The organism is Halonotius sp. GCM10025705 (assembly GCF_042662885.1).
GTDB lineage: Archaea > Halobacteriota > Halobacteria > Halobacteriales > Haloferacaceae > Halonotius > Halonotius aquaticus.
In genome coordinates this window covers 221,412-448,839 of the sequence record NZ_JBHSZD010000001.1, presented here as the reverse complement: position 1 = coordinate 448,839, position 227,428 = coordinate 221,412, and the positions used below count along the sequence as shown (strand labels likewise).

Annotated in this window: 208 protein-coding genes, 5 tRNA genes and 30 pseudogenes (2 of these 243 only partly in view); 117 read left to right on the top strand and 126 right to left on the bottom strand. The window is 59.5% G+C overall.

What is annotated here, in order from left to right; all coding sequences use genetic code 11:
• Positions 1-487 carry the 3' end of a response regulator gene (locus ACFQJB_RS02535; protein ID WP_379723576.1) on the top strand. It extends 1,841 nt beyond the left edge of the window, so only the last 487 of its 2,328 coding nucleotides appear in the window; its start codon lies off the left edge, out of view; its stop codon occupies positions 485-487.
• Between the two features lie 209 nt (positions 488-696).
• A complete protein-coding gene (locus tag ACFQJB_RS02530) occupies positions 697-1,215 on the top strand; it encodes a hypothetical protein (protein WP_379723573.1) in 519 nt (172 codons plus the stop codon).
• A gap of 72 nt (positions 1,216-1,287) precedes the next feature.
• Here the strand turns inward: ACFQJB_RS02530 and ACFQJB_RS02525 are convergent, their stop codons facing one another.
• Complete coding sequence (locus ACFQJB_RS02525) at positions 1,288-1,773, bottom strand: metal-dependent hydrolase (protein WP_379723570.1); 486 nt, start codon at positions 1,771-1,773, stop codon at positions 1,288-1,290.
• Positions 1,774-1,948: 175 nt separating this feature from the next.
• Between ACFQJB_RS02525 and ACFQJB_RS02520 the strand changes: the two genes are divergently transcribed.
• Positions 1,949-2,131 (top strand): hypothetical protein, encoded by a 183-nt coding sequence (locus ACFQJB_RS02520; protein WP_379723568.1) that lies wholly within the window; start codon positions 1,949-1,951, stop codon positions 2,129-2,131.
• 81 nt (positions 2,132-2,212) lie between these two features.
• Here the strand turns inward: ACFQJB_RS02520 and ACFQJB_RS02515 are convergent, their stop codons facing one another.
• Both ACFQJB_RS02515 and ACFQJB_RS02510 read right to left on the bottom strand, forming a co-directional pair.
• On the bottom strand, positions 2,213-2,563 hold the full coding sequence (locus tag ACFQJB_RS02515) for a hypothetical protein (protein ID WP_120102559.1): 351 nt from the start codon (positions 2,561-2,563) through the stop codon (positions 2,213-2,215).
• A gap of 85 nt (positions 2,564-2,648) precedes the next feature.
• A complete protein-coding gene (locus ACFQJB_RS02510) occupies positions 2,649-3,386 on the bottom strand; it encodes a DUF5806 family protein (RefSeq protein WP_379723565.1) in 738 nt (245 codons plus the stop codon).
• A gap of 120 nt (positions 3,387-3,506) precedes the next feature.
• Between ACFQJB_RS02510 and ACFQJB_RS02505 the strand changes: the two genes are divergently transcribed.
• Both ACFQJB_RS02505 and ACFQJB_RS02500 read left to right on the top strand, forming a co-directional pair.
• Positions 3,507-3,869 carry a universal stress protein gene (locus ACFQJB_RS02505; RefSeq protein WP_379723562.1) on the top strand — a complete coding sequence of 121 codons (363 nt, stop codon included), beginning with the start codon at positions 3,507-3,509 and terminating at the stop codon, positions 3,867-3,869.
• Complete coding sequence (locus tag ACFQJB_RS02500; protein WP_120102562.1) at positions 3,866-4,411, top strand: GNAT family N-acetyltransferase; 546 nt, start codon at positions 3,866-3,868, stop codon at positions 4,409-4,411. Before ACFQJB_RS02505 ends, ACFQJB_RS02500 begins: the two co-directional genes overlap by 4 nt.
• A gap of 1 nt (position 4,412) precedes the next feature.
• On the opposite strand, the gene ACFQJB_RS02495 is transcribed toward ACFQJB_RS02500, so the two are convergent.
• Positions 4,413-4,862 (bottom strand): universal stress protein, encoded by a 450-nt coding sequence (locus tag ACFQJB_RS02495; RefSeq protein ID WP_379723559.1) that lies wholly within the window; start codon positions 4,860-4,862, stop codon positions 4,413-4,415.
• 85 nt (positions 4,863-4,947) lie between these two features.
• On the opposite strand from ACFQJB_RS02495, the gene ACFQJB_RS02490 reads away from it, so the two are divergent.
• Positions 4,948-5,415 (top strand): universal stress protein, encoded by a 468-nt coding sequence (locus ACFQJB_RS02490; RefSeq protein ID WP_379723556.1) that lies wholly within the window; start codon positions 4,948-4,950, stop codon positions 5,413-5,415.
• Positions 5,416-5,475: 60 nt separating this feature from the next.
• Positions 5,476-5,919: a type IV pilin gene (locus ACFQJB_RS02485; protein WP_379723553.1), complete on the top strand. Its 444-nt coding sequence runs from the start codon at positions 5,476-5,478 to the stop codon at positions 5,917-5,919.
• 18 nt (positions 5,920-5,937) lie between these two features.
• Here the strand turns inward: ACFQJB_RS02485 and ACFQJB_RS02480 are convergent, their stop codons facing one another.
• Both ACFQJB_RS02480 and uvrA read right to left on the bottom strand, forming a co-directional pair.
• On the bottom strand, positions 5,938-7,023 hold the full coding sequence (locus tag ACFQJB_RS02480; RefSeq protein ID WP_379723550.1) for a geranylgeranyl reductase family protein: 1,086 nt from the start codon (positions 7,021-7,023) through the stop codon (positions 5,938-5,940).
• 291 nt (positions 7,024-7,314) lie between these two features.
• Positions 7,315-10,263, bottom strand: a complete 2,949-nt coding sequence (uvrA, locus tag ACFQJB_RS02475; protein WP_379723547.1) for an excinuclease ABC subunit UvrA — start codon at positions 10,261-10,263, stop codon at positions 7,315-7,317.
• A 224-nt stretch (positions 10,264-10,487) separates the two neighbouring features.
• On the opposite strand from uvrA, the gene ACFQJB_RS02470 reads away from it, so the two are divergent.
• From ACFQJB_RS02470 to ACFQJB_RS02435, 8 genes are all read left to right on the top strand, one after another.
• Positions 10,488-10,781, top strand: a complete 294-nt coding sequence (locus tag ACFQJB_RS02470) for a DUF7562 family protein (protein ID WP_120102567.1) — start codon at positions 10,488-10,490, stop codon at positions 10,779-10,781.
• A 214-nt stretch (positions 10,782-10,995) separates the two neighbouring features.
• The gene (locus tag ACFQJB_RS02465; RefSeq protein ID WP_379723544.1) at positions 10,996-11,265 is read left to right on the top strand and encodes a hypothetical protein; all 270 of its coding nucleotides are present in this window, start codon (positions 10,996-10,998) and stop codon (positions 11,263-11,265) included.
• Positions 11,266-13,101, top strand: a complete 1,836-nt coding sequence (locus ACFQJB_RS02460; protein WP_379723541.1) for a ribosome biogenesis/translation initiation ATPase RLI — start codon at positions 11,266-11,268, stop codon at positions 13,099-13,101. It abuts the gene before it with no gap.
• 66 nt (positions 13,102-13,167) lie between these two features.
• Positions 13,168-13,599 carry a hypothetical protein gene (locus ACFQJB_RS02455; protein ID WP_120102570.1) on the top strand — a complete coding sequence of 144 codons (432 nt, stop codon included), beginning with the start codon at positions 13,168-13,170 and terminating at the stop codon, positions 13,597-13,599.
• 96 nt (positions 13,600-13,695) lie between these two features.
• Entirely contained in the window at positions 13,696-13,971 is a 276-nt protein-coding gene (locus tag ACFQJB_RS02450; RefSeq protein ID WP_379723537.1) for a ribonuclease P protein component 4, read from the top strand.
• A 157-nt stretch (positions 13,972-14,128) separates the two neighbouring features.
• Entirely contained in the window at positions 14,129-14,530 is a 402-nt protein-coding gene (locus ACFQJB_RS02445) for a response regulator (protein ID WP_120102572.1), read from the top strand.
• 70 nt (positions 14,531-14,600) lie between these two features.
• On the top strand, positions 14,601-14,795 hold the full coding sequence (locus tag ACFQJB_RS02440; RefSeq protein WP_120102573.1) for a methytransferase partner Trm112: 195 nt from the start codon (positions 14,601-14,603) through the stop codon (positions 14,793-14,795).
• A gap of 46 nt (positions 14,796-14,841) precedes the next feature.
• Positions 14,842-15,519: a DUF7524 family protein gene (locus ACFQJB_RS02435; protein WP_379723532.1), complete on the top strand. Its 678-nt coding sequence runs from the start codon at positions 14,842-14,844 to the stop codon at positions 15,517-15,519.
• Here the strand turns inward: ACFQJB_RS02435 and ACFQJB_RS02430 are convergent.
• Both ACFQJB_RS02430 and ACFQJB_RS02425 read right to left on the bottom strand, forming a co-directional pair.
• Positions 15,423-16,537, bottom strand: a pseudogene (locus ACFQJB_RS02430) (DR2241 family protein). The gene ACFQJB_RS02435 and the pseudogene ACFQJB_RS02430 overlap by 97 nt on opposite strands.
• Positions 16,538-17,416: a CbiX/SirB N-terminal domain-containing protein gene (locus ACFQJB_RS02425; protein ID WP_379727932.1), complete on the bottom strand. Its 879-nt coding sequence runs from the start codon at positions 17,414-17,416 to the stop codon at positions 16,538-16,540.
• A gap of 168 nt (positions 17,417-17,584) precedes the next feature.
• Here ACFQJB_RS02425 and ACFQJB_RS02420 point away from each other — a divergent pair, with 168 nt between their 5' ends.
• The 4 genes from ACFQJB_RS02420 to ACFQJB_RS02405 all read left to right on the top strand — a co-directional run bounded on the left by ACFQJB_RS02420 (position 17,585) and on the right by ACFQJB_RS02405 (position 21,362).
• A complete protein-coding gene (locus ACFQJB_RS02420; RefSeq protein WP_379723529.1) occupies positions 17,585-18,094 on the top strand; it encodes a DUF7523 family protein in 510 nt (169 codons plus the stop codon).
• A 57-nt stretch (positions 18,095-18,151) separates the two neighbouring features.
• Positions 18,152-19,630: a cysteine--tRNA ligase gene (gene cysS / locus ACFQJB_RS02415; protein WP_379723527.1), complete on the top strand. Its 1,479-nt coding sequence runs from the start codon at positions 18,152-18,154 to the stop codon at positions 19,628-19,630.
• A 43-nt stretch (positions 19,631-19,673) separates the two neighbouring features.
• Positions 19,674-20,504: a hypothetical protein gene (locus ACFQJB_RS02410; protein WP_379723524.1), complete on the top strand. Its 831-nt coding sequence runs from the start codon at positions 19,674-19,676 to the stop codon at positions 20,502-20,504.
• Between the two features lie 93 nt (positions 20,505-20,597).
• Positions 20,598-21,362, top strand: coding sequence for a pirin family protein (locus ACFQJB_RS02405; protein ID WP_379723521.1), 765 nt, complete (start codon positions 20,598-20,600; stop codon positions 21,360-21,362).
• A 142-nt stretch (positions 21,363-21,504) separates the two neighbouring features.
• On the opposite strand, the gene ACFQJB_RS02400 is transcribed toward ACFQJB_RS02405, so the two are convergent.
• Positions 21,505-21,579, bottom strand: a tRNA-Glu gene (locus tag ACFQJB_RS02400).
• Between the two features lie 233 nt (positions 21,580-21,812).
• On the opposite strand from ACFQJB_RS02400, the pseudogene nadA reads away from it, so the two are divergent.
• The 3 genes and pseudogenes from nadA to nadC all read left to right on the top strand — a co-directional run bounded on the left by nadA (position 21,813) and on the right by nadC (position 25,359).
• Positions 21,813-22,944 (top strand): annotated as a pseudogene (gene nadA, locus ACFQJB_RS02395) (quinolinate synthase NadA).
• Between the two features lies 1 nt (position 22,945).
• Positions 22,946-24,541: an L-aspartate oxidase gene (locus tag ACFQJB_RS02390; RefSeq protein ID WP_379723518.1), complete on the top strand. Its 1,596-nt coding sequence runs from the start codon at positions 22,946-22,948 to the stop codon at positions 24,539-24,541.
• Positions 24,541-25,359: a carboxylating nicotinate-nucleotide diphosphorylase gene (nadC, locus tag ACFQJB_RS02385; protein ID WP_379723515.1), complete on the top strand. Its 819-nt coding sequence runs from the start codon at positions 24,541-24,543 to the stop codon at positions 25,357-25,359. Before ACFQJB_RS02390 ends, nadC begins: the two co-directional genes overlap by 1 nt.
• Positions 25,360-25,377: 18 nt before the next feature.
• Here the strand turns inward: nadC and ACFQJB_RS02380 are convergent, their stop codons facing one another.
• The 3 genes from ACFQJB_RS02380 to ACFQJB_RS02370 all read right to left on the bottom strand — a co-directional run bounded on the left by ACFQJB_RS02380 (position 25,378) and on the right by ACFQJB_RS02370 (position 27,379).
• Positions 25,378-26,229: an MOSC domain-containing protein gene (locus ACFQJB_RS02380; protein ID WP_379723512.1), complete on the bottom strand. Its 852-nt coding sequence runs from the start codon at positions 26,227-26,229 to the stop codon at positions 25,378-25,380.
• Between the two features lie 85 nt (positions 26,230-26,314).
• Positions 26,315-27,058: an archaeal proteasome endopeptidase complex subunit alpha gene (gene psmA, locus ACFQJB_RS02375; RefSeq protein WP_379723509.1), complete on the bottom strand. Its 744-nt coding sequence runs from the start codon at positions 27,056-27,058 to the stop codon at positions 26,315-26,317.
• Between the two features lie 144 nt (positions 27,059-27,202).
• Positions 27,203-27,379 carry a DUF7501 family protein gene (locus ACFQJB_RS02370; RefSeq protein WP_379723506.1) on the bottom strand — a complete coding sequence of 59 codons (177 nt, stop codon included), beginning with the start codon at positions 27,377-27,379 and terminating at the stop codon, positions 27,203-27,205.
• A 183-nt stretch (positions 27,380-27,562) separates the two neighbouring features.
• Here ACFQJB_RS02370 and ACFQJB_RS02365 point away from each other — a divergent pair, with 183 nt between their 5' ends.
• Positions 27,563-27,985, top strand: coding sequence for a DUF2391 family protein (locus ACFQJB_RS02365; protein ID WP_120102584.1), 423 nt, complete (start codon positions 27,563-27,565; stop codon positions 27,983-27,985).
• A 24-nt stretch (positions 27,986-28,009) separates the two neighbouring features.
• Here ACFQJB_RS02365 and ACFQJB_RS02360 read toward each other — a convergent pair whose 3' ends face one another.
• The 3 genes from ACFQJB_RS02360 to hpt form a co-directional block, all read right to left on the bottom strand.
• Positions 28,010-29,431, bottom strand: a complete 1,422-nt coding sequence (locus ACFQJB_RS02360; protein ID WP_379723503.1) for a sensor histidine kinase — start codon at positions 29,429-29,431, stop codon at positions 28,010-28,012.
• Between the two features lie 106 nt (positions 29,432-29,537).
• Positions 29,538-29,611, bottom strand: a tRNA-Thr gene (locus ACFQJB_RS02355).
• 89 nt (positions 29,612-29,700) lie between these two features.
• Positions 29,701-30,267: a hypoxanthine/guanine phosphoribosyltransferase gene (gene hpt, locus ACFQJB_RS02350; RefSeq protein WP_120102586.1), complete on the bottom strand. Its 567-nt coding sequence runs from the start codon at positions 30,265-30,267 to the stop codon at positions 29,701-29,703.
• Positions 30,268-30,388: 121 nt separating this feature from the next.
• Between hpt and ACFQJB_RS02345 the strand changes: the two genes are divergently transcribed.
• Complete coding sequence (locus ACFQJB_RS02345) at positions 30,389-30,655, top strand: HAH_0734 family protein (protein WP_120102587.1); 267 nt, start codon at positions 30,389-30,391, stop codon at positions 30,653-30,655.
• Between the two features lie 27 nt (positions 30,656-30,682).
• Here ACFQJB_RS02345 and ACFQJB_RS02340 read toward each other — a convergent pair whose 3' ends face one another.
• The gene (locus ACFQJB_RS02340) at positions 30,683-31,180 is read right to left on the bottom strand and encodes a hypothetical protein (protein WP_379723498.1); all 498 of its coding nucleotides are present in this window, start codon (positions 31,178-31,180) and stop codon (positions 30,683-30,685) included.
• 90 nt (positions 31,181-31,270) lie between these two features.
• Positions 31,271-31,789, bottom strand: coding sequence for an HNH endonuclease (locus tag ACFQJB_RS02335; protein WP_379723495.1), 519 nt, complete (start codon positions 31,787-31,789; stop codon positions 31,271-31,273).
• A 1,030-nt stretch (positions 31,790-32,819) separates the two neighbouring features.
• Here ACFQJB_RS02335 and ACFQJB_RS02330 point away from each other — a divergent pair.
• Together ACFQJB_RS02330 and ACFQJB_RS02325 are read left to right on the top strand one after the other, a co-directional pair.
• Positions 32,820-33,968 (top strand): hypothetical protein, encoded by a 1,149-nt coding sequence (locus ACFQJB_RS02330; RefSeq protein ID WP_379723493.1) that lies wholly within the window; start codon positions 32,820-32,822, stop codon positions 33,966-33,968.
• A gap of 120 nt (positions 33,969-34,088) precedes the next feature.
• The gene (locus ACFQJB_RS02325) at positions 34,089-34,982 is read left to right on the top strand and encodes a bifunctional methylenetetrahydrofolate dehydrogenase/methenyltetrahydrofolate cyclohydrolase (protein ID WP_379723490.1); all 894 of its coding nucleotides are present in this window, start codon (positions 34,089-34,091) and stop codon (positions 34,980-34,982) included.
• Positions 34,983-34,987: 5 nt separating this feature from the next.
• On the opposite strand, the gene ACFQJB_RS02320 is transcribed toward ACFQJB_RS02325, so the two are convergent.
• Positions 34,988-35,218, bottom strand: a complete 231-nt coding sequence (locus tag ACFQJB_RS02320) for a DUF7385 family protein (protein WP_120102593.1) — start codon at positions 35,216-35,218, stop codon at positions 34,988-34,990.
• Between the two features lie 32 nt (positions 35,219-35,250).
• Positions 35,251-36,042, bottom strand: coding sequence for a DUF7117 family protein (locus tag ACFQJB_RS02315; RefSeq protein ID WP_379723487.1), 792 nt, complete (start codon positions 36,040-36,042; stop codon positions 35,251-35,253).
• A 269-nt stretch (positions 36,043-36,311) separates the two neighbouring features.
• On the opposite strand from ACFQJB_RS02315, the gene ACFQJB_RS02310 reads away from it, so the two are divergent.
• Positions 36,312-36,584: a helix-turn-helix transcriptional regulator gene (locus ACFQJB_RS02310; RefSeq protein WP_379723484.1), complete on the top strand. Its 273-nt coding sequence runs from the start codon at positions 36,312-36,314 to the stop codon at positions 36,582-36,584.
• A gap of 49 nt (positions 36,585-36,633) precedes the next feature.
• Here the strand turns inward: ACFQJB_RS02310 and ACFQJB_RS02305 are convergent, their stop codons facing one another.
• Together ACFQJB_RS02305 and ACFQJB_RS02300 are read right to left on the bottom strand one after the other, a co-directional pair.
• Positions 36,634-37,503 (bottom strand): AI-2E family transporter, encoded by an 870-nt coding sequence (locus ACFQJB_RS02305; protein ID WP_379727930.1) that lies wholly within the window; start codon positions 37,501-37,503, stop codon positions 36,634-36,636.
• Complete coding sequence (locus ACFQJB_RS02300; RefSeq protein WP_379728055.1) at positions 37,503-37,883, bottom strand: AI-2E family transporter; 381 nt, start codon at positions 37,881-37,883, stop codon at positions 37,503-37,505. The genes ACFQJB_RS02305 and ACFQJB_RS02300 overlap by 1 nt, the downstream gene beginning before the upstream one ends.
• Before the next feature lie 627 nt (positions 37,884-38,510).
• Between ACFQJB_RS02300 and ACFQJB_RS02295 the strand changes: the two genes are divergently transcribed.
• From ACFQJB_RS02295 to ACFQJB_RS02285, 3 genes are all read left to right on the top strand, one after another.
• On the top strand, positions 38,511-39,440 hold the full coding sequence (locus ACFQJB_RS02295; RefSeq protein ID WP_379723481.1) for an A/G-specific adenine glycosylase: 930 nt from the start codon (positions 38,511-38,513) through the stop codon (positions 39,438-39,440).
• 75 nt (positions 39,441-39,515) lie between these two features.
• Entirely contained in the window at positions 39,516-40,412 is an 897-nt protein-coding gene (locus tag ACFQJB_RS02290) for a deoxyribodipyrimidine photo-lyase (RefSeq protein WP_379723478.1), read from the top strand.
• Complete coding sequence (locus tag ACFQJB_RS02285) at positions 40,331-41,101, top strand: FAD-binding domain-containing protein (RefSeq protein ID WP_379723475.1); 771 nt, start codon at positions 40,331-40,333, stop codon at positions 41,099-41,101. Before ACFQJB_RS02290 ends, ACFQJB_RS02285 begins: the two co-directional genes overlap by 82 nt.
• Before the next feature lie 101 nt (positions 41,102-41,202).
• Here ACFQJB_RS02285 and ACFQJB_RS02280 read toward each other — a convergent pair whose 3' ends face one another.
• Positions 41,203-42,972 (bottom strand): histidine kinase N-terminal 7TM domain-containing protein, encoded by a 1,770-nt coding sequence (locus ACFQJB_RS02280; RefSeq protein WP_379723472.1) that lies wholly within the window; start codon positions 42,970-42,972, stop codon positions 41,203-41,205.
• Between the two features lie 82 nt (positions 42,973-43,054).
• A complete protein-coding gene (locus ACFQJB_RS02275; RefSeq protein WP_379723469.1) occupies positions 43,055-43,828 on the bottom strand; it encodes a class I SAM-dependent methyltransferase in 774 nt (257 codons plus the stop codon).
• Positions 43,829-44,045: 217 nt separating this feature from the next.
• Between ACFQJB_RS02275 and ACFQJB_RS02270 the strand changes: the two genes are divergently transcribed.
• Entirely contained in the window at positions 44,046-44,939 is an 894-nt protein-coding gene (locus ACFQJB_RS02270) for a phosphatase PAP2 family protein (protein ID WP_379723466.1), read from the top strand.
• Between the two features lie 13 nt (positions 44,940-44,952).
• On the opposite strand, the gene glnA is transcribed toward ACFQJB_RS02270, so the two are convergent.
• Positions 44,953-46,320: a type I glutamate--ammonia ligase gene (glnA, locus tag ACFQJB_RS02265; protein ID WP_379723463.1), complete on the bottom strand. Its 1,368-nt coding sequence runs from the start codon at positions 46,318-46,320 to the stop codon at positions 44,953-44,955.
• A gap of 125 nt (positions 46,321-46,445) precedes the next feature.
• Between glnA and lrp the strand changes: the two genes are divergently transcribed.
• Together lrp and hisH are read left to right on the top strand one after the other, a co-directional pair.
• A complete protein-coding gene (lrp, locus tag ACFQJB_RS02260; protein ID WP_379723460.1) occupies positions 46,446-46,907 on the top strand; it encodes an HTH-type transcriptional regulator Lrp in 462 nt (153 codons plus the stop codon).
• A 110-nt stretch (positions 46,908-47,017) separates the two neighbouring features.
• On the top strand, positions 47,018-47,722 hold the full coding sequence (hisH, locus tag ACFQJB_RS02255) for an imidazole glycerol phosphate synthase subunit HisH (protein ID WP_379723457.1): 705 nt from the start codon (positions 47,018-47,020) through the stop codon (positions 47,720-47,722).
• Positions 47,723-47,738: 16 nt separating this feature from the next.
• On the opposite strand, the gene ileS is transcribed toward hisH, so the two are convergent.
• Positions 47,739-50,894, bottom strand: a complete 3,156-nt coding sequence (gene ileS, locus ACFQJB_RS02250) for an isoleucine--tRNA ligase (RefSeq protein ID WP_379723454.1) — start codon at positions 50,892-50,894, stop codon at positions 47,739-47,741.
• 145 nt (positions 50,895-51,039) lie between these two features.
• Here ileS and ACFQJB_RS02245 point away from each other — a divergent pair, with 145 nt between their 5' ends.
• Together ACFQJB_RS02245 and ACFQJB_RS02240 are read left to right on the top strand one after the other, a co-directional pair.
• Positions 51,040-51,345, top strand: coding sequence for a toxin-antitoxin system TumE family protein (locus ACFQJB_RS02245; protein ID WP_379723451.1), 306 nt, complete (start codon positions 51,040-51,042; stop codon positions 51,343-51,345).
• A gap of 23 nt (positions 51,346-51,368) precedes the next feature.
• Entirely contained in the window at positions 51,369-51,773 is a 405-nt protein-coding gene (locus ACFQJB_RS02240; protein WP_379723448.1) for a transcriptional regulator, read from the top strand.
• Positions 51,774-52,037: 264 nt separating this feature from the next.
• On the opposite strand, the pseudogene thsA reads toward ACFQJB_RS02240, so the two are convergent.
• Positions 52,038-53,697, bottom strand: a pseudogene (gene thsA, locus ACFQJB_RS02235) (thermosome subunit alpha).
• Between the two features lie 327 nt (positions 53,698-54,024).
• On the opposite strand from thsA, the gene ACFQJB_RS02230 reads away from it, so the two are divergent.
• Entirely contained in the window at positions 54,025-56,562 is a 2,538-nt protein-coding gene (locus ACFQJB_RS02230) for a CDC48 family AAA ATPase (protein WP_379723445.1), read from the top strand.
• A gap of 9 nt (positions 56,563-56,571) precedes the next feature.
• On the opposite strand, the gene ACFQJB_RS02225 is transcribed toward ACFQJB_RS02230, so the two are convergent.
• The 11 genes and pseudogenes from ACFQJB_RS02225 to ACFQJB_RS02175 all read right to left on the bottom strand — a co-directional run bounded on the left by ACFQJB_RS02225 (position 56,572) and on the right by ACFQJB_RS02175 (position 65,142).
• Entirely contained in the window at positions 56,572-57,105 is a 534-nt protein-coding gene (locus tag ACFQJB_RS02225) for a KH domain-containing protein (RefSeq protein ID WP_120102608.1), read from the bottom strand.
• A 65-nt stretch (positions 57,106-57,170) separates the two neighbouring features.
• Positions 57,171-58,033: pseudogene (rio1, locus tag ACFQJB_RS02220) on the bottom strand (serine/threonine-protein kinase Rio1).
• Between the two features lie 59 nt (positions 58,034-58,092).
• A complete protein-coding gene (eif1A, locus tag ACFQJB_RS02215) occupies positions 58,093-58,377 on the bottom strand; it encodes a translation initiation factor eIF-1A (RefSeq protein WP_120102610.1) in 285 nt (94 codons plus the stop codon).
• Between the two features lie 52 nt (positions 58,378-58,429).
• Complete coding sequence (locus ACFQJB_RS02210) at positions 58,430-59,536, bottom strand: hypothetical protein (protein WP_379723441.1); 1,107 nt, start codon at positions 59,534-59,536, stop codon at positions 58,430-58,432.
• A 66-nt stretch (positions 59,537-59,602) separates the two neighbouring features.
• A pseudogene (locus ACFQJB_RS02205) lies at positions 59,603-60,588 on the bottom strand (tyrosine--tRNA ligase).
• Positions 60,589-60,648: 60 nt separating this feature from the next.
• Positions 60,649-60,999, bottom strand: a complete 351-nt coding sequence (locus ACFQJB_RS02200; protein WP_379723439.1) for a type II toxin-antitoxin system PemK/MazF family toxin — start codon at positions 60,997-60,999, stop codon at positions 60,649-60,651.
• Positions 60,996-61,370, bottom strand: coding sequence for a MarR family transcriptional regulator (locus ACFQJB_RS02195; RefSeq protein ID WP_379723436.1), 375 nt, complete (start codon positions 61,368-61,370; stop codon positions 60,996-60,998). Before ACFQJB_RS02195 ends, ACFQJB_RS02200 begins: the two co-directional genes overlap by 4 nt.
• A 60-nt stretch (positions 61,371-61,430) precedes the next feature.
• Positions 61,431-63,396, bottom strand: a pseudogene (locus ACFQJB_RS02190) (DUF460 domain-containing protein).
• Between the two features lie 67 nt (positions 63,397-63,463).
• Positions 63,464-63,862 carry a hypothetical protein gene (locus ACFQJB_RS02185; protein ID WP_379723433.1) on the bottom strand — a complete coding sequence of 133 codons (399 nt, stop codon included), beginning with the start codon at positions 63,860-63,862 and terminating at the stop codon, positions 63,464-63,466.
• A gap of 95 nt (positions 63,863-63,957) precedes the next feature.
• Positions 63,958-64,902, bottom strand: coding sequence for a ribonuclease Z (gene rnz / locus ACFQJB_RS02180; RefSeq protein ID WP_379723430.1), 945 nt, complete (start codon positions 64,900-64,902; stop codon positions 63,958-63,960).
• 72 nt (positions 64,903-64,974) lie between these two features.
• A complete protein-coding gene (locus tag ACFQJB_RS02175) occupies positions 64,975-65,142 on the bottom strand; it encodes a hypothetical protein (protein ID WP_379723427.1) in 168 nt (55 codons plus the stop codon).
• Positions 65,143-65,290: 148 nt separating this feature from the next.
• On the opposite strand from ACFQJB_RS02175, the gene ACFQJB_RS02170 reads away from it, so the two are divergent.
• The 3 genes from ACFQJB_RS02170 to ACFQJB_RS02160 all read left to right on the top strand — a co-directional run bounded on the left by ACFQJB_RS02170 (position 65,291) and on the right by ACFQJB_RS02160 (position 67,562).
• Entirely contained in the window at positions 65,291-66,322 is a 1,032-nt protein-coding gene (locus ACFQJB_RS02170; protein ID WP_379723424.1) for an AAA family ATPase, read from the top strand.
• Positions 66,323-66,324: 2 nt separating this feature from the next.
• On the top strand, positions 66,325-66,957 hold the full coding sequence (locus tag ACFQJB_RS02165; protein WP_379723421.1) for a protein sorting system archaetidylserine decarboxylase: 633 nt from the start codon (positions 66,325-66,327) through the stop codon (positions 66,955-66,957).
• A gap of 86 nt (positions 66,958-67,043) precedes the next feature.
• Positions 67,044-67,562 (top strand): hypothetical protein, encoded by a 519-nt coding sequence (locus tag ACFQJB_RS02160; RefSeq protein WP_379723418.1) that lies wholly within the window; start codon positions 67,044-67,046, stop codon positions 67,560-67,562.
• An 8-nt stretch (positions 67,563-67,570) separates the two neighbouring features.
• Here ACFQJB_RS02160 and ACFQJB_RS02155 read toward each other — a convergent pair whose 3' ends face one another.
• Positions 67,571-68,113 carry a CDP-2,3-bis-(O-geranylgeranyl)-sn-glycerol synthase gene (locus ACFQJB_RS02155; protein ID WP_379723415.1) on the bottom strand — a complete coding sequence of 181 codons (543 nt, stop codon included), beginning with the start codon at positions 68,111-68,113 and terminating at the stop codon, positions 67,571-67,573.
• Positions 68,114-68,207: 94 nt separating this feature from the next.
• Between ACFQJB_RS02155 and ACFQJB_RS02150 the strand changes: the two genes are divergently transcribed.
• The gene (locus ACFQJB_RS02150; protein WP_379723412.1) at positions 68,208-68,900 is read left to right on the top strand and encodes a DUF502 domain-containing protein; all 693 of its coding nucleotides are present in this window, start codon (positions 68,208-68,210) and stop codon (positions 68,898-68,900) included.
• 21 nt (positions 68,901-68,921) lie between these two features.
• On the opposite strand, the gene ACFQJB_RS02145 is transcribed toward ACFQJB_RS02150, so the two are convergent.
• From ACFQJB_RS02145 to ACFQJB_RS02135, 3 genes are all read right to left on the bottom strand, one after another.
• The gene (locus tag ACFQJB_RS02145; protein ID WP_379723409.1) at positions 68,922-69,866 is read right to left on the bottom strand and encodes a branched-chain amino acid transaminase; all 945 of its coding nucleotides are present in this window, start codon (positions 69,864-69,866) and stop codon (positions 68,922-68,924) included.
• A 90-nt stretch (positions 69,867-69,956) separates the two neighbouring features.
• The gene (gene ribB / locus ACFQJB_RS02140) at positions 69,957-70,697 is read right to left on the bottom strand and encodes a 3,4-dihydroxy-2-butanone-4-phosphate synthase (RefSeq protein ID WP_379723406.1); all 741 of its coding nucleotides are present in this window, start codon (positions 70,695-70,697) and stop codon (positions 69,957-69,959) included.
• Complete coding sequence (locus tag ACFQJB_RS02135) at positions 70,694-71,404, bottom strand: DUF120 domain-containing protein (RefSeq protein WP_379723403.1); 711 nt, start codon at positions 71,402-71,404, stop codon at positions 70,694-70,696. Before ACFQJB_RS02135 ends, ribB begins: the two co-directional genes overlap by 4 nt.
• Before the next feature lie 181 nt (positions 71,405-71,585).
• Between ACFQJB_RS02135 and argS the strand changes: the two genes are divergently transcribed.
• Entirely contained in the window at positions 71,586-73,343 is a 1,758-nt protein-coding gene (gene argS / locus ACFQJB_RS02130; protein ID WP_379723400.1) for an arginine--tRNA ligase, read from the top strand.
• A gap of 167 nt (positions 73,344-73,510) precedes the next feature.
• Here the strand turns inward: argS and minD are convergent, their stop codons facing one another.
• Positions 73,511-75,184 carry a cell division ATPase MinD gene (minD, locus tag ACFQJB_RS02125; protein ID WP_379723397.1) on the bottom strand — a complete coding sequence of 558 codons (1,674 nt, stop codon included), beginning with the start codon at positions 75,182-75,184 and terminating at the stop codon, positions 73,511-73,513.
• Positions 75,185-75,365: 181 nt separating this feature from the next.
• Positions 75,366-75,437, bottom strand: a tRNA-Arg gene (locus tag ACFQJB_RS02120).
• Positions 75,438-75,641: 204 nt separating this feature from the next.
• Between ACFQJB_RS02120 and ACFQJB_RS02115 the strand changes: the two genes are divergently transcribed.
• From ACFQJB_RS02115 to ACFQJB_RS02105, 3 genes and pseudogenes are all read left to right on the top strand, one after another.
• Complete coding sequence (locus ACFQJB_RS02115) at positions 75,642-77,165, top strand: single-stranded DNA binding protein (protein ID WP_379723393.1); 1,524 nt, start codon at positions 75,642-75,644, stop codon at positions 77,163-77,165.
• Between the two features lie 116 nt (positions 77,166-77,281).
• A complete protein-coding gene (locus ACFQJB_RS02110; RefSeq protein WP_120102628.1) occupies positions 77,282-77,713 on the top strand; it encodes a histone in 432 nt (143 codons plus the stop codon).
• Positions 77,713-78,719 (top strand): annotated as a pseudogene (locus tag ACFQJB_RS02105) (histone deacetylase family protein). The gene ACFQJB_RS02110 and the pseudogene ACFQJB_RS02105 overlap by 1 nt, the downstream one beginning before the upstream one ends.
• A gap of 40 nt (positions 78,720-78,759) precedes the next feature.
• Here the strand turns inward: ACFQJB_RS02105 and cca are convergent.
• A pseudogene (gene cca / locus ACFQJB_RS02100) lies at positions 78,760-80,114 on the bottom strand (CCA tRNA nucleotidyltransferase).
• 99 nt (positions 80,115-80,213) lie between these two features.
• Here cca and ACFQJB_RS02095 point away from each other — a divergent pair.
• Both ACFQJB_RS02095 and ACFQJB_RS02090 read left to right on the top strand, forming a co-directional pair.
• Positions 80,214-80,286 (top strand) — tRNA-Asn (locus tag ACFQJB_RS02095).
• A gap of 425 nt (positions 80,287-80,711) precedes the next feature.
• A tRNA-Ile gene (locus ACFQJB_RS02090) sits at positions 80,712-80,786 on the top strand.
• Between the two features lie 606 nt (positions 80,787-81,392).
• Here ACFQJB_RS02090 and ACFQJB_RS02085 read toward each other — a convergent pair.
• On the bottom strand, positions 81,393-82,355 hold the full coding sequence (locus ACFQJB_RS02085; RefSeq protein WP_379723391.1) for a hypothetical protein: 963 nt from the start codon (positions 82,353-82,355) through the stop codon (positions 81,393-81,395).
• Positions 82,356-82,939: 584 nt separating this feature from the next.
• Between ACFQJB_RS02085 and ACFQJB_RS02080 the strand changes: the two genes are divergently transcribed.
• Positions 82,940-83,506, top strand: coding sequence for a nitrous oxide reductase accessory protein NosL (locus ACFQJB_RS02080; RefSeq protein WP_379723389.1), 567 nt, complete (start codon positions 82,940-82,942; stop codon positions 83,504-83,506).
• Positions 83,507-83,527: 21 nt separating this feature from the next.
• Here ACFQJB_RS02080 and prf1 read toward each other — a convergent pair whose 3' ends face one another.
• Complete coding sequence (prf1, locus tag ACFQJB_RS02075) at positions 83,528-84,775, bottom strand: peptide chain release factor aRF-1 (RefSeq protein ID WP_379723386.1); 1,248 nt, start codon at positions 84,773-84,775, stop codon at positions 83,528-83,530.
• Positions 84,776-84,839: 64 nt separating this feature from the next.
• Positions 84,840-85,394 carry a response regulator gene (locus ACFQJB_RS02070; RefSeq protein ID WP_165853265.1) on the bottom strand — a complete coding sequence of 185 codons (555 nt, stop codon included), beginning with the start codon at positions 85,392-85,394 and terminating at the stop codon, positions 84,840-84,842.
• A 94-nt stretch (positions 85,395-85,488) separates the two neighbouring features.
• Here ACFQJB_RS02070 and ACFQJB_RS02065 point away from each other — a divergent pair, with 94 nt between their 5' ends.
• The 3 genes from ACFQJB_RS02065 (at position 85,489) to ACFQJB_RS02055 (ending at position 87,537) form a co-directional block, all read left to right on the top strand.
• Positions 85,489-86,100 (top strand): DUF309 domain-containing protein, encoded by a 612-nt coding sequence (locus ACFQJB_RS02065; RefSeq protein WP_379723383.1) that lies wholly within the window; start codon positions 85,489-85,491, stop codon positions 86,098-86,100.
• 239 nt (positions 86,101-86,339) lie between these two features.
• A complete protein-coding gene (locus tag ACFQJB_RS02060) occupies positions 86,340-86,633 on the top strand; it encodes a hypothetical protein (protein WP_120102635.1) in 294 nt (97 codons plus the stop codon).
• A gap of 37 nt (positions 86,634-86,670) precedes the next feature.
• Positions 86,671-87,537, top strand: a complete 867-nt coding sequence (locus ACFQJB_RS02055; protein ID WP_379723380.1) for a DUF4382 domain-containing protein — start codon at positions 86,671-86,673, stop codon at positions 87,535-87,537.
• Between the two features lie 38 nt (positions 87,538-87,575).
• Here the strand turns inward: ACFQJB_RS02055 and ACFQJB_RS02050 are convergent, their stop codons facing one another.
• Positions 87,576-88,136, bottom strand: a complete 561-nt coding sequence (locus tag ACFQJB_RS02050; RefSeq protein ID WP_379723377.1) for a hypothetical protein — start codon at positions 88,134-88,136, stop codon at positions 87,576-87,578.
• Positions 88,137-88,308: 172 nt separating this feature from the next.
• Between ACFQJB_RS02050 and ACFQJB_RS02045 the strand changes: the two genes are divergently transcribed.
• From ACFQJB_RS02045 to ACFQJB_RS02020, 6 genes are all read left to right on the top strand, one after another.
• Positions 88,309-89,280 carry a phosphoadenosine phosphosulfate reductase family protein gene (locus ACFQJB_RS02045; protein ID WP_379723374.1) on the top strand — a complete coding sequence of 324 codons (972 nt, stop codon included), beginning with the start codon at positions 88,309-88,311 and terminating at the stop codon, positions 89,278-89,280.
• Positions 89,281-89,371: 91 nt separating this feature from the next.
• Positions 89,372-90,814 (top strand): aldehyde dehydrogenase family protein, encoded by a 1,443-nt coding sequence (locus tag ACFQJB_RS02040; protein WP_379723371.1) that lies wholly within the window; start codon positions 89,372-89,374, stop codon positions 90,812-90,814.
• A 42-nt stretch (positions 90,815-90,856) separates the two neighbouring features.
• On the top strand, positions 90,857-91,570 hold the full coding sequence (locus ACFQJB_RS02035) for a diphthine--ammonia ligase (protein WP_379723368.1): 714 nt from the start codon (positions 90,857-90,859) through the stop codon (positions 91,568-91,570).
• 60 nt (positions 91,571-91,630) lie between these two features.
• On the top strand, positions 91,631-91,906 hold the full coding sequence (locus tag ACFQJB_RS02030) for a ribbon-helix-helix protein, CopG family (protein ID WP_379723365.1): 276 nt from the start codon (positions 91,631-91,633) through the stop codon (positions 91,904-91,906).
• Complete coding sequence (locus ACFQJB_RS02025) at positions 91,899-92,162, top strand: type II toxin-antitoxin system RelE family toxin (RefSeq protein ID WP_379723362.1); 264 nt, start codon at positions 91,899-91,901, stop codon at positions 92,160-92,162. Before ACFQJB_RS02030 ends, ACFQJB_RS02025 begins: the two co-directional genes overlap by 8 nt.
• A 60-nt stretch (positions 92,163-92,222) precedes the next feature.
• On the top strand, positions 92,223-92,516 hold the full coding sequence (locus ACFQJB_RS02020; RefSeq protein WP_379723358.1) for a transcriptional regulator: 294 nt from the start codon (positions 92,223-92,225) through the stop codon (positions 92,514-92,516).
• Between the two features lie 33 nt (positions 92,517-92,549).
• Here ACFQJB_RS02020 and ACFQJB_RS02015 read toward each other — a convergent pair whose 3' ends face one another.
• From ACFQJB_RS02015 to ACFQJB_RS02000, 4 genes are all read right to left on the bottom strand, one after another.
• Positions 92,550-93,242, bottom strand: coding sequence for a type 1 glutamine amidotransferase domain-containing protein (locus ACFQJB_RS02015; protein WP_379723355.1), 693 nt, complete (start codon positions 93,240-93,242; stop codon positions 92,550-92,552).
• A 127-nt stretch (positions 93,243-93,369) separates the two neighbouring features.
• Entirely contained in the window at positions 93,370-94,920 is a 1,551-nt protein-coding gene (locus ACFQJB_RS02010) for a HEAT repeat domain-containing protein (RefSeq protein ID WP_379723352.1), read from the bottom strand.
• A 56-nt stretch (positions 94,921-94,976) separates the two neighbouring features.
• Positions 94,977-95,819, bottom strand: coding sequence for a polyprenyl synthetase family protein (locus ACFQJB_RS02005; protein WP_379723350.1), 843 nt, complete (start codon positions 95,817-95,819; stop codon positions 94,977-94,979).
• 95 nt (positions 95,820-95,914) lie between these two features.
• Complete coding sequence (locus ACFQJB_RS02000; RefSeq protein WP_379723347.1) at positions 95,915-97,126, bottom strand: helix-turn-helix transcriptional regulator; 1,212 nt, start codon at positions 97,124-97,126, stop codon at positions 95,915-95,917.
• Between the two features lie 121 nt (positions 97,127-97,247).
• On the opposite strand from ACFQJB_RS02000, the gene ACFQJB_RS01995 reads away from it, so the two are divergent.
• Together ACFQJB_RS01995 and ACFQJB_RS01990 are read left to right on the top strand one after the other, a co-directional pair.
• Positions 97,248-97,727 (top strand): DUF7096 domain-containing protein, encoded by a 480-nt coding sequence (locus tag ACFQJB_RS01995; protein ID WP_379723344.1) that lies wholly within the window; start codon positions 97,248-97,250, stop codon positions 97,725-97,727.
• Positions 97,721-98,527, top strand: a complete 807-nt coding sequence (locus ACFQJB_RS01990; protein ID WP_379723341.1) for a DUF7094 domain-containing protein — start codon at positions 97,721-97,723, stop codon at positions 98,525-98,527. The genes ACFQJB_RS01995 and ACFQJB_RS01990 overlap by 7 nt, the downstream gene beginning before the upstream one ends.
• 75 nt (positions 98,528-98,602) lie before the next feature.
• Here ACFQJB_RS01990 and ACFQJB_RS01985 read toward each other — a convergent pair whose 3' ends face one another.
• Positions 98,603-99,694 (bottom strand): aminopeptidase, encoded by a 1,092-nt coding sequence (locus ACFQJB_RS01985; RefSeq protein WP_379723338.1) that lies wholly within the window; start codon positions 99,692-99,694, stop codon positions 98,603-98,605.
• A 140-nt stretch (positions 99,695-99,834) separates the two neighbouring features.
• Here ACFQJB_RS01985 and alaS point away from each other — a divergent pair, with 140 nt between their 5' ends.
• Both alaS and ACFQJB_RS01975 read left to right on the top strand, forming a co-directional pair.
• The gene (alaS, locus tag ACFQJB_RS01980) at positions 99,835-102,603 is read left to right on the top strand and encodes an alanine--tRNA ligase (RefSeq protein WP_379723335.1); all 2,769 of its coding nucleotides are present in this window, start codon (positions 99,835-99,837) and stop codon (positions 102,601-102,603) included.
• Between the two features lie 9 nt (positions 102,604-102,612).
• Positions 102,613-102,855, top strand: a complete 243-nt coding sequence (locus tag ACFQJB_RS01975; RefSeq protein WP_379723332.1) for a hypothetical protein — start codon at positions 102,613-102,615, stop codon at positions 102,853-102,855.
• A gap of 6 nt (positions 102,856-102,861) precedes the next feature.
• Here the strand turns inward: ACFQJB_RS01975 and fer are convergent, their stop codons facing one another.
• Positions 102,862-103,527: a ferredoxin Fer gene (gene fer / locus ACFQJB_RS01970; protein WP_379723329.1), complete on the bottom strand. Its 666-nt coding sequence runs from the start codon at positions 103,525-103,527 to the stop codon at positions 102,862-102,864.
• A 124-nt stretch (positions 103,528-103,651) separates the two neighbouring features.
• On the opposite strand from fer, the gene ACFQJB_RS01965 reads away from it, so the two are divergent.
• From ACFQJB_RS01965 to ACFQJB_RS01950, 4 genes and pseudogenes are all read left to right on the top strand, one after another.
• The gene (locus ACFQJB_RS01965) at positions 103,652-103,960 is read left to right on the top strand and encodes an alpha/beta fold hydrolase (protein WP_379723326.1); all 309 of its coding nucleotides are present in this window, start codon (positions 103,652-103,654) and stop codon (positions 103,958-103,960) included.
• Positions 103,903-104,436: an alpha/beta fold hydrolase gene (locus ACFQJB_RS01960; protein ID WP_379727928.1), complete on the top strand. Its 534-nt coding sequence runs from the start codon at positions 103,903-103,905 to the stop codon at positions 104,434-104,436. The genes ACFQJB_RS01965 and ACFQJB_RS01960 overlap by 58 nt, the downstream gene beginning before the upstream one ends.
• A gap of 125 nt (positions 104,437-104,561) precedes the next feature.
• Positions 104,562-105,277: pseudogene (locus tag ACFQJB_RS01955) on the top strand (type 1 glutamine amidotransferase).
• Positions 105,278-105,314: 37 nt separating this feature from the next.
• Entirely contained in the window at positions 105,315-105,635 is a 321-nt protein-coding gene (locus tag ACFQJB_RS01950; protein ID WP_379723323.1) for a 4Fe-4S dicluster domain-containing protein, read from the top strand.
• Between the two features lie 2 nt (positions 105,636-105,637).
• Here the strand turns inward: ACFQJB_RS01950 and ACFQJB_RS01945 are convergent, their stop codons facing one another.
• Positions 105,638-106,036: a hypothetical protein gene (locus ACFQJB_RS01945; RefSeq protein ID WP_379723320.1), complete on the bottom strand. Its 399-nt coding sequence runs from the start codon at positions 106,034-106,036 to the stop codon at positions 105,638-105,640.
• A 206-nt stretch (positions 106,037-106,242) separates the two neighbouring features.
• On the opposite strand from ACFQJB_RS01945, the gene ACFQJB_RS01940 reads away from it, so the two are divergent.
• Complete coding sequence (locus ACFQJB_RS01940) at positions 106,243-106,416, top strand: hypothetical protein (protein ID WP_379723317.1); 174 nt, start codon at positions 106,243-106,245, stop codon at positions 106,414-106,416.
• A gap of 81 nt (positions 106,417-106,497) precedes the next feature.
• Here ACFQJB_RS01940 and ACFQJB_RS01935 read toward each other — a convergent pair whose 3' ends face one another.
• The 3 genes and pseudogenes from ACFQJB_RS01935 to ACFQJB_RS01925 all read right to left on the bottom strand — a co-directional run bounded on the left by ACFQJB_RS01935 (position 106,498) and on the right by ACFQJB_RS01925 (position 108,505).
• The gene (locus ACFQJB_RS01935) at positions 106,498-107,217 is read right to left on the bottom strand and encodes an energy-coupling factor transporter transmembrane component T family protein (protein ID WP_379723314.1); all 720 of its coding nucleotides are present in this window, start codon (positions 107,215-107,217) and stop codon (positions 106,498-106,500) included.
• A gap of 3 nt (positions 107,218-107,220) precedes the next feature.
• Positions 107,221-107,921: pseudogene (locus ACFQJB_RS01930) on the bottom strand (energy-coupling factor ABC transporter ATP-binding protein).
• Positions 107,918-108,505 (bottom strand): biotin transporter BioY, encoded by a 588-nt coding sequence (locus ACFQJB_RS01925; RefSeq protein ID WP_379723311.1) that lies wholly within the window; start codon positions 108,503-108,505, stop codon positions 107,918-107,920. The pseudogene ACFQJB_RS01930 and the gene ACFQJB_RS01925 overlap by 4 nt, the downstream one beginning before the upstream one ends.
• A gap of 102 nt (positions 108,506-108,607) precedes the next feature.
• Here ACFQJB_RS01925 and ACFQJB_RS01920 point away from each other — a divergent pair.
• Both ACFQJB_RS01920 and ACFQJB_RS01915 read left to right on the top strand, forming a co-directional pair.
• A pseudogene (locus tag ACFQJB_RS01920) lies at positions 108,608-109,206 on the top strand (conditioned medium-induced protein 4).
• Between the two features lie 70 nt (positions 109,207-109,276).
• Positions 109,277-109,930, top strand: a complete 654-nt coding sequence (locus ACFQJB_RS01915; RefSeq protein WP_379723308.1) for a hypothetical protein — start codon at positions 109,277-109,279, stop codon at positions 109,928-109,930.
• Between the two features lie 6 nt (positions 109,931-109,936).
• Here the strand turns inward: ACFQJB_RS01915 and ACFQJB_RS01910 are convergent, their stop codons facing one another.
• Complete coding sequence (locus ACFQJB_RS01910; protein WP_379723305.1) at positions 109,937-110,578, bottom strand: L-threonylcarbamoyladenylate synthase; 642 nt, start codon at positions 110,576-110,578, stop codon at positions 109,937-109,939.
• A 93-nt stretch (positions 110,579-110,671) separates the two neighbouring features.
• Here ACFQJB_RS01910 and ACFQJB_RS01905 point away from each other — a divergent pair, with 93 nt between their 5' ends.
• The 3 genes from ACFQJB_RS01905 to ACFQJB_RS01895 all read left to right on the top strand — a co-directional run bounded on the left by ACFQJB_RS01905 (position 110,672) and on the right by ACFQJB_RS01895 (position 112,119).
• Positions 110,672-111,046, top strand: coding sequence for a translation initiation factor IF-5A (locus ACFQJB_RS01905; protein ID WP_120102667.1), 375 nt, complete (start codon positions 110,672-110,674; stop codon positions 111,044-111,046).
• Positions 111,046-111,867, top strand: coding sequence for an agmatinase (gene speB / locus ACFQJB_RS01900; RefSeq protein ID WP_379723302.1), 822 nt, complete (start codon positions 111,046-111,048; stop codon positions 111,865-111,867). The genes ACFQJB_RS01905 and speB overlap by 1 nt, the downstream gene beginning before the upstream one ends.
• 123 nt (positions 111,868-111,990) lie before the next feature.
• Positions 111,991-112,119 (top strand): hypothetical protein, encoded by a 129-nt coding sequence (locus tag ACFQJB_RS01895; protein WP_267899967.1) that lies wholly within the window; start codon positions 111,991-111,993, stop codon positions 112,117-112,119.
• 170 nt (positions 112,120-112,289) lie between these two features.
• Here the strand turns inward: ACFQJB_RS01895 and ACFQJB_RS01890 are convergent.
• Positions 112,290-112,981: pseudogene (locus tag ACFQJB_RS01890) on the bottom strand (metallophosphoesterase family protein).
• 419 nt (positions 112,982-113,400) lie between these two features.
• Between ACFQJB_RS01890 and ppk1 the strand changes: the two are divergent.
• From ppk1 to ACFQJB_RS01875, 3 genes and pseudogenes are all read left to right on the top strand, one after another.
• A pseudogene (ppk1, locus tag ACFQJB_RS01885) lies at positions 113,401-115,956 on the top strand (polyphosphate kinase 1).
• 62 nt (positions 115,957-116,018) lie between these two features.
• The gene (locus ACFQJB_RS01880; protein ID WP_379723299.1) at positions 116,019-116,279 is read left to right on the top strand and encodes a hypothetical protein; all 261 of its coding nucleotides are present in this window, start codon (positions 116,019-116,021) and stop codon (positions 116,277-116,279) included.
• A 193-nt stretch (positions 116,280-116,472) separates the two neighbouring features.
• The gene (locus ACFQJB_RS01875; protein ID WP_379723296.1) at positions 116,473-117,552 is read left to right on the top strand and encodes a PAS domain S-box protein; all 1,080 of its coding nucleotides are present in this window, start codon (positions 116,473-116,475) and stop codon (positions 117,550-117,552) included.
• Here ACFQJB_RS01875 and ACFQJB_RS01870 read toward each other — a convergent pair whose 3' ends face one another.
• Both ACFQJB_RS01870 and ACFQJB_RS01865 read right to left on the bottom strand, forming a co-directional pair.
• Complete coding sequence (locus tag ACFQJB_RS01870) at positions 117,553-117,987, bottom strand: low molecular weight phosphatase family protein (RefSeq protein WP_379723293.1); 435 nt, start codon at positions 117,985-117,987, stop codon at positions 117,553-117,555.
• A 61-nt stretch (positions 117,988-118,048) separates the two neighbouring features.
• Positions 118,049-119,047, bottom strand: a complete 999-nt coding sequence (locus tag ACFQJB_RS01865) for a PhoU domain-containing protein (RefSeq protein WP_379727926.1) — start codon at positions 119,045-119,047, stop codon at positions 118,049-118,051.
• Positions 119,048-119,475: 428 nt separating this feature from the next.
• Here ACFQJB_RS01865 and ACFQJB_RS01860 point away from each other — a divergent pair.
• The 6 genes and pseudogenes from ACFQJB_RS01860 to phoU (ACFQJB_RS01830) all read left to right on the top strand — a co-directional run bounded on the left by ACFQJB_RS01860 (position 119,476) and on the right by phoU (ACFQJB_RS01830) (position 126,749).
• Positions 119,476-120,599 (top strand): annotated as a pseudogene (locus tag ACFQJB_RS01860) (PstS family phosphate ABC transporter substrate-binding protein).
• A gap of 84 nt (positions 120,600-120,683) precedes the next feature.
• Positions 120,684-121,805, top strand: a complete 1,122-nt coding sequence (gene pstC, locus ACFQJB_RS01855) for a phosphate ABC transporter permease subunit PstC (RefSeq protein WP_379723290.1) — start codon at positions 120,684-120,686, stop codon at positions 121,803-121,805.
• Positions 121,802-124,452, top strand: a pseudogene (gene pstA, locus ACFQJB_RS01845) (phosphate ABC transporter permease PstA). Before pstC ends, pstA begins: the two are co-directional and overlap by 4 nt.
• Positions 124,445-125,347 (top strand): phosphate ABC transporter ATP-binding protein PstB, encoded by a 903-nt coding sequence (gene pstB / locus ACFQJB_RS01840; RefSeq protein ID WP_379723281.1) that lies wholly within the window; start codon positions 124,445-124,447, stop codon positions 125,345-125,347. Before pstA ends, pstB begins: the two are co-directional and overlap by 8 nt.
• A 6-nt stretch (positions 125,348-125,353) precedes the next feature.
• A pseudogene (phoU, locus tag ACFQJB_RS01835) lies at positions 125,354-126,033 on the top strand (phosphate signaling complex protein PhoU).
• A gap of 44 nt (positions 126,034-126,077) precedes the next feature.
• Positions 126,078-126,749 carry a phosphate signaling complex protein PhoU gene (phoU, locus tag ACFQJB_RS01830; protein ID WP_379723278.1) on the top strand — a complete coding sequence of 224 codons (672 nt, stop codon included), beginning with the start codon at positions 126,078-126,080 and terminating at the stop codon, positions 126,747-126,749.
• Positions 126,750-126,798: 49 nt separating this feature from the next.
• Here phoU (ACFQJB_RS01830) and ACFQJB_RS01825 read toward each other — a convergent pair whose 3' ends face one another.
• Together ACFQJB_RS01825 and ACFQJB_RS01820 are read right to left on the bottom strand one after the other, a co-directional pair.
• Positions 126,799-128,319 carry an MATE family efflux transporter gene (locus ACFQJB_RS01825; protein WP_379723275.1) on the bottom strand — a complete coding sequence of 507 codons (1,521 nt, stop codon included), beginning with the start codon at positions 128,317-128,319 and terminating at the stop codon, positions 126,799-126,801.
• Positions 128,320-128,522: 203 nt separating this feature from the next.
• Positions 128,523-128,768 carry a glutaredoxin family protein gene (locus tag ACFQJB_RS01820; RefSeq protein ID WP_379723272.1) on the bottom strand — a complete coding sequence of 82 codons (246 nt, stop codon included), beginning with the start codon at positions 128,766-128,768 and terminating at the stop codon, positions 128,523-128,525.
• 416 nt (positions 128,769-129,184) lie between these two features.
• On the opposite strand from ACFQJB_RS01820, the gene ACFQJB_RS01815 reads away from it, so the two are divergent.
• On the top strand, positions 129,185-129,373 hold the full coding sequence (locus tag ACFQJB_RS01815) for a hypothetical protein (RefSeq protein ID WP_379723269.1): 189 nt from the start codon (positions 129,185-129,187) through the stop codon (positions 129,371-129,373).
• Here the strand turns inward: ACFQJB_RS01815 and ACFQJB_RS01810 are convergent.
• On the bottom strand, positions 129,342-129,809 hold the full coding sequence (locus ACFQJB_RS01810) for an acyl-CoA thioesterase (RefSeq protein ID WP_379723266.1): 468 nt from the start codon (positions 129,807-129,809) through the stop codon (positions 129,342-129,344). The two genes, ACFQJB_RS01815 and ACFQJB_RS01810, sit on opposite strands and share 32 nt — an antisense overlap.
• Before the next feature lie 185 nt (positions 129,810-129,994).
• Here ACFQJB_RS01810 and ACFQJB_RS01805 point away from each other — a divergent pair, with 185 nt between their 5' ends.
• A complete protein-coding gene (locus ACFQJB_RS01805; protein ID WP_379723263.1) occupies positions 129,995-130,849 on the top strand; it encodes a response regulator in 855 nt (284 codons plus the stop codon).
• A 65-nt stretch (positions 130,850-130,914) separates the two neighbouring features.
• On the opposite strand, the gene ACFQJB_RS01800 is transcribed toward ACFQJB_RS01805, so the two are convergent.
• The 7 genes from ACFQJB_RS01800 to ACFQJB_RS01770 form a co-directional block, all read right to left on the bottom strand.
• Complete coding sequence (locus ACFQJB_RS01800) at positions 130,915-131,355, bottom strand: metal-dependent transcriptional regulator (RefSeq protein WP_120102685.1); 441 nt, start codon at positions 131,353-131,355, stop codon at positions 130,915-130,917.
• A 49-nt stretch (positions 131,356-131,404) separates the two neighbouring features.
• Positions 131,405-131,890, bottom strand: a complete 486-nt coding sequence (locus tag ACFQJB_RS01795; RefSeq protein WP_379723260.1) for a ferritin-like domain-containing protein — start codon at positions 131,888-131,890, stop codon at positions 131,405-131,407.
• Positions 131,891-132,002: 112 nt separating this feature from the next.
• The gene (gene sufD, locus ACFQJB_RS01790; protein WP_379723257.1) at positions 132,003-133,211 is read right to left on the bottom strand and encodes a Fe-S cluster assembly protein SufD; all 1,209 of its coding nucleotides are present in this window, start codon (positions 133,209-133,211) and stop codon (positions 132,003-132,005) included.
• The gene (sufB, locus tag ACFQJB_RS01785; RefSeq protein WP_379723254.1) at positions 133,208-134,635 is read right to left on the bottom strand and encodes a Fe-S cluster assembly protein SufB; all 1,428 of its coding nucleotides are present in this window, start codon (positions 134,633-134,635) and stop codon (positions 133,208-133,210) included. The genes sufD and sufB overlap by 4 nt, the downstream gene beginning before the upstream one ends.
• Positions 134,636-134,686: 51 nt before the next feature.
• On the bottom strand, positions 134,687-135,607 hold the full coding sequence (locus tag ACFQJB_RS01780) for an ABC transporter ATP-binding protein (RefSeq protein ID WP_379723251.1): 921 nt from the start codon (positions 135,605-135,607) through the stop codon (positions 134,687-134,689).
• A 129-nt stretch (positions 135,608-135,736) separates the two neighbouring features.
• The gene (locus ACFQJB_RS01775) at positions 135,737-139,783 is read right to left on the bottom strand and encodes a DNA polymerase domain-containing protein (RefSeq protein WP_379723248.1); all 4,047 of its coding nucleotides are present in this window, start codon (positions 139,781-139,783) and stop codon (positions 135,737-135,739) included.
• On the bottom strand, positions 139,744-141,033 hold the full coding sequence (locus ACFQJB_RS01770; RefSeq protein WP_379723245.1) for a 3'-5' exonuclease: 1,290 nt from the start codon (positions 141,031-141,033) through the stop codon (positions 139,744-139,746). Before ACFQJB_RS01770 ends, ACFQJB_RS01775 begins: the two co-directional genes overlap by 40 nt.
• 140 nt (positions 141,034-141,173) lie before the next feature.
• Here ACFQJB_RS01770 and ACFQJB_RS01765 point away from each other — a divergent pair, with 140 nt between their 5' ends.
• From ACFQJB_RS01765 to ACFQJB_RS01755, 3 genes are all read left to right on the top strand, one after another.
• On the top strand, positions 141,174-141,347 hold the full coding sequence (locus ACFQJB_RS01765) for a DUF7331 family protein (protein WP_379723242.1): 174 nt from the start codon (positions 141,174-141,176) through the stop codon (positions 141,345-141,347).
• A 39-nt stretch (positions 141,348-141,386) separates the two neighbouring features.
• Positions 141,387-141,863 (top strand): DUF7322 domain-containing protein, encoded by a 477-nt coding sequence (locus tag ACFQJB_RS01760; protein ID WP_379723239.1) that lies wholly within the window; start codon positions 141,387-141,389, stop codon positions 141,861-141,863.
• Positions 141,864-141,924: 61 nt separating this feature from the next.
• Positions 141,925-142,422 (top strand): DUF7346 family protein, encoded by a 498-nt coding sequence (locus tag ACFQJB_RS01755; protein ID WP_379723236.1) that lies wholly within the window; start codon positions 141,925-141,927, stop codon positions 142,420-142,422.
• A 1-nt stretch (position 142,423) separates the two neighbouring features.
• Here the strand turns inward: ACFQJB_RS01755 and rad50 are convergent, their stop codons facing one another.
• The 4 genes from rad50 to ACFQJB_RS01735 form a co-directional block, all read right to left on the bottom strand.
• Positions 142,424-145,129 (bottom strand): DNA double-strand break repair ATPase Rad50, encoded by a 2,706-nt coding sequence (gene rad50 / locus ACFQJB_RS01750; protein ID WP_379723233.1) that lies wholly within the window; start codon positions 145,127-145,129, stop codon positions 142,424-142,426.
• Positions 145,126-146,487 carry a DNA double-strand break repair protein Mre11 gene (gene mre11 / locus ACFQJB_RS01745; protein WP_379723230.1) on the bottom strand — a complete coding sequence of 454 codons (1,362 nt, stop codon included), beginning with the start codon at positions 146,485-146,487 and terminating at the stop codon, positions 145,126-145,128. The genes rad50 and mre11 overlap by 4 nt, the downstream gene beginning before the upstream one ends.
• 10 nt (positions 146,488-146,497) lie before the next feature.
• Complete coding sequence (locus ACFQJB_RS01740; RefSeq protein WP_379723227.1) at positions 146,498-146,800, bottom strand: hypothetical protein; 303 nt, start codon at positions 146,798-146,800, stop codon at positions 146,498-146,500.
• 116 nt (positions 146,801-146,916) lie between these two features.
• Entirely contained in the window at positions 146,917-147,177 is a 261-nt protein-coding gene (locus ACFQJB_RS01735; RefSeq protein WP_120102695.1) for a MarR family transcriptional regulator, read from the bottom strand.
• Positions 147,178-147,303: 126 nt separating this feature from the next.
• Here ACFQJB_RS01735 and pan1 point away from each other — a divergent pair, with 126 nt between their 5' ends.
• From pan1 to ACFQJB_RS01715, 4 genes are all read left to right on the top strand, one after another.
• Complete coding sequence (gene pan1 / locus ACFQJB_RS01730; RefSeq protein ID WP_379723224.1) at positions 147,304-148,518, top strand: proteasome-activating nucleotidase Pan1; 1,215 nt, start codon at positions 147,304-147,306, stop codon at positions 148,516-148,518.
• Between the two features lie 71 nt (positions 148,519-148,589).
• Positions 148,590-149,273 carry an endonuclease III gene (gene nth / locus ACFQJB_RS01725; RefSeq protein ID WP_379723221.1) on the top strand — a complete coding sequence of 228 codons (684 nt, stop codon included), beginning with the start codon at positions 148,590-148,592 and terminating at the stop codon, positions 149,271-149,273.
• 46 nt (positions 149,274-149,319) lie between these two features.
• Entirely contained in the window at positions 149,320-149,517 is a 198-nt protein-coding gene (locus ACFQJB_RS01720; RefSeq protein WP_379723218.1) for a DUF7557 family protein, read from the top strand.
• A complete protein-coding gene (locus tag ACFQJB_RS01715) occupies positions 149,514-149,909 on the top strand; it encodes a PIN domain-containing protein (protein ID WP_379723215.1) in 396 nt (131 codons plus the stop codon). Before ACFQJB_RS01720 ends, ACFQJB_RS01715 begins: the two co-directional genes overlap by 4 nt.
• Positions 149,910-149,965: 56 nt before the next feature.
• On the opposite strand, the pseudogene ACFQJB_RS01710 reads toward ACFQJB_RS01715, so the two are convergent.
• Positions 149,966-150,444 (bottom strand): annotated as a pseudogene (locus ACFQJB_RS01710) (hypothetical protein).
• A gap of 90 nt (positions 150,445-150,534) precedes the next feature.
• Between ACFQJB_RS01710 and ACFQJB_RS01705 the strand changes: the two are divergent.
• The 7 genes and pseudogenes from ACFQJB_RS01705 to ACFQJB_RS01675 all read left to right on the top strand — a co-directional run bounded on the left by ACFQJB_RS01705 (position 150,535) and on the right by ACFQJB_RS01675 (position 154,810).
• On the top strand, positions 150,535-151,419 hold the full coding sequence (locus ACFQJB_RS01705) for a DUF7319 domain-containing protein (RefSeq protein ID WP_379723212.1): 885 nt from the start codon (positions 150,535-150,537) through the stop codon (positions 151,417-151,419).
• Positions 151,420-151,481: 62 nt separating this feature from the next.
• Positions 151,482-152,132: a halocyanin domain-containing protein gene (locus ACFQJB_RS01700; RefSeq protein WP_120102702.1), complete on the top strand. Its 651-nt coding sequence runs from the start codon at positions 151,482-151,484 to the stop codon at positions 152,130-152,132.
• Entirely contained in the window at positions 152,132-152,524 is a 393-nt protein-coding gene (locus ACFQJB_RS01695; protein ID WP_120102703.1) for a DUF7318 family protein, read from the top strand. The genes ACFQJB_RS01700 and ACFQJB_RS01695 overlap by 1 nt, the downstream gene beginning before the upstream one ends.
• Positions 152,525-152,527: 3 nt before the next feature.
• On the top strand, positions 152,528-153,322 hold the full coding sequence (locus tag ACFQJB_RS01690; protein WP_120102704.1) for a cytochrome b: 795 nt from the start codon (positions 152,528-152,530) through the stop codon (positions 153,320-153,322).
• Positions 153,323-153,326: 4 nt separating this feature from the next.
• Positions 153,327-154,117: pseudogene (locus ACFQJB_RS01685) on the top strand (cytochrome bc complex cytochrome b subunit).
• Between the two features lie 36 nt (positions 154,118-154,153).
• Positions 154,154-154,531 carry a DUF7315 family membrane protein gene (locus ACFQJB_RS01680; RefSeq protein WP_379723207.1) on the top strand — a complete coding sequence of 126 codons (378 nt, stop codon included), beginning with the start codon at positions 154,154-154,156 and terminating at the stop codon, positions 154,529-154,531.
• Between the two features lie 3 nt (positions 154,532-154,534).
• Complete coding sequence (locus tag ACFQJB_RS01675; RefSeq protein WP_379723204.1) at positions 154,535-154,810, top strand: DUF7314 family protein; 276 nt, start codon at positions 154,535-154,537, stop codon at positions 154,808-154,810.
• Positions 154,811-156,407: 1,597 nt separating this feature from the next.
• Here the strand turns inward: ACFQJB_RS01675 and ACFQJB_RS01670 are convergent.
• From ACFQJB_RS01670 to ACFQJB_RS01650, 5 genes are all read right to left on the bottom strand, one after another.
• Complete coding sequence (locus tag ACFQJB_RS01670) at positions 156,408-157,346, bottom strand: hypothetical protein (protein ID WP_379723202.1); 939 nt, start codon at positions 157,344-157,346, stop codon at positions 156,408-156,410.
• 427 nt (positions 157,347-157,773) lie between these two features.
• Positions 157,774-158,166 (bottom strand): hypothetical protein, encoded by a 393-nt coding sequence (locus ACFQJB_RS01665; RefSeq protein WP_379723199.1) that lies wholly within the window; start codon positions 158,164-158,166, stop codon positions 157,774-157,776.
• Between the two features lie 139 nt (positions 158,167-158,305).
• On the bottom strand, positions 158,306-158,965 hold the full coding sequence (locus ACFQJB_RS01660) for a BGTF surface domain-containing protein (protein WP_379723196.1): 660 nt from the start codon (positions 158,963-158,965) through the stop codon (positions 158,306-158,308).
• Positions 158,962-160,260, bottom strand: coding sequence for a hypothetical protein (locus ACFQJB_RS01655; protein WP_379723193.1), 1,299 nt, complete (start codon positions 160,258-160,260; stop codon positions 158,962-158,964). Before ACFQJB_RS01655 ends, ACFQJB_RS01660 begins: the two co-directional genes overlap by 4 nt.
• Positions 160,173-161,168, bottom strand: a complete 996-nt coding sequence (locus ACFQJB_RS01650) for a surface glycoprotein (RefSeq protein ID WP_379723190.1) — start codon at positions 161,166-161,168, stop codon at positions 160,173-160,175. The genes ACFQJB_RS01655 and ACFQJB_RS01650 overlap by 88 nt, the downstream gene beginning before the upstream one ends.
• Before the next feature lie 359 nt (positions 161,169-161,527).
• Between ACFQJB_RS01650 and ACFQJB_RS01645 the strand changes: the two genes are divergently transcribed.
• Both ACFQJB_RS01645 and ACFQJB_RS01640 read left to right on the top strand, forming a co-directional pair.
• Positions 161,528-162,847 (top strand): COG1361 S-layer family protein, encoded by a 1,320-nt coding sequence (locus ACFQJB_RS01645; RefSeq protein WP_379723187.1) that lies wholly within the window; start codon positions 161,528-161,530, stop codon positions 162,845-162,847.
• Positions 162,848-165,349 carry an efflux RND transporter permease subunit gene (locus tag ACFQJB_RS01640; RefSeq protein ID WP_379723184.1) on the top strand — a complete coding sequence of 834 codons (2,502 nt, stop codon included), beginning with the start codon at positions 162,848-162,850 and terminating at the stop codon, positions 165,347-165,349.
• A 4-nt stretch (positions 165,350-165,353) separates the two neighbouring features.
• Here ACFQJB_RS01640 and ACFQJB_RS01635 read toward each other — a convergent pair whose 3' ends face one another.
• The 9 genes and pseudogenes from ACFQJB_RS01635 to ACFQJB_RS01595 form a co-directional block, all read right to left on the bottom strand.
• Positions 165,354-166,460 (bottom strand): tubulin/FtsZ family protein, encoded by a 1,107-nt coding sequence (locus tag ACFQJB_RS01635; protein WP_379723182.1) that lies wholly within the window; start codon positions 166,458-166,460, stop codon positions 165,354-165,356.
• 83 nt (positions 166,461-166,543) lie between these two features.
• Complete coding sequence (locus tag ACFQJB_RS01630; protein WP_379723179.1) at positions 166,544-167,338, bottom strand: VOC family protein; 795 nt, start codon at positions 167,336-167,338, stop codon at positions 166,544-166,546.
• 93 nt (positions 167,339-167,431) lie between these two features.
• Entirely contained in the window at positions 167,432-167,872 is a 441-nt protein-coding gene (hepT, locus tag ACFQJB_RS01625) for a type VII toxin-antitoxin system HepT family RNase toxin (protein ID WP_379723176.1), read from the bottom strand.
• Positions 167,869-168,297: a type VII toxin-antitoxin system MntA family adenylyltransferase antitoxin gene (gene mntA, locus ACFQJB_RS01620; protein WP_379723173.1), complete on the bottom strand. Its 429-nt coding sequence runs from the start codon at positions 168,295-168,297 to the stop codon at positions 167,869-167,871. Before mntA ends, hepT begins: the two co-directional genes overlap by 4 nt.
• A gap of 65 nt (positions 168,298-168,362) precedes the next feature.
• Positions 168,363-168,827 (bottom strand): TIGR04206 family protein, encoded by a 465-nt coding sequence (locus tag ACFQJB_RS01615; RefSeq protein WP_379723170.1) that lies wholly within the window; start codon positions 168,825-168,827, stop codon positions 168,363-168,365.
• A gap of 5 nt (positions 168,828-168,832) precedes the next feature.
• Entirely contained in the window at positions 168,833-170,638 is a 1,806-nt protein-coding gene (glmS, locus tag ACFQJB_RS01610; protein WP_379727924.1) for a glutamine--fructose-6-phosphate transaminase (isomerizing), read from the bottom strand.
• 1 nt (position 170,639) lies between these two features.
• A complete protein-coding gene (locus ACFQJB_RS01605; protein WP_379723167.1) occupies positions 170,640-171,815 on the bottom strand; it encodes a sugar phosphate nucleotidyltransferase in 1,176 nt (391 codons plus the stop codon).
• A 95-nt stretch (positions 171,816-171,910) separates the two neighbouring features.
• Positions 171,911-172,212, bottom strand: a pseudogene (locus ACFQJB_RS01600) (glucose-1-phosphate thymidylyltransferase); the annotation flags it as partial.
• 160 nt (positions 172,213-172,372) lie between these two features.
• A complete protein-coding gene (locus tag ACFQJB_RS01595) occupies positions 172,373-173,299 on the bottom strand; it encodes an NAD-dependent epimerase/dehydratase family protein (RefSeq protein ID WP_379723164.1) in 927 nt (308 codons plus the stop codon).
• Positions 173,300-173,447: 148 nt separating this feature from the next.
• Here ACFQJB_RS01595 and ACFQJB_RS01590 point away from each other — a divergent pair, with 148 nt between their 5' ends.
• Positions 173,448-174,275 (top strand): undecaprenyl-diphosphate phosphatase, encoded by an 828-nt coding sequence (locus ACFQJB_RS01590; RefSeq protein ID WP_379723161.1) that lies wholly within the window; start codon positions 173,448-173,450, stop codon positions 174,273-174,275.
• 782 nt (positions 174,276-175,057) lie between these two features.
• Here ACFQJB_RS01590 and ACFQJB_RS01585 read toward each other — a convergent pair.
• Complete coding sequence (locus ACFQJB_RS01585) at positions 175,058-175,831, bottom strand: DUF4330 family protein (protein WP_379723158.1); 774 nt, start codon at positions 175,829-175,831, stop codon at positions 175,058-175,060.
• A 528-nt stretch (positions 175,832-176,359) separates the two neighbouring features.
• Between ACFQJB_RS01585 and ACFQJB_RS01580 the strand changes: the two genes are divergently transcribed.
• Complete coding sequence (locus ACFQJB_RS01580; protein ID WP_379723155.1) at positions 176,360-177,028, top strand: hypothetical protein; 669 nt, start codon at positions 176,360-176,362, stop codon at positions 177,026-177,028.
• On the top strand, positions 177,007-177,414 hold the full coding sequence (locus tag ACFQJB_RS01575; RefSeq protein WP_379723152.1) for a sugar transferase: 408 nt from the start codon (positions 177,007-177,009) through the stop codon (positions 177,412-177,414). The genes ACFQJB_RS01580 and ACFQJB_RS01575 overlap by 22 nt, the downstream gene beginning before the upstream one ends.
• Here ACFQJB_RS01575 and ACFQJB_RS01570 read toward each other — a convergent pair whose 3' ends face one another.
• From ACFQJB_RS01570 to ACFQJB_RS01555, 4 genes are read right to left on the bottom strand one after another with little or no spacing between them, the layout of a single operon-like run.
• Positions 177,415-178,320, bottom strand: a complete 906-nt coding sequence (locus tag ACFQJB_RS01570; RefSeq protein WP_379723149.1) for an NAD-dependent epimerase/dehydratase family protein — start codon at positions 178,318-178,320, stop codon at positions 177,415-177,417.
• A 2-nt stretch (positions 178,321-178,322) separates the two neighbouring features.
• Positions 178,323-179,219 (bottom strand): nucleotide sugar dehydrogenase, encoded by an 897-nt coding sequence (locus tag ACFQJB_RS01565; RefSeq protein WP_379727922.1) that lies wholly within the window; start codon positions 179,217-179,219, stop codon positions 178,323-178,325.
• Positions 179,220-179,230: 11 nt separating this feature from the next.
• On the bottom strand, positions 179,231-179,647 hold the full coding sequence (locus ACFQJB_RS01560; protein WP_379723146.1) for an NAD(P)-binding domain-containing protein: 417 nt from the start codon (positions 179,645-179,647) through the stop codon (positions 179,231-179,233).
• Positions 179,647-180,648: an NAD-dependent epimerase/dehydratase family protein gene (locus ACFQJB_RS01555; protein WP_379723143.1), complete on the bottom strand. Its 1,002-nt coding sequence runs from the start codon at positions 180,646-180,648 to the stop codon at positions 179,647-179,649. The genes ACFQJB_RS01560 and ACFQJB_RS01555 overlap by 1 nt, the downstream gene beginning before the upstream one ends.
• A gap of 498 nt (positions 180,649-181,146) precedes the next feature.
• Here ACFQJB_RS01555 and ACFQJB_RS01550 point away from each other — a divergent pair.
• Positions 181,147-181,652, top strand: a pseudogene (locus ACFQJB_RS01550) (IS6 family transposase); the annotation flags it as partial.
• Between the two features lie 228 nt (positions 181,653-181,880).
• Here ACFQJB_RS01550 and ACFQJB_RS01545 read toward each other — a convergent pair.
• The 6 genes and pseudogenes from ACFQJB_RS01545 to ACFQJB_RS01520 form a co-directional block, all read right to left on the bottom strand.
• The gene (locus tag ACFQJB_RS01545; RefSeq protein ID WP_379723140.1) at positions 181,881-183,053 is read right to left on the bottom strand and encodes a glycosyltransferase family 2 protein; all 1,173 of its coding nucleotides are present in this window, start codon (positions 183,051-183,053) and stop codon (positions 181,881-181,883) included.
• Between the two features lie 131 nt (positions 183,054-183,184).
• A complete protein-coding gene (locus ACFQJB_RS01540) occupies positions 183,185-184,090 on the bottom strand; it encodes a glycosyltransferase family 4 protein (protein ID WP_379723137.1) in 906 nt (301 codons plus the stop codon).
• A gap of 307 nt (positions 184,091-184,397) precedes the next feature.
• Complete coding sequence (locus ACFQJB_RS01535; protein WP_379723134.1) at positions 184,398-185,660, bottom strand: O-antigen ligase family protein; 1,263 nt, start codon at positions 185,658-185,660, stop codon at positions 184,398-184,400.
• Between the two features lie 61 nt (positions 185,661-185,721).
• A complete protein-coding gene (locus tag ACFQJB_RS01530; protein WP_379723131.1) occupies positions 185,722-186,807 on the bottom strand; it encodes a glycosyltransferase in 1,086 nt (361 codons plus the stop codon).
• A gap of 148 nt (positions 186,808-186,955) precedes the next feature.
• Positions 186,956-187,736 (bottom strand): annotated as a pseudogene (locus ACFQJB_RS01525) (IS1595 family transposase).
• A gap of 148 nt (positions 187,737-187,884) precedes the next feature.
• Complete coding sequence (locus tag ACFQJB_RS01520; protein WP_379723128.1) at positions 187,885-188,808, bottom strand: hypothetical protein; 924 nt, start codon at positions 188,806-188,808, stop codon at positions 187,885-187,887.
• A 683-nt stretch (positions 188,809-189,491) separates the two neighbouring features.
• On the opposite strand from ACFQJB_RS01520, the pseudogene ACFQJB_RS01515 reads away from it, so the two are divergent.
• Positions 189,492-190,127, top strand: a pseudogene (locus ACFQJB_RS01515) (IS6 family transposase).
• A 202-nt stretch (positions 190,128-190,329) separates the two neighbouring features.
• Here the strand turns inward: ACFQJB_RS01515 and ACFQJB_RS01510 are convergent.
• The 3 genes and pseudogenes from ACFQJB_RS01510 to ACFQJB_RS01500 all read right to left on the bottom strand — a co-directional run.
• Positions 190,330-190,830 (bottom strand): asparagine synthase-related protein, encoded by a 501-nt coding sequence (locus tag ACFQJB_RS01510; RefSeq protein WP_379727921.1) that lies wholly within the window; start codon positions 190,828-190,830, stop codon positions 190,330-190,332.
• A 65-nt stretch (positions 190,831-190,895) separates the two neighbouring features.
• Complete coding sequence (gene asnB, locus ACFQJB_RS01505) at positions 190,896-192,146, bottom strand: asparagine synthase (glutamine-hydrolyzing) (RefSeq protein WP_379723126.1); 1,251 nt, start codon at positions 192,144-192,146, stop codon at positions 190,896-190,898.
• An 827-nt stretch (positions 192,147-192,973) separates the two neighbouring features.
• Positions 192,974-193,126, bottom strand: a pseudogene (locus tag ACFQJB_RS01500) (IS4 family transposase); the annotation flags it as partial.
• A gap of 39 nt (positions 193,127-193,165) precedes the next feature.
• Here ACFQJB_RS01500 and ACFQJB_RS01495 point away from each other — a divergent pair.
• Positions 193,166-194,311, top strand: a complete 1,146-nt coding sequence (locus tag ACFQJB_RS01495; protein ID WP_379723123.1) for an ISH3 family transposase — start codon at positions 193,166-193,168, stop codon at positions 194,309-194,311.
• Positions 194,312-194,581: 270 nt separating this feature from the next.
• Positions 194,582-194,768, top strand: a pseudogene (locus ACFQJB_RS01490) (IS630 family transposase); the annotation flags it as partial.
• On the opposite strand, the gene ACFQJB_RS01485 reads toward ACFQJB_RS01490, so the two are convergent.
• Positions 194,723-195,331: a class I SAM-dependent methyltransferase gene (locus tag ACFQJB_RS01485; RefSeq protein WP_379727920.1), complete on the bottom strand. Its 609-nt coding sequence runs from the start codon at positions 195,329-195,331 to the stop codon at positions 194,723-194,725. The pseudogene ACFQJB_RS01490 and the gene ACFQJB_RS01485 overlap by 46 nt on opposite strands.
• Positions 195,332-195,927: 596 nt before the next feature.
• Between ACFQJB_RS01485 and ACFQJB_RS01480 the strand changes: the two are divergent.
• Positions 195,928-197,064: pseudogene (locus tag ACFQJB_RS01480) on the top strand (IS4 family transposase); the annotation flags it as partial.
• Between the two features lie 182 nt (positions 197,065-197,246).
• Here ACFQJB_RS01480 and ACFQJB_RS01475 read toward each other — a convergent pair.
• Positions 197,247-198,416 carry an ISH3 family transposase gene (locus ACFQJB_RS01475; RefSeq protein WP_379723120.1) on the bottom strand — a complete coding sequence of 390 codons (1,170 nt, stop codon included), beginning with the start codon at positions 198,414-198,416 and terminating at the stop codon, positions 197,247-197,249.
• A 90-nt stretch (positions 198,417-198,506) separates the two neighbouring features.
• On the opposite strand from ACFQJB_RS01475, the pseudogene ACFQJB_RS01470 reads away from it, so the two are divergent.
• Positions 198,507-199,678, top strand: a pseudogene (locus tag ACFQJB_RS01470) (ISH3 family transposase).
• A 164-nt stretch (positions 199,679-199,842) separates the two neighbouring features.
• On the opposite strand, the gene ACFQJB_RS01465 reads toward ACFQJB_RS01470, so the two are convergent.
• Positions 199,843-199,971, bottom strand: coding sequence for a hypothetical protein (locus ACFQJB_RS01465; protein WP_379728053.1), 129 nt, complete (start codon positions 199,969-199,971; stop codon positions 199,843-199,845).
• Positions 199,972-200,230: 259 nt separating this feature from the next.
• Here ACFQJB_RS01465 and ACFQJB_RS01460 point away from each other — a divergent pair, with 259 nt between their 5' ends.
• Both ACFQJB_RS01460 and ACFQJB_RS01455 read left to right on the top strand, forming a co-directional pair.
• Entirely contained in the window at positions 200,231-200,596 is a 366-nt protein-coding gene (locus tag ACFQJB_RS01460) for a hypothetical protein (protein WP_379728051.1), read from the top strand.
• Positions 200,479-201,306, top strand: a complete 828-nt coding sequence (locus tag ACFQJB_RS01455; RefSeq protein ID WP_379727918.1) for a polysaccharide pyruvyl transferase family protein — start codon at positions 200,479-200,481, stop codon at positions 201,304-201,306. Before ACFQJB_RS01460 ends, ACFQJB_RS01455 begins: the two co-directional genes overlap by 118 nt.
• A 66-nt stretch (positions 201,307-201,372) precedes the next feature.
• Here the strand turns inward: ACFQJB_RS01455 and ACFQJB_RS01450 are convergent, their stop codons facing one another.
• The 8 genes and pseudogenes from ACFQJB_RS01450 to ACFQJB_RS01415 form a co-directional block, all read right to left on the bottom strand.
• Entirely contained in the window at positions 201,373-202,920 is a 1,548-nt protein-coding gene (locus tag ACFQJB_RS01450) for a hypothetical protein (RefSeq protein WP_379723117.1), read from the bottom strand.
• Positions 202,921-203,097: 177 nt separating this feature from the next.
• Positions 203,098-204,171 carry an N-acetylneuraminate synthase family protein gene (locus ACFQJB_RS01445; RefSeq protein ID WP_379723114.1) on the bottom strand — a complete coding sequence of 358 codons (1,074 nt, stop codon included), beginning with the start codon at positions 204,169-204,171 and terminating at the stop codon, positions 203,098-203,100.
• A 111-nt stretch (positions 204,172-204,282) separates the two neighbouring features.
• The gene (locus ACFQJB_RS01440) at positions 204,283-205,797 is read right to left on the bottom strand and encodes a cytidylyltransferase domain-containing protein (protein ID WP_379723111.1); all 1,515 of its coding nucleotides are present in this window, start codon (positions 205,795-205,797) and stop codon (positions 204,283-204,285) included.
• Between the two features lie 84 nt (positions 205,798-205,881).
• A pseudogene (locus tag ACFQJB_RS01435) lies at positions 205,882-207,684 on the bottom strand (ABC transporter ATP-binding protein).
• A 119-nt stretch (positions 207,685-207,803) separates the two neighbouring features.
• Positions 207,804-208,079, bottom strand: a complete 276-nt coding sequence (locus ACFQJB_RS01430; protein ID WP_379723108.1) for a hypothetical protein — start codon at positions 208,077-208,079, stop codon at positions 207,804-207,806.
• A 487-nt stretch (positions 208,080-208,566) separates the two neighbouring features.
• Positions 208,567-209,553, bottom strand: coding sequence for an NAD-dependent epimerase/dehydratase family protein (locus ACFQJB_RS01425; RefSeq protein WP_379723105.1), 987 nt, complete (start codon positions 209,551-209,553; stop codon positions 208,567-208,569).
• Between the two features lie 577 nt (positions 209,554-210,130).
• Entirely contained in the window at positions 210,131-211,240 is a 1,110-nt protein-coding gene (locus tag ACFQJB_RS01420; protein WP_379723102.1) for an OBG GTPase family GTP-binding protein, read from the bottom strand.
• A gap of 93 nt (positions 211,241-211,333) precedes the next feature.
• A complete protein-coding gene (locus ACFQJB_RS01415) occupies positions 211,334-212,557 on the bottom strand; it encodes an RNA-guided endonuclease InsQ/TnpB family protein (RefSeq protein WP_379723099.1) in 1,224 nt (407 codons plus the stop codon).
• A gap of 268 nt (positions 212,558-212,825) precedes the next feature.
• Between ACFQJB_RS01415 and ACFQJB_RS01410 the strand changes: the two genes are divergently transcribed.
• The 3 genes from ACFQJB_RS01410 to ACFQJB_RS01400 are packed head-to-tail and all read left to right on the top strand — an operon-like array spanning position 212,826 to position 213,995.
• On the top strand, positions 212,826-213,029 hold the full coding sequence (locus ACFQJB_RS01410) for a hypothetical protein (protein WP_379723095.1): 204 nt from the start codon (positions 212,826-212,828) through the stop codon (positions 213,027-213,029).
• Between the two features lie 59 nt (positions 213,030-213,088).
• Positions 213,089-213,466, top strand: a complete 378-nt coding sequence (locus ACFQJB_RS01405) for a DUF7541 family protein (RefSeq protein WP_379723092.1) — start codon at positions 213,089-213,091, stop codon at positions 213,464-213,466.
• 49 nt (positions 213,467-213,515) lie between these two features.
• A complete protein-coding gene (locus tag ACFQJB_RS01400) occupies positions 213,516-213,995 on the top strand; it encodes a DUF6684 family protein (RefSeq protein WP_379723089.1) in 480 nt (159 codons plus the stop codon).
• A gap of 4 nt (positions 213,996-213,999) precedes the next feature.
• Here the strand turns inward: ACFQJB_RS01400 and ACFQJB_RS01395 are convergent, their stop codons facing one another.
• The 5 genes and pseudogenes from ACFQJB_RS01395 to ACFQJB_RS01375 form a co-directional block, all read right to left on the bottom strand.
• Positions 214,000-215,556 (bottom strand): ATP-binding protein, encoded by a 1,557-nt coding sequence (locus ACFQJB_RS01395; protein ID WP_379723085.1) that lies wholly within the window; start codon positions 215,554-215,556, stop codon positions 214,000-214,002.
• A gap of 66 nt (positions 215,557-215,622) precedes the next feature.
• Positions 215,623-216,734 (bottom strand): annotated as a pseudogene (locus tag ACFQJB_RS01390) (M20/M25/M40 family metallo-hydrolase).
• On the bottom strand, positions 216,731-217,966 hold the full coding sequence (lysA, locus tag ACFQJB_RS01385) for a diaminopimelate decarboxylase (protein WP_379723082.1): 1,236 nt from the start codon (positions 217,964-217,966) through the stop codon (positions 216,731-216,733). Before lysA ends, ACFQJB_RS01390 begins: the two are co-directional and overlap by 4 nt.
• Positions 217,967-218,030: 64 nt before the next feature.
• Positions 218,031-219,683 carry a hypothetical protein gene (locus ACFQJB_RS01380; RefSeq protein ID WP_379723079.1) on the bottom strand — a complete coding sequence of 551 codons (1,653 nt, stop codon included), beginning with the start codon at positions 219,681-219,683 and terminating at the stop codon, positions 218,031-218,033.
• 60 nt (positions 219,684-219,743) lie between these two features.
• Positions 219,744-220,583: a 2,3,4,5-tetrahydropyridine-2,6-dicarboxylate N-succinyltransferase gene (locus ACFQJB_RS01375; protein ID WP_379723076.1), complete on the bottom strand. Its 840-nt coding sequence runs from the start codon at positions 220,581-220,583 to the stop codon at positions 219,744-219,746.
• 217 nt (positions 220,584-220,800) lie between these two features.
• On the opposite strand from ACFQJB_RS01375, the gene ACFQJB_RS01370 reads away from it, so the two are divergent.
• The 3 genes from ACFQJB_RS01370 to ACFQJB_RS01360 are packed head-to-tail and all read left to right on the top strand — an operon-like array spanning position 220,801 to position 222,075.
• A complete protein-coding gene (locus tag ACFQJB_RS01370; protein ID WP_379723073.1) occupies positions 220,801-221,205 on the top strand; it encodes a thioredoxin domain-containing protein in 405 nt (134 codons plus the stop codon).
• A 40-nt stretch (positions 221,206-221,245) separates the two neighbouring features.
• Positions 221,246-221,485: a hypothetical protein gene (locus ACFQJB_RS01365; RefSeq protein WP_379723070.1), complete on the top strand. Its 240-nt coding sequence runs from the start codon at positions 221,246-221,248 to the stop codon at positions 221,483-221,485.
• Positions 221,485-222,075: a hypothetical protein gene (locus ACFQJB_RS01360; RefSeq protein ID WP_379723067.1), complete on the top strand. Its 591-nt coding sequence runs from the start codon at positions 221,485-221,487 to the stop codon at positions 222,073-222,075. Before ACFQJB_RS01365 ends, ACFQJB_RS01360 begins: the two co-directional genes overlap by 1 nt.
• A gap of 39 nt (positions 222,076-222,114) precedes the next feature.
• Here ACFQJB_RS01360 and ACFQJB_RS01355 read toward each other — a convergent pair whose 3' ends face one another.
• From ACFQJB_RS01355 to ACFQJB_RS01335, 5 genes and pseudogenes are all read right to left on the bottom strand, one after another.
• A complete protein-coding gene (locus ACFQJB_RS01355) occupies positions 222,115-222,552 on the bottom strand; it encodes a hypothetical protein (protein ID WP_379723065.1) in 438 nt (145 codons plus the stop codon).
• Positions 222,545-223,113, bottom strand: a pseudogene (locus ACFQJB_RS01350) (hypothetical protein). Before ACFQJB_RS01350 ends, ACFQJB_RS01355 begins: the two are co-directional and overlap by 8 nt.
• Before the next feature lie 75 nt (positions 223,114-223,188).
• On the bottom strand, positions 223,189-223,959 hold the full coding sequence (dapB, locus tag ACFQJB_RS01345) for a 4-hydroxy-tetrahydrodipicolinate reductase (RefSeq protein WP_379723062.1): 771 nt from the start codon (positions 223,957-223,959) through the stop codon (positions 223,189-223,191).
• Positions 223,956-224,884, bottom strand: a pseudogene (gene dapA, locus ACFQJB_RS01340) (4-hydroxy-tetrahydrodipicolinate synthase). Before dapA ends, dapB begins: the two are co-directional and overlap by 4 nt.
• A gap of 427 nt (positions 224,885-225,311) precedes the next feature.
• The gene (locus ACFQJB_RS01335) at positions 225,312-226,181 is read right to left on the bottom strand and encodes an aldo/keto reductase (protein WP_379723059.1); all 870 of its coding nucleotides are present in this window, start codon (positions 226,179-226,181) and stop codon (positions 225,312-225,314) included.
• A gap of 97 nt (positions 226,182-226,278) precedes the next feature.
• Here ACFQJB_RS01335 and ACFQJB_RS01330 point away from each other — a divergent pair, with 97 nt between their 5' ends.
• The 3 genes in view from ACFQJB_RS01330 to ACFQJB_RS01320 are tightly spaced (at most 55 nt apart) and all read left to right on the top strand, a layout consistent with a single transcriptional unit that may run on beyond the window.
• Positions 226,279-226,446, top strand: a complete 168-nt coding sequence (locus tag ACFQJB_RS01330; RefSeq protein ID WP_379723056.1) for a hypothetical protein — start codon at positions 226,279-226,281, stop codon at positions 226,444-226,446.
• The gene (locus ACFQJB_RS01325; protein ID WP_379723053.1) at positions 226,443-227,099 is read left to right on the top strand and encodes an inositol monophosphatase family protein; all 657 of its coding nucleotides are present in this window, start codon (positions 226,443-226,445) and stop codon (positions 227,097-227,099) included. Before ACFQJB_RS01330 ends, ACFQJB_RS01325 begins: the two co-directional genes overlap by 4 nt.
• A gap of 55 nt (positions 227,100-227,154) precedes the next feature.
• Positions 227,155-227,428: the 5' end (the start) of a hypothetical protein gene (locus ACFQJB_RS01320; protein WP_379723050.1), read on the top strand. The gene runs 293 nt beyond the window's last position; 274 of the gene's 567 nt are visible here — the first part of the coding sequence; it begins with the start codon at positions 227,155-227,157; the stop codon falls past the right edge of the window.

Sequence of the window (227,428 nt, the reverse complement as noted above, 5' to 3'; positions counted from 1 at the left end):
CATCCAACGCGGCTTGGATCTGGTTGATGATATGCTCACGCTCGCCCAACAAGGGGACGATGTCGATACATTGCGGCCTGTTGCTCTGGACACGGAAGCCACCCATTGTTGGGAAACAGTTGCTACTGAAACGGGGACGCTGGAGATTGCGAGTGACGTGACGATCGAAGCAGATCCAAGCCGTTTCCGACAGCTCTTGGAGAATCTCTTTCGGAATGCCGTCGATCATGGGGGCGCGGATGTGACGGTTCGGGTCGGCGCACTTTCAGATGGTTTCTATGTAGAGGATGATGGCGATGGCATCCCCGAGGATCGCCGTGAGTCGGTGTTTGAGGCCGGGTCGTCAGGCGATACCGATGGCACTGGGTTTGGGTTGGCGATCGTCAAACAAATCGCCCGTGCGATGGAGTGGGAGGTTGCAGTCACGGCAAGTGATGATGGGGGCGCGCGGTTTGAATTCCGGAATGTTGTCACACACGAGGAGTAAGCGATCACGTCTCTCGCTCCACTCACTCGTCGAAGCGCGTGTGGATCCAAGAAGAAAGCACACTGAGCTGCCGTGTTGTATGCTGGGTGACGATTCCGTATTATTAATTTGCTGGAATACCAAGATGCAAATCGAACCGATCTGACTGACGGCATCGTGCGGAGAATAGTTGCTGCAGTTGACGATGTTCCACTACGAGGACAAGCCCAATGCCTGCAAGCTCACAGCCGGGTCAGCAAAATCGCACCGTTACACAGGAAGAGCACTATGCCGTCTACGACCGTGAGGACGGTGGTATTTGCCACACCGACGACGGTATCGTACGCAGCGATAGCCGCGAAGAAGCAGCTGAGAAGCTGTCCGGTGTTGCCGAGCAGCTGGGGATCCCAGAAGACCGCCTTGCGGTTGTGCAGCTAACCATCACACCGGTCGAGACCGCGTCGACAGAGACCGATGGCGACAAGACGCACGACACCGGCGCTGATCGCACCACCGGTTCGCTCATGGTCACCCGCGGCCCACACCGGCAGAACAGAAAACTCGTCGAATACCGTCAGGCGGAGGATGGTGCCTGGGCAGTCAAAACACCCGAAGACGACGAGTTTTGGATCTTTCTGCGTTCGGGCACCGAGCGCGATGTGCATCAACATATTCGAGCAAAATGGGATGCGACCTACAGCAACCCCGACGCATTCACAGATCAGAGTTGTCCGACCGAGGATCTGTAGATCCACTTTTGCGCACGGGAGAGCAGCCATTCGTCGGCAATAACCCCGATAGAAATACTGCACCCGTCGTTGTTACCCGACCCCCAACACAACAAGCACCCAACCGCCGGTCACCGCAATCCCGAGGCCGAAGAGCCCATAGTTGGCGAGCGTGTTGTCTGCCCGCGTTACTGACAGGGAGTAGGTTCGCGGCAACGGCCACAGCAGGGGGATACCCGCAGGCGTGAGCGCGTCGCCAACGAGATGCGCACCGACGGTGAGGAAACCGAGCAAAAACCCGAACGTCCCCAGTCCCAGCCCGGCAACGCGAAACACATCGCCAAGGGCGACGCCAACCACAGCGAAGAGGCCACCGACAAGCCCCGCAAAGACCAGCGAATGCGTCACCCCACGATGCTCGATCACCGGGAGTCGATGGTCGATATCAGGAAGCATCGCAAACCAAAGCAGTACCACACCGGTCAGCATCGCGGCTTCGGGTTCGCCGACGCTCACAAGCCAGTAGCCGACCGGCGCAAAGACAAGCAGCGAGACGCCGAGGTGGCCCTTACGGTACATACATCACCCCCGCCCAGTGGCCACAAAAGGGGTTCGACTGTGTCGGATCGATCACCTGGAGCAAGAGGAAGCAGTCAGTCGATATCGACAGCGATGGAACCGCGGTTCTTGCGGCGTGTTTTACTTTCACTCCGCTTGGCGACCGCTTATGTTGAATTACCTCCTATCAAGGGGTATGAACGCACTCAAAGCACACACCGCAACTGACACCCCCGACGCTGAGCGTCACGATACCCACGGGCACACGATCGGCGACACTCAGCCCCCGACGACCGGCTTCGATGCCCGCGATCGGCTCCTTGGTCGGCTTGACGATACCACCGTTCAGCAGGCTGCTGCACCGCTGGCACACCAATAAGAACCAATTTGCTCGTCGCGTTAATACCTGGACGACAGCAGTGCCGCCGGTTGTGAGCGGGATGTGAGAGCCAAAAACGGGTTATTTGCCGCGTTGCCGCCGAACAGCCCACTCTTCTTTTGAGACAACATACAGGAGCACCTCAGTAGTAAGCCCCTCGTCGTCGTCGTCGGCATCGACAATGGAGTAATGGATCGCGCGGTCGACGACACGGAAGTTCATAGCCTCCTCACCACGGGGTCGCTCGGTGTCGTTTGTATCGTCGATCTGGAAGTTTTGGAGGCTGACGAGGTCGCCGACAGCGGGCACCGGGGGTGAACAGCCCGAGACAGCACCGATCTCCTGTTCGGTATCATCATCGAGGAGAATGATCTCCGTCTGTTCGGACTGCTGGTGGTCGTCAGGCTCGTCCAAGGAGGCGTTGCTGGCCATACATTATAACAAATTAATGTGATTATTAAACTGTCGGCTGAAGCACTGTATCTACTGGTTCACCCCACACCACGGCCGCGAGGACTCACTCCGAGGCGTCGGGTGTGTGCGTGTGGCCGCAGTTGGGACACTCAACTTCCTCGCTGCGGAGCTCCGCGCTCTGCTGGCGAACATCCCGCATCACCGAGGAGATCCGTTCTTCGGCGTCGAGTTCCTCAGCGACCGCGAGGTCAACGCCTTCGACCTCCAAGAGGAATTTGGCGACCTCGGTCACCTCATACATCAGATCGTCAAGTTCGTCGGCCGTGAAGAAGCCCGACATCGCTCCGTAGAGAAACGTCGCACCGGCCTGCGTCACCTTATCCTCGAAGGAGGATCGCGCCTGATTGACTGCCTGAGGGCTGTAGGTGTCGGTCATAAACGGGATTAGCTCCGGGAGGTTCTCGCCGATCTTCGTCATCTCGACACCCGTTTCGGTGCGGAAATCCGCACACAGCCGGGCGATGGCCCACTCACGGGCGGTGATATAGGTGCGGTCGCGCAGAAACTCGTTGACGCGGTCGTACTGCGCGCCATCCATCTTCGTGAACCGCTCGTATTTCCGGACATCGGCTGGAATCTCCGTCTCAGCGTCGGCCGCTCGGCCCTCAGTTTGAGCGGTCGTGGGGTCGTCGTCGGCCGCTTGCCCCTCGGTCGGAGCAGTCGTGGGGTCGTCGCCGGCCGACTGGTCGCGTTCCTCGCGTGGCTGGCCGTCGTCACCGGCCGGCTGGTCACCGTCGCCGGGCGGTGAGTGAGGCTCGGCGTCGGCTGCGTCGTCATCCATATTTCCACTCCGAACGGCCGCTTGAAAAACGTTGTCGTGGTCGCCACCACAGCCGTGAGGGCGGTTGCAAGGCGGTCGGACGGACAACGCTTTTAGTGAGTCGCCGCAACCGTCTCTTGCATGAACGTACTCGTGGGGGTCGGCAGCCCAAACGACTCGCCGGCCGCCATCGAACGAACCATCCAGCGGGCGGCGAGGGTTGCCGACGAGCTGACCGTCGCCATCTGCAACCCCGATGCCGCCACGGATGCGTCGCTTGCGGCGACTGTGACGGAAACACTGGAGGAACATGACATCACGGCCGCGACACGCCACGTTTCGGGCCAACCGGGCAGCGAACTCGTCGATATTGCCGAATCAGAGGGGTTCGACGAGATCGTCCTTGCCGGCGGCCAGACGAGTCCGATGGGAAAGATTACGATCGACAAAACGGTTGAGTTCGTCGTACTCAACGCACACACCACGGTGACTCTCGTCCGATGAATTCGGAACGTCGCTACCCTGAGACCATTTCAGGCCCGTTTGAGGAACCGCCAATCCACTTCAGCGATCGGGAGGATCGTGACATCGAGATCCGCCCGTATGATGGCTCCGAAGCGGAGTACGAGGCACTGGCAGAGATGTACGTCGAATTCGACCCCTCAGATCGTGCCCAAGGCATTCCACCGGGGCGAGAGTCACGGGTGCGAACCTGGCTTGACGGCATCCTCGCCGATGACTGCTACAATCTGATCGCGTGGGACGGCGACACCGCCGCCGGCCACTCAACGCTCGTCCCCGACGGCGACGATGACTACGAGTTGGCGATCTTCGTCCTCCAAGACTACCAGGAGGCCGGGATCGGCACCCACCTCATCGAGTCGCTGCTCGGCTACGGCTACAGCGAGGGGATCAACTGCGTCTGGCTCACTGTCGAACGCTGGAATCACGCTGCCGTCTCGCTGTACGAAAAGGTTGGCTTCGAAACAACAGGCGCAGAAAGCTTCGAGCTTGAGATGGCGATCCGACTCGCCGAGGACGACTAACTCAGACCGACAGAACCGGCTGACTCGCGTACAGCAGGACGTATTCGGCGGCTTTCTCCAAGACATCGGTGTCGCTGTCGTTGGCTGGTTCCCGCGGGACAACGACGAAATCCGCCCCGAGATCCTCGGCCGTATCGAGGACAACGCTTCCCGGGTGTAGCGTCTTGATCTCCGTCGAAAAGCCACGGGTAACGGAGGTCGAGAGCTCGACGCTGGCGTCGGCAGCGATCTCATCGAGCCTGTCGCTGAAGGATTCGGTGTCGGTGGCGATCTCGGCGTCGGTGACCGTCCCGTCTGCCAGCCCACGCACGCGCGGCTCACCGAGGATGTAGGCCGCATGGACAGCCGCGTCGTACCGGTCGGCGATCGCCACCGCGTACTCGACGGCGGTCGTAGACTCCGGGCTCCCGTCGACCGGGACGACAACGAGCTCAATATCGAGGTCGGCCATACCATCTACTCCACCCGGCGGCCACAAAAACACTCCCTTCCGTCGGCGTGATCGGCGATCAGCCGCGGTCGAACACCACCGTTTTATGACCGCTGCCACCGAACTGACTGGCATGTTCGAGACGATCGTCGTGGCGACCGACGGCTCAGACAGCGTCAGCCGAGCGGTCACTGTTGCACTTGATGTTGCCGACCGGTTTGACGCAACCGTCCACGCGCTGTCGGTTATCGACACCGACACGGGTGAGGATACCCCCGACCGACGCGACGAACTGAACGCCCACGCCGAGGACGCCCTCGACCTGGTCGAAGGGGAAACCGATCAGCCCGTTGTGACGACCGTCCGGGAGGGTGAGCCCGCCGAGGAGATCAGCGCCTACGCCGAGGAGATCGATGCCGATCTGGTCACGACTGGCACCCGCGGCCGCCACGGCGAAAATCGGTTTCTGCTCGGCAGTGTCGCCGAACGCGTCGTCCGGATCTGTCCGGTGCCGGTGTTGACGGTGCGGCAACTGGCAGCCTTCGAGGACGACGACCCCGTCGAGGCCGCATAGCCGCTCCCCGGAGCCACGCCGTAGCTTCAAGTACGAAGCCGCGGCCACGGCGGGATACCGATGGTCGAGCTTTCGTTTCCGACCGACAGCCGTGGCGTCTCGCCGGTGATCGGCGTGATCCTGATGGTCGCACTGACAGTGATTTTGGCAACGGTGCTCGGAACGGTGGTGCTTGATTTTGCCAGTGGGCTCTCCGAACAGCCGCCGCAGGCGGCCTTCGGATACGAACGCAACGATGCCGATGAGATCACGATCACCCATGTCAGCGGCGATCAGATCGACAACAATCGCGTTCGGATCACCGTCGACGGCGACGAGGTGTACCCCGATGACTCCGACGCGGCGGTCTCGAAAACCGGGTGGGCCAGCCCGATCGAGGCCGGCGATACGGTCGATATCGAGGACACCGACGCGGATGGTGGTGACACCGTGCGGATCATCTGGCAAAACCCCTCAGGCCAGTCGGCAAACACGCTCAGCACGTGGCAGTGGCCGCAAGGATAACGGCACAGACGCCGGTAGCTACGAAAACACCCGCTTGAGGTGTTGCTTCGAGAACAGCGAGGTTGGCTTGTCCATGTGGACGCCGATTTCGCCTGAGAGCGCGCGGAGGCCGAACCGCTGGATCGGTTCCGGCAGCGAGTAGCCACGCCGGATCAGGTGGCCGAGTCTGATTTCACTTGAGAGCGTTTCACGCCACGCGGATTCGTAGATCCCGAGTGAGTCGGGGCGATCCGGCTGGATGTGGCGGGCCGCGCAGTCGGCAGCGGTCATGCCGTAGAGGATGCCGCCACCGGTGAAGGGCTTCGTCTGTGCGGCCGCGTCGCCGATAAGGAACACGCGGTCAGTTGTGACCGTCTCCGGCGGGCCAATCGGAATCGCGCCCGAACAGAAGTGGTCGGTGTCGACATCGTACTGTTCGGTGAGGATATCGAAGCGATCGTTGACATCAGCACCCGGCGCGGCCGCCAGCCCGTACTCGACACCGGCGTCGCCGCGAGGGATGCGCCACGCGAAGAATCGCGGGACAGTGAGGTGGACATCGACGTAGTCGCCGTGGTCGTCCTCGTCGGTGAACGCGAGGACGCCGTGGAGCTTTTCTTTCGGTTCGGGGAGTTCGACTGACTGCCGGACGCGGGAGACCGGGCCGTCGCAGCCGGCGACCATGCGGGCCTCGATTTCCGTGGGTTCGGCTTCGTCGGCGACGCTGACGGTAAGCACGACCCGGTCGTCGCGTTCGTCGACGCCGGTGACGGTGTGGCCTTCGCGGATCTCCACGCCGGCGTCGCGGGCGGCGTCAGCGAGCGTGCGGTCAAGTTCGACGCGGTCGATGACGTTCGAGATCTCGTCGGTTTTGTAGAACAGGTTGGCGTCGCTGTCGGGGCCGCCGGTGTAGAAGTTCGCGCCATAGACGCGGTTCTGGAGGAGGTCGTCCTTGGCGTCGTCGGGGACATAGTCCCAGATGTCGGTGCTGACGTGGCCCGAGCAGGCGAGTGGGGTGCCGACGGTGCCCTTTTCGAGGCCGAGCACGTCGTAGCCCGACTCGGCGGCACGGCGGGCGAACCGCGCGCCAGCAGGGCCGACGCCGACAACGACGAAATCGTACATTACGGTTGAGTTGTCGAAGTGGATGTTTAGCTTGTTTGTTTTCGAAACACGGTTTTTGAGATCGTTATAACCCAGAAAGCCCTCAGCATGCTCGGCTCCCGCGGCTCGCTGCGCTCCTCGTCACTCGCTCCGCTCGTTCCTGCGGTGCTTACGTCGCCGGGGTTCGCCGACCCTGCTTCGCCCTTTCAGTCTACCAGAAGACTGCGTCTTCTGGTCGCCCGAAAATCTTCGATTTTCGCAGGCCGCCAGGAACGGCACTTGATCGGCCGAGCGAAACAGATGCCGGCTACCTTAGTCGTCGCTGGCGACTTTCGCTGGCTTGCGTCGATCCGAGCGCGGCCCCTCGATGTCGATGTCGGGAAGATAATCGCGCAAGTAGCGACCCGTATGCGACTCGTCGGTGCGAGCGACCGATTCGGGCGTGCCGCTGGCGACAACGTCGCCGCCGCCCTCGCCGCCCTCCGGGCCGAGGTCGATGATGTGATCGGCGTTTTTCACCAGGTCGAGTTCGTGTTCGACGACGACGACGCTGTTGCCGTTGTCAACGAGTCGCTGGAGGACGTCGATCAGTTTGCGTTCGTCCTCCTTGTGGAGGCCCGTGGTTGGCTCATCAAGCAGGTAGAGGGTGTCACCGGTCTGTTTCTTGCCGAGTTCCTCGGCGAGTTTGACGCGCTGGGCCTCGCCACCCGACAACGTAGTGGATGGCTGGCCGAGTGACATGTACCCAAGGCCAACATCCTTCAGGAGTTTGAGTCGGCGGCGGATCTGGGTGTTGGCTTCGAAGAACTCGTAGGCTTCGGCGACCTCCATGTCGAGCACGTCAGCGATCGTCTTGTCCTTGTAGGTCACATCCAGTGTTTCGTCGTTGTAGCGCGCGCCGTCGCACTCCTCGCAGGGCACCTGCACATCAGAAAGGAAATTCATCTCGATGGTGACCGTGCCCTGCCCGCCGCAGGCCTCACAGCGGCCACCTTTGACGTTGAACGAGAAGCGGCCCTTCTTGTAGCCGCGCTGTTTGGCGAGTTTCGTCTCGGCGAAGAGGTCGCGGATGTAGTCGAAGACGCCGGTGTAGGTCGCGGGATTGGATCGCGGCGTTCGACCGATGGGACTCTGGTCGATCAGCCGAACCGTTTCGATATTCTCGATGCCCTCCAGTGCGTCGTGTTCGCCCGGATCGACCGAGGTGTTATCGTTCATCTCGCGGGCCAGCCCCTTGTAGAGAATTTCGTGCATCAGGGTCGATTTGCCCGAGCCCGAAACGCCCGTAATCGCGGTGAAAACGCCCAGTGGGATCGGCACATCGAGGTTCTTGAGGTTGTGTTGGCGCGCGCCGCGGACGCGGAGTTCGCCGTCGCGCTCGCGTCGCTCCCCGGGAACGGGGATCTCCTTGCGACCCGCGAGATAATCGCCGGTTGTTGAGTCCTCAGCGTCGCACACGTCGTCGAAATCACCCTGGACAACGATCTCACCGCCGCGCTTGCCCGGGCCAGGCCCCATGTCGATGATGGTGTCGGCCCGCCGCATCGTCTCCTCGTCGTGTTCGACGACAACGAGCGTGTTGCCGAGGTCGCGCAAGCCCTCCAAGGTGTTGAGCAGGCGGTCGTTGTCGCGCTGGTGGAGCCCAATCGAGGGTTCGTCGAGCACGTAGAGCACGCCGACCAGGCCGGAGCCGACCTGCGTGGCGAGGCGGATCCGCTGGCTCTCGCCGCCGGAGAGCGTCGAGGCTTCACGGTCGAGGGTGAGATATTCGAGCCCCACCTCCTCCATGAAGCCGAGTCGCGCGCGGATCTCCTTGAGAATCTCCTCGGCGATGGTGCGGTCGCGCGCCGAGAGATTCTCTTCCATGCCCTCGAAGTGTCGCCGCGCCTCACCGATCGACATCTGATTGACCTCGGTGATCGACGTGCCATCAACGAGGACGTGACGGGACTGCTCTTTGAGCCGCGTGCCGTTACACTCAGGACACTCGGTGACGGCCATGTACTCCTCAATGTGCTCGCGGGTACCCTCGGAGTCGGTTTCGACGTGGCGTCGGCTCAGGTTCGGAATCACACCCTCGAATCGTTTCTCCTTCCGGCGGGTGCCGTTGCGCGTCGACCGCTCGAAGACGACCTGCCGATCCGTGCCGTAGAGGAACTGGCGTTGGATGTCGTCGTCAATCGCTTCCCACGGGGTGTCGAGGCTGATCCCGAAGTGGTCGGCCACCGAGTCGATTCGCGTGCGGTAGTACGACCGGTTGTAGCTCCAGGCCTCAAAGACGTGTTTTAGGGGTTTGCTCGGATCCTGAATTACCAGCTCCTCGTCAACTTCTTTCGCTTGGCCGATGCCCTCACACTCCGGGCAGGCTCCGTAGGGGCTGTTGAACGAGAACGAACGGGTTTCGATCTCGGAGAATTGAAACTCGCTGTTGGGGTTGCCAAGCGTCTCGGAGAACTCGACGGTGAGGCGGTCGTCGCCGTCGCCGGCCAGATCGCCCGTCGAGCGCGTGTTCGACCCGATCGGCGGGTTCTCCGGCGGATCAGGAATGATCACCTTGAGGACGCCGTCAGCCTCCTCAAGTGCGGTTTCGACGCTGTCAGTGAGCCGCGAGCGCGCGTCGGCGGTGAGCTTCACGCGGTCGACGATCACGTCGATCGTGTGGTCGTAGTTCTTGTCAAGCTCTGGGCTCTCCATCGTCAGATCGAACTGCTCGCCGTCGACCTCGACGCGGGCGTAGCCCTCACTGACGAGCTCTTCAAACAGCTCCTCGAAGGCCCCTTTCTGATCGCGGACGATCGGGGCAGCGATCTTTGCACGCGTCCCTTCTGGGAACTCCAGCAGTTGCGTAATCATCGCCTGGGGGCTTTGCTCGCCGACCTCCTCGCCGGTGATCGGATCGTACTGGGTGCCAGTACGGGCGTAAAGGAGTCGTAGGTAGTCGTGGAGTTCGGTGACGGTGCCGACCGTCGAGCGAGGGTTGTTGGCGGCGTTTTTCTGATCGATCGAGATCGCCGGCGACAACCCCTCGACGGCTTCGACTTTCGGCTTGTCCATCTGCCCGAGGAAATTTCGGGCGTAGGCCGACAGCGATTCGATATAGCGTCGCTGGCCCTCAGCGTAGACCGTATCAAAGGCCAATGAGGATTTCCCGGAGCCTGACAGGCCGGTGACAACGGTGAGTTCTTCGCGTGGAATCTCCACGTCGACCTCCTTCAGATTGTGTTCCTCCGCGCCGCGGACGTCGATGACATCGCGGCTCATCGGCGATGAATCACCCGAGAGCGACGACAACGAGTCGATGTGGCGACAACGCAGTTCATACCACAGGCACGGCTTCGACCGACTTAACGCGCCCGCTCCGTGGGTCGGCATGTCGTGGCCGACGGCCAGACCGGCGGGTGCTACCGCCGGTGGCGTGGCCACGGCGGAGACCTCTTTGTGGGCTGAAACAAACGCTAAGTGGGTCGCTGTCGTAGCGGGCAGGTATGCTGGGCTCCGGTGGTGGTGATACGACGGTCGTCTGCATCGCCTGCGGGGAGTCACTGCCCCGGTCGGAGGCCCGCGAGTACGACAAAACCGGCGACCGCTGGGAGCGACACGACAAGGAGTTCGAACACTTCTGTAAGGATTGTTTCCGGGAACTCTCCCATCAGCCGCGATCGGGGCTTGAGTCCCTCTTGGTCGACATTGAGGACGACGGCCTCTCGGAGACGGAGTTTCTCTCGCGGTATCTCGACCGCGTCGATGACGACGAGGCGGTCGAAGAGCCCGATTCCTGACACGGACACCGGCGTCAGTGTCGGGCTGTGTCGCCGTCGTGATCTGTCGACGCGACGCCTTGGTACCGCCATCGTCGACGTCGACAGGCAACGACCCGTGCCATCGTCGCCGACGCCAGTGCTCAGGCCCAAGCGAACTCCTTTTGATGACGGCTCTCAGAACGGTGGGTATGGCAACTGACACAACGACCGGGCTCTCCGAGCATATGCGGGGGTGACGGTCACGACGATCGCCTGTCTGGCCGGGCTGGGGGCCGCGCTCGGGTCAGCGACGATCTTCGGCACCACGGCCGCCGACGCGGTCGGCACGGGGCAGGCACTCCTCGTGGCGACGGCGATCCTCATCCAGTTCCCGATTCTCAAGGTCGTCGGCGTCGACATCAGCGACTTCGGGATCAAGGACAACCTCTATATCGCGTTCATGACGTTCTGTCTCTGGTTTATCACCTACACGGTGTTGCTCACGTCGGCGGTGGGAGCGTAGATGGCCGACGACAGCATCGCGGTCGTTGACCTCGACCGCTGTCAGCCCGATCGCTGTAACTACGAGTGTGCAAACTTCTGTCCGCCAAACCGGACGGGCGAGGAGTGTATCATCACCCGCGAAGAGCGGTTCGCGGACGACGACCGCTATGAGGGCGACCCAGACCAGATCAGTATCTCCGAGGAGCTGTGTCTCGGCGAAACCTGTGGCATCTGTGTCGAGAAATGCCCCTTCGATGCCATCGAGATCATCAACCTCCCCCAGGAGCTCGACGACGAGCCGACCCACCGCTACGGCGACAACGCCTTCGCGCTGTATGGGCTCCCGGTTCCCGCACCGGGCAACGTCACCGGCATCCTCGGCCCCAACGGGATCGGAAAGTCGACAGCCGTCAAGGCGTTGGCTGACGAACTCGTGCCGAATCTCGGCGAGTACGGCGGCGACGCCACCTGGGAGGCCGTCTTGGATCGCTACCGCGGCTCCGAACTGCAAAACTACCTCACCCAACTGATGGACGAGGAGATCACGGTCGCCCGCAAACCGCAGTACGTCGACCAGATCCCAAAACAGTTCGACGGCAACACCCGCGAGCTACTGGAGCAAACTGACGAACGCGGCGCGCTTGACGAATTGGTTGAACGGCTCTCGATCCAGCCGATCATGGATCAGCCCATCGACTCGATCAGTGGCGGCGAACTCCAGCGCGTCGCCATCGCGGCGACACTCGCCCGAGACGCCGACTTCTACTTCCTCGATGAGATCACGCCGTATCTCGACATCGGCCAGCGAATGGTCGTCGCCCGACTGATCCGCGAACTCGCCGATGACCCCGAGGCTGAGCGATCGATGCTCGTCGTCGAACACGATCTGGCGATTCTTGATCTCTTGGCTGACACGCTGCACGTCGCCTACGGTGAGGCCGGCGTCTTCGGCGTGATGACCGATCCGAAATCCGTCCGCAACGGGATCAACGAGTATCTTGAGGGCTACCTCAACAACGAGAATATGCGGATCCGGCCGGAGTCGATCACCTTCGAGGAACACGCCCCCCGAGAGACCACCCGCGGGACACCGCTGGTAGAGTACCCCGAACTCTCGAAATCCTACGGCGACGGCGAATTCTCCCTTGAGGTGGACAGTGGGCTGATCTACGAGGGTGAAGTGCTGGGCGTGGTCGGCCCCAATGGAATCGGGAAATCGACACTCGCCAAGCTGTTCGCCGGCTCAATCGAGCCAGACAGCGGCGACCTCGATTTCGATCTCGATATCTCGTATAAACCGCAGTACATCGAGATCGACCAGCCGATGCGCGTCGATAGCTTCCTCTCGTCGATCACCGACGAGTTCGGCACCTCCTACTGGGATACAGAGGTTGCCAAACCTCTCCAGCTGAACCCGATTATGGAACAGCAGCTCACCGATCTCTCCGGTGGCGAACGCCAGCGTGTCGCCATCGCGGCCTGCCTCTCCGAACCGGCCGACCTCTACGTGCTCGACGAGCCCTCCGCACACCTCGATGTCGAACAGCGCGTCCAAGCCACCTCGGCGATCCGCCGCTACGCCGAGAATCACGACGCGACCGCGCTCGTCATCGACCACGACATCTACATGATCGACCTGCTGGCCGACCGGCTGATGGTCTTCGACGGCGAGCCAGCCCAACAGGGCCATGCCACCGAGCCACAGGAGATGCGCGCTGGCATGAACGACTTCCTCGCAGATCTGGATATCACCTTCCGCCGCGATGAGGGCACCGGCCGTCCCCGGATCAACAAACCGGGCAGCCAGAAGGACAGCCAGCAGAAACGCGACGGCGAGTACTATTATTCGGCGTAGTCGGTGTCGCAGACGACACGCCCTAAACCAACAACCGTTTTCCGTGCTCCCTGCGAACGCGGAGCCATGACAGACGACGAGGAATCCACGCCGGACGCTGAGGAGCCTGAGACCCCAGAGCAGCCCGACGCTGCGGACGCCGACGGCGAGGAGAAATCCTTCCGTGAGCGCGTCGAAGAGATCCGCGAGAAACGACAGCAGGAACGCGAAGAGGGTGGCGAAGGCCAGCCAAGCCCTGAGGAGATGATGGGCGGCGGTGGCGCGCCCGGCGGCATGGGTGGCGGCGGTGGCGGCAACCCCTTCGCCCAGATGATGAGCGGGATGATGGGCGGCGGTGGCGGCCCGGGCGGCATGGGCGGCGGCCCGCCAGGCATGGGTGGCGGCGAGGAGTCGTCCAACGACAACGAACAACTCGTCCGTGAGATCCGTCAGCTCCGCGATGAGGTGCGAGATGCCAACCGCGAGCTACGCCGGATCGCCGACGCGCTCGAAGACTAAGCTACGCTCGCCGAGAGCCTCTTTTCAACAGCGAGTGGCCACAGGTTCGCGGTGGGTCGCAACACCTAACACGCACTCGGCTCCGAGATACCGACAGTGAGTATCGCCGCCGAGCGCATCGAGCGACTGTTCGCTCTCGCCAAGGAGGCGACCGCCGACGGCGAGTTCGACCGCTCACGGGAGTACGTTCGGCTGGCCCGCCGCATCGCCGAACGGAACCGGTGTGGGCTGCCGCGGGCGTTCAAGCGGTTTACCTGCCCGCGCTGTGCGGTCGCCCTCCGGCCTGGTGTCAACGCACGCGTCAGACTGCAGGACGGCCATGTCGCCATCAGCTGTGACTGTGGGGCGATCAAGCGGTATCCATACGACTGATCACGAATCGCTGGGGCGATACACAGCGTTGTGATGGTATAGTTACAAAAATCCGCACAGCGAGGCGGCGGGCCGGCGGCTGCGGTCGCTTGTGCTGTCACCAAACGGATACGATTAACATACAATTATTAATCAGTAGCAACCAGAGCCGATAGCAATGGCAGCACCGCATGTGCTCCTCGTGGAAGACAGCGATTTCATGGCGACCCGGGTCGCCGAGACGCTGGAGGAGATCCACGGCTTCTACGTGACGACCGTCGATACGGCCGATGACGTTCGAGCGGCGCTCACGGAGTACGACGACATTGAATGCATCGTAACAAACTACGAGCTCCCGGAGACAAATGGGGTCAAACTCGCCGCCTCGATCAACGGCCGAAACGAGGAGCCGGAGATCCCGATCATCATTCTCACCGGCAAAGAGCTCGAACCGATCGCCAGCGACGCGATCCGGGCCGGCGTCACCGAGTTCGTCTACAAGGGCGACCACGCGACCGGCGAGATGGATGTCCTCGCCAATCGAATCAGCCTCGTGTTGAAAGCCTACAGCGACCGCTGATCAGCCAAGCGGGTGAGCACAGCCGACCGAACCCGTAGGCTTTTGTTGATTCCGGCCCCAGCAGATGGTAATGAAGGAGTCGCTCATGGACATCCTCTGTTGTCCGGTGGACAAACACGACCTCGAACTGACCGTCGACACAAAAGACGACGAAGAGATCATCGAGGGGACACTCACCTGTACGGAGTGCGGGGAGGCCTACCCCATCGAGGACGGCATCCCGAACCTGCTGCCGCCGGATATGCGGGACGAAGCCGCGGCCTGATCCGGTGTACCTGTAGCTTTTTGTTCCGTGGGGTCGATTCACAACCGTGTCGCAACTGACAGTATCGCTCAACGACGACGGCCTTCATTCGATCACCGCGCCCGATAGCTTCGAGACCAGCGGGCCCGTTGAGCTCCTGTTAGACAACCACGGCGAGGCTGTCCACGTCCATCTCAATCTCGATGAGACGCTGTCAGCCGTCGCCGACATCCGGGCGAACAACCATTACGTCGAACCCGAGAGCGAACGCCCGGTTTCGGTCGCCGTCAACCCACGATCGGCGGCGGTCACCGGTCGGCTCAAGATCGCCACCGGATACGGTTCGGAAGTCGCCTACACGACGATTACCGTAAAACCGCCGTCAGAGGATCCAAACCGTGTCACCGTCGACGAATCGCTATCGAAACCCCAGCGTGAGCCACCGGCGGAACCAACCACCGCCGAACAGCCGCCGACGCCGTCGCCGGCGGGAACTCGACTGGACTGCTGGTTGGCTTCGGGCTGCTCGCAGTGGTGCTGGCGGTTGCTATCGCCGTCACACTCGAAAGTGGGGTTGTCGTCGCCGGCGCGATCGTTGTGCTGCTTGGCGTTATCGTTGCTGTCGGCCTGGCCGTACGCGTCCAGGTCTCATTCGCTATCGTCGTGGCCATCGGGATGTGTCGGCGTCCCCGACAGATTGCCATCGTCGTCGAACCGCTTCTCGCGGAGGTATCGCGCCCGGTAGCGGTTGGCTCCCTCGGAGAGGTCGGCTTCGCGGATCTCGTCGACGGTGCCATCGGCGACCGCGTCGATGATGGCCTCGATCTGTTCCTTTTCGCTTGGGGTGAGCTCGAACTCGTAGGTCTGGGTGTCCTCCCGTTCCAGTTTGGCCCACTCCGCCCCGCGGCGACAACCATCGAGCACGGTTCCCGACAAGGGAAGACGCCGTCGCCGCCTTCGGCAGCTAACGGTTCGTCCTCGGAGAGCTGCCATTCGCGTCGTTTGAGACACTGGGAGTCGTCACAACACGCGGCGGCCGCCCACTCGACGGCCTCGTCGGGCAGGACGGTAATCAGATTGTAGATCCCGCTTTGTCGATCCTGTTCGTCCCGCCAGTGGTCGATATCGAGGTCGCCACGCTGTTCGCGGTGCCAGTTGACGATCGTTGCCGGATAGAACGCTTCGACTGCCTCATAAACCTCAGCGGCGGTGAGTTTGGGGAAAATCCAACCGGAATCAAGCGACGGCGCGGTTCGAAGCGGGCGGTAGCGACCGTCGGCATCACACGTCCCGATATCGCGGGCGTCAAACGGATCCGTGTGCGTTGTCAGCGCGTCGCCGTCGGCGTCGCTGTCGTCGACATGACGAATCTCGTAGCGACGATCGCCGTCGGCTGCCAGTGTGGTCGTTATGCTGAGTTCGCCCCACTCGCGGTCGATGCCGGATTCGAGGTCGTCGTAGCAAGCCGGAACCGAGCGGTCGTCGGCCAGTTCAAGCCAGCGACAGAACGCGTGCTTGCGCTCGGTAGTGACCTGCTGGGTGTAGAAATACCAGTTCGAAATGTAGGCTGCCTGCTCGCCGGCGACCGTACTGAGTTCGGCAGCACCGAGGCTGGTCTGGTGGTTGGGCGTCTCAATGGAGTAGGTGTCTTCGGCGGCGTCGTAGTCGGCAGCCAGCCCGTCGTACTCGATTGGTTCCGCCGCAAGCTGCTCTCTGAACGCCGCCAGTTGCGTTTCCGAAAGCGTAGCGTCGGCAACAGACATCTATTCACCCGCCACCTGTGTCGCTGGGTTGGTTCGCTGTCGCACCCGTGCGATCGCATCACCGATATCCGCACCGGCGTCGGCGGCGCGTTCGAGCACCACATCGGCGGTCAGTTCCTCGGTGCCGACTGCGCCGCCGTACCAGATCCGGTGGCCGTCGACCTCGCTCGGCACGTCGTATCCGTTCCGATAATCGTCAGTGAGCCCCATGTCCTCAGGGATATCCTCCTGGGTGTGGAAGCCGTCGGCGATAAACAGCGGGACGACGATGATATCCTCGCTGTCGAAATGGTGGGTCACGTCGTCGACCTCCGGCTCCTCGTCCATGAACAGCGCCTTGACCTCGTCGAACCGCCCGGTCTCTCGGAGGCGTTCGGTGTGGTACTCGATCGCTTTTGCGCTGTTTTCGTTGCGCTCGGTGCCGTGACCGACGACGGCGAACCCAAATCCGTTACCCACTTCGGGATCGCCGGTGACCGATTCTGCGCGGCGAACGAGGACATCCGTCATCGCCTCGTGGGTGCCGACGGGGCCGCAGTAGTGTACCTCCTTGTCGATGTCGCTGGCGACCAGCGTGGCGGTATCCGCCGAGATGCCATCGGAGTTCCACAGCTCCGGCTCCCAGCCCTCTAACCGGAGTTCTCGTGGGATGACCCGCTCGGTGAAATACCCCTCACTGATGAACAGCGGCACGACGTAGATCTCGTCGCCGTGGGTTGTGCGGAGCACCTCACGAAGCGAGGGCTGCTCCTTCCAGAAGCCGGTTCGTACCTCGTCGAAGGCACCGGTTGCCCGGATGGTATCGGCGTGGGTGTGTGTCGGCGTCGCCGAATCGGGGTTGAGATGCGACCCGTGGGCGACGATGACCAGCGATTGCATACGCGGGGCTTCGGGCGTCGATGGCTTATGGACTTCGGGCGATCGGTGATCGGGGTTGCCGAGACACCGAGCAAGCGGTGGTTTTTGCGCCAATTTCCACCGATCGCTCATCGATGACTGTCCGACCGACGGCGAAATCATCATTACCGTCGGCGACACGCCTCTGGTATGTCACTTGCCGCCGAAACGCGTGAGGCCGTCCGCCAGCGCCCCACGCTCTATGACGCGCTGCGGGCGGGCATCCTCAACTACACCGCCGCCGCCGACAGCCTCGATATCGACGGCGACACCGAAGCGATCGCTACCGCGCTGCGTCGATTCGGCGAGTCGCTGTCGACAGAGGATGGCGACGAAAAGCCTGACCGTTCGATGACGGTTCGCATGGAAAGCGGAATCAGCCGTGTCGACACCGACGCGCAACTCGCTGTCGGCGGTGTCGGCTTCGGCACCAACGCGGCCACAGCGCCAGCCTCGGATGTCGCCGAGGCGTCGCCATCGCTGACGGCGATTCAGGCGACCGGCGATGTCGACAGCGACCTGTTGGCGACGGTGCTGGATCGGCTGCGGATCGCCGACATCGAGGTACGGGCGGCCGGCGTCGCCGACGACGCGCTGGTCGTGGTTGTGCCGCGTCGAGCAGGGGCGACAGCCCTCCGGCTGGTTGAAGCCGCGGCGTAGTCGACAGCGCAAAAATTCGACGGCTTCAAACGCCCGCCGGTATCACCACCGACAACAATGGCGCTGTCCGTGACGAACTCCCTGACAGACGAGCGTGAGGCATTCGAGCCGACCGGCGATGAAGTCCTGGTGTACGTCTGTGGGCTGACCGTCTCGGATGATCCCCACCTCGGCCACGCACGACTCTGGACGCACGCCGACGTAATCGCCCGCTGGCTGGCCGCTTCGGGCTACGACGTGCGGCACGTCGAGAACTTTACTGACGTCAACGAGAAGATCGCCGCCCGGGTCGGCGAACGCCCGGAGTGGGACACCGAGGCCGACGTGGCACGGCACTACATCGCTCGCGTCATCGAGTACATGCGCGGGCTGAACTTCCGACGCGCAACAGTCTACCCGCGTGTCTCCGAGCACATCCCCGAGATCATCGAGTTAGTCGAGACGCTGATCGAGGCCGGCCACGCCTACGAGGCCAACGGCTCGGTGTACTTCGATGTGACCACCTTCGACGACTACGGCAAACTCTCGAATCAACAGCCCGACGACCTCGAAGCCCAAGGCGACCCCGACGAGCGAAGCGAGAAGCGCAACCCCGCGGATTTCGCCCTCTGGAAGGCCGGCGGCGTCGCCCCGGATGCGATCGAAGAACACGCCAAACACGACCACGGCGACGACCACCCAACCGGACAGACATGGGAGTCACCGTGGAGCGAGGGTCGCCCCGGCTGGCATATCGAGTGCTCGGCGATGTCGATGACACATCTCGACGACACGATCGATATTCACATCGGCGGCCACGATCTGGTCTTCCCGCATCACGAAAACGAGATCGCCCAAAGCGAGGCCGCCACCGGCCAGCAGTTTGCCAACTACTGGCTGCATACCGGCCTGCTTGAGACGGACGACGAGAAGATGAGCTCCAGTCTCGGGAACTTCTTCACCGTCGAGGATGCCCTCGAAAAATACGGCCCGAACGTCATCCGCACGTTCTATCTCTCGACGGAATACGGCTCGAAACAGACGTTCTCCGAGGCAGCGATGGCCGAAGCCGAGGAACGCTGGGAACGGCTCGAACGCACCTACCACGCCGCTGTCGCGGCCTGCGATTCCGTCGGTGCGACCGCGAAAGCCGAGGACAGCGACCTCCGGGCGGCGGTCAGCGACACCACCGAAGAATTCACCGCGGCGATGAACGCCGATTTCAACGTCCGGGAGGCAATGGTCGCGTTGCGCTCGCTGACAACCGCTGTCAACCGCCACATCGAGGAAGCGGAGCCCTACGACTATCAGGGGCTCAAAGCCGCCATCGAAGCCTTCGAGTCGCTTGGTGGCGATGTCTTCGGCCTCCAATTCGACACAGAGACCGACGGCGACGTTGCACTCGCCAGTGAGGTTGTCGAACTCGTCTTAGACGTGCGTGAGGCCGAACGCGAGGCCGGCAACTACGACCGTGCCGACGACCTTCGGGACTCCTTGGCCGACCTCGGCATCGAGGTACAGGACAGCGACGACGGGCCGACGTTCCGGTTCGAGTAGCTGAAACGTCACCTATTTGTCTCGTTGCCGTCAGCCATCCGATATGGACGGTCGTCGCCTCATCGAAGCCCTCCTCGGCGTCTACGTCGCAACGTTGCTGCTCCCAACGCTTGCGGTGTTCGGTTGGGTTGCCGTCGCCTCGGCATCGCTCGGATCGATCCTCGCCGCTGGGCTGGCTATCGCTGCGGCGACCGCACTGGCAGCGACCACCATCGCCGACCTGCCGGATCGCGTTACGTCGCTGCCGGTCGTCGTCGCGGCGATCCTGCCGCCCTTGCTATTTTTACCGTATATGATCCTCGCCCGGCCCGAGTCCACCCCCGACGTGTTCCCGGTTGTCGGCCTCCTCGCTGTCCTCCCCGGGATCGGCGTGCTGCTCGCTGCGGCCGAGATTCGGAACCGTCGACTCCGAGCACAAGCGAGCGAATATGCGGTCGTAACGACCGGCGATGATGCCGATGAGAGCCGTTTCAGTAGACGTATCAAGCTTGCAGCCGCCGTCAGCATCGGATTCGTGTTCATCGCTTTCGGGGCCTCGGTCGTCGCATTCGACGGCTTCGATGGGAACTCAACCTTGTTCACCTCACTCACCGGCCTCTCCTCGCTGTTCCTCCTGTTCGACAACGATAGCCAGGAGTTGGCGGTTACCGACAAAGGGCTACGAGTCAACCGCTCAATGACGCCGTGGACAGATTTCGATAGCTTCCGTGTCACCGACGAGAAGATCAAACTCAAACGCGCCCGGTGGTGGCTTCCGACCCGAGATTTCGGCCGTGAGGAAATCGACGACGCTGCAGTTATCGAAGCCATGGGTGAGTTTCTGCCGCGCACAGATGCCGAAACCGAACCGGCCACGGCGACACCGGAGCGATAGCGACGGTGCTGTGACCGCGTCGATACCGGAATAGCGGGTGGCAACGCCAGTTGCACAGAACAGCTATCCCGGCTGATCACGTATCGACGTGGAATGGAACACACTGACGCGCCACAGTCGGAGCGGCCGATCTACACGGCACCGCGAACCGAGATTGCACAGGAGCAAGGCCAGTTCCGCACGTATTTCAATTTTCCCGGGCGGATGGTGCCCGGCCACGACGACCACGGCTACGGCCCGCTGGCGACGGTCGTCGAGTCGTTCATGGATCCCGGCACGCTGATCCGGATGCACCAACACCGCAACGAGGAGATTATCTCGTGGGTACCGGAGGGCGTCATGCGACACGACGATCGCGAGGGCAACAAACTGGTGACTGACCCCGAACACCTGCTGGTGATGAACGCCGGCCGGGGATTCTGGCACGCCGAGGAAACCCATGGCTCGGATCCACCGCTCCGGATGCTCCAGTGTTTTGTTCGCCCACACAGTCTTGACCTGGATCCCGAACTCCAACACGAGCCGATCTCCGAACCGACCCAAAACGCGTGGCGACACCTCTTCGGCCCTGAGGGAAGCGACGCCCCACTGGTCGTCCGCAACGATATCCACTGTTATGACGCTCGACTCGACGCCGACACGTCGGTCACGCTACCGACGCGACCGGAGTGGCACACCTACTGTTATGTCTTCGATGGTGCGGTCGGGGTCGGCGACAAAGCCGTCGGCGAGACCGAAAGCGCACTGGTAACCGCCGACGAGGCGGCAACAGTCACCGCAGCCGAGGATTCGATCGTCGTTGCCTTCGATATCAACCCCGACGCCCCGGTTACCCGACAGGGAACCATCGGTCGGTGAAAGCGCGTCGAGAGAACAGCGGCTACGAGAGTCGAGACGACAGCAGGAAAGTGCTCCGGCAGGGATTTGAACCTCACTCGCTTCCTGCGGTCGCTCGCTGCTTCAAATTCCGCTGTCGCATTTGCTCACTGTGTTCGTAAAATGCTCCGGCAGGGATTTGAACCCTGGTCATCACCGTGAGAGGGTGATATGATTGGCCGGACTACACCACCAGAGCAGGCTGCATTCGCCTGAATGCATCCGAATGTAGCCGGGTTGGTATCAAAACAGTTGCGCTTCGGCCGTCCCATGTGACAGCGTGCCGAATGACAGTATGATGGTCACCCCGTTCGTGGACGTGAAATCGTCGTCGACGGTGATATACGAACATCTACAGCCGAAAATCAGTATTGAATAGAAAACCTCTTCAATACAGGTGACGTGCCATAGATACCCAACGGATCCGACTCTATGGCCAACATGGAAACAGCGACGTTCGATACGGAGCTGAGCCTTTAAGTACGACAATCTCGAACAGCTGCCGGCGAGCCACCGCGACCTGACCGAAGCCGACCGCGAACCACGCATCGAAGCCGCGCTCGACGAACTCGGTGACGACGTGGTCATCCTCGGCCACAACTACCAGCGACGCGAGATCGTCGAACACGCCGATTTTATCGGTGATTCCTACGCCCTGAGCAAACACGCTGCTGAGGCCGACGCCGAGTACGTGATCTTCGGCGGGGTGACGTTCATGGCCGAATCCGCCGATATCATCACCGACGACGACCAGACAGTCATCCTCCCCTGCATGGAGGCTTCCTGCCCGATGGCCGGCATGGCCGAGGCCCTGCAGGTCGACGCCGCCTGGGAGCAGATCACCGCCGCCGACCCCGACAGCGAGATCATCCCGATCACATACATGAACTCCTACGCCGACCTGAAGGCCTTTTGCGCCGAACAAGGCGGCCTCGTCTGTACCTCCTCGAACGCCCACAAGGCCTTCGAGTGGGCCTTCGAGCGCGGCGATAAGGTGCTCTTCCTGCCGGACAAACATCTCGGCGAAAACACGGCCCACCGCCTCGGCATGGAGGATTCGATCGCCGAGTGGAACCCCTGGGATCCCGAGTCGAAGGACGCCGACGAACTCGAAGACGCCGAAATCGTCCTCTGGGACGGCTACTGCCAGGTTCACGAGCGATTCACCGCCGAGCACATCGCCGACGTGCGCGAGCGACACCCCGACGCCAACGTCGTCGTCCACCCCGAGTGCCGCCGCGAAGTGGTCGAAGCCGCCGACGTGGTCGGCTCCACGGCGACGATCACCGAAGTGGTCGAGGAGGCCGACCCTGGCGAGACGTGGGCCATCGGCACCGAAATTCACCTCGCCAAACATCTCGACCGCTGGCACGACGACGTGAACGTGGTGCCGCTCTGTGGCGACGCGTGTATGGACTGCGACGCGATGCGCCAGATCGACCCCAACTACCTGACGTGGGTGCTCGAAGAGTTGGCAGCGGGCCGCGAACACAACGTCGTTGAGGTCGCTCCCGAGGAGAAAGAACTCGCCGGCGTCGCCCTCGACCGCATGTTGGAGCTCTAAAATGACACCGAACACACCAACAGCAGACACCCCACGCACCGCTGACGTGCTCGTCGTCGGCTCCGGGATCGCCGGCTGTGCGGCCGCCCTCGCCGCCGCGCGCAAGGGCGAAGACGTGCTGCTCGTCACAAAGGCCAGCGAACCCGAAGACGCCGCCTCCGATTGGGCACAGGGCGGGATCGCCACCACCCGCGGCGACCCTGAATCGCTCAAAGCCGACATTATCGACGCCAGCGCGGGCATGGCCGACCCCGAAGCGGTCGACGTACTCGTCGAGCACGCCGCCGACGCCGTCCACGACGTGTTGATCGAGACGCCAGGCGTCGAGTTCGACACCCTCGACGACGAGTATGATTTCGCACAGGAGGCCGCCCACTCCGAGGATCGCATCCTCCATGTCGACGCCGCGACCGGCCAACACGTCCTCCGGCCGTTCCTCTCGCATCTCGACGCGGTCGACAACGTCGAGATCCTCGAATCGACGGCCGCCCTCGAACTCCTCCGTCATGAGGGTCGCGTCCACGGCGCGCTGCTCGATACCGACCCCGACGGCGAACCCGTCTTCGCCGGCGCGACGATCCTCGCCACCGGCGGCATCGGCGACTGCTTCGAGCAGTCGACCAACCCGCCGGGATCGACGGGTGACGGCATCGCCATGGCGTTCCTTGCCGGCGCGGAGGTCGACGACATGGAGTACGTTCAGTTCCACCCGACGGCCGCCGACGTGGAGGAACCGTTCCTTCTCAGCGAGGCGGTTCGCGGCGAGGGGGCCATCCTGCGCAACGCCGACGTCTCCGCGAGTGACACGAGCGGAGGCTCGGAAGAGCATCGCTCTTCCGGTGGCGAACGATTCATGCCCGACTACCATCCCGACGCGGAACTCGCACCGCGGGATGTCGTCGCTCGCGCCGTCCAAGACGAGATCGACGCGACCGGGGGCGTGACCCTTGATGTTAGCCCGCTGGAGGAACCGTTCGCCGAGCGATTCCCAAATCTCGCTGACCGCTGTGCCGACCACGGGATCGATCCCGCCGACGGGATTCCGGTCGCCCCTTGCGAACACTTCCTGTGTGGTGGCATCGATGTCGATGACCACGGCCGAACGAGCCTCGACCGGCTGTATGCCGTCGGCGAATGCGCTCACACCGGCGTCCACGGCGCGAATCGATTGGCGTCGACAAGTCTGCTGGAAGGGCTCGTGTGGGGGCTCCGGGCCGGCCGAGATGCAACGGGCTTCGAACCGGAAGTAATCGAGTACCAACGGCTCCAAAACAGCGATCCCGCGCTGCCTGACCGCTTTGCCGGCGAGAAGTTCCACCGATTGCGGCGGATCGTCAGTGGCGAACTCGGCCTCCGGCGAACGAGCGGCGGGATCGATAGCGCGCGCGGCGTCCTTCGCCGACTCAAAGGCGAGGTCGACGCCTACACGCGAACCCGCACCTCCCGGGGACTCTATGAACTCCGGAACGCGACGGTCGTCGCCATCCTGATCGCCAACGCTGCCGCCGACAACGACGAGAGCATCGGCTGTCACTATCTCGTTGACGACGCGGCAGCCGAAAACGAATCGACAGCGACAGCGACAAACGGGGACTGATGCTCACGGCCAGTCAGATCGACCGATGGCTGCAGGAGGATATCGGCCACCACGACGTGACCAACGACGTGGGCGGGGACACGCGTGGGCGACTCGTTGCCAAGGAGCGCGGCGTCGCTGCTGGGATCGACGCGGCCGCAGCCGTGTTCGACCATCTTGACGTCGACGCCGACCGCGAGGTCGACGACGGCGACACTATCGACGCTGGCGATGTCGTGCTTCAGACAAACGGGGCGGCCCAAGCGACGCTCCGGGCCGAACGCGTCGCGGTGAACCTTGCGGGCCACGCCTCGGGCGTCGCTACGGAAACACGCAAGGCTGTCGACCGGGCCGAACGCGTCGCCAGCGACGTGCGAATCGCCGGGACGCGAAAGACGACGCCTGGGCTGCGCGGGATCGAGAAACGTGCCGTCGTCGCCGGCGGCGGCGACAGCCATCGACTCGACCTCTCGCATATGGTGATGATCAAAGAAAACCACATCGCCGAGATGGGACTCGAACCCGCCGTCGAGCGGTTCCGCGAGCGCGTCTCGTTTGCGACGAAGCTCGAAGTCGAAGCCGAATCGACCGACCAAGCCCGCCGAGCGGCCGCGGCGGGTGCCGATATCGTCCTGCTGGACAACATGACGCCGGGCGAAACCGCCGAAGCGGTCGACGCCCTCGCTGACGACGCACCCGACGTGCTGACCGAAGCCAGCGGCGGCATCGCACTCGACGACGTCGCCGACTACGCCGCCACCGGCGTCGACATCATCTCGATGGGGTCACTGACACACTCGGCTCCAAGCCTCGATTTCTCGTTCCGAACCGGTGAGTGAGCGGCGTCGACACGCACGCTACTCGGCCGGTACGGATGTCTCGTCGGCTGGCACCGTTTTGTCGACTGTTAGCTCGTCACCGACAGCGATTGTCTCGCCCCAACTCGCCTCGGGAACTGCGGTGTTGACCATCAGCCGAAAATCGTGGTTGAACCAGTCGCCGCCGCTCCAGTCGGGCATCGTCGCCCGCCGCTGTGCGATGAACGTCTTGTTGAAGTCCTCGATCTCGTTGCCGGTGTCGGGATCACGGCTCGGGACGACACACCGCTGGCAGGGGTTGACCCCGAGGAAGTCGGCGTCGCCGATCGTGAACCGAACGCGGCTGTCGCGGTCGGCGAAGAGATGGTCTTCCCAAAACGGCGGTACGCCACCGAGGACGATATTCGGGCGGAGGCGACGGCGCATCCCATTTGGATCGACGCCGTCGAACCAGCCAGCAACGGTTTCGATCGTCGCCTCGCTGATGATCGTCGGCCCTGAAGCAGTGGTGTCGTCGGGGAAGCCACCCTCGCGGTTGCGGTCGAGCGTGACGGGGTAGCCGAACCACGCACACAGCCAGTCGGTGAGGGCGGCCGTTTCGTCGTTGGCCACGGCTCCGAGTTCGAAGCGGCGTGGCTCTTGTTCCGGCGTCGACAACGTCACCGCCTCTGCGCGCGCTGTCTCGCCATCGTAGGCCGCACGGATCGGATGCACCTGCCGGTCGTTTTTTCCGTTGACGTAGTCGCCGTCGCCGTCAAACAGCGCGTACTCGCGGTCGCCGGCAAGCCCGCCGTTGGTGACGATCTCGACACGCTCGACCGACCGTTCGTCGAGCGATTTGATCGGGTACATCAATATGTGTTTGACCGTTGCCGACTCGGGAGGGTTCATGTCGGCAGAACAGCACACTGAATAGAAAATCCGTCGGTTCAACCAAATATTCAGCGGCGTCGATGGGGCCGCGCGATCCGCTGGCTTACTCGTCGTCTTCGTCGGCGTCGAGGTCGATGTCAGCGTCGTCGAAGACCTCCTCGATCTCGTCGACGCTCAGCGAGCGGTACCCCTCATCCGCAGAGAGAGTGGAGATGCTGACTTCCTTCGGGCCGAGTTCATCAGTCGCAACGCGGAGCGCGCGTACCGCAAGCGCGAGGCCGTCGTCGTGGCTGATCTCGTCGTCCCATTCCTCTTCGAGGAACTCTTGGATGTCAGCACCGGAACCGCCGATGACCGTCGCCTTCCACTCGTTGGGGGTTCCCGAGGGATCGGCCGCGAACAGCCGGGGCTCGCCGTTGTCGATCCCGCCGATGAGCAGGGCTGCCCCGTACGGGCGAGTGCCGCCGCGCTGGGTGTTTTCCTGAATGTGATCGGTGAGTCGCTTGGTGAGCGCTTCGACATCGATCGGCTCGCCGTAGCGAAGCTGGCTGACCTGGCCCTGCTGGCGGGCGAAGTCGATCAGCTGACGGGCATCGGCAACGTGGCCCGCGGAAGCCGCACCGACGTGGTCGTCGATTTTATGCAGCTTTTCGATACTCTCGGATTCCATCAGCGAGGAGCCCGCGCGGCTCTGGGCAGCCAGCACGACGCCGTCGGCTGTTCGGATGCCGACGCTTGGCGCGCCACGAGAGACGGCTTCGCGGGCGTACTCAACCTGATAGATCCGACCGTCCGGCGAAAACAGTGACGTGCCGCGGTCGTAGGCCTGCTGGTCGTTCCCTCTCATCGCTGTCCTCCAAACCGGCGACCGACTGCGTACTGATTCATCTGTCACCACCTAAGAGACCGATAGGAAAAACCCTTGCTACCCATTCCGGGGCACTGCCCGCTGGTCGCTGTCGCACCCTGTGGCTGTCCCGACTGCCACCGATCAGCCGGCCCAGCCACCCGGCATATCGCCGTCGACACGCTCACGCCATAGCTCGAAGGCCTCGTTGCACTCAGGGTGTGACTCGATGTGTTCCATGAAGCCGGCGCCAGCGGAGCCGATGGGTCGCTCACAGAACGGACAGCGGTTGGGCTCGACGGTATTGGTAGCTGTTGCCATACCACACGCTTTGTCGCCAGCTATATAACGATTGTGCACGATCACTCGATCTTTCTGACGAAACAGCTCCGATAAATCGAGTTCGGCGTGAGAAACAGCAGCCCACCAGACAGCACTTCACAAGGGCAGCACCGCTGAGCCGCCAGCCGGTAGCTCTTCCATCCAGCATGCGAAAGGGTGGGTATGAACGAACGACGAAAACACAAACTCGCCGACACCGCCCAACAGATCGTCGGCGGGTTTCTGCTGGCCGGGCCATTCGTCGTCACCGAGGAAGTGTGGTCGCTCGCTCGCAATATGACGCCCCTGCACAGCATCGTCCTCATCGGTGCCGTGATGGCGATCGGCTACGGCGGTCTCTACGGCGCGGACAACGATCGTGATCCACGACGCGAGGCAGCGATCGCCGGCGTCCCGATCCGCTTCATCTCGGTGTTACTCGTTGCCTTCGGCTCTGTCGGCGCGCTTGCCATCGCGATTACCGCACCGGCTGTGTTCCTGAGCGATCTTGAACCGGCGGCCCGCGCAGCAGTCACCGTCCGAGCGATCAGCATCGCGGCTGTGTTTAGCGTTGTTGGGGCTGTAACGACCGATAGCCTCTTTTGAGATGGTGTGGCGGCCGCCGGTGGGTCAGTCGATATCCGGATCGTAGATCTGGAGTTCGACAGCAAACACCGCCCCGGTTGGCTCGGCGTCTTCAACCCAGATTTCGCCGTTGTACTGGTCGACCAGTTTCGAGACGAGATAGAGCCCGATCCCCGAGCCCGGGCTTTCGGCGCCCTTGCGACCCTTCTCGAATACAGCCTCCTTCTCGCTGTCAGGAATCCCCGGCCCGTTGTCGGCGATCCGGAGGACGATCGTCGTGGCTGTCCGGTCGGCAGTGATCTCGATCGCAGGGGCGTCGGTATCGTTGTGCCGGATGGCATTCGTGAGGAGGTTGCCGACCACCGACGACAGCAGTTCGTTCGCTCGAACGACGGCGTCGATCTCGTCGCCGACGGTGATCGTTACGTCGTCGTGTTTTGAGCGAAGCTTGCTCACCTCAGTGTCGACGATTGCGCCAAGGTCGATCGCTTCGAGGTCAACGGTGGTCGTTCCCTCGATCGAGTCGACGAAGTCCTTGGCGATCTGGGCGAGTTCTGCGATATGGTCACTTGTTTCTCTGATCCGCTCGACCATCTCGATGGCCGCTGGATCGGTGTGATCCGGGAGGACGCCTGCCCACCCGGAGATGACGTTGACATCGTTTTTGATGTCGTGGCTGACGATCCGGTTGATGAAGGTGAGTTCCTCTTTTTTGCGGCGGAGTTCCTCTTCGTTGTGTTTCTGGAGGGTGATCTCACGGGTGACGATCTGTACCGAATCCTCCTCGCTGCCGGTCTCCAGCGGAACCACGATGTTGTGAAAATGCCGGAGGCCGATGCTGTCCTGAAACGTCACAACGCTGCCGGCGGTAATCGCTCGTTGACCCTGTGTGCGGCGGTTTTCGGCAACATCCTCGGGCAGAATCGAGGACAATTGCTGGCCAACAAGCTCGTCGGTGGTGGTGTTGAACGCCCGCGCCATCGTCTCATTTGCGGCCAAGATCGTCCCATCGAGTCGTACCTGGCTGATCTCGTCGGGGGCGTTGGCGACGAGGCGTTCGTATTTCTGCTGGGTGCGGTGTCGATCGACGACGTTGTCGATCCGGTTGGCCAGCAGTTTGAGCGCGTCAGCCTCGTTGATATCCTGTTTGAGGATGTACTCGTCGACGCCCTTGCGGATCGCGCGGCTGGCGACTGTTTCATCGCCCTCGCTGGTGACCAAAATAAAGGGTACGTCAGTCTTGTCGACAATGGCATCATACAGCTCCAAGCCGGTGAGATCCGGCATCTGGTAGTCGCTCACGATACAGTCGACCGTGCCCTCGGCGGCGATCGACACCGCCTCCCGAGGATCGGTGACAGCGGTCGTTGCCATCCCGTGTTCCTCGCTGAGCGTCTCGGCGACCAGGGTGGCAAAGAACTCACTGTCGTCGACAACGAGTATCGAGAGCGATTCGTGTCTCACCATGTGGGTGGTTTGTAGTCGTAGCGTGTCGGCGGGTTTAATTCTGCAGGTGTGGGTGTCGATCGCGATAGTAAGATAGAGCGATACGACCAACCAACATGCTACCTCAAGCCGGAGGAGGGAATTGAACCCTCGGCCTAATCCTTACGAAGGATTCGCTCTGCCAGGCTGAGCTACTCCGGCACGCCGTCCGTGGCTACTTCGTCGTTGCGTGATTGCGGAAATAAGGGTTGCGAAACAGCCGCCGTGCCGTCGGTGGTCTCGACGCCGGCTCAGTCGTCGCCCATCGCGTCGATGATCTCGACCTCGCCGTCCTCGACGGTCACGTTGATCAGCGTCTTGACGTGGTAGTCGGTCTCATCAAGCTCGTTCGGGCCGGCCTTCTTGATCACCGCGACCACATCGGCGATCTCCGTGCCGATCTCGGTGAGTGCATCAAGGATCGCCGCCATCGTCCCGCCCGTCGAGAGCACGTCGTCGAGGACGAGCACGCGGTCGCCAGGCTCGACGTCGTTGATATACATCTCCGATTCGGAGTAGCCGGTCTGTTTCGACAGCGACACCTCACCGTCAAGCCCGTAGGAGCGTTTTCGGATGACGACCAGCGGGATATCGGTCATCAGCGAGACGGCCGTCGAGATGTGGATGCCCATCGCCGCCGGCGTGACGATCTTGTCGACGTTTTCGATCTCGGCCTTCCGAATAATTCGGATGACAATCTCCCGCAGCAGCTCGGGGCGCAGCATTGGTACCCCGTCGCTGATCGGATGGACGAAATACTCGTAGTCGCCCTTTTCGATGATCGGTGCGTCGAGAAGCGACTGCTGCAAGCGATCCATACCCCTTCTTCACCAGACGAGACCTAAAGATGACGATCCTCCCAGCGAGGCGCGGGCGACGCCGGGGTGGCCGGATCACCCGCATCGAAGCCATTAACAGCCAGCCAGTCGAAGCCCAGGTATGCAACATCTCATCGTCACCGGCGACCCCGGAATCCGCAAGGGCGCGATCATCGACTACGATGGGCGCGAGCAGATCTGTTTTGCGATCCAGCGACAGGGCGACTGGCACGGCCCCGATGAGGTACAGCTGTGGTGTACGATCGGCACCGAAGACGAACGCGAAACCTTCGAGAAACGGGAGTACGTCCCCAACTGGCTCGATGTCGACACCATCGACGCCGAGTCACTTGAGGTCATCCAAGCGAACAACGAACTGTCCGTCTGACCACCGAGCGGTTCGACCGTGTACCGATCAGGCAGCCGCGCCGAACATACCAGCGAGGTTCATCGCCTGCTTGGCGATAAACACTTTTGCCTTGTCGATCGTCCCCGCGCCTTCGATCGTGATCTCGCCGCTATCGTAGGCCTGGTTGAACTCTGCGACCGGATCCGCAGCCGTGTAGAGCGAACAGGCCGTCTGGCGGTCGGTCTTGACGATCACGTTCGGGTTCTCGGCCTCGCCGAGTTCGACTGACGTGATCGCTAAGGAGCCGTCAGCCTGTAGGGTGTAATACTCCTGGGCAGCGTTCTCGACCTGTAGTTCGGTGGTATTGGATGCCGCAACCGAACCCACCATTGACGGGACGGCGTCGGTGTTGTCGTTGTACACAGCAACGACCTGATCAATCTGGATTTCACCTGTCTCGCCACCACAGGTAATCGGTGGATTTGACTGGGCACTAACCGAGCCGGTGACGCCAGCAACGAGTGCGACGACGACCACCAGCGTCACAAAGAGTGTTCGATGCATACTGTATCATTTGGCTGCAGTCATAATTAGCTTTTGTCAAATTATCGCCGCGTCCAGCCGTTCGAAATCGCCAATCTGGAGCCACACCAATCAGTCTGTCGAGCTCGCCGTCGATGTACTTCTCGGTGAGCGGGTCAGCCTCGGTGACCCGACCGTACTCCGCGAACCGAGCATACAGGATCCAGTAGTACGCCGGATTGTGTTCGTCCTCAGTCGCCGGGAGGCTCTGGACGGTGTTGACGATAGGATCGATGCTTTCGACCAGTTCGTCGGCATCTGGCTCGCCGTTGATTCCTCCTGCCGCGTCGCGGTAGGCGGTGGCTGCTTCTCGGTGGCAATCACCCCAAAGTACGCGAAATCGACCTCGGGGCGTGTATCGGTAGCGACGTAATCCTCGAAGACCGGTTCGTACTCCTCAGGGTCGAGGAAGTCGTCGGGCGCATATCGCGCGCAATGAGTACAAAGCGTTGCGATGTTGTCGGGGTCGTCGCGGCCATCGAACGCCAATGGAACGATGTAGTGGTCGACCATCTCCTCGGGGGAACCCTGCTGGCCGCACTTCTCGCAGGCGACCAGATCGTGGGCAGTGGTATCAGTCCCCGCAGGCATATCCAAGAGTACGAAGCCCACGGTATTTAGTTATACTTGGAGACGGCCTCACACACAGCCATGGTGGGCCTACTCACGACCCGGCAGCCGCTCCCAGTGGCCGCCCCGCTCGCTCATCGGGAGAGCATCCAGAGAAAGCCGATGACGGCGACGATGATGACGATAACGACAACACCCGTAAGGACGACAACCTCCTGTGTCGCCGCCGGGTTCGCTGACTCACCGATCATACGATGCCCAACAGCCGGGAGTGATAAAACTGTACGCCCTGTCAGTGGTCGCAGGTCGGCAATGCTACCGGGGCAGCGACCAACAGAAAATCGACAACAGAACAACGGTAAGCGAGATTGGTGTCTCGGTTCTCAGTGTTGAAGCCTGCAATCCGATGTCAGTTAGACAGGTTCGCAGGCTGTATCAGCACCAAGGAGAATTTTAGTGATAAAGCTGTGCGTTAAATTATCATAACTGATGTATAGGAGTCGGAACAACGATCGGCAACGCGGTCGCACCAGAACCAGAGGGTTGGCAGAACAGGCACCCGGGATTCGCGGGAGTCATCACTACGAGACAACAGACACAACAGCACAGTGACATCAGCAACGCTCTTAGGAGCGTTTCAGTTGAACCGCCCACCTGGTGTCTGAGAGAAGGTTCACCATGTTCAGCACTGAGAACCGAGACACCAGATGGACAGACGGTAGTACGACAGGCAGGGTCTTAAACATAACGCGTAGGAGATGTCATTGCCATCGATACAATCGCCCATCGGCGACAGTACCGAATACCCCAAGATCAGATACGTTTCAGGTAATAAGTGGTGGTACACTACAGTAATATCCCACTTATTACAAACTTTTCTCATATTCCCCATACAATATTTACTTTGACCAGTTTTATTCCTGTCAACTGACAAAAAATACAGTATTAAACGTGTAGTTATGAGTGAGTATGTGTATGTATCGACAAGCGACCACGAGTGGGGCGTGCCAAGAGCCACGCCGATCCTACGTGATAGGCAGAGAATCGAACAATGAGTGATGACAATCCCGCAACTGAGTCGATATCGCCAGGCCAAGAGCGAATCCTCGAGGTCGCCGCAGCACGACCGGAGCTAACGACCGCTGAGATCGCCGCCGAAACCGGACACATCGTCGCAACCGTCCGTGATACGCTGGCGGCTCACGGCGACGCCATCGACGACCAGGCTGATGGGTCGACAACCGGCAGCAAACCAACCGACTCGGCGTCGTTCAATGCCACCGAACAGGCCGTCCTCGAAGCAGCGTTGCGGAATCCTGACTCGACAAACCGGGAGATCGCCACCCGTGTCGGCACCCACGTTGGGCTGGTGCGAGATATCCGCGATGCCTATGAGGCGGTAGCGACACTACCCGACGACGAACCGACGACAGCCGACGAAGCAAGTGGGTCGGCAATGGAGTTCAACCAAGAACTGCTCTCGACGGCCCAAGAGCAGATTCTTGAGACCGCCAGGGAGAACCCGGCGTTGACCAACAGGGAAATCGCCGACCAAACCGGCACGCGACTCCCGCTTGTGCGGGATACGATCGCCGCCCACGGCCCCGAGACAGCGGCGAGACGACAGGCCGGCGGCGCAAAACCGACTGATTCAGCCTCATTCAACGAGACGGAGCAGGCCGTCCTTGAGGCGGCACTGCGGAACCCGGAGGCGACCAACAAGGAGATCGCTGTACGCGTCGACAGCCATGTTGGGTTGGTTCGGGATATCCGCGACGCCTACGAGGAGACCGCAACCCTCCCCGACAACCACGACACCGCGGCGACAGCAACAGCAGATACCGAAGCCGCCGGCGATCACGATGCGCTCTCGGAGACACAGCAGGCGATCCTTGCAGCGGCCGCCGACGCACCCGAAGACACCTACGCTGAGATCGCTGAGACGGTCGGGGCCCGGCTGCCGCTGGTCAGAGATACCCTTGAGGCCCACGACATCGACGACACAGCAACCGCAGCGTCGACGGCGACAGATGACACGGCTGCGGGGGATGAATCGCTGTCCGCCCTCCAACAGGAGATCATCGAGCAGGCGACAGCGAACCCGACCCAAACGTACGCCGAGATCGCCGCCGAAACCGGGGCGCGGCTCCCGTTGGTCAGGGATACCCTCGAAACCCACGGCGACACACAGCCAGCCTGAGGAGGCCGGCACGATCGCCAACAGCAGCCACAACAGAGGCTTCGGCGCACGGAGACAACGCGACAGCCGAGAGGTGCCGGTTCCGAATCCTTTTGCCGATCCCCCACCCTCATCCGCGTAATGACCGAGATTATCGACGGCAACGCTGTCGCCAGCGACATCCGCGCCGAGATTACCGACTGTGTCGACACACTGCAGGACAGCGGCGTCACCCCCGGGTTGGCGACTGTCCTGATGAGCGACGACCCCGCCAGCGAGACCTACGTCTCGATGAAACAACAGGACTGCGAGGAGGTCGGCATCAACGGGATCCACGTCGAGATCGATCCCGACGCACCAGCCGAGGAATTGTTCGAAACCATCGACCGTCTCAACGACGACCCCGAGGTGCACGGGATCTTGGTGCAGTTGCCGGTGCCCGACCACGTCGACAAACGCGCGGTCATCCGAGCGATCGACCCCGCAAAGGACGTTGATGGCTTCCACCCCGAAAACGTCGGTCGACTTGTCGCCGGCGACGCGCGATTCAAACCCTGTACCCCCCACGGTGTCCAGAAGCTCCTGGAAGCCTACGAGGTCGATACCGAAGGCGCGGACGCGGTCGTCGTCGGCCGCTCGGATATCGTCGGCAAACCCCTTGCTAATCTGTTCATCCAGAAAGCCCCGCAGGGCAATGCGACGACGACGATCTGTCACTCCCGTACCGACGATCTCGAAGCCAAAACGAGGACAGCAGATATCGTCGTCGCCGCCGCCGGCGTCCCGGAGTTCATCGATGGCTCGATGCTCAAGGAAGGCGCGACCGTCATCGACGTGGGCGTCAACCGCGTCGATGCCGACACCGAGAAAGGGTACGAACTCGTCGGCGATGTCGACTACGAGAGCGCGGAAGCCGTCGCGGGTGCGATCACCCCCGTTCCCGGTGGCGTTGGTCCGATGACGCGGGCGATGTTGCTGTACAATACGGTGGCCGCCGCGAGCGAACAACACGACATCGACATCGAGTTGCCGTAGCCTCGTCAGTGTCGGAAGAGGTAGACGCCGTCGTCCTGGTTCAGTAGGCAGAACCGCGCACCGTCGTTTTCGGGAAACTGTTGGGTTCGACCGCGCAAGATGAATAAGCGATCAAAGGCCGCCGCACACACCGGGCAGGAGACACCGTCGCGGTTGTCGTACAGGCCGGTGTCGCTGCTCTCTCTGAGTTGTTTCATCTGGTGGCGGTGATCGTGGATATCAAACGGCTCGGACATGGGTAGCGCAAGGAGCGAAGGGGGCTTTGGTATTATGCCTGCGAGAGCCGCGTCAATCGATCGCGGGCGGCGGTGAGCGCCGCCTCGTCGTCCGTCCGGAGATACCGACCAACAGCACGGGCGCTTGCGACGAGATCGGCCGCAACCGCCGGCTCAACATCGCCTTGGAGGGCATTGAGGCGGTTGACGTGATCCCGGAGTTGGCTGAGAGTCGTCGCTGCCGCCTCGTCGGGTGTCGCATCAAGCCACGTTCGGAGATCGCTACAGTAGGCAGCCACAGCGTCGGCGACAGCCAACCCCCACGCAGCCCGGAGATCGCTTGGCACCTGTGCGGCAGCCAGTTCGGGGCCGTCGATATCGGTGTCCGTCGTGTCGTTGTCAGTATCGTCGACGGTGGTGTCGACAGCTTCAGCGGCGGCATCGTCAGCGAGCGTTTCGTATAGCGATAAAAGGTATAATTCGGCGTCGGGGGTCGGAGCTTGGCGACGAGCAAGGATATCGACGGTGTGCAGCAACGTCCGGGCTGTGAGATAGCGATCGTCGAGCGGTTGGAGTTCACCGCCGTTGATGAACCCGCGTTTGCGGGTGTACTCCCGGAGCATCGATTTGAGATCGTCGGCGTAGGTCGCCACCGACTCCTCGGCGATCCGACCGCTGAACGTTGCCAGCGGCAGCGCGGCGGGTGTGTCGGTGTGGAGCTGGCGTTCCTCATCGCGGCCGACACTGCGGAGTGAGCCGCAGTTTGGACAGGCGACGCTGCCGGTCTCGTAGTACGACCACTCGGTATTACAGGCTTGACAGACGCGCTGGCCGCGAATCTCCATACCGACCGTTGCCGATGCAGCTAAAAAGGGATTCGGGAGCCAGCAGTGGTGGCATCGTCGCCCGTCCCAGATTTCGCCCGACGGGAGCCGCTTTTTCGGTAGAGTGGCCGCCATATGCAACGACGCAAAAGCAAAAAGACAGATAAGCCACGTAACACGCAACGAATGATCCGGCGCGAGGAGCCGTAATAGGCCACTCTATCGGCTGGAGCGATGATGAGCCGACATATTTATTTAAACAAAAGAATAACAATCGAACGGACATTACGATGTATGACCTCACAGGGTTTCAGCGTGATCTACTGTACGTGATCGCCGGCCTCGATGAGCCACACGGGCTGGCGATCAAGGACGAACTCGAATCGTACTACGAAAAGGAGATCCACCACGGCCGGCTCTACCCCAACCTCGATACCCTCGTCGACAAGGGGCTCGTCGAGAAGGGCCAACGCGACCGGCGGACAAACTTCTATACGCTCACCCGTCGCGGCAGCCGCGAGATCGACGCCCGTTCCGAGTGGGAAGCCCAGTACCTCGACTAACGCGTTCAATCACTCGGGGAGCAGCCCGGTTGTCCCCGCGCCCTCCGGCTCACGACTCCGTCGCGGATTCGTCGTCAGCGGCTGACTCCGAAGTTGTGGATTCGTCGGCGTCCGTCGACCCGTCGTCAGCGGCGGGTGTGGAACTCGTCGCAGCCGTCTCCGAGTCTGCCTCGGTGGTGACCGCCGCAGAGAACCGCTGGAGCGGCGGCTGGCTGTCGGGGGTCGACGATGATCCGAGATCAAGCGAGGGAACGACGACAACGGCAAACTGGACGACCACAACCAGCAAGGCCGGCATCAAAAACAGGCCGTACCAGCCGAAAAACAGCGGCCCGAGAATGTAGGCGAGCATGAGCGAGCCGATGTGAACGTTCTTCCCGGAGACGTAGGGCCGGAGGAGAAAATCCGGGATCGAGTCGACGACGATGACCGAGACGATCGCAAAGAGCACCACAAACCACAGGCTCTCGCCGCCGGTGGTCACCACCCCGCGGACAGCCATGTAGAGCCCGACCGGGACGTAGATGATCTTCATGCCGACAATCGGGATCAGACTTGCCGCGCCCGCAAGCGAGCCGACGAGGGCGGCTGCCGGAATGGCTGCGCCCGCCGGTGCAAAGACGTTCAGTACCGAGTAGGAAATGACCGCGATGGTGCCGGTGATGATCGCATTGAGGATGTTGCCGAAAAAGATGCTACTCAGATCACGATCAATAGCCTGCAAAAACTCCTCGAACACCGTTTCTCGGGTGTCGAAGTTGGTGTGAATCCACCCGGCAAGGCGGTCATCGTCCCGAAGCAGATAGAAGGCGAAGACGACGACGGCAAGCAGATTGATTGTGATAATGCCGAGCGTTGTCGCCGTCTCGGCGAGCGAGACAACCGATTGGAGAATCGATCCGGAGAGCTCACCGGTAATCAGCTCGCGGCCTTCCGGCGACAGCAGAAACGAGGGGTCAGTGAGCCGGCTGTAGGTGCCGGGATCGAGTCCGAGCTGTTGGGATCGAACGCAGGAATATTCGTCAGCCGTCGGAGTTCGCGGGAGACAATGAGCAGCGCGTAGCCAACCAGCAGGAACGCCGGCAACACGAGGGCGATAATTGAGAGGCCGGCGGCAACGGTCGGATGGCCGATCCGGTCGACCAGCCGCCGGTACACCGGGCGGGCGGCGTAGTAGACGAACAGTCCGACAACGACGAGTCCGATAAACGAGCTGAGGACGTAACCGATCGCGGCCAAGAGGACAATCCCGGCGAGCAGCCACAACGGGTGATCGCGGACGACAGAACGGAGGGCCATATCAACGTGGCCGACAGGCGACGAAAAAAGCATACCGGCTCACGACTGAAGCCACACAGCAGCGGAGCGCTAGCCACAGCAGCCCAATATACCGGGCGGGGGCGACGCACCAACAGTGAGGGATCCGCAGAGGTACCATGACAGGCGGACGACACACCAATATCAGTGCTGAAAAATTGAGCGAGAGATATTTATACGTATCTCGCCCACATTCAGGTAGTCCCTTGAGTCATTCAAGGCGACTACCCCCGAACAGGTGTGGAAGTTTCCCCCGACTTCCCGTCCTTCGATTTCTACGAGTCAAGTCACACATACCGTACCGAGAGGACACTGTTGATCGAAGAGTGAGATGAGCTGCGCTGGTCGTCGACGTCAGACCAAATTATTAGAATTGATTCTGGCCGCGATGAATATTTATACTCGCATCGGCAACGTACTGGTGTCGTCAGATAAAGAGAAGGCGACATTGACCCCCCAGAACCCCGCTACCCCACTGCCATGGTGGTAGCACTGCAGTTGTAGTATACAACCCCCTTCCTCATTATAATTTCGGTCAGTGAGCCCCGCCTGTGAGTTGCAGCCACTGAGAACAGTATTCATAAGCCTGCCGACCACCGAACGCGGTCAATGAGCGAGGCCAACGACAGCGCGACCGCGTTGCTCCCGGGCGAAGACACCCTCGCTGCCGTCCGATCAGGGTTGATTGCGTGGTACGAGGCCGACCACCGCGAGTATCCGTGGCGAGAAACCGACGATCCCTACGCCATTCTCGTCTCGGAGATCATGAGCCAACAGACCCAACTGGGTCGTGTGGTTTCAGCATGGGAGGACTTCCTCGATCGGTGGCCGACCGTGGAAGCGTTGGCCGACGCACCGCGAGGCGAGGTGGTCTCGTTTTGGAGCAGCCACAGCCTCGGCTACAACAACCGCGCGAAATATCTCCACGAGGCGGCAACGCAGATCGTCACCGAATACGACGGCGCGTTTCCGGAAACACCCGGTGAGCTCCAGGAGCTGATGGGTGTCGGCCCCTACACCGCCAACGCCGTCGCGTCCTTTGCGTTCAACACTGGCAACGCCGTTGTCGACACGAACGTCAAACGCGTGCTGTATCGCGCCTTCGACGTGCCTGATGACGACACCGTGTTCGAAGGCGTCGCCGACGAACTCATGCCGGCAGGCGACTCGCGGGTTTGGAACAATGCGATCATGGAACTTGGTGGGGTCGCCTGCGAGAAGACGCCGCGGTGTGATGCGGCGGGCTGTCCATGGCGGGAGTGGTGTCACGCCTACGAGACGGGTGATTTTACCGCCCCAGACGTGCCGACCCAGCCGAGTTTTGAGGGGAGTCGCCGGCAGTTCCGTGGACGCGTAATCGAGACACTTGGCGAGTACGACGAACTACCGCTGTCAAAACTGGGGCCACGGATCCGTGTCGATTACGGCGGCGACACCGGCCGTGAGTGGCTTGAGGGGTTGGTTTCTGACCTTGCCGACGATGGGTTGGTCGAACGACGCGAGCGAGCGGATGAAACAGTGGTACGGCTCCAAAGCTAACGACATACCGGATTGCGGTTCATCGCTTCGGGTGTCGGCACGCGGCTTATTAGCATCTGTGCCCAACGAACACGTGTGAACGCACCATCCAGCGCGGCGCAGCTTTCGGCGGTGTCACAGCAGGTGGATGGTGTCGATGACGTCTGTCTCGTTTGGCACTGCCGCAACTTACGCACAGACGACCACCCCGCGATCGAGTATGCCACCGAGCAGCATGCGGCGATACTCCCGGTTTTTATCGTTGATCCGGCGTTCTACGGCGCGGATGGGTTGGCCTGTGACGCCCGGATTCAGTTCATGCTGGAATCGCTCGCTGATCTGACCGATCAGTATGCGTCGCTTGGCGGTGGACTCACCATGTTGCATGGCGAGCCGGTCGAACTGCTCGAGGAACTCGATGCACACGTGGCCCACATCGTCACGACCGCAGACCCAACCGGAAGATACGGCCTTCGCCGAGACAACGCTGTCGCCGAGGCGTGTGATATCACCTTCGTCGACGCCGATGGGCTTCGTCGTGACGTCCCTGACACGCGAGACGGCTGGAGCGACCATGTTGAGTCGTACCTCACCGCGCCGATCCACGAGGTCGATGGCAAGGAGATACTGATTCACGATGTCGACACCGGTATCGATCCGGCGTGGGTCGAGGACTCCTACGATATCTCGCCCGAAAAACAAATCTCTCGGGTCGGCGGAACCGAACACGCAGTTCAGGTGTTGAACGAATTTACTGCTGCCTCTCGGAGTATCCAGGGAATATCTCAGCACCGACCGATGCGCGCACCGGAACCAGTCAACTCTCACCATATCTGCGGTTTGGCTGTCTTTCGGTGCGGCAGGTCTACCAAGCCGTCGACGACGCACCTGGAAGTGGACAGGCCACCGAGATGTTCACATCCCGGCTCTACTGGAATCGCCACTACAATCAAAAACTCGCCGATTGGGCGGGCTGGATGGAGCAGGCGGTAAACCCCGTCTTAGAGGACTTTCATCAGGAGACGCATGATCCCGACCGCGTCGACGCGTGGAAAACGGGGACGACAGGGTATCCGATGGTTGATGCAGCAATGCGGTGTCTCCGTCAAACCGGATGGCTCAACTTTCGGATGCGGGCGATGTGTGCCTCGTTTTTGTGTGATTTGCTTCAGCAGCCCTGGAAGATCGGGGCTGATTTCTTTTATTACCATCTACTCGACGCAGATCCGGCGATCAACTACACCCAGTTTCAACTGCAGGCCGGCGTCGACGGCACCAACATGCTGCGGATATACAATCCGCGAAAGCAGGTGCGCGACAACGATCCCGACGGCGAGTTCATCAAAAAATGGGTGCCGGAACTCGATGCACTGCCAGTCGAGTATCTGGATCAGCCGGAGAAAACGCCGCTCCACGTCCAAGACGAGGTTGGTGTGCGGATCGGGGAGACGTATCCATACCCGATCGTTGAGTACGAAGCAGCACGGGAGGCGATCATCGAGAAAATCGAGGCTGTGCGAGCGGCGGCGACAAAGGCGCTGCAACACCCAGAGGTGAACCGCCGCGCATCGCTCTCTCAACGCGGCGGCGCAACGCAGCCGACAGCCGATGTGGCAATCGAGGCTGTGACCGATACAGAAGAAGAACAGAATGGGCAGTCATCGCTGGACGATTTTACCTGAGTGAAGCCATAGCGACCACTGATTCGCCGGGAATGCGCGACAGCCAACAGAGCCCACAGTGCCGCTGGTGGCGGGCGAAATCGAACGAATGGGAGTGGAACTCAGGGTGCCGCCTCGGCGTTAACGGGCTGGTCAGTGACGAATTCGACGCCCGTGATCTCGAAGCGGGCGCCACCCGCGGCGCTGTCAGTGACAGTGATCTCCCAGCCGTGTGCGTCGACGATGTCCGCAACGATCGAGAGACCAAACCCGGTGCCATCGGTGGTCGTCGTGTATCCATGCTCGAAGATGTCCGCCCGCTCGCTCTCCGGAATCCCACACCCAGTGTCTTCGACGAAAAATCCTGTCTGGTGGAGTGACGTATCAGACGACTCGGGGAGGACACCAACACGCAGCGTTACTGCCCCGTCGGTATGTTCGACCGCGTTTCGGTAGAGGTTCTCAAACAGCTCTCCCAGTCGATCGTCGTCGGCGATCACGGTCGTTGTGGCTGGGATCGCCATCGCAACGTCGCAGTCGGTGAGATCAACGAGGCCCGTCGCTGCTATCGCCGCATCCGCGAGGTCAACCTCGTCGGTGTCCTCGATCGTCTGGCCGACCTGTGCCAGGGTGAGCAGGTCGTCGATGAGCCGTTCCATCCGATCGTGGGCCTGCGTGATGGCCGCAAACTGTTCGTCGTCAATATCGTCCTCGATGCGCTGTAGATGGCCGTAGGCAACGTTGAGCGGGTTCTGTAAGTCGTGAGAAACGGTGCTGGCAAACTGATCAAGCCGCTCGTTTTGGCGTTTGAGCTCTCGCTCTCGGTGTTTTTGGGCGGTGATCTCCCGAAGGACGAGCAGCCGACCACGGGGGCTGTGATCGGCACCGATCGTCGAAACGTCCGGGGCGAAGTATCGGGTCGTGGTGCCGTCGGCAACGCTGAGTTCGTCTCCATCGGACGGCCCGCGGAGGATGCGTTGGATATCATCGCTCAGCGATCCAAAAAAGTCGTCGACGGACAGCCCATGCCACCCAGCCGGCGCGCTCACTAACGCTCTGGCGGCAGGATTGCAGTCAACGACACGACCGTCGGCATCAAACATGACGACAGGATCAGTCAGCTGGGCAACAAGCTGCTGGCGGCCCATCGGAGTAATGTCCAAAAGTCGGTAGCGGAAGATGCCAACGGCAAAGCCGACCGCGGTGACCCCATAGGCAACTCCGGTGACACTCAACTCCGGTGGCACGATCCCAGCGACCAGCAGTCCGACAGCCAGCAGTGGCGAGACAGCCCCGACGCCGACCGCGACCGCTTGGCCGGTGTACAGGTCACCACGGTGCTGAAGCAGATACCGGCCGAGAATACCAATGGCACTGAGGACAATCGCGGAGACACCCAACACCACGGCAAAAAACGGTTGTTTGAGCGTCCGGTCAAGCGAGACCCACTCGCCGAAGGTGACGCCGAGAACCGTCATCGGGCCTTGGGTAACGAGCCCGTTGGCAGCATACAGAAACTCGGGGGCAACAATGACGGCCATCGTGAGCCCCAGCGGGATCGCGAGGGCGAGTCCGGCAAGCCATCGATTCAGCCACCGGGTCGTGTTGGAATACGCCAGTGCAAACCACAAAAACGAGTAGCTGGATAGCCAGATGCCGATCGCGTTGAGGGCGTTGAACCCGAGGAGTTTCAACCCCGGTTCGGTGACGATCCGCAGAAACGTTTCCGTGAGCAGCGAACTACTCAGGGCGATCATCAACGCGATAAAGGCGAGCAGCGCGGACTCATGGCCGCGACGCTGGTACTGCCGCAGCCCGTATGCTGCCAGAACGACCGTGAGAAGAAGACTGCCGACAAGGAGAGGGACACGCGGCGGGAGTTGGACGGCCACAACGAGGGTGGGTGACCCACCCAAATGGAAGTTATGGTGCCGGCGGTCGGGGAGTCGCTGCTGGCGAAGCCACAGCGCGTCGCTACTGCTTCTCGGCGACGACAGCGACAGCAGTCAACTGCTCGTCGTATTTCGCAAGCACCGACCGCATCGCGCTGAGCCGGCGGCGTGCCGCCGGGGTTGTGAGCACATTGTATCCGAATTTCAGCGTTCGCAGCAGCCCCTCATCCGCAATGACTCGCCGCGGGGACAGCAACGCCATCGGTGCGCTGTCGATCCAGGTCACATCGAAGCCCGCGGCTTCGAGCCGGTCAATCCACTCCGATTCGGTGAGTGGACGTGAGTTCACGCGAGTTACCTCGGCGAGGTCGTCGTAGATCGCGGTCTTTGTTTCCTCGGGGATATCGTCGGGCACAAGGCCGAGTTCGTGAATGCCGTACCGGCCACCCGGACGCAAGAGCCGAGCGGCCTCAGCGAGGATCTCAGCTTTCCCGTCGTCGGGTTGCAGCGTCAGCATGGCTTCACCGTAGACCACATCCGCCGACTGGGCAGCCAAGTCGGTGTTGCCGGCATTCCCGACGCGAATCTCACAGCCGTCGCCAAACTGTTGCCGCAGGGCTGCTGCGGCGTCACGATCCAACTCAACGGCGGTGTAGGACTGTGGGTTTCGATCGAGGGTGTATTGGGCGGTGTAGCCGGTTCCGGGCGCAAACTCAACGACATCGTCGGTGTCGGTGATCGCCAGTGCGGTGAGTAAGTCGAGCGTTAGCTGTTTTCCGCCCGGACGGAGCGATCGCTTGCCGAGCGCGGAAAGCAGCTCGTGGGCCGGTCGATCAGCCATCGATTGGTGGGCCATCAGTCGCGCTCCGCGCCAGCGACGGCGGCGTCGACGATAGCGGTGTGTTGGGGACGATTGGGTGCAACCAGTCCAACTGATGTCGCCATAGTGGCCGGCGCGGGTCGGCGCATTGTGGGCGACTACGCTCGTGTGGGGTAAATCAGTTGGCTTGTATGGAATCCTGAGAGACGTTCGACAGCCACTACCGGATGGGCCTCAAACGAGCCACTAACATATGGGGACAGCCGCGCTGCTGGTGACACCAACCGAACTCGCCGTGACTGCCTTCGCGTTCGTGACGCTGCTTGGCGATGCGTGGGTACTCTTTGTCGGCCTCGCGCTGGGCTATTGGATCGGGCCGCGGATTGACGAGACCACCCGGCCGGCCGCAGCCACAGGGATCGCCATCGCCACGCTCGCCTTGACGGTCGTCCTGGCGGCGAAAAGCTACACCGCGATCCCCCGGCCCGCAGCGATGCCGATCGATCCAGCCGGCCTCCCGGGAACGCTCTCTGGCTTCGTCGCCGGCGAACTTGACTCCGGTGGCTTTAGCTTCCCGAGCGGCCACGCCACCGGAGCGACTGCGGTCTACGGCAGTCTCGGGCTGTTGCTGACCGTTGGGCGTCGGCGATGGCGGTATCTCCTTGCCGGCGGGGCGATCGGCCTGATCAGCCTCTCACGGCTTGTCTTGCAGGTGCATTACCCCCGAGACGTGCTTGCCGGGATGGCCCTCGGTGCGGGACTGGTCGCCGGGGGGATATGGGTTGTCCGCGACGGTGATCGCTGGCGAGTCGATCGTGGCTTCCTGCTGGCCGGTGTCGCCGCCGTTGTCGGCGTCGTGGTCGCATGGCAGGGCGGCCACGCCGAGGAACTGCGACATGGGATGATCGGCGTCGGCACCGCAGTCGGCGGTGGCGGCGTGTGGTACCAGTATGGCGAACGACTGATCTCGGGGCCGGCAGTCTCGGTGCCGATTGCGGCTGGTGGCCTGGGTGTCGCCGGCGGGCTGTGGATCGGTGCCTACGAGGGATTGTTTGGCTTGATCGGTGCAGCCGTCGGCAGCGCGGTCGGTGTGGCGATTATTCTGGGGCTACCGCTGGCCGAATCGTGGCGGCAAAAAAGAGCGTGACGCGGGTGGCCGCTTAGAACTTCTCGAGGTAGCGGTCGATCTCCCACTCGGAGACGCTGACGAGGTAGTCGGTGAACTCCTCGCGTTTGGCTTCGACGAACTTCTCGGCAACGTGGTCGCCGAGGCCGCCAAGGATCACGTCATCAGCTTCAAGCGCGTCGACGGCGTCGCCGAGGTTCTTCGGCAGCGTCTCAATGCCGTACTCCTCAATCTTGTCCTCGTCGAACTCGTAGATGTTCTCGCGGATCGGATCCGGCGCGTCGATATCGCGCTCGATGCCGTCGATCCCGGCGTTGAGCAGCGACGCGAAGCCGAGGTACGGGTTACAGGACGGATCAGGGAATCGGGCCTCAATACGCGTGGCGACTGGCTCGCGGGCCGCCGGCTTCCGGATGAGCGCCGAGCGGTTCCGATCCGACCACGCGACGTAGACAGGGGCCTCGTAGCCGGGGACGAGGCGTTTGTAGGAGTTCACGGTCGGGTTGGTGACCGCGGTGATCGCCGGGGCGTGGTCGAGAATCCCACCGAGGAAGGACAGGGCGGTCTCGCTGAGATCGAAGTCGCCCTCGCCGTGGAAGGCGTTCTCGCCGTCTTTGAACAACGACATGTGCGTGTGCATGCCCGAGCCGTTGATCTTCGGCACCGGTTTCGGCATGAACGTTGCGTGGAGGTCGTGTTGGGCGGCGACCGCACGAACGACAAAGCGGAAGGTGGCGACGTTGTCGGCGGTCGTGAGTGCGTCGTCGTACTCGAAGTTGATCTCGTATTGGCCCTGAGCGACCTCGTGGTGGCTGGCCTCGATCTCGAAGCCCATCTCTTCGAGCGTGAAGATGATCTCTCGGCGCACGTCGCTTTGGAGATCCTTCGGGGCGAGATCGAAGTAACCGCCGTGGTCGGCGAACTCCGTGGTCGCATAGCCGTCGTCGTCGGTCTTAAACAGGAAGAACTCCGGCTCGGGGGCCATGTTGACATCGAAGCCGTGTTCCTCGGCTTTGTCGATGGCCTCCTGGAGCACATAGCGTGGGTCACCCTCGAAGGGCTCGCCGGTCGAGGTGTTGATCACATCACAGATGAGTCGGGCCGCCCCGCTTTCCTCGTCGTTGCGCCATGGGAGAATGGCGAACGTGTCGGGGTCGGGTTTGAGCCGCATGTCGGACTCCTGAATCCGGACAAAGCCGTTGATCGAGGAGCCATCGAAGTAGATGCCCTCAGTGAAGGCCTTCTCGGCCTGATCGGCCGGCACTGACACGTTTTTGACCGTGCCGAGGATATCAGTAAACTGGAGGCGAAGGAAGTCGATTCCCTCATCGTCAATTTCATCGATGACTTCTTGTTCTTCTTCAGTCAATCCGCCGTCTGTGGCAACGTTCTTTTCAGTCATATTCCGGACGAGTAGACCATTTGGTGCCAGTATAAAGGTCTTACCGCTTATGGCAATTACACCGCTCAAACTCAGAAATTGGATATTCGTAAAATTATAATCCCCCCAGTCCGTCGGTAGGTTGTATGACGTACGAAAACTTGGATGCGAAGTTGATCAATGCATTACTTGGCAACGGTCGAGCAAGTCTGCGCAGTCTTGGCGAGCAGCTTGATGTCTCGGTAACGACCGTCTCAAATCACCTCCGCGATCTCGAAGCCGAAGGGGTTGTCAACGGCTATACGCCGATCGTCGACTACGACAACCTTGGCTACGATGTGACCGCCATTATCAACCTCAAAGTCGAGGGGAGCGCGCTCCAGACGGTCGCCGAGCGCCTGCGGCAGGAAAAACAGATGGTCAGCGTCTATGAGGTCACCGGCGACTACGACATCGTTGCCATCGGCAAGTTCCAGGATACCGATGGGATGAACGACCAGATCAAGGAACTGCTGACCGACGTGGACATCCGGGAATCGAACACGAGTGTCGTGCTCAACGCGGCCTGCGAAAACGAACAGTTCGAACTCGACGTCGACGAAGAGTAACACCCACCGCAGACTGTTTTCGACGACCACCGACCAGCTCCCGAGCGGCGTTACAAGCGAACAATTGAGCCAACGGAAAGGGCCTTGACGGTCGCCCACAGAGAGTCGGTATGAACGCGACACCACAGACGACAGCCGCCGAGGTCGTCGTCGTCGACTACGGGCTTGGCAACCTCCGGAGCGTCACCCGCGGGCTTGAACGTGCGAACGCGGGCGTGACGATCACCGACGACCCCGCAAGCTTCGCCGACGCTGACGGCATCGTCCTCCCTGGCGTCGGGGCGTTCCGCGAGGGGATGGACAACGCTGGGCCTTATCGGGATGCACTCGCCGATGCCGCCGACCGTGGTCAGCCTATCTTCGGGATCTGTCTCGGGATGCAAATGCTACTCGGCTCAAGCGAGGAGGCCGAACACGCCGGCGAGGGCGAGGTCGAGGGCCTGAACTTCATTCCCGGCACCAACGTCCGGTTCGATGTCGACCGGAAGGTGCCACATATGGGCTGGAACGAACTCGATGTCCAGCGCGATCATCCCATCGTTGACGGCGTCGACAGAGCGGGGTCGGAGACCCCGCATGCAGACGGATCCGATGGATCCGTCGACGGGGAATATGCCTACTTCGTCCACTCCTATTACGCCGCCCCCGACGACGAGTACGCGGTCGTCGCCAGCACGGACTACGGCGTCGAGTTCCCATCCGTGATCGCCAACGAGGACGGCACGATCTTCGGCACGCAGTTTCACCCAGAGAAAAGCGGCGAGACCGGCCTGCGGATCCTTCGGAACTTCGTCGACATCTGCGCCGAGCAGTAACCAAGTGTAGCCGGAATTAGGCGGTCTGTTCTGCGACAACCGAGACGCCGATTTCGACCTCGGTGTCCTCGATCTCCCACGTATCCAGCCGGTCGGCGTCCTCGCTCGGCGCGTCAGTCAGTTCGGCGGCCCGAACTTCCTCGCTGATGAGGCCGCGGTGCTCGTCGACAAAGCCGGCAACGCGGTCGTCGGCGACGGCGAGGCCGACACTGATCTCGGCTTCGACATCGAGATCGAGTTCCTTGCGCATCTCCTGAATCCGGCGGATCACGTCGCGGGCGTAGCCCTCGGCTTCGAGGTCGTCGGTCAGCGTCGTATCGACATAGACCGTCCCGCCCTCGAAGTCGGTGCCGGTGACGTGTTCCGGCGGCTCCTTGCGGTATTCGACCATCTCGTCGTCGAGTTCGATCTCCTCGCCGTTGACGTCGATTCCGGCTTCGACTTCGTCGCGGGTCGCCCCCTCGACGGCGTTCATCACGTCTTGGGCGTCGCCGCCGAAGGCTGGGCCAATCTCACCCATCTGTGGGTCAGCGTACTCGACCAGTTCGTCGAACTCGGAGACAACGTCGATAGCGCGAGTGTTGACGCGCTCGCCGAGCAGGTCAGCGAGGTTCTCGACCGCGCCAGCGATGTCCTCGTCGTCGGTTTCGACGACGACCCGAGAAACGGGCCACCGGAGCTTGCGACCGCCGCGCTGGCGGGCGTTGGCCGCGGCCTCCTCCACGTCGCGGAGGACGGCCATGTCGGTTTCCAGCTGTGGAGCACGGAGGTCGTCGTCGACCTCGGGCCAATCGAGGGCGTGAACGGTTGTCGCGCTGCCGTCGATAGTCTGGTACATCTCCTCGGCCATGTACGGCGTGACCGGCGCGAGCAGGCGGATGACGGCGTTGATGACCGTCGACAGCGTGGCGTACGCGCCGAGTTTCGTGGGCGAGTCGCCTTCCTCCCACATTCGCTCGCGGGTCGCTTTGATGTAGAACCGCGAAACGTCTTCGGTGACGAAATCCAGCACCGTGTTGAGCGCGTCGTCGATGCGGTAGTCGGCCCACGCTTCCGTTGCCTCGTCGATGACGGATTGCAGTCGTGAGAGCACCCACTCGTCAACCGTGGTTAGCTCGCCTTCGCTGAGGTCGGGCTCGGCCGGGTCGTAGCCGTCGAGATCCATGTACGTGAGCGGGAACCGGAAGACATTCCAGCAGATGTTGAGCGTCCCGACCATGCTGCCGAGGCCGTCCCAGTCGAAGGAGAGATCGACGCCCTGCTGGTCGTGGCTCAGCAGGTAGGCCCGGAGCGGGTCGCGGCCGGCGCGCTCGATGGCTTCCTCCGGCGTGACGATGTTGCCGACGGATTTCGACATCTTGCGGCCGTGTTTGTCGTTGGCGAACCCGTGCATGAGCACTTCCTTGTATGGGCTTTCGCCGAAGGCGGTCGTCCCCATGCCGAGTTGCGACCAGAACCACCCGCGCGTCTGGTCGTGGGCCTCGATAATGAGGTCGGCGGGCCAGAGGTCGTCGAAGGCCTCCGTCTCAGTCGGATAGCCCAGCGTGCCCCACGTCGCCACCGAGGAGTCCAGCCACACGTCGAAGACGTCCTCGATCCGCCGGTAGGTCGTGCCGCCCTCGGTGATCGTGATGTCGTCGACAGTCGGGCGGTGGAGGTCGATCTCGTCGGGGTCGATATCTTGGTCAGCGCGGTCGGCGAGTTCCTCGCGCGTACCGATGACGATCATCTCCTCGTCGAGGGTGGCGTCGCCGCCCCCGGCGTCTTCGGGTACCCAGATCGGGATCGGAATCCCCCAGTACCGCTGTCGGGAGACGTTCCAGTCAGGGGCGTTCTCGATGAAGTCCCGGAATCGGTTGTCGCGGGCCCACTGCGGGTGCCACTCAGCCTCCTCGATATTGTCCAGCAGTTCGTCCTTGATGTCGGTGATCGAGATGAACCACTGGTCGGTAGCGAGTTGGATGATGTCGGTGTCACAGCGCCAACAGTGGCCGTAGGAGTGGGTGTAGGTTTCCTCGGCCAGCAGCGCGCCGTTGGCGTCGAGATCAGCGGTGATCTCGTCGTTGGCGTCGCGGACGAACTGGCCCGCGTACTTGCCGCCCTCGTCGGTGTAGGTGCCGTCGCCGGCGACGGGGCAGAAGATATCGAGACCCAACTCTTGGCCGCGGTGGAAGTCCTCCTCACCGTGGCCCGGCGCGGAGTGGACGAGCCCGGTGCGGTCGGCCTCGACGAAGTCGGCGGTGTAAACCTCGCCCGCGCCCTCGAAACTCGGGTAATCGGGGACTTCCTCAGCCAGCGGGTGGTCGTACGCCCAGCCGACGAGTTCGGCGCCGTCGAGTTCGGCTTCGATCTCGTAGTCGTCGTACCGGCCCTTGCCGAGGACATCGTCAACACACTCGGCGGCGATGTAGAGCACGTCTTCCTCGCCGGCTTTCGTCGCGCGGACTTTCTGGTAGGTCAGCTTCTCGCCGACGCCGACGAAGGTGTTTGCCGGAATTGTCCACGGCGTCGTCGTCCAGATGACGAGACTGCCTTCGCGGTCGGCCAGCGGGAATTTGACGTAGATCGAGGGGTCTTCGACCTGGTCGTACTCGACCTCGTTGTTGGCGATCCCGGTTTCACAGCGCGGACATTGGGAGATCGAGCGTTTGCCCTGCTCGACGAGGCCGCGGTCGGCGACCTGCTTGAAGCCGTACCACGCGGCCTCCATGTATTCGGGTGAAATTGTCTTGTAGGGGTTATCCCAGTCGAACCACGCGCCGATGGATTGGAAATCGTCGTCCATCGCCACGCGGTTGGTCTCGGCGAACTCCTTGCACTCCTCGATGAACGCCTCCATCCCGTACTCTTCGATGTCCTGCTTGCTCTCGAAGCCGAGTTCTTCTTCGACTTTGACCTCGATCGGGAGGCCGTGCATGTCGTAGCCCGGCCGGTCGGTGACCTGGTGGCCGGTCATCCGCTTTTGGCGGATCACGGCGTCTTTGAGCGTCTTGTTCCATGCGGTGCCGAGGTGCATCTGCCCGGAGGTGTACGGCGGGCCATCGACGAAAAAGAAGGTCGGGTCGTCGGCGTGGGCCGCCTTGGTCGCCTCGTAGGCGTCGTGTTCGTCCCAGTGGGCTTCGGCCGCCGCCTCCACGTCGGCGGGCGAATACTGGTCGCTAACGTCGTCCATACCCAGAGGCAATGGGTCGGCGTATATCAAAACGGTGATCCGAGGGCGTCGTTCTACCGAGTGGCTGGGCGAATAGCGGCATCACGATTCTATGTTGTTTCCCCCATATGCTTATGCATATGTGGATGATAACATAGAGCAACGGATGGCGTCCTACGTCACCATCGAAGACTGGCAGGCTGTCGAGGCCGGCTACGTTGTGTCGGTGACCATCCGACAGACGGACGATCAAACATACCCGAGTGGATGGGATTACAGCCTCCATCTTGGGACGGTCGGCGGCGAGACAGCCCTTCGATACGACAACGCCCACGAACGGACGAAGGGCCACGAACACCACGCCGACGGGGAGGTCGAACGCATCGACTTCCCGGGAATGTTGACGCTCTATGACCGATTTACCCGAGAGGTCGAAGCGCTATCGCCCGTCTCGTGGGATTGGCCGATGTAGGACGCTGTCGGGAGGATCACACCATGCCAACACTCAAAGTTACCGTCGGCGAACGCGACCGACTCGATCAGCGCACGCGCGAGCGAATCAAAGCCGCCCAGGAGGGTGCAGAGCTTGCGGATGCACAGCCGGTATTGAATTTCGGGTCGTACACCGAACTGAGTCAACTCCTCCGCCCGACGAATCTGGAGCTATTGGAAATTATCTCAGAACACGACCCCGAGAGTATCCGGGAGACCGCCACGCTTGTCGACCGGGACTACAAGCAGGTGCATCAGAATCTCTCCAAACTCAGCGAGATCGGCGTGATCGACTTCGAGAGCGGGAGTCCGGGCCAAGCGAAACAACCCGTCTTGGCGTATGACGGCCTCGAAATCGACCTTCCGTTCGCCGCCTCGGAGAACGAGACCGGCACTGCCGCGCCCTAAGGGTTAGCGAGCCACATCGCGGAATCGGACGGATTTCGCATTTGATCTCAGAACATCGCCCGACAGCTTCGGTCTCATGCATCGCCTCAACGTTGTTGCAGTAGTACGCGAGAGCGTCGGATACTGCTTCGCCGAGTAGAGTAGGCACTACCGTCAGTAAGCGACTCAAATAAAAACGAGAATGGCCGCAGTCGCAACGCAGTCGATTCGAAGCCGGTGCAGCGGTCAGGTCAATAGGGGTGTGAGGTTGGCTTAGAGCCTACTTCACATTGCGCCGCCCATGCCACCCATACCGCCCATGCCACCCATGCCGCCGCCCATACCGCCGCCGGCGGGCATGTCTGGTCGTCATCGTCGTCGTCGCCGACCTGACCACCGGAGAGGTCGCCAGCGGCGATGACATCGTCGATGCGGAGGATCATCACAGCGGCTTCGGTTGCGGATTCGATCGCCTGCGTTTTGACTCGAAGCGGCTCGACGACGCCCTCGTTCTCCATGTCGATCACGTTGCCCGAGTAGGCGTCCAGCCCGGCGGTGAAGTCGCCGCCGTCGTGCTGGGAGCGCAGCGAGACGAGGGAGTCAATCGAGTCCAGCCCGGCGTTCTCGGCGAGCGTACGCGGGATGACTTCCAGTGCGTCGGCGAATGCCTCAACAGCCAGCTGTTCGCGGCCCCCGACGGAGTCGGCGAAGTCACGAAGCTGGAGTGCGAGTTCGGTTTCGGGCGCGCCGCCACCGGGGAGCACCTTGCCGTCTTCGAGCGTGGCGCGAACGACACCGAGGAGTCCTCGATTGCGCGTTCGACCTCGTCGACGACGTGGTCAGTGCTGCCGCGAACGACGAGGGTGACGCTTTTGGCGTCCTCAACGTCCTCGACGAAGAGCCGCTCGTCGCCACCGATGTCCTTCTGGGTGACGCTGCCGGCGAAGCCGAGGTCGTCCTCGGTCAGGTCATCAAGGTTGGAGACGACGCGACCGCCAGTTGCGCGAGCGAGTGCTTTGAGGTCGGAGTTCTTCGCGCGGCGGGCGGCGATGATGCCCTCCTGAGCGAGGTAATGCTGGGCCATGTCGTCGATGCCGTCGCCGACAAAGACCACGTCGACACCGGCATCGGCGAGCTGATCGACCATCTCCTTGAGCTGTTCCTCTTCCTGGTCGAGGAACTCCTGAAGCTGTGAGGGATCGGTGACGTTGACCTCGGCGTCGATCTCGGTCTCTTTGACCTCGAAGGCACCGTCGAACAGCGCAATCGAAGCGTCCTCGGCGAAGTACGGCATGTTCTCGTCGACGCGCTCTTTGTCGACGATGACGCCCTCGACGAGTTCGGACTCGTCGATGGAGCCGCCGACGACGGTCTCGACGTCGACGTTGTCGAGGTCGATCCCGTCATCGTCCTCGACAGCCAGCACGGCGTCGACGACGAGTTCGGCGAGGTGATCTTTCGCGCCTTCCGCGCCCTTGCCGGTCATCGCCGTGGTGGCGATCTCGACGAGGGTGTCGCGGTCGTCCGCCGAGACCTCGATGGCCTCGGTTTCGAGGATGTCTTTGGCCTTCTCGGCGGCCTCTCGGTACCCCTGGGCGATCGTCGTCGCGTGAATCTCGGAGTCGATCAGCTCTTCGGCCTGATCGAGGAGTTCACCCGCAACGACGACAGCGGAGGTGGTGCCGTCGCCAACCTCGTTTTCCTGGGTCTCGCTGACCTCGACGATCATGTTGGCTGCCGGGTGGTCGATGTCCATCTCCTTGAGGATCGTGACGCCGTCATTGGTGACGACGACCGAGCCACCGGAGTCGACGAGCATCTTGTCCATGCCCTTCGGTCCGAGTGTGGTGCGTACGGACTCGGCGACCGCCTTCCCGGCGGTGATGTTCATCGACTGGGCGTCTTTCCCGGAGGTGCGCTGGCTGTCCTCCGAGAGGACGATCATCGGCTGGTTACCCATCCGCTGTTGTTGAGACATAGTCACCTCCGGATTGTTTGTGATTCTATATAAACCCTTCGTATAGGAGTACTGAGCGGCGCGCTGTCTGACAAATTCAAGCATGTGAGTCACTACCAACCACGTGTTTTATATACTGCATCGAGCGGCCACGGCTCCCGCCGGTCAGTGCTGGCGGAGGCCAGTGGTGACACCGACAGAGCGCAGGCGGGGCAGCAAGCACCCACCTATTTGACGCGGGTCGGCGTAGGGCTCTCATACACGTGGCCGTCGTGTCGCGCCGGGACGAACGCGACAGGATGGCGGTTCCAACCGATGAAACTACGCGTCAAACCACTTGACAGGGAGACTCCGGGCAACGGGATCGCAACGATCGACCGCGAGTCGATGGCGACACTCGGGGTCAACAACGGCGATTTTGTCACGATCAGCCACGGGAATCGGACGGCCGTTCTCCGGGCGCGACTCAGCCAAAACCGGGATCGACAGCGGGGGATCATCGGCATCGACGGCCAAACCCGGAAAACCCTCGGCACCCGCATCGACCAACTCGTCGAGGTCTCCTCGGCCGATGTGGAGCCAGCCGCCCGACTGGCGGTTGTCATCCCCGAAGGACTGCGAATACAGGGCGATATCGCCGCCTACATCCACGACAAACTCGCCAATCGGGCGGTCAGCCCCGGCAAAACGGTATCGGTGACGATGGGCTTTCGCTCGCTGAACGGGAGTTCGAACCGCCGGATCCCGGTGAAGATCGTCGGCAGCGAGCCCGGCGGCACCGTCGTCGTCACCGACTCAACGACCATCGACATCGTCGAGGAGCCGACCGATCGCGACGACGAGGAGACGGAGCCAGCCGACGCCGATCCGCCGGGGATCACCTACGAGGACGTTGGCGGCCTCGCTGCCGAACTCGATGCGGTACGGGAGATGATCGAGTTGCCGATGCGCCACCCCGAGCTGTTTCAGGCGCTTGGGATCGAACCGCCACAGGGCGTGTTGTTGCACGGCCCACCCGGGACAGGCAAGACCCTCATCGCGAAGGCCGTCGCCAACGAGATCGACGCGGATTTCCAGACCATCTCCGGGCCGGAGATCATGTCCAAATACTACGGCGAAAGCGAGGAGCGACTGCGGGAGGTCTTTGAGACCGCTGAAAGCGAGGAGCCCGCGATCGTCTTCATCGACGAGATCGATTCGATCGCACCGAAACGTGGCGACACCGAGGGCAGCGTCGAACACCGCGTGGTCGCCCAACTTCTCTCGCTGATGGACGGGCTGGGCGATCACGGCCAGATCACCGTCATCGGCACCACAAACCGCATCGACGCCGTCGACCCCGCCCTCCGGCGTGGCGGCCGCTTCGACCGAGAGATCGAGGTCGGCGCGCCAGATGCCAACGGGCGCGGGGAGATCCTCCGAATTCACACCCGTGAGATGCCGCTGGCTGACGATATCGATCTCGACAGCTACGCCAGCAACACGCATGGCTTCGTCGGCGCGGATCTCGAAAGCGTCGTGCGGGAAGCCGGAATGAACGCCCTCCGGCGTGTGCGGCCAACACTCGATCTTGAGGCGGAGACGATCGACGCCGAGACGCTCGAACAGTTGGCCGTAACCGCGGCGGACTTCCGGCGAGCCCTCCGGGAGGTTGAGCCATCGGCACTCCGAGAGGTCTTCGTCGAAGCCCCGGATGTGACCTGGGACGATGTCGGCGGCCTCACAGAGACCAAAACCAGACTTCAGGAAGCGATCCAGTGGCCACTCGCCTATCCCGAGGCCTACCAACAGGTCGACCTCCAGTCGCCGACCGGCATTCTCCTCCATGGGCCACCCGGCACCGGCAAGACATTGCTGGCGAAGGCCGTTGCCAACGAGGCCGACTCCAATTTCATCTCGGTGAAAGGCCCGGAACTGTTCGACAAGTATGTTGGCGAATCCGAGAAAGGCGTCCGGGAGATCTTTGCGAAGGCACGGGAGAACGCCCCGACAGTCGTCTTCTTCGATGAGATCGACGCCATCGCGGCCCAGCGCGGCAGCGGCAGCGACTCCCAGGTCAGCGAGCGCGTCGTCAGTCAACTGCTGACCGAACTCGATGGGCTGGAAGCACTCGAAGAGGTGGTCGTGATCGCCGCGACAAATCGACCGGAACTCCTCGATGACGCCCTCACCCGGGCGGGCCGAATCGAAGAGCAGATCGCGGTCGAGGAACCCGACGAAGCGGCCAGACGCGAGATTCTGTCGATCCACACGCGCGACCGGCCGGTCGCCGGCGATGTCGACCTCGACGCGTTGGCAGCAGCGACCGAGGGCTTCGTCGGCGCGGAGGTGGCGGCGCTCTGTCGAACCGCGGCGACCGAGGCCGTGCGGGCCCACGTTCATGCCCGCAATGAGGGGCGACCGGCAGTCGTCGAGGAGATGCGGCTCACACGACCAGGATTTGAAGCCGCACTCAACGAGATCAGCGACGAAGAACGAACGATCGACTGGCCCGCCCGCGACGACGACGCGACCGCTGTGACCGAGGCCGACACCGAGGCCACAGCCGGCAACGCCGCCGACGAAGCGACCGACAGCGCGGCTGGTGGCGACACAGACGACACCGCGGTCGCTGACAACGCAACCGCCGAAGGGGCTAACGAGACACGCGAGGCTGATCCCGCTGATGCGGCGGTTCCACCGGAACCGGGTGTCGAGAGCGGCGGAAGCACGGTCGACGCTGACGAGAGCCGTGAGGATTCGGCTGAAGACGCAGAGACACCGGCTGCTGTCAACGCCGAGACGACAGAGAGCGAAGCCGAACAGAAAACGGACAGCGACAGCGGCGACACAAACGAAGACGAATCGACCTGACGCCGCCGATCAGGCGAGATCCGGGCCGCGTGTCAACTCGCGGTGTTTCTCCTCAAGGAACGAGTAGACCGCGCCGTGAGGTGAGCCATCGAGAATCATCCCGACCGCCCGCCGAACCGCCTCAACCTCCTCAGATTCGCCGATAATCCCGACCGTCGAGCCGTAGATGACGACATCGGCACCCGATAGCTCTTCCATAAGCTCCCGTGTACGGCCATCCTCGCCGATGATTCGGCCTTTCTGGCGGCGAAGGTCGTTGTCGTTGCGGGTCTGCTCGGAGAGATCGATCAGCTCGAAGCGTCGCATATCGCCATCCAGCAGCGACAACGCGGTTTCAGGCTTGAAGCCCCGACCGATCGCCTTGACGATATCCGGGGCGACAAGCGCGGTCACCGGATCGCCAACGGATTCGATGGCGACCGAGCCGGACTCGGAGTCGATATCCAGCCGCACCTCCGCCCGGGATTCGATCTCCCGCATCATCTCGCCACCCTCGCCGATGAGGACGCCGATCCGATCCTGCGGGACTTTGACGTGTTGCATACGGTTGCTACCCCGCGGATCTGTTTAAGCGTGTTCCTCGGCCCACGCGAGGCCACACATAGGGCTCACCACCGGACTCGATCGTCGTCACCGGCGATGTACTCGAAGAGGTCGTCGCCCGAGGTCTCCAGCCCTTGCCGGCTGAAGAAGGCGGCGACGTTTTCACAATCCCGGCGAAGCAGGTCGCCGGCGTTTGGGTGATGGATGGTGACGGCCTGCCCGAGATCGATGATCACGAGTTCGCCGTCGTGGATAATCATGTTGTACTCCGAGAGGTCGCCGTGGATCAGCCCCGCCGTGTGGAGTCGGCGCATATACTCGCGGACGACCTCGTAGGCTGTTTCGGGGTTTTCAACGTTGACCTCAGCGAGCCGACGGGCGCGATCCTCGACCAGCCCGACCAATTCCATCACGAGGACGTTGCGCTCGACGGCGATCGGATTGGGGACGCGGACGCCGGCCTCCCGAGCGCGGCGGAGATTGGCGAACTCCTTGCGCACCCACGCGAGGACGACCTGTTTCTTGTCGTTGCCGATCCCCTCGAAGCGCGGATCGCCCTCCAGATACGTCCGCATCTGCTGGAACGGGGAGGCGTTGATCCGAAAGATCTTGACGGCGACCTCGGTGTCGTCAGCACCGAGGGCCTCGTAGACATTGGCCTCTTTGCCGGTCGAGATCGGTCGCCGAAGGCATCGATGTGGCCGTCTGCGACGAGTTTGTACAGCGCGCCGAAGGTCGCATCGTCGAAGACCGACTGCTCGACTTTGAACTGCTCGGCGTCCTTAATTTGCTCTTCGAACTGCTCGAACTCCCGGTCGCGCTCGCGGGCGATCCGGTCGGCCTCGGTGTCGGTAACGTCGATTTCCTCCCACTCGTCGCCGATAGCGGCCTCGGGATCGGTATCGAGCAGTCCGTACTCATCTGTCATTACGGATGACTACACGCGGCAGCGGGAAAAGTATCGCCGGTCGGATCAGTACGACAGTGCTACTGAATATGGCCTTCGTTGCGGAGCTGATCGGCCTCGCTTTGCTCGTAGCGGTGGACGATGTCGGCTTTCTCGTCCTGCCAGTCCCACGGATCGACGATGACGAGGTCATCTTCGCGGATCCAGACGCGTTTCTGCATCCGGCCCGGGATGCGGGCCGTGCGCTCGACACCGTCGGCACAGCGAACGGTCACGCGGTTGGCACCGAGCATGTCGGTTACCTCGGCGAAGACCTCCCCGTCGTCGGGCATACGGAGGTCACGTCGCCCCTCGTTGTCGCTCATACGCGAGCGTTGGGATGCACGTGTGTAAAAATCGTGGGATTACAGCCGAGGGCTACGCACACCCGCCAGCCGTCGATTCGACGGTTTCAGGGGCGTCGTCATCGACCACCCCTTTTGTCAGCGTATAACAGATATCGCCGGTGACCGCTGGATCGGAGCCATCCGGTACTGTGAACGATGTCTCCGGGCTGTCATAGTTGCTGTCGTTGTAGACCCAGACCGTCGTCGCGTCGGCGATGCGATCGTTGTACCGGTTCCGCACGTCGACTGGGAACGGCCAATCAGTGTCAGCGGTGGCGTTTCGGAGGTAGGTCGGCGACGGCTCGGTAGCGTTCGTCCCGATATCGATCTTGTGAACCGTCAGCTCGTAGGTTTCTGAGCTGTCGAGGGTGATGATCGCAACGTCGCCAGCGACGGAAACTGAGTCGACAGTCGACTGTCCGTCGAGGATTGTTTCGCGCCACGTCTCGGCGGATAGGTTGGTCGGAAGCCGCAGGCGGATCGGAGCACCGCTGGCTTCGATGTCGATCGTCGTCGAGTCGGTGACGCGGTCGGGAACGACGGATTCGGTAGCGACGCCCGCCGCCGTCAACTCGCCGTCAATAACGGTCAGCGTGATCGCTGTCTCGTCAACGACCGGTTGGCGGTTTGCTGCGATCTCGATTCGGCTGTTCGAGTCGTACCGGGCAGCGAGTACGCCGTGTTCAAGCCGGTAGCGCGGCGCGGCGTCGAGTTCCCGGTAGGCTGGCTCGTAGGTGATCGCCCGTGTCGCGTAGCTTCGTGTCGTCCCGTTCCAGTAGGTGTCAAACGCTTCGTCGTCGCCGACGGCTTCGGCGTTATCGATGCTGAGCGTCGCCGGGTCAGTCGTACGGAGCGTGCCGGCTCGGGGTGGCGGATAGACGAACAGCAGCCGGTCGTCGTACTCGGCCCCGAGATCGAGCGTCGTCGGCTGCGGGCGGCCGGTCACGCTGGTCTCGAAAACCCCTGTCTCAAGGCCGACCAGCTGATCGGCCACTCGCTGGCTGTGATCGAGTTCCGCGCGGCTGATATCCGCCGGAACGAGCTGTGCTTGGGCGGTCGTCAGCGCGATCAGGAGGAAGCCGAACAGGAGGATCGCGCCGATCTGCAGGGACTGGCCGCGACTGTCGGAGAAACGCATTGCGCTGCGTGGTCTCGGTATCCGACAAAAAGTATCGGCTGTGAGGGAGCGTCGCGGCGGCGGGGATTAGGCGTTCAGTTGCTGGCGACCGGGTTCGATGAGCGCGTTGAGTTCCGCGGCCAGCGCAGATTTCGCATCCATCGGGTGGAGCTCACCGGATTCGAGGTCGGCTTCCAGCGTCTCGTAATCGTCGTATTCGAGGTCGCCACCGTACTGCTCCGGCCGTTCAACGACAACGCTGTCGACTCGGGGGAAGACGTGATACTGGAACAACTGGAGGACTGGGTTCTCCCGTTCGTTTCCGTCGCCATCGGGGTCAGGATCGGCCGTCGGCGGGCAGTAAGCGTCGTTGATTTTTGCCTCAATGTCGTCTTCGCTGTCCTCCATCGAGATCGTCACACCCGAGCTAGAGGCCATCTTGCCGACGCCGCTGTCGAGGTCAGCGATGATCGGCGTGTGCAGGGCGGGCCGCACATCGTAGTCGAGTTCCGGCAGCGTCTCGCGGGCCAGCATGTGGACTTTCCGCTGGTCGAGGCCGCCGACGGCGAGATCGACATCGAGGTATTCGATATCGAGGGCCTGCATGAGCGGGTAGACCATCTGGGAGACTTTGGCGTGGTCGCCGCGGGCGATCTCGGCCATCGCGCGTTTGGCCCGCGAGAGCGTCGTTTCGAGTTCAGCGGCGTGGAGATCGAGGGTGTACTCCTCGTCGAGTTGGAACTCCGAGCCAAGGACGAACTCGGTTTGGCTCTCGTCGAGGCCGTAGGCGATGAACTGCTCTTGCATCCGGTCGGCCGTCTCCCGGATTTCCGCGAAGGTGCCCTTGTCGTTGAGATAGGCGTGCACGTCGGCCAAGAGAACGGTCACATCGAAGCCGGCTTCCTGCAGATCGATCAGTTTGGTGGCCGTCAGCATGTGGCCGATGTGGAGAACGCCGGAGGGTTCGTAGCCGACATACGCGCGCTTGCCCTCGGGGTCGTCGGCCAACTCCTCAGTTCCTCCTCGGTGACCACCTCGGCGGCGTTCCGGGTGATCAACTCGTAGGCGTCCATGCACGCCCGTCGGGTCAGCGGTGTAAAATGACTTCTGAATACGGCCGGCGGCTGACGACGTTACGAGCGCAAATACTCGATCAAGGCGTCAGTGCCCGCGGCCACAACGTCGGCGGCGACCCGGCCCTGCCAGTAGTCGATATCGTCGTGATCGATCGATTGGACGGCCCACGGGATGAGCCGGCTGTCATCGGGAGTGCCACCGTGAAGCCACGCGTCGGCGTCGATTTCGATGAGTCCGTCCATCCACGTTTGCGTTGTCAGTGAGAGCGCGATATACTGTTCGCCGTGAAACGGCTGGCCCTCGTGATTGGAAAGAATGAGCCACGGGCGGGCAGCCTCGCTTCCCTTGTAGGGGTCATCGCCGTAAACGACATCACCGGGTTCGTAGACCGGATCGCTCGCTGTCACGCGTCGTCCTCACCTGTGCTCGGATGCGGCTCGTCGGGCGCACGCGCTGCCCACGCATCACGGTCTTCCTCGCCGAACTGGCTGTTGAATACGGCCGTCGCACGTGCGTAGCCGTCGTAGGTTGCCCGCCGCTGTTCATCGGTGGTGGCCGCCCAGTACGGGCCTTTGTGTTCGACGAGCTCCCGATCCTGTAGCTCACTGAGCGCGGTACTTACCGCGTCGTCGTCCACCTCGACTCGCCGAGCGATCTCCCGGGTCGTGAACGCGCTGTCGCTGTTGACCGCAAGGAAGCCGAGGACGCGGTCTGTCGCTGACAACTCTGTCAGCTCCTGCTCGCTCGACGATTCGAACGTTTCCCGGTCGATTGACATCACCTATTGGTACTGTGTGTACTCGTATAACCGTTAGTGACAGGATAGCTATGAATCGGGTCAGCTACCCTTCGTATCCGCCCGGTGTTCGCTAATGAGTTCGTCGACCATGCTGGCTTTCTGTTCGCGTTCGCGCGCTTCGGCGCGCTCCTCCCAGTCGTCGATGACGGTTTCGATCTCTTCGTCGTCGACAACGGCCAACTCGTCGATCTCCTGTATCGACACGTCGTCGGCTGGGCCGACCGGGATTCCGGCCTCGAACAGCACCTCGTCGGCGGCATCCGAGAGTCCGCCGCCACGGAGAACAACCCGCGGCTCGATCTCGGCGACGCGCTCGGCCGTGCTCCGGCCGGCTCCCGAGGCATCGCGGAAGTAGATGATATCGCCGCTCGTGAGGCCGACCTCGTCTTCGGCGTCGTCGAGGGCGCGATTGGTAAACTGTTCGACTATTTTTACCGACACAAGATTTCGATCGCCGGTGACAGCGGCATCCGAGTGATCCAGCTTCCAGAGTTCCTTGAGCCGGTCGAGTTTGGCTTCGAGGTCGTCGGCGCGTTCCTGTGCCTCGTCGCGTTCGCGCTCCAGCCGGTCGGTTTCGCGTTTGAGCCGCGAGACGGCCCGGCGCTCGCGGGCCTCCCGGCGTTCCTCGCGTTTGGCCTCGGAGAGTTCCTCCTCGTATTCTTCGATCGTCTCCTCCCGATCGGCGAGTTCGGCCTGTAGCTCCTCGTTGTGGGACTGCAACCGATCGACCTGCGCTTCGAGGTCTTTGATGCGCTGTTCTTCGGTTGTGAGTTCCCGCGGTTCGTGCGTCGACTCCTCATCGTCGCCGTCGTCTTCGTCCGAAAGCTCCGCCAGTGCGGCCTCGACAGAGGATTCGTTGGCGACGACGTGGGCGATGACCTCCTCGCGGTCGAACTGCGGCGGCGTCTTGTCGCTTATACGGTCGAACTGATCCTCGCGGTCATCGTAGGCGTAGAGGGCAGCCGCCATGGCGTCGCGTTCGTGATCGTTGTCGTACTCGTGATCGCGGGTGCGGTGGAGCTTTTCATCGACTGGCAGATCGCTCTCGGGCGTCCACGCGGTCGCTTCGAAACTCCGGCGGAACTCTTCGACGGTCTGGGGGATCGACGTCACGTCGGCGGCGACAATCAGCGGCCGGCCCTGTTCGATCAGCCACTCGGTGACGGTTGCGGTGTCGGCCGTCCGACTCGAAAACGTTGCCAACACGCGGCCGTCCAGCGAGACGACGGCGGCGGCGGTCGTTGTGCCGGGATCGATGCCGACGATCACGCGGTCGCGCCGCTTGACGAGCGGTTCGTAGCTGATCCCATCGCGCTGCTCGCGTTCAATCTCGATCCGGGTGTCGCCGGCGCGATGCGTAGAGACAGGGAGTTCGTCCGGCGTCGCTTCGACGGTGAAAATCGCATTCGAGTAGCCGCCGTACTTCTCGGTTACGTCCTGCGTGTAGTCGAGGTTCGCGCTGTCGAGTTTGGATTCGACCTCGCGGGCGACCTTCTTGACGTTGCCGTGGATCCGCCGCGTGTAGCGATCCTGACTCCAGCCGCCGCTACCGGTCGAGCGGCCGCGGGCGACTTTGACGGTCGTGGTGTCCGTGAACGCCGAAACCTCACAGCCGACGTTGGCGGTCGCCAGCCGTGCGGCGGCCTCGGCTTCGGCCATCGGCTTTTTGTCGTAGGGAACGCCGTGACGCGACGCCACCCGCGAGAGCGGTTCGGGGCGTTCGTCGCCGGTCACCTGGACGAGTTTCGTTGCCGACGGCAACGACCGCAAAACCGACGAGTTCGTTTTTGTCGGCAGCGAGTTCGTAGGCGTTGTCGGTAGCGACGAGTGCGGGTTCCTCGTCGTCGATGAGTCGGCAGAGCTTCCGGAAAGAAACGACATCGCGCTCGATCTCGTCGTCATCGAGGACGACCAACGCATATGCTGGCGCGTCGCCCCGGATATCGCCGCTTTGGATATCGACGCCGAACACCGGCGCGTCGATGGCGTTTGTCCGGACGGTCACAAGCAGGGGTAGGGCATCGACCGCTAAATAGGCCACGGCGGGTGGGGCGTCGCCAACGGGAATACTGTTATTCAGCCGACACCGACGGCGACGCCTGTCGGCAGTTTGGTGTGGTGACAACGCGGGCGAGTTCGGGAACGATGCCGGGGTCAGCCGTGTCGACACGCGCATGGATCGACAGCGACGGTGGCAGTGTCGTCGACTCGGCTGCGGCGACGATGACAGCCAGTGTGGGGTGGTGGGTGCGGAGGGCTGCCCGGAAATCAGCCAGCGAGAGGCCGTCGGTGTCGGCGTCGATGAGCACACAGTCAGCGGGAGCCGCAACACGGGCCGGCTGGCTGTCGTCCGGCACGACGGTCGCTGTCAGGGTGAGATCCGGACAGTGATCGACGGCGTCGGCCACGGCCTCACGGTACGAGGGGTCATCGGAGACCAACAGCAGGCTGATCGCTGGGTTGATGCCCATATCTGAGCGTTGACAGCGACCGGCAAAACCGCTGCAGGAGGGCTACTGTGAGAACAACCCTCATGAGAGGGTATACAGCGATCCACAGCGGTCGATTACTCCCCGTTCGAGCCGGCATCAGGAAACGGCACCTCGATCTGCTGGCCGTCGCTGGCGATGAACACCTCGCCGTTGAAGGCGTCGGCAGCATCGGCTTTGATCGGCGACGGATCAGCCCCGTATCGTGAGGAGATATGCGTCAGCGCAAGCCGTTTTGCGCCGGCCGCCGCGGCGAGTTCGCCGGCCTCCCGGCCGGTCGCGTGTTTGGTCTCGCGAGCGCGGGCGGCGTGATCGTCGGCAAACGTGGCATCGTGTACCAAGAGATCAGCGTCGGCAGCGACCGATTCGACGGCTGCCGTCGGGCGAGTATCGCCGGTGTAGACAACCCGGCGGCCGGGGCGTGGGTCGCCGACGACGTCGTCAGGGTCGATCATCCGGCCGTCGTCAAGTTCGACCGACTCGCCGTTGTGGAGTTTGCCATATTTTGGCCCCGGTGGGATTCCCAACTCGTCTTCGGCTTTCTGGCGGTCGAAGCGGCCTGGCCGGTCGGCTTCAATGAGTGCGTAGCCGACGGAGGTGACGCGGTGGTCGGTCTCGACAGCCCGAACCACGTACTCGTCGGTTTCGTGGGCGACGTCGCCGGCGGCGACCTCGTCGATATCGATCCGGAAGGACGGCGAGTGATCACAGACCCCAAGCAGGTCGTTGATATCGCTGTACGTGCCACGGGGACAGTGAACCGTCAGTGGCTCGCTGCGGCCGTTGAAGTCCCAGCTTTGGACGAGGCCAGGGATGCCAAGCACGTGGTCGCCATGAAGATGCGTGACAAAGATATCTGAGACGGTAAAGCCGGTGCCGTGGCGCATCATCTGCCGCTGGGTGCCCTCCCCGCAGTCGAACAGCAGGCGGTCGCCCTCGCGGTTGACCATGATCGCACTGGGGGCTCGCTGGGTCGTCGGCACGGCCCCGCTGGTTCCGAGAAACGTCACGCGTAACGACATGGGCGGGGCTCAACCACCGAGCGATAAACCCCTTCGGAACGCCAGCCGAGAGCAAGCGGGGCGGAGCGACGATCAGCTACCTGCTGAGGCGGTGTCACCGCCACCCGGAAGGGAAATCGTCCGATTGCTGGCGAACAACGCAAACAGCGCGAACAGCGCGTACAGTTCGGGCTCGTTCGTCCATAGGCCGATCACCCCAAGGATACCAAGGCCACCAAGCCGGTTTGCTGGTATCTCCATACGATGACATCTGCGATATTGACAAAAATGAGTGACGGTTCTCACCCCCGACAGATCACCGATCCACGCGACCACCGGCTGGACGAGGACAAGCAACCCCGACCCAATAACCGACCGATTCTTACGCCACCGGCCCCCAGCGTCGCCAATGGACGCACCGCTGTGGATCGACACCTACGCCCCCGAACTGGCCGACCTCCCACAGCCGGAGGTGCGCGATCGCCTGCAACGAACCGTCGGCGAACCGATGAACCTCCTGCTGCAGGGACCGCCAGGCGTTGGCAAGACAGCCGCCGCCCGCGCGCTGGCCCGGGCAGTCCACGAGGATCCCGACGCCGATCTAATCGAACTCAACGTCGCCGACTTCTTCGGTCGCAGTAAAAAGGAGATCAAAAACGATCCCCGATTCGAGGGGTTTCTCGCCGGCAAAAGTCGGATGGCGAAAGCCGATATGATCAACCACGTGCTCACCGAGTCGGCGAGCCATGCCCCTGTCTCGGGGGATTTCAAAACGATCCTGCTGGACAACGCCGAGGCGATCCGAGAAGATTTCCAGCAGGCCCTGCGGCGGGTGATGGAGCAACACCACCGGACGACGCAGTTTGTCTTCACGACCCGCCAGCCGACAAAGCTGATCGCGCCGATTCACTCGCGGTGTTTCCCGGTGCCGATGCGAACGCCGACGACCGACGAGATCATCGCCCGGCTTGCAACCATCTGCGACGCTGAAGACATCGCGTACGACACCGACGGGCTCGAATTCGTCGCCAGCGCGGCCGACGGCGACCTCCGGGAGGCGATTCTGACCGCCCAGACGACCGCCGAGCAGGAGGGCGAGCTGACGATGCAAACCGCCTACGAAACGCTTGGGGATATCGGCGACGACGAGGCGATCGCCGCCGCCCTGACCGACGCCCGGGCTGGCGAGTTCAGCGATGCCCGTGGGACGCTGGATGACCTGCTGTCGGATGGCGGCTATGACGGCAAGACGCTCCTGACCGAGTTGCTGCGGGTCGCCCGCTCACAGTCGGCCCTCGATAGCGACGAGATTGCCCGCCTCCACAAACTCGCCGGCGCGGCTGATCACGAACTGAGCGAGGGCCTCGACGACAAGCTCCATCTCATGCATCTCCTGACTGCGTGGGCTGATGGCCGAACTGAGCTTCGGGCGATGGCCTAACCATGCTCCCGATACTCCCCACCACCGCCGTCGCATCCGGCGCGTGGCGATACGCCACGACCTGTTTTGTCGCTGCTGTCGTCGCCGTCATCGTGTTCCCGCCGCTTGCGGGCGTCGCTCTCGCCCTCGGCGTCGGCGTGCTATGGTTTCACCGAGATCCACCCCGGCAGCTACCCGACTCGGGGATCGTCGCTCCCGCCGATGGCCGAGTATCAGTGCTGCGCGAGGAGGACGACCGGATCCGCGTTGGGATCTTCATGAACGTCACCGATGTCCACGTGAACCGCGCGCCAGCCGCCGGCACAGTGGAATCGGTCGAGCATCGCCCTGGGGCGTACAAACCGGCGTTTTCGAAGGATTCCGATCGCAACGAGCGCGTCGTCATCGACTGCGGCGACTACCAGATCGCGCTGATCGCCGGCTGGTTCGCCCGCCGAATTCACCCCTACGTTGCCGCTGGCGACGACCTTGTTCGCGGCCAACGAATCGGTCATGTCTCCTTCGGGAGTCGGGCTGACGTGGTGTTGCCGCCGCGATACGACCGCGAGGATGTGCTCGTCGCCGTCGACGAGACGATCACCGCCGGGAAAACGCGTCTCGTTGCGACCGAGGCCGCAGAGTCGACAAGGAGATAGCCGACGGCAACTGATGAGCGACAGCCGGCAGTATCGACGGGCTGGGACGGAATTTTATACCGTGGCTGGGTAACGAATCCTAAGCCGTGGACGACGCAATACTGGGCACCGGGGCGATCGGCGCGGTCAGCGTGCCGCCCAGCAAACCCCCGATCGAGATCGTTGCCGACGGGCGAGAGAGCGTCGTCCGAGAGTTTGTCAGCGATGATGAGACCGACCCCACAGTGTTGTCAACATACGAGAACCGGCGGCTGGCCGAACGCGCCGTCCGCAAACAGCTGTCGACGAGTCGCTACCCCTGTGCGTTGGTCTGGGAGACCGACCACAGCGTCGGCGGCCTCCTGTGGAACGACCAATTCAAACGCCTTCGGGTCGCATACAGTCAGTTACAGCGGGCCTGGATCGTTGCTCCGGTGACCGACGAGTTCATGTTCTGCTCGCTGCAGGAGCATCGACACGCCTGCCGGTTTGCCAGATCGATCCAGCGAGAATATGAGTTCAAGCATCTCGAAATACGGACGAAAGCCGGTGCGGTGGATCGGCTCATTGACCACCGCTTTCTCCGGCAGTCGATTACGGACTCAGGCGTGCAGTTTACGCGATAGCAGGGCGACTACCACGGCTCGTTTTTCGCCCCGATCAGATAGGCGATGATGTTGGTACCGACGTGCAACACCGGGGTCACGACGACGATGACCGTGAGCACACCGAGCGTGAACGTCGCCTGTGCCCACCCGGGCGCGAGGAGGAAGGCAACGACGAGGGCACCCACCACAAAATCAAGCTGATCGAGGCCAGGAAACGCCGCCCCACGGGCACGGCCGCTCCGACGTTTGAGAAAGGAGGCTGCGATATCGCCGGCCATCGCGCCGGCTGCAAGGCCGAGTGCCCCTGCCGGCGGAAACGTCGGCAGCGAGACCCCGAGGGCCGTCCCTACCGGTGCGGCAGCGACGTTGAGCCCGGCAGCGAGGACGATCCCGACGAGCGTGCCGACAGCAGTGCCGCGCCAGGTTTTGCCGTCGCCGAGCAGCCGCCGATCGCCCCAGGTTCGACCGCCATCGATCGGGCGGCCGCCGCCGGCGAGTACCGCCGCGTTGTTTGGCACATAGGCCGGCAGCATCGCCCAAAACGCTGTCACAACAAGCCCGACTACCATATCCGAGGGAGGCGGCGGCGGGCCTAAAGAGACACTGGTTCGGCGACAGGGGGTGATCCACATGACCTAAGCATCCACACACCAACCATAGGACATGTCCTCGTGGAAACGTGATGTCGCCAGCGGACTGGTGGTGCTGCTGCCGCTGGGCATTCTCCTGTTTGTGCTCAACTATCTCTACGAACGAGTTATCGGCCTCCCGCTGATCAGCAGCCTCGATTTTATCGGTCTCGGCGTCCCTGAGAGCCTCGTGCCGCTGGCCCGGATCGTCGTTGCCCTCCTCCTCATTATCACGTTGATCCTCGCGGTGGGCTATCTGATGCGAACGACCGCCGGCCGGCTCTTTGAGTCGGCGTTAGACGGCGCGATCAACCGGATGCCTGGGCTCCGGGTCGTCTACAACGCAACGAAACTTGCCGTCGAAACCGCACTCTCCGGCACCGACGACCTGCAAGAGCCCGTCCGGCTTGAAACCTGGCCCGGCATCCGGATGACCGCGTTCAAGACCGGCAAAAAGACACAGGACGGCCGGATCGTCCTCTTTCTGCCGACCGCGCCGAACATTACGACGGGATACGTCATCGAGGTCGAGGAAGATCGCATCGAAGAGACAGGCGAACGCGTTGAGGAAGCACTGACACGGGTGCTGAGCGCGGGCTTTGCCGAGTCAGCCCACCAGATCCCCGTCGAGGAGGCCGAAAACCCGGCCCGAACCGACGCAGCAACGGAGACAACGGTACAGACAGGGGCAGAGTCAACCGCCAACGGCGGCGACCCCAAGAAATAACGATGCAGTTGGCTCGCCGTGTTAGACGTAGGTAAACCAGTCGTCGTGGGCGTCAGTTTTCCGTTCGACGAGATCGAAGAACGCTGACTGGATCTCCTCGGTCACGGGGCCGCGGTCACCATCGCCGATCTCAACGTTGTCGACCTTGCGGATCGGGGTGACTTCGGCGGCAGAGCCGGTAAAGAAGAGCTCATCAGCCGTGTTGAGCTCGCCGCGGCTGATCGTCGCCTGATCGTGGACGGTGTAGCCAAGTTCCCGGGCCAGCGTGATCACCGTGTCACGAGTGATGCCGTCAAGGATGCTCTGGGAGAGGCCGGGCGTGTAGAGCTCCCCGTCGCGGACGACAAAGAGGTTCTCGCCGGGGCCTTCGGCGACCTGGCCCTCCTTGTTGAGGACGATCGCTTCCTGGTAGCCGTTGCGGCGGGCCTCCTCGCCGGCCAGTAGGCTGTTGACGTAGAGCCCGGTCGTCTTGGCGTTCGTCGGGATCTGACTGGAGGCGTGTTTCCGCCACGAGGAGACCATGACCTCGATGCCGCGTTCGAGGGCTTCCTCGCCGAGATAGGCCCCCCACGGCCAGGTGGCGATGGCGACATCCGTCGGGCAGTCGTCGGGGCTGATCCCGAGACTGCCGTAGCCGAAGTAGGCGATCGGCCGGATGTACGCGCTGTCGTGATCCTGCCGGCGGAGGAGTTCGAGGGTTGCCTCGGTGAGCTCCTCGCGGCTGTAGGGGATCTCAAGCTCGTAGGGATCCCCCGAGGCGAAGAACCGATCGAGGTGTTCCTCCCACCGGAAAATGGCCGTCCCGTTGTCGGTATCGTAGGCACGGGCCCCTTCGAAGATCCCCGTGCCGTAATGGAGCCCATGGGTGAGGACGTGGATCGTCGCATCGTCCCAGTCGACGAACTCGCCGTTCTGCCAGATCGTCTCGATATCGCCCGCCTCGCGCATCTCGTCGAAGGATGCCATTGCTACCCTGAACCTTCGGCTACCGATTCTTAACAGTTTGCAACCACCGATCAAACCAGCTGGTCTCGCCGCAGCGCAGCCAGCCAGCAGCTACCCCAGTCGGTCGAGGAGGGCCGATCCCTCAACGTAGACAAGATCGTTGTGCGCCGCGTAGGCGGCCGCATCGGCCGGTGACAACGCGGTGCCGGTGTCGTCGTCGAGCATCTCACAGACAACGGCTGCCGGCGGCTGGTCGGCCGCCTCGGCAAGCGCGATCCCCAACTCGGTGTGGCCGGCTCGGTCGGCCAAGAGATTCGGGGCCGCCCGCAGCAGGTGGATGTGACCGGGGCTGCGGAACTCAGTGGCAAAAGTCTCGCCGTCGTAGTCGGGGGTCGCCGCGGCCGCACCAAGTTCACTGATCGTTGTTGCCCGGTCGCGGTCGGTGATCCCCGTCTCGGTCGTGCGGTGGTTGACTGTGATCGAAAACGACGAACGGTCGTCGTAGCTGAGGTCGTGGTTTTCTGTCGCCGGATGCGTCAGCGCATCTTGGAGGAAGGGCAGACCGAACCGCTCGGCGACCGTGTCGCCGAGGGCGACACAGACGAGCCCGCCGGCGTCGTTGCGAAGGCGTCGCACCGCGGCAGGGTCGACGGCGGTCGCCGGATAGACGATATCGGTTTCGCCCTCACGATCGGCAAAATCGTGGATCAACACCGGCTGGCCCGCACGGAAGGCGTCGATCGCGGCGTCGACACTGTTGGCGGCCTCCCCGTTTTCCATGGGCACACTGCGTGAGGCGTCGGCGTCAACCCCGGTCGCGTCGCTGTCGGCGTCAGCAGTCGGCGGGCTCATTTGAGCTCCGCCTCCGCAACGTGGATGGCCAGCATCTCGCCGTCATCGAGATCAAGTTCGTCTCTGAGCTTGATGGGCGCGATCAGTTCGAGGTTTTCCTCGTCGTGGTGGGTGCGATCGGGCACGATGATGTGAGCGGGCTCGAAGGCGCGTCCATCGCGTTCAACCGTCGCTGGATAGCAGGTCGCCGCGCCGTAGGTGCGGTCGTCGTCCTCCCAGCTGTCGATCGGTACCGACGCCTGCCCCGGGAGGTCGGCCCGGGCGTGAATGCTTGCGGTATCAAGCTCGACGTTGAGCGTGCCCGGAAACGGCGTGTAGCCGAGTCGGGAGTCGAACTGGCGTTCATACCCCGGCAGCGAGATGTAGTGTTTGCCCTCGCCCATGCCCGTCGTTACGGTGCCGGTCAGCGTCAACTCCGTCGGCGACTCGAACAGTTGGCGGTAGTCGGCGTACTCCGAGCGAAGGGCCTGCTCGCCGCCGTCGGTGACCGAAACCAGTTGGCCGTCGGCGACGCGCTCGCGGTCGAGATAGCCGCCGGCCTCAAGCGCCTGCAGCCGACGGGAAGCGGTCTGTGTCGAGGCATCGAGCCGGTCGCCGAGCCCGCTACAGGAGACGGTCACCGTGCCCGTGAGGCCACCGTCAAGGGCGACATACTTCAACGCGAGCAGTTCGTCGTGGGTGAGGCTGCCCGCTGCCGATTCTGACATAGCTGGGGAAGGTGATCGAGTGTGATAAGCATATCGCACATGGAACGCATCTCAAAACCGTTATAGATTATCCGTCGAAATCGGCGTCGTTGTCGTCGTTTAGGGAGCCTGCGTTGAAGACCCCTCTGATCGCGGGTGTCGCTTCGGAAGGCCCTTTAGCACCGACCGGAAACCCGACGGCATGTTCAGAGCCTTTCGCGCGGAGGTCGCCGACGCCCTGACGGCGGGCTTGGAGTCGCTTGCGTTGCCGACCGGCGACCTCGGGATCGAGGAGCCGCCCGAAGACCTTGACGCGACGCTGGCCTCAAGTGTCGCCTTCCGACTGGCCGGCGAGTTGGAGACCGCCCCGCCGCAGGCCGCCGCCGAACTGGCCGCCGCCATCGACTCGGCTGACTACGAATACATCGGTGCGGTGACCACGAAAGGCCCATACATCAACTTTCGGACGACCGACCGATACCGACAGGAAACGGTCGAGGCCGCTCAAGCCGACGACTACGGCCACCTCCCAGAACGGGACGAATCAGTCGTCGTCGAACACACGAGCGCGAACCCGACCGGCCCGGTACACGTCGGCCGCGCCCGGAACCCGATCCTCGGTGACGCCGTCGCCAACACCCTCGAGATGGCTGGCTACGACGTGGAACGGCACTACTATGTCAACGATGCCGGCCGCCAGATGGCCGTCTTCACGTGGGCTTACGAGAAGTTCGACGAGAGCGATCTCGACAGCGAGCCAGCCCGTGATCGCGCGGAGTATGATCTCGTGCGGTACTACCGCAAAGGAAACTCGTTCCTCGAAGCCGCCGACGAGGCGACAGCCGAGGCCGCCGAGGATGAGATCGCCGCGATCATGCAGGGACTGGAAGCCGGCGATGAGGACACCTACGAGCGCGTCGGCGAGGTCGTCGACACCGTCCTCGGTGGGATGAAAGACTGTCTCGCCCGCCTCCCCGCCGAGTTCGACGAGTTCGTCAAGGAGACGCGATTCATGCGGGATGGCTCGACCGACGATGTCGCCGCCCGGCTCAAAGACAGCGAGTACGCCGTCTACGACGAGGAGGCCTGGCAGCTCGAATTGGACGCGTTTGACATCGACAAAAACCTCGTCTTCCTGCGTTCCGACGAGACGAGCCTCTATACAACACGCGACCTCGCCCACCACGAGTGGAAGTTCGACAACTTTGATCGGGCGGTGACCGTCCTCGGCGAGGATCACAAGCTCCAGGCCCGCCAACTGCAGGCGACACTCGACATTCTCGGCAACGATCCCGACCGGCTTGAGGACGTGATCTATTCGTACGTCAATCTCCCGGAGGGGAAGATGAGTACCCGTCGCGGCACCGGCGTCATGCTCGATGATCTGTTGGACGAGGCCATCGACCGCGCCCGCGAGGAGGTCGAAGACCGCCTCGGTGACCGCATCCGCGACGACGACCTCGACGAGGATGATATCGAACGCATCGCCCACCAGGTCGGGATCGGCGCAGTGCGCTACGATATCGTCTCGAAACAGCCGACAAAGGGGATCACGTTCAAATGGGATGAGGCACTCGACTTCGAGGCCCAGTCGGCTCCCTACGTCCAGTACGTCCACGCCCGCTGCTGTGGGATTCTCGACGAAGCCGACGGCGAGCCAACCGCCGAGGATATCGACAGCTCGGCGTTGTCGACGCCGGAGGAAGCCGCGTTGATCGATGCGATCGCCCGGTTTCCGGCGGTCATCGAGGACGCGGCCGACGAATGCAAACCCCACCGCGTGGCGACCTACACCCGCGAGGTTGCCGACGCGTTCAACGCCTTCTATCGGTCGTGTCCAGTGTTGTCAGCCGACACAGCAGCGACCCGTCGCTCGCGGCTCGCGCTTGTCGCCGCCGCACAGCACGCTGTCGCCAACGCGTTGGCCGTCCTCGGCGTCGAGGCCCCCGACTCGATGTAGCAGGCGACCGGCAGCAGGAAGAAGATGCTCCCGCCGACAAAGTTGATCGCGCCGATGGCACCGCCAAGCGACAGTAAGAGGAAGAACACGATCCACCACAGCGGAACACTCCCATCGTTGTCTGCCATACGCCGGTGTGGCCACGCCGTGAGTAAGAACGTATCGCTCTAGCCGAAAAACAGCCGCCGGAAGAACCCCTTTGTCTCATCGTCATCGTCGTCCGATTGTTCATCGGCGGCTGGCTCATCGGTGCCACCGCCGAGTTCGGTCGTCATCGTCGAGGGCTCGTCGGGGGTCGGCGACGATCCACCTTCGGCGTCGGGGATCAGCGGCTCATCGCTCTCGTTATCGTCGCTATCGGCTGGCTCGTCGGACACCGCAGCCGTCGGCTCACTGCCGGCCGACTCGGCCGGTTCGTCGTCGACATCGTCGCCGGCATCCTCGTCGCGGAACGGGATGGCCTCCTCTGCCGGGGCGGCTGCATCACCCGTTTCGGGATCAGGCGTCGGCTCGGCGTCGTCAGCGAAGTCGGCGTCGTCGTCAGCCGACGGATCGGGCGTGATCCCCTCGGCTACGTCGGCAACCGGCGAGGACGCGTCGGGCTCGCCCTCAGTGATCGTCTCGGTTGTCGGCTCCGGTGTCACCCCATCGTCAGGATCGGAATCAGCAGCTTCCGGCTCTGTATCATCAGCTTCGTCGTCCGTGTCAGCCGCGTCGACCGATGGCTGGTCAGTCTCGGGTTCGTCGGCATCTTCTGGGGCTGTCGTCGGCTCGTCGTCAGCATCCGACATGGCCGCCGCCTCGTCGGCCAACTGCTCGTCAACATCGATCCCGGTGCCGGTGGCCGCTTCCGCCCACTTCGATTCAGCTTCGGGCACCTGTCGCTCGTCGCTATCGGCGTCGGTGTCGGCTTGATCGGCTGCTGACGCAGCCGGTTCTGGGTCGGTGTCGACTTCGGCAGTTGCGTCAGTTGATGTGTCAGCGGTCGCTGCTGCGTCGGCTGGCTCAGTGTCGGCTGCATCAGTGTCGGCTGGCTCAGCGTCGGCTGCGTCAGTATTGACTGTCTCGGCGTCGACCGCGTCGGCGTCCGCTGGCGAATCAGGAGCTGTCGTCGCGGGCTCGGATTCGGGCGGGGCCTCAGGTTCGATGCCGGTGAGTTCGGCGACGAGTTCGCGGTAGGCCGCGGCGGCGGGGCTGTTGGGGGCGTACGTCGACAGCGGTTCGCCGACCGCCAAGGAATCGCGGACGGCCTCGTCTTCCGGAATCGACGCCAGCACCGTCGCCGCGAGGGTTCCGGTCGCCAGCTCAGAAACCGGCGTCGATGCGTCGGTGCGGGTGATGACCGCGCCGGCGACGGTGCCGCCGAGCTGTTCGGTGAGCTGGCGGGTCTTTTCGGTGTCGCGGAGCGCGTCGCGCTCGGGCGTCGACACCAACAGGACTTCATCGGCAAGCGACAGCGGAAGGCTCGTCTCATGACTGACACCCGCGCCGACATCGATGAGGACATAATCGGCCTGTGAGTGGGTGCGGAGCACCGAGGGAAGATTTTCGGGCTCAGCCGAGGCGTACGAGGAGAGGGCGGTGTCGCCGGGGACGACGTAGACGCCGCCAGGGCCTTCGTAGGTCGCTTCAGAGGTCTTGGCGGTGCCACTGAGGACATCGTGGAGCGTTGTCGGTGGAGACTCGATCCCGAGGGCTGCTCCGAGATTTGCCATGCCGATGTCGCCGTCGATCACTACGACATCAGCTCCGGTCTCGGCGAGGATCGCTCCAAGGTTCGCCGTTGTCGTCGTCTTGCCAACGCCCCCTTTCGCGCTGGCGACCGCGAAGACCCGTGCCATACAGTCGTTGTACCACGACGCGACTATAAAAGGTGTCCCTCAGTGCAACGTGGTGCACAGCACAATCGGCTGTTCAGTTCGAAAACGTCCTGACGGAGTCCTGCGCGAGTGAAACGAGCGCAGGGCACGTCAGGGCGTGAACGATGCTGTTGCTGAGCGAAGCGAAGCAACAAAGAGTGAACGTCCTGACGGAGATTTGAACTCCGGTCCTGGCTCCGCAAGCCAAGAGGATAGTCCACTACCCTATCAGGACTCACCTCTTCGTACCCGTGGTTTACTTAAGACGGTTACGGTACGGCGGCCACCCACCTGAGGTTTTTATCCGATACCGACACAGCCCCGCTATGCGCACCCAAAACACGGCGACGAGCGGCCGATCAAGGCCAGCGTCGATCGCCCACGAACCGAGCCAAGGACAACGCTTAACCGGGAACTACCCCTGCCACTGTGTATACCTATGGGTGTCATAGCGGACGAATACGAGGCCCTCGACACCGACGTGTCGCTTGAGGAGTTCCGGGAAGCCGTCGAGGACAAGGTCGAACAGATGGGTGGGCTGGCCGACGAGGAGACAGCCGCGAAACTGATCGCCCACGAGCTGAAAGACGAGGAGGTCAACGGCATCGCCGATATCGAACCCGGCATGGACGAGGTGAAATTCCTCGGCAAGGTCGTCTCGATCGGCGAGCTCCGAACGTTCGAACGCGACGAGGAAGACGCAGAGGATGGCCGCGTCGTCAACCTCGAAGTCGCCGACGAGACAGGCCGGATCCGGATCTCGATGTGGGACAAGCTGGCGGTCTCAGCAGTTGGCGACCCAGAAGCCGACACACACGGCGAGATCGAGGTCGGCGACGTGTTGCGGATCGCCGGCCGGCCGAAAGAGGGGTACAACGGCGTTGAGGTCAGCGTCAACAAGGCCGAACCCGACGATGACGCCGAACTCGACGTGGAAACCCAGGAGATGTATCGCGTCGAAGATCTCTCGATGGGAGTGTCCGATGTCAACCTCAAGGGAACTATTCTCGATGTGGGCACAGTTCGAACCTTCGACCGCGATGACGGCTCCGAGGGGCAAGTATCAAATCTGTCGGTTGGCGACCCCACAGGCCGGGTTCGCGTGACGCTGTGGGACGAGCAGGCACCCCTTGTCTCTGAGTTCACCGACGGCCAATCGGTCGAAATCGTCGACGGCTACGTCAAAGAACGGGACGGCAGCCTCGAACTCCATGTCGGCTCCCGCGGCGCGGTCGAGACGATCGATGAGGAGATCGAATACGTTCCTGAGACGACCGACATCGAGAGCGTCGAGATCGGCCAGACGGTCGACATCGCCGGCGGCGTCATCGAAGCTGACTCGAAACGCACCTTCGACCGCGACGATGGCTCTGAGGGCCAGGTTCGCAACATCCGCCTCCGCGATGAGACTGACGACATGCGGGTCGCGCTGTGGGGCGAGAAGGCCGACAAAGACATCGAGTTGGCCGACCACGTGCTTGTGACCGACGCAGAGATCCAGGAGGGCTGGCAGGACGACCTCGAAGCCTCCGCCGGCTGGCAGTCAACGGTGACCGTTCTTGACAGCGAGGCCGACGCCGGCGACACGGCCGAGACAACAGGCTCGGCTACCGACTCAAGCGCAAGTGCTGAAACCGGACTTTCGGCGTTCGAGGACGCCGACAGCGACGAGACGAGCGAGGACTCAACGGCTGCCGATGATGCCACTGCTGAGGCCGCGGCGGCGACAGCAGGAACCGACACAACGACTGGCGGCGAAGCCAGCGGGGCCGCAGCGACCACGCAGGTCACCGAGACCGTCGAGTTCACCGGCACCGTCGTCCAAGCCGGCAGTCCGATCATCCTCGACAACGGCACCGAAACCCGACAGATCGAGGCCGACACCGACCTCCGACTCGGCGAAGAGGTGACCGTCCGCGGCACCGAAACCGACGGCACGATCGACGCCGATGACGTCTTCTAAAATCGGTCGGCAGCGGGCGCAGACTGTCATCAACGGGGTGAAGCCGACAACCGCGATCGTCGGCAACAGCGAGGACAACGGAAAGCATTATACGACCCACAACCGGGTATGTGGGTATGAGTGTCGAGTTGCCGTTCGCCCCGGTTGATGCGATTATTCGGCGCAACGCTGGCTCACTCCGGGTGAGCGCCGACGCCGCCGAGGCGTTGGCCACACGTGTCCAACAACACGGGGCAACCCTGGCGGTGGGAGCCGCCGAGGCGGCAACCGCCGACGGCCGGAAAACGCTGATGGCGACCGATTTCGGCGTCGAAACGGTCGTCGATCGTGAGAGCCTCGAACTCCCGATCGCCCCCGTCGATCGGATCGCCAGACTGGAGATCGACGACAGCTACCGGGTGTCGATGGACGCCCGGATCGCCCTGGCGGATATTCTTGAGGATTACGCCGACAACGTCGCCGCCGCCGCTGTCACCCTCGCCCACCACGCCGACCGACGCACCGTACAGGCCGACGACATCGAGACCTACTTTTCGCTCTTCGAATAATGCAGTTCGGCTACAGCGAGGTGTGTCTGGAGCACGATACGGGCGAACGACACCCCGAGACGGCTGATCGACTCCGGGCGATCCGGCGAGCCCTCCAGCACAAACACCACGTCAACTATCAGGATGGCCCAGCAGCAACCCGCGAGCAGATACAGGCTGTCCACCGCGGCACCTACCTCAACGAACTCAAGCGATTCTGCGAGGACGACGGCGGTAGTTGGGACCGCGACACCGTCGCCTCCGAGGGCACCTGGGATGCCGCCCGCAAAAGTGCCGGCCTCGCGCTGTGGGCCGCCCGGCAGGCCCTCGATGGGGCCGACGGCCGCCAGACCCCGTTTTCGCTCGGGCGACCGCCGGGCCATCACGCGGTCAGCCACAAGGCGATGGGGTTCTGTTTCTTCAACAACGCCGCCGTCGCCGCCCAGACGCTGCTCGATGAGGGCGAGGTTGATCGGGTCGCCATCTTCGATTGGGATGTCCACCATGGCAACGGCACACAGGATATCTTCTATGACCGCGAGGACGTGTTCTATGGCTCGATCCACGAGGAAGGGATCTACCCGGGTTCCGGCGATGTTGACGAAACCGGCACCGGCGACGGCGAGCAGGCAACCCTGAACGCGCCACTGCCGGCGGGGGCTGGCGATGCCGATTTCCTCCACGTCGTCGATGCGGCCCTTGGGCCCGCACTCGCCGACTTCGATCCGGATCTCGTCATCGTCAGCGCAGGCTTTGACGCCCACGAACACGATCCGATCTCCCGGCATCGTGTGTCGACCGAGGGGTACGCGCTGTTGACCGATCGGTTGCGGTCGATCGCCGACGCCAGCGACGCCGCCCTCGCGTTCGTCTTAGAGGGTGGCTACGGGCAGATACGCTCTCGGAAGGGGTTGCGATGGTACACGAAACCTTCGACGGCCGGGAGCCGATCGCCTGCGAGGACGACCCGGAGACAGCAACGGTCGAGATCACCGACGATATTCGGAACCGGCTCGACATCGAATAGCGTTGCTGTCGGGCGGTATTCGTATCGATAGCTGTCGTTGTTAGGGTGTTGGCTGGAAATACGCTCCTAACTCGGTGCCGAACGCATCGGCTAGCGTCGCCACCGCCTCATCCCACAGGAGTTCGTAGCCGTCCGCAAGCGCCGTCTCGATCTGTGCGCCGAGGGCGACCTCGAAGATGGCGTCGCTGTCGAGGTATGCGCGGGCGTCAGTCACCGCGCGTGGGCGTTCGACCACGTAGCGATCGCCGTCGAGAAACGGCCCATACACCGTGTCGTCATCGACATAGCTCTCGAAGAAGCCCACAGCGTGATCGCGGACGGCCACCGGCGGCCCTCGTGGCGTTCGATCGCCGGTCGCGTCGTGTCGGCGAGTTCGACAAGCAGGACACTCCGATCGGCATCGGCGATGGTCGTCGATCGGACGACGCCGAAGTCCTGGCGTTCGAGGCCGTCAACAATCCCAGCCAGTGATTTGCGGAGTTGGGGATACAGTTGATCTTCGACGATAGCCGGTGTCTCAAAGACGATGGCGGCGGCGGTCGTCTCGCGGTTGGCGAGATGCGTCCGGACGCTCTCGCGGTCGAGCGGCGATGGTTCTGAAGGGGTGAATATTGCGTCGCGAGGGTCGGCAAGCAGGTCGCGGGCATAATGCTGGAGCCGAGCGAGATTCGTCGCCGAGAGCACGGCCGCGACGTTGCGCTCGGGATCGGTTGGATCGATAACGGTGAGCGGGTCGTCGAAGGATTCGGTGCCGTGTTCCTCGGGGTCGAGCGTGAGCGGTGGCTGCCAGTCGGCGGCCGCCCGGAGCAGAGCGTCGATACCGTCGTATTCGAGAACGAGCAGTTCGGCCAGATAGCCCGAAAAGCCCTCTGTGCGGAGGTCACTGCCGTAGGCACCGATCCCTTTCAGGAAGCATTTGAACAGGCGAACATCGCGGGCGAGGTCGTCGTCGAGGTGGGATTCGATATACTGGGTGTGAAACGGGGTACGATCGACCGCCGATCGGATCTCGGTCGCGCGCTCGACAGCATAGCAGGGGACGAGATCGACAGCGAATCCCTCGTGGGTGCCGGTGACGTAGGGGTGTTCGGCGTACTCCTCGTGGCCCTCGGGGAGTACCTCGTGGCCGATGGCGAGCCCGAGGCGTTCTAACGCGGCGCGGTCGTAGTCGGTTGGAAATCGAACGAACAGGTCGATATCGCGGTCGCCAGCGAGCCAGGTACCGCGGGCCGTCGAGCCGACCTGGAGTACGTCGCCGTCGATGTCGCGGTCGGCGAGGGCGGCCTCGGCGCGGTCTGTCAGCGTCGCTGCCGCGTCGGCCAGCCGCTCTCGTTCGTCGCGTTCAGGGGTGACGCGGTCGGCGACAGTATCGAGGACGCTGTCGAGGCTCGGCATACGCGCCGTTTCAGTACCAGCCGTCGAAAGGATGTCGCTTCCGTCGGGGGAAAAACGAAAGCCCTATTAAAACGATCCGACTATCCTGTGACGCGTCGGGCCGTCGTAGCTCAGATGGTAGAGCACCTCGCTGTTAACGAGGTGGTCCCAGGTTCGAGCCCTGGCGACGGCGTGTTTTCTCGAACAACCACGCGAGGAGCGTCGGCTCCGAGCATCACTGTGAGAGAAATACGTTCAGGAAGGGGTCGAGCAGCCGAGTCGCAGCGCGCGAACGGAGTGAGCGCGACCGTCTCGGTGAGTTCGAGCCCTGGCGACGGCGTCGTTCTCCTGCGACAACTCACGAGGAGCCTGGCTCCGAGTAGCAACTGTCGCAGGTGTGGTCGCTCAGAAAGGGCTCGTGCAGACAAGTCGCAGCACCCGAGCGAAGCGAGGGTGATCGTCTTGGCGGGTTCGAGCCCTGGCGACGGCGTCGTTCTCCTGCGACAACTCACGAGAAGCTTGGCTCTGAATATTCACTCTTATGGCGAGTTCGAGCATCACCGCTTGTGTTCGAAAACTCGATACTCTCATATGGGGGCAGTCGATATCATTCGGGTAGGGCCCTTAGCTTAGTCTGGTAAGAGCGCCGAGCTCATAACTCGGTGGTCATTGGTTCAAATCCGATAGGGCCCATTTCTCAGACGACAACAACGGATGATAAAGAGCCGCCGGCAGCCATCCTGCTACGGCGGGACGACGCCCGACCGCAGAGTGGCATCAGGGGCACCGACGGATGGTGTCTCGGTTCTCAGTGCTGAACATCGCAAGCCTGTGTCCGTAGGCCACTTTCACAGGCTGTATCCGACATAAACGGGATGATAGCATTAAACCTATGTCTCAAATTATCAGCGTTGAAAACACCCACGGCGAATAAAGGCTAGAGAGGCGACTATGCAATCCCCCGCAACCCCCGTAGAAACTCCCCCGACGAAACGAAAGTCAGGGGTCGCCATCTGGCATCGGGATCAGGCGTTCCATGTTCAACACTGATAACCGAGACACCAGATAGGCACTAACAACTTGATTCTCATGTGTATTAAATTCAACGGTCACCACAACGGGAAACCGGCAGGCGAGGGCGACATAGTGTCCCCGGACACACGACAAGCAGATTTCTCACGGCCAGCAGGCGAGCAGAAATCAACTCGGGAGCCAGCCCACAGCGCGAGCGTTCGACCTGTCGGGTTGTGATGGTCACGTAACCCCGAATGGTGGCCACGATTCGGCGCGCGGTGGCCGTTATTGATCGGTCGCAAGCGTGTGGCCACAGGCACACTTCCCGATACAGTAGGTTGTCTCCGCTGTCGACGCCGCAATCCCGAGGCGTGCGAGGGCGACCGCCATCGTCGACGCCGAGTCGGTTGCGGGCCGAACTGTCGCGGCGGTCGCACCATAGGGGCTCGGGCCGACATCGATCCGCTCACCGATTTCGCCCGCCGCGTGGTCGATGACCGCGACCTCGTCGTTTGTTTGTACCGGGACGTAGAGGCTCGTCTTCGATGGATTCCAAGTGCCGACAAACGCCGAGCCGCCAAGATCGAGGCGGTCGGTGACGGTGCCCGCCGCGAGGTCGATGACGCTCACGTCGTTGCTCCCGGGGGTGAACACGTAGCCCGTCTCGCTGTCAGGGCCGATCTCGCTGGTGAGCGCGCCGCTCCCGAGGCCGTCATCGGTCGTCAGCCGTCCCCGCTCGCTCGGGTTGGCGGGATCGCTCACGTCCCAGATACTCTCGGTGCCGTTGTCGCCCTCGTTGTGTTCGACCAGCATCGTCTCGCCGTCAGGGGCGATCGTCGCCATCCACGGCGCGGCCGCGTCGGCGACGACCGGCTCAACATCGATCTGTGTCTCGATTTCGAAGGGATCGATGCTGAGGACGGTCAGCGTGTCGCCGAAGAGATCCGGCACGTAGGCGTACTCGCCGTCTGGGTGGATCGTCACGTCACACGGGCCGGGGCCGTCGGTGTCGCCGCGGCTGCCCTCGTCAGTTCGATCGAGTTCGCCCGTCACCTCGCCGAAGGTTTCGGCGTCGCGGTCGGCGTCGATCCGGTAGTTCGTGTGGCTGGGCTCCCGCGCGCTGACGACGACGTGGCTGCCATCGGGCGTTTGCTCCTGCCAGTTCGCCCCGGAACCGGTGTCGACGCGAGCGACTTCCTCCAGCGTCCCAGCGGTGAGTGCGCGCACCCCTGTTCGATGTTGAGCCACAGCGCGTCCTCGGACTCGTCGGTCAGATCAGGGGTGTACTGGTTCGACGGAAACGACGAGGAAAGCCCGACCGCTCGGGAGCCGACGACCTCGTTGCTCGCGGGATCAATCAGGCTCACCGTCCCGTCGCCGGTGTTGAACACGAAGATGGTCGGCTTCTCTGTCGACGCTGCGTCCTCGTCGTCGCCGGCCTCGCTGCCGCCATCGCCGGTACAGCCCGCGGCAGCGACCGCGCTCGCGGTGGCTCCGCTGGCCAACAGATGCCGGCGGGACAGCCCCTCGCGGCCGTCGCCGTCGGTGCCGCGGTTCGGATAGAGTCGATCGGGTGGCGACTGTGTCACAGTCACAGTCTCACACTGGAGTGCCGAAGTGGTACCGGTGGTGGCAGCATCCGCGACGATCGACCTAATCGCAACGGTCGTCGCGCCGTGGGTGGCCGTCGTCGGGCTTGTTTCGAATAGTACACCAGAGAAATTAACGGCATATCGGTCAAACGGCTGTCTATGGCACGATCCGATCTCACGGATAGACGGACAGTGCTTCGAACAGCCACAACCGGCGCGATCCTCGGAGTTGCAGGGTGTATGGGACAAACTGACCCCGAAGCCGACGGCAACACGACCGACGGCGAGGCGGCTGACGACGAGACAGCCACACAGCCGGCAGCGATCCCGGCGGATGCAAACTGCGAGGTCTGTAACATGGTCGCCGCCGACTATCCGGCGTGGAACGCACAACTCACCCACGATACCGGCGACGACGCGTATTTCTGCTCGTCGGGCTGTCTGGCAGCCTACGTCGCCGAGCCATCGCGGTTTGGTGGGCCAAAGGCTTCGATCGACACGGCGTGGGTGACCGAATACGAGACGGAATCGTTCCTTCAGGCGAGCGAGGCGTTCTTTGTGCGGGTGGCGAATCCCGACCACGTTGATGACGTGATGATGAAGAATCCGACGCCGTTTGCGACTCGTGAGGACGCTGTCGCGTTTACGGAGTCGTTTGATGCCTACGGCGAAGATGACATCCTCCGATTCAGCGACTTCGACATGGAGCTGGCGACGTTCTACCGTGGCAAATTCTTCGAGGACGACGAGTCGATGAACAGCTCTGAAGGAAACGAGAGTGCTGAGAATACAACCAGCACAGCGTAGTTATCAACCAGTACAGCGTAGTTATACGCCAGTCGAGTACCGCAGGATGCCAGCGATCCCACCGAAGGCGTTGTAGAGCTGTTCACCCTTCTCGAAGTCACTGGAGATGAATTTGACCTCAGTGCCGCGCTGTTGGGCGATTTCGATAAGGTGATCGATGGCGTCTTCGCGCTCAACGACGTCTGCCGTCGCGCCGTCGTCGCACTCGTGTGCTGGTGTCTCATGCCGGCGATCAACGAGTTCGTACTCCTCGGTGCCGCCACAGTCGTAGACGACGACATCCTGCCGCAGATCCTCGGAGATGAGCAGCCGATCGACTGAGCCCATCACGAGGTTTCGGCGGGTCGGCTCGAAGCCGTAGGTCGCCTCGTCGCCGTCGTGGAGGTTCTCGAAGAACTCCTCCATCTGTTTTTTATCCTTGACGACCTCTTGGTCGGCCAGCACGTCGCTGGCGGCGTCAACGAGGTCGTGGAGGCCGGACTCGTCGGTGTAGGCAACATCGAATTTGCCTAAGACCATATCCTGGAGTTCGTGGTGCAGATAGTCGCCGTCGACGAACTCGTCTTTCGTCGGCGAGGGGCCACCGATGAGGATGCCGTCGAGTTCGTGGCGTTTCGGCACCATCATCTCGTCGGCCATCTCAGCGATCTCCTGATAGAAGTTATCGATCGCTTCCAGCCGCAGGCGGGCGAATCGCTGGGCGGACTGCCCACCCTTTCGCTGCTTGCCGGGCACCAGCGAGGAGGCGGATTTGACCGGCTCGACGCGTTTGCCCTTCAGCCAGCCGACGTTGGCCTCCCGGCGGTCGAGGACAATCAGACCGAAGAGGCCCTTGTCGAGCAGCATGTTTTCCAGCGGCTCGGTCAGGAAATCAGAATCGCAGTGATACCGGAACGACTGGATCGGTTCTGACGGCGACTCCAGTACACGAGTGACCATCTCGGTTTGGCCGCCGCCGGAATCGACCGCCCCAGAAAAGATGACAATCCCGTTTTCTGGTGGGTAGGTGTCGTAGTACCGCAGACGGTCTTTAATCGAGGTAAGCGCGTCTTGGACGTTCGTCCGCGTCTGTTTGGACTTGATATTCGAGGCCTCGGAGTGTTCCTGGATGACGTGTTCGACGACCGAAGAGATCTGCTTGTCGTCGGGGATGTAGATCGTGACGAGCTGGGTGCCGGAGCCTTCGAACTCCTGGAGTTCTTCGATAACCTTCTTAAACTCGTATTTCTGCCGGTCGTCACCGGCTTGCTCGTCGGCGTCCGTGCTCATTGTGGCTACATCGCCCGGCGGCGGGTAAGTATGCTTTGGCTCCGTGTTTTACGCCGCCCGAGGATTACGCAAGGAGGTTAGTGACGCTGCTGTCGTCGAGTTTCTCGATCGTCTCGTCGAACTCGGCTTCCAACTCCGCCATGCGGTCTTCAAGCTCCGCAAACTCCTCGTTGCCCTCAAGCTCAGAGCGGGAGTACGCCTCCCGCAGGACATCGTAGGTCTCGGCGGCCGCGTTGTACTCGGCGACAAGCTCCTCGTATCGCTGCTTGAGAAACACCTGCTCGACGGCATCCAGCAATTCATCCTTCGAGACGGATTTCGTGAGATAGCCATCGAACGGGAGATCGATGATGTCCGTGTCGGGATCAATCGCCGACACGAGGATAACCTGAAACTCAAGCTCCCAGTCGTCGATCCGCTTGATGACGTCGTCGCCGGCCATCCCCGGCATCCGCCGATCCAACAACACCAGATCGACATCCGGGCCGAGTTTCGTCAGCGCTTCGCCGCCGCTGGTTGCGGTCTTTGTCTCGTAGTGATCATCCAGCCGGAGGGCGTACGACTCCGCAAGATCGGCCTCGTCGTCGACGATAAGGATCGTCTTCGCAGCCTCAGTCATACCTGAACACCCACGCAACACCCAAAAAATCTTGTTACTTTTCGCATCGGCGGCTGGACGGCAAGGGTTTGTATCGCCCGTCACAAACGCCTGCATGGACGACGCCCTCCGAGCCGGGATCGCCCTCTACACTGCCGGCGACTACCACGCCGCCCATGAGCCATGGGAGACGGTGTGGCTGGAGCTGCCTGCCGGCGACGACAAACAGCTTCTCCAGGGGCTGATCCAGTTCACCGCGGCCGTCTATCACGCTCGCCAGCGCAATTGGGACGGTGCGGCCGGCCTCGCCGAACGGGCCCAGTCGTATCTCACTGCGGTGCCAACCCCTTACCGTGGTATCGACGTCGACAGTGTGGTGGCGGCACTCCGAGCACTCGAAGCCGACCCCGAGCGGGTCGAACGCGGGCCGATTCCGCCACTCCACTACCGAGGCCGAGAGCTGACCGCGGCCGACCTCGAAATCAAGGGGATCACGACTGCCGCCAGCGTCGTTGCCACGGAGTACGAGGGCTACGACACGGAAGTCGTCGAGACCGCTATCGACTACGCCCGCGAGGAGGCCACCGAATCAGAGGCGCAGTTTATTCGGCTCCTGACCTCGTTTGTCGACGACCGCGACCACCGCGGCATTGTCTACAACCGGCTTCGACAGAACGTTGAGCGACGGCAGGCAAAGCGAGACGATGTTGCCGGGCTATTTGACTGATCGGTCGCAAGCAAGATAGCAATCATAGAGACTCTTGATCGGCCTCCGGAAGTCGATGCGGGCCGGCCCAGTTTTTGCGGTGTCAGTGTCGACACAGCGAGCAGCCGGTCAGATGCGCAGTTCGATCGGCGAAACAGCGCGAAAATCGGCGAAAATGGGGGCAAGAGCGCGCAGCTAACGGCAATTCGCGTCGACTGTCGACCCGGGTTAAGTGGGAATCCGGCCATGGGCAACACGCAATGAACCGAACAACACTCCTCGCAGTCGGCGCGGGGCTGCTGGTGCTCGTCGCCGGACTCCCGGCGGCCGCAGCCGCCGCCCCCGCGGACGCACCGATCGACGCTCAAACGCCCGACGATCGATCTGTCGGCCCCAGCGACGGGCTGCCGGGGCCGGTGCCGGATTTCGTGAGCGACATCCATAGCACGATCACCAGCTTCCTCAACGGCGATATCGACTCACTCGGCGAGTCGCTGCGTGGGCTGCTCTCAGATCGCGGCCCGGCTGACGCCGGCAACAGCACAGACGCGTAAACAAAGACGTATCCCTCCAACAGAACCATACATAATGATGCCATCTTCACGCGAGCACCTTGATCGACGAACATATCTTAAAACAACTGGCCTTGCGACCGCCGGCATGGTTGGCCTTGCCGGCTGTACAGGCGACAGCGACAGCGGCAGCGGGAGCGACGGCGGCGGCGACGGCGACGGAACCACCTACGGGACGCTATCGACAGCCGTGACCGACCAGCCGAGCGCAATCGACGACTTCGAATCGCTCACGGTGACGATCGACGGGATCTGGATCACACCTGCCGGGGGCGACGAGGAAGACGCCGACGACGAGGCGATGAACGAAACGGACACGAACGAAACCAACACCAACGAGACAACAACAAACGAAACAGACGTTGAGGACGCCGAAGACGACGAGGAGATGGAGGAAGCGGATGCCGACGGCGAAGACGGCGGCCGGCGGTACATCGAGTTTGAGGAACCGCAGGAGGCTGACCTTGTTCAGCTACAGGGCAGCAGCACGAAACTCATCGATGAGACCGAGGTCGAAACCGGCGACTACGCGTTCCTCCAGATCAATGTCGCTGGTACCGAAGGCATCTTGACCGACGGCTCCGAGGCCGAGGTCACCACACCCGGGAACGCCCCGCTGAAGTTCAACACGAGCTTTGAGATCCGCCCCGAGGAGACGACCCGGTTTATCGCCGACTTCGCGCCGAACAAACGAGGCCGCAATGGCTACATCATCCGACCGGTCGCGACGTCGACAACGGTGCTCTACGGCGACGAAGAGTACGACGGTGGCGACGGCAACACCACCGATGATAGCGGCAACACGACCGACGAGGAAACAATGGACGGCAACCAAACAGCTGACGGCGGCAGTCAAAACGAGACGACGACGAACCAGACCGCGTAAGCGACGCTGCCAGTCCAGAACGTCCGGCTACGAAACGATTATTGCTTGTTTTCGAAGACAGCCCATCCGACGCCACCGAGCCCAGCACAAACAGCCGGATAGAGGACGCCTGCGAGAATGATCGCGGTTGTGAGATCCGGCCCACCGGTGGCTCCGCCGACAGCGATCTCAAACAGTAGTCCACCGAGCACCGTCAATACCAGATAGCCCGGCACCAACGTGAGCCCGGCGAGGCCGCCGGCTGTGGGTTCGGTGGCGGCCTGCTGCCGAGAGATGAGCGCGCCAGCGGCGACCAACAGCACCACCGGAACCAGATACAACGCTGCGGTGAATCCGTTGTCGCCACCGATGTAGCCCGTCGTCTGACTCCCGAGAATCGGGATATCGAGGACGACATCCACGAAATGGGTGTTGTAGAACACCCAGCCGACCAACTCGTGGGTCGCCGGCGCGCCATCAAGCGTTTCGATGATCCGATTGAGCGGGGAGTCTCGGAGATTCGGTGCAACGAGGAGGTATGTGATCGCGTAGCCGACGACCCACGGAAGGGTACCGACGAGGCTGCCGGTCGCAATCGAGCGGGGAGTAATCGAGGGCATCAATCGGTTGATGTGTCCCAGCGGGAAAACGAGTGGCCTCTCTGTCTCGTGATTCGTCGGCGGCGCGGTTGAGGCCAATGTGCGCCGATTGTTTCGCCCCGTTTGGCAACCACTGACACCGAAACCGGCTGTCATAAGACCTTTATTCCGGCTAATTAGATATCATTACACGATGTCAGCAGACTTCCCAGAGTACCTCGATGTCGATTACACCGACGGCGAGGGCGAAGATCCAGCCGACTATCCGCAGTTGCCCGATAAGATCGAAAAAGCCATCGACGTGACCAAAGCCGGCCTCGAACAGTACGAGAATCCGGCGGTCATGTGGACTGGCGGCAAAGACTCGACGCTGACGCTGTATTTCATCAACCAAGTCGCCGAAAAATACGGCTACGACAAGCCGACGGCGGTCTTCATCGACCACTACCAGCACTTCGATGAGATCACGGACTTCATCGAACACTGGGCCGAGGAGTGGGACATCGACCTCGTCTACGCCCGCAACGAGGACGTGGGCGCGTACGTCGACGAACACGGCCTCGAACCCGGCGACGACATCCCGGTCTCGGAGCTCTCCGAGCACAACCAACACCACGTGCGGGAGATCCTCGAATACGAGGACGAAACTTTCCCGTTCCTGCTTGACACCTACGTCGGCAACCACCTGCTGAAGACGGTCGCGCTCAACGACGCCCTCGAAACCCACGACATCGACGGCGTTATCTCCGGCGTCCGCTGGGACGAACAGGAGGCCCGCGCCGACGAGACGTTCTTCAGCCCACGACACGACCCCGACATCTACCCACCGCACGACCGCGTCCAGCCGATCCTCCAGTTCGACGAAAGCGACGTGTGGGGCGTATTCTGGAACTACGTCGTGCCGGACACCGTTGAGGCGTTCCCGGATGACGGCTACGTGCCGGAGTCGGCCGACGACCTGCCGGACGGCGTCGAGCAGGACGACGTGCCGATCTCCCCGAAATACTTCGCCGGCTTCCGGAGTCTCGGCAGCGAAGTGAGTACCGAAAAGACGACCGACGAGCCCGCGTGGCTGCAGGATCTCGACAACACGACCGAACGCGCCGGTCGCGCCCAGGACAAGGAAGACCTGATGGAGCGACTGCGCGATCTCGGCTACATGTAAGCGACGGCCGAATGGTCATCCCGAGCGCGCGGTAGCGGTTAAACTGGTCAGCAGCATAACCCTTTTTTCTCATCTCGGCAAGGCTGACTGAATGTCAGATTCTGCGTCGACACAGACGGAAAAACTCTACATTGATGGAGCGTGGCAGGAGGGAAGCGAGACGATCGTTGTCTCCGATCTCGCAACCGACGGGACAGCCGGCCAGATCGCGGCGGCCTCACAACAGCAGGCTGACGACGCGCTGGCGGCAGCCGCGGCGGCCCAACCGGCGATGGCAGACACGACCGCCGTCGAACGCGCACAGTGGCTTGAGACGATCGCCGACGCTGTCGAGGCCCGTGCCGAGGCGTTCACCGACACGATCGTCCGAGAGGCCGGCAAGCCGATCTCGTCGGCCCGCGGCGCGCCGGCGGCCGCCGCCGAACGATTCCGGTTTGCGGCCGCCGAGGCCCGCGATCTGGCGACAAACTACGGCGAGTACCGCGAGGGCGCGACCGCCGGCCACGAGGAGTGGACGGCCATCGTCAAACCCGAGCCGATGGGGACGGTGCTCTGTATCTCGCCGTACAACTATCCGCTCCAGACGACCGTCCTGCAGGTCGCTCCGGCGTTGGCGGCTGGCAATACGATCGTTCTCAAACCGTCTTCGAAGACCCCGTTGACCGCAGCGATACTGACCGATGTGATCACCTCGGCCGTCGACTTGCCTGATGGCGCGATCAACTTCGTGCCCGGCCACAGCAGTGAGATCGGCGACACACTGGCCGGTGACGACCGCGTGGACACCATCGCGATGACCGGCTCCTCGGGCGCTGGCCAGCACGTCGCCCGCGAGTCCGGCATGGTCAACCTCGTGATGGAACTCGGCGGTAACGCCCCGGCGATCGTGTTCCCGGATGCGACCCTCGCCGACGCGGCGGGCTCCTGTGCGGCCGGGTCATTCAAATTCGGCGGCCAGCGGTGTTCCGCGGTCTCTCGGGTACTGACCCACGAGTCGATCCACGACGAGATGGTCGAACAGCTTCGGCTGACAATGGATTCGTGGGTCGTCGGCGACCTCTTCGATGAGGACACCGACTTCGGGCCGCTTATCGACGTTGATCAGGCCAAAACGGTCGAAGGGCTCGTCGACGACGCAGTCGACGCCGGCGCGGAGTTGATCGCTGGTGGCGACCGCGACGGTGCGTTCTACGAGCCGACGTTGCTGGCGAACGTGCCCCATGATGCCCGAATCATCCACGAGGAGCAGTTCGGCCCTGTCGCCGCGGTCACCAGCTTCGAGGACGAAGCCGAGGCGATCGAACTCGCCAACGCCGGGAATCTCGCATTGGATGCCTCGGTGTTCACCACCGACCACGACCGGGCGATGCGGGTCGCCGAGGCCGTCGACGCCGGTGGGGTGCGAATCAACGGCGCGCCCTCCCATGGCCTCGGTGACATCCCCTTCGGCGGCAACGACGGCTCCGGAATCAACCGCGAGGGGATTCACGCCACTATCGAGCAGATGCTTCGCAAGAAGTCGATCATCCTGTAGCCGACCAAAGGGGGTATTACGCTCCCGGTTCTGCGGTGGGGTATGACAGACGACTGGGTGAGCCTCTTTTCGGGCGGCAAGGACTCCTCGTGGGCGCTCTATCAGGCCCTTGCGGCGGGCCACAACGTGACGCGACTGCTGACCGTCCACCCCTCCGAGGACTCCTATATGTATCACGTCCCCGAGACACAGCTCGCCAGTCTCGCCGCCGAAAGCATCGGCATCGACCTCATCGAAATTGATCCCGGCGATCTCGACGCCAGCGACGCGACTGACTCGGCCGTCCAAGGCGACGCCGAACTCGAACCGCTCGAAGACGCCCTGACTGCTCTCGCAGACGAGATCGACCTCGCCGGCGTCACCGCGGGTGCCATCGAAAGCGAGTTCCAGACTAACCGGATTCAGGGCATGTGTGACCGCCTCGGCATCGACCTCTTTGCGCCGCTGTGGCAGCGCGATCCAGAGGAACTCGCCGCCGAGATGTTTGATGCTGGTTTTGAGATCACAATCCTGCAGGTCGCGGCCTACGGGCTCGACGAATCATGGCTCGGGCGCACGCTCGATGCCGACGCTATCGACGAGCTGCGCGAGCTCAACGAGGAGTACGGCGTCCACCTCCTTGGCGAAGGCGGCGAGTTCGAGACCTTTGTGACCAATGGCCCACACATGGATCGGCGCATTGAGTTGGAATACGACACAGAGTGGAACGGCGACAGCGGCCGCGTCCGGATCACTGACGCGAAGCTGGTCGAGTAGCTGAGCCACGAAAAATCAGTCCAGCGAATGTTTTTATGTGATACAGCTGTATCACAGTATATGAGCACCGAGAGCGAGCAGGGCGACGACCGGATGGCGAAAATCAACGTTCGGGTTCCGGAATCGCTCCTCGATCAGATCGACGCAGCATGGGAACAACGCGGCTACGCCAGCAAATCCGAGGCGATCCGTGACGCACTCCGTGAGTGGATCAACGGGCCGGCAGCACTCTCCGAGGAGACACTGGCTGCACTTGAGACGAGCCGCGAGCAGGTCGACAACGGTGAGACAGTCTCCGCCGAGGAGGCACGCGAACGATTAGGGCTTGATGACTGAGGTCAGCTACACCGAGACAGCGATCGATCAGTTGGAAGATCTCGAAGCGCAGACCGCGGATCGGATTCTGTCGAAGGTCGACGACGCAGCCGAATGGCCGGATCATCACCTTGCATCACTGCATGGGTTTCCGTACTACAAACTCCGGATCGGCGACTATCGTGCCATCATCTCGTGGGATCGCAACGACGAAAGCCTGCGTGTCGAAGCCGTCGAGCACCGGAGCACGATCTACGACCGACATCTTCCACCGTAACGACAGCACAACCGAACCGTACTGACTGTGTTTTTGATCGTCGGCGATAGAGAGGTATACATGACCGATTCAACGCGTCGTGAACGACTCGCCGACCGCCTTGGCGAGGGGCCAGCGACCGCCAGCGAACTCGCCGACGAACTCGATACACCGGTCTCGACGATATACACCGATATCCAACACGTCGCCCGATCAACACGGTACGCCGAGGAACAGGAATTCCTCGTCGCGCCACCGGAGTGTGTGAACTGTGGGTTCAGCGGCTACGATGATCCGATCAACTATCCCTCACGCTGTCCGGAGTGTCGCAGCGAAAATATCGAGGAAGCGGTCTTCAAAATCGACGCGGAATAACGGAAACCGGTTGGTGTGCGTCAGTGCCGCCGGTTAGGCCGTCGCTTCGACGCCGAGTTCAGCAAGGAGCGTCTCGGCGGCCGCTCCAGAGGAGCCCGGGCCCCGAGCGGTGATCAGGTCGCCGTCGACAGTAACACTGGTGTCGGCATCGAGTTCGGCGTCCCAATTCGCGCCGGCAGCGATAACCTCATCTTCAACCCAGTAGGGGAGTTTCCGGCCGTCATCCATCAGGTCGTGGTCATCGACGATCCCCTCCTCCCACTCGTTGGGGAAGCCGGTCACATCGCGGCCGTCGACAAGATACTCGCCGTCATCGGTGCGGGTGAAGCCAAGCAGCCCGACAGCGTGACAGACGACGAGCGCGGTGCCCTCGTCGCCGGCGACGGCGTCGGCCAGCAGATCGCGGGCGTGGCGATCCGTATTCACGTCCCACATCGTCCCGTGGCCACCGGGGAAGACGACAGCGTCGTAGTCCGCGGCGTCGACGGTTGTGATCGAGACCGGGTTCTGGAGGCGCTCGTCGGAGCCGTCGCATTCCAGTACTTGTTCGGCGAGTTCCTCGCCGACCTCCGCGGGATCGACCGACCGCTCATCGACGACCGGCGGCTCGCCGGTCGGGGTCGCCACATCAACCTCAACGCCGGCGTCATCAAGCCGGAGCAGTGGTTCGATACATTCTTCGCCCCAATAGCCGCGCTCGCTAACGACGAACAGTGCGTTTGCCATCACACACTGTATGTGCTCAGGCGTAAAAAGCGGCGGTGCAGCGTGACTGACAGCTTTGTCGGAACGGCAGAACGCGCCGATGTGCGGATGCAGTGGACGAAACGACTGAGCTGGACAGAGTGACCGCTTAGGCGTTCGGCACCGCGGCGTCAAGTTCCTCGCGGGCTTTCTCAAGCTCGGTCTGGACGACAAACGTCGCGTCGCTGCCGTGATCAACCACGGCCTCAAGGGCGCGTTTGGTACCGATCTGCCGGAGGGCCCAGGCGGCTTGAGCGCGGACGTTCGCGTCATCGTCGGCTTTCAGCGTCTCCGACAGCGGCTTGATCGCGCGGGTGTCGCCGATGAGGCCCAGCGCGCGGGCGGCCTGCGGCCGGACGACATCGTTGTCCATCAGCAGTTTGTCGGCCAGCGGCTGGACGGCGCGGTCGTCGCCGATCTCACCGAGCGCCCGGAAGGTGACCTTCTGGAGTGGGGCGTCGCTGTCGGCATCAACGTACTCGATCAGCGTCTCGACGGCCTCGGTCGCGCCCATCTTGCCGAGAATCCGAATGGCGGGTTTGTCTCGCTTTTCGGCGCGGGCGAGCATCGTCTCGATGGCCTCGTCGGTCGCGGCGACCGGGCCCATTCGTTCGAGGGCGTCGAGACAGTGTTCCTCCATGAAGTCCGAATCGAGACTGTCGAGAGCCATGAGGATCATGTCGGTGTTGCCGCGTTTCTCGTGTTCCTTGAGCGCGGCCCACTCCATCGGGTAATCCTTGGTGTGGCCGAGCACGTCGTAGTAGCCCTCGGATTGGAGCGTCTCCCGCACCGAGAGATCGGCCCATTCCTGGGCGGCCTCAATGTCGCTGTCGAGCGCGTCAGTTGCCTCAACCAGCGCGGCGATGATTTCGTCGTCAGCATCAGCATCGAGGCCGGCTGCCTCGACTGCCGCCCCGACTGTATCGAGCGTCGTGGTCGCCGCCTCAAACGTCGCCGGTGATTCCGCCTCGACGTCAATCTGCTCGGCGACGGCGTCAACAAACGACCCGACGGCGTCAACAACTTCGCCCTCTCCTTGTTCAGTCCAGTCGCCGTCGTCGATCGCGGCTGTCGCCGCCTCGATAGCGTCAGTCACGTCGTCAGCGTAGGGGCCGCGCGCCGCTTCGAGGTCATCGCGGAGGTCAGCAAGCTGGGAGCGAGCCTCTTCGTGGGGATCGTCGGGGTCGTCCTCGTCGTCTTCGTCAGCCTCCGGCACTGGCGGGAGGTCAGCCTCGATGGCGTCAAGCGTCGCTGCTACGTCGTCGAGGTCGGCCTCCGTTTCCGCGGCCTCCAGTGCCTCAGCGGCGGCCTCACAGCGTTCGTCAAGATCCTCGGTTGTGGCCAACTCACCGGCGTCAGCGTCAGCTTCAGTATCGTCCTCGGCGTCGGCCTCGCTCTCAGACTCGTCGGAAGCCGCTTCGTCGGTTGCCCCAGCCTCAGGCTCCTCGGAATCTGTCTCATCCACAGATTCCTCGGCAGCTGCCTCATCCGTAGATTCGTCAGCCGTCTCCGCCTTGGCTTCCTCGGCATCGGCCTCCTCTTTGGGTTCCTCGGCGTCGGCCGTCTCGGCGGCATCATCGCCGGCATCGGCCGCTGCCGATTCGCCGTTAGCGTCGGTGGGCTCCTCGGCGTCGGTCGGATCGTCATCGCCGTTGCTCATATGTCACACACTGCGGGCGATAGTCAAAAGAGCGTTTCCATTCGTGGGTTGGCAGGCTATCGCTCGCGGACGACAACGAACTCCGCGAGATCACGGAGATACGCCACAGCGTCGGTCTCCGGGAGGTCGACCCCGTCGAGGGCCTCCAAGGCGAGATCGGACTGTTTGCGGGCGCGCTGATCGGCCTCCTCGGGGGTGAGATCGGTGATCTGGATCAGCGAAGGGCGATCCATCGTTTCGTCTTGGCCCGCAGGCTTACCGAGATCGGCGGTGCTGGCGGTCGCATCCAACACGTCGTCTCGGATCTGGAAGGCGACGCCGACCCGCTCGGCGTACTCGCCGAAGGCGTCGACCGCCTCCGCGTCGGCTTCGCCGGCGACCGCCCCGAGTTCCGCCGAGGCCCGAAACAGCGCGCCCGTTTTCCGCCGGGCCAAGGTCATATACTCGGCTTCGGTTGTCGGCTTTGCGGCGAGTTCGGTGCCTTCGCCTTCCCCGAGTTCGACCATCGCATCGGCGACGATCTCCATGGCGCGGTCGTTGTCAGCAAACAGCGCGAAGGCTTCTCCGAGGAGGCCGTCGCTGGCGATGATCGCCGGCCCGTAGCCGTATTCGGCCCACGCACTTGGCGTTCCCCGACGGGTATCCGAGCGGTCGATGATGTCGTCGATGACCAAGGAGGCGTTGTGGACGAGTTCGATGCCGGCCGCGAAATCGACCGCCTGCTCGCGGTCGCCACCGACAGCCTCACAGGAAAGAATCGTCACCGCCGGCCGTACCCGCTTGCCGCCGGCAAGCACGACATGACCGAGTTGGTCGCCTAAGGCGTCGGGATCGGCGGCATCGATGACCGCCTCCAGCCGGTCGTTGACCAGCCCAACCCGACGCTCCAGATACTCCATACAGTCGGTAGGTGAGCGTCAGCAAAGTAGGTGACGAAACCACGAACCACCGCGCTGACCCCGCGAGTGATGCCTCATAAAAGCGGGGATCGGAATCAGCGCGGCGGAGCGTCGGAATCGGAATCTGTCGAGGTATCGCCAGCACCGTCATCAGCAGTCTCGGTCGCGTCGTCGCCGTCAGCACCGCCGCCGGTCGCGTCGACACCCGGCAGCGTGATCAGATTCTCGCGGCCGATCCGGAGCTTCGAGATCCGCTCCTCGTCAGCCATCGACGACAACAGCTGTGAGACCTTTGCGTCCGACCAGTCGGTTTCCTCGACGATCGCGGCCTGGCGCATCCGCCCGCCGTTGCGCTCAAGCAGGCGTTCGACCCGCTCATCATCAGCCAACAGCGAGAGGTCTTCGTCGGGCGGATCGGCCGCAGCCGACTCCTCGATCGTCGCAGCCCCGGCTGTGTCAGGATCGTCGCCGTCGCCCGGGAGGACGCGGTCGCGGACAGCGATGCGATCGTTGCGGCGCAACAGGACGGCAAGCGCGATAATCACCGCCGCAATGATCACGGCGATGCCGACAAACCGCAGTGAGCCGGCCCCGAGCACCGACTCCTCGAAGGTGATGCGGATGTGATCATCGGGACTGAAGCGTCGTGGGCCTTCGATCTCGACGGTGTTGTCAGCAAACGGGACGTTTGCGCTCGTGATCGCGTAGCCGCGGGGCGTGGTGATCCGGAGTACCTGATTCTCGCTGAGTGTCGAGAGCCACGTGCCGTCGGGCGTCGACAGCGCGTCGTTGAAGACGAGTCGTTCCTCGCCCGCGTCGGCAAGGAAGTTCGTCCACGTGAACGACAGCTCAAGCCGGCCGGTCGTTCCGCGGCGAACCGCGTCGTAGCTCGGGTTCTCGACGCTCATCTCTCGGCCGGTGGCCTCGCTGGCGCGGGCTGCGAGATTCGCATACAGCGAGGCACTGGGGCCAAACTCAGCCTCGCCGTCTCGGTAGGCGGCCGCGAGGTCGGCAAAAGCAGCCTGTTGGTCGTCGGTGCGGAGGTCATAGGTGACCGTCACCGTCCAGTCGGCACTCCGGTCGGGTTGGAGGGCGAGTTCGAAGGTTGTCGTTGGCTCAGCAACACCCTCGGCGGCAAGCGCGCCAGCCGGAGCGGTCGCTTGGGCGACCGGCGGAACCGCGGTGCTGGCAGCCGTCGCATCGACCGACGTGGCCGCGGCGGTGTCGCTTGGAACAGCGGCCACGGCGGCTGGAGGGGCGAGGGCGAGGCACACGAGGAAGACCACCCCGAGGGCTACAAACCGCATTACCGGAGCCTCACAGTCGCCGCGGAAAACGCTTTCTATCACACCGACTGTGTGACAGGTGCCCGCCAACCCCCGTCGCCTGTAGATGGATTTTTGTCGATCCGGCAGAGAGTCCCAACGAATGAGAGCCCTCCCGCTGTTCCTCGCCGCGCTGTTGGTCACAGCGACGGTCGGTGCCGGCGCGATGGTACCCGCCGAGAGCGATGCCGCCGGTGTGTCGGCTGCCACGGCCGCCACAGCCACAGCAGCACCGCTGCAGGTCACGGCTGGCGGCGACCGCACAACCGAGACAGCGAACGCGACCCCACGAAACGTGTTGCCACTGCGAGCAGGGACGATCGATCGAAGCAGTCTGCGTCGCCACCACGTCGACATCGGGCCGGCCGCGGGCTTCGAGACTGCCGCCGCAACGGATGCGCTTGCCACCGGGGCGATCGAACAGAATCTCTCCGCAGAGAGTGTTGAGACCGATCGCCTTGCCGCCAGCGTCGACGCGATGGCAGCGACCGCCGACCGACTCCGCAAGCGAGAAGCCGACGCGATCAACGCCTTCGCCGCTGGTGACCGCGATCCGAAACCCTCCTCGAAGAGTTGGTGCTGATCGGCCAGACCGCTGATCGGCTTCGTGATCGCGTTGACGTGATCGACGCACGGATCGAAGCCACCGCCGGAGATGATCAACGCGCGCTGTCGGATCGACTCACCACCATCGATTACGAGCTTCGGATGCTCGATGGCCCGGTGCGGGCCTACGCCGCCGACGTGTTCAGCGGTGAGCGACCGGCCGGTCGGGTGTCGATCCAGGCCGGGACGGAGAACTTCGAGCTCACAGCGATCGACGACGGTGCCTACCTCCGGGAGGCCTACCGGTTCGACAACCGCGCGACCGGCGGGCAGATCACCGCGGCGACCGCCGAGGATATCGTCGCCGAGCAGTATCCGTGGTTCTGGGAGCGACGCAGCGGCGGTACCTGGAGTATCGGTGGGCCGGGCTCGCTGTCGCTGGTGTCGATCGAGATCGACGAGGGCTCGTTGCAGGCGTTCATCGACGGCACAACCGAGGAACGCTTCGTCGAACACCAGCGGATTGGGCTGGACGAAGTCGTTCCCGTGACGCGAACAACGAAACGACAGGATGGCTTAGCAGTGACCGTCGACCGTACCTACGTCGGTGGGCCACTGGATGTGCGCGTCGTCGACGCCGACACCGGCCAGCCGGTCGCCGCCGATGTGTCGATCGGCCAAAACGGTCAGGAAAGCGTCTTCGTCGGGTCGACAAGCGACGGCGGCGACGTGTGGACGCTGACACCGCGAGGGACGTTTACGCTCACGATCCTTGCAGAGGATGACTCCGCGGCGTTCGTGGAACTCACCCCGCAAGATGCCGATAGCGTCCTGTAGCTCTCGTTGGGGCGTCAGTATCAACAGACAGTCGTTGTCCTCGTCGACGAGGATGTGCCGTTCGACACCACCGGCTCAGGCGGCCTCGAAGCCGCTCTCGAAGACGAACGTGCCGTTCCGCTGGACGACCTCGCCGTCGAATTCGAGCCGGGCGTTCTCGCTCATGTCGACGATCATGTCGACGTGTTCGGCTGATTCGTTGACCGCGTTGTCGTCGCCGACGGTCTCAGGATACGCCGCGCCGACCGCGAGATGCACCGTCTCGCCCATCTTCTCGTCGAACAGCATGTTGTAGGTGAACTGATCGATCGCGCGGTTCATCCCGATGCCGAGTTCGCCGAGGCGGTTCGCGCCGTCGTCGGTGTCGAGGATCTCGGTCAACAGTTCCTCGTTGCGGCCCGCGCTGTGAGCGACAACCTCGCCAGCCTCGAAGCTGAGCCGTACGTCGCGGATTTCTCGTCCTTGGCGGTAGAGCGGCATATCGAAGTGGATCTCGCCGTCGACGCTGTCGACGACAGGGGCGGTGAAGACCTCGCCGCCGGGGAGGTTCTTTTCGCCGTAGTCGTTGAGCGCGTGGTTGCCCGCGACTGAGAGGGTGAGATCGGTCTCGTCGCCAGCGACGATGCGAACCTCGGTGGCGTCCTCAAGCCGGTCGGCCATCTGGGCCTGAAACTCGCGTTGGGCGTCCCAGTCGAGACTAACGGCGTCCCAGACGAAATCCTGGTAGGCCTCGGTGCTCATCCCGGCAAGTTGGGCGTGACCACTGGTCGGGTACTGCGTGAGACACCAGCGTTTCGAGAGCCGTTCCTCTTGGACGGGCTTGTAGGCGCGTTTGAACGCCGCGTTGTTTGCCGGCGGGACATCGCTGGTTTCGGTGACATTCGCGCCGCCGCGGGCGATGATGAAGGCATCCGTTTCCTCGTAGAACGCCAACTGGTGGTCGGGCGTGTCGTACTCCTCGCCGGCCGCCCGGAGATACGCCCGGGAGGCCCGATCGGAGTGGGTGAGCCAGACGGGGATCGCGCCGATGTCGCCACACTGCTCGTAGAGGGCGACAGCGAGATCCTCGGCCTCGGGCGGGAGTTGGATGACGACACGGTCGCCGGCCGCCAGATCGACCGCGTGGTCGACGATGGTGGCTGCGTGCTCGCGGATGCGTGGATCCATATCGGTGTGTGGGTCGCCGGGTGGAAAAGCGTCATCGATCAGTGAGTCGACGGCGACCTGCTAGATAGCTAACCGATCGCCCGCCCGTTGTCAGCCGTCGTCGGAATGCTTTTAGCGAATCGTAGGCCAACACAGGCGTAATGAGTGATCTCGAAGCGGAGTACCGTCTCGATTATTTTGCGGAGGAAGATTTCGCCCGAAAGGAGTGTTCCTCCTGTGGGGCGCACTTCTGGACACGCGACCACGATCGAGAGCGCTGCGGGGAGCCACCGTGTGAGGATTACCGGTTTATCGGCGAGGAAAGCTTCGCGGAGCCACAGAGCCTCGAGGAGATGCGAGAGGCCTTCCTCTCGTATTTCGAGGACAACGACCACGAGCGCATCGACCCCTACCCGGTCGCCGCCAACCGCTGGCGCGATGACGTGTTGCTGACGCAGGCGTCAATCTACGACTTCCAGCCACTGGTCACCAGCGGGCAGACGCCGCCGCCGGCCAACCCGCTCTGTATTAGCCAACCCTGTATCCGAATGCAGGATATCGACAACGTCGGCAAGACGGGCCGACACACGATGGCCTTCGAAATGATGGGCCACCACGCATTCAACGTCCGGGAGGACGCCGACGAGGAGTACGCCTACGAGGGCGAGGTCTACTGGAAGGACGAGACGGTCGAATTTTGTGACGGCCTCTTTGAGTCGCTGGGTGCCGATCTTGAGGAGATCACCTACATCGAGGATCCGTGGGTCGGCGGCGGCAACGCCGGCCCGGCCATCGAGGTTATCTACAAGGGCGCGGAGCTGGCGACGCTGGTCTTCATGTGTATGGAGCAGGATCCAGACGGCGACTACGAGATGAAGGACGGCAACACCTACTCCTTCATGGACACCTACGTCGTCGACACCGGCTACGGGCTCGAACGCTGGACATGGATGAGCCAGGGGACGCCAACCGTCTACGAGGCGGTCTATCCCGAGATGATCTCGGTGCTCAAAGACCACGCCGGCATCGACCACACCGACGACGAGGCCGAGCTGATCCACCGCACCGCCAAGCTCGCCGGCCGGATGGATATCGACGAGGCCGACGATATGGCGACCGCCCGCCGTGAGATCGCCGACCGCCTGGATGTCGATGTCGAGAAGCTCACCACGCTGATGGAGCCACTGGAGGATATCTACGCCATCGCCGACCACTGCCGGGCCCTCGCCTACATGTTCGGCGACGAGATCGTCCCCTCGAACGTCGGCACCGGCTACCTCGCGCGGATGGTGTTGCGCCGCACCAAACGCCTCGTCGACAACGTCGGGATCGACGCACCGCTCGACGAACTCGTCGACATGCAGGCCGAGCGGCTGGGGTACGAAAACCGGGATACAATCCGGGAGATCGTCCGCACCGAGGAGGCCAAATACCGCGAAACGCTGGAACGCGGCGGCCGCAAGGTCGAACAGCTCGCCGCCGAGTACGCCGACAGCGACGAGCCGATCCCGACCGAGCAGCTGCTTGAGCTGTATGACTCCCACGGCATCCAGCCGGATATGGTCGCCGAGATCGCCGCCGACACCGACGCCACCGTCGAGGTGCCCGACGACTTCTACTCGTTGGTGGCCGCTCGCCACGACGACGCCGGCGACGACGGCGGCGATGCCGACCGCGACGAGCGGTTTGCCGATCTCCCCGAGACAGAGAAGCTCTACTACGACAACCAGGAGCGTACCGAGTTCGAGGCCGTCGTCATCGACGTCTTTGAGGCCGAGGATGGGTACGATGTTGTCCTCGATCAGACGATGTTCTACCCCGAGGGCGGTGGCCAGCCCGCCGACCACGGGACACTTTCCAGCGATGAAACGGTCGCGGAGGTTACCGATGTCCAGCTCGTCGACGACGTGGTGCTCCATCGCACCGACAGCGACCCCGGCAAAGGCGAGTTCGTCCGCGGACAGATCGACGCCGACCGCCGCCGGCAGCTCATGGCCCACCACACCGCGACCCACATCATCGGCCATGCGACCCGCCAGGTCGTCGGCGACCACATCCGGCAGGCCGGAGCCCAGAAGAGCACCGACTCCGCCCGCCTCGATGTGCGACACTACGACCGATTGAGCCGCGAGGAGATCAAGCAGATCGAACGCGTCGCCAACGAGATGGTGCGGGCAAACCACTCGGTCAGCCAGGAGTGGCCCCACCGCAACGACGCCGAGGCCGAGTATGGCTTCGACCTCTATCAGGGCGGGATCCCGCCGGGAACCAACATCCGGCTCATCCACGTCGGCGACGATGTCCAGGCCTGCGGTGGCACCCACGTCAGCCGCACCGGCGAGATCGGCGCGATCAAGATTCGCTCGACGGAGCCGGTACAGGATGGGATCGAGCGGATCACCTTCGCCGCCGGCGAGGCCGCAATCGAAACGACCCAAGCCACCGAGGACGCCCTCTACGAGGCGGCCGACGTGTTGGATGTCAACCCCGAGGATGTCCCCGACACCGCCGAGCGGTTCTTCACCGAGTGGAAACAACGCGGCAAGGAACTCGACCGGCTCAAGGACGAGCTCGCGGAGGTGCGGGCGACCGCCGGGGCCGACGAGGTCGAAATCGACGGCCAGTCGGTGGTCGTCCAGCGACTCGACAGCGATATCGATGAGCTCCGGGCGACCGCTAACGCCCTCGTTGAGGAGGGCTCGGTCGCCGTCCTCGGCAGCGGCGCGGGCAACAGCGCGCAGTTCGTCGTCGGCGTCCCCGACGACGCCGGGATCAACGCTGGCGAGGTCGTCGGTGAACTCGCGGGACGGGTCGGCGGCGGCGGTGGCGGCCCGCCGGACTTCGCTCAGGGCGGTGGCCCGGATGTTGAGGCGCTCGACGACGCCCTCGATGACGCGCCGGAAATCCTGCGCGGCGTACTGAACGCGTAGCTCAAAATCATGCAGCTTGCAGCACTCGCTCGGATCGTGAACAGCCGATGGGGCGGCCTCTTCGGCGGCGTTGCCGGCGCAACCGCCGCGACGGTCGTTAGGCGACAGTTCTCGACACTGACGATCGGCCGAGAAGCCCTCCTCGTCGGGCTGTTGGCCGCAGTGATTTTTCTGTTGCTGGTGGTAGTGACGAACCTCGCAGGTGTGCTGCCGAGAGACACGCAGGGCGGCGAGCCCACGAGCGGCAGCTAACCCAACTCAGTCGTCAGCGCGAGCCTTGTTGAACCGATCAGCCGGGAGTTTGAGATCAGCTAAATCGTCGCGCTGTTCGAGATTGTAGACGACCTCCAAGGAGTCGCTTTCCGGTTTGCCGTTACAGGAGAGCCGAATCCCCTCATCGGTGAGTTCGTCGGGCAGAATGTGATCAACGAGTTGCGAGAGTTCGCCGTCGGTGACGGCGACCGCGCAGTTTGCACACGCCCCGCCGCGGCAGGCAAACGGCCAGGCGTGACCGCTGGCCTCGGCGGCGTCGAGCAAACTTTGCTCGTCTTCGACCGTGAACTGGCCGTAATCGACCTCGTCGAGATCGGCGGCCGCGGCTTTCTCGAACAGATCGTCGTCATCAAGTGACCAGCCGTGGTCGGCGAGTACCGCGTAGTTGAGATAGGTGACCTCAGTATCGGGCTCAGACGCGGGCTGTGGCTCTTGATCGACTGTCTCCGCGCCGAGATCGTCGACAAACGCCTCGGTATCGTCGTCGACCTCGCCTGCCTGGATCGCCTCGTAGGCGTCTTTGACCCGTTTGAACTCAGCATCGCTGCCGCCGCGGTCGGGATGGGTTTCCTTTGCCCGACGACGGTAGGCCCGCTTGATTGTCTCGTCGTCAGCATCGCGGTCAACACCGAGCACCGCAAACGGATCCATTACTGTCAGCTGGTAGGCGACAGACGCGGATTAAACGTTCGCTCACAGCCGATCGGTGCCGAGGAATCACACGCCCAACTCGGGAGTCGCGCCCTTTTCGTAGCTGGCCGACCAGTCTCTCGGTATGCCTTCCGTCGACGCCGATGGCTGTGGGATCCACTACACGCAGGCCGGCGAGAATCCCGACGCGCCAGCCGTTGTCTTCCTCGGCGACCTCGGCTTCGGCGCCTGGGGGTGGAGCTGGCAGTACGGCGCGCTCGCCGGCCCCTGCCGCGTCGTCGTCATCGACACCCGCGGGGCAGGGCGATCGGACGCCCCTGATGGCCCCTACGCGATGGCTGACCTTGTCGGCGATCTCGAAGCCGTCTTGGCCGACTGCAACATCCGAACAGCCCATCTCGTCGGCTGCGGGCAGGCGGCGCGGTCGCGTTAGCGGCCGCCCGGCGGACAAATCGCGCTGAAAGCCTCACGCTGATCGGAACACCACCAAGCGGTGAGGCGTTCGATCCCGGGCCACTCAGTGCCGATCCAGCCGACGAGGCTGGCCTGCGGGCGTCGACGACGAGACTGTTGTCAACGGCGTTTTGTGAGCGTGAGGACGCGCCGATCGAGCAGATCACCGAGTGGCGACGCGAGGAGGACGCGACGCCGGCCGCTCGGGAAGCACAGCTGGCCACACTGGACGGATTCGATCCCGAGCCGCTGTATGAGCTGACACTCCCAGTGCGAGTCATTACCGGTGGGGCTGATCCGGTCGTCGACCCCAATGCGAGCCGGCGGCTGGCCGAGGAGTTGCCAAACGGGGAGTTCAAACTGTATCCCGAGGCGAGCCATCTCGTGACGATCGAGCGGTCGGCCGCGCTCAACGACGATGTGCTTGGCTTTATCCAGTCAGTCGCCGATCGCTGATTGTGGCGATTCACGGATTCACGTCGGTGAATCCGCGTGAGTGAGCGACGCTAGTCGGCTCCGAGGAGCGGCAGCCCTCGCGGGCGACGCAAGGCACTTGTCGCCGGGCGACCGAGAGGCTGGCAATGCGACGACCGCGGATCGCGCTGCTGAGGCAGCGAACAACGACGACAACAACATTCGAAACTTCCGGCGTGAACTCGACGCCGATCTCGTCGAGTTCGACGCCGCAAACGGCGAGCTCCCGGCCTCGACGGCCGGCTACGATGCGATCGTCATCACCGGCTCGCGGGCCTCAGTCTACTGGGATGAGACGTGGATCGATCCGCTGATCGAGTTCATCGCGACGGCCGTCGACGACGGCCTGCCGGCACTGGGCGTCTGTTACGGTCACCAGGCCCTCGCGGAGGCGTTGGGCGGCCGGGTCGCCGGCATGGATGACTTCGAGTTGGGCTACAACGAGATCGAACGCGTCGGCGACGACGAACTGTTCGCGGGGATCGACGAGCGGTTCACCGTCTTTACGAGCCACGGCGACACGGTCGTCGATCTCCCGCCGGGAGCGGAGTTGTTGGCGCGCAACGACCACGGTGTCCACGCCTTTCGAAAGGGTCACGCGTGGGGTGTGCAGTTCCACCCCGAGTACGATATGCAGACCGCCCGCGAGATCGCCGAGGACAAACGCGAGCAGGTCGGCGACGCCCACGTCGACGCCGTCCTGGAGTCGATCACGCCTGAGGCCTACGAGGCGGCCTGCGAGGCCAAAGGGCTCTTCGAGAACTTTACGCAGTACGTTCGTGCGGTCACCGACGAGAAGAAACGCGCCGAGGCCACAGCCTGACGGCGGGCTTAAGTGACTGACACACCCAGCGTGCACAATGGCGATCGATCCGAACTTTGATCAGAACCGCGACCGCGTCGGCGAGGAAAACGGGGTGACCGTCTGGGGCCCCGTCGACGAACCCGAGCAGTTGGGTATCCACGGCACTCACGTCGCCGTCGACTACGACATCTGTATCGCCGACGGCGCGTGTCTCGAAAACTGCCCGGTCGACGTGTTCACCTGGGTCGACACCCCCGGCCACCCCGCCAGCGAGGAGAAGGTCGAACCGACACGGGAATCCCAATGTATCGACTGCATGCTCTGTGTTGATATCTGTCCGGTCGATGCGATCGATGTTGACGGCAGCCGAAAGTAAGGTTAGCTGCTGGTATTGCTTGCCTGCAGTCGTTTTGCGGTTCTCACCCACTCGTGGGTCGGGAACGAGGCTGGTCGTACCTGATAGCGATAGTTGGCGGTGGCGTCGGTGGCGTCGAGCGTGAGATCGTAGGCGTAGATGAGGCCATCGTTGACGCCGAGTTGGAGCGTTCCAGCCTCGGCTGGCTGGGCGCGATCAGCAGTCGGCTGGCGGCCGGTGAGTCGGTAGGTGATGACAGGCACCCCATGGTGGGTTGTCGTGTTGACCGCCTCCCAGGTGTAGGCTTCGACGATGTCGGTGTGACGACCGATCGTCGTCGGCGCAAGCTGGCCGTACTGTGGATCGTACCGGTAGTACGTCTCGGTGGCGTTGTCGTAGGTGTATGCCTCATCGGCAGCCAACTCCGCATCGTGCTGTTCGGTCGGTAGCTCCCCGGCGGGCTGGCGGAACGCGTAGATCGATCCGTTGCGGTAGGCCGTCGCGCCGTGGAAGCGATCGGTGAGGATCTCGCCGGTCGTGGCGTTGATGTAGTAGGTCCCTCCACCGGCGGGGTATCAGGTGTCTCCGTGAAGCCGAGGACGTAGCTCTCCCAGTGTGTCCGCGGCGTGTGCGTGAGATTCGTCTCGGCAGCATCGAGTGCGGTGAAGTTGATCCCATTCGGCCCCGCACCTGGTGGGTACTGCTGGTCAGCGGGCAGCGGGTGAGCGTCACTGGTCGGTGCCGGCCCCACAGCGACGAGCAGCCCGACACCGACAACGACGACAACGGCGAGACCGAATAGCCATCGACGCTGCATATCTCACTCTCCTCGGCCGGTACTAAATCGGTGGCGAAGACACAAATCAGCGCTTGGGTGGACTGTTCAGAGACCGAGCAGATCGACAACAGCAATCGCAACAAAGCCACCTGACAGGAGCCACACCGGCACATCGAGGCGACCGAACTGGAGTCGGGGCAGCGTCGGGTTCCACGCGAAACAGCGCGCCTGCAGGGCGACAGCCAGCTGATCGGAGCGACGAAGCGCGCGATCGACCAGCAGCACCGTGAGTCGCTGGCTGCGTTTCCACAGCGAGCGAGTGTCGCCGTTGCGTGCCCGGATCGCATCCCGCACCGTCCGGAGATCCGCACGCAACACCGGCACATAGCGGAAGGTGAGCGCGATGCCAACGCCGAGCAGTTGGCCCGGGCGACCGGGGATCGTCCGTTGGATCGCCGCCCGCGTCTCGCGGATCGGCGTAGCGTGAATGAAGGCCGCGCTCACAAACAGGATCGGGATGATTCGGGCCACCGAGCGCAACGAGATGAGTGCAGGCGCAAGCCGGAGCCACGGCGGGCCGAGCGTCACAGCAGCAAGCACCGGCCCGAGTGCCAAGATGAGAATGACAACCCAGTACGCACGCAGCACCGCCCGAACCGACACCGAAGCAAGCCGGAGACAGCCAAGCCCAACGACGAACAGCCCGAGCAGTTGCGGCGCAGTCGACGCTGTGAACGCCACAAGCGCGAAGGCAAACTGAAAGGCCAGTTTCGTCCGTGGATCAAGCCGGTGGATGAGCGTCGAGCCGGGTGTGTAGGTGAGCATTGCTCAACTCGGCGATCGCACGTCGATCTCTGGGAGACGATCACGAGCGGCCTCCGGCGGTAGATCAAAGCGAATCGAGCCCGCATGGAGCCCGATCACGCGATCAGCCCGATTGAGGAGGTCACGGAGGTTATGGCTGACGACGATGATGCTCATGCCCGAATCGTATCGGTCGTCGAGATGGGCCAGCACCGACTGCTGGGCCGGCCAGTCGAGGCCGGTAAACGGCTCATCGAGCACGAGATGATCCGGCTCCATCGCCACCGCAGCGGCGATGGCGACTCGGGCCTGCTCACCGCCAGACAGCGTGTCGATGCGCTCGTCGTGGCGACCCGCTGATTCACCGCCGCAAGCGCGTCGTCGACACGGCGGTCGATCTCGGCGTGATCGAGCCCGAGGTTTTCGGGGCCGAAAGCCACATCGGCGCCGACGGTTGCCCCGACAAACCCCTCTCGCGGCGACTGAAACACCATGCCGACGCTGGTGCGAGCGGCCACCGGCTGGTCGGCTGCGGGCGTCCCATTGACTCGAACCGTCCCGGCGTCCGGTTCAAGCAGGGCGTTGAAATGCCGGACGAGCGTCGTTTTGCCGCTGCCGTTCGGGCCCGCGAGGATGACCCACTCGCCGTCATCGATCGTCAGCGACACGTCGTCGACGGCGGCTGTCTGGCCGAAGGTGTGTGTCAGGCCGTCGACGGTGATCATCGTCGATCGGCGAAGAGTTCCGTCCCGCCGGCAACGATCCCGGTCGTGATCGCCGTTTTGAGCAGATCACCAACAGCGAAGAGCGCCATGAACGACGCCGCCCGCGTGAGTGTCCACCCGTTGACGGTGGCAAGCCACGGCAGGCCGATCAGGTAGATGACAACGAGGCCGGCCAGCAACGCGGCCGCTGTCGGGAGCGCCGAGAGCGTGGCGATCGGCGTCGGCGTCAGTGAGCGGTGAGCGACAGCACCGATGACGACGGCGGCGACCGCAAAGCCGACGAGGAAGCCGCCAGTCGGGCCGAGCACGTAGCCAAGGCCGGCAGCCGCATTCGAGTACACCGGCGCGCCGGCCAGCCCGACGAGCACATAGAGGCTGATCGAGAACCCACCCCACACCGGGCCCAACAGGAGCCCGGCAAAGAAGATCCCAAACGGCTGGAAGGAGAATGGGACGCCGCCGGGCAGATCGATCGAAAACTGTGCGAGCACCGCGGTCAGGGCGGCGAGCATGACGGCCGCGCTCAACTGCCTGACCGTCTCGGCATCAACAAGGTCTATCGACGCGGTCTCTTCGCGTGCCATGTTGCATCCGGTGCCGTCAACCTGATTTAATCTATTGGTTTACGGACGGGAGCTACACCACAGAGACAAGGTTTTATATCCACATCTGCTGGGCTTCGATCCATGGACGAAAAGACGGAAGAGCTCCGGGACATCTTCATGGAGACCACCGACTCGGAGACCGTCACCGAAACCCAATCGGAGTCGCCGGGGTCGCTGACCGACGACGCGGCGGATGTTGGCGATCGGCTCCGGACGCTCATCGGGCGAATGCGCGACCAGTACGACTTCGAGACATCGCTGGAGACCGACGACCTGATCACGGTGCTGCGTGGCTTCCACGACGACGAAGACGACGAGTCGATCGCGGCGACGCTGGACTGTGAGCCGGCGACCGTGCGACAAGCCCGGCTCGACCTCCATCTGGTTCGAGACGCCGAGCGAGAGGCCCCTTCGAATTCGACCAGCTGCGCCGACTGCTGGCGGAGGACGTGTCGCTGGAAGAACGCGCTGAACAGCTTGCTGTCTCCGTCGAGACCGCCCGCCAATACAGCGAGGTGGCGGCTGCCGACCGGCGATCGACACGAGCCAACAGCCGCTTCCGCGATGAGTTTGCCGAACTGCTGACCGACGCTGATCTCACGAATCGCCTCGCCGCCGATGCCCACGAAGACGGGCTGCAGGAGGCGACTGAGGATATGGAAACTGACGTGTCGTTCTGAGCTACACCGTTTATCGGAACGTCGGTTGTGCCCCGAGAGTTCAAATACCAAGCCGCGGCCACCCGAAGCTGTGCCGACGTTCAGCGAACTGAGCCGGGCAGCATACTGTCCCCGCCAACTCTACTACGCCCGCAAACACGACGATGAGGGGCCGCCAGCGTCGGTCGAGAACACACAACAGCTCGCCTTTCGCTACCGCGAGCTCCGAGAGGCCGACGACGAGACATTGGCGGCGTTGCCGATCGAGCGGTCGCCGGCGGCCTACCGTGACGCCCTTGAGTCGCTATCGACGCGACCGATATGGGAGGATCTCTGTGAGCCCGTTGAGACCGACTCGTACGTCGAAGGGAAGGACTGTGCTGGGCTGCTCCACAAGATCCTTGGCGGCGAGCCACCGACGCCGACGCTGATCTCGCCGGGCAACCCACCTGAAAACGGCGTCTGGAAGCCCCAAACTGTTCGGGCGGTTGCCGCCGCCAAAGCCCTCGCCTGGGAGCGAAACGAGGAGATCCCACGGACGCTCATCGAGTATCCGGCTGTCGGCGTTGTCCGAGAAGTCCCGCTGACAACGCGGCGCACAGCGACCTACCGGCGGGTGTTGCGAACAGTCCGCGCGATGGATGGGCCACCGCCACGCGTCAACGACAGCAGATGTGACTCCTGTGAGTACCGGACAGAGTGTGGCGTATCGACCCGGTCGCTAAAATCGCTGCTCGGATTATGACGACGATCAGTGCTCAGCGAGCCACACCTCGATCTGGTCGGCCAACGGGCCGCGGCGGTGGATCTCGCCGGTGGCAACGTTGACCACGGTGCTCTCGCCGCCCGGCGTCTCACCGGTGTCGACGACCGCACCGACGGCGTCGGTGATCGACGCCGCAAGCGCGTCGACGCGGCGAACGCTCGGCGTGCCGCTTTCGTTCGCGCTGGTGGCGGTGATCGGGCCAGCGCGGCGGGCTAACTCACGGGCAACGGCGTTGTCTGGGATGCGGATGCCGACGGTCGCTCGGCCGTCGACCAGTACGTCCGGAAACACGCCGTCGCGATCAAGCAGGACGGTCACCGGCCCTGGAAGAAAGCGGTCAATGAACGCTGTCTCGCGGTCGGTCGGCGTGACATACTGGGTGAGCATGTCGCGGTCGGCAACACCGACCGACAGCGGCTTCGATCGGGGGCGACCCTTGATCTCGAAGAGCCGCGCAACCGCATCGGCGTCGGTTGCGTCGGCGCCGAGCCCGTAGACTGTCTCGGTTGGGTAGACGACAGCCGCGCCCTGCTGGATCGCTGTGGCGGCCGCCGCAAGCGCGTCGTCGACAGCGGGGGCGAACGTGTCAGCGTCGGGGGCTGGCTCAGAGCGATCAGCAGGGGCCATACCGCAGGGTCGCCGGGCGGTCGAAAAAGGGTGCTGATCGACCCACCGACGCGTTCCAAACCGTTTATACTGGCTCCTCGAAAACAACGGGGCATGCCACGAGAGCAGAAGCAGGTTCGTGATCTCCAGGAAGGCAGCTACGTGATGATGGATGACGCGCCGTGTAAGATCAACCACTACAGCACGGCCAAACCGGGCAAACACGGGAGTGCGAAGGCCCGCGTCGAAGGCAAGGGCGTCTTCGATGAGAAAAAACGAAGCTTCAGCCAGCCGGTCGACGCGAAGGTTTGGGTGCCGATCATCGAGCGCAAACAGGGCCAGGTCGTCTCGGTGACCGGCGATGACGCCCAAGTGATGGATCTCGACACCTACGAGACGTTCACGATGCGGATTCCGGAAGACGAATCCTTCGAGAGCGACCAGGATATCGAATACCTCGAATACGAGGGCCAGCGAAAGGTCGTGTGATGTTTCCGGGCGCGACCGCCGACCGCGAAGCTGCTTCCTATGTGGTCGTCGGCGCGCCGCTGGATGCGACGACCACGTTCCAACCGGGCACCCGATTCGGGCCCGACGAAATCCGGCGATTTGCTCGTTCCTTCGACGATTACGACCACCAGACAGCCCAGCACTTCACCGAGCGTGGCGTCCATGACGCCGGCAACGTGCGTGCATGGGATGATGTAGCAGAATACGTTGACTACCTCGGCGGCCAACTCCGCGATATCGTCTGGGACGACGCCATCCCACTCGTTCTCGGTGGCGAACACACCGTCACCGTCCCGGCTGTCGAGGCGGTCGATCCCGATGTCTTCGTCTGTCTTGACGCCCATCTCGATCTTCGTGAGGCGTACGATGGCACCGAATGGAGCCACGCTTGTGTGACGAACCATGCCCTTAACACGGCCGAGGAGGCGATCATCATCGGTGCACGCACCGGGTCAGAAGCCGAGTGGGAACGCGCTGCGGAATCCGATGTCACTGTCGTCGAACCCGACGCTGTCAACGATTGGCTGGCCGATCCACCGACGTTCGACGACGAGGCAGTCTATCTGAGCGTCGACATCGACGCTGCCGATCCGGGCTTCGCCCCGGGGACGGGGACGATGGAACCCGGCGGGCTGACGCCGCAGCAGCTACAGGGGCTCGTCAGCGCGGTCGCACCGGCTGCGGCGGGCTTCGACATCGTCGAGGTCAACGACCGCGATGATGGGCAGGCCGCTACGCTGGCGGGCAAACTGCTCCGAACGTTTGTGTATCAGCACGCGGCGGCAAAGGCGACATCGTGAGATCGATAGTAGACGAACAGTACGGCAGCCACGATAGGACGGATCGATAGCGGTCGTCCGTCTGTGGGCGATAGCGTGTGAATCCGACTGCTTTTGCTGTGGGCGACGCAACATTGACTCACAATGTTACCGAGAGGGACACTCGCTGGGGCAGGGCCATTTGAGATCGCGGTTTTTCTTGCAACCGTGACCGCCGTTGCCGGTGTCGTTGCCTACGTGTTGTGGCGGCGTGGCGTCATCCCTGTTGAGTGATCTCCACGCGAAAGCCTCCCGTTTGGGTTTCGGATGACACAATAGCACATGGGTCGATGAAAAACAGCACAGAGCCCTGCGAGTAGTCGATGAGATGAGCGACGAGTACGACGGCAGCCGAGTCGACGATTTGGAAAAACGGGTGCAGTGCGAGCCCAAGTGTACTGCTGTTATTGTGGTGGACTAACCGACGGGCTGATGAACTTCTCGGCCGGTCGCGCTTCGTGGGTTTCCTCGGCGGCGACAGTGATGAGTTCATCATTCCGCCAATCGTAGGCCGTTAGCTGATTGCCGTACACACAGCCGGTATCAAGTCCGACCGCATGCTCGCGGACGATCGGTGCCGAAAGCACCGTGTGGCCGAAAAAGACGCGTTCGGGGCCGTCGTATCGGTCGAACCAAAACGGCGGCTGGTAGCTGGCATCGGGTACCATCGATCGAACAGTCTGGAGGTCGTCGACCGTGTGATCGGCTCGTGGTTTGCGTGGGTCGACGCCGGCGTGGGTAATCAGTGTCTCCGGCAGCGAGATGACCGCCGGTCGGTCAGCGATCCAATCGAGGTCGGCATCGGTGACCGCAGCGACAGTCTTCTCGCCGCGAAGAAGTTTCTCCTCGTTGTTGCCGCGAACCGTCAGCATGTTTGGTGCCGATCGAACAAGATCGACAACCCCTTTGTGTCGGGGCCTTTGCGAACCAGATCGCCAACAAAGATGAGTAGATCCGAGTCGGTGAGTGACAGCCGATCGCAGAGCGTTTCGACGGCCTCGCGGCACCCGTGTGGATCGCCGACGATGTAGATACCATCCCACGCAGCCGGGTCGACGTGTGTGTGTTGGACATCGAACGCGACGGAACGAGCCATATGGCTAGTGAAACCACACTCGCATGTAAACACTGGTAAGAGTCCTCTACAGCACTATATAGTGCGCTGTGACCGACGGCGAGGGCAACGAAGCGGGCCATCGGCGTTGTGACCCGGATAGTTCAGGTGGAGTCCGCCTGCCGGCGACCGACTGTCCGATCACCGATCCGCAGTCGAAGCCACCCGACCGAGTGTATATAGCGCTATTGAAACCATGTATTCTATATATTGAAATGCCATAATTCTGGCGTTCCAAAGGGTTAAAACACCAAAATTCGAAATTCGCCTGTGCCAGTGACACGACGACAGTTGCGCCGGCGTGGATCGGTGGGGACGTTGCGACATGCGTCACACAGAGCAGCCGGGCATCGCAGACGGCGGCCCCGCGATGGTCGACCGGCGATCGGTGGTGGGCTGTCATGACCGACGAGTCAACACAAGCGGGCGATGAGACGAGTACCGACGACGCGACCGCCGACAACGCCAGCAACGAAGCAGCGGCCACGGCCGCGGCGACAGCACCCGACGAGCCAACGGAGGCGGCAGCCGCAGTCGAGGCAGACCTGTCGTCACATGAGTACTATCTGAACCGCGAACTCTCGGAGCTCGCCTTTCAGGAACGGGTGCTGCATGAGGCCGAAGACGACCGCAACCCCCGCTGGAGCGACTCCGATTTCTCGCTTACGTCACCAAAAACATCGACGAGTTCTTTATGAAACGCGTCGGCGGGCTGAAACAGCAGATCGAGGCCGGCGTCACCGAGCCAACAGTCGATGGGCGAACGCCAGCCGAACAGTGGAGCGAGGTGCTTGAGACCGTCCGGCCACTGTTCGATCGCCAAACGCGGGCGTGGGAAACCGAGATCGAACCGGCACTCGCCGAGGCGGGCGTGCGGGTTCGCGACTACGACAGCCTCCCAGCGGAGACGCAGGCAACGCTTCGCGAGGAGTTCCGTGAAACAGTGTTGCCGACGCTGACGCCGCTCACATTCGATCCGGCACACCCGTTTCCATTTATCTCGAATCTCTCGCTATCGCTTGCGGTGTTGACCCGGCGCAACGATGAGGCCGAACCGCAGTTCACGCGGATCAAGGTGCCCGAAAATCACTCGCGGTTGATCGAACTCGACAGTCCGGACGACACCCACGAGTATGTGCTGTTGGAAGACGTGATGGAGGCCAACCTTGACCTCCTGTTGCCGAACGTCGAGATCATCGATGTGTCGACGTTCCGACTGACGCGAAACGCCGAGGTCGGCCGCAACGAGGAGGTCGCCGAGGATCTGATCGAGGTGATCGAAGACGTCGTCGAAAAACGACGGTTTGCGAACGTCGTCCGGCTTGAGGTGACCGACGATATCCCGGCACGAAGCCTCGAACTGCTGACCGAGCAGTTGGATATCGACCCCGAAGAGATCTACTACCGAAGCGGGCCGATCGATTACGAGGATTTCTTCGCCCTCGTCGACATCGACCGCCCGGATCTCAAGCTACCGGCGTGGTCGCCACAGCCCCACCCACGGCTCGGCACCGACGAGCCGATGAACACGGCCGACAACGCGACAGCGATCTTTGAGGCGATCAAAGACGACGACATCCTCGTCCACCACCCCTATCATTCGTTTGAGGACACCGTTCAGCGCTTCCTTGAGACAGCCGCCAGCGACCCCGATGTCCTGCGATCAAGGTCGCCATCTACCGAACCGCCAGTGACTCGAAGGTGATCCAAAGCCTGATCGAAGCCGCCGAAAACGGCAAAGAGGTCGCGGTCATGGTGGAGTTGAAAGCCCGATTCGACGAGCAGAACAACTTAGAGTGGGTGCGTCGCCTCGAAGAGGAAGGGATCCACGTCGCCTACGGCAGTCTCGGGCTCAAAACACACACCAAAACCGCCCTCGTCGTTCGGGAGGAACCTGACGGTGTCCGCACCTACTCACACATCGGCACCGGCAACTACAACTCCGAGACCGCCAAGGGGTATGTCGATCTCGGGATGATGACCGCCGATCCGGAGATCGGCCACGACCTCGTGAAGCTGTTCAATTTCTTTACCGGGCCAACACTCGACGAGGAGTTCAAAAAGCTGCTGGTCGCGCCGGTGACGATGCGAACAGAGTTCACCGAGCTGATTCGCCGAGAACGAGCGTTAGCCGAGGCCGGCGAGGGCGGTCGGATCGTCGCCAAGGTCAACGGGCAGAGGATCCGGATATCGTCGCCGAACTCTATCGGGCAGGGATGGCCGGCGTCGACATCGACCTGATCGTTCGGGATATCTGCCGGCTACGACCGGGGATCGAGGGGATCAGCGAGACGATCACCGTCCACTCGGTTGTCGGGCGGTTTCTCGAACACTCCCGGATCTTCTATTTCGGCAACGGTGACGACCCCGAGTGGTATCTCGGCAGTGCTGACTGGATGACGCGCAACCTTGACAACCGGGTCGAAGCGATCGCGCCGGTGACCGACGACCGGCTTCGCGGGCAACTCCAGTTCATTCTCGAAACGATGCTGTCGGACAATCGCCGGCGATGGCTGCTGCAGGCCGACGGCAGCTACCAGCAGGTTACACCGGATGAGGACGAGGCGGTACGGGATACCCAGTCGCTGTTGATGGAGCAAGCCTACCGGACGGCGACCCAGGACGGCGAATCCGACGCCGACACCGAGCGCTTCATGATCGAACACGGGCCCGGTCGTGTTGGCCACATCATCGATATGCGACCGGCGACCGGCGACGCTGGCACCCGCTGGTCGGTGCGGCCTGGCCTCCCCGGCACGAAGCTGTGTTCGCGTGGGGATCGCCGCAAACACGACACGCGAGTCCCGTTTTCGGAGTTTGCTGCGGCACACGACATCGAGCGACCGCTGTTTGATGCCGAAGCTCCGGATGCGGTCTGTGCGTACTGTTGGGCGGCCGCGGCCGATCACACAGCGCAGCCAGCCGGCAGCGACGACACACCCGATCCGGCTCAATAGTTCAGCGAGGCCTATAGAGCCCTCATAGTCGATTTTACACGGGTGTCGAGCCAGATATAGGTATGAGCGCACAGACCGCCGAACGACACGAACAGTGTACTGTGATCGCCGAATACAACGCCTACGGGGCGATGACGGTGCAGTCCTCTCGCGGAAAGACGTATCAGATCGTCGGTGCCGCAAGCCAGCGGGTTGCCAAGCAGTTGGCCGCGCTGACCCACAACGACGAAACAACCGTCTCGCTTCGGCAGGCTCCCGGCCGCGGCAACACGTGGCATGCGGTCGCTGTCGGCACAGCATCACCGCCTGAACCGCCTCGGTAGTCCAATGACAGGATTCGAAACGCCAACCTCGAAGCTGTGTCGCTGTCACGCCTGCTGACGACTGTACGATGGCTCGGTAAACGGGAGCTGTCCGGCCTGTGGCGACGACTGACGCTACACGCCAAGCCCTATAGACGCCTATATATACCCCATACCTACGCTTATCGTTTCGCGTGCCGTTCACTGAGTTGCCATGTCTAAGGGGCGATCCCCCGCTGATCGGCCGACGCCACAGCTCCCGACTGCGTTCAACGACCTCGACATCGGCATCGCCGTCCACGAGCCGAGGACAGGACGAATTGTCGACGCCAACGACGCATTGGAGCGGCTGTACGGCTATACGACACCCGAGCTGCAAACAAGAGCGATCGCCACGTTCAGTGCCAACACCTACGGCGACGGCCAACAGGCGATCACCCGCCGTCTCCGCGCAACCGCCGAGGGGTGCCCACAGACGTTCGAATGGCGGATCAAACGGAGCGATGGCCAACTTCGCTGGGTCGAGATCACGTTCACTCACTACCCACACAACGGCATCCCATACGTTCTCGCAGAGGTAACCGACATCACCGACTACAAACACAACGACCGGCGGGTGAGTCTGCTGCAGCGCGTGCTTCGGCACAATCTCCGCAACGAGATCAGCGTTGTTGAGGGGTTTGCCGACCAGCTAACCGATCCAGCCCCCACACCGACGATCGACACCTGCGCCGAGAAGATCACCACATCGGCACGAAAGCTCGCCAGGGTCGCCGAATCGATGAAACAGATCGAGGCGACGATTACGAGCGAGGCCGCCACCCGATCGCGCCGATCGGTCAAGACAGCCGTCGGCGATATCGCCGACGACGTTCGGGCGGCGTACCCGGCGGCAACGATCAATGTGATCGAAACAACGCCGTTGTGGATTGAAATCGACGAGGCATTCGGGTATGCGATCAGACACGCCCTCGAAAACGGCGTCGAACACGCCGAGTGTGCCGCGCCGACCGTTCGCGTCGAGATCGACGAATCACCGAACACCGGGCGAGTTGAGATCCGCATCGATGACGAGAATCCGCCGATCCCGCCGATGGAGCTCTGTGCGCTCGACGATCACCAAGCGACGACACCGACCTGCCATGGCTCCGGCTGTGGGCTGTTCGTGATGAAGTGGTGTCTCGAATCCCTTGGCGGCGAGTTGCGGATCGAGCCGGCGAATGATCGTGGCAACTCGGTGTACGTCTATCTCCCACCACAATCGCCACCCGAGGGCGACGTGACCTACTCGTAGCTACTGGTCGTCGAGAAATTCATCGAAAAGGTTGCTGACGCGCTCTTCGATCTCATCGCGGATCGCCCGAACGGCGTCGAGATCCTGCCCGTCGGGATCGTCGAGTGCCCAGTCACGTACCTCGACGCTGTCGGCATCGAGTTCGAGCGTCGAACAGCCCATCGTGGCGACAACATCACAGGCGTTCAGCGTCTCGGTCGAAACCTCCCGCGGCGTCCGGTCGGAGAGGTCGATCCCGAGTTCGTCCATCACGGTGACGACCTCTTCGTGGACGTGATCGGCCGGGTGTGTGCCGCCGGTGACGATCTGGACGCGGTCATCGAGGCCGCGGCGCTCGACTTCACGTTCGGCGAAGGCCGTCGACATCTGGCTGCGGCCGGCGTTTTGCACACAGACGAACCCGAACTGGAACGTCTCAGCAGCAGTTTCGGACATACCCGCTTGTGGGGGCCAGCCAGTATGAAGATTGATATGTGAACTATATAGTGGTCAGTAGTTACGGCGACGGGGCGGCTTTCTGGAGGGCGGTTTCGGCGATGTTGCCGCCGTAGTCGGCGGTTCGGGAGACCGAATCGACGATGAGGCCGACGAGTTGGGCGTGGGCTGGATCAAGCTCCCGCAGCAACTCGTCGATCCCACGAGCGGTTTGGTCGATCTCACGCACCTGCTCGCGGACATCATTGGCGAGGCGGGTCGCCTCCTCGCTGTCATCGGTAAACAGCGCGTCCATGCCGCCGTCGATGACGGAAACAACCTCCTCGTGGAGCTCTTCGATGGCGACGACGACATCCTCGGGTACCTCTTGGTCGATCTCTAAGGTTAGGTGGGCGATCTTCGTTGCGTGGTCACCGATGCGTTCCAGTTGGCGGGCACTCGAATGGTAGTCGAAACAGACCTCCCGCGGGAGGCCAAGTTCCTCGCTGGCTTTCGGGGTTCGGAGCGTCGCCCGGAAGATACGGGAGACGACCATCCAGAGGCGATCAACGTCGTCGTCGCGTTGGATCACATCGTGGGCGAGATCGCGGTCGAGATCACGGAGCGCGAGCAGCGCGTCTTCCAGCATTGAGGCGGCGATCAGGCGCATCCGGGTGACAGCGTTGTGGATCGATAGCTCCGAAGAGTCCAACAGATCGCGGATGACGATCTCGTCTTTCGTCTCCTCTAACACCTCAAGACCGACGAGGCTCTGGGTTGCCTCGCGGATCATCCCGCGTTGGTCGTTGGTGATCCGACCGCTTTCGAGGATGATCACGTCGAAGCCGCTGACGTACATCGTCATCACCGCCCGGACCAACTCCGTGCCTTCGAGATTGGTGATGTCCAACGTGCCCTCGGTTTGGTCGTCGCCGCCCACCGGCGTCATGAACAGCGAGTCACCCTCAGGGTAAAACTCGACGGTGCTGCCCGCGCTCACGTCGTTGTCGTTCGCCCACGTTTTTGGGATCGAGACTGTGTACGTCGAGCCGCCGGTCACCTGGACTTTCCGCGTCTCCATATTCATGTCATAGTGTGTGGAACTGGCTAATAAATCCATTCATATATTTATATCTATGCCGCACAACATACTCTTAAAATCGCCGTCTCAGCCGCGTTTATCGTCGATATAGTCTCTAAACCATCTAATAGCTACAAGTGATAAACAGTACCGCATATAGATTATATACTGATAGCAACCGATCCAGATATCGGCGTCACACGAACAGTGGCACCACCACAGCACGAAAAGCGGAGACCATACTGACTCTCTTTTGCGAGTTCACGGCGCAGCGCAAACACTAGCTGGTGGAACCCCCGGCGATGAGCACCGATACCGGCGATATACATATGTATGTCGTAAAATAGTATATAGACTATATACTAGAAAGTAGTAATGCATAGGTCTATTAGCACACTTTTTATTATCGGTTGCACCACGGATATGTGATGGCATCTAACCAGACGGGAGAGAAACGGCGAATTACACGGAGAGCAACACTCGCAGGAATCGCTGGTGCCGGGACGGTCGCTGTTGCTGGCTGTTCCAGCAGCACCGGCGGCGGCAGCGGCGATGAAAGCGGTGGCGACACCGAAAGCGGCGATGGCAGCAGCGGATCCGCAACCACGAGTCCGCTCGAATCCGGTGGCTCCTCAACGGTGTATCCGATCGCCAACTCGGCCGCCTCCTACTGGAACGCCAACCGGCCAGCATCCGATTCGGAGTACTGGCCCCAGGGCGAGTACGGCTATGATACCGACAAAAACCTCGCTGACTACTGGGCTGGCCTCTATGGCTTCGAGCCGGGCGACGACGGTGATGCCCCATTCCAGTTTACCGTTGGCCTCTCACACTCCGGTACGGGTGTCGAGAAGGTTCGAGACGGGAAAAACGACATCGGCAACTCCTCAGGCAATGTTGAGGACGAGCTCCCGGATCGAGACTCATACGAGAGCTTCGCCGACCACGTTGTCGGCGTCGACGGCCAGCCGCTCGTTGTCTCCCAAGAGATCGCCGACGCCGGACTCGAACAGATCACCGGCGACCAGCTCAAGGATCTGTACAAAGGCCGGATCAGCAACTGGCAGGAGATCAACAGCGACCTTCCAGACCGAGAGGTACAGGTACTTGCTCGCGTGAAAGGCTCCGGTACGCGAACCTCCTTCGTCTCAAACGTCTTCGGCAACCCCGAGGAGGATACCACCGTCGCCAACCGCTACGGCCAAAACCAGCGCCTCGCCTCGGCGATCGCCGAAGCGGACAACGCGATCAGCTACCTCGCGTTGGCGTTTATCGACACCGACGGACTCGCACCGATCGCCCAGAGTGGGAAGGCACGACCTACGAGTATCAGGCCTCGGAGAACGGTCTAGATGCCACGGAGTACCCGCTGTCGCGTGACCTCCACATGTACACGTGGGAAGGCACCTCAAAGAAAGAGGCCGCTGTGCTCAACATGATTCTCTCTGACTTTGGACAGGACACCTTTGTTGGCCCGAACAACTACTTCAAGCTCAGCGACGCACGGCGTGAGGAAGAGCGCAACAAGCTGCCGGATCAGACACCGGTATAAACCCCCGGCCTCACAGCGTCGAGTCGCCTCCGACAATCGAAAAGGCAAAACCACCTCACACCCGTTTATTCCGTTACCAACCGCATGTTACACCAAGTCTGGGTTGACGTACAACACACACTGTTTGGAACCGATGAGGCTGAAGGATCACGGCTCGCGGTTGGCGCGTCGGCAGGCATGTTGTTGGCGACGATCGGTGCGTTCCTGTTTGCACCAGCCGTCGCTCTCCCTGTCTTAGCTGGCTTCGTTATCATCACCGCGATCGGCTGGATAACACACCAGGGCGCGATCGCACGCTTGCTGACGCTGTTTGCGACCGTGCTGACCGTCCTCACCGTGTTTCTCATCACCGTCTTCTTGTTCGTAAGTGCGTTGCCGGCGTTCACCGAGCACGGAAGCGGCCTGCTGCTTGTCCCCGTTGAGAATGGTGAGCCACGCTGGTTCTTCTGGCTCGAAGCCGTGCTACCGACCGGCGAAACGTTTTGGAACCCACTCAGCGGTGCCTACTCGCTGATTCCCGCGATATGGGCGACGGTGATCGTCACCTTCATCGCCGGTGCGGTCGCCATCCCGCTTGGGCTCTTCGGCGCACTGTTTATCGCTGAGGTTGCCGACGATCGGCTCAGAGGGATCATCAAACCCGGCGTCGAGGTGTTGGCCGGAATCCCGTCGATCGTCTACGGCTTCATCGGGTTTGCGGTGCTCAACAGCTTTATTCAGGATTCATTTCTCGATGATGGCGCGAGTTTCCTGATCGCCGGCATCGTCGTCGGGATCATGGCGTTGCCGACGATCGTTTCCGTCGGCGAGGATGCCCTCTCATCGGTGCCGGATGCGATGGGTGATGGGGCGGTTGCGATGGGCGCGACCGAATGGCAAAAAATGAAAAGTATCTCGATCCCCGCGGCGTTTTCGGGTATCTCTGCGGCGGTCATTCTTGGCTTGGGCCGGGCGATCGGTGAGACGATGGCGGTCGCGGCGATCATGGCCGCCGGGGTCGACTTTGCGAACCCGCTGTTCGATGTCTTCGACGCAAGCGCGACACTGACGAGTCTGATCGCGGTCAACTACGGCAGTGCCTCAGAGAGCACACTCGATGTGTTGTTCGTCGCTGGGGTGATGCTGTTTGTGATCGTCGCCGGGATGAGCATCGTCTCACAGTATATTGAACGACAGATGAAACAGAAACTCAAGGGCCAATCATGAGCGAGGCATACGCACACGATACCGCACTAGTCAGCGAGGGCTCAACCAGCTACGACCGCTTTGTTGACGGGGCGATCGCACTCAGCATCGTCGCCTTCGCAACAACCCTGGTGGCACTCGTCGGCTCGTCCCGCTGGGAACAGCCGGGGCGGCACTCGGCAACTACTTTCTGACACTCTTTGCGGCCGTGAGTGGTGGGGTCGGCCTGACGGCCGGCGCGTCGTGGGCCAACGTTGTCACGGTCACCTCACAGCGCGTTCGCGGCGTCGCCGGCGGGTTACTCGTCACGACAGGGCTGTTGACAGCGGTGGCCTATCTGACCACTGTCACACTGGCAACCCTCCTTGGATTCGTACTCATCGGCCAAGCACTCATTATCGGCGGGGCTGGCATCAGCTCACGACTGGATATTATCGACACCGAGCCCGACGCCAGTGCTGGCTTACTCGCCGGCGGGGCGTTCGCCGTTATCGGGGCCGCGATCGGCGGCGCCCTCGGCGGGACGATAGTCGGCTTTGACTCGATCGCATGGCTGGTGTTTCCGGTTGTCGTCGGTGCCGGACTCGCAACGCTCACCATTGTCCCGCGTGAGGATCTCGGCTCGACGATTCCGGTCGGGCTCGTCGTTGGCACCCTCGGCGTCGTCGTGGCGACGGCAGCCATCGGGATCGGCTGGCAGTGGAACCCAGAAACGCTCGACGGCGGGTTTACCGGCGGCGTGGTCATCCCGCTTTTCGCCGCGTTTGGGGCGCTCGTCTCCGCGTGGGCAGCGGCCAAATGCCGGGCCGGGTTTGGCGCGCCGGGGCGAGAGTACGGCGCGTTTCTGATCATCAATCTCAACGCCCTGCTGATGGTCGTAACGATGGTTTCGATTGTGTTGTTTGTCCTGACGCGCGGGGCCGCCTACGCGACCCGCGGCCTGACGGCGAGTGCGCTCACCGTCTTGGTGCTGTTGGTACCCCTGTTGGCGCTTGCCACGGAGTTTGCTCGCAGCCGGGTCGGCGGCGGCGAGTGGAACCGGACGGTTCGGCTGGTGACCCAGATCGCCCCGCTTGCGATCCTCGGGGCGGTGGCGGCGGTGATCACCACCGTGCTCATCACCGGCAATCCGATCGAATACGGGTTCAGCTACGAGATCCTCCAAAATCGGAATCTCATCCCGAGAGAAACCGCGATCACGATCACCCCGAACCCAGAGGTCGGTGCGGTGATTCTCGCGGTCGTGGCGTCGATCATGTGGATCGCGCTCTTCCGGAACTACGGATCGCTTCGCAATGTCGGTGCTGCGTTCCCCCGTGCCGAATCAGCCCGACAGCTCGTTCCGATCGCGGTCGCAGGGATGGCCGTGCTCATCGGGGGCGTCCTTCTTGTCGGGCCGACGCCAGCTGGCATCCCGCTGGGATCGGTCGTCGGCGTCGGCGTTGTCGCGGCCGGCACGCTTGCGGCACTCGGCCTCGCTGCGTTGCCCATTGCTGGTGTGGCGACCAGCAGCGGACCGATCGCCGACCGAACGCAGGCCAGCGCGCCGCTGTTTACGCTGGGTGTCTTCGGTGGGCTCGCCGTGTTGACAGCGGCGCTCCTCCTCCAGCCGGTCACCGGGCACACACCTGGCATCGCCGGAGTTGATATCGTCGCGGTGGGCGCGCTGTGTGCGACCCTCGCGTGTGGGCTTGCGGCCGGTGTGAGTGCGTACGCGCGGCGTACCACAGCCGAGACGCTCCAGGATCGACTGCTCGGGGAAGAAACGATCCTCGGACTTACCGGGGCAGCAGGCTTCATCGCCCTGCTTGGCCTGCATGTACTCGCCACCGGTTCCGGGTTCACGGTGCTTGGCGTTTCGGTGACAACCGAGGGGACGCTCTCGTGGCCGATGATCCTCCAGCCATACATCCCGCTGGGAGCGGAACCCGGTGGGATTATGCCGGCCGTCGTCGGCACCGTCTGGCTTGTGGTCGGCGCGACGCTGTTTGCCGTCCCGCTGGGGATCGGCGCGGCGGTGTTCCTTACGGAGTACGCCGAACAGGGCCGGTTCACCGCGGTTGTCGAGATTGCCACGAATGCCCTGTGGAGTACGCCGAGTATTGTCTTCGGGCTGTTTGGGGCCGCGTTCATCATCCCCCGTCTCGGCGGGAATGAGTCGCTGCTGGCCGGGATGTTGGTGTTAGGATTTATGTTGTTGCCGTTGGTCTTGATCACTAGCCGAGAATCAATCAAGGCTGTACCCGACGAGTATCGTGATGCGAGTGCGGCCCTCGGTGTCTCCCAATGGGAAACAATCAAAAGCGTCGTCCTACCAGCAGCGATGCCAGGGGTGATCACCGGCGGGATCCTTGGGATCGGCCGGATCGCTGGCGAAACCGCGCCGCTGATCCTCGTGTTGGGCTCGACGCTGAACGCCACCGAATCGGTGAACGTGCTGCAAGGATTCCAGTTTGTGGCCGAACCACCGTTTATCGTCAACGATCAGTTGCTCGCCGCATCGGCGTCGCTGCCAACGCAGGTTTGGGCCGTGATCGCCGCCGGGGTGTCGGGCTCACCACAGATGGGCTGGGCCTCGGCAGCGGTTCTCCTCTCGGTTGTCCTCACATTCTATGCCATCGGTATTACCGCACGAACCTACTTCAGGAGGAAGCTAAACTATGAGTGAAACAGACATGACTCCGGACACTGGGAGCACAGCAACAACAACGACAGCCGGCGAAAGTGAGGAGGAAGCACGCGCGGCGTGGACAGACTACCACGCGGCTGGTGAGACAAAGCTCTCAGTGGAAGATATCAACGTGTGGTACGGCGATGATCACGCGCTCAAGAACGTGTCGATGGATATCCCCGAGGAGTCGGTGACGGCACTGATCGGCCCCTCCGGCTGTGGGAAATCAACGTTCCTCCGCTGTCTGAACCGGATGAACGACCGGATCAAGGCCGCCCGCGTCGAGGGCTCCGTCGAGGTCGACGGCACCGAGATCTACCATCCGGACGCCAACCTTGTCGAGTTGCGCAAGCGGATCGGGATGGTCTTTCAGTCACCGAACCCGTTCCCGAAGTCGATTCGTGAGAACATCTCCTATGGGCCACGAAAACACGGGGAGATCGAGAAGGGGCTGCTCGCCCGGCTGTTCGGCCGCGACGACACCGAAGCCGAAAATGAGCTTGTCGAACGCGCGCTCAAACAGGCTGCCCTGTGGGATGAGGTCAGCGACCGCCTCGATGACAACGCTCTCGGGCTCTCGGGTGGCCAACAACAGCGACTCTGTATCGCTCGCTGTCTGGCGGTCGATCCCGACGTGATCCTGATGGACGAGCCAGCGTCCGCACTTGACCCGATCGCTACCTCGAAGATCGAGGATCTCGTCGAGGAGCTCGCCAAGGACTACACCGTGGTCATCGTCACCCACAACATGCAGCAGGCCGCCCGCATCTCCGATCAGACCGCGGTGTTCCTCACCGGCGGGGAGCTCATCGAATACGACGACACCGAGAAGATCTTCGAAAATCCAGAGAGTCAACGCGTCGAGGACTACATCACCGGCAAGTTTGGATAACCCGTGATGTCGCGGAACCAGTACGACGAACGGCTCACCACCCTTCGCACCGACGTTGTCCTGCTGGCCGAAACCGTACTGGAGCGATACGAGGACGCCGTTGACGCGATGACAGCCGGCGACACCCGGCGAGCCGACCAGATTATCCGACAGGACGACGAGATCAACAGTCGCTATCTTGCACTTGAACAGGAGTGTACAACGCTGATCGCCCGTCGACAACCCGTTGCCAGCGAGCTCCGATTGGTGACCGCCTCATTCAAGATCCTCACTGACCTCGAACGCATCGCCGACCTCGCGGTGAATCTCGCTGGCCGAACGGCGTATGGTACCACCGAACTCCACGACGCGATCGATATCCGAACGCTCGGGATGACGGCCGGCGAGATGGTTGCCACAGCCGTCGAGGCCTACGAAGCCGAAACCAGCGACGCCTGCCGGTCGGTCGCCGCAACTGACGAGGAGCTGATGCGGATTGTGAGACAGCCAACAGACAGCTCATTCGAGAGCTCATCGCCGAACGGGCGGCTGACGGCCACGACGAGCGAGAACTGGCGGCCACGGTCGATCGGACAACACGGGCGCTGCTCACCGTCCGCGATATCGAGCGCGTCGGCGACCACGCGGTCAACATCGCCGCCCGGACGCTGTATATGATCGACAGCGATGCCGAACTGCTGTACTGAAATCGAGAGAAAATCCTTTCCCGTCAGCACCCGCCCTTGCTGGTATGCCACGCAATGAGTATCAATCACAACTCGCGGAACTCCGTGAGGATGTGGTCGCAATGAGCGAAACCGTCGCTGATCGACTGGAGATGGGGCTGACCGCGCTGGAAACAAACGATAAAGACCTCGCCCGGACGGTGATCGAGGGCGACGACGAGATCAATCAACTGTATCTGGATCTCGAACAGCAGTGTACGGATCTGATCGCCCTCCAGCAGCCGGTTGCGGGCGACCTCAGATTTATCGCCGCCTCGTTTAAGATCATCACCGACCTCGAACGCATCGCTGATCTCGCAACCAATCTCGGAGAGTACGCTGAAGCCGCCGATGACGACGTCTTCCCCAGTGTCGACATTCAGGGGCTCGGCGAGGTGACACTGGAGATGTTGGCGGACTCAATGGCCGCCTACGCCGACGAGGATCGGGAGCTGTGTTATGCGGTCAACGACCGTGATGACGAGCTTGACACGGAGTGTGAGATCGCCAGCGACACCGTCGTCCGCGAGCTGATCGAAGGCGAAGAGATGGCCGACGAGGAGATCGAGACGTTCATGGAAGATGTCTCGCGGCTCCTGTTGACGATCCGGGATCTCGAACGCATCGGCGACCACACCGTCAACATCGCCGCCCGCGCGCTGTATATGATCGACAACAACGATGAGTTGATCTACTGATCGCTATCCCAACCCCGTTACCACCTGCGACCCAACAGCCACGATTTTCTTAGTCGGTCTCAGAAGTCGTTTCTGACGGCGAGGCAGCCGATGCCGTCGCTGTCGCGGACGAATCCGCCCCACTTTCGTCGACAACGCGACCCGTCCACGTGCCACGCAGGAAGTACGCGCCAACCGCCGCCGCCATCAGCACGTTCGAGGCCGCTTCGCCGTACCAGATGCCACTCGCTCCCCACCCAAACGGCACCGCCAAGACGTAGGCGATCAGCGACCGGAGCACGATGTAGCCGAGAAACGCGAACAAGAGTGCCAGCCGAGTACGGCCGCTGCCGCGGAAGCCGCCCTGAATCACATAGAAGACGCCAAGGAAGACATAGGTGGCGCCGACAACCCGGAGATACTCCGCCCCAACAGCGATCACCGTCGTCGAGCCGGTGCCCGTCACGAAGATGTCGATAACAGCGCCGGCAAAGACGTAGACCACCACGCTGAGAACCGCGAAGGCGGCGACGACGAGACCAAGCGCGGCCCGGACGCCGTCGATCGCGCGGTCGCGCTGATTCGCGCCGAGATTCTGGCCGACGACCGTTTCGACACCGCGGGCCAAGCCAAGTGCTGGCAGGACGACCATCGAGGTGACCCGTGTCCCGATCCCGTAGGCGGCGACGGCCTCAACGCTCGTGATCGCCACCAGCGCGGTGAGGATCGTCACACTGAGGGCCTTCGTGCTGACCTCAAGGCTGGCCGGGACGCCGATCCGAAACAGCTTCCTGATCGTCTCACGCTCCGGGAGGAAATCGGTACGGACGAGTTCGATGCCGACCCGCCCGGAGAGCAGCAGCCAGATCCCGATAACCGCGCCGATCCCGCGGGTGAGAATCGTGGCGATAGCCGCTCCCTGGACGCCAAAGCCGGTGAAGCCGGTCAGCCCAAACAGCGTCGCTTCCAGCGATTCGAGGCCAACCCACGCAAACAGGACATTGTCCTGAAAGCCGAGGATGAAAAACGGGTCGGCGATGACGTTGAGCCCGACGCCGAGGGCCATCAGATACAGCGGCGTGCGGGTATCGCCCCACCCTTGCAGCAGCGATTGGAAGACGAAGAAGCTGAAGACAAACGGGATGCCGAGAAACATCGTTCGGGTGTAGTCGACAGCCATCGCGTACTCAGTTGTCCCCGGCACCGCCCCGACCAACCCCAAGAGCGTGGGTGCCAGGAGGTAGCCAAGTACCGAGAAGAGGATCGAGACAGCGACGACAAGCGAGATCGTCTGGCCGGCGACATGGCCGACGCGGTCGGTGTTGCCCGCACCCTTGTTTTGGGCGACCAACACCGTCCCCGCGATCGAAAAGCCAAGCGAGAGGCTAATTACCAGAAAGACGATCGCCCACGAAAACGACAGCGCCGACACCGCCGGCTGGCCAAGACGGCCGACCCAGAAGGTATCCGCGAGATTGTAGCCGACCTGGAGGAGGTTCGTGAGCACGATCGGCAACGACAGGATGACCAACGGCTTCAGCAGCGCGCCGTCGGTGACATTGACAGCTCGATCGCGTCCCGACTGACTCATCGATCACCCGTCTGTGTCTGCCCAGCGGCGACGCTATCCGAGGGTGGAGATAGAAGCGATGCTCCCAACGCGGCCGACCAGGGTGGCCGCACATGGCTATCGGTGGGAGGGGCTCGCGGCGAACGCACCATACCCACATTTAGGGCGGTAGACGGTTACCGGTTCCGCTCGGCCGGTCGGGGGCTCTCGCGGCGGTAACGAAGTTAGTTGTAGTGTTCTTTGAGATACGAAGAAATATCACCGCTGTCGGCGATGTAGCCGTCCGGAAGCTCATCGTCGACGAGGGCAGGAATGCCGCGCTGGCCGGTCGCCGCTTCCAGCTCGTTGCGGTCATCCTTGTCATCCGGGACGACGATCTCCTCGTAGTCGACGGACAGCACATCCAGGACGCGGCGGACACGTTTCGAGTACGGACAGTCTGGCCGATCGTAAAGGGTGAACTCTGCCATGATCCGTGATTCGGCTGAATGAATCTTATACGTACCCCGGCTGTGTGTCGAACTCGCATAACCGAGATGGGACAGCTGCGTGACATCTGTCTGACTGGTATTCATATGCATGCGTTTGCAGAACTACACCGAACAATGCCAAGTCACACACCCGATCAGTCACCGGAGTCAGTCACCGAGGCTGACGAGCAGATAAAGGCCGTTATCGACCAAGCCTGGGACGCGCTGTGAGTGGGCTGCTGGGCGACAGTCGATGTCGCTGTGGTGGGTAGCTGTCGGCTACGCGAGCGTGTGAGTAGCCGAGTCACAAGCAATCTCGCTGTGGCAAAACAAGCGATACGGGCGTTCAGAACCGTGATACTAGCTGAACAATCATCGCAAACAGGGTTATAGCCGTTGAACGCCTACCGTCCACTATGAACCAAGCGCCCTCTACGAAGCAAGCGACGGTCGAACAGAAGACCGTCTTATTCTGTCACGGCTGTGAGTATCACGCCCCACCGACCGGCCGCTGGATTGTCCACGAGAAAACCGACTGTGACGTATATGAGTGTCCGCGCTGTGGCGAAACCCTCACCATCCGCGATCGGATGGAACGCAGTTAGCGTCGGCCCACTCGCGGGCATCCTGTCGTAACTCCTTGTCGCGGGCTGATTCGACCTGTAACTCCGGCACCGTCGTCGGTGAGCCATCATCGCCGATCGCCACAAAGACAAAGACACTTGTCGTGGTGAGCTCCCGCTGGCCGGTACAGGGATCCTCACGGAACGCTCGGAGTCGCACCTTGATACTCGTCGTCCCGTGATCGAAGACGTAGGCCTCGACGACCGCGGTATCGCCCTCGGGGATCGGCCGCTCGAAGTTCATCTGGTTGATACTGGCGGTGACACAGGTCTCGCCAGCGAACCGCATCGCCGACAGCGCGCCGGCCTGATCCATCCATTTCATCACGTTGCCACCGTGGGCCGTCTCGTAGTTGTTGGTGTGATTCGGCTGGATGCGGTGGCGGTTCTCGATGTAGGTATCCTCGATTGTTGGCATACACACAATGGGGAAGCCGGACGGAAAAACAGTGGCTCCCCCGAAAGCGCCGACGAGAGAACGGTGACCGCCGACTGAACTCGTCAGAGTGTGTTCTGAGCGGAGTGATCCGATAAAACCTAACGCGGACAGCGAATATTTTACCTATGTTAACAATTATAGTCGCCGCTACTGTTTAGTGTGATATGAGTCGAGCACCGTTGGAGACGAACCAAATACATCCGCTTGAGTCGTCGCCGGATTCACTGACGGTTCTGCATGTCGACGATGAAAAACCGTTTCTTGAGCTTACCAGCGAGTATCTCAGCCACGAGCTTGAGGATGCGACGGTCATCACCCGAACCGACCCCCGTGCAGCGATCACATATCTGGAGGACAATCATGTTGACTGTATCGTCAGCGATTATCAGATGGGGACGATAACCGGCGTCGAGTTCTACGAACACGTACGCACCAACGCAGCGGATATTCCGTTTATTCTGTTTACCAGCCATGGCAGCGAGGCGATCGCCTCAGAGGCACTTGAAGCGGGCGTTGATTTATATCTCCAGAAATCACCCGATGCCGGGTATTTTAGTGTGCTGGCAAATCGGATTTCGATGCTCGTCGAGCAGTTTCATGCCAAACGACAAACACGAAAGCTCAAGCAAACCTACGAGGTGATCGCAAAGACATCAACAGACGCATTTTGGATCCAGGATATGGCAAGCGGCAAAACGTTGTACTCCGAGGGCATCAAGTCGTTTGGCTACGCGCCGGGGATTCGGGACGATGGATTTGAGTGGTGGATCGAACGCATCCATCCCGACGACCGGGCTGACGCCACGGCAGTGATCGAAAACAAGAGTACTGGCACAACAACAGAACTCGAACCATCCGGGCATGAACAAACACAGTTTTCCCATGCCTATCGGTGGCAGACGGAGTCCGGCGAGTACGTGTGCTGTGACTCGCGTGGGGCGATCGTCTTCGAAGACGGTGAGCCCGTAGAGATGACGGGATCGATGACAAAACGAGAGCAGTCCGGCTGTTGTCCCTGAGCGGGTAGCTAACACACAGGGGTATCACGACTCGCTTCGATTACGCGGTCGCAATCGGAGACCCGTCAGTCGGCTGCAGCCTCTTCGAGCGGTTCGACATCGAGACAGCCGCAGGCGTCGAGTTCCGGATCGAAGCAGTCGGGACACTCGGATTTGCGGTCGATGATCGTATCCAACCGCTCGGCGACAGTGCCGTCGATGACGGGTTCGAGTTCGCGGGCCTCCCCGCGGAAGTCCTCGACATCAAGCACATTGACGAGGAACCGTTCGATGATGCAGTACGTCTGGAGGGCATCACGCGCTTTGACGATCCCATCATCGGTCAGCGAGACGCCTTTATACTTCTCGTGTTCGGCGAGCCCGCGCGCTTCGAGTTTGCCGATCATCTCGTTTGCGCTGGCGGGACTTACATCCAACATCTCAGCGACGCGACCGGTGGCAGCCGGACTGTTGTCGTCCTGTTGGATCAGATAGATCGCCTTGAGGTATTGATCGGCCGTATTCATCGGTTGGCCTCCGGTGCGGTGAGGGAACTCACAACTGATTGCTGAAGGGTCATTCGCGTTGCTCCATAATGGTGGTGACTGTTTCGACGGCGTCGCGTTCGGCGTCTCGAAGCGCCCGCAGCACCGACAGCAGGTGGGGTCGATCCACCGAGAACGCCGCATCGCTGGCTTCGATCGCATCGATCATATCGTCGTAGAACTTGTAGGCCGTCTCCTCGTTGCAGAGCTGATCATAAAGGACGCCATCGAAGTCCTCGGGTTTCGTCTGGCCGTAGCTCGCCTCCACGAGGGCGTCGATCTCATCGAAGGGGATACTGTCGGCCGCAAGGCTGTCGATGAGGCCATCGAGCCGGTCGCGGTGGGCCGCCGACTCCTCGGCGGCATCGGCCAACAGCGACTCCAGTTCGGCGTCGGGTTCCGGCAGCGACTCACGGTGGTTGTTGGCGCGAGCCTCAGTGACCTCCTCAAGAACGATCCCGATCTGCAGCAGCCGCGCAAGCTGTTGATCGGAGTCAACGCGCTGACTGAGACTCATTGGATATCGCTCCGTGCTGCCGACACTCGCATAACTATTGGTCTGGGATGTGCGAACTTACCGTTTTCCATTCGACAACCACCGACAAAAATCCGCGCCGCAACGCCGGCCGTCAGTCGAGCCGGGCGATGATCAGCTCTGAGAGATCCTCACGGAACTCCTCGACGTCGATCTCTTCGAGTACCGGCACGAAGAAGCCCTCAACAAGCATGTTGCGGGCCGTGTTGGGATCGATCGAGCGGGAGGTCATATACAGCAGATCCTCCTGGTCGACCTGTCCGACGGTCGCCGAGTGACTGGCCTCGGTGTCGTGGTTTTTGATGATCAGCTTGGGTGAGGCGTCAGCCTCCGAGTCATCCGACAGCATGAGCGTATTCTCACGCTGGTAGGAGCTCGTATTCCAGGCGTCTTGGCCAACGTCTTGGACACCCTCATACACCGACCGGGCCACGTCGTCGAGGACACCGCGGGTGACGAGATCGGCGGTCGTGCTCTCGGCGTTGTGCCAGACGCGGGCGTTGATATCGAGGTGTTGATCCTCGTGGCCGAAGAACGCGCCGACAACCTTCGTCTCCGACCCCTCGCCGTCGAGAGCCGTTTCGACATCCGAGCGGGTGAGCCGGGAGCCGATGTTGCCCTCGATCCAGTTGATCGTCGAGTAGGTGTCGGTCACACCGCGTTTGAGCGTGATGTGGTAGGTATCCTGGTCGAGGTTCTGCAGGGAGCCGAACTGCACGTAGCTGTTCTCGCCGGCGCTGACCTCGACGATGTTGCTGAAGAACCGATCGCCGTCGACCTCGTCGCCGGACTCGATTGATTCCAGAATTGTCGCTGACGACGACTGCTCGGTGACGACGAGCGTGTGGCTGAACAGCGATCGGGAGTTCATCTCCGCGCGGATGGTGATGTCCTCGACATCGACACCCTCCGGCACGTAGATGACCGTCCCCGTCGTGAACAGCGCGGTCGACAGCGCCGTCAGATAGTTGCGCTCGGGGTCGACAACGGAGCCGAAGTGCTCCTTGATGAGATCCTCGTGCTCATCGAGGGCTTCCTCGAATGAGAGGACGGTCGCGCCCTCAACGCTCTCACGAACGGTCTCGTCGGACTGATCGCGCGGATCGACGAGTTCCTCGAAATCAAGCGATTCGAGGTCGGTCCAGCGTCGACCCGGCGTGTGGATCACGTCCGGCAAATCGAGGGAATCGAGGCTGTCGAGTGCCTCAAGCCGGCGTTCGAGCAGCCACTCGGGTTCGTCGCGGGCCGCCGAGATCTCTTCGACGGTCTCTGCGGAGATGGAGGCTGGTACCTGCACGCTCATCCGAGCGAGCCCTCCATTTCGAGTTCAACGAGGCGGTTGAGTTCAACCGCGTACTCGATGGGGAGTTCCTCCGTGATCGGCTCGATGAAGCCCGAGACGATCATCTGTTTGGCGTCGTCGTCGTCAAGCCCGCGCGACTGGAGGTAGAAGATGTCCTCGTCGCCGATCTTGCCTACGGTCGCCTCGTGGGCAACGTCGACCTTCGACTCGTTGATCTCCATGTACGGCATCGTGTCGGAGGTCGACTCGTTGTCGAACATCAGCGCGTCACACTCGACGGCCGTCGAGGAGTTCTCCGCGCCGTCGGCGATGTGGACGAGCCCGCGGTAGTTGGTGCGGCCGCCGTCCTTCGAGATCGACTTCGACTCGATGGTCGATTTCGTCTCGGGGGCGTTGTGGTAGACCTTCGCGCCCGTGTCGATGTCCTGGCCTTCGCCGGCGAAAGCGATGGTGATGTGGTTGTCCGACGCGCCGCGACCCTTGAGGATCGTCGAGGGGTACAGCATCGTCGCCTTCGAGCCCATCGACCCCGAGATCCATTCCATGCGCCCGCCCTTCTCGGCGATGGCGCGTTTCGTGTTGAGGTTGTAGGTGCTTTTCGACCAGTTCTGAACGGTCGAATACTGGACGTGAGCGTCTTCTTTGACGAAGACCTCGACGCCGCCGGAGTGGAGGTTGAACGCGGAGTATTTCGGGGCCGAACAGCCCTCGATGTAGTGGACTTCGGAGTTCTCCTCAGCGATGATCAGGGTGTGCTCGAACTGCCCCATCCCTTCGGAGTTCATCCGGAAGTACGCCTGAATCGGCATCTCGACGGTGGTGTCTTCCGGGACATAGACGAAGGAGCCGCCCGACCAGATCGCGCCGTGGAGCGCGGCGAACTTGTTGTCGCTCGGCGGGACGGCTTTCGTCATGAAGTACTCTTTGACGAGGTCTTCGTGTTCCTGGACGGCCTTGTCCATGTCACAAAAGATGACGCCTTTCTCCTCCCACTGCTCCTGCATGTTCTGGTAGACGATCTCCGACTCGTATTGGGCACCAACGCCGGACAGCGCGTTCTTCTCGGCTTCCGGGATGCCGAGTTTGTCGAAGGTGTCCTTGATGTCATCGGGGAGGTCGGTCCAGTCGTCGACGCCGCCGCGAACGTCGATATCCGGGCGGATGTACGGGACGATCTCGTCGACATCGATCTCGCTGAGATCCGGGGCTTCGGGCCAGTCGGTCGGCATCGGCATCTCCTGGAACTGCTTCAGGGCACGGAGTCGCCGCTGGAGCATCCAGTCGGGTTCGTCCTTGTCCTCGCTGATGACGCGGATCGTCTCCTCATCGAGTCCTTTCTCGCTTTTGAAGGCGGAGGCTTCCTCCTTCTTGAACTCGAATCGGGATTCGGTGTTGGTTTCTTGAAGTTCTTCGTTTGAGCTCATGTATTGTGGTTGTGTTTGGTTGCTTATAGTGCTGTGCGTAATCGATTATTGTTACGCGGCCTCGTAGACTTCGTCACGAACCCAGTCGTAGCCTTTGTCTTCGAGTTCTTCGGCCAACTCGGCTCCGCCGCTTTTGGCGATCTCGCCGTCGAGCATGACGTGGACGTGGTCGGGTTCAACGTAGTCAAGAATGCGCTGGTAGTGGGTGATCTGGAGAATTCCGGTTCCCTGCTCGTCGCGGAGGGCGTTGATGCCCTTGGCGACATCCTGCAGGCGGTCGATGTCGAGCCCGGAGTCGATCTCGTCGAGGACGGCGACAGCGGGCTCAAGGAGGGCAGCCTGGAGGACTTCGTTCTGTTTCTTCTCGCCGCCGGAGAAGCCGGCGTTGAGATAGCGGTGCATGAACTTCTCGTCCATATCGAGCAGCTCCATCTTCTCGGAGAGGATCTGCTGGAACTCCGCGACGCTGACCTCGCCGTCGTCTTCTGGGCCTTCCATCGGGGACGTTTCGTAGCCCTCCTCGTCGTCGTCGGCTTCGGCTTCTTCGTCGTCTTCGTCTTCGAACAGTTCCTCGCGTTCCTCGGCTTTGGCGTTGAGTGCCTGTCGGAGGAAGCTGGTCATCGTGACACCCTCGATCTCGGCGGGGTACTGGAAGCCCAGGAAGATGCCGAGGGCAGCTCGTTCGTTCGGTTCGAGCTCAAGAAGGTTCCACGAGAGATCCTCCTCGTCGATGTCGGCGTCGATATCTTCGACATCTTCGTCCTCAAGATGGAGGAGAATCTCGCCGTCAGTGACCTCATACGCTGGGTGGCCGGCGATAATCTTCGCCGTTGTCGACTTCCCGGAGCCGTTGGGACCCATCAGGGCGTGGATCTCACCGGAGTTGACTTCGAGATCGACACCGCGGAGAATCGTTTCGCCGTCCTCTTCTGCGACTGCTGCGTGGAGATTGCTGATTTCAAGTGTTGCCATTGGTGGTTCGTTGCCTCGTATCCAAATGGTAGTGAGTTACGCCCATAATGGTTTCGCATTCACCCCCGTGATTGATACAGGAGCGAAAAGAAAAGTTTTCGATCAGCAAAAACCCGGGTGAGAAATCGGCTACCAATACTGTTCGAGGCCGGTCTGGGTTTGGCCGGTTTTGATCTCATCCCACGACATATCGAGGGCTTCGATCACCCGCGAGATCGGCCCCTTGAGCGTCTTCTCCAACATCTTTTCGAGGTCGATCTCGAATTCGTCGGGGAGTTGGTCGGCATACTCAAAACAGATCACATCGGGATCGCGTTTGAACTCGCCGTACAGTGGATCTTGCCGCGGATCAAGCCCCTGTTCGTCTTCCACCCGGCGGAAAAACGAGGAGTGAACGTCCTTGAGGTAGAGCCGCTTGGGTTTCGAGCCGCGATCGAAGTTGGTGCCAAGTAGGAGATTGGCGTACTGCGCGCCCCGAACCTGCGCGGTCGGCGTCTCGTAGGCGTCGAGTCGCTTGCCGATGCCGCCAGGGATGCCGATCTCCTCGACGCTCCGCTCGCCATTAAGGAACTCCTCGATAACAGTGGTTAGGTACTCCCTGACCTCCTCGCGGTCGGCCTCCATGTCGTCGCCGGTGACGATGGTTTCGATCACCTCTTTCTGGACGCGTTTGGTGATCGGCGCGATATCCGAGCGTTTGTACTCGAAGCCGGTGATGTCGATGTCGTCGACATCCTTGCCCTCCTTCCAGATGATGTGGCCGGCGTACCGCTTCTTGCGACCGGCTTGGAAGAACCGTCGGTAGAGCTTTTCAAATTCGATCTGGAAGCGGTGCTCGTCGGCGTTGAGTTCGTTGCTTGCGAAATCGTCGTAGCGGCTGTTGATGTACTCCTCGATCTCGAAGGATTGCTCGATGGCTGCGGTTTTGTCTGCCGCGCTGTCGAGTTCGAGCATGACGGAATCGGTGTTGTGAAGAACGATACCGCCGACACCATCAACGAAATTATCGTTTTCCGCGACGCTCAGATCATAGACATAGCCGTCGTGATTCACATCCGTGAGAACCGGATCGCGGCCGCTCCGGTAAGAGTCACAGGTGCGGATCGTGTAGCTGTCTTTCGAATCCCGATATTTTAGCGAGTGTTTCTGGTCACGCTGCGTGAGCAGCATCGAGAGGCCGGCGGCGAGTTCGCGGCTCGTCGTCTCGAAATCGAAGTGTCGCTCGCAATACTCGTCGGTGTACCGCGGGAACTCACGGGAGCCATCGCCCTCGATGAGCGTATCGAGGAAGAGATCCTGTGCATCAGCAGGGAGATTGAAGATGAAGCCAGGAATCCGCTTGCCGCGTGAGGTCTGGCCGGCGAACTCGCGGAAGAACACCGCCGACAATTCGTTCATCAACTGGAGTTTGTGCGTCGTGTCGTCGTAAGTGACCGACTGCGCACCGTCGCTGGTCTCGTACTCGAGGGTTCGCTCTCCGGAGTTATTGGAGGCAATTACACTCACTGACGTGTTTTCGAACAGTCGGTAGTAGTCCGACTGGAGTCCATCAAGCCATTCCGCGCGTGATTCCGAAATGCTTGCACCGAATCGTGAGTCGGTCGTCTCAATTGTTGAGGCACTGCCCTCGGTAATGTAGGCCGCCAGCAACCGCAGCAGGGCGACTCCGTCTTCGGAGTCAATGTCGATGTATCGCTGTACTTTGACTGGTTTCGAGAGTTCGTTGTGGTGGTCGTGGCCGAACCAGACCCACTCGTCGTTCGCGTGGACGCGCTTGGTTTTTGTCGCTGCGTCCGCGCTGCCGACGCTCCGGCCGTCTTCGTACTCACGGGTGTAGCCGTTCAGTACCCCGTACACATCAATCGTCTCGACGGTGTCGACTGCCGGCAGCCCCGGTATACGGAGCGGTTCGTCGACATCCTCGGGTGCTGCCTCAATGAATTCGCTGTCGTCGTCAACCACGTACGAGTGATCCCGCGTCGTCGTCGACTCACCGAACTTGTGCTGGAGTTTGACAACCGGTTTGTCGGTTTCATGTCTGATCGCCTGCTGGATCGGTTGCCATTCCGACTCACCATCGGCCGTCAGCGAGAGAGCGTCCCAGCCGTCAAGTCGGCGACGATCCTTGCCGCCAGGAGCCGAGCCGACAGCACCGCCGTCGGCGGTGATGACGACCGTGTCGCTGGTGTTCTCTGTCGCGCGCTCAAACAGGTCTTGGATCGGGAGTACGCGAACGATCCCATCGGGATCGCGGACAACGACGGGACGATCACCGGTGACGCTATCTCCGTATGCGACTTCGTAATCGAGTTCGCTGGCGACGGTTTCGGTGAAATCGATTACCTCACGGCCGGTCGCCGTCACGGCCGCCGCGCCCTCCTTATCGTAGAGCCGGAACCGATCCCACCCCGTTACGCCGTACAGGGACTGCCCGACGAACTGGAATTTCCCGTTGCGACCCGCCAGCAACGTGTGGTTGTCGGCGACGGTCACACAGTAGACGCCGTCATCGGCCGTACTTCGTGATCCGCTCCGATGCATCCGCACCGAGTTCTTCGAGTCTTCGGTGACGTAAATTCGCCACGTGCCGCTGTCACGGTTATAGTTGGCCGTGACGCCGAGATGCGTACAGAGCCGGATCACGTCGTCTCGAAGCTCCTCGCTCGACGTGCTGTATCGCCACGAGTTTGGTTGGCGGTCGCCGTCGCCATCAATCAGCACCGAGAGGAACCGCTCCTTCTGGTCGCTGCTCGTCTCGAAGACCAACTCAGGAATCCGTTTCGAGAAGCTGTCATCGCCACACAATCGCTCAAGCAGGTCGCCAAACAGCTGGGAAGTGAACTGGTAGGAGCGATCGTCAACGTAGTAGTCGAGATCCATCCGGTCGAGCAGGTCGCCGATAGCGGCGTGGTGATCACCCGCTGAGGAGCCGCCGTCGGCGACAGCTTCCTGTGCGACCTTGACCGTCGTTGACGACCCGCGGTAGTTGTCGCCGAACTGCTTCGCGTCCGATGTGTAGACGTTGCCCTCGGTAATGTACCATGCGAGGAACGCGAGGAAGTCATCACCGTCGTAGGTGCGTGGAATCCATTTCCGTCCCGATTCGGTGTGGATGAAACTCTGCTCACAGACGGATTCGATGTACTCGCGGTTTGCCTCGAACTCCTCGGGCGTGAACACATAGCCGACGTGATCGACATCGGCCTTGGGCACACGTCGCGGCTGGAACCCGAGTTCGGCGGTGAACGTGTGGCCATGAACCGAGGGTCGAACCCAGACCTCGTAGTCGTCGACGAACTCGGTGAGATCGACCATTTCGAGGCGGTCGCCGCCGTCGTACGTCCAGTCGTGTGGGAGTTCGTAGTTGCAGTAGTCCTCCAGCTCGCCGGCCTCAACGAAGCTGTATCCGTCTTCGGTGATCCCGTTACGGTCGTTTTTCCGGACGAGCATTCGATGGTTCGGCGTCACCCGGAAATCGATCTTGCTCGTTTCGATGTCGACGAGTTCACCGCGATAGTCCGGATACGCGTGGGTTTCGGTGACCGGTTTGATTTCGAGTTCCTGTGTCTCCGGATCCAGTGAGTACACCTGATCGCCGACAGCGAGCTCCGTGATATCACGTACACCCGCTGGCGTTAATACCTCCGTATCCGGCGTAAAGCAGTTCATGATGACCTTCACCGCAGCCTGCTGCGTGTCGTAGATCTCGTAGTCGGCGCTGTCCGGATCGTGTTGATTCCGCAGTTCTTTCTTTTCCTCTCGTTCTGTTAACAGTTCATCGACCATCTCGCGCATGATGCCGTCCGGCTCTTTCCGGAACCGGGTGCCGTTGGGCGCACGGTAGGTTTCGCCCTCGAAGTCGTCGTCGACCTTCGTTTCGGGGCCGGCGTTGATCGTCACCATGCACATTGGGTAGAGGCTTTTCAGGTCGAGGACGCTGATGTTTTCGCGGACGCCAGTAATCGGATCGAAGACGGCTCCGCCCTCGAACTCCTCGGCTTCCTGTTTGCCCTTCGTCGGCAGGGCAAACTTGCCGTAGGCTTTGTGCAGGACGTACTGGTCGACAGCGTCGCCCGGTGTCGGCGCGTCTTCGAGCTTACAGCCGACGAACTTGCGGACTTCGTCCCAGAAATCAATCAGACCTTGCTTGCGGTCGATCTCGACACAGAGTTCCACGTCCCGGAGGTTGTATTCGAGGAGGCGTTTCGGTTCCTCTTCCCAGAGATCGCCGATGTCGCCGGCGTATCGCTCCTTACCAACGCCGAGTTCGAGTTCGCCGACAGCGTCGAGCCGGTAGGAGTCGGCTCGGTGAACTGGGTGCGCTTGTAGCCGTAGAGGAGATCGAAAACGACCCGGCCCTTGATATCAGGGCCACCCCACCCGGATCGCCAGACCTCATCGATCCGAGAAAGGCGGTCGACCGAGAGATCACGGTCGGTCTTGGCATCGACAACCTCCAGCCGGTCAAGGAAGTACGGCGCGTCGAAATCCTCGAAGTTCCAGCCCGTGAAGACGTCAGGGTTTGTGTCGTCGATGTAGTCGATAAACGCATCCAGCATCGCCGCCTCGGAGTCATAGGTTCGGACATCGACCGCAATGTCGTCCTGATATGGGTCGTAATCGGGGAGATCGGTCGGAATCTCGCCGTCGCCGTCAGGCGCCTCGTAGAGCCATGCAATATACTCCTCATCAAAGGAGTCGTAGCTCGTGAGACAGACGATCGGTTCCTCGCCGTCCTCGGGAAAGCCCCGGCGGTCGTCGACCTCGATGTCGAAGATGTTGACGCGAAGATCGCTGTCGACTTCGGCAGGGACAACCTCGGTGTGGGGGACTTGGATTGTGTCGCTTTCGAGCCGTCGCTCCGAGACCTCAATCCCGCTGTTGATGCCCTTATCGATCAGAAATCGGTTCGGAAACAGAATGTCGGCCTCGTAGTGATCAAACTCGTCGCGAACCTCGCCCACGTCACGCGGCGTGCGACCGATAACCTTGGTCAGCTTCTCGCCGCGAATACTCTCGAAGTGCTCGCCGTCGGCGTCGGTCTCCCGGCTGTCGACGACGACATCGTACTCCTCTTCGGGCGGTGTGTCGAGGGAGTCGGTCGGGACGTAGAAGTAGGGTTCGAAGCCGAGGACGCGGACGTGTTCGTGGGTGCCGTCGGCGCGGCGGCCGAAGACGTGGATCACAGGGTGTTCCTCGCGGCCACCGCCCTCGATGGTGTAATCGACCTGTGTGACCATCAACTCGACTGTCCCCGTCGAATCGGGGAACTTCGCGTCCTCAACGTCGACGACCTCACTGATCCGACCGCCGCCGTTGCCGGCGACGACCGCGGCCGCATCGGCGGGGTCAGTCGCGTCCGCAGCATCCGTCTCGTCGTCGGCATCGTCGGCAGGGGAGAAAGACGAGAGATCCGACTGTGTCATAGCGAGTGGTTGCGTCGTTCAGATAAAAAGTCCCGGTGTTCGGTCGGTCAGGCCGCTGTGACCGACCCCGACCGGCAGGGGTGGCAAGCCTCGGGGCGATAACAAACTATTTAGCATGTCACCGGTTACCAAAGGGTAGCATGTCCACCTACGCGGACGACCAACAGGAGCACAGTGCGGCAGCCTCCGAACCGGCCGGGGTCGCAACCGTCGAATCCTATGAGGTCGACGACGGGGTGGTGCTCTTCGATGCCGAGAACCCGCTTGCGTGGGTTGAAACCACCGAGGCGATTCCAGTCAGCGAAGCCCTGTAAAAGCCGAATCCTTTTGCTGGCGGCCCATTGACTCGGAGTATGCCGTCTGAGCCACCGACAGAACCCGGTTCCAACGGTGAGCCAACCGATCCATCGATCGGTGAACCGGAGGAGGTCGCCGACGACGCGACCGAATCGGATGGCGAAGACGATCGCTCCTATGAACAGCAGGTCGTGGACGAACTCGTCCCAGATATCAGCGTCGGCGACGATGCCAACCCAGACAGCCACCAGGTCGACGCCGAACCCGACAACGATGCTGAAGCGGACGCCGAAGACGAGCTCTCCGACGCCCTTGAGGAGATCGACGACGACCTGTTGAACGCGTTTATCAAGATCGTCGTCTCGATCAAGGCCGGGATCCTGCTGATCAGTATCGGGCTGTTAGTTATCGGCTTTCGAGAAATGCTGGCCCTCGGCGGCGGGCTCATCGCCGTCGGCTGTCTCGCCTTGGGTCGCGCAGCCCACCGGTACTGGGATCACAAACAGACGAGACAGCAGAGAGACGACGGATGACAACAAGACGAAGGGATGCCGGACGCAACGGCTAACCGCCCGGACGGCGTTGAGGTAGCTAATGCGAACGGTTCAGGATGACGACGGCGACCATTATTTAGTGGTCAAACAGTCCGGCGACAGCAGCCTCGTCCGCGATCCGGAGACCGGAGCCGAACACTACGTTGCTAACAGCGATCTGACGGTCGTCGACGACGAGTCGCCGCTGTCGACCGCCGCAGCCGGGATCGACCCTGCAATCCGGCGACTAGTGACGGCGACCTACGATGACCAATCCTTGGGGCTTGTCATCGAGTTAGTCGATCGTGAGTCGATCTCGACGGTCGAACTACTGGAGAGCTACGACCTCTGTGAGAGTGATCTCCACGGGCTACTCGCCGAATTCCGCGCGGCCGGCCTCGTCAAGGAAGCCGACAGCAACGGTCGCCGCGGCTATGCGGCGACAGAACTCGCCACACAGGCCGTCAACAAACTCCGCGAGGGGGACGCTGCCGAGACCGATTCCGGCAGCGATGCCGACGCCGAGGCCAGCGACACAGCGTCGACGACACCAGAGTAGGTCAGTCGTCGGCGACCCCGCCGAGCAGTTCGAGATCCGGGTCGGCGGCGCGGGTCGCCGTCGAGCGATTTGTCGTCGGATCTTTTTCCACCGTGATGAGTTCGTCGGCCGCGCCGACAAGTTCGTCGTCGTGGCTGACGATCAGAATCTGCCGGACGCCGAAGCCGCGCATCTCCTCGACGAGGTCGACCAGCCGGCCGACGTGACCGGCATCGAGGAAGACGGTTGGCTCATCGAGGATGAGCGGCGGGGTCGGGGCCGCGCCCTCGATTCCCTCAGCAAGCAGGCGGTAGATGGCACACCGGAGACTGAGGTTGAACAGCGCGCGCTCGCCGCCCGACAGCTGGCCGGGTTCCAGCGGTTGGCCGTCCTTCTGATAGACGGTGAGATCGTACTCGTTGTCCAGTTCGATGCGCGCGTAGGCGTCGTTGCCGTAGACGAGATCAAACGTCTCGTTGAGCATGCGTTCGAGGCTCTCGACGTTGCGGCGGCGGAGTTCAGTCCGGAGGTCGCCGTACATCGTCTCGATGTCCTCGGTTTCGCTATGGACTAATTCGAGGCGGTCGACCCGTTCAGCGATTGCCTCGCGTTCCTCGCGGAGGCTTTCGAGTTGTTCGATGTCGGCGGTGACGCCGCCGATGGCGTTCTGGAGTTCGTCGCGTCGCTCCCGGAGGTCGGCGAGTTCGGGTTCGACATCCTCGATATACTGTTCGGCGTTTGCCTTCCGCTCGCGGGCGGTTTCGATGCGGTCGTCATCGAAGACGTCCAGCAGTTCGTCGCGCTGCTCGCGTTTGTCGGCCAGCCACTCGCGGCGTTCCTCATTGCGTTCGGCGAGCGTTTCACGCTGGTCGGTGAGATCCTCGATCTGGGTTTCGAGCTCGTTGATCTCCTCGCGCGTCGCATCAAGCCTGTCGAGTCGGTCGAGGGCGTCGCTGACAGCCTCACGGTCGTCGGTTTTGGCCTCGATTGTCTCGCGTGTCGACTCGGCGTCATCAGCTTTCGCGTCGGCTGCCTCACGCCGCTCGGCCGCCTCCTCGCGTTTCTCGGTTGCTGCCTCCCGTTCTTCGGCTGCCTGTTCGCGTTTGTCGGCTGCGGTCTCGCGGTAGGTTTCGATTCGCTCCGTGAGTCGCTCGCGTTCGTCGTCGAGATCGTCGATGCGGGTTTCGATCTCGACCAATCGTTCGGCGGTGTCGAGGCGGTCGTCGAGTGTTTCCCGCTGGGCTTCGAGTTCCTCGATGTCGGCTTCCAGTTCCTCGACCCGCTTGCGTTTCTCGTCAAGGTCGTCAACGTGGGGCGCGTCTTCGACCGGCTGGCCACAAGTCGGGCAGTTACCCTCGGCGAGAAGATCCTCAGCTTCGGCGACGGCCTCGCGTGCAGTTTCGAGTCGCGTTCGCGTTTCGGCGAGTTCCTCGCCAAGTTCCTGCCGCTCGGTCTGGAGTGCCTCGCGGTGAGTTTCGGCCTCGCCGATCTCAATATCCGGTTCGGCAGCCTCGAACTGCTCGACCAAGTCCTCACGTTCGTCGTCAATCTCGTCGCGCTCGGCGTCGCACTCCTCAGCGTTGGTTTCCGCGTCGCCGGCCTCGCTTTCGAGCGTGTCAGCGCGCTCCTCGGCGTCGTCGGCCTGCGTTTCGAGATCGTCGGCGGACTCACGGAGGTTTTCAGCCTGATTCTCGTAGCCGGTCGCTTCGACCCGGAGATCAGCGATTTCGTCGCCGAGGGTTTCGTGGCGGTCGGCGAGCGTCTCGCGGCGGTCAGCGATGGCCTCAGCGGTCGCTTCAGTGAGTTCGGTCTCGGCGAGTTTGTCGTCGAGTTCGGTTTCGAGTTCGTCGCGCTCTTCGATAGCTTCGCGGCGTTTGTCGCCGAGGTCGTCGCGTTCGGCTTCTGTCTCGCTGATCTCAGTTTCCAACTCGTCAATTTCGGTCTCCAAGTCCTCGATCTCGGCTTGGTGCTCCTCGTACTCTGCGAGCACCGACTGGGCTTCTTCCAGCGTCTCGTTGGCCTTCTCGCGTTGGGCCTCGTAGTTCTCGATCTCCTCGTCGACCTCGTCGCGTTTCGTTTCGAGTTCGTTGAGCCGCGCGTGGAGGTCTTGTTCCTCTTTGGCCTCGATCTGCTCGTCGATGGTCTCCAGCGAGCCGCGGGCGTTCTGGAGCAGGTCGGTAACGGCCAAGCGGGCCTCGCCGGCGCGGTCACGATAGGTCTCTAAGACGCCCAACTGCAGGAGGTCGTCGATCATGTCCTGCCGCTGGCTCGGGCTGGCGTTGATGAGCTTGTTCACCTCGCCTTGCCGGACGTACGCGCAGTTGACGAACGCCTCGGCGTCCATCCGCAACAGATCGGTGACGAACTCACGGACGGCCCGCGCGCCGTCTCGAGAAATCGGGTCACCGCTCCCGTCGTCGCCTTCGAGGACGCATTTGCGGGTGCTGACGCGGTCGCCGCTCCGGCGGAGTTGACGTTCGATATGGTAGTCGACGCCGTCGTGAGTAAACCAGAGTTCGACGGCGGCTTCCTCCTCGCTGTTGCTGATGATGTCGTCCAGCGTGCCGGGCAGGGCTTTCGAGCCGTAAAGGGCGAAGAAACAGGCCTCCAGCAGCGAGGACTTGCCGCTGCCGTTGAGTCCGTGGATTACGGTGACGCCGTCGGTGAGTTCGACATCGGCGTCGCCGTAGGGTTTGAAGTTCGAGAGACGGAGACGGCTGAACCTCATAGGAAGTCCTCCATCGTCGAGAGTTCGCCGTCTGCGGTGTCGCTGTCCGTTGCCTCATCGGCGACATCGGTATCTGCTGGGTCGGCAGTGTCGCCATGACTATCGCTTTCGGTATTGGCGACTTCGTTGGCGTCGCCAACACCATCAGCACTCGGCTCGTCGTGCTCGCTGTCGGCGGAATCGTCGGAACCGTCGCTGTCGTCGCTTTCGGGCGGTGCCAACGCGGCTGGGTCGTTCTCGATCTGCTCTTTGAGCCGGCCTTTCACTGTCTCTCGAAGGTTGCTGTCGGCGATGTCAGGTGATCGAACCGCGTCGTCGATATCGAGGGCGGCTGCCGACAGGCCCAACTCCTCGATCCGCTCGTCGACAGCGGCATCGGGATCGGCGAAACTCACCGAGAGTTCAGTTTCGGTTTCGATCTCGCGGCGGTCGGTAACCCGGGCGATCAACGCACCGTTGTCGAGGGCACCGGATTCGATCCCGCCGGGCGTGACAGCCTCGCCGTCGCCGACGATTTCGACGATAACGACGGCATCGGTGAGGTCGTGCTGGCTGATCTTCTCGCGAACACGCTCCGCACCCTCACCGGGTTCGAGATCGACCGTCACAAAGACGAACTCACGGGTCGGCAGCGACTTTCTTCGGATATCAACGCCCGCAGGGCCAGGGTCGTCGGCGTCGAACTGGACGATGTTGTAGCCGCGGTCGTCTGTCTCGCTCGCGCTCGCGCGCTCGGTCGACCCGCAGTAGGTCACCCACACGTCGTCGACGCGTTCAATGCCGTGCGCGTGGTTGTCGCCGAGCAGGACAGCATCGAAATCAACAGTCGACTCGTCGAGGACGGTCTCAGTCTCCCAGTTGGCGTGCGCGAAGGGGGTGAAGAGACCGTGGCCGACTAAGACGTGGTGGGTTGGCTCGGTATCCAGGTCGCTGTCGGCAGTTCGAGTGAAATCGTAGTCGAGGTCGTCACGTCGGGATTCGGGGACGTGATCGAGGCCATAGAAGGCGGTAGAGTCGATGGCAATCGGATCGTCGCCGAGTCGGGTAGCGAGCCCGAGCCGTTCGAAGAGATCGAGCCACTGGCCGCCGCGGGTTGACTCGTGGTTGCCGACGACGGCGAGAAACGGAATCTCGGCAGCGTTGAGTTCACGGAGGGCCGACAGCGTCCCCATCAGCTCCGGGAGATCCGGTCGGCGGTCGTGAAACAGATCGCCAGCGTGGACGACGGCATCGACATCCATCTCGACGGCGTCGTCGATGACGGTCTCGAAGGCCGCAAGGAAGTCCGCCCGCCGCTCCGGCGAGTGGTACTGTTGGTAGCCGATATGGGTGTCGCCAGTGTGTAGCACCCGTGTCATTGCCACCCTGTTATTGCCGGGGTGGTATATCGGTTCCGCGAGCGTGGGGTGGCAAGCGACGAAGCGCGAGGAGGGCCTGTCGGCCTTCCCGTGCGAGAGCCGGCCGGTCGTCAGCCTCGGCGGCATCAATCGCTGACCGGAGGCGATCAAGTCCATCGGCCCGTTGGAACGCCGCGGCACGTTCGGTCGCGCCGACACAGGTCGTCGCTTCGCGAATCACAGCTACATAGGGCGGTTCTGCATGGAGGCTGCTCCAGCGGAGTCGAGCGAACAATCGATCGATGAGTCCGATACAGATCGCTTGAGCAGACATGAGGCGTCTGGCCGCGGAATCACAAATAAACCTACGGACAGAAGAAAACACGCCGAGTAGCAACGAAAACAGTGACAAAAGGCAGACAAAGAACCCGTTCGACAACAGACCGGCAGTTAGATCGTTAGACTGTAGATCCGTTTGCGAGCATCAGAGAAGGAAAACCGGGAGTCGACGACGCCGGCGTCCTCCAAGCGGTTGAGTGCGTACCGGACTGTTCGCGGCGGCAACAGCGTCTCGTCGGCAAGTTCGCTTTGTGTCAGCGTATCGTTGTAATCAAGCACCTTAGCGACAAGTTTCGCACTCGGCGGCAGGTCGCGGACAGCGTCCCATCCATCGGCTGGTTCATCCGTCGAAACGGTCTCGTGTGTACTCATGCTGAAAGGTACTCCACAATGCTGTATGATAATACTTGCTATAATTCGATATTACCCATGAACATTATCGCAGCGAACAGGACAGCGACCCGAAGCCTCTTATTCCCGACAGCCGTACAAAAAATGATGAGCGACACCGCGGACGACGTCGAATTCCCCTACGATGAGACGGCGTCCAGACAGGAAAAGATCGAAGCGCTACAGGAGCGACTCGGCGTGATCGAATCTCAAAACGAGGAGATGCGAGACAAGCTCCTCGATGCCAACGCCGAGAACAACAAGTACAAACAGAAGTTAGAGCGGCTGACACACGAAAACAAGAAGCTCAAGCAGTCGCCGCTGTTTGTCGCCACCGTCCAAGAGATCACCCCCGACGGCGTCGTGATCAAACAGCACGGCAACAACCAAGAGGCACTCACGGAGGTCACCGACGAACTCCGAGAAGAGCTCGAACCCGATTCGCGCGTCGCGGTTAACAACTCACTGTCGATCGTCAAGCGACTCGATGACGAGACAGATGTGCGCGCACGCGTCATGCAGGTCGACCACAGCCCCGACGTGACCTACGCCGACATCGGCGGCCTCGACGAGCAGATGCAGGAGGTCAGAGAGACCGTCGAGATGCCACTCGACCGCCCGGAGATGTTCGACGAGGTTGGGATCAACCCGCCGTCAGGCGTCCTACTCCACGGGCCACCGGGCACCGGCAAAACGATGTTGGCAAAAGCGGTCGCCAACCAGACCGACGCATCCTTCATCAAGATGGCTGGCTCCGAACTCGTCCACAAATTCATCGGCGAGGGCGCGAAACTCGTCCGTGATCTCTTCGAGGTCGCCCGCGAAAACGAGCCCGCCGTCATCTTTATCGACGAGATCGACGCCATCGCTTCGAAACGGACGGATTCGAAGACCTCCGGCGACGCCGAGGTTCAACGGACGATGATGCAGCTGCTCTCGGAGATGGATGGCTTCGACGAGCGCGGCGAGGTGCGACTGATCGCGGCGACCAACCGCTTCGATATGCTGGATGAGGCGATTCTCCGCCCCGGACGGTTCGATCGGCTCATCGAGGTGCCAAAACCCAACAACGAGGGTCGGGAACTCATCTTCCAGATCCACACCCGCGATATGAACGTCGCCGACGACGTCGACTTCGCGGAGCTTGCCGATCTCGCTGACGACGCCTCCGGAGCAGATATCAAGGCCGTCTGTACCGAGGCCGGCATGTTCGCTATCCGCGATGATCGCACCGAGATCACCCGCGATGACTTCGTGAATGCGTGGGAAAAGATCCAGCTTGAGTCGACTGAGGATACCGGCAGCTCGCTGGCATTCGCCTAATCGACGCAGGCTGACCGCTGTTTTTGCCGGCAGTCCGAACCACTCAACACCCCGCCGGCCCAGCAGTCGGTATGGGCAGCACACTCGATTCAACCGAAGCGCAGACACTGGCGGTTATCGACCGCCTGTATGACACCTATCCTGATCTCGAAATCTCGCTGCACTTTTCGAGCCGACTCGAACTGCTGATCGCGGTGATCCTCTCAGCGCAGTGTACCGACGAGCGCGTCAATACAGTCACTGCCGATCTCTTCGAGAAATACGACGGCCCGGCCGACTACGCGAACGCCGACCAAGAGGAACTTGCCGAGGATCTCAACTCAGTAACCTACTACAACAACAAGGCGAGCTACATCCGCTCGGCCTGTGAGGACATCATCGAGCAACACGACGGCGAGGTGCCGGATACGATGGACGAACTCACCGAGTTGGCGGGCGTCGGCCGAAAGACAGCCAACGTTGTCCTCCAGCACGGCCACGAAATCGTCGAAGGCGTCGTCGTCGACACCCACGTCCAGCGGCTCTCACGTCGACTCGGCATCACCGAAGAAGAACGGCCCGAGGCGATCGAAACAGAGTTGATGGAACTTGTGCCTGAAGATGATTGGCAGTGGTACACCCACCTGCTGATCAGCCACGGCCGGGAGACCTGCACTGCGATCAACCCCGATTGTGAAGAGTGTGTCTTAGAGGATATCTGTCCGTCATCGAAAGTTGACAACGACGTTGATCTGGCATCCAACGAGGCGTGGTAGCTGAACCACCGAAACAGCTACACCGATAAATTCATTATAAATTTGTATGAGTCGGACATCCATCCCTGTCGACGCAACAACGAAAGAGCGATTGGACGATCTGAAACGTGACGACGAGACATGGGATGAGTTCCTCCAGCGAGTTACAACGACCGAGGAGCCAATCGAAGCCGGTGCGTGGTCGGATGAGGAAGCTGATCGAGCCAAGGAGTCGATTCGGAACGCCCGGGAGAACTGGGGATGACATTCCTCGATAGCTCAACGATCATCGAATATCTCCGTGGTAACAAGGCAGTCATCGAGTACCTTGATGACCGACAGCCGTGGTGGACATCGACAATCTGTGTTTTCGAGGTGCTGAACGGGCCGGCAGGCACGCCAGGGTTCGATCCGATCGAAGAACGCCAACGGTTCGGCGGCGTTGAAGCCATCGAGTTCAACGAGGAATTGGCCTTGGAAGCAACGCGGTTACAGAATGCTGCGATCAGTGACGGAAGTGAGCTCTCCCAGCGGGACGCGATGATCGCAGCGACTGCACGATCAACCGGCGACGAGTACGTTGTTGCCGACAGCGATTTTGAAACGGAGCCGATTGAGTCTGTGTTGGAAGTGACAAACCTCCAAACGAGTGGCTAAGTCCGACGTGTGTCCACCAACTACAACCTCTTCAAACAGACTGAGAAGGCGTTGTCTCACAGCCAATACCGCAACAGATATCGATACAGCCCAACGCCCCACGCAAGAAACCAGAAGATCACGTAGCCGAAAACACCGATTCGGAGGCGGCCACGCCACGCGCTCATATTCTCATGGAGATCGTTGAGACTGACGTCCTGGTCGGGGTTCCGGTAGAGATCAGCCTCGCGTTTCGCCTGAAAGATCCGAACGATCCCGGTCAGCGCGAAGACCAACATCGCATACGCCTGCAACCCGAGGACGGCGTGTAACGCTGAAAGCCCACCCAACTGATCCAACAGCCGGGGCATCATCCACGTGACCATCGGCACCGTCGTCAGCGTCAGGCCGACGGCGATGAACTTGAGATGATAGGTGAGTACGTCCCAGGTGACCGTTTCGCTGTCGAGCATGATCCAGGCCCCGTACAGAAAAAGGGAAGACTCGCCGTCACCGACAGGGCGGTCAGCGTTGCGATCGTCACATCAGCAACCATCATCGGAGCTATGGGCTACGGCGGTATAATGGGCCCGGACGCGGTCGGGAGTCGGAAAGTGCTTTACGCCGGCCAGCCCTACCCTGCGGTATGGATTCCTCAGCCGACGGCGACGACACGACGCCGACGAGCGAGGAGCCCGCCGGCGACACACCGGCGGGAACAGCAGCCGACAACGAGGAGACAGCCGACAACGCGAAAGCAGAAACAGACACAGCGGACGCAGCCGACAACGACGACGAGTTGGACGAACTCCGCGCAGCGGTTGAGGAAAAGTACGATTTCGACGACTTTGGGCCGGCAGAGATGGCCCAGATGAGCGGCGACGAGTGGGAAGCCGCCTTCGACCCCGAGACATGGATCACCGGCGAGCGGTTGCTTGATCGGGTCGAAGCCGATCTCAAATCAAAGATCGCCGCCAGAGAGATCTTCGCGGTTGTCGAACGCGACGACAACCAGCTTGTGGTCTACGCCGATACAGGCTACGCCGTGGTGTCGGCCGACGGCACCGTCGAAGGTGAGGGCGGCGTCCGACGCGACGTCGAACCGGTGGTCGCAATGTGTTCGATGGAGGAGTATGAGGTCTCTGCGCCACCGGCGAACTACGAGTTGCCATCAGCCGACGAGGTGCCCGAACAGACCGGCGAGTTCGGCAACCTGATGATACAGCTTATCGCCGGCGGGCAGGTTATCGGTGGCGTCGCCTTACTTGGGGCGTTCATTCTCCGGCTCGTCGAAACGGTCGTCGCGCCGGTCGTCGGCGGACTGTTCCTGATCGTCGGCATCGGGCTGTTTGCCCTCGTCGCCAACGCGCGGCTCTCCGATCGGTTTCGCGCCGAGCAGTACCGCAGCCGCCTACGCGCCGTCGAAGCCGGCGGCATTGATCGCCCGGAAATCGAGGGCAACGAGGGGCCGGCTGACGACGAGCGTGAGCCACCCCAGCAGGCCGACAACCACGAGACAGAGGCTTCGTGATCGGTCGGATTCGAGGGGCGTAGCGGTGGGTTTAAGCACGCTGCGTGTCCATTATTTGGTGTATGAAACGGCGGGAATTACTCAGGACAGCGGGCGGGGCGACCGCCGCCGCCACGGCCGCCACCGCGAGCAGCGGGGTGGCTGCGGCTCAAGAGGTACAACCCGACTTGAGCCACATCTCGGATTCAGATGGCGGCTATGAGGATCACCGCGGCGAAAGCGAGGTCACCATCGAAGTCGGTGCCAGCGGCAACGGTGGCAATCTCGCCTTTAGCCCTGCGGGGATTTGGATCGATCCCGGAACAACGGTCATCTGGGAATGGACCGGTGAAGGCGGCGGCCACAACGTGCAGACCGTCGGTGGGCCAGCCGACCTCGCAAGCGAGACGGTTAGTGAGGCCGGCTTCACCTACGAGTTCACCTTTACCGAGGAACACACGGGCATCACGAACTACGAGTGTGTGCCCCACTCCTCGCTTGGGATGCTCGGGTCGGTCGCCGTCGGCGAAGACGTCCCGACCGTTGAGGTCGGCGGCGGCGGTGGCGGTGGCTGGCCGACCGAACTCGACGCCTTCGCCCACGACGTTGGCGTCCCGATCCAGAAACACTACGTCGGCATCGTCAGCTTCCTCGGCATCGCGGTGAGCCTTGTGTTCACCTTCTACGTGCTGAAATACGGCGAGTCGCCGAACACCGGGCAGGGTGGTGTCTAATGTCGTCATCTGGATCCACGTACGGTGATATCCACCGGTATGAGCCCGCCAGAGAGTCGACGGCGGCAGCGATCGCCATTGTCGTGCTGACGGTGATCGAGGTCGTCTTCGTGTTCATGTTCGTCTTCGCGCTCGTCTCCGGGTGGGCGGGCACGGAGTTCGGCAACATGTTTGTCGGCGCGATCTTGGGGTTGATCCTCCTTGATCTGGCCTTCATCCTCGCGTTGTATCGCAAGGAGTTCCTCCCGGACGTGATGATCGTCAAGAAGCGTCGCCGGAAGTGGGAAGACCTCTACATCGACAGCGACGATGTCGACGGCGTCTCGCTGACCGACGGCGAGCAGGTCTGGGATACGCTGAAACGAGCGGTCTACCCCTACTACAAACGATAACCAATGAGCTTAGAGAAACAAGACGACTTCGACCATCGCACGTGGCTCAAGCGCAAAGACCTGACGCCGATCGAGACGGTCTTTCTGACCGCGCTGATCTACATCGACAAGCGACTCCGCATCGTCGATTACCTTGAGCTGCTGGAGGATGCCTACTACAAGGTTAACCTCCAGATGCCAAAGAGCCACACCGAACAGTACGATCTGGACAACAAGTTCTGGTACTGGTACCCCTTGTACTCCTTAGGGTTCTTCTCAGTACTGGCCTACATCGTCGCCGCGGTCTCGGGAGCGTTACTTGGGTTCTACTACTCCCCATCGGCGGCGGGCGATCCGACAGTCGCCTACCAGTCGGTGAAGATGATCATGCAAGACGTGCAGTTCGGCTACGCCCTGCGGAGCATCCACCGATGGGCCGCCCAGATCATGATGGCGGCAGTCTTCCTGCACATGCTGCGAGTATACTTCACCGGCTCCTACAAGGAGCCGCGTGAGTTGAACTGGCTGCTCGGCATCATCCTGATCAGCCTCTCGATGGTCTTCGGCTACACTGGCTACCTCCTGCCGTGGAACCAACTGGCCTTCTGGGCCGGCCAGATCGGCGTTGAGATGGCACTGGCGACCCCGATCGTCGGCGAGTGGGGCGCGCAGTTGCTGTTTGGTGGCTTCACCCTGGGACAAGCAACGCTTGTGAGAATGTACATCCTGCACGTGTTCATCTTGCCGTTCGTGGTGACCGCACTGATCGCACTCCACGTCGGCATCGTCTGGGTGCAGGGCATCGCAGAACCACACTAAGACAATGAGCGACACAGACGACACTACCAACGAGACGCGCACTGACGGCGGCGAGCCGGCCACCGACGGCGGTGAGACCGGCATCGTCGCTCCAGACGACGAAACGCCAACCTGGCAGGAACGAAAGACACGCAAATCCGGGCTCTCACAGCTCACCTACGAGTACTTTGAACGGGCTCGGCGTGAGGATCAAGAGCTTCGCGAGGAGTCCGACTACGTCGAACGCGACGTGTTGGGCTTCCCGACGTGGCCACACGAGATCATCCGGAATGGGGCGATCTCGCTGTTTTTCGTCGGGATGATCCTGCTGATCTCGGCGGCGTTGCCACCGAGCCTTGAGCTGCCGGCTAACCCGAGTTCAACGCCGAGTATTATCCTACCGGACTGGTATCTCTACTGGTCGTTCGGCCTGCTGAAGCTCAACCCGCTGAACCCGGGGCTGGCCGTTCTCGATGGCTCGAAGCTGATCTCCGATCAGCTCTACGGCGTGCTGGCAAACGTCGTCGTTGTCGGCGCGGTCGCCTTCCTCCCGTTCCTCAACAAGGGAAGTGCTCGCCGGCCGGTCGAACAGCCGTTTTGGGCCGCGATCGGGGCCGGCGGCGCGTTCTTTGCGATCACGATCGCCGCCATCGCCGTCCAGAACCTGATCCCGCTCCCGCTGGCACTCCAGCTTAACATCGCGTTCATCGACCGGTCGTCCTCGGCGTGATGACCTACGCGCTGCTGAAGACGCTGCGAGAGGGCTACATGTACGGCCTTAATCGGCGGTACTACATGCTGCGACCGCCGAAATAACGCCGGATAGATATAGCTCGCCAACCTTTGTTTTGTATGGACGATTCATCCCCCAACGGCGACGAGCCATCGCCAACGGGGTCAGCTGATACGACGACCGGTCGACGGGACGTCGTCGTCCCGATCCGGCTGTATAAGACGATCACCGTATTTTCGACGCTGATCGCTACCGCGTGTATTCTGGGTGGCTTCATCTTTATCGACGCAGCGACTTTACAGGTGAGCGTGTTGCGACGGCTCCTGTTGCGCGGACTTGCGAGCATCGGCCTTGGCGTCGATCAGGAGCTCTTCACCGGCGTGTTGGCGATCATCGGGTTGAGCCTCATGGCGGCCGGAACCGGCGTGTTCGTCCTCAGCAGCCGGTTTCGGGCTCCGGGAATGGGAAACGCTCAAGAGGATTCCGACGAGAAATAAGGTATGGCCGACGAGTTCATCAAAGGGTTCGGCATTCTGACCGGGGCTGGACTGCTCTGGATGACGCTGGCGGGCTGGTATCAGACGCCGTCGTTCTTTATGACCAACCAGCTGATCGCGCCGCCGCCGGAGCCAGGCAACGTCTTTGATGCGATCTCGATCTTCCTGATCGACGTGTTCCTCTGGACGGCCCTGCTGGGAGCGTTTGCGTTTTGGATCCTGATCCCCGCCGGCAAGGAGTTGGCGGCAGCGATTGAGGAACGCGGTGAGTCGAACTAAAACGTAGGCGAACAGGAAGTCGTGGCAGCGATAGCAGCGAGTTGTCTGTAGCCTACATTCGACAAGAAAAGCGAGAACGTGTAGCTTCCACTCTGTTAGTTGTCGGTGTCTGTATCGTCAGTTCTCAGCCGCCATCTCCGCACGTTCCGTCGTAGTGTTGCCCGTCTGCGGTGGAGGGAAACGTAGTCAGACTGTGTCTCCGACTCCAAGTCGACCTGAGAATCGGTCGGTGTGTCGATGAGCACGCGCTCAAGAAAATCGTTGTACGATTCATCTGCACGCCGACGGCGGTCAAGAATCCGCTTCACACGGTTGCTCACACGGATCTGTGTGTGAGAGCTCGACATGTGAAACAGTAGTATTACTAATAGGTCTTAGTTGTTGGGGAAGTAACATTCTACAGTATTCAGATAAGACGAGGAGTGAGGTAGAGCGAGTTTCAACTGATCCATCGACAAAATTGACTGTCTCATCGGTGATAGCGATCGTTTCCGACTAGGATTTCTGGAGGGAGAAGGGACACCCGAATCGGCGATGAATCTATGTATCCGACCTGTAGCTGGCTGAGTTATCCTTCTCGGATACCAGGCGGAATCTTAAGTTAGTGAGTGTCAACCGTTATCGATCCACCATTCATAATTGTGCAGAAAGCCACACTTCAACCGAGTGAAGGCGTTAGAAGTGATCACGTTGCCGACAGTATCTTTCTTGTTGGCAGTGTGCTGTAGTTGCAGACTTCCTGTCATCGGCAAAGACTCCAACTCCACCATGAAACGCATGGGAATCGGAATAGAATCGAATGTGTCCATGGAACTAACTTATCTGGACACGACCCAGCGAACAGTATCTTGCGCCTTAGATATTGATTTAGCTCTGATGGCGTAATGGCGTTTCCATTGAATCACTACGATTATATTTTCCAATAATAGCACTGAATTTTAATTATTTGAACTTCAAATAGTATTGATTTGAATTTTTTTCCCTTTTTTTATGTCTGCTTCTGAGATAGTCACAGTATTATTACTAATGCTGTAGCGGCCAGCATATGGAACCCGTACTGTAGACCGACCATCGGCGGTGGCGGTGACATATCGTTCGTACGAGAATGATTGATTACCGACCGTTACGCTAGTCTGGATTTTCTTACTTGCCCCCGGTTGATCCTCCCAAGCAAGTTCAGCACCAGGAACTACATGATATATCTTGATATCATCTGTTGAATAAATGAGTTGATAGTGTGCGAGACCACCGGTGGTCTCCGTAGCACTGCCACGGTTCGACCACAGTCGAGTCTGCATTGAGTCCGCTGGAGCAGATCCATAGGGTTTGGCTACGATGTAGCCGACTGACTGGTCTTCGAGTTGCTCGTACGATGAAGCAGGATCAGTAGATTTGAGGAATTCATTGTAGTGCTGTTGTGCATAACCGTATGATTCTGATTCCCCACTGACAATATAATTGTAAGCTCTGTTCCGATCCCAAGGGCTGAATACGTAGTTGTCGGGCCAAGTAGTCTCTGTTATTGCTGCATGATCTTCGATCGTAATCGATGCCTCGTAGGTGTTCTGGTCAATCGTGAGTTGATTCGTATCAGTTGCTATTTGGAGTACACCAAAACCCCCACCAGTACAAACAGGGCCAAAATAATAGCTAAAACCTGGATATCCGGAAGTCGAAATGAACCGCTAGAAGCGTTCACTTTTGAACGCGTATGTGCGGCGGAAATGGGTTCCATATATTTTCTAACACCAGTTGTCAAGTCAACGTACGAAAGCGCCTGAACAAACGCAACAGAAGCGAAAACAGCAGCAACTATTCCAAACTGTGCAGCAAACCGGAGCTGGACAATACCATATACGAATAACACCCACGCATAAATAATAAGCACGAGGATAGCTGGCGTTTGAGCATACCGTTGTCGGTAGGTCACCCAAAACAGACCAACAAGTGCAAAGAGGAAACTAAATCCAAGATAATAAATTGGAGTGATAATAAATCCAGACTCCAGACTGAAAAGTGACATTGACTCCACGATGTTGGAGTCACTTAATCTAACGATCTGTGAAACCCCACCTGTTACCGCCGAACGAACATCTGGAGAAGCGATCCAAAGGAGTGCACCCAGGATGATCCCACCAAGGATTTCACCCACAAAGACAGTTGTAGCATCGATTTCACGTCGCTTAGCAACAACTCCTAACCCAACGAGGGTGAGGCTTCCAATGAAGAGAAGAAGTGGCGTAATGGAACGAACGCTCCCAGACCAACCGAAAAGAACGTAAGGGAATGCCGCACTGAACGAAGCCAAACCGAGCCCTGTAAGAAGCCATACATTTGCGGTCGCCGGTGAACGCTGCGCACGGAGATCCGAAAAGACGCGAAACGGAACGTATACCGCAAGCGGCGTAACCAACAACGCGCCGGCTTTCCATGCATGTACTTGTCCTGCAATCCCGATAGCAACCGCCGTGACACCGACGATACGATGCGTAGTGATAGTCTGCCACTCACGCTCAGAATCGGCAAGTAGAACCACACCAAACACCGTGAGCGCGAGTAAAAAGTAGTCGAAAGCATGATGATCCGCAAAGCCAAGTGCTGACCGGTAGGCAGTATCGGCGTCACGGCATACATGGCGACGGCCCCCAAACCGACACGGCGATCACTGAACGCAGTACTCGCGGTGAGGTACAGTAATCCGGCGACGACAACGGCTGCAATGACGGGGTACCACGCGAGAACGGTGGTAGCAGCTTGCTGTGTCCCGCCGAAAACGAGTGTAACAGCCCACAAGGTGACAAGCATGAGTACTTCATCCCCACTGCCGGCCTGTGGGAACGAGCCCAACGCCGGAGCAGTACGGACTATTTCTTCGAGCCAGTACGCATAATAAAATGGGTCGTTAGCAAGGAAGACAACATGTTCCTCGCGAAACACGGCTCCGAACGAGAAGACAGTCCGAGTCAGAACGACCAACAGTAGGACAGCGACAATCGAAGCAAATAGAGATGGATTCGACGGGATACGCAACCGGCTGAGTCTTGGTCGATTGATGATCGATCCGAGAGAACGGCCATCGATCGAAGGGTGGTTCGACTCAGATTCAGTCGTCGATGACTCTGGTGGATCGTCCTCTGGGCGGCACGAACTGCATCTGGATCGCGGAGTCGGTACGTATCATCGATAGAATCAACGATCCCAGCCGCGACTACCTCACCGAACAGTCCCGAATCAAGCGGCACATCATCGAACGTCCACGGGCCGTTCTGATCGATGGTAAGCAGGGTTCGTAGATCATCTTCGAGCTCTGGATGCGCTTCGAGTAACTCGGCCGTTGCCGACCGAACGTCAGTCATATGCTGACGGTGACGAGGTGGCGAATTAAATCATTCGAAGACAGCAGTGGCTCGACGGGTGAAAAATAAGAAATCAAGGGTCGGCGCGAGGCCGATAGTTGAAGATGGTGAAAGCCCGGGTGGGCGCCAGGCGTCAGATTCAGTTCTGACGGCGGACAGCCAGCAGGGCAGCACCGATGAGGGCGATCAGGGCGACGACTGCACCAAAGCCGGGCGTTCCGTCGTCGGTGGACTCGCCGTCGTCGGTGGTCTCGTTGGTCTCACCGTCGTCGGCGGGTTCAGTTTCGCCGTCGTCCATGTCTTCACCGTCATCAGTGTCAGTGTCGGTTTCGTTGGTCGTCTCTTCTTCTTCACCAGTGTCGATTGACTCAACAACAACTCCTTCAGATGTATCGACGCTCGAACCTTCGACGCGGAAGTTGGCGTCGAAGATGTCACCGACTTCCTGACCGGAGAGGTCGTAGGCAGTCGAAATCGAGCCATCTTGGGAGATGTTGACATCGTTTCCGAGTCGGAACGAGGAGGACGCATCAGTCGACTGGAGACGGAGTTCAGCATCCGTTCCTGGTGCGACATTCGTCGTCGCGGAGACTGTCGCATCCTCAGCGTTGGCGACCTGAACCTGCTCGTCTTCGTTCAGGTTGTCAAACTCAATCGACCGTGGTGCGAGGGTGAATTCCGAAGTACTGCTGATCGTCTCACCCTGCAGCAGGTACGGGTAGTTGTTGTAGTTCCCGGAGTCGGGGCTGGCTACCGGACCTGGAGCTTGCTGGACGCCTCGTGGGACGAATGGGTTCACCGGTCGCCGTCGTTGTTTGCGTTCTGTAGCTCGAACCGATTATCCGCGTTGTCAGCATCGTATTCGAGTTCAGCGGTGAACGTCGTCGCTTCGTCTGGTGCCGCACCATTTGCGAACGCACTGTCGGTGCTCGTGTCAGCGACAAGGAAGAACTGTCCGTTCTCGTTGTCAAGCACGAGGTACGTCTCGGAGTTGGCGTTGTTTGCCAAATCAACTTCAAGCGGTGCCTGGTTACCAGTATCGTCTTCACCAGTAACTTCGAAGGTGATCTGTTCTCCGGTATTGTCAATCACGTCGTTCAGAACGGTGGTTGACGCGCCCTCGTCAAGTCGATCCCAGTCAGGATCAAGTACGGTTGCGTCGGTACTATCCGACCCTGCACCGGCAACCAGTGCACCGTAAAGACCGGTAGCTTCGACTTGAACAACGAGTCGGTCGTCAACAGCAACTTCTTCTCGTGGGGTTGCGTCATCGACCAGTTCCTGAACATCTGTCGTGCCGTCGGCGTCACCTTCCGGTGCCGTGTGGACGGTGATATCGCCGATTTCAGGCTGGGTCAGCTGCAGCGTTTTACCGCCAAGCTGGTTGTTGGCTTCGCCGCCGGAATCGGCGTCGAAGACGTTGGTTTCACCTGCGGCACCAGCAACAGCGATTTCATACTCTGTTGGCTGGAGTGGCCGAGCAAGCTGGTCAAGCTTGGTTTGGCCAGCTTCCTCATCGATGATGTCCATCGCATCGAGGTAACTTTCGAAGTCAGCATCGTCGGCACCGGTGAACTGGTTGCCATCGTTCTCGTAGAGGTTGACACCTCGGATGAGGTTGTCACTGCTGATACCGTTATTGGAGTGAACCTCACTCTCAAGAGTATCAACGTTGTCGTAGTTGTAGACCGCATCTTTGCCTGCACTCGAACCAGCCAGTCGAGTGTTCATCTCGATCTCGATTGGCTCATCGGCATCATCAGCCGAGACGTACAGGACGTCAACGAAGGACGAGTCTTCACTACCGATCTGGACGTAGGTTTCGTCAGTATCGGATAGAGTGAAATTGAACTCAGCGATGTCACCAGCACCAGTCGTCGAGGTGCCAGATTCAAATGATGCGTCTGCATCTAGCTCGGCAGCAGTGACGGAAGCACTAGCCGTTGCTTCCGTATCTGCAGCACTGAAATCAAAGTCGTAGTCACCGTCGTTGATCCCAACAAGGCTCACATCGGATGCTTCGCCGCCGTTCTCGTAGAGGACGATCTTTTCATCGTAATCGTCTTGGTTGGGTCGTACAGTGCTACGCTCCACGTCGTACCGAAGGCACCAGCAGAAGGCGGACTATCGATCACATCACCGTTGTGAGTTGCTTCAAGGTCGGTTTCGTCGGCGATCGTACCGAAGACACCGAAGTTGATACTGCTTGCACTCGTCAGTGCATTCCACGGTGAGTCGAAGGACAGCTCGGTTCCGGAGGTAGCATCATCAACAAGGCTATCACCAGCAGTACGGGCCTCAAGCCGTCCCTCGTCAGTTACGTTCCACCAAGCGTCGCTGGTACTGGAAACATCGGCGGAACTGATCCTGACACTATCAAGCTGCTGTTGAACGAAGACGTTGAACAGCTCTTGACGGTCGAGATCGCCGTTAGCGGTCACGTTCGTGGAGAAGCCAGAACGGCCGGAGCTCAGATCGAGTTCGACGTTACTGTCGCCGAAGCTGTCGACGAGTGCTTCGTCACTGCCGAACTCGGCACTGAGCGATTGAGTGCTGACTTCGAATGTGTTTTGTTCTACCGTGTTGGTGGATCCATCCTGATTCACCAGGATGTAATCCCCGGCTTCGAGGTCATCCGTATCGATTATGAATCGTGCGTCGCTCCCTGCGGCAGCACTATCAACGCGATCTGCGTCGATTTCCTCAACAAAGTTGCTACCTTGGATGGCGTCGTTGTTCCCTCGGTCGTAGCCACCGGTTACGCGGCGGAGTTCAGCGGTATCGGTGGAAGACCCGAGGCCAGCAACTTCTGCTTCGTTGTTCTGACCTTGGAAGACCAAGGTCGAGTCATACTGTACGTTACCTGCACCTGGACTGCCTGCATCGAGATTTGCTGCAGCTGCAGTTCCCGAAAGCGCCACGGTTCCCGCAAACACGGAAGTGACCATGATCGCTGCCAGGAAGACAGCACGCAGTTTCTCATTATAGTTTCGTTCTGTCATAGTTTGTTATCGTATCTTCATCGCAGTGCGCACGTCGGTTGCCACGCTGTGTCCGCGACGGACACCAGCAGCAAGTCGACTACAGGCACCATGGGTAGGGGCATTCAAAGGATAAAGCACACTTGGTAAATACTTTGTGTACTTCGGTTCCAGACGGCAGTATGAACCCGAATAAACGGACACCATGTTCAGCAATTTATTTTTCCAAGAGCAGTCAAGATGTGTTCATGCATGAAGCCGCGACTGGGTTTTTTCATCGCAGTCCAACCTCGTCCAGCAGCGTAGATTGGGTGCGCGTGTCATGAGAAATTATAATAACGAGATTGATATAATCATAAGACAGTCAACGGAGGGGAACAATGGACGTAGATAACCAGATTGCCCGCTGGCTCATCATCGCTGTCGCTATGACACTCTGTACGACGACTGCCGGTGTTGGTGTCGTCGCCGGACTTGACGCCCAAGGCGAGCCAAACCTCTCGCCGTACGTCTCCGACAATCAGGTAACCCCCGGATCGGAGACGACAATCGAGGTTGATATCAGCAACGATGGGACGTTTATCGACGGCAACGAGGCCGACCGAAGCACAGTCACAACCGCACGCGGCGTCGTCGTCCGACTTCGTGCGCCGAACTCGCCGATCTCGGTCAACACGAACTCCGTGCCGCTGGGCGAGATCACAGAAGCTGGCAGCCCAAAAACTGCCGCCTTCGATGTGACTGTCCCCGAACGTGTCGATCCGGGAACCTACGACTTCCGTGTCACGCTCGAGTACTCCTACACCTCCAAAGCTCAGAACGTTAATTCCGGAGTCCCGATCACGATTAATCAAGAAGAGAGCGACACTGAAACCGAAACCGTCCCGATCAGAATTACTGACGACGCCCGCTTCGAGGTCACTGAACTCGACAGCACTCTCCGCGTCGGCGAGGAAGGCGAAATCACGGGCCAGCTCGAAAACATCGGCCGCGATGACGCTACTAACGCAGAAGTGAGCTTCGCACCCGAGTCCGAGACCGTCGTCGCCCTCGAAAGTAACGTCGCCGTCGGCGACATCCCTGCCGGCGAATCGACTCAATTCTCGATCCCTGTAGAAGTCTTAAACGATGCTGAAGCCGTCCCAAAGCGCTTCGACCTCCCAGTTACCTTCCGCGATGAAAACGGCATCCGACAGTCTGACGACGATCCTAACTTCCTCGTCGACGTGGCTGGCCAGCGCGACACTTTCCTTGTCGAGCCCGTCAACTCGACGATCGAAGCTGGCGGCAGCCGCGCCCTCGATATCGAGGTCACCAACAACCTCGATGAGCCGGTCTCCGACATCGAAGGCAAGCTGTTCGCCGACGATCCACTCGATAGCGCCAACGACGAGACGTTCACCACCAGCCTCAATCCGGGTGAGACCACCACGGTCACCGTCGATCTGAGCGCGGCCAGCGGCGCGACGATTAAAAACTATCCCGCTTCGATGGACTTTCGGTACACCGACGCCGACGGCGACAGCAAGCTCACCGACAGCTACCGGCTGGCGGTCAGCGTCACCGAACCCACAGATGATGGCGGCGGCTTGCCGGTCGTTCCGTTGCTGCTCGTTGTGCTCGTCGTCGCCGGCGGTGCGTTCCTCTGGCGGCGCAAGGGCGGCGAAATCGATGACTTCGGCGGGCTTCGGGACAACTAAATGGGCGACCGCGGTCTCGACCTCGAACCGTCGCTGAACGCGCTTAACAGCCTCATCCTTGGCCGACCAGTGGCTGTTGTGGCGGCGTTTCTGGCGGTCACCGCCTTCCTGATGGGTGGCATCGGGATGATACAGACGGTCGAGGATCAGTCGGATGCCTTCTCCGAGGATATCGACGCCCAAGAGGCCCTCGACGCTGTCAACGAGGAGTTTGGTGCGACCTTTGGCGACGACGAAGAGTCGACCCAACTACTCCAAGACAGCCAAAACACTCTCAGCAAGCCAGCATTACTCCGCTCATTAGATGTAATCAAACGCACGAACGAGCGGGCTGAACTCCGACTGACAGACGCCACCGGGCCAGCAACGATCATCGCCCAAGAGCTCGATCCGACCGCCGAGAGCTACGCGGCCCAACGCCGAGCGATCAGCCGTGCGAGCGACACAGAACTCAAGACTGCTGTGCGCCAGAGCGCGGATAGACCCGGCTTTCAGGCACTTGTCTCGGAGGATTTCAACCGTCGATCAGCGAGTGCCAGCGCGTCGATAACTGTTCTCACTCACTCATTCCCACCGCAAGGCGACAACCTCCAAGAAGTCCAACTCGGCGTCAAAGAGATCGCCGATCGAAGTGACGGCGACATCCGCGTCTTCGGGCTGGGGATCACCAACAGCGAGACTGCCAACGTCATCGGCGACTCACTTGGGATTGTCATGCCGGCTGTCCTCGGCCTCATCCTGCTGTTTTTAATTGTTGCCTACCGCGATCCGTTCGATCTGATCCTCGGATTGGTCGCGCTGCTGTTGTCGCTACTGTGGACATTCGGCTTCATCGGCTATGCTGGGATCCCCTTCGACCAGAACATGATCTCGGTGCCGATCCTGCTGTTGGCGGTCGGCATCGACTTCGGGATACACATTGTCAACCGCTACCGCGAAGAGAAGGGCCGTGGATTCGATGTCCGCGAGGCGATGACGATCACCAACAGCCAGCTGGCGGTTGCCTTCCTGATCGTCACTGTCACCACCGTCTTCGGCTTTGGGGCGAATCTGACGAGCAACTTTGAGCCGACCCGCAACTTTGCGATCGTCGCCAGCGTCGGCATCATCTTCACGTTCCTCATCTTCAGCTTCTTCCTGCCGTCGGCGAAGATCATCGCCGACCGCAACCGCAAGCGGTTCAACATCCCAAGCTTTGGTTCCTCGCCGCTGGCAACCGAAGAATCGATACTCGGACGAGCGTTGCCGGCCGTAGCAACCATCTCGAAGCGCGCGCCGCTCACGTTGCTCCTCCTCTTCCTGGTCGTCTCTGGTGGGGCCGCCGCATACGGAGCTGGCGTCGATCGGAGCTTCGAACAGGAAGATTTCCTTCCACCGGAAGACCTGCCGGACTACATCGAAGAGCTCCCCGAGCCATTTGCGCCGAGTGAGTACACCGCCGCCGGCAGCATCAACTTCATCGAGGACAACTTCGCCGCCGGCAACGACGACCAGATCACGATGTACGTCGAGGGCCCGTTCACCCGTGATTCGGCCCTTGAGTCAGTGTATCGAACAACCAAGGAGCCGCCGGACACCTATCTGACAACCGACAACCGCGCGGAGACGACGAGCATCATCACCGTCATCCAGAGCTACGCCGACCGTGATCCCGAGTTCGCCGCCCTTGTCGCCCGCAACGACCGCGACGGCAACGGGGTTCCCGACCGCAACCTCGAACAGATCTACGACGCCCTCGAAGCCTCGCCGGCAGCCGACCGCGCCGACGAATATCTCACCGAGGATCGGCGAGCGATCCGCGTCGAGTTCGCTGTCGAATCTGACGCCTCACAGGGCGAGATCACCGCCGACTCCAGAGAATACACCGAAGACTTCCGGTATGCCGCCACCGCTACCGGAACAATCGTTGTCTTCCAGGCGGTCACCGATCTCATCTTCCAGTCGGCGTTCCAGAGTCTGTTTCTCGCCATCGGGCTGACCGGGGTCTTCCTTGTCGGCGTCTACTGGTTGCTTGACCGGAAACCACTGTTGGGGGTTGTCAACGTCTTGCCGATCCTCGTGACAGTCGCGGTGCTGCTGGCAACGATGCGGGTGCTTGGGTTGTCACTCAACGCCGTCACAGCGACGATTCTCTCGATCACCGTCGGCGTCGGCGTCGCCTACTCTGTGCATATGACCCACCGGTTTATCGACGAGTACACCGGCGGCGCAAGCACCGATAAGAGCCTCAGGATTACCTTACAGGGTACTGGTGGCGCGCTCGTCGGCAGCATGCTGACCACCTCGATCGGCACCGGCGCACTCGTGCTCGCTATCTCGCCGATCCTCGGGCAGTTTGGGTTGCTGATGGCGGTCAGCGTGTTCTACTCGTTTGTCACCGCGATCGTCGTCTTCCCCTCGGCAGCCTACGTCTGGGCGCGATACGATCAAGGCAGGTCATTCAGAGATTGGCTGTGGGAACAGACGAACAGCACGCCGCAGTTCGCTAGCCACGAAGACTGATCAGCTACCCGCGATCGGCCGCTGCATGGAACGCCCGCACGCGCGGGCACGATCCAACACCTGTTAACAACGCGATCATCGTGATCGTATCGCCGTCGGGGTCGGGCATGTCGCCGCCGCGGATCTCGACGCTGCCGGTTTCTTGGGCCAGCCACGAGCGGGCATCCGAGACTGCGCGGCGATTGAGCCACTCAGGTGGCCCACCAACGATCAACAGTCCGCGTTCAACTGACTCGCGGTCGATTTTGACAGTGAGCTTGCCACGAACCGCACGCCGGGAGGTCGTCTCGATGGCCTTGATCGCAGTCGTGTCATCGATCTCGCCTTCCTGTTCGAGGATCCCAAGCCCGAACCGTGAGCTGGTTGGCCGCTCGATAGTCTGACCAGCGTAGCCGATAGTGGCGATCCCGCCGGCCCCGAGGGTGTTTTGTACCTCGGAGGCGTCGACGACGCGTTCGGCGATCTGGCGGTCATGATCGCCCTCGCCGGCTGCAAATAGCGCGGCAACCCGCGTTGTCAGCGTCTCGTTGAGATCGGCTTGCACGTCAGGGTCGGTCTCGCTGTCGCCAGAGCCAAGCCACAATTCGTTGTCGAACAGCAGCAAGGCGTCTGTCGTCGCGGTCAAATTAGCAAGCGCACGACCGGTGTTGCGTGCCTCCGTCGGCGTCGACCCATCGTCGGTGGTGGCCGCAACCGCTGGCAGGATCCCAAGCCCATACACCGGGATATCGTAGACCCGGCGTAGTTCATCGGCCAGCCGCGGCAAAGCGGTCGCGCCGCTGCCGCCGGCGAGGCCGACACAACAGAGGATCGCGTCAGCCTGCGAGGAAACAGCGTCGTCAACAGCGTTAGCCAGTTCGGTCGCCTCGGAGTCGGCCGCCGCCGCGCCGACGCTACGGTTGCCCTCGACACCAGCCCCCTCAGCCTCGATGACCCCGTAAAGATGGCGTCGGTCGTCGGGGATCGACTCCAAACTGGAGAGATCACGCTGGTCGGTATCGAGGGCGACGCTGTCGACAACGAACGACCGCGAACGGCTGGCGTCGGCCGCGACGAGACGGTCGGCGATCCGACAGCCCGCGCCGCCGACCCCACAGACGGTCAGTTGCATACCGAGTGCTCACAGCGACAGCGCAAAAAGAATACGCTCGGGGAATCGGTCGCCGCGACCACGTCGACGGCCGAGCGGGGCACTTAGAACGGGAACAGCGAGTCGCTATCGGGATCGCGGTCGATCAGCTCGATCTCGTGGCCGTCCTGATCGCGGGTGAACGCATAGAGATTGTCGCACTCCTCGGGACTACGGTAGTCATCGGCATCCCGGAGCATGAGCTGCTCCCAGTCGTCTTCGAGGTCGTCAACGCGGATGGCGAGATGGCCCCACGCATCGCCCATGGTGTACTCTCGGCCGTCGTAGTTGTAGGTGAGTTCGAGCCACATCGCCTCCTCGGCGTCGTCCTCCGGAGCCATGAAGTAGTTCGCAAAGGAGTCCGACTCCCAACGGGAACGCGGCTCGACGTACTCGAACTTCCGCGTCCAGAATCCGAGGGCCTCGTCAGCGTCCTCAACCCGGATCATCGTGTGATCGATCGACCACAGCGCGCCGTACTCCCGCTGGACGATCTCGATCTCGTGGCCGTCGGGGTCTTTGACGAAGGCATAGCGGCCGCCACAGGATTCTGGATCCCGATAGTCGTCGACGCCCTCGTCCATCAGCTGCTCGTAGTGATCCTCAAGCTCGCCCTCTGGCACTCGAACCGCGATGTGGCCCCATGCGTCGCCGACCTCGTAGTCGACGTCGTCGTCGTTTTCGGTGAGTTCGAGCATCGCCCCGTCCTCGTGCATGTCTTCGGGGCCGAGATAGGCGATGGTGAAGCCGTCGCCCTCGTAGCGTTCCTTCTCCTCATAGTCGAGGTGCGTTTGATACCAGTCGAGCGACGTTTCCAGATCCGCAACCCGGATCATGACGTGATCGAATGTCCCAGTCATACACCGGAAATGGGGTCGCCATGGCGAAAAGGATACCGGGAGGAAGAGCGAACCTATCGCAGCCGGTTAATTGATCGAGAGACTGATGGAAGCCTATTCCGCGTCGAGATCAAGTTCAGTACGAACCTCTCGCAGAAACGTAGCGAACCAACTGAGATCTTCCTGTAGATGCCAGTAGACCTGCTCATCGTCAATATCATGGCCGTACTGGTGAGCGAGGACGTTCCGGAACCCTGCAGCGTCCTGCATCGTTGCTGCGGTGTCAGGAGAGAGAACGCCGAGCGCACCAAGTCGGGCAAACGTCGCCGCATTGGTCGCCGGAACCTCGTTGCCGGCGGCAATTATGAGGAGTTCGGCGATATCGAGACACGCCTCAATCGCGGTTTGGAACTCGCGTTCGACGATAGCTCGCTGCTCGCGGTCAGCGAGATACGTCTCCCTGTCGAGATCGCGTTTGCGGGCGAGGACGGTGACGGCTTCGTCGATGTATTCGGCCTTCTCGACGATCCGCGTCTCGGTTTCCGCGTCGATCACACTCGCTCCTCCACCCCTTCGAGAGCCGCGTCGAATCGGGCACGGCGTTGATCGGCCGTCGACGGTTCGACTCGGCGTTCGAACTGCGCGAGGAGATCGTCGACACGGTCGGCGTCACCAACGAGAACGATGCAGTCTTCCAACGCCGAGAGCCCGACTTCGGGACGCACGGTTTCGAGATCAACAATGTCGAGATCGTCCGTGCGGAGAGTCTGGGAGAGAGCGACAATGAGAGACAGTCGAGTACGGTACCGGTCGTCGTCGGCAACGTCTGACTCGAACTCAACGGCGATGTCGATATCGCTGTGGCTGCCAGCGGTTCCCGACGCCTGTGAGCCGAAAAGGACACCGAGGCGGATCGGCTGGTCAACGAGTACGTCTCGAATCGCGTCGGTGATCGCTTCGTCGAACCCGTCGAGAGCCATAGTCGATGTAGGACAGCCGTCAGTATAAATACGTGGACAGGGCACTGCTTCGACGGTCGCGGGCATCACTCACGCGGCGGCGACGGCGTGCCGACCGAGCCGAGTACCGGGTAGTAGAACCACCAGCCAACCATCGCCGTCGCAAGCACGCCGACCGGGACCGTCCCGGCTGCTCCGCGGCCGAGCAGGCCCCACCAGACGATGACGGACGTGATCGCTGACAGCGCGAGCAACCCAACAGTCACTCTCACATCCTCGCGGCCGGTCGCAACGCCGCTTGCGGCACTCAAGAGAGCCCCAAAATAGAAGCCAAACCCGAGCGGCCACACCTGCAGCGACCACGGCAACGTTTCGAGGCCCTGTGTCTCGTCGAAATAGCCCGGCAGCGTGAGAACGTGCCACGGGTTCGTGTTGAGCAAGCCCCACGACATGACGGCAGTCAGATCGACAGGGGCGTTGAACTGAATCACCCATGGAACAGCAAGCAGTGCTGCTACCGCAACGAGTGCCCTCGGAGAAGATCGGCTCATGCGATTTATTCTACAGTTACGCTTTTCGCCAGATTGCGTGGTTTATCAATGCTTCTTCCTTTTGATTTGGCAACATAGTATGCGAATAGCTGCCAATAGACGTTTGTTACTAAAGATTCCATAATACCAATCTGGGGAACTGAAAACGAAACATCAGCAACGCCGTCAATATCATGTGATGTTGCAGCGATAACATTAGCTCCGCGAGCCTGTACCTCTTTGATATTGTGTAGCGTATCTTCGTATGCAGTTCCTTCAGTGAGTACTGACAGAACTGTTGTGTCAGAAGTCACTAATGCCAACGGGCCGTGTTTGAGTTCTCCAGCTGGAAACCCTTCGGCAGGATCATACGAAATCTCCTTCAGTTTAAGTGCGCCCTCTAATGAGACTGGACGGGCGAATCGCCGGCCTAAAAAGAAAAAGATATCCGAATTAGCATGCTCTTCGGCGATAGTTTGGACTCGGTCTGCCTGATCAAGCACCTGCTGGATCGCTCCGGGGAGACTGCGGATCGATTCAACTATTTCGGTCGCGTTCGCGGATGAAATTGAACTCCGTATCCGTCCGATCTGTACTGCAACTAACGAAAGTGTGGCAACTTGCGAAGCGAATGTTTTGGTCGCTGCGACACCGATTTCTGGGCCGGCTCTAATAAATATGGAGTCATCAACGACTCGCGTAACAGTACTACCGATAGTATTTGTCACGGCAAGCGTTCGTGTCCCAGCCTGCTTCGCTTTTCGAACTGCGGCAAGGGTATCAGCGGTTTCGCCACTCTGAGTTACTGCGATCACCAACGTTCGGCGGATCGCGGCCCCCTCAAATTCGTATTCACTGGCGACCTCAACAGTCGTACGAATATCCGCAATAGATTCTAGTAATTCCGCCACGTATTGGCCAGCGTAGTTTGAGGTTCCGCAGGCGACAATCTGGATTTCTTCAATCGACTTCAGGTATGAATCCGGAAGTTCGAGATCCAAATCCGCATTTCCGGACTCAAGATCGAATCGGCCCGAGATTGTCTTCCGCAATGACTTAGGCTGTTCATGAATCTCCTTGAGCATATAGTGGTCATAGCCCCCTTTTTCAGCGGCATCAGCTTCCCAATTTATTTGTTCAGTATCGGGTTGGACTATCTCGCCATCACGATAGATCGAGACGTCCCCATCGCTAACGACAGCCAAATCATCATCTTCGAGGTGTGTCACCTCACGAGTGTGTTCTAAGAATGCGGTAACGTCACTTGCAAGGAACATCGCGTCATCTCCATGACCGACAACGAGGGGACTGTCCCGCCGAACGGCAAACAACTCCTCAACGCCAGCGATAGCAACAACGATTGCAAAGCTGCCCTCTAATCTGTCAACGGCTGCCTGTACGGCCGCAAGCGGTTTCGCCCCAGCATCAAGTTCAGCAGCAATCAAATGTGGAATCACCTCAGTATCTGTATCACTGGTAAATGTTCGGTCACTCAGCTCATTCCGGAGGGTTTCGAAATTCTCGATGATTCCGTTGTGAACGACCGCCACACGCCCTGATTCATCAGTATGTGGATGGGCATTCGAATCGGTCGGGGGCCCGTGAGTCGACCAGCGTGTATGGCCGATTCCAGTTGTCTGGGTCGCATTATCGTTATCCGGAAGTGCCGACCGGAGCGCGTCGACTTCACCTGATCGCTTGTGAACTGTAATCGTCTCATTGACAAGGGCGACACCAGCAGAGTCATAGCCTCGATATTCAAGATTCGAAAGCCCTGTCATCAACACCGGAAGGGCAGGATCCTCACCGACATACCCGACAATTCCACACATCTTATCCCCTCCTGATTTCAGTCTCGTCAGCAACGGTGCCACTGACCACTGCACCTTCACCAACGACAACATTGTTTCCGAGTATGGTACCGGGCGCAAGAGACGCTGCACTACCGATAGCCGTGTTGTCGCCGATAAGGCCGCCAAACTCCACGTCTGGATAGACCTTGTTATCGGTCACGACACTCGTCGTATCGCCGGCTGCAGTGACGTTTGCACCGACAGTTGCGTTCGCACCGACAACACAATCGGTGAGAACGGCACCCGCTTTGATCGTTGCGTCAGGGAAAACAACTGACCGCGTGATCGTCGCGTTGGATTCGACCCGAACGTTCTCGGCGAGGGTACTGCCATGACCAACGACCGTGTTAGCACCGACAGAAGCAGTCGAGTCGATGTGGGCTGCTGAATCAACATATGCACCATCAGTGATTTTGCCATCAGTTTCACCACCGTTTCGATCAAGCACTTGGCCTGTGACAGCGATCAAGTCCCACGGGTAGGAAACGTCCAACCACCATCCATCGTACCGTACCGGGGCGATAGTTCCACTGTCAGCCACCTCTAAGAGGACATCTGTCAACCGGAATTCGCCGTCGACTCCGGCGGGTGTGTTCTCGATCACGGAAAAAACGTCTTGAGAGAACGCATACACACCGGCGTTGATAAGGTTAGAATCGAGAGCCTCTTTCGGCTTCTCAACGATATTAACGATCTGATCCCCCGACAGTGTTACCACACCATACGTTTCTGGTTCCGAGATACGGGTGACAGCCATTACAGCATCTGTTTCTGAAGTCATTGCTGCACATACGTCGCCAACAGCCGAGGAGTCGATAATACGGTCGCCGTTAAGAACGAGAAAATTGCCATCAACGTGTTCGGCAGTTTGTTGGACAGCATGAGCGGTTCCGAGTTGGTTCTCTTGGAAGACATATTCGATCGAAACATCCCACGCATCACCGTTCCCAAAGTGGGTTTGAATCCGATCATGTTCGTACCCGACGACGAAGACGATCTCCTCGATCCCGGCCGCAATAACCGATTCGAGGACGTGTTCTAGTAGTGGTTTGTTGACCACAGGGAGCATCGGCTTCGGCCGGTGGTTTGTCAACGGTGTCAACCGTTTTCCCTCGCCGGCTGCAAGAATAACTGCTGTTGATCCCGTCTCACTCATAGGAATCTAATTATCGGTGCGGAATTTGAATGCTTTGTTATCGCCAACGCTGGGAGCGACTGGCCTAAGCGATGGTCGGCGAGAAACAAATCCGATCAGTCCCAACGATCGCGATTGAGTACTTCGCCCGGCGAGGTCGTCATCTCGCTGCACAACACGATGACGGCGTTAAGGCTGATGTTGATTCCGGGTTTCGTCCGTCGCCGACGACAACGCCGAACCTCCAGCGGCCCGTCGAAACCCGGTCGCCCCCGACGGTCAGTTCGACTGCTTCGCCGTCGTGTCTGAGGTTGGTGACCGTCGTGTCAGCACCGAAGTTGACGTCCTTGCCGAGAATGATGTCGCCGACATACGAGAGGTGATCGACCGTAGCAGCACTCATCAGTACACTGTTTTTCTCTCAACCGCGTGACCGCCTAACGACGAGCAGCATCGGTTTCGATCTGGCGACGGTGAAAGGTCGCATCCGGTTGTCTTACCGACCGCAAGGACGACAGTCTGCATGGAGAATGCTGTCGCAGGCTTGGAAAAACCGTTCTGGTGACAACACAGCCCCGTCAAAGGGCGTTGTCAGCGAGGTAGGGTTCACACACGAGTTCGATTCCTTCTTCGAAATCGATCTGTGGCTCCCAACCGGTCGCTTCGTGGAACTTCGAGATGTCCGCACAGGTATCGTGGACGTAGCCGTCGAACGGGCACTCGATGTATTCGGGGTCGATGTCGGTCCCGAGCGTGTCGTTGATCATTGCGACCATCTCGTTGAAGCTGTAGGGATTTTCGGTACCGACGTTGTAGACACCCGTTAGTTCGTGGTCGGCGGCGAGTTCGCAGGCACGAGCCACGTCGCTGACGTGTGTGAAATCCCGTGTCTGGTTGCCGTTACCGAACAGTTCCGGGGCCTCGCCGTTGGCGATGGCGTCGGCGAACTGCGCGACTGTGTTGGCGTACTCGCCTTTATGTGCCTCGTTGCCGCCGAAGCCCTGATACACCGAGAAGAAGCGCAGGCCAGCCATGTTCATGTCGTGGTGGGTGGCGTAGTACTCGGCGTAGCGTTCGCGGGCGAGTTTCGAGGCTTCGTAGGCTGTCTGGGATTCGACCTCCATGCTCTCCGGTGAGGGTTCCGTCCGACTGCCGTAGATAGAGGATGTCGAGGCGTAGACGACGGTGTCACAGCCATTGGCTTGAACCTGTTCGACCGTGTTGACGAACCCCTCGACATTGACGCGACAGCCGCGCTGTGGGTTCTCCTCGTGCATGTTCCGCGATGAGAGTGCCGCAAGATGAAACAGCACGTCGACATCTGCCGGCAAATCACCGTCAAGGACGGACACCTCGACAAACTCAACATCGTCAGTGAGGTTTTCCGGCGTGCCAAGATAGGTGTCGTCGATAGCGATTACGTCGTTATCCGCGGCGAGGTGGTTAGCGAGGTTCGAGCCAATAAATCCCGCACCGCCGGTGACGAGAACGCGTTTATCGTGCATGATTGAATCTCCGTATCGGTATTGATCATTGCTTCGATTCAAATCAATAACTGTTGGTAGATGACGACGAACTGTCGTGGTCCCAGTTTTGACCGATCAGAATCATAAATCGACACGTATTAGCCAAGATTGTCTGAATAGTCGACCAGTGGCCACAACAGAACCTATAATCGCAGTCTTAGCTGGGATGGTACAGGGCATCGTCGAGTGGCTCCCAGTGTCAAGCCAAGGGAATCTTTCGCTGTTTTTGACAGCTATCGGGACGAACCCTGAGGTTGCACTTCAACTTGCACTGTTCCTCCAACTAGGGACGACGATTTCAGCAGTGAGCTACTATCGTGATGAACTCGCAGCAGCGTTGCGAAGAATTCCATCGTGGCAACCGGAAGCAGCATTCGAACCGGAAAACGCACTCGTATCGTACCTCTTGGTGGCATCGGTTGCAACAGGACTCATCGGAATTCCGTTGTACGTGTTCGCTGTCGATATCGCTGGAGACCTTACCGGGGGTATCTTTATTTCCGTTATCGGGGTTCTGCTGATTATAACTGGACTTCTCCAACTCAGGACTGAGTCGGAACCGAGCGGTTCAAAACAGGAGCCGACGTTTCTCGATGCCTGTCTCGTCGGTGCAGCACAGGGGATAGCGATCCTTCCCGGGATTTCGCGATCCGGGATGACGACAAGCACGCTTCTATTTCGGAGCTACGAACCCACAACGGCGTTCACGCTCGCGTTTCTCTTATCGATTCCGGCGAGTATCGGTGCGGCTGTACTGACGCTTCTTGATGCTGGCGGTATCCCGGGGATTAGTCCGCCGACCGCCGCTATCGCGCTGGTGACAAGCGGGATTGTCGGGTACGGCACAATCGATATTCTACTGCGAATCGTTGATCGAGTCCCGTTTTGGGGGATCTGTTTCGGACTCGGTGGTGTTGCAATCGTCGGAGGCGGGATCATTACTGTCGTGATGTGACGGAGTAGACAGGAAATTTACTCGTCTCCGTCAGTTACAGACGGTTGGTCATCAGTATCCGTGGTGTGAGAACCAGCATCATCAGGCGGTGCTGGTGGCTCAAAGGCTGTAATCAGTAGTTGTCCGAGAGTGCTTGTTTTGAGGTCGACGAGCGTCATTCGTGATCGGGTGCCAAGCCCGAAGAGAGCAATACCCACAACTAATCCGGCGGTTGCGTTGAGTGATGCAGTGCCGGTTAGGACAATGACGATCAAGAGTCCCACAGTACCGACTACTCCCCAAAGACTCAGGAGTCGTATTGGACGCCGCTGGAAGCGGTTACGGATCGTATCAAAAACCTGAGCCGATCCCGACGTCCGTATCAGGGGTACGGCCGACTCGAAAAGTCGGTCAAGCAGCCGGATCAGTGGGCCGACAGTCCACGTCTCACGGAGATCGATAACGATGACCTCGGGATCAGGTTCAGCTGTAAGCCAGCGGTACAACAGCGAGGAAGTTGTTGCTGTCTGAAGCCAGCGGCCGAATGCGGTGAGCTGAGCGTGCGTGAGCGCAGTTGTGAATTGCTCTCGTATCGTATGGAAATGACTGACGACCATCGATCCTTCAAGTGTATGTCGAAATCGTGAGACTACAGCTTGCTGTTCGGAATACGAATAAAGCCGTGAAAGCCATTCAATGGTGGTATACAGCGTCGAGTGTCGTGCAGCTGTTCTGAGGGTCGCGATGAATCGAAGCACCACAGCAACGACAATCGAATCGTTCCGAATCGAAGGCGACATATGTTACTCCGAATCGATTTCAGTTACTGAACCGGAAACGGCGGTCGTTCCAAGGTCAAGGTCGATTGTGCGACCGACACGGAGCGGCTGGCCGCGGAAGGCCGCCCCTGAAGTCGTCTCTATCGTCTGGATGTCAACAATCATTCGGATGTCCTTGCGCGTGGGATGATCGCGACGGTAGATGTTGCCGTCCTCACTGGTGACGACTGCCTCGTCGGGTTGTATTTTGAGTTGCTGGACAGTGAGAAGTCGGGGATTACGCTCCGTCAGTGGAACACCCTCTGAGATCGCGTTGATCGTATCAGGGTTGTCTGTTACAACCTGCATTTCAACCGAACGCTCCGTGAGATCCAACTGCTCATCAGTTGCATCCAGCCGATGAACGGTACCTTCGATAGTATACGCGTCAGTATCCATCGTGAATGTATCGCCGACACGGATATCGTGGGTTCCGTTGAGCTTGATGCGCCCAGTGAGTGCGGCAGTCGATCCGTCGACAGCTGTCAAGTGACGATCAGTAAGGACAGACTCGTTCCCGTTTTGAGTCATATTGTCACCAACAGCGACCCGATCAGCGAGGTAGTTCGGCTGCCCGCCGAAGTAGACGGTTGCATACTGTATTTCTGCGGTATCAGAATCCAGATCGGATGGCGATGATCCCTGACTCACAACGAGTGCAACACCGGCAACTAATACGGCAACAACGAGTAGGACAGCGAGTGCGTCAATAATATTGATAGCCCCAAACAGATTGCCCTCTTCATCAATCAACTCCATACTACTTCCCTCTGTAACATGTTGGATGCGATCAACCGGAACTGAATATATCTTATTGTTTTCTGTACAGATTTGCTGCTACATCTCGAAGTAGTCACTCAACTATTATTTTGAGGAAATCAAAACGACAGGCACAGTGAAACAAAAACGGAGTGTTTAATATCACACTCTTTTCATCAAGCCATAATGAGAAATGGCTGGCAGTATAGGGTCGCAAGTGTCCTTGGTGTCACTACTCTATCGGCACTCGCGGTGATGCTTGCCAACACCGATGTGATCCAGACAGCAGTCTCAATAGTACCGGTGATCGGACGGCTACCCGCTGATCAGCCGAACGGTGGAGAGCTCCTGATCGAAATGGGATTGACAGTCGGTATTTTTCTCGGCTCGTTTCTCCCGTTGTACAAACCGCACCCTCGTCGAATTCTTGACACCATCGCGTTGGTGCATAAGCGCACTCTTGTTGCTGTCTTCGCATTGGCGACAATCGGGTACTTCGATTATACATACAAGATACCGCGGTTGACATTGCTGATAGCGACACCAATCATATTAGTCGTGTTGTCGGCATGGTTTGTTTGGCTCTGTCGGCCGGAAGCCGACAAGCAACGAACCATTGTCGTCGGTGACGATCCGGCCGGGATCAAGCGGATCGTTGAAACGTACGACGGGTCAATGCTGGGATACGTCGCTCCGCCAACGCCATACCAATCCACTGAGTCGAAGCTACAGAAACCGATCAGCGTCACTGACGGCGGACAGCCAGATTTCAAAAACGGATACGTGGGCGGGCTGTCGCGACTTGAGGACATCATTGAAGAACACAGCGTCGATTCAGCGATCCTCGCGTTTGAAGAAGCTGACCGCGCGGAGTTCTTCGGGGCATTACACACCTGTCATGAACACGGGATCAACGCAAAAACTCATATCGACCACGTTGACAGTCTCCTCGTCGATTCCACAAGTGGTGACAGACCAATCGTTGATATCGACCTCGACCCATGGGACCCACAAGATCGCCTATTCAAGCGGATTTTCGATCTCATATTCGCGGCTACAGCCCTTTTTGTTCTGTCTCCGGTGATCTTACTCATCGCCATCGCAATCAAGATCGAAGGAAACGACCAGTCCTGTTCGATCAAGAACGAACGTTCCGCTTCGGAGATACGTTTTCAGTGTACAAGTTCCGAACGCTGAAGCCCGTTGACGAGACAGTCGATCTCGATATTGACGGCGCACGACGGACGCCGCTCGGCGATTTTCTCCGGATGACACATCTGGATGAGATTCCACAACTGTGGTCAATTCTCGTTGGCGACATGAGCGTCGTCGGCCCTCGTCCAGCGATCACGGAACTCGAACCGGATTACCAAGAGCAACTCTCTGAGTGGCGTCGACGATGGTTCGTCAAGCCTGGGCTGACAGGACTAGCACAGATCAACGACGCGACGGGAACAGAGCCCGCAGAGAAACTCCGCTACGATATCAAATATATTCGGAAACAGTCATTTATATTCGATATTCAGATTGTTTTCCGTCAGATTTGGAAGGTCCTACAGGACATCACCAGTATGTTTCGCTGACTAGTCGAGCAGTGAACGTAATCCTTTAGAGAGAGTGACATTTGGTTCGAATCCCATTCGATTCCGGATCCGCCCGATGTCGGCTTGGCTTTTTTTGACATCTCCTTCGCGCCCTTCGACGTGAGTGATTTCAGAGTCCGATCCGGAAACATCTCTGATCTGTTCCGCAAGTTCGCGGATGGTAACCGTTGTTCCGGTACCTACATTGTACGCCGCTCCAATATGGTTCGTCTCTGCCGCAAGGAGGTTCGCACGGACTACATCGTCGACGTGGACAAAGTCACGTGTCTGATCACCGTCGCCTTCGACGGTCAGCGGCTTGCCGTTCTCTGCCTGTTCTTTGAAGATGCTTATTACGCCGCTGTAATCCCCGCCTGACTGACGCGGGCCGTACACATTGAAATAACGTAACGCGACAGTCTCGACATCGTACAGATCATTGTACAGCCGCGCGTATCTGTCGACAGTCAGTTTTTCGAGTCCGTAGGGTGAGCGTGGATCTTTTGGATGTGACTCGGCAATAGGCGTTTCGTCCGGGGCACCGTAGATCGCACAACTCGACGCTAAAACGACTCGAAAGTCATTTTTTCGGGCTTTTTCAAGGATATTGAGCGTCGCACCCAGATTGTTCGAGAAACTTTCTTGTGGTTGTTCGACGGATCGGGTCACGCTGACCTGTGCTGCCTGATGGAACACAGTATCCACGTCTTGGAGAGCCCGCTCCGTAGCGTCTTCATCTCGAAGATCGGTTTCGATGACTTCAGCCGCTGAATTCAAATTGGTATGAGAACCCGTACTGAAGTTGTCGAGTACGCGAACCTCATTGTTCAGGACGAGCCGGTCGACGAGATGCGAACCGATGAATCCTGCACCGCCTGTTACGATGACGGTTTCATCCTGTGCCAAGTTCACTCACGGGCGTTGCCTCCAATCACGACTGGTTCCGATTCGACGTTCTCTCCGAGAGTCACCACAGTCGCGGACGTGTCTGATGGCATCGCGTTCTTTGCGTCGTACACGAACGAGGCGTGCTCGCCAAGTCGATCCAGATCGAACACATCGTGATCGACAAGCAGGACGACCGCGTCCGACATCTCAATCGTTTCATCGCTCACAGTAGCCGTAACTGGAACTGTCATCTCTCCGGAATCGACATGTGGATCAACGAGGGTGACGTTGGTGTGACGGCAGAGACCTTCGAACACTTCGATCGCTGGTGAGTGTCTCGGATCCCCGACGTTCGGTTTGTACGCCGCCCCGAACGCGAGTACTGAGGCTTCGTCAACAGCGACGCCGCGGGCTTTGAGTGCAGTTGTCACTCCCTCAACGACGCGTTCGGGCATCCCCTCGTTCACCTCGTGGGCGTGCTCAATGAACGGAAGTTCGGTTCCAAGTTCGTTTGCTCGCCACAGTAGAAACTGTGGATCAATTGGAATACAGTGGCCGCCGACACCTGGACCGGGTTCGAACGCTTGGAATCCGAAGGGTTTGGTTCCCGCTGCATCGATCGCCTCCCACACGTCGGCGTCAAGCCGTTCAGCAAGCGCGACCAGCTGGTTCACAAGTGCGATATTCACCATCCGATAGGTATTCTCAACAGTCTTCGACAGTTCAGCCGTTTCGGTCGAAGCAACCGGCACAGTTTCTGTGATGGAACTGAAGAGCGTTTCTGCCGCGTCGCGTGCGGCCGGATCGTCCGCACCCACCACGAGTGGGATGTCCGCAATCGCGTGGTCGCCGCCGGGGTTGAGCCGTTCAGGAACCATCGCAAACCGTGTTGACTCATCCGGCCTATCCTTCGAAATTAGTGGGGCAACTATCTCACTTGTCCCCCGGGATAGACTGTACTGGAGACAATCACAAGCGTCTCACGGTCACCAGCCTGCTCAGCAGCAGTCTCGGCAGCGGCTTTCACGGCATCCATCTCCGGCTCGCCGTCTGACACACCAGTTGGAACCGCGATGATGTATGCGTCACAGTCGGCAATGATCTCAGGATTCACCGCGGGAGTGAACCCAGCATCAAGCACCGCTGAGAGGTGAGAATCGCTCACATCGTCAACGTAGCTGTCTCCGGCTTGGAGACGTTCGACGCGGTCGTGATCAATATCGAAGCCTCGCACATCAAACCCGGAATCGACGAACGCAAGGCTTAGTGGGAGCCCGACGTAGCCGAGGCCGATCACGCCGATAGACGCCTCGCGGTTCGCGAGACGGTGTTCTAGGCCGGTCATTAGGCAACCACCGCATCAGTTCGTTCATTAATCACATCGCGCAGGATTCGGTCAAGATCGGCAGTAGGAGATCTGCCGATAGCATCGCGTAGCTTCGAGATATCCGGCTCGCGTTCGTCGGGTTCCTCGAAATCATCGTCATATGCCTCTGCAAAGGGTATATGAGTGATTCCTGAATCAGAGTCGGTGAGTTCGATGACGCGTTCCGCGAGTTCGTTGATTGAGGTGGGATCCGATGCGCCGATATTGAACACATCGCCATGTGTACTTGAAGTTGTGAGGAGATCATGTGTGATTGAAACGGCGTCTTCGACATGGGTGAAGCTGCGTGTTTGAGTACCATCACCGTAGACTGTGAGATCATCGCCAGCAAGTGCCTGTTCGACGAACCTGGGGATTACCATGCCGTACTGACCAGTCTGTCGCGGCCCAACGATATTGAAGTATCGCCCAATGACGACCGGAAGATCGCGTTCAGTGTGGTATGCCAACGCGAGGAACTCGTCGGCGGCTTTGGCGGTGGCATATCCCCATCGCGAAGAGCTCGTCGATCCGTACACAACATCATCGTCTTCTGAGAAGGGGATAGCTTCGGATTTACCGTACACTTCCGAGGAAGAAGCAATGAACGTGGGTGTCGCGTCGTCAGCGGCGGCTTCGAGAACGTTTTCTGTCCCTTCAAGATTCGTCTGCATGGACTCCAATGGGTTGTCGACAATTCGTTTTACGCCGACAGCGGCTGCGAGGTGATAGACGATGTCTGCGCCAGCGACGAGGTTGGCGACGAGTGCTTCGTTTCGAATATCTTCATCCACGATTTCGAGCCGATCAGTCTTACAATCCCGGAGGTTCGACGCGCTGCCCGTCGAGAAATTGTCAAGTGCGATTACCTCGTGGGCAGTCTCCCTGAGGAGATAATCGACGAGGTGAGATCCAATGAAGCCAGCTCCACCAGTTATTAAAACGGTCATGGACTGATGTGGATTTTGTAGGAGGGTCACCTTAACTTTGTGAATCTGTCTGCAGAGAAACGTTGTGCCGGCGGTTTCTCTGATAGGAATATACTTTGAGACGTGAAGTCGGCAGTTGTAGTAGGAACCCAAGAGATCACGATTCGACGCGGGTTGATGTCAATATCACACTATTCGCGCAGTAGAATCACACCAACGAAATGCAATTATCAATCGGCCGTTCGTAAATACATCCACTCTAAAACAATTCTGCCACTCCAGGAACCAAGCATAGATTCGATTACTTCAGAGGAGATGATTATCAAATTTGAGTTAGATATATTCCAATCCGATTAGCGAATCCGAAACACATGCGGAACAAATGGGTACTCTTCTAGTGCATTGGATCCAAATACAAAGAGCGGCAGGTACACAGACAAAGACAATATTATATATAAAGTCGTGTTTAGTTAAGACTAAAAACTGAGGCGGAGTAAATTTTAGAATGTCGTGGCGGAAATCACTCGCCTCAGCGGTTATAGCGACTAGCTTGGTATTCGACGCCGCTTGGCTGGATTGTCACTTTCGAATACCATCTCAGAACTTGAGAAGTTTGGTGTCTAACGGTGACGTAAAGAGGTTCACGATTGGAATCAGAAGGTAGATCTACAGCCCGCCAACGATGCGAGTCCGGATCACATTGCATTGGATGAGACGGTGATCCGGGTCAACGGCCAGCACTATTGGCTGTACGCGGCCGTTAATCCAGCAACGAACAATTCCTCCATATCGGGCTGTTTACCACGACAAAAACATCATTGAAATAGAAATCCTTTCCAGAACGCGGTGCAAAACAAGATGTGTCTGAGGCAACGTTTCTCGTCGATCACGCACATCATCTTTCGGTTGCACTGAATCAAATAGGGCTCCTATTTCAGACTGTTCACCATGTAAATCGCAATGTTGTCGAAGATATCTTTCCAAAAATAGAACGACGAATATCATCATTTAGGAAGAGGTTCAGTCGCGTCGATCCAACAACCGAAGAAACATGATGCCAATTGTTCGCTGTCTGGTGGAACTCGGTTAACTAAACACATGGAAACTATCGTATTTTAAATATCGGCTTGGAGATAATCCACGTAGGGTCACGAATTACAGGCTCTACTCGCAGTCTGGTACGAAAGTGTACGATCTAAGGTTGAAATATAGAATCGAGATCATCCCCAACAGGATCGACACAGAGTGAGATGTTTGGTGTATCGGTGAAAGATACTATTTGACTATTCTCGATCGCTCGTGTCCCACACGACGATATTCGATCCCTGAAGGAAGTTGACCAGTCCATAAAGCATGGCGTAGTTGGCCTGAAGGAAGTAGAATGGGACGTGCGTTATTGTTCGATGTTTTAGATAGTCTTTTTCCGAAAGGTATCCGGCAATAGCGAGGGAGTAGAAGGCAGCTTGTCCGATGAGTAGGATGGTGTAGAGAATCGAGTCAGTGAGAGCGACCAGCGCGATGTTTGATACGGCGATGATGACAAGAAATACAGGGGAGAGCCATCTGAGAATTTTGTGTGACCACAGTTGATAAGCGATACCTGGGTGTAAAAATGGATTCAGCAGATCCGAGTATCTAACGATACTGTTCCAGCTTCGGGTGATGATTCGGATCCGTCGACTCAATTCGTCCTGGACGTTCGCTTCGGTGTCTTCCCACGCCACCGCTGTTGGTGCGTACTTGACGGTTTCTCCGTTTCGAAGAATTGAGAGGGGTTCAGTGAAGTCGCTGATAGCGTCCGCTGGCTGAGGATAATAGGACTCAGCGCGTACCGCGTAAATCGACCCGTTTCCAGTAATAAGCGAATTGACTCCAGACTCCATTCGTTTAATCCAAGACTCATACTGCCAGTACACTGATTCTCCTTCAACATTACTGCCATCGCGGTAGCGGAGTTCGCCGACCACACAGCCGACTCTGGGGGTGAAGGATCGAATCAGTTCGGTCACAGCGTCTGACTCGTACATACTGTTTGCATCGGAGAAGACGAGGATTTCTTCATCGATGAGTTCGGCGACACGGTTTTGACATTCCGTCTTACCGACTCGACCCTCTATACGTTCGAGAGTTACATTTTGGTCTTCATAGGATCGGACAATCTCGTCAGTTGCATCGTTTGATGCGTCAGAGAAGACGATGATATTTAGTTGGTCAGCAGGATATTCTAATTTTAGGCTGTTTTCGATCTTCTGAGAGATTATATCTTCTTCATTATATGCTGCGATGACGAGGCCAACAGAAGGTAGATCTGTCGTCGGAGTACATTGTGTACCGGATGTCACCTTTTTAATACTAAACAGAGTGAGAGGATAAATTAAAAACGCATGTAGTAGTGCGAAACCACCGACAGAGAACAGGACTAACAGAGCAGACACTACAGGCATCTCTATAGACATTATTAGATAACACTACAAATACGTATTCAATTTTTGCAAATAACGAGTCATCAGATATGAGCACAGATATTCACGCTTAGGTTAATTATCTCTAACGAAAGAAAGAAGCTAATTATTTAATTCATTATCCATTATTGATATGAATTCACCAATATTTTGGTCGATATTAAAATCTGATTTGATTTTATTTCGCCCATTTTCCCTAGTTCCTTACATAGTGCCGGTGATCTCCAGGCATTAACAAGAGCCTCAGCTAATTCTTCAATGTTACTTGGTTCAACCAACCATCCTGTGTGGTTATGTTTAACAACTTCTGGGATTCCAGAAAGATCAGAGCCAATAACTGGGGTGGTAGATGCAAAAGCTTCTAGAACAACGTTTGGAATGCCATCAATATCCCCATTGTCAGGTTCAATACTAGGTGCTACAAAAACTTGAGCATTACATAAGATTTCTTTCACATCATTATGAGGTATTTTCCCAGTCATATCTATATTTTCAAGATTATGAGATCGCTTTAGTTTCTTTAGACTTTTTTCTTGGGGCCCAGATCCGAACAGAACAACTGGGATTTCACATCCATACTTTTCTTTAGCGATTTTTACTGCTTGTATTAATTCTTTAAATCCCTTTTTTTCGACAAGACGTCCCCCAGCTACAAAATACGTCTGTTTTTCAGATTTTCTATTTGAGTGATATTTATCTGGAACTACACCATGATAATTAATATAGATAGGAGTTTCGTTTGATTGTAATTCATCCAAGTATTTCTTATTATATTTGGTGCAAGTAATAACATATTCTGCCTGTTTAATTTTAATATCCAAAAATTCTTGATCAATTTGGTTACTATGAATATCCCAAGCATGACCTGTGAAGCTATATGAAATATCATCTACACATGTAGATATTAGATACGCTATGGTCGTTGGCATATTAGCCCAATGAGCATGTATGTGCTCTGTATCTGACTTATTTATTCTAACTAGATAATGAATTGATTTTGGGAGAATGATAATAAACTTCAAGAACTCCATAGGAGACCGACGTAAATTCCAAAAAACATCTGTAATAGACATTACGAGAGATAACCTAAATATTAAAAACCCAGTTATGACTGATCTTACCACTGATATGGACATAATTTTGCTATATATACAATTATTATAAAAATTCGGTTCGTCAACATTTATTTCTGAACATATATTATCTGGATTCTTTAATGAGTATATAGATACATCATAATTCGATTTGGTCAATTCTAACACTTCTCGTTGTACAAACGTTTCCGAAAAAGAAGGAAACGAGGATGCAATATATGATATTTTTTTGCTCATTTTATAATTAAGAGGTTTCATTCTTAAACCGATTCTTATTATCCCAGGGATTCATCATAGAACTCATTTTTGTTTCATAGAATAAAAACCCAACGTGACTCCAAAATATCACTTGAATATCTATCGAGGCCATTGCAGTCATCGTAATATTCGCTAACAAAATTGCTAAAACAACCAATATCAAAACTTCTGAGTAGATTCTTGAGACAGAAACAGATCGAATCCCCTCTCTTAATATATATACGTACATCACCAACACAGAAATTAATCCAAATATACCAGACTGTCTAATGATAGATAAATAATAACTATCTGTTGTAATATCTGTAAATACCATAGTTGGCCCATTCTGTCTATATGAATTAATCTGGTTCTCCCAATTCATAAATCTGACTTCTAACGTGCTAATTTCGTTGAAATCACCTGTAAAAAGAAGTAGTAGTTCAACAAATCGATCACCGACAAATGGTACTAACACACCAATTGAAATAAATATTCCAGATGTTAGATACAGTATCTGTTTACTATTGAACCCTTCGCTTTGTAGGAACAAATTCAATATGTAAAAGGAAGCAGGAATAATAAGAATAACAAGAGCAGTCCTAGATCCGGAAAGTAATACTCCAAAGATCCCAAGTATTAGAGCGATTAACGGCCAACTCCCGTTATTCTTTCCGATTTGCGGTATAAAACAAAGGCTACAGACAGCCATCAATATCCCATATAGGTTAGGATTGCCAAAGAAACCTGTCGATCGTCCGTCAAACCTAGTTCTATCAGTCTGATCAGCAAGGATATCATGATGAGGGAGTTCAGTTATTATATCCAAATATTCAAGATATTGTAAAGATCCATATCCTAACTGAACCACTACTGCAAGCCCGAGTGACCCAAGAATATATTTATAAGATAAATTCTTATAAACACATAGATAAATTACAGTAGGAAAGAAAAGAAACCATTGAAAATATCGAATAGTAGGCGTGATATAAGAAATAGAGTATTGGTTGAAAATAATTCCAACTGCCGGAAAAATAGAAATCGATATAAAAAACAGGATGATAGTTAAATTAACCCCATTTGTTTTTGGAAAAACAATTTTTTCTTTGTTATATACTATTCTAATAATATTCACAAATATGAGAATGAAAAATAGAATATCAAATATACTTACAAAATCATTCTGGCCAGAAATATCAATTTCAGTCCAATCTCGGATAGTTATATATCCAGAAAATACGATTATAAATGCACTAGTTGGATTATACACACAATAAATACCCCATAATAGAATTAATATGGACAGAACCACCCAGTACAAAACATTCATATTAACATCTATTCATGATTATTTCTTCATATTCATCGACGATATGGTTCATATCAAATTCCTCAGCGCGGCTTCGGAGTGCACTACCGTTTGTTGGCATAGTCAACATGCTACTGATTGCCTTATAAAGTTCTTTTGGATGGCCTACAGGAACAAGTTTACCATATTTTCCATTTTGAAGGATTTCAGATGGCCCACCAGGACAATTTGTCGACACTACAGGCGTCTCACAAGCCATAGCTTCAATCAGTACGTTCCCAAATCCCTCAGATTTAGACGAAAGTACAAAAACATCTGCACTACGCATAAATTTATATGGGTTACTGACAAAGCCAGTAAATGTTACCCTCCCAGATATTTCTAGTTTATTAGATAATTTTTTTAAGTTTTCCTCCATCTCCCCTTCCCCCAAAATAGTGAGTTCCGCGTCCACAGAGCGGGAAAGAAAATAAAAAGATCTAAGCAAAGTTTCAAAATCTTTTTCTGGTGATAAGCGACCAGCAGCGACAATATGATATTGGCTTTTAATTTCAAATTCGAGATTCTCCTTTTTCAGAGTATCTATTTCGTTGATATCAACAGGATTATATATTTTTATCGTACTCTCAGGATTGGCACCGTAATTCTCGATTAAATCTTCCCGGCAATACTCAGATATTGCAATTATTTGATCCGACCAAGAATAAAAAATCTTCATAAGGATATGCGTTATATTCAATCCACACGTATTTTGGGCTTCTACTGACGGAATGTTGGCTTGCCTTATCAAGACACGAGTGACTGATCTAGAAAGGGTCTTTGCCCAAATAGCGATAAGATTAGAATGATTAAGAGTCGTTAATAGTGAATCAGGAGAAGTACGTCTTAGATATAACGCTAGTTTTGGTAATGTTGTTAAAGTTCTTGATGCGTCCAATTCTACGATATGGACATCATCAGGTACTTCATCAATATATGCCCCACTCTGATCTACAAGTACTAAATCAACATCATAACCCCTATCATTAAGTGATTTTGATAGTTTCAGAATGATTTTTTCTGCACCACCACCAGCCATTCGAGGGATAAACAAAGATATATCAGTCATTTGTAATTGATATTAATCCCTATTAGTTCCTCTCTGATTTGTACTTTACGATAGGGCGCATAAACGCTCACGGGAAGCACGTTGTTGGTGAGTTAGTACGTGTTCAGGCGATTTCTCTGAGAGCTTTTCGAATGGGTTTACGCACGATTCAGCGGCGTAGCTGGAACGCTCTGAGATACGGCGTGAGCTTATCTTTTGAGACGCCCCGGTATTCATGCGGGCACCTCCATCCGACGTATTCGCCCTCGCTGTGAATGACTGCTTCTCGCTGGTAATTCTTATCGTCTTCAAGTGGGTCGTACGCTCGAAATCTGTCGGTGTATACCGTCAGCGACTCCTCCTCGCGTTGTCGGGAAGGAGTCGCACGGTCGATTCGTCAGCGGATTTCGACGGGACGACGTATCGCTAACCGCTACCGCGATCAACGAGTGAATACTGGTGCTTGTCCTTGGTATAGTTGCGGCGACCACGTCTTTCGAGAGCCCACGGGAGCGCGACCAGCCGTCGCGCTCACGGCTTTTCAGCCCAGCAGAAAATGTAGAGCTCATTGATTTCAACAGGCCCTGTCAGGTTGAGCACTGGCACGTCGAGCGTTCTAACGAACTGCCCGACGCGCTGTCGAAGTGAGCGATACGAAACGTCGCTTTCAGCGTCTAACTGAGGGATACTTGTATTGAGCCGGAGCAATGAGTAGAAGACAAACAGGAGCGTCCCGGAGCCTATCTTCGCGTGGGCGAAGATCGTGCCGGTCTCGTCGGTGAATGTATGTCTACAATTCTTACGCCAATATATCTGAAACGGTCGGCACCTGTCATAGTTAATCACCGACTCACTGCAGCAGTGCGGTTAGTAGAGGCCACCATGCCAGCGAACCTGTCCAGTAGGTTCGCGGCAGCAGCCTCCGATCGAAACACTTTGAAGGGGAATATACTCGGTGACGCAACCGCGTAACCCTTACCCGCTACGCTTTCAGCGCGACAGCTGTATCTGACTAATAACGTGCTTTGCGAGCGACCCATGAAAATTCTAAGTACTATCGAAAGTCCTCATCAAGACCAATTGTAAATTTTATTTCTATTACGATCTCGATTTTGTTTCAATATGCCGAAGTACGCGCACAATGTTCTCCAAGGCATTTGATTTGAAGAACCACTCCCGTTCAAATCTATTAGTACTCGCAGATCCGAGTTTCGCTACAAGTCCGTCAACACCTCTGACGAACGATGCAGCGCCGTCTTCAACAAGTGGTCGAAGTATCTCAGAACCATTGATATCAAACACAAAAGTATCCAGATCGAAACAAAGCCCTTCGTAGACCGCCGTCGATCCGACGCCGACCTGCACAGATGACTCTACAAAGAGCTGGTACAGTGATGGCCCCGATTTATCGATAACACTTATATCACAACCATCGAGCCGTGGGTATTCGTCTTGCCATCTATCATACTCGCCAGGATGGAGCTTATAGACAATATCATGCTGAATACGTGAATCCTCATGGGCCGCCAGTGCGAACTCTGAGAGCCTGTGGCCGATCGTCCCCTGCGAAATGAACAAGATCTGGTCGGTGCACTCAACGTCATCGTAGGCGTCAAGCCGTCCTTCAAGATAGGGGTATCCTACTGGAATTACGTGATCATCAGGGATCGGGAACCGGATATTCTCTTTCCAGAACTCGCCGAAAGTAAGGAGATAATCTGGGAAGGTAGTCTTCGTCTCGTCTTCAGGGTATGAATATCCGTAGTGATGGTCGTGAATCACACCGTGTTGAAGTTCAACGGTGGGTATACCATTTCGGTTACACGCCTCAATTAGTGTCTCGTTACCGTACGCGATCACCACCACGACAACCGAGGGATCGATACGGTTTAGCAGACGTTCGTATAATGGGAGCATCGTATTTCGGACGTGAAAAGCAAGTCGTGCTTTCATGACGAGATCGATATCAGCCTCAAACCGGCGACTGATGACCGACTCAGCTTCATGGAGATGTGAAACCACATCCTCGGGAAGTGAAGGGCTTCGAAGTCCCAGTTTTCGTTGAATCGTGCCTGTATACTGAATAAAGTCAGAGTATCGAATATTTTGCGTTTTCGTCGGTGTCCGATGTGACAGATTGTAAGGTTTCTCAAAATGGATGTAATCAAATTCCTCAGTCTCATGTATTGGGTCACAGTAGATATCCCACCAGTAGCCGTCATCCTCAAGTTTTCGTCGTTGATGACCGAAAAAAGGAAGTCGTGTTCATCAGCCATAAACGGGTTGCGGTAGATCGCATTCTTTGCCCAGAGGATAGCACCGTGAAGGTGTTCTTTGAGTCCCTTACCAGTCTGTGTGTGCGCTTGGCCAAACCCGTTCACTCGTCTGATTTCCCTGAACGTATTAAATCGGATACGTTCCCATATCGGAACACCGTCGACTTCGATAGAAAACAGATCTAAATCCTTTTCGAATTCTTCTATCAATTCAGGATCTATAGTCATATCTAATACCATCCATTGTCACAGATTTAATACAGTTGTTTTTTTATGCAGACTCGTTTGAAGAACGATCCTTCCGAGTTAGTGTTACTATGAAAAACTCATTCTAATTATAATAACCTGTTGTTTGAAAAAGCATCCACAACAGAACGGCGGTATTCAGATAAGGATTAAAAGGTGAGGTGTCACGCTTTCTGAGTGCCTATGCCAGAATTCGGACGCCTCAGCGGTAGTCTCGACCAAATCGAGTTAGAGTTTGTGGAACGAGAAGCGACACCGGAGTTTCTGATGAAACTTAGTATTCAGCTGAATTTGTCTGGTCTTTCACTTTCGAATACTATTCGATTTTCTTATATATTTGGTGTCCGACGTGCTCAATCAACCGTGCATATCTGGATTCACAAGGCCGATCTACAGCCCGCCTCTGGAAAGAACCCGGATCACATTGCGGTCGATGAGACCGTGATCCAGCTCAACGACGAATAGTACTGGCTGTATGCCGCAGTTGATGCTGAAACGAACAAATTGCACCACACAACACTTGAACCAACCAGAACCACGATTAGATCACAGACGTTTCTCGCTGAGATCGGGAAGAAACACGACGTTTCTGAGGCAGTTTTTCTTGTTGATGGAACCCAGTCGTTGCAAACTGCGTGTCGTCGAAAGGGCTACGATTTTAGATACGAAAAACATGGAAATCGGAATGCCGTCGAACGTGTCTTCAGAGAAATAAAACGCCGAACTATATGTTTCTCGAACTGTTTTAGTAACGCTTTAGCAGAGGCAGCCGACGACTGGATCAGATCGCTTAGTTTCGCATGGAACCAGCTCATCTGAACACTACCCCACTCTCACTCCCAACATTCAATATTTGACGTGTCTAACGACTCTCTGAGCAGTTCTGGTGACAGCATCAACACCTCAAACCACGAACTGATCACCTCTCAAACTGGGTTAACTAGACAGTGCCGTCCAGCTGAAGGTGTCGTTTCTCGGATCAATCAGTCGATGTAGCGTTCGTACCACTCTTCGAGCATCGTTAGATCCCAGAGTTGTGCCCCTTGTTGGCGTAGCCGGTCTGGTGGTGTTCTAGCAGTCGCTGAAGCTCTGACTCAACAAATAATGGTCGATTGCCAAGCTGCTCTATGTGGGAGGTAGCCAGTTCGGATAGTCCACCACGGAACCATCGGTCGACCGGGACGCCGAATCCGTGTTTGTCCCGGTTGAGTATCCGCTTAGGGAGCAAGTCCCGGAACGCCTCCTTCAGAATCCACTTTCCATCGCCGCCATGCCGTTTGTATCGGGCTGGGATCCGAGCTGCGTACTCGACAAATTCGTGGTCAAGGAATGGCGAACGAACCTCCAGCGAATGTGCCATGCTTGCGCGGTCAACCTTAACAAGGATGTCGTCGGGGAGGTATGTCGCGATATCTGTCTGTAACAAGTTATCGAGTCGGGTCGGTCCGTCTGCAGCTGCCATCTCTTCTCGGATGTCGACGAACTCATCTTCTGGAACCGGTCCAGCCCAGAAATTATTGATTTCGTCGCCGTGGGCGTAGCAGCGGATTAGTGCGTACCGTGTATCGGGGTCTGTTCTGGCGTACTCTAAAGCCTTCCGTGGCCACCGAGCAACTTTCTTCGAGCGGTACGGTGCAGGAATTGCGTCAGTAAAACGTAGCCTGGTGTTAATACTGGGTTCGGGAGATGGGCGAGTTGGCTCAGTCTTCGGTCAATGCCGTAGCGGAGGTACCCCGCGAAGTTCTCGTCGCCAGCATCACCGGTGAGTGCGACTGTGATGTCCTCGGATGCGAGTTTCGAGACATAGTAGGTTGGCAGCGCAGAGGTGTCCCCGAAGGGCATTCCATAGTGGTCAACGAGATCAGTGATAGATTCGAGCATGGTATCTGCGTCGATTGTGTATTCTGTGTGGTCGGTTCCGAACTCGTCGGCGACGAGACGGGCGTACTCTAGTTCATCAAATCGGTCGACATCAAACCCGATAGCGTAGGTGTTCACTGGCTCATCGCTCACCTCTGAAAGCATCCCAACAACCGCCGAGGAGTCGATACCACCTGAGAGGAACGCTCCGAGTGGTACGTCACTACGTGTGCGAAGTTGCGTCGCTTTCTGCAGCCTCCGGCGCAACTGTCTTGCCAGCTCCGTCGGAGACGCTGTTTCCTGTTCGGAAAAGGATAGTGACCAATAGCGATCAGTAGTGATACTTCCATCGGTATCAACAATCATCGTAGTACCCGGTTCGAGCTGTCGAATCGTTTTGAACCCAGTCCTAGGCGAGGGGACGTACTGATAGGTGAGATAGGAGCGAATCGCCTGCGGATCTGGTTCTGGCGTTACAGCGTTATCTGATAGAATACTATCAATAGTTGATCCGAACCAGAAACTGTTGTCCGTGTGGCGGTAGAATAATGGCTTTTGTCCGAGTCGGTCACGACCTAAAAAGAGCTTACCGCGAGATTCGTCCCAGATGGCGAAGGCGAACATTCCCCGGAGCATTGAAACACAGTCCTGACCGTACTCCTCGTAGAGGTGTAGAATGACTTCTGTATCTGAATTTGATTGCCACCGATAACCGGTAAGATTCTCTCTGAGCTCCTGATAGTTATATATCTCCCCGTTGAATACGATCTGCACCGTCCCGTCAGCGGAATGCATCGGCTGGCGGCCAGCCGCAGATGTGTCAAGAATGCTGAGCCTACGGTGAGCGAGGGCGATGGGGCCGTCAACATACACCCCTTCCATGTCTGGTCCTCGGTGGCACAGACAGTCGTTCATCGCCTCAACGACGCTAGGGTCTGGACGGCTATCAAATGAGAATAAGCCGCCGATTCCACACATAAAAAAATATTTCTCACTGAGTTTAATTAATTCCACCGATAGAATCTTATTGTAGCTTTACGAAGGATCAATAGAATAGTTCACACACTGATGGCCTCCTCGTCGCCGACTCTGCACCACGTCGGTGTTACCTCGACACCTACGGCGGCCGGAATGGCTGAAAGACTACTGACCCCGGCTCAAGGATGTCGGCGATAGACCGTCGATAAGCCGTATCTAATCATGCCGGCGACCGAGGCGAGAGAAGTCATCCATGAACGGTAGTATACTCACGGACAGAGATAATTATGGATATTTGGCGGTTCAAGAGTCCAAAGTGCTTCGAAGACAGCTTCTCTCAACTCAGATAAACTGCTGACCAACCCAACGGGGGCGAAAATCGCCTTAGGAAGCAATAATCAACCAATCGCAAACGATACTCTGACAAAAGTTCAATACGACACCGCAAAGCGCGATCCCAACGGGTTGTTTGATTCTGCTAATAACGAGATTGTAGCCCCTGCCGACGCGTCTTACGCAAAGGTGATGGCTAATGTCAGATGGAAAAACAAGATCGAGACAGACATTTTCCGTGCTATTGGAGATATTAATCCGCGGCGTATTCAGGGTCTGACGGCGCAAGAGTTCCAGTATGTAACTTGGTGGGAACCAGTTTCGTCGGGCGATTCTATCGGTAGCGATGTGCGCCAAACGACAGGAGGCGTTGTCGATCTGGATCACGGAAGTGAGGACTATAATCAGTTGGAGGTGGTTTTCATATGAAGTATTACATTGAAGACTCCGAAGGCCGTGTGGTGGGAAAGTTTGATGGGGCATTCGTCTTCACTTTAGCCACCCCCAGTCGATTGGGTGGCGGTAGCAAGCTGCTCCCGTAGGATTTGGCGCTCTTGATGAATCTTCTGTGCATCGGCGATGAGTCGGTCAAGCAACGGCGGTGGCGAGTAGCCCAGATACTCACCCAGACGATGCAGGATCAGTCGATCACATCGGGTTAGTAGAAGTGTCCGCTCGGAGAGGTTGTGCAAGCCAACCGAGCTGACAACGAGCTAAAGGAAGAACATCTGCTTAATTTTGTCGTCAACAACCTCGAAGAGGAACTTCCGATTGACCTCGGAGAGGGCGTTGAGACCACGACGGAGGAACTCTACGAGGTTTTCGCCGGCGCCAGCGCCGGCGGAACCTCGATCAACCACATCTGCGAGACGACCGATGAATCGCCCCACGCCAATACCGTCCGTGGATATCTCACCGATCAATTCGACCTTGACGCTGTTGAGGCGGTTGGAGATACACTCCTTCAGCGAGATACGCTTGAAACCCTTCCTGATCGACCGGTGGAGGTCTGTACCGACCTCCACCTCGATCCCTACTACGGTATCGAGGAGGAAACGGAGGCACTGTATTCCTCGCAAGCGAAACGCGGTACTACGTCATTTCATGCCTATGCGACGCTCTACGTACGAGTGCGAAACAAACGGTATACACTGGCGGTTCGCCAGCTGACCGCTGGCGAAACCACCGGTGATGTCCTCGGTGAATTCCTCGAACTGCTTGACGGCCTTGACCTCGGCGTCAAGGCCGTCTATCTCGACCGAGGCTTCTACAACAGCACTTGTCTCTCCCTGCTGCACGCCTACAACTACGCCTACGTGATGCCGATCATCAAGTGGGGCAAAACGATCCAAGATGAGCTCAACAACGGCTGGAGCCGTGAAATTGAGCATGAACTCGCCGGGAAGGTGACATTTCCTGTGTTCATTGACTGCGTCTACCAGCGAGGACGGTACGACGAGCACGGGGTGGCGCGTCACGGCTACGCCGCTGACGCGCCGTTCATCGACACACCACGTGATGCCAGACACCACTACAGCAAGCGGTTCGGCATCGAATCGAGCTACCGATTGGCCAAGCAGAGCCTCGCTATGACCAGTTCTCGTGACGCTGGGTTGCGGCTGCTGCTGTTTGTTCTGAGTCTCGTCCTCCAGAACAGCTGGCGATACCTTCACTGGAAGTACGTGGCGGCGCCGCGACGCGGCGGCCGCCACCTCTGGGAGTGGTCGTTCATTGAGTTTTGCGAGATGGTGCTCCGCGCAGCGTGGACAGTGCTTGGCGTTCGTCGATCCGTTCCAGCGAATCAAGCACTGGACGAGCGGTTCTTCCGATAGCTATCGCCAGAATGGGCGACCGTAGTGAGTGGCAACACTGTCGCGTCGGCGGCAGATCGCCGCCGACAGCGACTGTAGAGGCAGAAGATCCTGTTCACGACATCTCGACGATCAGATAGCCACCGAACCCACCCATTCAGCGTCGGCTATCTGCAGTGGTGGACTTCTTGATGTAATCGACTGAGATTCGATCGTACCGTACACCTCGTCCGTCGAGATCTAGACAAAGGAATCGATATCGTGTTCTAGCGCGGCAGCGAGAAGCGTTCGTGTGCCGTCGATGTTCGTGGATTGATGTCGGAGGCCGGGCTGTCCTGGAAGACAGCCCGGTCGGAATACGCCAAAGCGGACGAACGAATACAGGAGGCCTTCCGCGAAGGCTTCAAAAAAGACAGAACATCTGGACGACGACTACGATTGCTCAAAGACGCGAGCAACAAACGATTCGGTTTCTACTACCCCTTCCGGAAAGTCCTTTTGATGGATCGTTTTCACTTCTCTGTATCCAAGACTTGAAAAAATATCTCCGTAATTTCGTGGCTCATGCCGAGTCGTATTACTTCCTTCATCCTCCACTGTAATTAGAACATCCCCACAGATCCTCGCCATCTCATCAAATATCCACTCACTTTTTGGATGGATGTGCTCAAGGACTGCCATCGTGAAAACGACATCAAACTCGTCCGAATCAAACTTCGTAATTATCTTCTCGACCGAAGAGTTGTGAATGGTGGCATCGGCTGCCATCTCGGAATACTCACATTCCAAGATAGATATCGCCTCTGGATTTATCTCTATTCCGTGAACATTTGTATAGTTCTCAGAGTGAATATAGTTCAAATTACGACCAACGTTACACCCGACCTCTAAAATTGAGTCCTCGTATTCGGCATGAGAATCCAGTAATTCGAACAAGAACTGGCTACGTGCCGTCTTATTCAAATATTCTCTGGGATTGTTTTTATCATCATTCGTTGATCTAGATTCCCAATACCTGTGTATGTCCTCTCTGTTGTTCATCTCTTGCGATTCTGCCACGAGCAATTGTCCCTCAACGAATGGGATTGATTGAAGCAAGCCGCTGACCGTCTTTTTTGCTTTCCGAATTACCTTCTTAGGTAGATTCATATAGAAATGCTTCCGCCGATACATCATTAGTCTTAGGATCTTTTATTCAGGCACACTCCGGTTAGCTGTCCTCGACCGCTTTCGGTCGGTAATCTGTGACTTGGAAGTCTGTTAGATGTTCATCGCCCACGATCGTCTGGTCGCTTCCTGTGTTTTGTTCGATACCAATGGTAATGTCCTCTGTGTGCCCGACTTCAATGTCGGTATTAATTTCGGTAGTGGTGCGTCCAGTCGACCCAGATGTATAATTCCATGGCTTGTTGATCGCAATACAGCGGCCGAATAGGATTTTTGATATGCTATAAATCGCAACTATAGCTGCTAAGACTGCTAAATCCAACACACGTATATTTTGACTGAACGATGAAGTGCAGAATCATTCGTCTTCACTTAACAGCATAATCGCATGAAAGCAGTCGCTTATCGTGGTACCCTTCTGAGAGGAGTGAGGAGGCGAGTCTGTGCAAGACGAAGCCTCCTCACGACGAATTGAGCGTCGACTCACTACTCTCTTTCCGTCCGAGATGCTGGAAGACCACGCCGAGGACATCGGCGTGGTCGAACGCAACCGCGATCTCCAGGCACCGCCACTCGTCTGGTCACTCGTGTTCGGCTTTACTGCCGGCGAAACCCGTTCTCTCGCCGATTTCCGTCGCAGTTACAACTCTACCGCCGATGACACACTCTGTCCAAGCGGGTTCTACCAGCGGCTGACGCCGACGCTTGCGGAGTACCTGCGCGACCTCGTCGAGCACGGCATCGACGAGGTCGCTGTTCCCAGTACTGTCGACGCGAACATCGACCGATTCCGCGACGTGATGATCGCTGACGGCACTATCTTGCGGTTGCATCGATTCCTCGCAGACACCTACCAACCACGGCGAGGGGAGCAGGGTGGAGCGCGGCTCCACCTGCTCCACAACGTCACCGAGCAAACCATCGACCAGTTCAGCGTCACTGACGAGAAAGCACACGACAGTACCGAATTTTCTACGGGACCGTGGCTGGAAGACCGGTTGGTGCTGTTCGACCAGGCGTACTTCAAGTACCGCCGCTTTGCGTTGATCGACGAAAACGACGGCTACTTCGTGAGTCGGCTGAAGCAGAACGTAAACCCGGAGATAACGGCGGAATTACGGGAATGGCGTGGCGACGCCATTCCCTTGGAGGGCGAAAAGGTACAGGACGTCGTCGACGACCTCCACCGAGAGTACATCGACGTGGAGGTTGAAGCGACGTTTCAGCGACGGGGGTACGAGGAGACGCAGTCGTGGGATAGCAAACGGTTCCGCGTCGTCGGCGTCCGCGATGAGGACGCCGACGACTACCATCTGTACATCACAAATCTGCCGCGAGAAGAGTTCTTGCCGACAGAGATAGCGACGCTGTACCGGTGTCGATGGGAGGTAGAATTGCTGTTTCGTGAGTTGAAGACGCAGTACGACCTGGATGAGTTCGACACGAGCAAGAAACATATCGTGGAGATTCTGGTGTATGCGGCGTTGTTGTCGCTGTTAGTGAGTCGTGGGTTGTTGGATCTGTTCACCGAGCAGGCTGACGATGAGATCGTATTCCCGCCAGAACGCTGGGCGGCGACCTTCCGGTCGCACGCCCAGCTCATCCTCAGTCGATCACATCGAGAAGTCCACCACTGCCGATAGCGGATGTTGAATCGGTGGATTCGGTGACTATCTGATCGTCGAGATGTCGTGAACAGGATCTTCTGCCTCTGCAGTCGCTGTCGGCGGCGATCTGCCGCCGACGCGACAGTGTTGCCACTCACTACGGTCGCCCATTCTGGCGACAGCTATCGGAAGAACCGCTCGTCCAGTGCTTGATTCGCTGGAACGGATCGACGAACGCCAAGTACTGTCCATGCTGCGCGGAGTACCATCTCGCAAAACTCAATGAACGACCACTCCCAGAGGTGGCGGCCGCCGCGTCGCGGCGCCGCCACGTACTTCCAGTGAAGATATCGCCAGCTGTTCTGGAGGACGAGACTCAGAACAAACAGCAGCAGCCGCAACCCAGCATCACGAGAACTGGTCATAGCGAGGCTCTGCTTGGCCAATCGGTAGCTCGATTCGATGCCGAACCGCTTGCTGTAGTGGTGTCTGGCATCACGTGGTGTGTCGATGAACGGCGCGTCAGCGGCGTAGCCGTGACGCGCCACCCCGTGTACATCGTATCGCCCCATTTGGTAGGTACAGTCGATCATTACCGGGAATTCGACGGTCCATTCGTGACCGTCGAATTCTGTTGTGAGGTCGTGCTCAATTTCACGACTCCAGCCTTCAGAGAGCTCTTTCTTGATTGCATTGCCCCACTTGATGATCGGGACGACGTAGGCGTGGTTGTGCGCCTGCATCAGCGTGAGGCACTTGCCGTCATAGAATTCACTGTCAACGTAGAGCGCTTTGACTTCGAAGTTGAAGTCGTCGAGGAGTCCAAGGAACTCTGCGAGGACTTCGGCGGCGGTGTCGCCGTCTGTGAGACGGCGCACCGCCAGTGTGTACCGTTTGTTTCGAACGCGGGCGTACAGTGTGGCGTAGGCATGGAATGCGGTGGTTCCAGCCTTTGCCTCGTTGTAATAGAGACCGTCAGTCTCGTCTCTATCACCGTAGTAGGGCCGCAGGTGGAGATCAACGACGATCTCCACCTGCTCGGGGAGTAACTCAAGCGTGTGTTCCTGTAGAAGCGTGTTTCCAACCGTGCTAACGGTCTCAAAATCGAATTTTGTCCTGAGATGATGGAGGATGTTCGTCCCTGATGGGCTGTCATTACTCCGGTCGCAGAGCGTGGAGATCGAGGTTCCGTCGGCGGTCGCGCCGACGAGAACCTCGTAGATGTCCTCGGGTTCGAAGTCAGCGTTTTCACCGAAACTTACGCCAAACGAACCATTGAGTGCGTTAACGAGGAAATTAAGGAGTTGGTCTTCGTGGATGTCACCGTCTGCTTGCTGATTTTCGTTAGTCACACCTCGGCAAGCAGACCACTCAACTTACAGCCTTTGTGAGGTACTGAGAATAGCGTCGCTCTGATTTTGGTGGATGTCTGGTTCGTGGATGTGTTCAAGCAACCCGAACCAGACGGTGTTCTTTCGGCAGCAGATGTGAAAGAAGCAGCGGCTGATGTGATTCAGCAACTTCCAATGGGAGGAATCGAGGGGTAGCCCCTCGATTCCGACGACATTTGGCCGGTCGTCACGATGGCCAGCGTCAATCAAACGTCCGTCTGGGAAGTCACCTCCCAGACGGACGACACACCTTGCGATGATACTGTCCTCGATTAGTTGCATACGCTGCAGCGTGATCAACTCGAAATGGCTGCTAACATCCTCTTTCGTCGCCTCGCACTGACGATTCTCGACCCTGACCGGTCGAGAATCGTCTCCATTGACTTCGTCGATAACTCATACCATGGATCGCCCGACGAGGACAGCGGTGAACTCTGTACAACCACACCAACCGACGGTACTACGACCTGCCACCGCTACTGCACGGCCTACGTCGTCTCAAACGGCAAGCCAGTAACGCTGGCACTCACCTACGTCCGCAGCGACGAGAAGGAAGCCGACGCGGTCGAGCGCGTCCTCGACCGCGTCGGCACCTACCCATTCGAAACCGATCTTCTGCTCGCTGATCGCGGCTTCTACAACGAACGGGTGATTCGTCGCGCACGCAAGTTAGCGACGACTGTGATTCCTGTGAAAGCAAAGGGCGAGCGCATGAAGGATAAGCTCGACACGCACTGCTCGTACATGACCTCCTACCGCATGTACAAAGACAGCGAGCGGGAACTCCGCTTCCCGCTCGCAGTTTCTGTGTCCTATCAGAACGGTGATCGGGGCAAGCACGGTGAAGTTGTGCGAGGGTACGTGGCGTGCGATCTCGAGGATCGCACGCCCTCACAGGTCGAACGTCGCTATCGGAAACGCTCGGCAATAGAGACGAGTTATCGGTTGTTTCGCAGGCGAGAGCAACCACGACGACACAAGATCCACTCGTCAGGTTTGCCTTCGTGATCGTCAGCTTTCTCTTGGAGAACCTGTGGCTCGTGTTGCGATGGGCGGTCGTCGCCCGCCCACAGCAGGGCGGGCGCGACCTGCCCGAGCAGTTCACGTTCACGACGTTCTGTGACTGGATTCGCCATGAATTGGAGACAGAGTTAGAGCGGCGGTGGGAGATTGAGAGGAACGGTGTGGGCGTCCCCGACGCGTACGCCCCGGCCGCGGGCTGAGCCAGCCCGCGGCCTCGGGCCAGCCCTCTCCGAGCTACAGCACTCGCCAAGAACAACGGTAGAAACCGATTGTACCGCCGCTTTCCATTGTTCACGCCGCAGCACTGAGAACTATTTGGCAACCGCCGTGAGATTCTTCGACTCAGCTGGAGTCAACATGGCTGCTAAGCTTTCGGTCGGGAAGTACCGACATTCTCTCCAAGGTCTATCGGGAGTTCCTCTTCGAGGTTGTTGACGACAAAATTAAGCAGATGTTCTTCCTTTAGCTCGTTGTCAGCTCGGGTTGGTTGCACATCTCCTCCGAGCGGACACTTGCACTAACCCGATGTGATCGACTGATATTATTGATACCGAACCCCGGGATGGAGATATTAGTCAGTCCAAGGCAGATATCTCGAAAGTAAAAATAAACTTTGCTATGAGCCAACAGTCTCACTACGTGAAGGGTTAAAACGAACTGTTGACTAGTATCTAGACAAGCAGTAATCTACCTGGTCTCTACCCAATCCAAATATATGAAAGCTAATTACCCCTAGCAATGAGGAGGAGTTGATGAAGTACACCCTATTTCATGGAGCAAAAAAGAACGTTGGAGATTTCTTAATATACCATAGAGCAAAAAATCTCCTCAATGAGTACGCTGGAATCAGTGACGACGAAATCTATGAACTTGACATGGTTCGTGAAGAACTCTCTCCAGAGCAAATTAAAAAAATCAGCAATACAGATGCTGTTATTATAGCTGGGGACCGGCATATCATGAAAATTTTTATCCAGGCGTGTACCCGTCACTGGATGATATACTTGACGCGGGCGTTCCTATATATCCGCTTGGCCCTGGATGGAAGGGGACGTCAGAAGAAGAATATAGCTTTACTAGTGAATCAATTCAAATGTTTGAACGGATTCACGAACTGATTGAATTTTCTGGTGTTCGGGATCTACCAACAAAGCGTGTGCTTCAGAAACATGGAATTGACAATGTAGAATTGGTTGGGTGTCCAGCTTGGTATGCTCTTGATAAGTTAGAACATTCATTCTACAAACCCGAGTCTGTTGACAGCCTTGTTATTTCAACAGCCGTCCCTCGGTCCAGATACTATCGAAAGCAATTCCGATATCTGCTAAGTCGGGTAGCTAATGAATATCCGGATACTGATCTATACTGCTCGTTCCACCGCGGGATCTATTCGGATGAACACACCCCATTTATCCGCTCACTCCACCTTCGACGGTTCAAATGGGTCGCAGAACGGAACGGCTACACAATCATCAATCCAGCGTATGATATCGAAAAGATTGAGCAATATAGAGAGATAGATGTCCACATCGGCTTTCGAGTCCATGGTCACATCTACTTCCTCGCTCAAGGGCACCCGAGTTACTTGTTCCAAGTTGATGGTCGAGGTACAGGCGTCTCCGAATCGCTAAATACTCCTAGCGATGTCCAGTCTTTCGCACAAGACTCATATAAGCAACCTGTTGAGGAAATTCTTGATAATTTGGAATCAGATCTAAATGATGGATTTAGTCAATTTGATCGAGTATCTAAACGATTGAAGCATGTGAGACCGAAAATGATCGAGCTTATAGAAAGTCTTCCTAGTAATCTTGGAAGATCGCGATAACACCCCCCCTTTCACACGTAAGGTTTATTTTATATTGGACTGAAAATAATTGAATGACAGCGCACATCAGTCGTCTAATTGACTTGATTCTCTCTTCATGTAGTTAATAAAGGCAGATACAGAGCGAAGTCTGGAAACCGTATTTAAATCTGCCGAGCTCTGTAGGGTATCTTTGTTAATATTTAGGGTAGTAAAGACTGAGCGTTCTATATCATTAAAATCAATATTATCAGATTGTGAAACACGCTTATCGTCAGCAGTGGAATCCGCTAGTGCAAGTATCTTTTTTGCGGTTGTCGTTAAAATATCGCTCTTTTTTATGCATTTTGCTAATTGTTTCTTCGTATTTCTATATTTCTGATCCATTTTGCTCGTGGCATTTATAGGAACTCCGCTGAGTTGTGGTGCAAAGTGCTCGATTATTTTTTCTTGATATACGCCATTTTTTAGATCTTTTGGCGAACGCGAGAAGACGGGATTAATTAAATACCAGTCCATAAACGGATGAAGAACATCTCCATAAATAGATGACATAGTAATCCATGAGCCGCCCCAAATTCGCATCCGATCGATTGTATATATTAAATTCATTTTCTGTTTATTCGTGTTTATGTCTGGATAAGATGAAATCTTTGAGAGGAGCTGTTTTCTATATGACGAATCAGAAAAAAGTTCCTTTGATCGATCTGCGTTATAGTAATCTGATATTGACTTACCATTATATTTGGCTCGAAGGGTCTCTCCACCATATCCGCCGAGGATAAGATCGAATTCCTGGTACTTTTTCTCCATTCGTTTCGGTAAGCGGGATGAGCGTGCCACGTCTCTTCCAAGTGTAGTCCCATGAATCATAATTTGCTGGTCTTCTTGGTATCTATCTCCAACTTTGATAGTTGACAGAGGAATGGATAACTTGCTGGCAATCTTAGGTGAAATTGTTTCATCCGCACCTCGATCATTCGGATTGGGATTTGTATTGCCGGCTAGATTATTGATTGTTGCATGTCCTACGGCTGCAACGGTTCTAGTGTCGAATCCAGCAGAAATATCTGCGGCGATTGGTCCCTGATATTCGCTAATTTGTTCAAAATAATTAGATATTCGCTCTATGTGTTTTTCAAATGATATTTCCTCAATAGAGTACGTATGAATTGGATCTGTTGTGAGATCTCCATTTTTTACTGTAATACCCTGTCCAAACCCTAGCCGCTCTGTCCCAGTGAATATAGTTTTATTCCCGACTGTTGCTTCATTCAGAATAAATTCTTTAGCTTCTTGTTCAGCTAATGCAACATTTGAACTACATATTGATACAAGAACAGGATCTGTCGAAATATAAACACCGTTAGCATTTGAATAGAATACATTTATCAGGCCAAGTTTATCTGTGATAATTTGTATATCTTCTCCAGAATTAATCACAAATACGTAGTGACCTCTAAGCTTATCGCGAAGTAATCTAATTAAGTCATCGACATTTCTAATAGATTCCAGAGCTTTGGTATGGAATCCATTCTCGTTGAAAAATGTCCCGAACCCCCAAACTTCAGCATCATCAAACTGTGAATACACCGCTTTTTGATTATTATATATGAGACTTGTTCCATCAGACAATCTCTCTTCAGATACTGATTCGTTTGGTTGATATGAGAGTGTTTCTTTCGAATATTCTTTTGAAGATTCATCATCTGTTATGAGAAAATGACCATCGCTAGTATCCCTCTAGATTGATATCCGTGATTTGTGAATTTTCCATGGTCTTGTATCTATATTTGACAGGCCATGGGCTGGTCATAAATCTCCCCACGTTATTACTGTATCTAACTTAATTTCGTGTTGAACCGTTCTTCCCACCACTTCATCAATCATTGTTGGGGATATCCCTTTGCCGGGGCGTTTGATTGATAAGTTTTCCCGTGTTAGTACTTCTCCTTCTTCAATATCTTGAGCTGCGACTAGACTTCGACGTGCGTGGATTCGACTGTCAGACTCTGCCTTAATCGGCTGTTTTTTGGCTAATCCAGTTGTTCTATCAATATGATCTAAATTTTCCCGAAATGTCCGTATATCATTTGGATCCATGGCATGATAATGATCGTTCCCTTCGATTGATTTGTCAAGCGTAAAATGTTTTTCAATAACTCGGGATCCGTGGAATACTGAGTTCAAAAGTGTGACCATTCCTTCATCCGGTGGAACATGATCTGAATATCCAACTGTATACTCCGGATAGATTCGATTAAGATGTTCGATCATTGCGAGATTCGCATTCTCGAGATCTGTTGGATATTGAAGTATACAATGAAGAATAGCCAGTTCTGGGTTTGGTGTTTCTTCTTCGATCACTTGGACAGCATCGTCGATCTCCCCGATAGTGCTTGCCCCTGTTGACAGAAGGATCGGCTTATCTTTTTGCGCAATATGACGAATTAGCGGATGATTCGTGATATCTGCACTAGCGATCTTGTATGCGGGTATGAGACTTTCGAGGTAATCCACGGCCTCGAAATCGAATGGCGTCGAAAGGAAATCGACACTGGAGTTCTCTTCAATCCATGTCGCAATTTCTTCGAATTCTTGTCTCCCGAAGTCATCGTACTGCTCGAACAGCTCGTACTGTGTTTCGGTACTCTCCTGCTCAGTGTCCCAGTATGCAGGAGATTGTTTCGAAGCCAGACTATCGGCAGAGTACGATTGGAACTTCACGGCGTCGACGCCAGCGTCCGCTGCTTCTATAACCATCCTTTTCGCGGCGTCGAGTGGAGGGGTATCACGTTCTTCCCCGATATCGAAATGATTAACACCGATCTCTGCGATCAGATATGGATCACTTGGATCATCCAAGGTTGTTCCGTTAATTTCCATTGGTTTTCTCGAGCAGGACCTTTTTGATACGCTCTATGCCGTTTGCGATGTCGTGTGTGGAAAGTTCTTGTCTCATCATTTCTCGTTGTTCTCGGTCGGAACAGTAGTCCTCTACTGCTGCCCGTAGGTTCTCCTCGGAAACATAGTTTGCGTGACCGAGCGAAAGCACCCCCGGGAAATATGTGCGAACGGATGCTTCTGTTCCCGGTTGTTCTGTGCGATGGAGATCATGGGAAGATTCAGCGATGCTGCCTCATATAATGTTCTTCCGTTCGAGGTGATGAGCAGGTCTGCCTGCTCCATTCGCTCTGCCATGAAATTAATGTTCTGATTGATATCGATACGAGTTGATGGAGAAAATTCATCCATTATCGCATCGAGACGACCCTCACCTGTATATCCCAGTCCGAGTACAACGTCGATGTGATATCCCTCATCAAGTTCGGAAAGTGCACGAAGCGTTTTCGCGGTTAGATCGTTCTCGTCGGTTCCACCGAATGAGATCATGATCCTTTCGACGGATGGGATCGCTGATAACGGGGTAGCATATCGAAACTCACTTCTGAGACAGAAGTACTCTGAGCCGAAGTAGTGATTCTCTGGCGGTGTCGAATTCTCATATAGGGCGTTGATGACCGCATCGGCGTTCTTCGACCCCACACCGAGATCCTCAAAGTTCACAATACGGGAGTCGAACTCCGCGAGTGATTCCATATACTCTATGCTCGTGTCCAGAATATCGTTGACAACTATGTCTGGGCTATTTGTTCCAATATATCCCAGTATTGCTTGTTCGTCGTCGAACACACGATATTCATAATTACATTCGGCGAGTTTCTCTATAGCGAGTTCGTCTTTCTTTTCAACGGCAAAAACAATATCATGCTCGAAGATGTGGTCTGCGAGAGTGATTCCCCTGTAAACGTGACCTGTCCCTGTCTCAGCATTTCCAGTTAGTCGATATACGATCTGTTTTCGTTGAAGGATACTCTCAGCTACTTTCCAATCCTCGTACGTGTCGATATCGACACCCTCGTTTCTATCTACTTTATAAAATAACGGATCGTCACTGATACGCTGGCCATTTTCTACAAGCGATCGATGTGAGAGAAACATCCCAATCTCTTCATAGATCGGTTCCATCTGTTGGCGATTCTTCCTATCTGATGAGATTGGTTCATATCCTCTCTCCGACTGCTTCCAATACTGATGAGTGCTATCCTTAACGTAGATCACACTATCTGACTTGTTTTGTAATCCACGCTGAATTCCTTCACCTACTGATGATTTTGAGATGAGTGGTACTGTCGGTTGGAAACACAGGACATATTCTGAGTCTCTACCAGAATCCATATATGCATGTTTGATTACTGGGGCAAGAGGTACTTCATCTGTTGCCAATTCTTTTGGTCGATGGATAACGTTATCTACGCCATACCTCCGTCCGATCTGAGCAATCTCGTTACTGTCCGTCGTTAGGATTGTGTAATCTATCTCTGATGTATTTTTACTAGTTTCTATCGCATGGGCGATTAGGGGCCGATCATCAAGTTCCCTTATGTTCTTCCGTGGGATCCCTTTGGAGCCTTTTCGAGCAGGGATGATCGACAACACATCTTCTGCCATTACCTAACACCCCTTACCCGGCGAGTAAAACAGTTCCCGTTTGTAGAACGGGTTAGAATTAAGGTCGAATATCTGTTCGAAATACTACTGACTCGACTGGATCCCATACAGTTCCGCGTACTTTCCGCCTTCCTCAACGAGCTCGTCGTGCTGGCCGATTTCTGTGACTCGGCCTTCCTCAACCGTGTAGATCTGGTCAGCATTTTTCACCGTCGACAGCCGGTGGGCGATCGTCACGATGGCGTAGTCTCGGTCATCTCCTCGATCGCTTGCTGAACCTGCTTTTCCAGATTCGAGTCGAGGTCGCTCGTCGCCTCGTCGAGGATCAACACATCAGCGTCATCGAGGAGTGCCCGCGCAAGCGCGACGCGTTGTTGCTGGCCACCCGACAACCGAACCCCGTCGTCTCCCAACAACGAGTCATACCCGTCTGGGAGCTCGTCGACGAACTCATCGACCTTCGCGATAGAGCACACGCGATCGAGTTCTTTGTCCGAGACCTCGCGATTCCCGAGCGTCAGGTTGTACCGAAGCGTGTCGTTGAATATGAACGGATCCTGTCTGACCATCGAGAGTCGGTCGCGCCACTCTGTGATATCCATCTCGTCGATCGGACCCGTTCGCTCTGATTTCACCTTCGTCTACCGGATACAGCCGGGCGAGAAGCGAGACGATCGTCGATTTCCCCGCACCCGATTGTCCGACGAACCCGACGAACTCGCCCTTCTCGACCGTGAAGGCAATCCCCCGGAGAACCTCCTCTTCGTCGTCGTACGAGAAGTGGACGTCGTCAAACTCCACTTCCCGGATCTCTTCAGGAACGTCCTGGCTCGAGCCGATCGGCTCATTGTACGTTGCTAGCTCGGCGGTAAACTGTATAGTACGGACGAGATGCGGCAGGTTGTTCTCCACCTTGTAGTACAGTGTGTTCACTTGGCTCGCCTTCGGTCCGAGTCGGAACATCGCAAAGAGGAATACACTGAGTTCGCCGACCGAGAGGTTCGCAAACGTTAAAGCGAGATAGATGAGGACGAACACCGACACCGCGACGACGAGGTTGTAAAAGTTGTTGATCGCGGCCTCGTTGCGCCGGAGGACGATCCGCGATTTGGTGAACTGCTCGATTGCGTCCGTGAAGTCCTCGAAGAGTTCCTCGGCAAGCCCAAAGATTCGCACGTCACGAATGCCTTGTGTCCCAGCCTGTGCGGCCTCCTGTCGGAGTTCGTTCGCTTCGGCGACCTTGTCTCCCACCTCGTACCCCGAGTCGAGGACTCGTCGAAAGAAGACTGAGAAGCCACCAAGGACAACCCCCGTGATAATCGTTAGCACCGGTGCGATCACCAGTGCGACGGCGAAATACACGCCGGCAAGAAAGAGCTGCTGAGTGAATTTGATCCCTTGGGAAATTACTCGCCCCCCATAGTTCGTTTGCGTAACGATCGCATTCAGGATGTCATCAGATCCTTCCTTATCGAAGTACTCAACGCGCGCGTTCAGCGCGTTCCGGAACGCCCGCGTCTGGAGGTCCCGAATGTAGTAAGTCCGCAGTGCCTCCCGGTACCATGCGACCGCGAAACTGGTCGTGTACCGCGCGACCATCACGGCCGACACGCCAACCACGACGTAGCCCAGCGTGAACGGGATTCCGAGTGTCTGGTAGGCAGTCACGAACACCGCGAGCAGCCCCTCCGCTTCTGCGGCGGGATCCCGGAGTTGGACGAGTTCGACAATCGGAAGGATAAAACTCAAGCCGACGCCCTCAAGAACCGCGGCGATGATTCCGAGTACGACGACCGCCATCGTGTACTTCGGATTGTACCGCGCCACGTCGCGGAGTGCGTCGAGTTTCTCACGTCTGGAGACCGGTTCAGGATCTGATGAGGACATAGCAGTATGTTGTTCGATCTGAGATGACGACCCCAATAATGTCGTCGGTCTCTTTTCGCTATCTGACCACGATCCGCGTACACACTCTAACTCATCCACCGAGCCTCACTCTTCCCACATCAACTCGAGTATCTGTACCAAGTCTGCAGGGTGTTCATGTTCATGTACTCGCCGAGCCGAACGATCCCCGCCTCGCACCCACTCGCACCAACAACTCCACGGCCTCGGTCCACGACCTCGCTCAACTGGTACTCCCCCTCGGGCGATAGCCGGACCAGCACATACGTGTGAAACTTCAGCAGAACGTAAGACCTGGTCGTTACAAGCGGTGACCTCAGATCTGCCAGCTTCTCGATAATTACCGCCACGCGTCCCGCATCGTCCGTCCGGACCACGCCAGTCGTCGCCGCGGCCGCGGGCAGGACTCTCTCTACCGCGAACGCGGCGTTGACCTCTTAGACAGCCTCAATCGGCCCCCAACACTCTCCGTAAAGACATTGTGACCGTTCACGTGGAGAGACATTCCGTCGACGTACGGCTACACCTGTAACACGGTGTAATCTTATCCACTCCGCTCGCGCTGGTGGGGGTACTTCATCAGGGCCGTCGAAGCGGTCGACAATCCGCCCCGCCTCGTATCTGACGACGACCGATTCGTCGGCTCCAGCTTCAGTCGCCGCCTCGAAAACGTGCGCGAGCAGGGATCGCCCACCCCGTCAACGAGTCCCTTCGGTCGATCATCGGTGAGCTCGCCGAGTCGGCTTCCACGCCCGGCGACCATCACAGCAGCCCTATCTCGGTCACAAACCACGTGAACCTGTCGGTCGGCGAACACATTTTAGGTCTATACGTCCCAACCGAACGTAGAACCAGCGTCCGAGGTTACGACTCCTGCACCAGTGGCTCGTACCACTCCCGGTTCGACTGGTACCACTCAATAAACTCGCCGACCCCCTCCGTGATCGTCCGCGACGGCTCGTAGCCGATCACCTCACCAGCCTTCTCAACGGACGCGTGCGTGTGCTGGGCGTCAGCCTCGCGCGCAGATTCATACATAATCTCTAACTCTGGCGCGAGCTGATCACGCACCGTTTCAGCCAACTCCTGAATCGAGATGTTGTCCGAACTCCCGATATTTAATACGTCGCCGTCGGCCGCATCCGATTTCAACAGCGTCCGATTCGCGTCCACTACATCAGCCACGTAGGTAAAATCGCGCGTCTGCGTCCCGTCCCCGTAGATCACCGGCGGCTCGCCGTTAAGACACCGCGAGACGAAATTCGAAATCGCCATATTGGGGCGCATCCGCGGGCCGTACACAGTAAAGTAGCGCAGACAGACAGTTGGTAGCCCATGTAACTCCGTGTACACCCGCGCCATGTGCTCTTGAGTCAGCTTCGTCACGCCGTAGGGACTCACAGGCTCAGTTGGATGATCTTCTGCGTAGGGTAAGGAGTTGGGCTTACCATATACCGACGAAGAACTCGCGAGAATCACTCTGTCCACATCGGCCTCTTTTGAGGCTTCCAGTAGGTTCACGGTTCCGTCGACATTGATATCGGCTACCTTTCGAGGATTCTCTACGCTCGTGCGTACCCCTGCTTGTGCAGCCTGGTGAACCACGATATCCACATCTTCAACGATTTCACGAACAGTCTCTGGTTCCCGCACATCACCCTCAACGAATCGATATTCTGACTCACCGTTTGCAGCCACCTTGCGATGAATCTCAAGCGTGTGGTTCTTTATCCCCTTGGCATAGAAAGGCTCGAAATTGTCGAGAACGGTCACATCGTGACCGTCGAGAAGGAACGACTCAGCGAGGTGGCCGCCAATAAATCCGACTCCACCTGTAACAAGAATGTGCATATAATATTTCTCAGTAAATCATACACAAAACTGCTCGGATTTCTACATTAGAAAATAAGGAGATACTCTGTCACACTTTGAGTGAAAGTTGCATATAGTGTTGTTAAAATAATAATTTTACTACACACGCTGCAAGAGCGGCCGCAAAATAACCAGCCACCCCACAACAGCAACAGTCGCAGCAAAAGTATTCATCGCAATATCCACCACAGCGAACGTCCGCTCAGCTAGTGGATACTGCAGGAGTTCGATTGCAAGCCCGTATCCTGAGGCCCCGTAGAACCCCCCACGTGCTTCGATCCGCCGCCCATAGCCCCACAGAGTGTACGTGAGTGTACCGGCCAAGCCAGCGTAAGCCATTGCATGGAGCCAGACTGAATACGCAAAGACACCAAACGGGCCGTATGAAATCGCGTCCGATCCTGGCGGGGCGACCACTGAATAGTAGAGGATGATGCTGGCCACAGCAAGAACAGTGATAGCCCGAACCGATCTCGGTAACCGGATAGAATAATTATAATCCATAGATGTTGTGCCTTGCTCTGTTGTGAAAATCTGTTTCTGATACTTCCACTGATCACCGACTCTTGATGATCCGCAATACGTCCTCGTCGGCCAGTTCGTGATCCGTGCCGACCTGCTGGTCGTCGTGTTTCGCGCTCGGGCCGCTGACGCGGGCGAACCGAAACCGATCCTCGAACTCGCCGCCAAGCTTCGTGAGGGCGTCGCCGATGGTGTCGCCCTCGCGCAGGACAAGCGGTTCGTCGTAGTCGACGCCGCGGCCGGGTTTGTCCATGTAAATCCGTACGAGGCCGAGTTCGTCCCAGATGCGCTCGGTCAGGCCATCGAGACCTTTCTCCTCTTCGGCACTGATGAAAATACACTCCTCGGGATCAATGTCGTGCTCACGGAGATTCTCGTGGACGGTCGGCAGGTAGTCCTCGTCGATCAGATCAGCCTTGTTAACCGTGACCATCGAGGGGATGTAGACGCGGTTGTCCATCATCCCGTCGACGAGTTCGTCGATCGAGGGGTCGCCACGAACCGTGATCTCGGCGTTGACGTAGCCGTTCTGCCGGAGCACTTCCTTGATCGTGTTTTCGTCAAGACTGACGCTGTCGCTTTTGTTGACCTGAATCCCGTTTTTGTGTCGTTGGCGGATGTGGATGCTCGGTGGCTCCGTGTCGAGGCGAATGTTGTTGTTGTAGAGTTCCTCATGCAGGCGTTCGTACTGGTCGATCTCAAAGACAGAAAGCATGAACACCGCAAGGTCGGCCGTGCGGACGACCGAGAGCACCTCTTGGCCGCCACCACGACCGTCGGCCGCGCCCTCGATCAGGCCGGGTACGTCGAGGATCTGGATGTTCGCGCCGCGGTATTTGAGCATCCCAGGGTTGACATCCAACGTCGTAAACTCATAGGAGCCGGTTTCGCTGTCGGCGTTGGTCAGCGCGTTGATGAGCGTCGATTTGCCGACGCTGGGAAAGCCGACAAGGGCGACAGTCGCATCGCCGTGTTTCTCGACGGCATAGCCGCCACCGCCGCCGGCGGAGGACTGGTTTTCGAGTTTTTCTTTCTTCTCGGCGAGTTTCGCCTTCAGCCGACCGATATGGGCCTCCGTCGACTTGTTGTACGGGGTTTCGGCGATCTCCTCGCGGATCGATTCGATCTCCTCCTCCAGTCCCATTATCGGTCAGTGGGCCATTGCCGTCGAAAAGGCTGTCCATTCAGATCACCTACACCCAGCGTGAACGCCGGGGTTTGTCAGTGAACTCTCGGTCTACCCGCTTGAAGCGGTGGGCGTGTAATCGCCACTCCCGTTCACTGTTCCTGATTTGAGGGCAAGGTGATTGGTTGCCCCTTCGGAACCAGACTTACGCCAATTCCGAAGATACCGCGCCGCTATGTTGCGAGCCGCGTTGTAATCACTGTGTAGCTCCTTGCCGCACTTCTGACAGCGAAATTCGTCGCCGTTACGGTTATTCTCGTGCGTGAATCCACATTCGGTGTGGCTACACTGCTGGCTTGTGTAGGCCGGATTCACTACTTCAACCGTGATCCCTTCGGCTTTCGCCTTGTACGTGATTTGCCGACCCACCTCTCGAAACGCCCACTGCTGGAATTTTTTGCCGTTGCTGATCCGTTCGCCGATCTGGTCTAAGTCTTCCAGTACGATTGCATCGCACCCGTTGGCGACAGCCTCGGAAACAACCTGTTTCGACACACGGTGCAAGTAGTCCTCACTCCATCGACTGAAGCGCTCGCCTATGGATTCAATTGTAAGATGTGCCGACCGCGTGCTCTGTTGTTGAAGATTTCCACGACGGCGTTCGTATTCGCGGCGTTTGTGATTGAAGTAGTCGGCGTTACCGATGAACGCGCCGGAGCTAGTCACAGCAAGATACCCGTCCACGTTTCGATCTACGCCAAGGACTGTTCTGCCCGCGGCCTCTTCCTGCGGGTCATCACGTTCTCTCACTACAGTAACGTGGAGGTAGTAGGTATCTGTCTGGTGATCGTATCGGAGCTTTGCCCCCTGTTTGCCCCACTCGTCGCTTTCCATGTACTCGGCCTGAATGGAATCGTCCGGATAGACGTATTCAGCTGTCACACGACCACTACCGTAGGCTGCAAGCGTACAATACCCGTCAAAATAGCTGATTGCACTGGTATTGTAGACGGTTGTATTCGACGTGAACACTGGTTTAGAGACTTTTTCACCCTCTTTCATGCGGTCGACGACACCTCGAAGTGCGTCGGCAGCATGATTCGCTGCGCCAACACAGAGGTCGGAATGAAGGCCAGTATCGTCTCGAATATCGTCATAGACGAGTGATTGGACGTGGGAGCGAGAGGTAATCACGTAGCCGTCGTTGTTGCCCTCCCACCCACGATCAACGAACCGTTGGGCGGCATCCCTGAAAGTATCCATCGTCAATTTCAGGTCATCCCGGCGGTCGTCAGGGACAGAGAGTTTCACAACAGCGGTACGTTGAACCTCCATCTACACATCACATGTGGTACTAACTATTTACAACAATTTGGAAGTCAGCTGGCACAGTGCTATGCGGTTGGGTATTGTTCATAACGCGATTCCCCCGTGGTAAGCACCGGGACTCCATCGCTGTATTAGGTGGTTCCAATCGACGCAAGTTTGGTTCGAAAACAGCCAGTATGCTGAGCAAAGAATAACGATGAAATCTGTTTTCGTACTTCGAACAGGGACTTCGATATGATTATACGCTATCCGCCTAACATTCAGATGAACTGATATGCCGAATCCTACCCGACTGCGTGACAGCACGCAGATCGAACTCCCCTGTCACTCTCTGGAGGGGATTCAAGACGATCTCGAAGCCGAACACACGGTCACTGTCGTCCAACCCGAAGGCCAACAGTGCCGGATCATCGGCAGCCCCATCGAGATCAAAGCCGCCAGCAACTTCCTGAGTCGACACGGCGTCACACTGCCGTAACCACAGACACTCGCTGTTGCTTCCGAAGCGCGTTTTAGCCTGCACCTGCTAACACACCTATGGACGAGACGCCGGGACTCAGCGACCAGTACCGCAAGGCAAGCCCGTGGCCGCTGTTTATCGCCCTCGGCGTGCCGATCTCCGAGATCGGCCTCGTTTTCGACGTGTTGCCGGTCGCCGTCGGCGGCCTGCTGTTGTTCTGTGGCTGTATCGCCGGGATGCTCCAAGAGGCCGGCTACATCGACGCGCCGTGGCGTGCCCTTGGGGTAATGGCCTTGCTGTTGGGCGGCCTCGGTGGCGCGATCCTCTATATCAACCCGCAGGTCGGGGCTGACATGACGATGCGGGCCTATGCCGTGTTGGCCAGCGCGGCCGTCATCATCGCCGGCGTCGTTGCCGGCACGCTGCTCGTCCCGAAGCGACAACAACCGGCCTGAGCCGATCCGAACCGGAAACCTATTTGTGCGCCCTGAAGTATCCCGTGGTATGGAAGCCAAGATCTTTGATCGAGAAACGATGCTCGATCTGGTGGTCAACTTCATCCCACTGGGGATTATTCTGTTTTTCATCGCGCTCTTCGTCGTGGTCACACCGTGGGGTTTCAACGTCAGAACCTCCGGCGTGATGCTTGGACTGATGATCGTCCCATTCGTCGCCTTAGCGATCTTGACGTATCTCTCGGCGAAGGCGATCGCTGGCGATGAAAAGACGAAACCGGTGTACGCTCAAGGGCAAGCCGGCCTTGAGGAAGCCGAACCGGAACATCACGGCGACGATGACCACACACCCGACGAGACTACCGACGCTGGCGACGCGGCTGCCGGCAGCGACGACGGCGACGGCGAGGAAGTTGACAACGACGACGAGAGCAACAACAGTGACGACAGCGACGTTGACAGCGAGACAACAGACAAACAGGATAGCGACGACACCGCGGCAGACGATACCGACGAGTCGTCAGCGTAGATTCTTATCTAACATTCGTAAACTCGAAGCGCGCCCCGCCATCGAAGCTATCGGTGAGTTCGACCTCCCAGCCGTGGGCTTCGGCGATCTGTTTGACGATCGGGAGGCCGAACCCGGTGCCGTCCTTCCGGGTCGTCTCACCGGCATCGAAGACGGATTCCCGGCGGCCTTCCGGCACCCCGCGACCGTCGTCCTCAACAAAGAAGCCGAAGGTACCACTGTCTGGCGCGCGCGTGTTCGTGTACATCACATTCTTGAGGCCAACACGGATCGTAATCGCCCCTTCGTTGTGATCGATCGCGTTCCGAAAGAGATTCTCAAAGACATGTGACAGCCGGTTGGGGTCGCCGTGGACGGTGAAGTCATCGACGACACGGAGTTCAGCGTTGGGGCTTTCGATAACATCCCAGCAGTCGTCGACGAGGTCAGGGATCTCAACTGGCTCCATGTTGTCGACAGATTGCCCCTGTCGGGCAAGCATGAGCGTATCCTCAATGATGTCCTCCATCCGATCAAGCGCGTCAACCACGGTGTCGAGATGTGGGCTGTTGCACTCAGATTGGGCGATCTCAAGCCGCCCCTGGGCGACATTGAGCGGATTGCGGAGGTCATGGGAGACGATGTGGGAAAACTCTTCGAGGCGCTCGATTTGGCGTTTGAGCTCCTGCTCGCGCTGGCTGCGTTCGAGTTCGTAGCCAACCCATTGGGCCAGCGTCTTCACGGTCAGCTTCTGGGCCTCGATCAGTTCCGGATCGCGGGGTTCGTTGCCGGCAAAACACAGCGAGCCATACACCTCGCCGTCGACGGTGATCGGCGCGCCGACGTAGCATGCCAACCCCATTTCGGTGTACACGGGGAGCTCTGAGAGTGCGTCGTCGGTGCCGGCGTTACCGATGGCAACGGGCTCATTTTCGGCGATCGTGAGCTGGCAGTAGTTGTCGGACAGCGCGGTTGTCTGGCCGACAGCGATATCGTCGTGATCCCCGGCGACGGCCAACACCTCAACATCGCTGTTTTCGATCCGAGTCGCATACGCAAACGGGTAGCCGAGTTCAGCGGTGCCGACCTCAAGGGCGCGGTCAAGCTTCTCCGAAAAGGACAGCTCCGATTGGTTCGTGATCGAGTACAGCCGCGAGATGGCCGCCGTCGACTGTCGCCATGGATCTGAGGAGTGGTGTTCGCCGCCGACACCGCCGAGCGTCTCAATTCGGGCGGCCAACAACTCGGCTTCGCTGTCGCCGTCAGTTTTCGGCACGTAGTCAGCCCCAGCAGCCAGCACCTGGCTCACAACATCGATATCATCCGGTGACGCAAAGAGGAGAATCGGGAGCTCCGGATCTCGCTCGCGGATCCGAGAGAGAAAGTCGACGATATCGTCCGCAAGCGGCGGTTCAACGACGAGACAGTCCGGATACTCCGCTTCGTAGGCACGCACTCCCGCGTCGGCTGTGTCGGCACTGTCGACCGAGAACTCGGTGTCGGCCGCCGCCGGCTCAGCCCCGTTGGTGAGCGTGTCGGGTGGGTCGGCCGGTCCGACATGCAGCACGCGAAGCGTTGACATTGTCGAAATTATTGAATGATTACTAATAAGCGTGTCTACACAATCGGCGCGACAACCGCGTCGATCTCAGAACAGTGTGTTGAGGGCAGCCGTCACGGCGTCTGCGGCCGCCCGCACATCAGCGAGGCGAACGTACTCCCGTTCTGCGTGGGCGACCGCGCCCTCGTCGTCGGCCAACACGCCCGGGCCGAAGACGACTGTCGGCGCGGTCGGTGCAAAATGAGAGGCCTCCGTCGCCGCCCCGAAGGCTCGCACGTCGCCGCCGCTGGCGGTCTGGAGCGCGTCGACGATGGCGGCGTCGCTGTCGGTGACAAAGGGATTAGGAAACGGTGTCTCTGGGTCAATGAGGTCAACTGAAACAGTCTGCTCGCCGGGAGTTGTCTCATCGAGATGGGTCGCCAGCGACGACGCAAACGCCTCGCTCGTTTCCGGCGGAACGCTCCGACGGTCGACGGTGAGTCGACACTGATCCGGCACACGGTTTGGCGTGTCGCCACCGGCGACGATCGTTGGGGTGAGTTTCGGGTCGCCAAGGAGATCGTGGCTGCTTGGGCCAACCGCATCGTCGTAGCTCGCAAGCCCCGCCAACACGTGTTTGAGGCCGAAAACGGGATTGTCGGCGGCCGGAACGCTGGCCGCGTGGCCGCCGGCGCCCGACACCGTGATCTCGGCTTCACACTGCCCGCGAGCGGCGATACAGACATCAAGGTCGGTCGGCTCGCCGACGATGTAGCCGTCGGCGGACAGTCGGTCGGCGAGTGCGGCCGCGCCGAGTTGGGTGGTCTCCTCGTCGGGTGTGATCGCCAGCGTCAGCGTGCCCGCATCGGGATCAGTTCGGAGAAACGCCGCGAGCAACGCGGCCAGCGGGCCCTTCGCGTCGCAGGCCCCTCGCCCGCGGACGGTGTCGCCGTCGCGCTCATAGGGGATGTGTGGGGCGACCGTGTCGATGTGCGTGTTGAGGACGATATGGGGGCTTGCTGGGTCGCCGTCGTCGATACTATCACCCGCGCCGCGGCTGACGACCACGTTGCCGTCGTCGTCGACGCGTGGCGGATGGCCAGCATCAGTCAACGTTTCTACCAGCAACTCGCGCATGTCGTCAACGCGCTCGTGAGAGGGGTCTGGACAGCCGCGGCGTGGAACTCTTCGATATCGAAGCCGGCCGTTGCCGTGGTCACTGTTCGACTCGCGTCACGTCGTCGAGCGTTTCGCGCCGCCGAACGACGCGGTCATCACCATCATCAAGCGCGACCTCGGCGGGCCGCGGCTGGGAGTGGAACTGGCTGGCGAGTTCGTAGCCGTAGGAACCAGCGTTGCCGATCGCAAGGATATCGTTCCGCTCGGGGAGCGCAATGGGACGGTCGGTCGCAAACACGTCCGCGCTTGTGCAGACTGGGCCGCCGACGGTGACCGGTTCGGGGTCGCGATCGGGCGCGCTGACGTTTCGCATCGGATGGTAGGAGCCGAACATCGCCGGGCGAATGAGGGTCGCAAGGCTGGCGTCGACGCCGACGACCGTTGCTGTCGGGGTTTCTTTGATCGTGTTGACCGTCGTCAGGATGAGGCCGGCGTCGGCGACGATGTAGCGGCCCGGCTCCAATTTGAGTTGCGCGTCGATGTCTCCGACAGCGTCTCTGACCATCTCGCTTGTTTTCGCCAGATCAAGCGGCGGTTCATCCTCGTGGTACGGCACCCCGAATCCGCCGCCGATGTCAACGAACTCAAGATCGCCGACGCGGCGGGCCATCTCACCGACGCGTTCGATGGCCTCGCAGTGGTCTTCGAGGTCGTCGGTCAGGACGCCGCTGCCGGCATGCGAGTGGAGGCCGACGAGGTCAAACTCCTCGCGGACGCGTTCGGCGACGTCCGGGACTTGCTCGTAGGGAATCCCGAACTTGGCGTCGTTGCCGGTGGCGACCTTCTCGTGGTGGCCCGTCCCAATTCCAGGGTTGATCCGGATGGCGACTCGGCCATCGTAGCCGCGTTCGGCAAGGCGGTCGAGGGTGTCGGTTGCGCCGATGGTGATCGTCAGTCCCGGCGCGTCCTCGGCGAGATCAACGGCGTAATCGAGATCGTGAGCCGGCGGGTTGACCGCGGTGTACTGGAGCGTGTTGGGGTCGGCACCCGCCTGGATCGAGCGTTCGAGTTCGCCCCAGGCCGCACACTCGATGTCCGCACCAACGTCCAGGAGGGCCGAGAGGACAGACTGGCCGGTGTGGGCCTTCGCGGCGTACATCACGTGGGCGTCGGGAAACGCCGCCGAAAACCGCTGATAGTTCGCCTGCACGCGATCGAGATCGATGACGTACAGCGGTGTGTCGTGGGTTGCAGCCAGCGAGCGAAGCTGCTGGTCGTCCCAGTCGGCCAGCCGACGAACGGGCGGAGAGTCAGCGAGATCGGGTACAGCCATTACCCATTGTGGGGGCGGTCAGCGATTCAATCCTTTGGTTCGGGGCGTCGTCGCTGCCGACTGGTTACGCAGAAGCGTTACCCGCGGGTTCGTAGCTGATCGAGGGCTCTTGGCCCGGTTCGACCGGGATGCGTTCGATCACCGTGCCGTCAGAGTCGGTAATGACGATGTAGTAGTCGACGTTTGACTCGCCGGGTGCAGGCTCGGTGTCGACGTTGTCGACAGCGTCGACATCGCCACCAGCGAGGAACTCCCGCACTGATTCGGTGTCGCCGAGTTCGACCGCCTCGCCGCTGGACGCGCTGACGAAGACGCTGCGGCTGATATCGGTGTTGTCGGTCGGGACGACCTTGCTGTGCCACCAGAGTTCGTCGTTGATGAACACCGGGATCGGTTCAACGACTTGGAAGTTATCGCCCCACCCGGTTTGGGAGTCCTCGCTGCGGACGATCCCCATTGCGCGCTCGGGACCGGTCAGCGTCTCGCCTTCCGAGCCGAAGTAGCGGAGGTCGCCGGTCGCGGCGTCGATAAACCAGACCTCATCAAGCCCGCGGGTATCCTCGCCGTAGGGCTCCATCGCGGTCACGTAGCTCATCTGTTCGCCCTCCAGATCGATCACGAACGGCTGGCTGTTGCCCGCGCCGGCCGGCAGCGTAGCGACCTCGACTTGGCCGGCGTGTTCACCGACGATATCGAGTTGGTTGATGATCCCGTTGCGGTAGCCCAGCGAGGCCATCTGTCGACGGCTGTTGTATAGTGGATAGAGCCGCTGGCCCTCGAGTATCTCGCTGGCTTGGGCTTCCTCAGGTGAGAGGTGATCAATAGTGCCGTTCGTGTGCAGCAGCGCGCCGCCGTCCCAGACCGGCACGGTATGCGGGATCGGCGTCAGCCGCCACTCGTGGGTCGTCTTGGGGTAGTACATGTACGCCTGCCCGTCGTGGGTGAACTCGACGGCGTCATCGAAATACTGGGCGAAGTAGTCGGTCGTCCGAAGGTTCCACGCCGCGCCACGCTGGAGGTACATCCCCTCACCGACGGCAAACGTCTGGTTGTCGTAGGCGGTGATCTGTCGATCCTCCATCCGCGTCATATCCGAGAGCAACACGCCGCGTTGGTTGCTCAGCAGTTTGTTGCGGAAACCGTCGGGTTCGATCGCGTACGACCATGCCAAGGAGCCGTCTTCGGCACGGGCGATGTCGCTGGGGCCGAGTCGGTGAGTCCGATAGGAAACCGATCCGCGGGTCTGAACATCGGCAACGGCCCGCGGTGTGATCCGTGGGTTCTCGGCGTTGACACGGGGGAACTCCTGGATTTGGTCGGCCTCGCCCATCGTGTCTTGGGCTAAGCTGCGCTCGGTGACCATCCCCGCCGGCACCGAGTAGACAAAGCCGACGAGCAAGCCAACGGTGAAGACGACGACAAGGAGCCCGAGTTTCTGATTCGCCGACGCCGGTAACAGCGGGGAAACGGTCGTCGACATCCCATCAACTGGCGCGCCCGCAAGCGGCGGCAGAAACCACAGCACGGTCGCGGCGACCGCTGTCGTCCCGATGACGATGAGACCGAAGGGGCTGTAGAGCGTTTGATACACGAGACCATGCAACAGCGGTCGCACCACGTAGGCGACGGCGACGACCACCAGAAAGCCAGCAAGGCGTGTGCCGAGATGTCGTTGGAGGTCGACATCCGCGAAGCGGAGACCAAAGCGTTCGTTCACAACGGGGGTTGGCCGACCCACCTGTTGAGGCTTTCTACTTTACGAGAGTTGTCAGACGTATTACTCTCGCAGGGCGTCTTCCTGCTGCGTTGCTTCCAGCGTCTCTTCCTCCACGTCGGTCGCGACGACGGCTGGCTTGTACGCGCCGCCGTCGAAGAGGTCGTGCTCGCTGACAGAGGATTCGACGAACCGCGTGAACGCCCGCCGCTCAGACGGTAGGTGGCCGTAGATGACCTCGTCGTCGACAAGATCGTAGACCGGAATGCGCGGGGTGAGGAGGGTGTTTTCGCCAACAATCGAGTTTTCACCGATCTTGAAGCCTGAGGTCACCCGGCAGCCCGCACCCAGCGAGACGCCGTCTTCGATGATGACCGGCGCGCCCTCGACTGGTTCGAGGACGCCGCCGATCAACGTGTTCGCGCCAAGTTTGACGTTTGCGCCGAGTTGTGCGCAGGATCCGACAGTGTCACAGGAGTCGACGAGCGTGCCGTCGCCGACGTACGCGCCGATGTTGACGAAGGATGGGCTCATCATGATACAGTCCTCGCCGAGATACGCGCCGCGGCGGATCGTCGTTCCGTCGGGCGTGTTGCGGGTGCCGCGGTCGGCGAGGTCGTCAGTTCGACGTAGCGGGAGCACGTCGTTGTAGCTGACGCCGCCGTACTCCTGTGCTTGGTTGTGGCGGAGGGTGAAATTGAGAAGGATGCCCTCTTTGACCCACGCGTTGGCTTCCCAGGTGGTCACGTCGTCGCCGGTTTTCTCGGCGGCGCGAACCTCGCCGGCTTCGAGGGCTTCGAGGAAGGCCTCAAGCGTTGCGAGATCCTCATCAGTGGCCTCGTCGGCCGTTAGTCCGTCGTCATAGCGACTCCACAGATCGGCGATCTCGGATTCGAGTGTCATGTGTGGTCTCTTTCGCTGAGGGGTTTGTATCCGATGGTTTTCGGCAACAGGCCGGTCACTGCCGACCGAAGTCAGAGAGTCTCCGAACGGAGTCTCGACGCAGTTTGAAAAACCCTCATCCGGGGAGTTGTCGAAGCAGTCGAACACATGACGCACACATCTTCAGTGCAGCACGGCCAGCCGCCCGCAGTGCGACCGTTCATCGGAGTGACGAACCGTGACTGAGCGAACCCGCCGAACCTTCCTCAGCAGTGCCAGCGCGGCAGCCAGCCTCACGCTCGCCGGCTGTCTGGGTGGTGGCAGCGGCAGCGGTGACGAATCATCCGAGGGCGTCGCGCTGGCCGACCATCCACTCGGCGAGAACCTCGGCGACTGGCCGCACCTCGGCGCCGATCCCTTCGAGGCACCGGCGACGCTCGTCGTGTTGGACGATCCCTCATGTTCCCGCTGTGCAGCCTTCCATCAGGGTACTGTCGCCGAGTTGGAATCTCAATACGTCGAAAGCGACGATCTCGCTATCGCCGTGCGACCGTACCCGGTCGTCTACGCGTGGGGCGAGCCCGCAGCCCACGCCCTGAGGCGACGCTGGCCCGCGACGAGGCGGCCTTTGGGTCCTCCTTGAGCACTATTTCGCCGAACAGGGCTCGTTCAACACCGACAACGTGCTCGATCAGACCGAAACGTGGCTCGGAGAGAACACTGATCTCGACGCGGCAGCCGTCGTCGACGCTGTCGATTCGGAGGCCGTCACGAGTCGGGTCGAAGCAACGCTGGCGGCCGGCGAAGAGGCCGGTGCGGGCAGCGTCACTCCGGCGACGTTCGCCTTCGTCGACGGCGTCCTCCAGACCTCACTGAACGGAAGCGTCAGTACGAGCACGGTCGAAACCGTACTCAACCTCTGATGTCCAAACGGCTACCAACGCGGCGGGCGGATCTGCGGCTCATCGGGCGAACACTCCGACTCGTGTTGTCGATTCCGGCGTATGCCGGCTTCGCGGTGACCACCGCGTGGGGCGCCCTGACGGCGTTCGCGCTCTCGCAGAACCTCACGCTGACGAGCGACCTGATCGTCGGCGGCTCGCTGCCGCTTGCGGATCGACTAGTCCTCGTCGTCGAGCAGTACCCCTTCGTCGGGACGACCTACAGTGCGCTCGACGGGGCCGCACTCCTGCTTGTGGTGTCGCTCGTCGGTGCCAACCTCGCGCTCGTGGCCTACCACCTCCGCGAACACGACCTCTCGGCGGCCAGCAGCGGCGGCAGCGTCCTCGGCGTGGCCCTCGGCGTCCTTGGGGCTGGCTGTGCCGCCTGTGGCTCGGCGATCCTGCTGGGCGTCCTCTCACTGTTCGGTGCCAGCGGACTCGTGTTGCTGTTGCCACTCGGCGGGCTCGAACTCTCACTGCTGGCGGTCATCGCGCTGCTGCTGTCGACCTACTGGGTCGCCGACGGGATGCGTGGCGGCGAAATACGGGGCTGTCCGGTCGCCATCGAGTAATCGGACTGTTTGAGGCGGAATCTCTCGACGACGGGCAAATCAGTCGACCCAGAAGGCATCAATCCGCTCATCGAGGCGGGTGAGTACCGTAGCGAGTACGTCGCGCCACTCGTCGGCGTAGGTTTCATCGGCACCGGGGGTCGCTGCGTCCGGCGGTGGGTGAAAGTGCTCACGGGCATTGTGATCGTTCGGGTGATGATCCCAGCGGCACGCCCACGAGTCGCCGCTATGGTACTGTTCAGCATAGTGGATGCTGAAATCATCAGTTTCGAACCATCGAATACGGAGGTACGCGCGTTCGATGCCGCCCGGAAAGTAACCCAGGTCGTAGTCGGCGATGACGGCGTTCGGCGCGTACGCGGGCTGGCGTTCGATCCGCCCGAAGCGAGTGCTGCCTCGAAGGTGGGTTGCGATCCGATCAAGGAGCGTCGTATCGACAGGGCCACGACTGGGCTGATCGGCCGGCTCCTCAGACATCGGTTGACTGAGTGGTGTCGACGGCTGCGGCACCACCACGGCGCGCCGCATCGAGTAGTTCCGCCCGGCGTTCGAGCGTTTCCCACGCCGAAAGAGCCTCCCACGCTGCTTCCGTTGAGGTCGTCTTGCTCGCGTCGACGAGCGAGACTTCGTCGGGCGAGTCGGCATCGAACCGAGCTCTGTATTCGTCTAGTTCCTCGATTGCGTCCGTGAGCGCGTCAACGATCTCAGCCTCGGAGAACTCCTCGCGGAGCCGGTTGATGCGTCGCCACTGGAAATACGAATCGTTGCGCTCATAGCGGACTGGCCGCCCCTCGTAGCGGCGAACCAGCCCCATCTCGGCGAACCATTCGAGGTAGTCCCGTGCCGTTTCGGTGTCGCAGTCGGCCCGGTCGGCGATGGCCGACACCTTCGTCGGCGTCCGGATGACGGTGACAGTATCAAGGAGTCGCTCGCGGATCGACCCCCTGTGAGCAGCGAATCGGGTGACTCAAACGCGGTGAGGTCAGGGGCCGACTCATCGCCGTCGTATGCGTCGTCGGGGATATCTGTGAGATCCATGCTTCGGGCTTCGTGCGACTTGCTACGACGCGAATCGATATATATCTGCTGTCCGCTGAATTATTTCAGTATCTATTACGCGTCGTCGATAACTTCGAAGAAGTCGTACCAGCCGGCATCCCGACCAGCCAACCACTCAGCGGCATCCAGCGCGCCCTCGGCGAAGATACTCCGGTCGCCAGCGCGGTGGGTCAGCGACAGCGTCTCGTTGCTACCGCCGAGCAAGACCTCATGTTCGCCAGCGATGTCGCCAGCCCGGCGGGCGTGGACGCCGATTTCATCCTCCGCGCGCGGGGCCTCGCCCTCGCGGCCGTGGACGCGCTCGCTGAGATCCTCGCGGACACCCTCGATATCGTCAAGCAGCGTTTTCGCTGTCCCGCTGGGCGCGTCGCGCTTGGCGTTGTGGTGCGTCTCGGTGAGTTCGATATCTGCGTCGGGGAGAGCCGCGGTCGCCTCCTGGACGGCGAGCCGGAGGGCAGCGACGCCGCGGGAGAAGTTCGAGGCCTTCAGCACCGCCGTCGACTCGCCGGCCGCACTGAGAGCATCGAGACCATCATCGTCGAAGCCGGTCGTCCCGGTGACGAGCGCGACACCGTGATCGGCGCAGGCCTCAGCGTACGTGAGGGCTGATTCGGGGCCGGTGAAGTCGACGACGACATCGGGCTCGTGGTCGGCAAGCAGTTCCGGAAAGTTGTCGCTAGATTCGACGACGACACCAGCGATTAGTTCGTCGACCGACGTGCGGTTGACCGCAAAGGCAACGTCGACGTCGGCGCGGTCGGCCGCAGCCGCCAGCACCTCTCGACCCATTCGGCCGGCTGCACCCGTGACAGCGATGTCGGTCATTCAGTCGTCGCCTCCGCGTCTACATCGGCAGGATCCGCAAGATCGCTGTCGAGTTCATCGAGTCGCGCTTGGAGTTCCTCACGGTGTTCCTCGGAAAGTTCCGTCAGCGGCGAGCGGATGCGCTCGGGCGCGTAGCCTCGCATCGCCATCGCGGCTTTGACCGGGATCGGGTTGGTTTCGACGAAGAGTTGGCGGGTGAGCGGGCCGAGTTCGTGGTGGATCGCGCGGGCGAACGCGTAGTCACCTTCCAAGGCCGCGCCGACCATCGCACAGGCGCGTTCGGGTTCGACGTTGGCGACGACGCTGATCGCGCCATCGCCGCCGGCCGCGAGAATGGGCAGCGTCATGCCGTCGTCGCCGGAGAGGACGGCGAACTCTTTGTCGCGCGTGCGCTCAATGACCTCAGAGATGCGGTTGAGGTCGCCCGAGGCGGCTTTGTAGCCCGCGATGTTGGGGTGGTCGGCGAGGTCAACCGCGGTGTCGACGGCAATGTTGCGGCCGGTACGGCTCGGGACATTGTAGATGATCTGCGGGAGGTCAACCGTGTCAGCTATCTCCTCGTAGTGCTCGTACATCCCCTGTGGTTCGGGTTTGTTGTAGTAGGGGAGATGAGCAGTAGGGCGTCGGCACCGGCGTCGGCGGCCTGCTGTGAGAGGTCGAGAGCCTCAGCGGTGTTGTTCGAGCCGGTGCCAGCGATGACGGGCACGTCCTCGACGGCGTCGACGACGGCCTCAACGGCCTCGACGTGTTCGGCGTGGGAGAGCGTCGCCGACTCGCCGGTCGAGCCCATGGGGACGAGGCCGTCGACGCCCGCTTTTTCGAGCCGTTGGGCATCTTCACGGAGCGTTTCTGTGTCGATTTCGTTGTTTTCGGTAAAGGGGGTCACCATCGCCGGGAAGACCCCGCTGAAGTCGATTTGTGTCATGGTTGTAGTGGATGGGTGGGTTGTATGGTCTGGAGACTGTGCGAGGTGAGTAAAAAGGCCCGAAACGGGGTGCCACGCCCGCAACGAGCGATCAGACTGCGCGCTTCTTCGGACGAGCGGGTCGCACTGCTATCGGTGGGCGGCCAATCGGGGTGATAGCAGTGTGATTCACACGAACGTATGTGTAGCAACTGAACTTAGGCGTTGTGTCTCCGGGCTCGGCAGCGAAAAACACCGGGCAGAGGGCTTGCTGCAACCGGCAGATAAAGCCACGCCCTGGCGGACTGGAAGGGCGAGGCTCTCTCGGCGAACCCGGACGACGCAAGCACCGCAACGAGCGGTGCGAGTGAGGAGCGCAGCGAGTCCCGGGAACCGAGAGAGCCGAGGGCTTTCTACCTAACTACAGAAGCAGCCAAAACGACGCAAACTACTGAGGATCAATCGAATCGAGCCGATCCATCTCCTCGGGAGTCAGCGACAATTGCGAGGCCGCAACGTTCGCTTCAAGATGCTCGACACTCGACGTGCCGGGAATCGGGAGCGTCACATCCGAGTGCTCCAACAGCCACGCCAACGCGATCTGGTGGGCTGAGGCATCGTGCGCATTGCCAATTTCAGCGAGCACCTCGTGGGCCGCGTCATCGTCGACGCCGTAGAGTGGCCCCCACGGAATGAAACCGACTCCATCGGATTCACACGCCCGCAGAACGGCTTCCTGCTCGCGGTTGGCGACATTGTACTGGTTCTGGACGGTGGCAACGTCAACGATCTCTTGGGCTTCCTCCAACTGCTCGACGCTCACGTTCGAGAGGCCGATATGGCGGATCTGGCCGGCATCCTTCATCTCGGCGAAGGCATGCACCGAGTCCGCAAACGGCGTGTCTGGATCCGGGCGATGGAACTGGTAGAGATCGATCTCGTCGACGCCGAGTCGATCGAGACTACAGAGGACTTGGTTCTGCAGGAAGTCTGGATCGCCATGCGGAAGCCAGTCCCCGTCCCGTGTCCGCAGCAACCCGGCTTTCGAGGCGACGACGACATCAGAATCCGCGCCGTCGTGATCGAGTTCCGCGCCAAGCAGTCGCTCGCTGACACCGGGGCCGTAAGAGTCAGCGGTATCGATGAAATCGACGCCGCAGTCGACCGCCCGGCGGATCACCTCGTGCGCTGCTGGCTCGTCGGCCGGCGAGCCGATGATGTCGTCGCCGGTGAGCCGCATCGCGCCGAATCCGAGGCGGTTGACGGTGAGGTCGCCGCCGATCTCGAATCGATCGCTGTCGTTGGATGGTGTGGTCACACCTGCACGTTCGACCGCCGGCGACAAAACAGCAAGGGCAGGGGTGACCGACAAGTGCTACCGATGATCTGATACAACCGCCGGCCATGCGGTCGGTATGGAACACGCGACCGACGATCTCGCTGCGGTCGCCGCAGAGGCCGTCAAGGCTGGAGGCGAGTATCTTCGGGGGCGTTCAGAAACGGTCGTGTCGACGGCGAATTCAGCAGTCTCGATGTCAAGGCCGCTGCCGACCGCGAGTCGGAAACCCGAATCCAAGCGGTGATCAACGACCACTACCCTGACCACGCATTTCACGGCGAGGAAGCAGGTCGCATCGGCGAGGGCGACTACCGCTGGGTCGTCGATCCACTCGACGGCACCAACAACTTCGCCAGCGGCTACCCGAAGTTTGCCACCGCCGTTGCGGTACTCCACAAGGAGACGCCGGTGGCGGGCGCGATCTACGAACCGCTGACGACGGATCTGTATCTCGCCGAGCGCGACGCCGGAGCAACGCTCAACGGCGAGCCGCTGTCGGCCACCATGTCGCTCTCGCTGGAACACGGGACGGTCGCGCTCGTCGTCGGCCTCTCTGTTGTCACCGATCCTGACGGGCTCACACAGATACGAGCACTCGAAGCAGCCCTCCGAGAGCAGTGCAAACGCGTTGTGACCACCTGGGCCCCCTGTGTCGACTGGGGGCTACTGGCTCGAGGCTCGATTGAGGGGCTTGTCTGTGTCCAGCCCGACATCTACGAACAACACGCTGGGAGCCTGCTGGCCGCCGAAAGCGGCATCGTCGCCGACGACACAGTCAGCGAGAACGGCCGCTACGTCGGGAGCCCGGATCGTGAGGTGACCGCGGTGGTACGAGAGGTTGTTAACGACGTCCTCACGCTCGAAGACGACACCACCAACGACCATTGTAGTACTTAGAGAGACCAAAACGCGCTTAGAAACGGTTTAGTACGATCGAGACAATCGAACAGGTATGCCGAGTCGTCGTGCGTTCCTCGCTGCAGTCGGTGGTATCGCCACGCTCGCGGGCTGTACCGCCGGGCGCAACCGACCGGCGTCGACACCGCCCAACGAAACGACAGACCAGTCGGCGACAGGCAACGACGATGAGGGGCTCGTCGACCCAAGCCGCGGGCCAACCGGGACAGTGCGACAGTTCTACCGTGCGCTGCTCGCCGGGAACGTCGACGCACTAAACGCGACGATCGTCCACCCAAAATCGCCGACCTATCCGGTGGAATCGGAAC

What these genes read in the sequence shown, in the direction of transcription:
- ACFQJB_RS02530 (WP_379723573.1), top strand. Translation starts at nt 697, where the DNA reads ATGCCTGCAAGCTCACAGCCGGGTCAGCAAAATCGCACCGTTACACAG.
- ACFQJB_RS02525 (WP_379723570.1), bottom strand. Translation starts at nt 1,773, where the DNA reads ATGTACCGTAAGGGCCACCTCGGCGTCTCGCTGCTTGTCTTTGCGCCG.
- ACFQJB_RS02520 (WP_379723568.1), top strand. Translation starts at nt 1,949, where the DNA reads ATGAACGCACTCAAAGCACACACCGCAACTGACACCCCCGACGCTGAG.
- ACFQJB_RS02515 (WP_120102559.1), bottom strand. Translation starts at nt 2,563, where the DNA reads ATGGCCAGCAACGCCTCCTTGGACGAGCCTGACGACCACCAGCAGTCC.
- ACFQJB_RS02510 (WP_379723565.1), bottom strand. Translation starts at nt 3,386, where the DNA reads ATGGATGACGACGCAGCCGACGCCGAGCCTCACTCACCGCCCGGCGAC.
- ACFQJB_RS02505 (WP_379723562.1), top strand. Translation starts at nt 3,507, where the DNA reads ATGAACGTACTCGTGGGGGTCGGCAGCCCAAACGACTCGCCGGCCGCC.
- ACFQJB_RS02500 (WP_120102562.1), top strand. Translation starts at nt 3,866, where the DNA reads ATGAATTCGGAACGTCGCTACCCTGAGACCATTTCAGGCCCGTTTGAG.
- ACFQJB_RS02495 (WP_379723559.1), bottom strand. Translation starts at nt 4,862, where the DNA reads ATGGCCGACCTCGATATTGAGCTCGTTGTCGTCCCGGTCGACGGGAGC.
- ACFQJB_RS02490 (WP_379723556.1), top strand. Translation starts at nt 4,948, where the DNA reads ATGACCGCTGCCACCGAACTGACTGGCATGTTCGAGACGATCGTCGTG.
- ACFQJB_RS02485 (WP_379723553.1), top strand. Translation starts at nt 5,476, where the DNA reads ATGGTCGAGCTTTCGTTTCCGACCGACAGCCGTGGCGTCTCGCCGGTG.
- ACFQJB_RS02480 (WP_379723550.1), bottom strand. Translation starts at nt 7,023, where the DNA reads ATGTACGATTTCGTCGTTGTCGGCGTCGGCCCTGCTGGCGCGCGGTTC.
- uvrA (WP_379723547.1), bottom strand. Translation starts at nt 10,263, where the DNA reads ATGAGCCGCGATGTCATCGACGTCCGCGGCGCGGAGGAACACAATCTG.
- ACFQJB_RS02470 (WP_120102567.1), top strand. Translation starts at nt 10,488, where the DNA reads ATGCTGGGCTCCGGTGGTGGTGATACGACGGTCGTCTGCATCGCCTGC.
- ACFQJB_RS02460 (WP_379723541.1), top strand. Translation starts at nt 11,266, where the DNA reads ATGGCCGACGACAGCATCGCGGTCGTTGACCTCGACCGCTGTCAGCCC.
- ACFQJB_RS02455 (WP_120102570.1), top strand. Translation starts at nt 13,168, where the DNA reads ATGACAGACGACGAGGAATCCACGCCGGACGCTGAGGAGCCTGAGACC.
- ACFQJB_RS02445 (WP_120102572.1), top strand. Translation starts at nt 14,129, where the DNA reads ATGGCAGCACCGCATGTGCTCCTCGTGGAAGACAGCGATTTCATGGCG.
- ACFQJB_RS02440 (WP_120102573.1), top strand. Translation starts at nt 14,601, where the DNA reads ATGAAGGAGTCGCTCATGGACATCCTCTGTTGTCCGGTGGACAAACAC.
- ACFQJB_RS02425 (WP_379727932.1), bottom strand. Translation starts at nt 17,416, where the DNA reads ATGCAATCGCTGGTCATCGTCGCCCACGGGTCGCATCTCAACCCCGAT.
- ACFQJB_RS02420 (WP_379723529.1), top strand. Translation starts at nt 17,585, where the DNA reads ATGTCACTTGCCGCCGAAACGCGTGAGGCCGTCCGCCAGCGCCCCACG.
- cysS (WP_379723527.1), top strand. Translation starts at nt 18,152, where the DNA reads ATGGCGCTGTCCGTGACGAACTCCCTGACAGACGAGCGTGAGGCATTC.
- ACFQJB_RS02410 (WP_379723524.1), top strand. Translation starts at nt 19,674, where the DNA reads ATGGACGGTCGTCGCCTCATCGAAGCCCTCCTCGGCGTCTACGTCGCA.
- ACFQJB_RS02405 (WP_379723521.1), top strand. Translation starts at nt 20,598, where the DNA reads ATGGAACACACTGACGCGCCACAGTCGGAGCGGCCGATCTACACGGCA.
- ACFQJB_RS02390 (WP_379723518.1), top strand. Translation starts at nt 22,946, where the DNA reads ATGACACCGAACACACCAACAGCAGACACCCCACGCACCGCTGACGTG.
- nadC (WP_379723515.1), top strand. Translation starts at nt 24,541, where the DNA reads ATGCTCACGGCCAGTCAGATCGACCGATGGCTGCAGGAGGATATCGGC.
- ACFQJB_RS02380 (WP_379723512.1), bottom strand. Translation starts at nt 26,229, where the DNA reads ATGAACCCTCCCGAGTCGGCAACGGTCAAACACATATTGATGTACCCG.
- psmA (WP_379723509.1), bottom strand. Translation starts at nt 27,058, where the DNA reads ATGAGAGGGAACGACCAGCAGGCCTACGACCGCGGCACGTCACTGTTT.
- ACFQJB_RS02370 (WP_379723506.1), bottom strand. Translation starts at nt 27,379, where the DNA reads ATGGCAACAGCTACCAATACCGTCGAGCCCAACCGCTGTCCGTTCTGT.
- ACFQJB_RS02365 (WP_120102584.1), top strand. Translation starts at nt 27,563, where the DNA reads ATGAACGAACGACGAAAACACAAACTCGCCGACACCGCCCAACAGATC.
- ACFQJB_RS02360 (WP_379723503.1), bottom strand. Translation starts at nt 29,431, where the DNA reads ATGGTGAGACACGAATCGCTCTCGATACTCGTTGTCGACGACAGTGAG.
- hpt (WP_120102586.1), bottom strand. Translation starts at nt 30,267, where the DNA reads ATGGATCGCTTGCAGCAGTCGCTTCTCGACGCACCGATCATCGAAAAG.
- ACFQJB_RS02345 (WP_120102587.1), top strand. Translation starts at nt 30,389, where the DNA reads ATGCAACATCTCATCGTCACCGGCGACCCCGGAATCCGCAAGGGCGCG.
- ACFQJB_RS02340 (WP_379723498.1), bottom strand. Translation starts at nt 31,180, where the DNA reads ATGCATCGAACACTCTTTGTGACGCTGGTGGTCGTCGTCGCACTCGTT.
- ACFQJB_RS02335 (WP_379723495.1), bottom strand. Translation starts at nt 31,789, where the DNA reads ATGCCTGCGGGGACTGATACCACTGCCCACGATCTGGTCGCCTGCGAG.
- ACFQJB_RS02330 (WP_379723493.1), top strand. Translation starts at nt 32,820, where the DNA reads ATGAGTGATGACAATCCCGCAACTGAGTCGATATCGCCAGGCCAAGAG.
- ACFQJB_RS02325 (WP_379723490.1), top strand. Translation starts at nt 34,089, where the DNA reads ATGACCGAGATTATCGACGGCAACGCTGTCGCCAGCGACATCCGCGCC.
- ACFQJB_RS02320 (WP_120102593.1), bottom strand. Translation starts at nt 35,218, where the DNA reads ATGTCCGAGCCGTTTGATATCCACGATCACCGCCACCAGATGAAACAA.
- ACFQJB_RS02315 (WP_379723487.1), bottom strand. Translation starts at nt 36,042, where the DNA reads ATGGAGATTCGCGGCCAGCGCGTCTGTCAAGCCTGTAATACCGAGTGG.
- ACFQJB_RS02310 (WP_379723484.1), top strand. Translation starts at nt 36,312, where the DNA reads ATGTATGACCTCACAGGGTTTCAGCGTGATCTACTGTACGTGATCGCC.
- ACFQJB_RS02300 (WP_379728055.1), bottom strand. Translation starts at nt 37,883, where the DNA reads ATGGCCCTCCGTTCTGTCGTCCGCGATCACCCGTTGTGGCTGCTCGCC.
- ACFQJB_RS02295 (WP_379723481.1), top strand. Translation starts at nt 38,511, where the DNA reads ATGAGCGAGGCCAACGACAGCGCGACCGCGTTGCTCCCGGGCGAAGAC.
- ACFQJB_RS02285 (WP_379723475.1), top strand. Translation starts at nt 40,331, where the DNA reads ATGTTCACATCCCGGCTCTACTGGAATCGCCACTACAATCAAAAACTC.
- ACFQJB_RS02275 (WP_379723469.1), bottom strand. Translation starts at nt 43,828, where the DNA reads ATGGCCCACCAATCGATGGCTGATCGACCGGCCCACGAGCTGCTTTCC.
- ACFQJB_RS02270 (WP_379723466.1), top strand. Translation starts at nt 44,046, where the DNA reads ATGGGGACAGCCGCGCTGCTGGTGACACCAACCGAACTCGCCGTGACT.
- glnA (WP_379723463.1), bottom strand. Translation starts at nt 46,320, where the DNA reads ATGACTGAAAAGAACGTTGCCACAGACGGCGGATTGACTGAAGAAGAA.
- lrp (WP_379723460.1), top strand. Translation starts at nt 46,446, where the DNA reads ATGACGTACGAAAACTTGGATGCGAAGTTGATCAATGCATTACTTGGC.
- hisH (WP_379723457.1), top strand. Translation starts at nt 47,018, where the DNA reads ATGAACGCGACACCACAGACGACAGCCGCCGAGGTCGTCGTCGTCGAC.
- ileS (WP_379723454.1), bottom strand. Translation starts at nt 50,894, where the DNA reads ATGGACGACGTTAGCGACCAGTATTCGCCCGCCGACGTGGAGGCGGCG.
- ACFQJB_RS02245 (WP_379723451.1), top strand. Translation starts at nt 51,040, where the DNA reads ATGGCGTCCTACGTCACCATCGAAGACTGGCAGGCTGTCGAGGCCGGC.
- ACFQJB_RS02240 (WP_379723448.1), top strand. Translation starts at nt 51,369, where the DNA reads ATGCCAACACTCAAAGTTACCGTCGGCGAACGCGACCGACTCGATCAG.
- ACFQJB_RS02230 (WP_379723445.1), top strand. Translation starts at nt 54,025, where the DNA reads ATGAAACTACGCGTCAAACCACTTGACAGGGAGACTCCGGGCAACGGG.
- ACFQJB_RS02225 (WP_120102608.1), bottom strand. Translation starts at nt 57,105, where the DNA reads ATGCAACACGTCAAAGTCCCGCAGGATCGGATCGGCGTCCTCATCGGC.
- eif1A (WP_120102610.1), bottom strand. Translation starts at nt 58,377, where the DNA reads ATGAGCGACAACGAGGGGCGACGTGACCTCCGTATGCCCGACGACGGG.
- ACFQJB_RS02210 (WP_379723441.1), bottom strand. Translation starts at nt 59,536, where the DNA reads ATGCGTTTCTCCGACAGTCGCGGCCAGTCCCTGCAGATCGGCGCGATC.
- ACFQJB_RS02195 (WP_379723436.1), bottom strand. Translation starts at nt 61,370, where the DNA reads ATGTCAATCGACCGGGAAACGTTCGAATCGTCGAGCGAGCAGGAGCTG.
- ACFQJB_RS02185 (WP_379723433.1), bottom strand. Translation starts at nt 63,862, where the DNA reads ATGGGCATCAACCCAGCGATCAGCCTGCTGTTGGTCTCCGATGACCCC.
- rnz (WP_379723430.1), bottom strand. Translation starts at nt 64,902, where the DNA reads ATGTCGTTACGCGTGACGTTTCTCGGAACCAGCGGGGCCGTGCCGACG.
- ACFQJB_RS02175 (WP_379723427.1), bottom strand. Translation starts at nt 65,142, where the DNA reads ATGGAGATACCAGCAAACCGGCTTGGTGGCCTTGGTATCCTTGGGGTG.
- ACFQJB_RS02170 (WP_379723424.1), top strand. Translation starts at nt 65,291, where the DNA reads ATGGACGCACCGCTGTGGATCGACACCTACGCCCCCGAACTGGCCGAC.
- ACFQJB_RS02165 (WP_379723421.1), top strand. Translation starts at nt 66,325, where the DNA reads ATGCTCCCGATACTCCCCACCACCGCCGTCGCATCCGGCGCGTGGCGA.
- ACFQJB_RS02155 (WP_379723415.1), bottom strand. Translation starts at nt 68,113, where the DNA reads ATGGTAGTCGGGCTTGTTGTGACAGCGTTTTGGGCGATGCTGCCGGCC.
- ACFQJB_RS02150 (WP_379723412.1), top strand. Translation starts at nt 68,208, where the DNA reads ATGTCCTCGTGGAAACGTGATGTCGCCAGCGGACTGGTGGTGCTGCTG.
- ACFQJB_RS02145 (WP_379723409.1), bottom strand. Translation starts at nt 69,866, where the DNA reads ATGGCATCCTTCGACGAGATGCGCGAGGCGGGCGATATCGAGACGATC.
- ribB (WP_379723406.1), bottom strand. Translation starts at nt 70,697, where the DNA reads ATGAGCCCGCCGACTGCTGACGCCGACAGCGACGCGACCGGGGTTGAC.
- ACFQJB_RS02135 (WP_379723403.1), bottom strand. Translation starts at nt 71,404, where the DNA reads ATGTCAGAATCGGCAGCGGGCAGCCTCACCCACGACGAACTGCTCGCG.
- argS (WP_379723400.1), top strand. Translation starts at nt 71,586, where the DNA reads ATGTTCAGAGCCTTTCGCGCGGAGGTCGCCGACGCCCTGACGGCGGGC.
- minD (WP_379723397.1), bottom strand. Translation starts at nt 75,184, where the DNA reads ATGGCACGGGTCTTCGCGGTCGCCAGCGCGAAAGGGGGCGTTGGCAAG.
- ACFQJB_RS02115 (WP_379723393.1), top strand. Translation starts at nt 75,642, where the DNA reads ATGGGTGTCATAGCGGACGAATACGAGGCCCTCGACACCGACGTGTCG.
- ACFQJB_RS02110 (WP_120102628.1), top strand. Translation starts at nt 77,282, where the DNA reads ATGAGTGTCGAGTTGCCGTTCGCCCCGGTTGATGCGATTATTCGGCGC.
- ACFQJB_RS02080 (WP_379723389.1), top strand. Translation starts at nt 82,940, where the DNA reads ATGGGACAAACTGACCCCGAAGCCGACGGCAACACGACCGACGGCGAG.
- prf1 (WP_379723386.1), bottom strand. Translation starts at nt 84,775, where the DNA reads ATGAGCACGGACGCCGACGAGCAAGCCGGTGACGACCGGCAGAAATAC.
- ACFQJB_RS02070 (WP_165853265.1), bottom strand. Translation starts at nt 85,394, where the DNA reads ATGACTGAGGCTGCGAAGACGATCCTTATCGTCGACGACGAGGCCGAT.
- ACFQJB_RS02065 (WP_379723383.1), top strand. Translation starts at nt 85,489, where the DNA reads ATGGACGACGCCCTCCGAGCCGGGATCGCCCTCTACACTGCCGGCGAC.
- ACFQJB_RS02060 (WP_120102635.1), top strand. Translation starts at nt 86,340, where the DNA reads ATGAACCGAACAACACTCCTCGCAGTCGGCGCGGGGCTGCTGGTGCTC.
- ACFQJB_RS02055 (WP_379723380.1), top strand. Translation starts at nt 86,671, where the DNA reads ATGCCATCTTCACGCGAGCACCTTGATCGACGAACATATCTTAAAACA.
- ACFQJB_RS02050 (WP_379723377.1), bottom strand. Translation starts at nt 88,136, where the DNA reads ATGCCCTCGATTACTCCCCGCTCGATTGCGACCGGCAGCCTCGTCGGT.
- ACFQJB_RS02045 (WP_379723374.1), top strand. Translation starts at nt 88,309, where the DNA reads ATGTCAGCAGACTTCCCAGAGTACCTCGATGTCGATTACACCGACGGC.
- ACFQJB_RS02040 (WP_379723371.1), top strand. Translation starts at nt 89,372, where the DNA reads ATGTCAGATTCTGCGTCGACACAGACGGAAAAACTCTACATTGATGGA.
- ACFQJB_RS02035 (WP_379723368.1), top strand. Translation starts at nt 90,857, where the DNA reads ATGACAGACGACTGGGTGAGCCTCTTTTCGGGCGGCAAGGACTCCTCG.
- ACFQJB_RS02030 (WP_379723365.1), top strand. Translation starts at nt 91,631, where the DNA reads ATGAGCACCGAGAGCGAGCAGGGCGACGACCGGATGGCGAAAATCAAC.
- ACFQJB_RS02025 (WP_379723362.1), top strand. Translation starts at nt 91,899, where the DNA reads ATGACTGAGGTCAGCTACACCGAGACAGCGATCGATCAGTTGGAAGAT.
- ACFQJB_RS02020 (WP_379723358.1), top strand. Translation starts at nt 92,223, where the DNA reads ATGACCGATTCAACGCGTCGTGAACGACTCGCCGACCGCCTTGGCGAG.
- ACFQJB_RS02015 (WP_379723355.1), bottom strand. Translation starts at nt 93,242, where the DNA reads ATGGCAAACGCACTGTTCGTCGTTAGCGAGCGCGGCTATTGGGGCGAA.
- ACFQJB_RS02010 (WP_379723352.1), bottom strand. Translation starts at nt 94,920, where the DNA reads ATGAGCAACGGCGATGACGATCCGACCGACGCCGAGGAGCCCACCGAC.
- ACFQJB_RS02005 (WP_379723350.1), bottom strand. Translation starts at nt 95,819, where the DNA reads ATGGAGTATCTGGAGCGTCGGGTTGGGCTGGTCAACGACCGGCTGGAG.
- ACFQJB_RS02000 (WP_379723347.1), bottom strand. Translation starts at nt 97,126, where the DNA reads ATGCGGTTTGTAGCCCTCGGGGTGGTCTTCCTCGTGTGCCTCGCCCTC.
- ACFQJB_RS01995 (WP_379723344.1), top strand. Translation starts at nt 97,248, where the DNA reads ATGAGAGCCCTCCCGCTGTTCCTCGCCGCGCTGTTGGTCACAGCGACG.
- ACFQJB_RS01985 (WP_379723338.1), bottom strand. Translation starts at nt 99,694, where the DNA reads ATGGATCCACGCATCCGCGAGCACGCAGCCACCATCGTCGACCACGCG.
- alaS (WP_379723335.1), top strand. Translation starts at nt 99,835, where the DNA reads ATGAGTGATCTCGAAGCGGAGTACCGTCTCGATTATTTTGCGGAGGAA.
- ACFQJB_RS01975 (WP_379723332.1), top strand. Translation starts at nt 102,613, where the DNA reads ATGCAGCTTGCAGCACTCGCTCGGATCGTGAACAGCCGATGGGGCGGC.
- fer (WP_379723329.1), bottom strand. Translation starts at nt 103,527, where the DNA reads ATGGATCCGTTTGCGGTGCTCGGTGTTGACCGCGATGCTGACGACGAG.
- ACFQJB_RS01965 (WP_379723326.1), top strand. Translation starts at nt 103,652, where the DNA reads ATGCCTTCCGTCGACGCCGATGGCTGTGGGATCCACTACACGCAGGCC.
- ACFQJB_RS01950 (WP_379723323.1), top strand. Translation starts at nt 105,315, where the DNA reads ATGGCGATCGATCCGAACTTTGATCAGAACCGCGACCGCGTCGGCGAG.
- ACFQJB_RS01935 (WP_379723314.1), bottom strand. Translation starts at nt 107,217, where the DNA reads ATGCTCACCTACACACCCGGCTCGACGCTCATCCACCGGCTTGATCCA.
- ACFQJB_RS01925 (WP_379723311.1), bottom strand. Translation starts at nt 108,505, where the DNA reads ATGGCACGCGAAGAGACCGCGTCGATAGACCTTGTTGATGCCGAGACG.
- ACFQJB_RS01910 (WP_379723305.1), bottom strand. Translation starts at nt 110,578, where the DNA reads ATGGCCCCTGCTGATCGCTCTGAGCCAGCCCCCGACGCTGACACGTTC.
- ACFQJB_RS01905 (WP_120102667.1), top strand. Translation starts at nt 110,672, where the DNA reads ATGCCACGAGAGCAGAAGCAGGTTCGTGATCTCCAGGAAGGCAGCTAC.
- speB (WP_379723302.1), top strand. Translation starts at nt 111,046, where the DNA reads ATGTTTCCGGGCGCGACCGCCGACCGCGAAGCTGCTTCCTATGTGGTC.
- ACFQJB_RS01895 (WP_267899967.1), top strand. Translation starts at nt 111,991, where the DNA reads ATGTTACCGAGAGGGACACTCGCTGGGGCAGGGCCATTTGAGATCGCG.
- ACFQJB_RS01880 (WP_379723299.1), top strand. Translation starts at nt 116,019, where the DNA reads ATGAGCGCACAGACCGCCGAACGACACGAACAGTGTACTGTGATCGCC.
- ACFQJB_RS01875 (WP_379723296.1), top strand. Translation starts at nt 116,473, where the DNA reads ATGTCTAAGGGGCGATCCCCCGCTGATCGGCCGACGCCACAGCTCCCG.
- ACFQJB_RS01870 (WP_379723293.1), bottom strand. Translation starts at nt 117,987, where the DNA reads ATGTCCGAAACTGCTGCTGAGACGTTCCAGTTCGGGTTCGTCTGTGTG.
- ACFQJB_RS01865 (WP_379727926.1), bottom strand. Translation starts at nt 119,047, where the DNA reads ATGGAGACGCGGAAAGTCCAGGTGACCGGCGGCTCGACGTACACAGTC.
- pstC (WP_379723290.1), top strand. Translation starts at nt 120,684, where the DNA reads ATGTTACACCAAGTCTGGGTTGACGTACAACACACACTGTTTGGAACC.
- pstB (WP_379723281.1), top strand. Translation starts at nt 124,445, where the DNA reads ATGAGTGAAACAGACATGACTCCGGACACTGGGAGCACAGCAACAACA.
- phoU (WP_379723278.1), top strand. Translation starts at nt 126,078, where the DNA reads ATGCCACGCAATGAGTATCAATCACAACTCGCGGAACTCCGTGAGGAT.
- ACFQJB_RS01825 (WP_379723275.1), bottom strand. Translation starts at nt 128,319, where the DNA reads ATGAGTCAGTCGGGACGCGATCGAGCTGTCAATGTCACCGACGGCGCG.
- ACFQJB_RS01820 (WP_379723272.1), bottom strand. Translation starts at nt 128,768, where the DNA reads ATGGCAGAGTTCACCCTTTACGATCGGCCAGACTGTCCGTACTCGAAA.
- ACFQJB_RS01815 (WP_379723269.1), top strand. Translation starts at nt 129,185, where the DNA reads ATGAACCAAGCGCCCTCTACGAAGCAAGCGACGGTCGAACAGAAGACC.
- ACFQJB_RS01810 (WP_379723266.1), bottom strand. Translation starts at nt 129,809, where the DNA reads ATGCCAACAATCGAGGATACCTACATCGAGAACCGCCACCGCATCCAG.
- ACFQJB_RS01805 (WP_379723263.1), top strand. Translation starts at nt 129,995, where the DNA reads ATGAGTCGAGCACCGTTGGAGACGAACCAAATACATCCGCTTGAGTCG.
- ACFQJB_RS01800 (WP_120102685.1), bottom strand. Translation starts at nt 131,355, where the DNA reads ATGAATACGGCCGATCAATACCTCAAGGCGATCTATCTGATCCAACAG.
- ACFQJB_RS01795 (WP_379723260.1), bottom strand. Translation starts at nt 131,890, where the DNA reads ATGAGTCTCAGTCAGCGCGTTGACTCCGATCAACAGCTTGCGCGGCTG.
- sufD (WP_379723257.1), bottom strand. Translation starts at nt 133,211, where the DNA reads ATGAGCGTGCAGGTACCAGCCTCCATCTCCGCAGAGACCGTCGAAGAG.
- sufB (WP_379723254.1), bottom strand. Translation starts at nt 134,635, where the DNA reads ATGAGCTCAAACGAAGAACTTCAAGAAACCAACACCGAATCCCGATTC.
- ACFQJB_RS01780 (WP_379723251.1), bottom strand. Translation starts at nt 135,607, where the DNA reads ATGGCAACACTTGAAATCAGCAATCTCCACGCAGCAGTCGCAGAAGAG.
- ACFQJB_RS01770 (WP_379723245.1), bottom strand. Translation starts at nt 141,033, where the DNA reads ATGACACAGTCGGATCTCTCGTCTTTCTCCCCTGCCGACGATGCCGAC.
- ACFQJB_RS01765 (WP_379723242.1), top strand. Translation starts at nt 141,174, where the DNA reads ATGTCCACCTACGCGGACGACCAACAGGAGCACAGTGCGGCAGCCTCC.
- ACFQJB_RS01760 (WP_379723239.1), top strand. Translation starts at nt 141,387, where the DNA reads ATGCCGTCTGAGCCACCGACAGAACCCGGTTCCAACGGTGAGCCAACC.
- ACFQJB_RS01755 (WP_379723236.1), top strand. Translation starts at nt 141,925, where the DNA reads ATGCGAACGGTTCAGGATGACGACGGCGACCATTATTTAGTGGTCAAA.
- rad50 (WP_379723233.1), bottom strand. Translation starts at nt 145,129, where the DNA reads ATGAGGTTCAGCCGTCTCCGTCTCTCGAACTTCAAACCCTACGGCGAC.
- mre11 (WP_379723230.1), bottom strand. Translation starts at nt 146,487, where the DNA reads ATGACACGGGTGCTACACACTGGCGACACCCATATCGGCTACCAACAG.
- ACFQJB_RS01740 (WP_379723227.1), bottom strand. Translation starts at nt 146,800, where the DNA reads ATGTCTGCTCAAGCGATCTGTATCGGACTCATCGATCGATTGTTCGCT.
- ACFQJB_RS01735 (WP_120102695.1), bottom strand. Translation starts at nt 147,177, where the DNA reads ATGAGTACACACGAGACCGTTTCGACGGATGAACCAGCCGATGGATGG.
- pan1 (WP_379723224.1), top strand. Translation starts at nt 147,304, where the DNA reads ATGAGCGACACCGCGGACGACGTCGAATTCCCCTACGATGAGACGGCG.
- nth (WP_379723221.1), top strand. Translation starts at nt 148,590, where the DNA reads ATGGGCAGCACACTCGATTCAACCGAAGCGCAGACACTGGCGGTTATC.
- ACFQJB_RS01720 (WP_379723218.1), top strand. Translation starts at nt 149,320, where the DNA reads ATGAGTCGGACATCCATCCCTGTCGACGCAACAACGAAAGAGCGATTG.
- ACFQJB_RS01715 (WP_379723215.1), top strand. Translation starts at nt 149,514, where the DNA reads ATGACATTCCTCGATAGCTCAACGATCATCGAATATCTCCGTGGTAAC.
- ACFQJB_RS01705 (WP_379723212.1), top strand. Translation starts at nt 150,535, where the DNA reads ATGGATTCCTCAGCCGACGGCGACGACACGACGCCGACGAGCGAGGAG.
- ACFQJB_RS01700 (WP_120102702.1), top strand. Translation starts at nt 151,482, where the DNA reads ATGAAACGGCGGGAATTACTCAGGACAGCGGGCGGGGCGACCGCCGCC.
- ACFQJB_RS01695 (WP_120102703.1), top strand. Translation starts at nt 152,132, where the DNA reads ATGTCGTCATCTGGATCCACGTACGGTGATATCCACCGGTATGAGCCC.
- ACFQJB_RS01690 (WP_120102704.1), top strand. Translation starts at nt 152,528, where the DNA reads ATGAGCTTAGAGAAACAAGACGACTTCGACCATCGCACGTGGCTCAAG.
- ACFQJB_RS01680 (WP_379723207.1), top strand. Translation starts at nt 154,154, where the DNA reads ATGGACGATTCATCCCCCAACGGCGACGAGCCATCGCCAACGGGGTCA.
- ACFQJB_RS01675 (WP_379723204.1), top strand. Translation starts at nt 154,535, where the DNA reads ATGGCCGACGAGTTCATCAAAGGGTTCGGCATTCTGACCGGGGCTGGA.
- ACFQJB_RS01665 (WP_379723199.1), bottom strand. Translation starts at nt 158,166, where the DNA reads ATGACTGACGTTCGGTCGGCAACGGCCGAGTTACTCGAAGCGCATCCA.
- ACFQJB_RS01650 (WP_379723190.1), bottom strand. Translation starts at nt 161,168, where the DNA reads ATGACAGAACGAAACTATAATGAGAAACTGCGTGCTGTCTTCCTGGCA.
- ACFQJB_RS01645 (WP_379723187.1), top strand. Translation starts at nt 161,528, where the DNA reads ATGGACGTAGATAACCAGATTGCCCGCTGGCTCATCATCGCTGTCGCT.
- ACFQJB_RS01640 (WP_379723184.1), top strand. Translation starts at nt 162,848, where the DNA reads ATGGGCGACCGCGGTCTCGACCTCGAACCGTCGCTGAACGCGCTTAAC.
- ACFQJB_RS01635 (WP_379723182.1), bottom strand. Translation starts at nt 166,460, where the DNA reads ATGCAACTGACCGTCTGTGGGGTCGGCGGCGCGGGCTGTCGGATCGCC.
- ACFQJB_RS01630 (WP_379723179.1), bottom strand. Translation starts at nt 167,338, where the DNA reads ATGACTGGGACATTCGATCACGTCATGATCCGGGTTGCGGATCTGGAA.
- mntA (WP_379723173.1), bottom strand. Translation starts at nt 168,297, where the DNA reads ATGGCTCTCGACGGGTTCGACGAAGCGATCACCGACGCGATTCGAGAC.
- ACFQJB_RS01615 (WP_379723170.1), bottom strand. Translation starts at nt 168,827, where the DNA reads ATGAGCCGATCTTCTCCGAGGGCACTCGTTGCGGTAGCAGCACTGCTT.
- glmS (WP_379727924.1), bottom strand. Translation starts at nt 170,638, where the DNA reads ATGTGTGGAATTGTCGGGTATGTCGGTGAGGATCCTGCCCTTCCGGTG.
- ACFQJB_RS01605 (WP_379723167.1), bottom strand. Translation starts at nt 171,815, where the DNA reads ATGAGTGAGACGGGATCAACAGCAGTTATTCTTGCAGCCGGCGAGGGA.
- ACFQJB_RS01595 (WP_379723164.1), bottom strand. Translation starts at nt 173,299, where the DNA reads ATGCACGATAAACGCGTTCTCGTCACCGGCGGTGCGGGATTTATTGGC.
- ACFQJB_RS01585 (WP_379723158.1), bottom strand. Translation starts at nt 175,831, where the DNA reads ATGGAGTTGATTGATGAAGAGGGCAATCTGTTTGGGGCTATCAATATT.
- ACFQJB_RS01560 (WP_379723146.1), bottom strand. Translation starts at nt 179,647, where the DNA reads ATGACCGGCCTAGAACACCGTCTCGCGAACCGCGAGGCGTCTATCGGC.
- ACFQJB_RS01545 (WP_379723140.1), bottom strand. Translation starts at nt 183,053, where the DNA reads ATGTCTATAGAGATGCCTGTAGTGTCTGCTCTGTTAGTCCTGTTCTCT.
- ACFQJB_RS01540 (WP_379723137.1), bottom strand. Translation starts at nt 184,090, where the DNA reads ATGGAGTTCTTGAAGTTTATTATCATTCTCCCAAAATCAATTCATTAT.
- ACFQJB_RS01530 (WP_379723131.1), bottom strand. Translation starts at nt 186,807, where the DNA reads ATGACTGATATATCTTTGTTTATCCCTCGAATGGCTGGTGGTGGTGCA.
- asnB (WP_379723126.1), bottom strand. Translation starts at nt 192,146, where the DNA reads ATGTGTGGAATCGGCGGCTTATTCTCATTTGATAGCCGTCCAGACCCT.
- ACFQJB_RS01485 (WP_379727920.1), bottom strand. Translation starts at nt 195,331, where the DNA reads ATGAACAACAGAGAGGACATACACAGGTATTGGGAATCTAGATCAACG.
- ACFQJB_RS01460 (WP_379728051.1), top strand. Translation starts at nt 200,231, where the DNA reads ATGAAGTACACCCTATTTCATGGAGCAAAAAAGAACGTTGGAGATTTC.
- ACFQJB_RS01445 (WP_379723114.1), bottom strand. Translation starts at nt 204,171, where the DNA reads ATGGAAATTAACGGAACAACCTTGGATGATCCAAGTGATCCATATCTG.
- ACFQJB_RS01440 (WP_379723111.1), bottom strand. Translation starts at nt 205,797, where the DNA reads ATGGCAGAAGATGTGTTGTCGATCATCCCTGCTCGAAAAGGCTCCAAA.
- ACFQJB_RS01425 (WP_379723105.1), bottom strand. Translation starts at nt 209,553, where the DNA reads ATGCACATTCTTGTTACAGGTGGAGTCGGATTTATTGGCGGCCACCTC.
- ACFQJB_RS01420 (WP_379723102.1), bottom strand. Translation starts at nt 211,240, where the DNA reads ATGGGACTGGAGGAGGAGATCGAATCGATCCGCGAGGAGATCGCCGAA.
- ACFQJB_RS01415 (WP_379723099.1), bottom strand. Translation starts at nt 212,557, where the DNA reads ATGGAGGTTCAACGTACCGCTGTTGTGAAACTCTCTGTCCCTGACGAC.
- ACFQJB_RS01410 (WP_379723095.1), top strand. Translation starts at nt 212,826, where the DNA reads ATGCCGAATCCTACCCGACTGCGTGACAGCACGCAGATCGAACTCCCC.
- ACFQJB_RS01405 (WP_379723092.1), top strand. Translation starts at nt 213,089, where the DNA reads ATGGACGAGACGCCGGGACTCAGCGACCAGTACCGCAAGGCAAGCCCG.
- ACFQJB_RS01400 (WP_379723089.1), top strand. Translation starts at nt 213,516, where the DNA reads ATGGAAGCCAAGATCTTTGATCGAGAAACGATGCTCGATCTGGTGGTC.
- ACFQJB_RS01395 (WP_379723085.1), bottom strand. Translation starts at nt 215,556, where the DNA reads ATGTCAACGCTTCGCGTGCTGCATGTCGGACCGGCCGACCCACCCGAC.
- lysA (WP_379723082.1), bottom strand. Translation starts at nt 217,966, where the DNA reads ATGGCTGTACCCGATCTCGCTGACTCTCCGCCCGTTCGTCGGCTGGCC.
- ACFQJB_RS01375 (WP_379723076.1), bottom strand. Translation starts at nt 220,583, where the DNA reads ATGACACTCGAATCCGAGATCGCCGATCTGTGGAGTCGCTATGACGAC.
- ACFQJB_RS01360 (WP_379723067.1), top strand. Translation starts at nt 221,485, where the DNA reads ATGTCCAAACGGCTACCAACGCGGCGGGCGGATCTGCGGCTCATCGGG.
- ACFQJB_RS01355 (WP_379723065.1), bottom strand. Translation starts at nt 222,552, where the DNA reads ATGTCTGAGGAGCCGGCCGATCAGCCCAGTCGTGGCCCTGTCGATACG.
- dapB (WP_379723062.1), bottom strand. Translation starts at nt 223,959, where the DNA reads ATGACCGACATCGCTGTCACGGGTGCAGCCGGCCGAATGGGTCGAGAG.
- ACFQJB_RS01330 (WP_379723056.1), top strand. Translation starts at nt 226,279, where the DNA reads ATGGAACACGCGACCGACGATCTCGCTGCGGTCGCCGCAGAGGCCGTC.